This is a genomic window from Pseudomonas sp. JL23 (assembly GCF_056933585.1).
In genome coordinates this window covers 1,020,609-1,251,294 of the sequence record NZ_CM167795.1, presented here as the reverse complement: position 1 = coordinate 1,251,294, position 230,686 = coordinate 1,020,609, and the positions used below count along the sequence as shown (strand labels likewise).

The 230,686-nt window shown below is 58.6% G+C and carries 191 protein-coding genes, 1 other RNA gene and 4 pseudogenes (1 of these 196 running past the window's edge); 86 read left to right on the top strand and 110 right to left on the bottom strand.

The window, feature by feature from the left end; all coding sequences use genetic code 11:
- Positions 1 to 207: 207 nt before the first annotated feature.
- Complete coding sequence (locus AC1Z24_RS05915) at positions 208 to 1,566, bottom strand: TolC family outer membrane protein (protein WP_483746541.1); 1,359 nt, start codon at positions 1,564 to 1,566, stop codon at positions 208 to 210.
- A gap of 368 nt (positions 1,567 to 1,934) precedes the next feature.
- A complete protein-coding gene (locus AC1Z24_RS05910) occupies positions 1,935 to 2,273 on the bottom strand; it encodes a hypothetical protein (protein ID WP_483744908.1) in 339 nt (112 codons plus the stop codon).
- A gap of 852 nt (positions 2,274 to 3,125) precedes the next feature.
- Here AC1Z24_RS05910 and AC1Z24_RS05905 point away from each other — a divergent pair.
- The gene (locus tag AC1Z24_RS05905; protein ID WP_483744907.1) at positions 3,126 to 4,067 is read left to right on the top strand and encodes a cupin; all 942 of its coding nucleotides are present in this window, start codon (positions 3,126 to 3,128) and stop codon (positions 4,065 to 4,067) included.
- A gap of 36 nt (positions 4,068 to 4,103) precedes the next feature.
- Here the strand turns inward: AC1Z24_RS05905 and AC1Z24_RS05900 are convergent, their stop codons facing one another.
- Positions 4,104 to 5,009 carry a LysR family transcriptional regulator gene (locus AC1Z24_RS05900; protein WP_483744906.1) on the bottom strand — a complete coding sequence of 302 codons (906 nt, stop codon included), beginning with the start codon at positions 5,007 to 5,009 and terminating at the stop codon, positions 4,104 to 4,106.
- Positions 5,010 to 5,245: 236 nt separating this feature from the next.
- On the opposite strand from AC1Z24_RS05900, the gene tnpB (AC1Z24_RS05895) reads away from it, so the two are divergent.
- Positions 5,246 to 5,443, top strand: coding sequence for an IS66 family insertion sequence element accessory protein TnpB (gene tnpB, locus AC1Z24_RS05895; protein ID WP_483744905.1), 198 nt, complete (start codon positions 5,246 to 5,248; stop codon positions 5,441 to 5,443).
- A gap of 77 nt (positions 5,444 to 5,520) precedes the next feature.
- On the opposite strand, the gene AC1Z24_RS05890 is transcribed toward tnpB (AC1Z24_RS05895), so the two are convergent.
- Positions 5,521 to 6,465, bottom strand: coding sequence for a LysR family transcriptional regulator (locus tag AC1Z24_RS05890; protein WP_483744904.1), 945 nt, complete (start codon positions 6,463 to 6,465; stop codon positions 5,521 to 5,523).
- A 71-nt stretch (positions 6,466 to 6,536) separates the two neighbouring features.
- Here AC1Z24_RS05890 and AC1Z24_RS05885 point away from each other — a divergent pair, with 71 nt between their 5' ends.
- Complete coding sequence (locus tag AC1Z24_RS05885; protein ID WP_259106124.1) at positions 6,537 to 7,277, top strand: SDR family NAD(P)-dependent oxidoreductase; 741 nt, start codon at positions 6,537 to 6,539, stop codon at positions 7,275 to 7,277.
- Positions 7,278 to 7,628: 351 nt separating this feature from the next.
- Here the strand turns inward: AC1Z24_RS05885 and AC1Z24_RS05880 are convergent.
- From AC1Z24_RS05880 to AC1Z24_RS05850, 7 genes and pseudogenes are all read right to left on the bottom strand, one after another.
- Positions 7,629 to 7,733 (bottom strand): annotated as a pseudogene (locus AC1Z24_RS05880) (AAA family ATPase); the annotation flags it as partial.
- Between the two features lie 119 nt (positions 7,734 to 7,852).
- Positions 7,853 to 8,263 carry a hypothetical protein gene (locus AC1Z24_RS05875; protein ID WP_483744903.1) on the bottom strand — a complete coding sequence of 137 codons (411 nt, stop codon included), beginning with the start codon at positions 8,261 to 8,263 and terminating at the stop codon, positions 7,853 to 7,855.
- Positions 8,250 to 8,576 (bottom strand): DUF6957 family protein, encoded by a 327-nt coding sequence (locus AC1Z24_RS05870; protein WP_483746540.1) that lies wholly within the window; start codon positions 8,574 to 8,576, stop codon positions 8,250 to 8,252. Before AC1Z24_RS05870 ends, AC1Z24_RS05875 begins: the two co-directional genes overlap by 14 nt.
- A 147-nt stretch (positions 8,577 to 8,723) precedes the next feature.
- The gene (locus tag AC1Z24_RS05865; protein ID WP_483744902.1) at positions 8,724 to 9,290 is read right to left on the bottom strand and encodes a DUF6957 family protein; all 567 of its coding nucleotides are present in this window, start codon (positions 9,288 to 9,290) and stop codon (positions 8,724 to 8,726) included.
- Positions 9,291 to 9,490: 200 nt separating this feature from the next.
- Complete coding sequence (locus AC1Z24_RS05860) at positions 9,491 to 9,769, bottom strand: hypothetical protein (RefSeq protein WP_483744901.1); 279 nt, start codon at positions 9,767 to 9,769, stop codon at positions 9,491 to 9,493.
- Between the two features lie 59 nt (positions 9,770 to 9,828).
- On the bottom strand, positions 9,829 to 10,203 hold the full coding sequence (locus AC1Z24_RS05855) for a hypothetical protein (protein ID WP_259106119.1): 375 nt from the start codon (positions 10,201 to 10,203) through the stop codon (positions 9,829 to 9,831).
- A gap of 2 nt (positions 10,204 to 10,205) precedes the next feature.
- Positions 10,206 to 10,934 carry a metallophosphoesterase gene (locus AC1Z24_RS05850; protein ID WP_483744900.1) on the bottom strand — a complete coding sequence of 243 codons (729 nt, stop codon included), beginning with the start codon at positions 10,932 to 10,934 and terminating at the stop codon, positions 10,206 to 10,208.
- Positions 10,935 to 11,288: 354 nt separating this feature from the next.
- Here AC1Z24_RS05850 and AC1Z24_RS05845 point away from each other — a divergent pair, with 354 nt between their 5' ends.
- Complete coding sequence (locus AC1Z24_RS05845) at positions 11,289 to 11,672, top strand: hypothetical protein (protein WP_483744899.1); 384 nt, start codon at positions 11,289 to 11,291, stop codon at positions 11,670 to 11,672.
- Between the two features lie 481 nt (positions 11,673 to 12,153).
- Here AC1Z24_RS05845 and ltrA (AC1Z24_RS05840) read toward each other — a convergent pair whose 3' ends face one another.
- Positions 12,154 to 13,950: a group II intron reverse transcriptase/maturase gene (ltrA, locus tag AC1Z24_RS05840; protein ID WP_483744898.1), complete on the bottom strand. Its 1,797-nt coding sequence runs from the start codon at positions 13,948 to 13,950 to the stop codon at positions 12,154 to 12,156.
- A gap of 101 nt (positions 13,951 to 14,051) precedes the next feature.
- On the opposite strand from ltrA (AC1Z24_RS05840), the gene tnpA reads away from it, so the two are divergent.
- From tnpA to AC1Z24_RS05815, 5 genes are all read left to right on the top strand, one after another.
- A complete protein-coding gene (tnpA, locus tag AC1Z24_RS05835) occupies positions 14,052 to 14,423 on the top strand; it encodes an IS66-like element accessory protein TnpA (RefSeq protein ID WP_483744897.1) in 372 nt (123 codons plus the stop codon).
- The gene (gene tnpB / locus AC1Z24_RS05830) at positions 14,420 to 14,755 is read left to right on the top strand and encodes an IS66 family insertion sequence element accessory protein TnpB (protein WP_057440793.1); all 336 of its coding nucleotides are present in this window, start codon (positions 14,420 to 14,422) and stop codon (positions 14,753 to 14,755) included. The genes tnpA and tnpB (AC1Z24_RS05830) overlap by 4 nt, the downstream gene beginning before the upstream one ends.
- 50 nt (positions 14,756 to 14,805) lie before the next feature.
- Positions 14,806 to 16,332, top strand: a complete 1,527-nt coding sequence (tnpC, locus tag AC1Z24_RS05825) for an IS66 family transposase (RefSeq protein ID WP_483744896.1) — start codon at positions 14,806 to 14,808, stop codon at positions 16,330 to 16,332.
- Between the two features lie 319 nt (positions 16,333 to 16,651).
- Positions 16,652 to 17,236 carry a hypothetical protein gene (locus AC1Z24_RS05820; protein ID WP_483744895.1) on the top strand — a complete coding sequence of 195 codons (585 nt, stop codon included), beginning with the start codon at positions 16,652 to 16,654 and terminating at the stop codon, positions 17,234 to 17,236.
- A 537-nt stretch (positions 17,237 to 17,773) separates the two neighbouring features.
- On the top strand, positions 17,774 to 18,256 hold the full coding sequence (locus tag AC1Z24_RS05815; protein ID WP_483744894.1) for a hypothetical protein: 483 nt from the start codon (positions 17,774 to 17,776) through the stop codon (positions 18,254 to 18,256).
- A gap of 355 nt (positions 18,257 to 18,611) precedes the next feature.
- On the opposite strand, the gene AC1Z24_RS05810 is transcribed toward AC1Z24_RS05815, so the two are convergent.
- Positions 18,612 to 19,472, bottom strand: a complete 861-nt coding sequence (locus AC1Z24_RS05810) for a DUF4435 domain-containing protein (protein ID WP_483744893.1) — start codon at positions 19,470 to 19,472, stop codon at positions 18,612 to 18,614.
- Positions 19,469 to 20,875, bottom strand: a complete 1,407-nt coding sequence (locus tag AC1Z24_RS05805) for an AAA family ATPase (RefSeq protein ID WP_483744892.1) — start codon at positions 20,873 to 20,875, stop codon at positions 19,469 to 19,471. Before AC1Z24_RS05805 ends, AC1Z24_RS05810 begins: the two co-directional genes overlap by 4 nt.
- A 613-nt stretch (positions 20,876 to 21,488) precedes the next feature.
- On the opposite strand from AC1Z24_RS05805, the gene AC1Z24_RS05800 reads away from it, so the two are divergent.
- The 5 genes from AC1Z24_RS05800 (at position 21,489) to AC1Z24_RS05780 (ending at position 28,452) form a co-directional block, all read left to right on the top strand.
- A complete protein-coding gene (locus AC1Z24_RS05800; RefSeq protein WP_483744891.1) occupies positions 21,489 to 22,142 on the top strand; it encodes a hypothetical protein in 654 nt (217 codons plus the stop codon).
- Positions 22,139 to 23,347 (top strand): XRE family transcriptional regulator, encoded by a 1,209-nt coding sequence (locus tag AC1Z24_RS05795; RefSeq protein WP_483744890.1) that lies wholly within the window; start codon positions 22,139 to 22,141, stop codon positions 23,345 to 23,347. Before AC1Z24_RS05800 ends, AC1Z24_RS05795 begins: the two co-directional genes overlap by 4 nt.
- Positions 23,348 to 23,365: 18 nt before the next feature.
- Entirely contained in the window at positions 23,366 to 24,667 is a 1,302-nt protein-coding gene (locus AC1Z24_RS05790) for a phosphoribosyltransferase-like protein (protein ID WP_483744889.1), read from the top strand.
- A gap of 189 nt (positions 24,668 to 24,856) precedes the next feature.
- Positions 24,857 to 26,023, top strand: coding sequence for a reverse transcriptase family protein (locus AC1Z24_RS05785; protein ID WP_483744888.1), 1,167 nt, complete (start codon positions 24,857 to 24,859; stop codon positions 26,021 to 26,023).
- 1,070 nt (positions 26,024 to 27,093) lie between these two features.
- Positions 27,094 to 28,452 (top strand): tyrosine-type recombinase/integrase, encoded by a 1,359-nt coding sequence (locus AC1Z24_RS05780; RefSeq protein ID WP_483744887.1) that lies wholly within the window; start codon positions 27,094 to 27,096, stop codon positions 28,450 to 28,452.
- 2,919 nt (positions 28,453 to 31,371) lie between these two features.
- Here AC1Z24_RS05780 and istB read toward each other — a convergent pair.
- Positions 31,372 to 32,127: an IS21-like element ISPsy14 family helper ATPase IstB gene (gene istB / locus AC1Z24_RS05775; RefSeq protein ID WP_483744585.1), complete on the bottom strand. Its 756-nt coding sequence runs from the start codon at positions 32,125 to 32,127 to the stop codon at positions 31,372 to 31,374.
- 20 nt (positions 32,128 to 32,147) lie between these two features.
- Positions 32,148 to 33,662: an IS21 family transposase gene (gene istA / locus AC1Z24_RS05770; protein WP_483744584.1), complete on the bottom strand. Its 1,515-nt coding sequence runs from the start codon at positions 33,660 to 33,662 to the stop codon at positions 32,148 to 32,150.
- A gap of 216 nt (positions 33,663 to 33,878) precedes the next feature.
- Here istA and AC1Z24_RS05765 point away from each other — a divergent pair, with 216 nt between their 5' ends.
- From AC1Z24_RS05765 to AC1Z24_RS05750, 4 genes are all read left to right on the top strand, one after another.
- On the top strand, positions 33,879 to 34,415 hold the full coding sequence (locus tag AC1Z24_RS05765) for a hypothetical protein (RefSeq protein WP_483744886.1): 537 nt from the start codon (positions 33,879 to 33,881) through the stop codon (positions 34,413 to 34,415).
- A gap of 2 nt (positions 34,416 to 34,417) precedes the next feature.
- Positions 34,418 to 35,047, top strand: a complete 630-nt coding sequence (locus tag AC1Z24_RS05760; RefSeq protein ID WP_483744885.1) for a hypothetical protein — start codon at positions 34,418 to 34,420, stop codon at positions 35,045 to 35,047.
- A gap of 73 nt (positions 35,048 to 35,120) precedes the next feature.
- Positions 35,121 to 35,495: a hypothetical protein gene (locus AC1Z24_RS05755; protein WP_483746539.1), complete on the top strand. Its 375-nt coding sequence runs from the start codon at positions 35,121 to 35,123 to the stop codon at positions 35,493 to 35,495.
- Between the two features lie 107 nt (positions 35,496 to 35,602).
- Entirely contained in the window at positions 35,603 to 37,585 is a 1,983-nt protein-coding gene (locus tag AC1Z24_RS05750) for a hypothetical protein (RefSeq protein WP_483744884.1), read from the top strand.
- A 783-nt stretch (positions 37,586 to 38,368) separates the two neighbouring features.
- Here the strand turns inward: AC1Z24_RS05750 and AC1Z24_RS05745 are convergent.
- Both AC1Z24_RS05745 and AC1Z24_RS05740 read right to left on the bottom strand, forming a co-directional pair.
- Positions 38,369 to 39,130, bottom strand: a complete 762-nt coding sequence (locus AC1Z24_RS05745) for an SDR family NAD(P)-dependent oxidoreductase (RefSeq protein ID WP_483744883.1) — start codon at positions 39,128 to 39,130, stop codon at positions 38,369 to 38,371.
- Between the two features lie 123 nt (positions 39,131 to 39,253).
- Positions 39,254 to 39,778, bottom strand: coding sequence for a BRO-N domain-containing protein (locus AC1Z24_RS05740; protein WP_483744882.1), 525 nt, complete (start codon positions 39,776 to 39,778; stop codon positions 39,254 to 39,256).
- Positions 39,779 to 40,249: 471 nt separating this feature from the next.
- On the opposite strand from AC1Z24_RS05740, the gene AC1Z24_RS05735 reads away from it, so the two are divergent.
- The 4 genes from AC1Z24_RS05735 to AC1Z24_RS05720 all read left to right on the top strand — a co-directional run bounded on the left by AC1Z24_RS05735 (position 40,250) and on the right by AC1Z24_RS05720 (position 42,141).
- Positions 40,250 to 40,564, top strand: coding sequence for a hypothetical protein (locus tag AC1Z24_RS05735; RefSeq protein WP_483744881.1), 315 nt, complete (start codon positions 40,250 to 40,252; stop codon positions 40,562 to 40,564).
- On the top strand, positions 40,564 to 40,851 hold the full coding sequence (locus AC1Z24_RS05730; protein WP_483744880.1) for a helix-turn-helix domain-containing protein: 288 nt from the start codon (positions 40,564 to 40,566) through the stop codon (positions 40,849 to 40,851). The genes AC1Z24_RS05735 and AC1Z24_RS05730 overlap by 1 nt, the downstream gene beginning before the upstream one ends.
- 48 nt (positions 40,852 to 40,899) lie before the next feature.
- Positions 40,900 to 41,466 carry a P-loop NTPase family protein gene (locus tag AC1Z24_RS05725; RefSeq protein ID WP_483744879.1) on the top strand — a complete coding sequence of 189 codons (567 nt, stop codon included), beginning with the start codon at positions 40,900 to 40,902 and terminating at the stop codon, positions 41,464 to 41,466.
- 111 nt (positions 41,467 to 41,577) lie between these two features.
- On the top strand, positions 41,578 to 42,141 hold the full coding sequence (locus tag AC1Z24_RS05720; RefSeq protein ID WP_483744878.1) for a flavin reductase family protein: 564 nt from the start codon (positions 41,578 to 41,580) through the stop codon (positions 42,139 to 42,141).
- A 154-nt stretch (positions 42,142 to 42,295) separates the two neighbouring features.
- Here AC1Z24_RS05720 and AC1Z24_RS05715 read toward each other — a convergent pair whose 3' ends face one another.
- The gene (locus AC1Z24_RS05715) at positions 42,296 to 42,685 is read right to left on the bottom strand and encodes a VOC family protein (protein WP_483744877.1); all 390 of its coding nucleotides are present in this window, start codon (positions 42,683 to 42,685) and stop codon (positions 42,296 to 42,298) included.
- 478 nt (positions 42,686 to 43,163) lie between these two features.
- Here AC1Z24_RS05715 and AC1Z24_RS05710 point away from each other — a divergent pair.
- Positions 43,164 to 43,886 (top strand): annotated as a pseudogene (locus tag AC1Z24_RS05710) (MCP four helix bundle domain-containing protein); the annotation flags it as partial.
- A gap of 39 nt (positions 43,887 to 43,925) precedes the next feature.
- Positions 43,926 to 44,789, top strand: a complete 864-nt coding sequence (locus AC1Z24_RS05705; RefSeq protein ID WP_483746538.1) for a methyl-accepting chemotaxis protein — start codon at positions 43,926 to 43,928, stop codon at positions 44,787 to 44,789.
- 128 nt (positions 44,790 to 44,917) lie between these two features.
- Here the strand turns inward: AC1Z24_RS05705 and AC1Z24_RS05700 are convergent, their stop codons facing one another.
- From AC1Z24_RS05700 to AC1Z24_RS05690, 3 genes and pseudogenes are all read right to left on the bottom strand, one after another.
- Positions 44,918 to 45,241, bottom strand: a complete 324-nt coding sequence (locus AC1Z24_RS05700; RefSeq protein WP_483746537.1) for a DUF2025 family protein — start codon at positions 45,239 to 45,241, stop codon at positions 44,918 to 44,920.
- A 135-nt stretch (positions 45,242 to 45,376) separates the two neighbouring features.
- A pseudogene (locus AC1Z24_RS05695) lies at positions 45,377 to 46,027 on the bottom strand (iron-containing alcohol dehydrogenase); the annotation flags it as partial.
- A 96-nt stretch (positions 46,028 to 46,123) separates the two neighbouring features.
- Positions 46,124 to 46,639, bottom strand: a complete 516-nt coding sequence (locus AC1Z24_RS05690; protein ID WP_483744876.1) for a hypothetical protein — start codon at positions 46,637 to 46,639, stop codon at positions 46,124 to 46,126.
- Positions 46,640 to 46,903: 264 nt separating this feature from the next.
- Here AC1Z24_RS05690 and AC1Z24_RS05685 point away from each other — a divergent pair, with 264 nt between their 5' ends.
- On the top strand, positions 46,904 to 47,800 hold the full coding sequence (locus AC1Z24_RS05685) for a DMT family transporter (protein ID WP_483744875.1): 897 nt from the start codon (positions 46,904 to 46,906) through the stop codon (positions 47,798 to 47,800).
- Here AC1Z24_RS05685 and AC1Z24_RS05680 read toward each other — a convergent pair.
- Positions 47,797 to 49,026, bottom strand: a complete 1,230-nt coding sequence (locus AC1Z24_RS05680) for a class I SAM-dependent methyltransferase (protein ID WP_483744874.1) — start codon at positions 49,024 to 49,026, stop codon at positions 47,797 to 47,799. The two genes, AC1Z24_RS05685 and AC1Z24_RS05680, sit on opposite strands and share 4 nt — an antisense overlap.
- Before the next feature lie 305 nt (positions 49,027 to 49,331).
- On the opposite strand from AC1Z24_RS05680, the gene AC1Z24_RS05675 reads away from it, so the two are divergent.
- Together AC1Z24_RS05675 and AC1Z24_RS05670 are read left to right on the top strand one after the other, a co-directional pair.
- Positions 49,332 to 50,543 carry an alpha-xenorhabdolysin family binary toxin subunit A gene (locus tag AC1Z24_RS05675; RefSeq protein ID WP_483744873.1) on the top strand — a complete coding sequence of 404 codons (1,212 nt, stop codon included), beginning with the start codon at positions 49,332 to 49,334 and terminating at the stop codon, positions 50,541 to 50,543.
- Positions 50,544 to 50,552: 9 nt separating this feature from the next.
- Complete coding sequence (locus tag AC1Z24_RS05670; RefSeq protein ID WP_483744872.1) at positions 50,553 to 51,563, top strand: alpha-xenorhabdolysin family binary toxin subunit B; 1,011 nt, start codon at positions 50,553 to 50,555, stop codon at positions 51,561 to 51,563.
- A 54-nt stretch (positions 51,564 to 51,617) separates the two neighbouring features.
- Here the strand turns inward: AC1Z24_RS05670 and AC1Z24_RS05665 are convergent, their stop codons facing one another.
- Complete coding sequence (locus AC1Z24_RS05665) at positions 51,618 to 52,241, bottom strand: LemA family protein (RefSeq protein ID WP_483744871.1); 624 nt, start codon at positions 52,239 to 52,241, stop codon at positions 51,618 to 51,620.
- A gap of 266 nt (positions 52,242 to 52,507) precedes the next feature.
- Here AC1Z24_RS05665 and bglX point away from each other — a divergent pair, with 266 nt between their 5' ends.
- From bglX to AC1Z24_RS05635, 6 genes are all read left to right on the top strand, one after another.
- Positions 52,508 to 54,808, top strand: a complete 2,301-nt coding sequence (gene bglX, locus AC1Z24_RS05660; RefSeq protein ID WP_483744870.1) for a beta-glucosidase BglX — start codon at positions 52,508 to 52,510, stop codon at positions 54,806 to 54,808.
- A gap of 179 nt (positions 54,809 to 54,987) precedes the next feature.
- Complete coding sequence (locus AC1Z24_RS05655) at positions 54,988 to 56,757, top strand: sensor histidine kinase (protein ID WP_483744869.1); 1,770 nt, start codon at positions 54,988 to 54,990, stop codon at positions 56,755 to 56,757.
- Positions 56,754 to 58,076 (top strand): sigma-54-dependent transcriptional regulator, encoded by a 1,323-nt coding sequence (locus tag AC1Z24_RS05650; RefSeq protein WP_483744868.1) that lies wholly within the window; start codon positions 56,754 to 56,756, stop codon positions 58,074 to 58,076. Before AC1Z24_RS05655 ends, AC1Z24_RS05650 begins: the two co-directional genes overlap by 4 nt.
- 287 nt (positions 58,077 to 58,363) lie before the next feature.
- On the top strand, positions 58,364 to 59,692 hold the full coding sequence (locus tag AC1Z24_RS05645; RefSeq protein ID WP_483746536.1) for an MFS transporter: 1,329 nt from the start codon (positions 58,364 to 58,366) through the stop codon (positions 59,690 to 59,692).
- A 299-nt stretch (positions 59,693 to 59,991) separates the two neighbouring features.
- On the top strand, positions 59,992 to 60,501 hold the full coding sequence (locus tag AC1Z24_RS05640) for a hypothetical protein (RefSeq protein WP_483744867.1): 510 nt from the start codon (positions 59,992 to 59,994) through the stop codon (positions 60,499 to 60,501).
- A 129-nt stretch (positions 60,502 to 60,630) separates the two neighbouring features.
- Positions 60,631 to 61,254: a flavin reductase family protein gene (locus AC1Z24_RS05635; protein ID WP_483744866.1), complete on the top strand. Its 624-nt coding sequence runs from the start codon at positions 60,631 to 60,633 to the stop codon at positions 61,252 to 61,254.
- 118 nt (positions 61,255 to 61,372) lie between these two features.
- Here AC1Z24_RS05635 and AC1Z24_RS05630 read toward each other — a convergent pair whose 3' ends face one another.
- Both AC1Z24_RS05630 and AC1Z24_RS05625 read right to left on the bottom strand, forming a co-directional pair.
- A complete protein-coding gene (locus AC1Z24_RS05630; RefSeq protein ID WP_483744865.1) occupies positions 61,373 to 61,615 on the bottom strand; it encodes a hypothetical protein in 243 nt (80 codons plus the stop codon).
- A gap of 45 nt (positions 61,616 to 61,660) precedes the next feature.
- Positions 61,661 to 61,993, bottom strand: a complete 333-nt coding sequence (locus AC1Z24_RS05625) for an antibiotic biosynthesis monooxygenase family protein (protein WP_483744864.1) — start codon at positions 61,991 to 61,993, stop codon at positions 61,661 to 61,663.
- 310 nt (positions 61,994 to 62,303) lie between these two features.
- On the opposite strand from AC1Z24_RS05625, the gene AC1Z24_RS05620 reads away from it, so the two are divergent.
- Positions 62,304 to 63,251, top strand: coding sequence for an AraC family transcriptional regulator (locus AC1Z24_RS05620; protein ID WP_483744863.1), 948 nt, complete (start codon positions 62,304 to 62,306; stop codon positions 63,249 to 63,251).
- 133 nt (positions 63,252 to 63,384) lie between these two features.
- Here the strand turns inward: AC1Z24_RS05620 and AC1Z24_RS05615 are convergent, their stop codons facing one another.
- From AC1Z24_RS05615 to AC1Z24_RS05590, 6 genes are all read right to left on the bottom strand, one after another.
- Positions 63,385 to 64,440, bottom strand: coding sequence for an ABC transporter ATP-binding protein (locus AC1Z24_RS05615; RefSeq protein ID WP_483744862.1), 1,056 nt, complete (start codon positions 64,438 to 64,440; stop codon positions 63,385 to 63,387).
- Positions 64,441 to 64,453: 13 nt separating this feature from the next.
- Positions 64,454 to 65,287: an ABC transporter permease gene (locus AC1Z24_RS05610; RefSeq protein ID WP_483744861.1), complete on the bottom strand. Its 834-nt coding sequence runs from the start codon at positions 65,285 to 65,287 to the stop codon at positions 64,454 to 64,456.
- A 56-nt stretch (positions 65,288 to 65,343) separates the two neighbouring features.
- The gene (locus AC1Z24_RS05605; RefSeq protein WP_483744860.1) at positions 65,344 to 66,216 is read right to left on the bottom strand and encodes an ABC transporter permease; all 873 of its coding nucleotides are present in this window, start codon (positions 66,214 to 66,216) and stop codon (positions 65,344 to 65,346) included.
- Positions 66,217 to 66,288: 72 nt separating this feature from the next.
- The gene (locus AC1Z24_RS05600; RefSeq protein WP_483744859.1) at positions 66,289 to 67,392 is read right to left on the bottom strand and encodes an ABC transporter substrate-binding protein; all 1,104 of its coding nucleotides are present in this window, start codon (positions 67,390 to 67,392) and stop codon (positions 66,289 to 66,291) included.
- A 214-nt stretch (positions 67,393 to 67,606) separates the two neighbouring features.
- The gene (locus AC1Z24_RS05595) at positions 67,607 to 69,070 is read right to left on the bottom strand and encodes an aldehyde dehydrogenase family protein (RefSeq protein ID WP_483744858.1); all 1,464 of its coding nucleotides are present in this window, start codon (positions 69,068 to 69,070) and stop codon (positions 67,607 to 67,609) included.
- A complete protein-coding gene (locus AC1Z24_RS05590; RefSeq protein WP_483744857.1) occupies positions 69,064 to 70,710 on the bottom strand; it encodes a 5-guanidino-2-oxopentanoate decarboxylase in 1,647 nt (548 codons plus the stop codon). Before AC1Z24_RS05590 ends, AC1Z24_RS05595 begins: the two co-directional genes overlap by 7 nt.
- A gap of 117 nt (positions 70,711 to 70,827) precedes the next feature.
- On the opposite strand from AC1Z24_RS05590, the gene AC1Z24_RS05585 reads away from it, so the two are divergent.
- Positions 70,828 to 71,718 carry a LysR substrate-binding domain-containing protein gene (locus AC1Z24_RS05585; RefSeq protein WP_483744856.1) on the top strand — a complete coding sequence of 297 codons (891 nt, stop codon included), beginning with the start codon at positions 70,828 to 70,830 and terminating at the stop codon, positions 71,716 to 71,718.
- A gap of 513 nt (positions 71,719 to 72,231) precedes the next feature.
- Positions 72,232 to 73,737, top strand: a complete 1,506-nt coding sequence (locus AC1Z24_RS05580; RefSeq protein ID WP_483744855.1) for an MDR family MFS transporter — start codon at positions 72,232 to 72,234, stop codon at positions 73,735 to 73,737.
- 82 nt (positions 73,738 to 73,819) lie between these two features.
- Here AC1Z24_RS05580 and AC1Z24_RS05575 read toward each other — a convergent pair whose 3' ends face one another.
- Both AC1Z24_RS05575 and AC1Z24_RS05570 read right to left on the bottom strand, forming a co-directional pair.
- On the bottom strand, positions 73,820 to 74,680 hold the full coding sequence (locus AC1Z24_RS05575; RefSeq protein WP_483744854.1) for a cache domain-containing protein: 861 nt from the start codon (positions 74,678 to 74,680) through the stop codon (positions 73,820 to 73,822).
- 332 nt (positions 74,681 to 75,012) lie between these two features.
- Complete coding sequence (locus AC1Z24_RS05570) at positions 75,013 to 75,645, bottom strand: TetR family transcriptional regulator (RefSeq protein ID WP_483744853.1); 633 nt, start codon at positions 75,643 to 75,645, stop codon at positions 75,013 to 75,015.
- Between the two features lie 201 nt (positions 75,646 to 75,846).
- Here AC1Z24_RS05570 and AC1Z24_RS05565 point away from each other — a divergent pair, with 201 nt between their 5' ends.
- Genes AC1Z24_RS05565 through adeC form a run of 3 tightly spaced genes read left to right on the top strand, consistent with a single transcriptional unit; the run spans position 75,847 to position 81,611 of the window.
- Complete coding sequence (locus tag AC1Z24_RS05565; protein ID WP_483744852.1) at positions 75,847 to 77,010, top strand: efflux RND transporter periplasmic adaptor subunit; 1,164 nt, start codon at positions 75,847 to 75,849, stop codon at positions 77,008 to 77,010.
- 3 nt (positions 77,011 to 77,013) lie between these two features.
- Complete coding sequence (locus AC1Z24_RS05560; protein WP_483744851.1) at positions 77,014 to 80,154, top strand: efflux RND transporter permease subunit; 3,141 nt, start codon at positions 77,014 to 77,016, stop codon at positions 80,152 to 80,154.
- Positions 80,151 to 81,611: an AdeC/AdeK/OprM family multidrug efflux complex outer membrane factor gene (gene adeC / locus AC1Z24_RS05555; RefSeq protein WP_483744850.1), complete on the top strand. Its 1,461-nt coding sequence runs from the start codon at positions 80,151 to 80,153 to the stop codon at positions 81,609 to 81,611. The genes AC1Z24_RS05560 and adeC overlap by 4 nt, the downstream gene beginning before the upstream one ends.
- A 251-nt stretch (positions 81,612 to 81,862) precedes the next feature.
- On the opposite strand, the gene AC1Z24_RS05550 is transcribed toward adeC, so the two are convergent.
- From AC1Z24_RS05550 to pcaR, 5 genes are all read right to left on the bottom strand, one after another.
- On the bottom strand, positions 81,863 to 83,155 hold the full coding sequence (locus AC1Z24_RS05550; RefSeq protein ID WP_483744849.1) for an MFS family transporter: 1,293 nt from the start codon (positions 83,153 to 83,155) through the stop codon (positions 81,863 to 81,865).
- A 150-nt stretch (positions 83,156 to 83,305) separates the two neighbouring features.
- Complete coding sequence (pcaF, locus tag AC1Z24_RS05545) at positions 83,306 to 84,508, bottom strand: 3-oxoadipyl-CoA thiolase (RefSeq protein ID WP_483746535.1); 1,203 nt, start codon at positions 84,506 to 84,508, stop codon at positions 83,306 to 83,308.
- Positions 84,505 to 85,284, bottom strand: coding sequence for a CoA-transferase subunit beta (locus AC1Z24_RS05540; RefSeq protein ID WP_483744848.1), 780 nt, complete (start codon positions 85,282 to 85,284; stop codon positions 84,505 to 84,507). Before AC1Z24_RS05540 ends, pcaF begins: the two co-directional genes overlap by 4 nt.
- On the bottom strand, positions 85,284 to 86,144 hold the full coding sequence (locus AC1Z24_RS05535; RefSeq protein WP_483744847.1) for a CoA transferase subunit A: 861 nt from the start codon (positions 86,142 to 86,144) through the stop codon (positions 85,284 to 85,286). The genes AC1Z24_RS05540 and AC1Z24_RS05535 overlap by 1 nt, the downstream gene beginning before the upstream one ends.
- A 269-nt stretch (positions 86,145 to 86,413) precedes the next feature.
- Positions 86,414 to 87,256 carry a pca regulon transcriptional regulator PcaR gene (gene pcaR / locus AC1Z24_RS05530; protein WP_259098496.1) on the bottom strand — a complete coding sequence of 281 codons (843 nt, stop codon included), beginning with the start codon at positions 87,254 to 87,256 and terminating at the stop codon, positions 86,414 to 86,416.
- An 831-nt stretch (positions 87,257 to 88,087) separates the two neighbouring features.
- Between pcaR and AC1Z24_RS05525 the strand changes: the two genes are divergently transcribed.
- Positions 88,088 to 88,285, top strand: coding sequence for a hypothetical protein (locus tag AC1Z24_RS05525; RefSeq protein ID WP_259098494.1), 198 nt, complete (start codon positions 88,088 to 88,090; stop codon positions 88,283 to 88,285).
- A gap of 285 nt (positions 88,286 to 88,570) precedes the next feature.
- Positions 88,571 to 90,043 carry an inorganic phosphate transporter gene (locus AC1Z24_RS05520; RefSeq protein WP_483744846.1) on the top strand — a complete coding sequence of 491 codons (1,473 nt, stop codon included), beginning with the start codon at positions 88,571 to 88,573 and terminating at the stop codon, positions 90,041 to 90,043.
- 43 nt (positions 90,044 to 90,086) lie between these two features.
- Here AC1Z24_RS05520 and AC1Z24_RS05515 read toward each other — a convergent pair whose 3' ends face one another.
- Positions 90,087 to 91,559 carry a helicase HerA-like domain-containing protein gene (locus AC1Z24_RS05515; RefSeq protein WP_483744845.1) on the bottom strand — a complete coding sequence of 491 codons (1,473 nt, stop codon included), beginning with the start codon at positions 91,557 to 91,559 and terminating at the stop codon, positions 90,087 to 90,089.
- A 180-nt stretch (positions 91,560 to 91,739) separates the two neighbouring features.
- Here AC1Z24_RS05515 and gpgS point away from each other — a divergent pair, with 180 nt between their 5' ends.
- Both gpgS and gpgD read left to right on the top strand, forming a co-directional pair.
- Positions 91,740 to 92,837 (top strand): N-acetylglucosaminyl phosphatidylglycerol synthase, encoded by a 1,098-nt coding sequence (gene gpgS, locus AC1Z24_RS05510; protein ID WP_483746534.1) that lies wholly within the window; start codon positions 91,740 to 91,742, stop codon positions 92,835 to 92,837.
- Positions 92,797 to 93,570 (top strand): annotated as a pseudogene (gene gpgD, locus AC1Z24_RS05505) (N-acetylglucosaminyl phosphatidylglycerol deacetylase); the annotation flags it as partial. The gene gpgS and the pseudogene gpgD, both read left to right, overlap by 41 nt.
- Here the strand turns inward: gpgD and AC1Z24_RS05500 are convergent.
- Together AC1Z24_RS05500 and purU are read right to left on the bottom strand one after the other, a co-directional pair.
- Positions 93,567 to 93,758, bottom strand: a complete 192-nt coding sequence (locus AC1Z24_RS05500) for a hypothetical protein (protein ID WP_483744844.1) — start codon at positions 93,756 to 93,758, stop codon at positions 93,567 to 93,569. The pseudogene gpgD and the gene AC1Z24_RS05500 overlap by 4 nt on opposite strands.
- 148 nt (positions 93,759 to 93,906) lie before the next feature.
- A complete protein-coding gene (gene purU / locus AC1Z24_RS05495; protein WP_259098487.1) occupies positions 93,907 to 94,758 on the bottom strand; it encodes a formyltetrahydrofolate deformylase in 852 nt (283 codons plus the stop codon).
- A 337-nt stretch (positions 94,759 to 95,095) separates the two neighbouring features.
- Here purU and mvaT point away from each other — a divergent pair, with 337 nt between their 5' ends.
- Positions 95,096 to 95,473, top strand: coding sequence for a histone-like nucleoid-structuring protein MvaT (mvaT, locus tag AC1Z24_RS05490; protein ID WP_259098485.1), 378 nt, complete (start codon positions 95,096 to 95,098; stop codon positions 95,471 to 95,473).
- A gap of 87 nt (positions 95,474 to 95,560) precedes the next feature.
- Here mvaT and sbcB read toward each other — a convergent pair whose 3' ends face one another.
- On the bottom strand, positions 95,561 to 96,991 hold the full coding sequence (gene sbcB, locus AC1Z24_RS05485) for an exodeoxyribonuclease I (protein WP_483744843.1): 1,431 nt from the start codon (positions 96,989 to 96,991) through the stop codon (positions 95,561 to 95,563).
- A gap of 192 nt (positions 96,992 to 97,183) precedes the next feature.
- Here sbcB and AC1Z24_RS05480 point away from each other — a divergent pair, with 192 nt between their 5' ends.
- From AC1Z24_RS05480 to AC1Z24_RS05455, 6 genes are all read left to right on the top strand, one after another.
- Positions 97,184 to 97,909, top strand: a complete 726-nt coding sequence (locus AC1Z24_RS05480) for an RDD family protein (RefSeq protein WP_483744842.1) — start codon at positions 97,184 to 97,186, stop codon at positions 97,907 to 97,909.
- A complete protein-coding gene (locus AC1Z24_RS05475; RefSeq protein ID WP_483744841.1) occupies positions 97,906 to 98,886 on the top strand; it encodes a stage II sporulation protein M in 981 nt (326 codons plus the stop codon). The genes AC1Z24_RS05480 and AC1Z24_RS05475 overlap by 4 nt, the downstream gene beginning before the upstream one ends.
- Positions 98,873 to 100,465, top strand: coding sequence for a DUF4129 domain-containing protein (locus AC1Z24_RS05470; protein WP_483744840.1), 1,593 nt, complete (start codon positions 98,873 to 98,875; stop codon positions 100,463 to 100,465). The genes AC1Z24_RS05475 and AC1Z24_RS05470 overlap by 14 nt, the downstream gene beginning before the upstream one ends.
- Positions 100,462 to 101,688: a DUF4350 domain-containing protein gene (locus AC1Z24_RS05465; protein WP_259098479.1), complete on the top strand. Its 1,227-nt coding sequence runs from the start codon at positions 100,462 to 100,464 to the stop codon at positions 101,686 to 101,688. The genes AC1Z24_RS05470 and AC1Z24_RS05465 overlap by 4 nt, the downstream gene beginning before the upstream one ends.
- 227 nt (positions 101,689 to 101,915) lie before the next feature.
- Entirely contained in the window at positions 101,916 to 103,007 is a 1,092-nt protein-coding gene (locus tag AC1Z24_RS05460; RefSeq protein ID WP_483746533.1) for an AAA family ATPase, read from the top strand.
- On the top strand, positions 103,004 to 104,347 hold the full coding sequence (locus AC1Z24_RS05455) for a DUF58 domain-containing protein (RefSeq protein WP_483744839.1): 1,344 nt from the start codon (positions 103,004 to 103,006) through the stop codon (positions 104,345 to 104,347). The genes AC1Z24_RS05460 and AC1Z24_RS05455 overlap by 4 nt, the downstream gene beginning before the upstream one ends.
- A 151-nt stretch (positions 104,348 to 104,498) precedes the next feature.
- On the opposite strand, the gene AC1Z24_RS05450 is transcribed toward AC1Z24_RS05455, so the two are convergent.
- Both AC1Z24_RS05450 and AC1Z24_RS05445 read right to left on the bottom strand, forming a co-directional pair.
- Positions 104,499 to 104,855 (bottom strand): PilZ domain-containing protein, encoded by a 357-nt coding sequence (locus AC1Z24_RS05450; protein WP_483744838.1) that lies wholly within the window; start codon positions 104,853 to 104,855, stop codon positions 104,499 to 104,501.
- A gap of 207 nt (positions 104,856 to 105,062) precedes the next feature.
- Positions 105,063 to 105,440, bottom strand: coding sequence for a tetratricopeptide repeat protein (locus AC1Z24_RS05445; protein ID WP_259098475.1), 378 nt, complete (start codon positions 105,438 to 105,440; stop codon positions 105,063 to 105,065).
- A 177-nt stretch (positions 105,441 to 105,617) separates the two neighbouring features.
- On the opposite strand from AC1Z24_RS05445, the gene pyk reads away from it, so the two are divergent.
- The gene (gene pyk / locus AC1Z24_RS05440; RefSeq protein WP_483744837.1) at positions 105,618 to 107,069 is read left to right on the top strand and encodes a pyruvate kinase; all 1,452 of its coding nucleotides are present in this window, start codon (positions 105,618 to 105,620) and stop codon (positions 107,067 to 107,069) included.
- 239 nt (positions 107,070 to 107,308) lie between these two features.
- On the opposite strand, the gene AC1Z24_RS05435 is transcribed toward pyk, so the two are convergent.
- Together AC1Z24_RS05435 and AC1Z24_RS05430 are read right to left on the bottom strand one after the other, a co-directional pair.
- Positions 107,309 to 108,247: an iron-sulfur-binding ferredoxin reductase gene (locus tag AC1Z24_RS05435; protein WP_483744836.1), complete on the bottom strand. Its 939-nt coding sequence runs from the start codon at positions 108,245 to 108,247 to the stop codon at positions 107,309 to 107,311.
- Entirely contained in the window at positions 108,240 to 109,349 is a 1,110-nt protein-coding gene (locus AC1Z24_RS05430; protein WP_483746532.1) for a GGDEF domain-containing protein, read from the bottom strand. The genes AC1Z24_RS05435 and AC1Z24_RS05430 overlap by 8 nt, the downstream gene beginning before the upstream one ends.
- Before the next feature lie 475 nt (positions 109,350 to 109,824).
- On the opposite strand from AC1Z24_RS05430, the gene AC1Z24_RS05425 reads away from it, so the two are divergent.
- Positions 109,825 to 111,348, top strand: coding sequence for a fumarate hydratase (locus AC1Z24_RS05425; protein ID WP_483744835.1), 1,524 nt, complete (start codon positions 109,825 to 109,827; stop codon positions 111,346 to 111,348).
- A 95-nt stretch (positions 111,349 to 111,443) separates the two neighbouring features.
- Here AC1Z24_RS05425 and AC1Z24_RS05420 read toward each other — a convergent pair whose 3' ends face one another.
- Genes AC1Z24_RS05420 through AC1Z24_RS05410 form a run of 3 tightly spaced genes read right to left on the bottom strand, consistent with a single transcriptional unit; the run spans position 111,444 to position 123,806 of the window.
- Positions 111,444 to 114,305 carry an RHS repeat-associated core domain-containing protein gene (locus AC1Z24_RS05420; RefSeq protein WP_483744834.1) on the bottom strand — a complete coding sequence of 954 codons (2,862 nt, stop codon included), beginning with the start codon at positions 114,303 to 114,305 and terminating at the stop codon, positions 111,444 to 111,446.
- The gene (locus tag AC1Z24_RS05415) at positions 114,302 to 118,882 is read right to left on the bottom strand and encodes a Tc toxin subunit A-related protein (protein ID WP_483744833.1); all 4,581 of its coding nucleotides are present in this window, start codon (positions 118,880 to 118,882) and stop codon (positions 114,302 to 114,304) included. Before AC1Z24_RS05415 ends, AC1Z24_RS05420 begins: the two co-directional genes overlap by 4 nt.
- Positions 118,875 to 123,806 carry a Tc toxin subunit A gene (locus AC1Z24_RS05410; protein ID WP_483744832.1) on the bottom strand — a complete coding sequence of 1,644 codons (4,932 nt, stop codon included), beginning with the start codon at positions 123,804 to 123,806 and terminating at the stop codon, positions 118,875 to 118,877. Before AC1Z24_RS05410 ends, AC1Z24_RS05415 begins: the two co-directional genes overlap by 8 nt.
- A 348-nt stretch (positions 123,807 to 124,154) precedes the next feature.
- On the opposite strand from AC1Z24_RS05410, the gene AC1Z24_RS05405 reads away from it, so the two are divergent.
- Together AC1Z24_RS05405 and AC1Z24_RS05400 are read left to right on the top strand one after the other, a co-directional pair.
- Positions 124,155 to 128,465, top strand: coding sequence for a SpvB/TcaC N-terminal domain-containing protein (locus AC1Z24_RS05405; protein WP_483744831.1), 4,311 nt, complete (start codon positions 124,155 to 124,157; stop codon positions 128,463 to 128,465).
- The gene (locus AC1Z24_RS05400; protein ID WP_483744830.1) at positions 128,462 to 130,588 is read left to right on the top strand and encodes an RHS repeat domain-containing protein; all 2,127 of its coding nucleotides are present in this window, start codon (positions 128,462 to 128,464) and stop codon (positions 130,586 to 130,588) included. The genes AC1Z24_RS05405 and AC1Z24_RS05400 overlap by 4 nt, the downstream gene beginning before the upstream one ends.
- Before the next feature lie 635 nt (positions 130,589 to 131,223).
- Here the strand turns inward: AC1Z24_RS05400 and AC1Z24_RS05395 are convergent.
- On the bottom strand, positions 131,224 to 131,523 hold the full coding sequence (locus AC1Z24_RS05395) for a ribbon-helix-helix domain-containing protein (RefSeq protein ID WP_483744829.1): 300 nt from the start codon (positions 131,521 to 131,523) through the stop codon (positions 131,224 to 131,226).
- Between the two features lie 179 nt (positions 131,524 to 131,702).
- Positions 131,703 to 132,287: a DJ-1/PfpI family protein gene (locus tag AC1Z24_RS05390; RefSeq protein WP_483746531.1), complete on the bottom strand. Its 585-nt coding sequence runs from the start codon at positions 132,285 to 132,287 to the stop codon at positions 131,703 to 131,705.
- A gap of 164 nt (positions 132,288 to 132,451) precedes the next feature.
- On the opposite strand from AC1Z24_RS05390, the gene AC1Z24_RS05385 reads away from it, so the two are divergent.
- Positions 132,452 to 135,316, top strand: coding sequence for an RHS repeat domain-containing protein (locus AC1Z24_RS05385; protein ID WP_483744828.1), 2,865 nt, complete (start codon positions 132,452 to 132,454; stop codon positions 135,314 to 135,316).
- A gap of 492 nt (positions 135,317 to 135,808) precedes the next feature.
- Positions 135,809 to 136,018 (top strand): DUF3077 domain-containing protein, encoded by a 210-nt coding sequence (locus AC1Z24_RS05380; protein WP_483744827.1) that lies wholly within the window; start codon positions 135,809 to 135,811, stop codon positions 136,016 to 136,018.
- A gap of 8 nt (positions 136,019 to 136,026) precedes the next feature.
- On the opposite strand, the gene AC1Z24_RS05375 is transcribed toward AC1Z24_RS05380, so the two are convergent.
- The 3 genes from AC1Z24_RS05375 to AC1Z24_RS05365 all read right to left on the bottom strand — a co-directional run bounded on the left by AC1Z24_RS05375 (position 136,027) and on the right by AC1Z24_RS05365 (position 138,860).
- On the bottom strand, positions 136,027 to 137,184 hold the full coding sequence (locus AC1Z24_RS05375; RefSeq protein ID WP_483744826.1) for a phospholipase D-like domain-containing protein: 1,158 nt from the start codon (positions 137,182 to 137,184) through the stop codon (positions 136,027 to 136,029).
- Positions 137,185 to 137,415: 231 nt separating this feature from the next.
- Positions 137,416 to 137,754, bottom strand: a complete 339-nt coding sequence (locus AC1Z24_RS05370; protein WP_483744825.1) for an amidase — start codon at positions 137,752 to 137,754, stop codon at positions 137,416 to 137,418.
- Complete coding sequence (locus AC1Z24_RS05365) at positions 137,751 to 138,860, bottom strand: serine hydrolase domain-containing protein (RefSeq protein ID WP_483744824.1); 1,110 nt, start codon at positions 138,858 to 138,860, stop codon at positions 137,751 to 137,753. The genes AC1Z24_RS05370 and AC1Z24_RS05365 overlap by 4 nt, the downstream gene beginning before the upstream one ends.
- Positions 138,861 to 139,189: 329 nt before the next feature.
- Between AC1Z24_RS05365 and olsB the strand changes: the two genes are divergently transcribed.
- Together olsB and AC1Z24_RS05355 are read left to right on the top strand one after the other, a co-directional pair.
- On the top strand, positions 139,190 to 139,945 hold the full coding sequence (olsB, locus tag AC1Z24_RS05360; RefSeq protein ID WP_483744823.1) for an L-ornithine N(alpha)-acyltransferase: 756 nt from the start codon (positions 139,190 to 139,192) through the stop codon (positions 139,943 to 139,945).
- Positions 139,945 to 140,748, top strand: a complete 804-nt coding sequence (locus AC1Z24_RS05355) for a lysophospholipid acyltransferase family protein (RefSeq protein ID WP_259098459.1) — start codon at positions 139,945 to 139,947, stop codon at positions 140,746 to 140,748. The genes olsB and AC1Z24_RS05355 overlap by 1 nt, the downstream gene beginning before the upstream one ends.
- Here the strand turns inward: AC1Z24_RS05355 and AC1Z24_RS05350 are convergent.
- Positions 140,703 to 141,305, bottom strand: a complete 603-nt coding sequence (locus AC1Z24_RS05350) for an acyl carrier protein phosphodiesterase (RefSeq protein ID WP_483744822.1) — start codon at positions 141,303 to 141,305, stop codon at positions 140,703 to 140,705. The two genes, AC1Z24_RS05355 and AC1Z24_RS05350, sit on opposite strands and share 46 nt — an antisense overlap.
- A gap of 161 nt (positions 141,306 to 141,466) precedes the next feature.
- Between AC1Z24_RS05350 and AC1Z24_RS05345 the strand changes: the two genes are divergently transcribed.
- Genes AC1Z24_RS05345 through AC1Z24_RS05335 form a run of 3 tightly spaced genes read left to right on the top strand, consistent with a single transcriptional unit; the run spans position 141,467 to position 144,039 of the window.
- Complete coding sequence (locus AC1Z24_RS05345; RefSeq protein ID WP_483744821.1) at positions 141,467 to 141,781, top strand: ArsR/SmtB family transcription factor; 315 nt, start codon at positions 141,467 to 141,469, stop codon at positions 141,779 to 141,781.
- Between the two features lie 19 nt (positions 141,782 to 141,800).
- On the top strand, positions 141,801 to 142,967 hold the full coding sequence (locus AC1Z24_RS05340; RefSeq protein ID WP_483744820.1) for an MFS transporter: 1,167 nt from the start codon (positions 141,801 to 141,803) through the stop codon (positions 142,965 to 142,967).
- A 22-nt stretch (positions 142,968 to 142,989) separates the two neighbouring features.
- Positions 142,990 to 144,039 carry an alkene reductase gene (locus AC1Z24_RS05335; RefSeq protein WP_259098452.1) on the top strand — a complete coding sequence of 350 codons (1,050 nt, stop codon included), beginning with the start codon at positions 142,990 to 142,992 and terminating at the stop codon, positions 144,037 to 144,039.
- 88 nt (positions 144,040 to 144,127) lie between these two features.
- On the opposite strand, the gene AC1Z24_RS05330 is transcribed toward AC1Z24_RS05335, so the two are convergent.
- The 3 genes from AC1Z24_RS05330 to AC1Z24_RS05320 form a co-directional block, all read right to left on the bottom strand.
- Positions 144,128 to 145,006 carry an ATPase gene (locus tag AC1Z24_RS05330; RefSeq protein WP_483744819.1) on the bottom strand — a complete coding sequence of 293 codons (879 nt, stop codon included), beginning with the start codon at positions 145,004 to 145,006 and terminating at the stop codon, positions 144,128 to 144,130.
- Positions 145,007 to 145,087: 81 nt separating this feature from the next.
- Positions 145,088 to 146,080 (bottom strand): NAD-dependent epimerase/dehydratase family protein, encoded by a 993-nt coding sequence (locus AC1Z24_RS05325; RefSeq protein ID WP_483744818.1) that lies wholly within the window; start codon positions 146,078 to 146,080, stop codon positions 145,088 to 145,090.
- Positions 146,081 to 146,288: 208 nt separating this feature from the next.
- A complete protein-coding gene (locus AC1Z24_RS05320; protein ID WP_483744817.1) occupies positions 146,289 to 147,182 on the bottom strand; it encodes a LysR family transcriptional regulator ArgP in 894 nt (297 codons plus the stop codon).
- Between the two features lie 98 nt (positions 147,183 to 147,280).
- Here AC1Z24_RS05320 and AC1Z24_RS05315 point away from each other — a divergent pair, with 98 nt between their 5' ends.
- The 10 genes from AC1Z24_RS05315 (at position 147,281) to AC1Z24_RS05270 (ending at position 161,387) form a co-directional block, all read left to right on the top strand.
- The gene (locus AC1Z24_RS05315; protein ID WP_483744816.1) at positions 147,281 to 147,679 is read left to right on the top strand and encodes an ACT domain-containing protein; all 399 of its coding nucleotides are present in this window, start codon (positions 147,281 to 147,283) and stop codon (positions 147,677 to 147,679) included.
- 26 nt (positions 147,680 to 147,705) lie between these two features.
- Positions 147,706 to 148,308, top strand: a complete 603-nt coding sequence (locus tag AC1Z24_RS05310; protein WP_483744815.1) for a LysE/ArgO family amino acid transporter — start codon at positions 147,706 to 147,708, stop codon at positions 148,306 to 148,308.
- Positions 148,309 to 148,643: 335 nt separating this feature from the next.
- Positions 148,644 to 149,240: a superoxide dismutase gene (locus tag AC1Z24_RS05305; RefSeq protein ID WP_483744814.1), complete on the top strand. Its 597-nt coding sequence runs from the start codon at positions 148,644 to 148,646 to the stop codon at positions 149,238 to 149,240.
- Positions 149,241 to 149,584: 344 nt separating this feature from the next.
- Complete coding sequence (locus AC1Z24_RS05300; RefSeq protein WP_483746530.1) at positions 149,585 to 151,600, top strand: putative bifunctional diguanylate cyclase/phosphodiesterase; 2,016 nt, start codon at positions 149,585 to 149,587, stop codon at positions 151,598 to 151,600.
- A 265-nt stretch (positions 151,601 to 151,865) separates the two neighbouring features.
- Positions 151,866 to 153,236 carry an imelysin family protein gene (locus AC1Z24_RS05295; protein ID WP_483744813.1) on the top strand — a complete coding sequence of 457 codons (1,371 nt, stop codon included), beginning with the start codon at positions 151,866 to 151,868 and terminating at the stop codon, positions 153,234 to 153,236.
- 236 nt (positions 153,237 to 153,472) lie between these two features.
- Complete coding sequence (locus tag AC1Z24_RS05290) at positions 153,473 to 154,900, top strand: di-heme oxidoreductase family protein (protein WP_483744812.1); 1,428 nt, start codon at positions 153,473 to 153,475, stop codon at positions 154,898 to 154,900.
- Positions 154,901 to 154,926: 26 nt separating this feature from the next.
- Positions 154,927 to 155,991 carry an imelysin family protein gene (locus AC1Z24_RS05285; RefSeq protein ID WP_483744811.1) on the top strand — a complete coding sequence of 355 codons (1,065 nt, stop codon included), beginning with the start codon at positions 154,927 to 154,929 and terminating at the stop codon, positions 155,989 to 155,991.
- Positions 155,992 to 156,006: 15 nt separating this feature from the next.
- Complete coding sequence (locus tag AC1Z24_RS05280; RefSeq protein WP_483746529.1) at positions 156,007 to 157,104, top strand: DUF1513 domain-containing protein; 1,098 nt, start codon at positions 156,007 to 156,009, stop codon at positions 157,102 to 157,104.
- Between the two features lie 110 nt (positions 157,105 to 157,214).
- A complete protein-coding gene (locus AC1Z24_RS05275; protein ID WP_483744810.1) occupies positions 157,215 to 158,342 on the top strand; it encodes an efflux RND transporter periplasmic adaptor subunit in 1,128 nt (375 codons plus the stop codon).
- A 15-nt stretch (positions 158,343 to 158,357) separates the two neighbouring features.
- The gene (locus tag AC1Z24_RS05270; RefSeq protein ID WP_483744809.1) at positions 158,358 to 161,387 is read left to right on the top strand and encodes a multidrug efflux RND transporter permease subunit; all 3,030 of its coding nucleotides are present in this window, start codon (positions 158,358 to 158,360) and stop codon (positions 161,385 to 161,387) included.
- Positions 161,388 to 161,457: 70 nt separating this feature from the next.
- Here the strand turns inward: AC1Z24_RS05270 and AC1Z24_RS05265 are convergent, their stop codons facing one another.
- The 4 genes from AC1Z24_RS05265 to colR form a co-directional block, all read right to left on the bottom strand.
- Entirely contained in the window at positions 161,458 to 161,685 is a 228-nt protein-coding gene (locus AC1Z24_RS05265) for a hypothetical protein (RefSeq protein WP_483744808.1), read from the bottom strand.
- Complete coding sequence (locus tag AC1Z24_RS05260) at positions 161,682 to 162,401, bottom strand: lipopolysaccharide kinase InaA family protein (RefSeq protein WP_483744807.1); 720 nt, start codon at positions 162,399 to 162,401, stop codon at positions 161,682 to 161,684. Before AC1Z24_RS05260 ends, AC1Z24_RS05265 begins: the two co-directional genes overlap by 4 nt.
- 286 nt (positions 162,402 to 162,687) lie before the next feature.
- Positions 162,688 to 163,965 (bottom strand): sensor histidine kinase, encoded by a 1,278-nt coding sequence (locus tag AC1Z24_RS05255; RefSeq protein WP_483744806.1) that lies wholly within the window; start codon positions 163,963 to 163,965, stop codon positions 162,688 to 162,690.
- Positions 163,955 to 164,638 carry a two-component system response regulator ColR gene (gene colR / locus AC1Z24_RS05250; RefSeq protein ID WP_259098423.1) on the bottom strand — a complete coding sequence of 228 codons (684 nt, stop codon included), beginning with the start codon at positions 164,636 to 164,638 and terminating at the stop codon, positions 163,955 to 163,957. The genes AC1Z24_RS05255 and colR overlap by 11 nt, the downstream gene beginning before the upstream one ends.
- Positions 164,639 to 164,822: 184 nt before the next feature.
- Here colR and AC1Z24_RS05245 point away from each other — a divergent pair, with 184 nt between their 5' ends.
- Complete coding sequence (locus AC1Z24_RS05245) at positions 164,823 to 165,554, top strand: phosphatase PAP2 family protein (protein ID WP_483744805.1); 732 nt, start codon at positions 164,823 to 164,825, stop codon at positions 165,552 to 165,554.
- Between the two features lie 234 nt (positions 165,555 to 165,788).
- On the opposite strand, the gene ltrA (AC1Z24_RS05240) is transcribed toward AC1Z24_RS05245, so the two are convergent.
- The 6 genes from ltrA (AC1Z24_RS05240) to AC1Z24_RS05215 form a co-directional block, all read right to left on the bottom strand.
- Complete coding sequence (ltrA, locus tag AC1Z24_RS05240; protein WP_483744804.1) at positions 165,789 to 167,210, bottom strand: group II intron reverse transcriptase/maturase; 1,422 nt, start codon at positions 167,208 to 167,210, stop codon at positions 165,789 to 165,791.
- Between the two features lie 476 nt (positions 167,211 to 167,686).
- Positions 167,687 to 169,330 (bottom strand): chaperonin GroEL, encoded by a 1,644-nt coding sequence (groL, locus tag AC1Z24_RS05235; protein WP_259098417.1) that lies wholly within the window; start codon positions 169,328 to 169,330, stop codon positions 167,687 to 167,689.
- Positions 169,331 to 169,379: 49 nt separating this feature from the next.
- A complete protein-coding gene (locus tag AC1Z24_RS05230; RefSeq protein ID WP_020292988.1) occupies positions 169,380 to 169,673 on the bottom strand; it encodes a co-chaperone GroES in 294 nt (97 codons plus the stop codon).
- Positions 169,674 to 169,915: 242 nt separating this feature from the next.
- Complete coding sequence (locus AC1Z24_RS05225; protein ID WP_483744803.1) at positions 169,916 to 170,419, bottom strand: FxsA family protein; 504 nt, start codon at positions 170,417 to 170,419, stop codon at positions 169,916 to 169,918.
- A 66-nt stretch (positions 170,420 to 170,485) separates the two neighbouring features.
- Positions 170,486 to 171,217 carry a HugZ family pyridoxamine 5'-phosphate oxidase gene (locus tag AC1Z24_RS05220; RefSeq protein WP_483744802.1) on the bottom strand — a complete coding sequence of 244 codons (732 nt, stop codon included), beginning with the start codon at positions 171,215 to 171,217 and terminating at the stop codon, positions 170,486 to 170,488.
- Positions 171,218 to 171,378: 161 nt separating this feature from the next.
- Entirely contained in the window at positions 171,379 to 172,386 is a 1,008-nt protein-coding gene (locus AC1Z24_RS05215; protein ID WP_483744801.1) for a DUF481 domain-containing protein, read from the bottom strand.
- Between the two features lie 166 nt (positions 172,387 to 172,552).
- Between AC1Z24_RS05215 and AC1Z24_RS05210 the strand changes: the two genes are divergently transcribed.
- Together AC1Z24_RS05210 and AC1Z24_RS05205 are read left to right on the top strand one after the other, a co-directional pair.
- On the top strand, positions 172,553 to 172,921 hold the full coding sequence (locus AC1Z24_RS05210) for an MGMT family protein (protein WP_259098409.1): 369 nt from the start codon (positions 172,553 to 172,555) through the stop codon (positions 172,919 to 172,921).
- A 42-nt stretch (positions 172,922 to 172,963) separates the two neighbouring features.
- Positions 172,964 to 174,511 carry an AmpG family muropeptide MFS transporter gene (locus tag AC1Z24_RS05205; RefSeq protein ID WP_483744800.1) on the top strand — a complete coding sequence of 516 codons (1,548 nt, stop codon included), beginning with the start codon at positions 172,964 to 172,966 and terminating at the stop codon, positions 174,509 to 174,511.
- A gap of 125 nt (positions 174,512 to 174,636) precedes the next feature.
- On the opposite strand, the gene AC1Z24_RS05200 is transcribed toward AC1Z24_RS05205, so the two are convergent.
- The gene (locus tag AC1Z24_RS05200) at positions 174,637 to 175,467 is read right to left on the bottom strand and encodes a mechanosensitive ion channel family protein (RefSeq protein WP_483744799.1); all 831 of its coding nucleotides are present in this window, start codon (positions 175,465 to 175,467) and stop codon (positions 174,637 to 174,639) included.
- Between the two features lie 113 nt (positions 175,468 to 175,580).
- Positions 175,581 to 176,060: a YajQ family cyclic di-GMP-binding protein gene (locus AC1Z24_RS05195; RefSeq protein WP_259098401.1), complete on the bottom strand. Its 480-nt coding sequence runs from the start codon at positions 176,058 to 176,060 to the stop codon at positions 175,581 to 175,583.
- A gap of 163 nt (positions 176,061 to 176,223) precedes the next feature.
- On the opposite strand from AC1Z24_RS05195, the gene AC1Z24_RS05190 reads away from it, so the two are divergent.
- Genes AC1Z24_RS05190 through AC1Z24_RS05180 form a run of 3 tightly spaced genes read left to right on the top strand, consistent with a single transcriptional unit; the run spans position 176,224 to position 179,819 of the window.
- Positions 176,224 to 177,144 carry a putative 2-dehydropantoate 2-reductase gene (locus AC1Z24_RS05190; protein WP_483744798.1) on the top strand — a complete coding sequence of 307 codons (921 nt, stop codon included), beginning with the start codon at positions 176,224 to 176,226 and terminating at the stop codon, positions 177,142 to 177,144.
- Between the two features lie 47 nt (positions 177,145 to 177,191).
- The gene (locus tag AC1Z24_RS05185; protein WP_483744797.1) at positions 177,192 to 179,228 is read left to right on the top strand and encodes a sensor histidine kinase; all 2,037 of its coding nucleotides are present in this window, start codon (positions 177,192 to 177,194) and stop codon (positions 179,226 to 179,228) included.
- A gap of 15 nt (positions 179,229 to 179,243) precedes the next feature.
- The gene (locus tag AC1Z24_RS05180; RefSeq protein WP_483744796.1) at positions 179,244 to 179,819 is read left to right on the top strand and encodes a cob(I)yrinic acid a,c-diamide adenosyltransferase; all 576 of its coding nucleotides are present in this window, start codon (positions 179,244 to 179,246) and stop codon (positions 179,817 to 179,819) included.
- 117 nt (positions 179,820 to 179,936) lie between these two features.
- Here AC1Z24_RS05180 and AC1Z24_RS05175 read toward each other — a convergent pair whose 3' ends face one another.
- The 4 genes from AC1Z24_RS05175 to secA all read right to left on the bottom strand — a co-directional run bounded on the left by AC1Z24_RS05175 (position 179,937) and on the right by secA (position 185,747).
- The gene (locus AC1Z24_RS05175; protein ID WP_483744795.1) at positions 179,937 to 180,878 is read right to left on the bottom strand and encodes a Nudix family hydrolase; all 942 of its coding nucleotides are present in this window, start codon (positions 180,876 to 180,878) and stop codon (positions 179,937 to 179,939) included.
- A gap of 2 nt (positions 180,879 to 180,880) precedes the next feature.
- Complete coding sequence (locus AC1Z24_RS05170) at positions 180,881 to 181,507, bottom strand: glutathione S-transferase family protein (protein WP_483744794.1); 627 nt, start codon at positions 181,505 to 181,507, stop codon at positions 180,881 to 180,883.
- 167 nt (positions 181,508 to 181,674) lie between these two features.
- Positions 181,675 to 182,892 carry a bifunctional glutamate N-acetyltransferase/amino-acid acetyltransferase ArgJ gene (gene argJ / locus AC1Z24_RS05165; RefSeq protein ID WP_483744793.1) on the bottom strand — a complete coding sequence of 406 codons (1,218 nt, stop codon included), beginning with the start codon at positions 182,890 to 182,892 and terminating at the stop codon, positions 181,675 to 181,677.
- A 113-nt stretch (positions 182,893 to 183,005) separates the two neighbouring features.
- Entirely contained in the window at positions 183,006 to 185,747 is a 2,742-nt protein-coding gene (gene secA / locus AC1Z24_RS05160; protein ID WP_483744792.1) for a preprotein translocase subunit SecA, read from the bottom strand.
- A gap of 306 nt (positions 185,748 to 186,053) precedes the next feature.
- On the opposite strand from secA, the gene AC1Z24_RS05155 reads away from it, so the two are divergent.
- Complete coding sequence (locus AC1Z24_RS05155; RefSeq protein WP_483744791.1) at positions 186,054 to 186,509, top strand: DUF721 domain-containing protein; 456 nt, start codon at positions 186,054 to 186,056, stop codon at positions 186,507 to 186,509.
- A 76-nt stretch (positions 186,510 to 186,585) separates the two neighbouring features.
- Here the strand turns inward: AC1Z24_RS05155 and AC1Z24_RS05150 are convergent, their stop codons facing one another.
- From AC1Z24_RS05150 to rsmI, 19 genes are all read right to left on the bottom strand, one after another.
- Positions 186,586 to 187,539 carry an alpha/beta fold hydrolase gene (locus tag AC1Z24_RS05150; protein WP_483744790.1) on the bottom strand — a complete coding sequence of 318 codons (954 nt, stop codon included), beginning with the start codon at positions 187,537 to 187,539 and terminating at the stop codon, positions 186,586 to 186,588.
- 252 nt (positions 187,540 to 187,791) lie between these two features.
- Positions 187,792 to 188,703 carry a UDP-3-O-acyl-N-acetylglucosamine deacetylase gene (gene lpxC / locus AC1Z24_RS05145; protein ID WP_259098385.1) on the bottom strand — a complete coding sequence of 304 codons (912 nt, stop codon included), beginning with the start codon at positions 188,701 to 188,703 and terminating at the stop codon, positions 187,792 to 187,794.
- A 112-nt stretch (positions 188,704 to 188,815) separates the two neighbouring features.
- Positions 188,816 to 190,003, bottom strand: a complete 1,188-nt coding sequence (gene ftsZ / locus AC1Z24_RS05140; RefSeq protein WP_483744789.1) for a cell division protein FtsZ — start codon at positions 190,001 to 190,003, stop codon at positions 188,816 to 188,818.
- Positions 190,004 to 190,078: 75 nt separating this feature from the next.
- On the bottom strand, positions 190,079 to 191,344 hold the full coding sequence (ftsA, locus tag AC1Z24_RS05135; RefSeq protein ID WP_483744788.1) for a cell division protein FtsA: 1,266 nt from the start codon (positions 191,342 to 191,344) through the stop codon (positions 190,079 to 190,081).
- 14 nt (positions 191,345 to 191,358) lie between these two features.
- On the bottom strand, positions 191,359 to 192,225 hold the full coding sequence (locus tag AC1Z24_RS05130) for a cell division protein FtsQ/DivIB (protein WP_259098380.1): 867 nt from the start codon (positions 192,223 to 192,225) through the stop codon (positions 191,359 to 191,361).
- 2 nt (positions 192,226 to 192,227) lie between these two features.
- Entirely contained in the window at positions 192,228 to 193,187 is a 960-nt protein-coding gene (locus AC1Z24_RS05125) for a D-alanine--D-alanine ligase (protein WP_483744787.1), read from the bottom strand.
- A complete protein-coding gene (murC, locus tag AC1Z24_RS05120; RefSeq protein WP_483744786.1) occupies positions 193,184 to 194,644 on the bottom strand; it encodes a UDP-N-acetylmuramate--L-alanine ligase in 1,461 nt (486 codons plus the stop codon). Before murC ends, AC1Z24_RS05125 begins: the two co-directional genes overlap by 4 nt.
- The gene (murG, locus tag AC1Z24_RS05115) at positions 194,637 to 195,707 is read right to left on the bottom strand and encodes an undecaprenyldiphospho-muramoylpentapeptide beta-N-acetylglucosaminyltransferase (protein WP_483744785.1); all 1,071 of its coding nucleotides are present in this window, start codon (positions 195,705 to 195,707) and stop codon (positions 194,637 to 194,639) included. The genes murC and murG overlap by 8 nt, the downstream gene beginning before the upstream one ends.
- On the bottom strand, positions 195,697 to 196,908 hold the full coding sequence (gene ftsW / locus AC1Z24_RS05110; RefSeq protein WP_259099827.1) for a putative lipid II flippase FtsW: 1,212 nt from the start codon (positions 196,906 to 196,908) through the stop codon (positions 195,697 to 195,699). Before ftsW ends, murG begins: the two co-directional genes overlap by 11 nt.
- Positions 196,908 to 198,254, bottom strand: a complete 1,347-nt coding sequence (murD, locus tag AC1Z24_RS05105; protein WP_483744784.1) for a UDP-N-acetylmuramoyl-L-alanine--D-glutamate ligase — start codon at positions 198,252 to 198,254, stop codon at positions 196,908 to 196,910. The genes ftsW and murD overlap by 1 nt, the downstream gene beginning before the upstream one ends.
- A 5-nt stretch (positions 198,255 to 198,259) precedes the next feature.
- Complete coding sequence (mraY, locus tag AC1Z24_RS05100) at positions 198,260 to 199,342, bottom strand: phospho-N-acetylmuramoyl-pentapeptide-transferase (RefSeq protein ID WP_259098369.1); 1,083 nt, start codon at positions 199,340 to 199,342, stop codon at positions 198,260 to 198,262.
- Positions 199,342 to 200,712 carry a UDP-N-acetylmuramoyl-tripeptide--D-alanyl-D-alanine ligase gene (locus tag AC1Z24_RS05095; protein ID WP_483744783.1) on the bottom strand — a complete coding sequence of 457 codons (1,371 nt, stop codon included), beginning with the start codon at positions 200,710 to 200,712 and terminating at the stop codon, positions 199,342 to 199,344. The genes mraY and AC1Z24_RS05095 overlap by 1 nt, the downstream gene beginning before the upstream one ends.
- Positions 200,705 to 202,168, bottom strand: coding sequence for a UDP-N-acetylmuramoyl-L-alanyl-D-glutamate--2,6-diaminopimelate ligase (locus tag AC1Z24_RS05090; RefSeq protein WP_483744782.1), 1,464 nt, complete (start codon positions 202,166 to 202,168; stop codon positions 200,705 to 200,707). The genes AC1Z24_RS05095 and AC1Z24_RS05090 overlap by 8 nt, the downstream gene beginning before the upstream one ends.
- Entirely contained in the window at positions 202,168 to 203,904 is a 1,737-nt protein-coding gene (locus AC1Z24_RS05085) for a peptidoglycan D,D-transpeptidase FtsI family protein (protein ID WP_483746528.1), read from the bottom strand. The genes AC1Z24_RS05090 and AC1Z24_RS05085 overlap by 1 nt, the downstream gene beginning before the upstream one ends.
- The gene (gene ftsL, locus AC1Z24_RS05080) at positions 203,904 to 204,197 is read right to left on the bottom strand and encodes a cell division protein FtsL (protein WP_259098364.1); all 294 of its coding nucleotides are present in this window, start codon (positions 204,195 to 204,197) and stop codon (positions 203,904 to 203,906) included. Before ftsL ends, AC1Z24_RS05085 begins: the two co-directional genes overlap by 1 nt.
- The gene (gene rsmH / locus AC1Z24_RS05075; protein ID WP_483744781.1) at positions 204,194 to 205,141 is read right to left on the bottom strand and encodes a 16S rRNA (cytosine(1402)-N(4))-methyltransferase RsmH; all 948 of its coding nucleotides are present in this window, start codon (positions 205,139 to 205,141) and stop codon (positions 204,194 to 204,196) included. Before rsmH ends, ftsL begins: the two co-directional genes overlap by 4 nt.
- The gene (gene mraZ / locus AC1Z24_RS05070; RefSeq protein WP_259098363.1) at positions 205,138 to 205,593 is read right to left on the bottom strand and encodes a division/cell wall cluster transcriptional repressor MraZ; all 456 of its coding nucleotides are present in this window, start codon (positions 205,591 to 205,593) and stop codon (positions 205,138 to 205,140) included. Before mraZ ends, rsmH begins: the two co-directional genes overlap by 4 nt.
- A gap of 308 nt (positions 205,594 to 205,901) precedes the next feature.
- An RNA gene (gene rnpB, locus AC1Z24_RS05065) (RNase P RNA component class A) lies at positions 205,902 to 206,259 on the bottom strand.
- Positions 206,260 to 206,334: 75 nt separating this feature from the next.
- Positions 206,335 to 207,129: a 16S rRNA (cytidine(1402)-2'-O)-methyltransferase gene (gene rsmI, locus AC1Z24_RS05060; protein ID WP_483746527.1), complete on the bottom strand. Its 795-nt coding sequence runs from the start codon at positions 207,127 to 207,129 to the stop codon at positions 206,335 to 206,337.
- 351 nt (positions 207,130 to 207,480) lie between these two features.
- Here rsmI and AC1Z24_RS05055 point away from each other — a divergent pair, with 351 nt between their 5' ends.
- The 4 genes from AC1Z24_RS05055 to AC1Z24_RS05040 all read left to right on the top strand — a co-directional run bounded on the left by AC1Z24_RS05055 (position 207,481) and on the right by AC1Z24_RS05040 (position 210,982).
- A complete protein-coding gene (locus AC1Z24_RS05055) occupies positions 207,481 to 209,295 on the top strand; it encodes a penicillin-binding protein activator (RefSeq protein ID WP_483744780.1) in 1,815 nt (604 codons plus the stop codon).
- On the top strand, positions 209,295 to 209,666 hold the full coding sequence (locus AC1Z24_RS05050; RefSeq protein ID WP_259098359.1) for a YraN family protein: 372 nt from the start codon (positions 209,295 to 209,297) through the stop codon (positions 209,664 to 209,666). Before AC1Z24_RS05055 ends, AC1Z24_RS05050 begins: the two co-directional genes overlap by 1 nt.
- A 147-nt stretch (positions 209,667 to 209,813) precedes the next feature.
- Positions 209,814 to 210,407: a phosphoheptose isomerase gene (locus AC1Z24_RS05045; RefSeq protein ID WP_259098358.1), complete on the top strand. Its 594-nt coding sequence runs from the start codon at positions 209,814 to 209,816 to the stop codon at positions 210,405 to 210,407.
- Positions 210,404 to 210,982, top strand: coding sequence for a BON domain-containing protein (locus AC1Z24_RS05040; RefSeq protein ID WP_259098357.1), 579 nt, complete (start codon positions 210,404 to 210,406; stop codon positions 210,980 to 210,982). The genes AC1Z24_RS05045 and AC1Z24_RS05040 overlap by 4 nt, the downstream gene beginning before the upstream one ends.
- Before the next feature lie 173 nt (positions 210,983 to 211,155).
- Here the strand turns inward: AC1Z24_RS05040 and AC1Z24_RS05035 are convergent, their stop codons facing one another.
- From AC1Z24_RS05035 to rplM, 7 genes are all read right to left on the bottom strand, one after another.
- Complete coding sequence (locus tag AC1Z24_RS05035; protein ID WP_259098354.1) at positions 211,156 to 211,569, bottom strand: ClpXP protease specificity-enhancing factor; 414 nt, start codon at positions 211,567 to 211,569, stop codon at positions 211,156 to 211,158.
- Between the two features lie 17 nt (positions 211,570 to 211,586).
- A complete protein-coding gene (locus AC1Z24_RS05030) occupies positions 211,587 to 212,204 on the bottom strand; it encodes a glutathione S-transferase N-terminal domain-containing protein (RefSeq protein ID WP_259098353.1) in 618 nt (205 codons plus the stop codon).
- 230 nt (positions 212,205 to 212,434) lie between these two features.
- On the bottom strand, positions 212,435 to 213,217 hold the full coding sequence (locus AC1Z24_RS05025; protein WP_483744779.1) for a cytochrome c1: 783 nt from the start codon (positions 213,215 to 213,217) through the stop codon (positions 212,435 to 212,437).
- Entirely contained in the window at positions 213,217 to 214,428 is a 1,212-nt protein-coding gene (locus AC1Z24_RS05020; RefSeq protein WP_483744778.1) for a cytochrome b, read from the bottom strand. Before AC1Z24_RS05020 ends, AC1Z24_RS05025 begins: the two co-directional genes overlap by 1 nt.
- On the bottom strand, positions 214,428 to 215,021 hold the full coding sequence (gene petA, locus AC1Z24_RS05015) for a ubiquinol-cytochrome c reductase iron-sulfur subunit (RefSeq protein ID WP_259098348.1): 594 nt from the start codon (positions 215,019 to 215,021) through the stop codon (positions 214,428 to 214,430). Before petA ends, AC1Z24_RS05020 begins: the two co-directional genes overlap by 1 nt.
- A gap of 279 nt (positions 215,022 to 215,300) precedes the next feature.
- A complete protein-coding gene (rpsI, locus tag AC1Z24_RS05010; protein ID WP_259098346.1) occupies positions 215,301 to 215,693 on the bottom strand; it encodes a 30S ribosomal protein S9 in 393 nt (130 codons plus the stop codon).
- 14 nt (positions 215,694 to 215,707) lie between these two features.
- Positions 215,708 to 216,136 carry a 50S ribosomal protein L13 gene (gene rplM / locus AC1Z24_RS05005; protein WP_259098345.1) on the bottom strand — a complete coding sequence of 143 codons (429 nt, stop codon included), beginning with the start codon at positions 216,134 to 216,136 and terminating at the stop codon, positions 215,708 to 215,710.
- Positions 216,137 to 216,377: 241 nt separating this feature from the next.
- Between rplM and AC1Z24_RS05000 the strand changes: the two genes are divergently transcribed.
- On the top strand, positions 216,378 to 217,415 hold the full coding sequence (locus AC1Z24_RS05000; RefSeq protein ID WP_483744777.1) for an NADP(H)-dependent aldo-keto reductase: 1,038 nt from the start codon (positions 216,378 to 216,380) through the stop codon (positions 217,413 to 217,415).
- Between the two features lie 351 nt (positions 217,416 to 217,766).
- Positions 217,767 to 218,663, top strand: a complete 897-nt coding sequence (locus AC1Z24_RS04995; RefSeq protein ID WP_483746526.1) for a GlxA family transcriptional regulator — start codon at positions 217,767 to 217,769, stop codon at positions 218,661 to 218,663.
- A gap of 108 nt (positions 218,664 to 218,771) precedes the next feature.
- Here AC1Z24_RS04995 and zapE read toward each other — a convergent pair whose 3' ends face one another.
- The 3 genes from zapE to AC1Z24_RS04980 form a co-directional block, all read right to left on the bottom strand.
- Entirely contained in the window at positions 218,772 to 219,866 is a 1,095-nt protein-coding gene (gene zapE, locus AC1Z24_RS04990; RefSeq protein ID WP_483744776.1) for a cell division protein ZapE, read from the bottom strand.
- Between the two features lie 85 nt (positions 219,867 to 219,951).
- Complete coding sequence (locus AC1Z24_RS04985; protein ID WP_483744775.1) at positions 219,952 to 221,307, bottom strand: tryptophan--tRNA ligase; 1,356 nt, start codon at positions 221,305 to 221,307, stop codon at positions 219,952 to 219,954.
- A 28-nt stretch (positions 221,308 to 221,335) separates the two neighbouring features.
- Complete coding sequence (locus AC1Z24_RS04980; RefSeq protein ID WP_483744774.1) at positions 221,336 to 221,965, bottom strand: alpha/beta hydrolase; 630 nt, start codon at positions 221,963 to 221,965, stop codon at positions 221,336 to 221,338.
- Between the two features lie 154 nt (positions 221,966 to 222,119).
- Here AC1Z24_RS04980 and AC1Z24_RS04975 point away from each other — a divergent pair, with 154 nt between their 5' ends.
- Positions 222,120 to 222,554 (top strand): Z-ring associated ZapG family protein, encoded by a 435-nt coding sequence (locus AC1Z24_RS04975; RefSeq protein WP_259098334.1) that lies wholly within the window; start codon positions 222,120 to 222,122, stop codon positions 222,552 to 222,554.
- A 244-nt stretch (positions 222,555 to 222,798) separates the two neighbouring features.
- Here AC1Z24_RS04975 and cysN read toward each other — a convergent pair whose 3' ends face one another.
- The 4 genes from cysN to AC1Z24_RS04955 form a co-directional block, all read right to left on the bottom strand.
- Complete coding sequence (gene cysN / locus AC1Z24_RS04970) at positions 222,799 to 224,697, bottom strand: sulfate adenylyltransferase subunit CysN (protein ID WP_483744773.1); 1,899 nt, start codon at positions 224,695 to 224,697, stop codon at positions 222,799 to 222,801.
- A 53-nt stretch (positions 224,698 to 224,750) separates the two neighbouring features.
- Positions 224,751 to 225,092, bottom strand: coding sequence for a four helix bundle protein (locus AC1Z24_RS04965; RefSeq protein ID WP_483744772.1), 342 nt, complete (start codon positions 225,090 to 225,092; stop codon positions 224,751 to 224,753).
- Positions 225,093 to 225,215: 123 nt separating this feature from the next.
- Positions 225,216 to 226,133, bottom strand: a complete 918-nt coding sequence (cysD, locus tag AC1Z24_RS04960) for a sulfate adenylyltransferase subunit CysD (protein WP_259098330.1) — start codon at positions 226,131 to 226,133, stop codon at positions 225,216 to 225,218.
- A 159-nt stretch (positions 226,134 to 226,292) separates the two neighbouring features.
- A complete protein-coding gene (locus tag AC1Z24_RS04955) occupies positions 226,293 to 227,051 on the bottom strand; it encodes a Nif3-like dinuclear metal center hexameric protein (protein WP_483744771.1) in 759 nt (252 codons plus the stop codon).
- 113 nt (positions 227,052 to 227,164) lie between these two features.
- Here AC1Z24_RS04955 and algW point away from each other — a divergent pair, with 113 nt between their 5' ends.
- Entirely contained in the window at positions 227,165 to 228,325 is a 1,161-nt protein-coding gene (algW, locus tag AC1Z24_RS04950; RefSeq protein ID WP_483744770.1) for a Do family serine endopeptidase AlgW, read from the top strand.
- A gap of 113 nt (positions 228,326 to 228,438) precedes the next feature.
- Here the strand turns inward: algW and hisC are convergent, their stop codons facing one another.
- Together hisC and hisD are read right to left on the bottom strand one after the other, a co-directional pair.
- Complete coding sequence (gene hisC / locus AC1Z24_RS04945; protein WP_483744769.1) at positions 228,439 to 229,497, bottom strand: histidinol-phosphate transaminase; 1,059 nt, start codon at positions 229,495 to 229,497, stop codon at positions 228,439 to 228,441.
- Positions 229,497 to 230,686, bottom strand: partial view of a histidinol dehydrogenase gene (gene hisD / locus AC1Z24_RS04940; protein WP_483744768.1) — the 3' portion only. Its footprint extends 157 nt past the window's final position; the window shows 1,190 of its 1,347 coding nt (coding positions 158-1,347); the start codon falls outside the window, past its right edge; it ends in the stop codon at positions 229,497 to 229,499. Before hisD ends, hisC begins: the two co-directional genes overlap by 1 nt.

The following is a 230,686-nucleotide window of genomic DNA, read 5'->3' as shown; positions in this document are numbered from 1 at the left end:
ATATCTGAACAGTACCTGAACCGATACAAAATATTACATGACGCGACGAAGCGCTGACACCCATCAAAAAAATGATGGGCATCACTGCAATTGACGCTAAAACATCGGCAACGAAGGCTCGGCTAGACACAGCCATAGCCCACGGCCAAAGCCTGGAATGAGAAAGGTATCCGACCACTTCTACAGCAGCGACATGCTGGAGGGAGCTTAAAGATCCGGGGGAAGAAAATCCCGGCTTGGGTCATAGTCCTGCTTAAGGTAAGCAGACAGAGACTTCAGGTCGTCCGGGCTAAGTGAGCCCGCTGCTTGCTTGAGCTTGAGGTTGTCCAGGATGTAGTCATAGCGAGCGTCGTTATAATCTCGGACGGCGGCGTACAGTTGCCGCTCAGCATTCAACACATCGACAACATTTCTGGAACCAATATCGACGCCGACCTTATTGGCTTCGACCGACTTTCGCCCCGAACGGATGCTTTGACGGCGCGCGGCTATCTGCTCGATATCCGAATTGATCCCCCGAAAAGCGTTTCGCGTATTAAGCACCACCTCACGGCGCCGGTCTTCTTGTTCATCCTGACTTTGGTACAGCCGCTCCGTGGATTCCCGAACCTGCGAATTGACCATGCCGCCAGAATACAGAGGAATGTTCAGCTCAATACCGATGCTGCCCTGGGCAACGTTGCCTCGATATCCGCTTGTCCCGGACTCCGCAGGATTGCTATAGCCAAAGCCATCGTTATTGCCTGTGCGGTAGGACGCTACGGCATCTACCGTAGGCGCGTGCCCTGCTTTGCGCTGACGTAGAGTCTGCTCGGCGGCGTTCACCGCATGCTCGGCAGCCTGCAACTGGAAGTTCTGCTTTATCGCAGCATCCACCCAAAGCCCCGGATTGTTAGGTGTTGGAGGTGTAACCGGCAATTGATGCCCCATGCCAGCAAGAGAGTTATAGGACTCTTTAGTCAGGCGAGACAGGGCCTCATTGGCATCATCGACTTTGCGTTGAATCAGCTGCCGATTAGCCCGTGCATTGTCGTAAGCCGCCTGCGCATCGTAAACGTCGGTAATGCTTGAAGCCCCGTCCTCCAGCCGCCCTTGAGCCTGATCTCGCTGGCGCAAAAGCGCTGCTTCCTCAGCCTCAGCAGCGGCTCTAGCATCAAGCTGGCGCAGCGTTTCAAAATAGACCTGGGCAGCGGTCAGAATCAGCTCTTGCTCCTTCGCGGAAAGCTCCAGCGCCGCCTGGCTAACCGTGAACTCGGCTGCTTTAAGTTGGTACCAGCGATCTATACGAAACAAAGGCTGACTCAAGTTGGCCCGAAAGGTCGTGCTGCTACGCTCCCTTGTCAGAGCGGGCTCATCGCGTTCTAGCCGAGTCACCTCAGTCGTCGCACCTGCCGTGAGGCTTGGCAACAACCCGGAACGGGCCTGTGGCGTTGCTTCCAATTGGGCTTGATACGTATGCCGTGCAGCGGAAAGCTTCGCATCGTTTAACGACGCAGCTTGATAAACCGCAAGCAGATCAGCGTGCTTTGAATGTGGCTCACGTGCCAGGGCTTCTTGGCCATCCATGATGAAAAGGCAAAGAGAGAGCGTGCAGAGGGGGAAGTAGTGCTTCATCGACGTTCCATGTACCAAATGCATCCAGACAACCTAAATGCCAGCCAGACAGGTTTGTCGGCTAGCACGTAAAACTCTTTAGCGGTGCATAGCTGCCGTTGCATTTGGTCACGCAGTCACCAAAGCTTGGGAGCTTGATGGTTCTCCAAAGGAACCATGAACTCAGTGCTGGTATTTTTAGAATGCAGGTTTTCACAGCAACCGGGGAGCAGCCTCAATAACGGTTTCATGAAGCTCTTGGCTTTCCTTCGCGTTGAAGGTTATGCATGACTAGGACTGAAAGGCGCCGCATCTCAGCTCGCCATGCTGGCTCCTCCGCGTTATAGCCCCAAATCGCGTGCAACCTGATCATCCATGACCAAGTCTGAAGCGAGTGACGACGTCATGAGATGCCATTGCAGAGCTTGATAGATGTGCCTCCTCAGCGGCGCTCTCATCGAAATAAACGCCTCACCGTCCCCAGGTTTTCTAATGCCCCGCTTTTCCAACGCGGCGACCAGTACCTCGAAGCCAGCCGTGCCGACGTTGCTGACGTATACCCTTTCAAGCTCTGAATGCCCCGGCATCCGTTGATAGCTCTCAACCGCCTCAGTGACCATCTGGCCAAACAGATGCGCCGACATCGAACGATGTGCCTGCGACCAAATTTCCAGCTCCAATTCGTAGTCCGTTCTGCCCTCTCAAATTTCAGACGTAGTAACCCCAACAACTGGCCTTGCGCCAGACGAGCGATTTTTGAAAATTTAAGAGGTAGTTATTTGACTGCAAATTTGAAAGCAGCGGCCTGAAGGCCGAATTGGCGATTTCCCCATCCCCTACCGGGCATCTTGCTACCGAGCAAAGGGTCAAAATCGCAAAAAGCGAAGCAGAAAAGCAAAGATTGAAAAGCAGCCTGGATCTCCAAAAATTCTGACGACGCGGAGATAGCGGTATCTCTACTTTTTCTTTGCTCTCAAATATAACAACTCGGTCTCGCGAAAAAAATTTATAGACTGTTAATTTGCGAGCCGATTAAAAATTGTGAGCCGGCTCACAGTTTTCCCGATTTATTTACGATTTGTCCGACGTCCGCCGAAGGTATCCGCTTCTGAGGATCAGACCTTGGATACCCGTTCGCCTCACCGAAACTGTCTGAAAAAATAGGAGTCTCGGTTTCAGTAGCCTCCCTAAACACAAGATATTCCCTGCATGATATCGGAGTGGTTGGCTATGGGCACGCTGAATGGACGCGACTGTGAGACGGCTCACACACGACTCAAGTGGATGATTTTCGGATCACTCTGGTGCCGCAGCCGACGCAGCGCGCGAGTGAGATTGAGCAGCTACTTCCGCATCACACTTACCCCAACCTTTAAAAGCCAAGATCGGGAGGGAATCAACACCCCATTACACACAAGTGATGTGCTGGTGAGGTTATTCATAGCGCCGTACCAGACTCGTATATTGAATCCACCGTGGCGTGCTGGCTCCCGCAGCGTGCTGATGATGAGACCCCAAAACGAGACTTCATTATGAACAGTGCAATTAAACCGCATTCAAACCTGGAAGTATCTCCACATGAGATCGATGCCGAGTACTTCGAGTACAGCAAAGCTGCAAACCCGATCAGCGCAAACTTGATCACCCGCATCCCGTACCAGAGCTTTCCTGCCTCGCTCTATGATTCGGGCCCGTCTCGAACAGTTGCTCTCGATTTGAGCGAAAAACTACAGTGTGAAGGCCCGGCAACCGGCCCAGGTCTTTGCGCTAGTTTTATTCGACTAAACGCCGGTGATGACGTCACATTAGCGCCTAACGCGACCTCTCAGGTTCTGTATGTGATCGATGGCAGCGGCAGCCTTGCGTACGGCGAAGAGGCTTTTGAATGGACGAAAGGTTGTTTTATCGCCCTGCCAGGGATGAACAGCACAGTCCTCAAGGCGTCGGCGGGCGCACGACTCTATTGGGTACACGATGAGCCTCTTCTTCGCTACTTAGGCGTGTGCAGAAGTGAAGACCGCTTCACCCCGACTCTGTACCCTGCGGATGTCACATCGGCAAAGCTTCGTGAAGCCGCTGATGATCCGCGTGCACAAGATCGCAGCCGTATCAGCATTCTGCTGGGTAACAGTAACTTCCCTCAGACACGTACAGTGACCCATGTGCTGTGGGCTATGTACGGGATCCTTCCAGCCGGCTCGATCCAAAAACCCCACCGGCACCAATCCATCGCCCTGGATTTCATCATTGACTGCCCAACCGGGTGCTATTCGCTTGTCGGTACTGAACTGGACGAAAATGGCCAGATTCGCAATCCAAAACGCGTAGATTGGACACCAGGCCTGGCGTTCGTCACACCACCTGGCTATTGGCATGCGCACTTCAATGAGTCGGATCGCGAAGCATTTCTGATCCCGATTCAGGATGCAGGTTTACAGACATATCTGCGATCACTGGATATTCGGTTCAGCTAAATGGATCCCGGTATGGCTAGCTCATACCGGGAACCATCACTGCCACAGAGGCGGGTCAACCACACGGTCAGCAATGAAATCGATGAAGCATCGCACCTTCGAAGAAACGATTCGCTTCGGGGGGTATACAAACCAGACGGCGCCAGATTCCTGTGAGCCTTTGACCTCCCAATCAGACAGCCAGCGCACCAGTCGACCATCGCGCAAACTGGCGCTAGCAAGCCAATCTGGGAGCAATGCCATGCCCAACCCACTACTCACCGCAATTAGCTGAGCGTCAAGGTCATTTATCCAAAGTACAGCACCAACGGGCAGCGAAACCTGCTCGTTGTCGTTGGCCCATATCAACCCCTCGGGGTATTCACGCCCGATGATCATCAGGTCGACGGGCAGTTGATCAGGGCAATCCGGTTGAGGATAACGAGTGGCAAACTCTGGACTTACACATAGGAACGTCTTTACCTCAGCCAGCTTTCTCGCCTTGAGATTGGAGTTGGCCAACCTGCCAATTCGAATCGCAAGATCGATTCCAGTGGCGATCAGATCGACTTGTGACTCCTCAAGACTGAGATCCAGTGTGATGTCCGGATAGCGCTCGATAAACTCGCCTACTAGAGGGAGTATATGATGACGTGCGAAAGCAGGAGGAAGACTAACCTTCAACCTCCCTCTGGGATTTTGATTGAGGGCGGACGTTGCCGCCCTGGCTTCTGACAATTCAAAGAGGACTTTTTGGGCATGGTACAAGAACGTCTGCCCACCCTCCGTCAACGCGAGTTTTCGTGTTGATCGATTGAAAAGTGCAATGCCGAGATCTTGCTCCAAGTCTTTGATGTAACGCGAAACCGTAGAAGCTTTGATCCCCAAACGCTCTGCTGCTTTGGAGAAGCTATTCCCATTGGCAGACTCTACGAAAGCGGTCAGTGCTGCTAGGTAGTCCAAGTGCGCCTCTCTGGTTTGTTGGTGTCGCTAGCCCGGCTGTTCGGGCACTTGAGCCTTAAGATCGATTGGAAAAACCCGGTTGCTTCTGAGACCACAGCTTTTGTCATCTCGGAAGGGTATTCCATCGTAAGAGTTCAGTGAAGTCATGCTACGGTGGTGATCTGTTTTCAGTATCTGGTGAGCTGGCCGATCTCTGATCCACAAGGCTGCGCTCGTTTCGTACGCTGTCTTTTCCAATGATTCGCGTTGATGCCATCTGGCTCGCCACCGAACCCTTGGACATGCGTGCCGGCACCGAGACTGCGTTGGCCAGATTAGTCGCGGTGTTCGGTGCGGCGAAGCCGCATTGCGCTTACCTCTTTGCCAACCGCCGGGCCAACCGCATGAAAGTCCTAGTGCACGACGGCGTCGGTATGCGACCGAGTTACCAATGATGCAAACAGATCATGTCGACTCTGCGCGGCAGGTACGCTGTATTTCGTATCTTTTCACCGGGAAAGCGGTTACCAGCCTAGGCGGGCAGCTGCCGCTGAATGCTGAACCTTGCTCTCATAAAATCAATGAAAGCGCTTAATTTCCGTGGGATATGCATTCGGCTTGGATAGTACAAGTGGAACGGCGAAACGCTGGGCCACCAAGGCTCAAGTAGCGCTATAAGTTGCCCGCTAGCGATCTCAGCTCGTACCTGGGCTTCAAACGCACAACCGATGCCGGCTCCGGCGCGGATTGCCTGCATCAAGGTGTCTGCATCATTGCTAATCAGTGGGCTGGGAGGTTGGATTTCGATTAAACGGCCATCCTGACTGTATTCCCATCGGTAAACGCCGCCAGCCAAACGGATATTTAAGCATCGATGCAGGCGCAGATCCTCAGGCGTGCGCACGAGATCGCGATCTCGCAGGTAACTCGGTGCTGCGAAGGTAGCTATACGATGACTGCCTCCCATGGGTAACGCGACTACGTCCTGCGCAAGGTTTTCGCCGACCCTGATGCCAGCATCAAAGCCACCTGCCACCAGATCCAGCAGTGCGTTGTCGCAATGGATATCTAGGGTGATGTCAGGATAGGCGTCCATGAACGCCGGCAAGTGAGGCGTCAGGACAATGTCCGCAGCAGTGCGGGACACATTGAGTCGCAAAAGGCCGGTAGGTTTATCTCGTAGTTCGTTTACGTCTTCGATGGCTGATGCAAGGGTCGCAAGCCCCGGTTGCGCGCACCCCAAAAAACGTTGACCAAGCTCGGTCAGGCCTACTTTTCTCGTGGAGCGTTCGAGCAGTCGCACGCCCAGCCGGCTCTCTAGCGTGCGCAGGGTTTGTGAAAGAGCCGAGGGCGAGATACCCATCACTGCAGCCGCTTTGGTAAAGCTTCCGTATTTTGCGACCTGGGCAAAGGCGGCGATGCCGGACAAGAGGTCTGGCCGAATAGCATTATTGTGAAGCAAAGCTTCATATTGCATGCCGATTGCGCCTATTAATAAAGGGAGTGATCGAGCCTACCATGGTGCCTACATTCACAGGAGCGCCATGTATGGGTAAGTTAGAAGGGAAAGTTGCCATCGTGACAGGGTCTTCAAAAGGCATCGGTGCAGGTATTGCCGAGCGGCTGGCGGCGAATGGTGCAAAAGTCATCATCAACTATTCACGAAGCGTGGAAGACGCCAATCGCGTGGTAGAGCGTATTGTCGACGCAGGCGGTGAAGCCATCGCGTTCAAGGCTGACATCTCTCGTCCCGCAGATATCGGGCCTTTGATCGACTCGGCTGTTCAAGCGTTTGGCAGGCTGGATATTCTGGTGAATAACGCTGGCGTATATAAACCTGACTCACTCGACGAGTTGAGTGCTGACAGTTTCGACGAGCATTTCAACCTGAACGTACGCGGGCTGTTGCTCACGACACAAGCAGCTGCTCGGGTAATGAATGCCGGCTCAGTCATCGTTAATATCAGTTCTGGCCTGGCCCACAGTCCTTATCCGCAGGTGCACGTGTATTGCGCAACAAAAGGAGCGGTGAACACGCTGACCCGCTCCCTGGGCATGGAGCTAGGCCCTCGGGGCATTCGTGTTATGGGCATCGCACCGGGGTTTGTTCATACAGAAGGAAACGCGGAGTCTGCACGAGGCATGGATGAATTTTTCATCGCCAAAACCCCGCTGGGCCGCGTCGGCAAGCCTGAGGACATTGCAGCGGCGGTAGCGTATGCCGTATCGGAAGATGCAGGCTGGGTAACGGCTACCACGCTTGATGTCGCTGGCGGTATGACCTTCTGAGATTGGCCGATTTCTGCCCTTCGTCCCTAGCATCAAGTTTCGCTAGAATACCTAGCCCTCCCACTACATTTGAGCTTTAAGATCGATTGGAAAAACCTCTGTTACTTCTGAGGCCACAGCCTTGGTCATCTCGGAGGGGTATCCCATCGCAAGAGTTCAGTGTTCGCGGTAGGGACGGCAGTTACCTGCCGCCCCCCCGCACAGATCCGTACGTGCGGAACTACCGCATACGGCTCCTGCCTCGGGTAGAGGACTGCAGGCCAGCTATCGGTCGGTCAGGTATGTTGGCGCTGATTGAAACTGATCCACCCTGCCGATTGAAAAATGACCCAGGGCATTTTCCGATGGGAATCAAAATGGCTCATCGTCCTCAACTGCATCTTCTTCCTTACGCTTACGTTCTCGTGTCTTGATCTTTGTCTGGTCAGCCAGGGTGCTCTGCTGCAGACGGTAAGTGCCTCGACGCCAACGAACAGAAGCAAGCTTTCTTGCTCATCATCATGCTGCGAAAACCTAACCGTCTTCAGTTGCTACAATTTGCACAGTGATGGGGGTAGCAACGAACGCGAGTCTGGTCACTCTTGGATGAAGGTATCACCGCTCTCCCCCTCTGGATCTTCATCCGGCGGCAACTCGGCATGCAGAGAACAGCGGACGGTCAAATAACGGAGTCCACCAAGCAATCCTGCCGCGCCACAGATTTCGCAAATAGTCAGTGACGAATTCTGCGCAGCATCCACAGTTCGTCGACAAAGATCGTCGCCGCCGTTGTAATGAAACCGAAGCCCTCCCCATTTCTCTTTGATGCGTACCACCTTTAGTGGCTCGATCTCTGGGTGTTCCCGCAGATGCAATGCTAACGTTTTGCAAAGCTCATCCAGCAAGTCGAGCCAACCCGGCAGGCATGCAATCTCTCTCAACGCAGGATCGTCGAGCAGCGCTGGATAACGCGTACGGAGCAACGGCAACAGATCATCGTCGGTCAAAGCTTTCTCCCGGATCAATGCCACATCGCCGCGCCAACGCCCTAACGGCCTCTTCGTCTGCCTCTTTGCATGATCCTCGACCCGCGAGAACAAAGAGCATCTCGTCGCTTTGAAAGAAGCAATCCTCAAAGCACCGCTGATACCCAGACAACACACCAAATTCGTTCCCGGTGGGCGCGCCGACTACAGTATTTGCGTACATAACCACTGGCTTTAGCCCGCGACTTTTGAGCAGCCGCTTGGGATCCAGATCGAGCCCGACCTGAATAATCATCCAATGACGGACAATGCAGACCTGCTGCCCTGCGAACATCTCCGACGCCGCCTGTAGTAGCTGTTCGTCGTCTAGGCCCGAGCCAAATGCCATATGAGCCGGAGACCACAGCAAGTCTCCTACTAAATCGGTATCCGAATCGTCCACCTTGCTCGGCGTTATTTGTATCCCACCCACGCTTAACACTCACTCAATAATTGACAATATCGTCTTGGCGCTCGCCCTCTTCCGCTGACCATTACCCGCCAGCAGATACGTCGTATTTTTGGTCTCAAACAGATAGCCGAGCCGGAAAGTACGCTGAAAGGTACTTCGAACCCAGTCGCCTGCCTGACGCTTCCCTGCGCTATGCACTCTCACGTCGGATGCATAAAGCACGCAGGGAGAAAATCCCGCGTTGGCAAGCTCGCGTCGATAGTTATCGTCGACGTCAATCTCGACGAGGATCCACTGCTTGACTACGCAATAGGCTTTGCCATTGAAATTCAAAATAGCTTCTGCTTCAGCCTGCGCTTCATTGCCGTCGAAGCCACGGATCGTTTCCCCGGGGCCATAAAGCAGCTCTGTGACAGCCTTCAAAATCTCACTCATAAGTTTCTCACGCGGATAAATGCCTCGATCTCTGCAAGGGCCTACAATTAGGACATTCCTGACGCCCGTGACTGCATAAGGCTGCTGGCGATGCGGACGGCCAACGCTTCGCAGTCCGTCAAACGCCAGCCAGGCGTACTCACAAAAGTGCAGCCAATGCATGCTGGATTCCTGACGAGGTTGGCCGCATGACGACAGGCTTCTACATAACCTGGTTGACACAAAACCTCTTCGGGCTGAATCGACAACCGGCCATTGCGGATCGAAAGTTTCTTGAGGACTTTCGATGCTGTGACCGCCATGTCGTCACTCATAGGCCTTTGTTCCCAAAACATGACTTACTCACTCCTGGTATGGGGTTATCAGTGCACCCGGCCCGAAAACCGAGGCCCAAATCCGTCACCTGCCCAAGTGCATACGACGTAAACACTATTGAGCGTCTCCAAGAGCACGTAACCCTTCACCACTGGCTTACTCAAAATGTTTGAGGTATGAATTCCGTTGCCATGATTGAAGCGTCTGAATCGATCGGCGAAAACATTGCCGAATGCGACCCGCCCCTCCAATATGACGTTGCATAAATAAGCCGTCACCAGACGTCCAAAATCGATGTTCATTGCCTCGATGATTGCATTGGGCATGGCTAGAATTTCCGTCTCCAGAAATACGTTGCTGTTCAAACCTTCCCTTTTGAGCACCATCATTGCACCGAAAAAAACGGGCCGACCGCGCCGTTTTCGTAAAGCCAGTGAGCGATCACGTATAACCCTCCGCCACGCGTTTGGACGACCGAGTAGCCGTTGTATTCAAACCATCGCTCGACAGGTGGTGTGTGCGCTGGCAGCCCCTCAGGAAAGCGGTGCCGATGGTCGCAAAAAATCAAACCGGTCATGACAGGTGGTCGCTCTAGGGCGCACACCAAGAAGCCTACGATTGCTGGATCCGGGATCGCTTCTTTTGCTTTCAAAATCACTCGTGGATATTTGGAAAATCGAAAGTCCTCCAAGCCCGCTCCGAATGTCTTTATTCGATACGAGGCGTAGCCTGAAGACTGCCCGTCAGCCGTTGGCAACATGATCAGACCTCAACCACGAAATCAGCACGAAACCCGGTGTGCTCGTTTGGATAACCGCGAGGGTTTGAAACAACGCGACACCCCGCGAGCTCCACATCGACTGCTCGATGCGTGTGCCCAAAAATCCAGGCGTCCGCTTTTCCAATCAGCTCAGGCCAGCTATTTGAATAAGCTGCGAGCAGGTGATCGTCATGTTTTTCTCCGGCGACAATCGGTACCGGCGCGTGGTGAGTGATGACTACAGTCTTCCCCTCAAACGGCTTTTCCAGCTCCTGAGCTAGCCACGCCCGAGCCACGTGATTTCTTTCGATGAGGTCGTCCGGGCGTAGTCGGCGGTAGCTCGCCTCGGCACGGATTACACGAAAATCGTTCATCCATTGCCAAGCCATGCTACTGCCCGCCACGACATCACCAGTGGAGCTGAAGTCAGTCCAGGCGGTTGTGCCAAGGAAACGGGTTTGCTGCCAAACAAAGCTCTCATTTTCCAGGATATGGACGTGCGGAGCTGCGGCCTCGCGCATTTTTACGAGTGTGCGGTCGATGTGCCCTTTGTAGAATTCGTGGTTGCCGCAGACGTAAATCACTGGCACGGAAGACGTTTCGTTTGCCCAGGCGACTCCTCGGCATTTGGTGTGGATGTCTCCAGCGAGGATCACCAAATCTGGATTTATTTTTGGCGGTTCGAAATCCTGAAACTCGATGTGTAGGTCTGAATAGATCTGGATTTTCATATCATTAGAGACTTTCGATTAAGCGCTGAATTGCAGGAGTAACGGTTTCTCCAGACAGCACGTTTCCATCAGCGGTGGCCTTCAGACCATCGCTCGATTTACTTCTATATTGAGTCTGACTACACCCAAGAAATGCCTGTCGGCACCAATCGATCAGACCGGAGCACAGAAGGAAGGCTCGTCGTAAATCACACGAAGCGCCATGGGCATCCCTATCGAATGACTATAAGCATTTGTGAGGGATAAGACAACCACGGCATACGGTTCTATTTCACAAGGACGCAACAGATGCCGCTTCGACAAGCCTTCGCACAAGCTCTTCGGTTCGCGCGAGGACGCCTAGGGCTATCGCAATTGGACATTGCCAAGAGCGTGGACGCATCGTACGTAAGCAGATTGGAATCCGGAAAAAGTGCTATTACGATTGATGCAAATGACAGGCTAGCGACTGTGGTTGGGCTCCATCCGCTATCGCTGCTCACAATGGCCTATGCCGCCCGTGACAGTTCCACTCCCCGACAATTGCTTCAGCAGATCGAAGCCGATCTGCAGCGCCATGAAATGCTCGATGAAGGCATTGCTCCGCAAGAAATAGCTCATCCAGTAACCGCGAAGGGGATACTGACAACGCAGGCCGTCCGGCAGTTAAAGAGCCAGGGGCACAGTCAGGCAGCGGTGGCTCGGATACTGGGGATTTCGACCTCTACAGTAGGACGGCACTGGAATCGAGATCTCTGAAAATGCAGTACAGTCTGCTCGCGCAGCTAGATCTTAGCTTGGACAGAACTGAAGGATGGCCATCGCAGCATGATTCTCTTCGGCCTCAACGTAAACCACGCTGAAGCGCTGCTTCTCCATTGCCAGCAGTTGAATCCACGTCTGACGACTGCCGAGAAGACCGCCGCTTAAAGTCCGCCCTTGAAGAACTGGCAGAGACGATCATCCGACATCTTGATACTAATAGCCCCGCTGAGTTGAGCTCGCTTCACTGATGAAGTGATGCACAATGATTAACGATATTTTGCTCGGCTTGCTGCTCACTCCGCAAGCATTCGACGGGAATGTCAGCTATTCACCTAAGCGCTCAAAGCGTTTGAGCGACAGATGTCGCAACTGGTGGGCGACGCGAGCAGCAGCGCCACCAAGAAGTGCACTATGGCAGGTCGCGGTAGGAACGGCAGTTACCTGCCGCCCCCCGCACAGATCCGTACGTGCGGAACTACCGCATACGGCTCCTGCCTCGGGTATGTGACGCAAAGCGATCCTCAGGGTAAGGATGTGCATTTCTAGGTCTCGGGATGTAGAGATCTGCAAGACGTCCGTACCGTGACCATTGAAGCCGATTACGCTGGCTGCGTCTCTTAAGGGCTTGCCGCCAGAGACGGCATACCGCCAATCGAAAACCGCCAAGACGTATCAGGTTCCCGGGTACCGCGTGGTAATTGAAGTAACCGCTCACCACACGTTTGAGCCATTGCCCTTGAACCCGGACAAGGTCATGACGCCGGCGACTCAACTCCTCACGGATAGCAAGAAGCGTCGCACGCATACGCTTTTTGACAGTCAGTCGCAGTACTTGGAAGTCACCGCGTCGGCTGACACTACAACAGTGGGTGAAACCCAGGAAATCAAAAGTCTCCGGTTTTCTCAAACCTCGTTTCCTGCGATTCATCACGGCAAAACGACCAAACTCAATCAGCCGTGTTTTCGAGGCGTTGAGCGATAGACCGAACCTAGCCAACCGTTCCTGCAACTGCACCAGAAACTGCTGAGCCTGCACTTTCGTCCTGAACCCCACCACACTGTCATCCGCGTAGCGCACGACAATCACATCGCCACGGGCGTGGCGCTCGCGCCACTGCCTTGCCCATAGATCCAGCACGTAGTGAAGATAGATATTCGCCAGCAGCGGCGATATCACTGCGCCCTGGGGCGTCCCCTTGGTCGCAGCCACCCTACGGCCATCCTCCATAACACCCGCTTGAAGCCATTTGCAGATAAGCCCGAGCAAGCGTCGGTCTGCAATCCGGTGCCCCAGAAACATCAGCATCCATTCATGGTCGATCTCATCAAAGAACGACGTGATATCCGCATCAAGTATCCAGTTCACCTTCTGGCTTTTCAGCGCGACCGTTAACGCATCCAGCGCATCGTGCTGACTGCGGCCCGGTCGAAACCCATACGAGAATCCAAGAAAGTCTTCCTCATAGATCGCATTCAGAACGGTGACAACCGCCTGCTGTACCATCTTGTCCTCCAAAGAAGCAATACCCAACGGGCGCTGCCTGCCATCGGCTTTGGGAATGTAGACCCGCCGCGATGGCGTTGCTCGAAAAGCTCCTTTGTGAAGCCTTCCGTGCAACTCGGTCACACGCTGGAGAAGACCTTCCTCATAGTCTCGCCACGACATACCGTCCACGCCCACCGCAGCATCGCGACGCAGCGCATAAAAGCTCTGCGCCAATAACTGTGGTGTGATGTGGTGCAGCAATGCCGTGAACTGAATGCCCTTATTCCTGCGGGCTGCTTCACGTACACCTTCAACTCCCATCGACGCGCAACTGATCCGGCTCTGTGTCCGGGGCACGGGAGGTCTGTCGGTGTTTCCCTTGGCTACGTCCCTTTCCTCCACCATCTCCGCAGGGCCAGACCCTTTGTTCGATGGCTTCTCAGGTACTACGGACGTATCCGACTTCTCAGCGGCGTAGGCAGCAGGGTTACGGCTTTTGGCCTTTCCTGCTCCGCCCGGTGCTTGCGCACCGGACGCCGCTGAGATCTCCCAGTTTCTGTGCAAAGGACTTCCCGACGTGCACAGGTTCTCCGACCGCGCGGGATCAGAGCATGACTGGCGTATAGCGTCATGCTCCGTATTGCCTTCTGCTTCGCTTAACAGCATCGGCATCCCGAATTCCTGATTACGCGGCTCAATGGCTGGCCCATCGGTTTCCCCTGTCAACGCTTCACCCTGCACCTCGCGGTGCAACGTGCATGACTCGGGGTCTGGTTGATTCGCCATTTCTTACCAGTATCGAACTTTCATCGACTATCCTCTGCCAGCTTTAACTGGCGCTCTAAGCGCCCGGTGAACACACCTACCGAACTCCAGCATTAAGGGCGATGTTGTCCGCCTATTTTTTAGCGGACGCGATCACCCTTATCGCCAGGATTCCCATGCGCCAACGAAGCTCTTACCCGAAGCCCTTCAAAGCCCAGGTCGTGCAGGAATGCCTGCAACCCGGAGCCTCAGTTTCCAGTGTCGCCATCAGCTATGGCATCAACGCCAACGTTATCCGCAAGTGGCTGCCGATATACCGCGACAAGGCGGTCGCGCCACTTCCTGCGTTCGTACCCGTGCACCCAATACCCAAGCGACACGCTGATGAGGCGGTGGTTATCGCGCTGCCGCTGGGCGGTCAAACCATCACGGTCAAATGGCCCATCTCCGACCCGGACGGCTGCGCACGCTTCATTCGCAGCCTTTCGCAATGATCCGCATCGACGCCATCTGGCTCGCCACCGAGCCCATGGATATGCGCGCTGGCACGGACACGGCGCTGGCCCGCGTGGTCGCCGTATTCGGTGCGGCGAAGCCGCACTGCGCTTATCTGTTCGCCAACCGCCGCGCTAATCGAATGAAAGTACTGGTGCACGATGGCGTGGGTATCTGGCTGGCAGCGCGCCGCCTGAACCAAGGTAAGTTTCATTGGCCTGGCACGCATCGAGGCCACGAAGTTGAACTCGACGCCGAACAACTTCAAGCGCTGGTGCTGGGCCTGCCTTGGCAGCGGGTTGGTGCTAACGGCGTAATTACGTTGCTCTGAATCGGGTCTTTTAGCTGTGTCGAGTGGGCTGCTTTGGTAAAATCCACGGCATGACTTCCTCGCCCAATCTCGACCAAATGACACCTGATCAACTGCGCGCACTCGCTGCGCAGTTGCTATCGAAGGTCGACACCATGGGGCGAAAGATCCATCGTGACGAGACGATCATCGAGCAGCTCTCTCACGAGATCGCCATTCTCAAACGCCACAAGTTTGCCAAGCGCAGTGAGCAGATCAGCCCGGCGCAAGGCAGCTTGCTGGATGACTTGCTCAACACCGACCTCGAAGCCATCGACGCGGAGTTGAAAGCACTTCGTCCCGCTCCGGCACCGGACGAACCACGCCAACAACCCAAGCGCGCGCCGTTGCCGCCGCAGTTTCCTCGTACCGTCATTCGCCATGAGCCAGAGACAACTCAGTGCTCCTGCGGCTGCCAACTTCAGCGCATCGGCGAAGACGTCAGCGAGAAGCTGGACTACACGCCGGGCGTGTTCACTGTTGAGCAACATGTACGTGGCAAATGGGCCTGCCGTCAGTGCGAAACACTGACTCAAGCGCCGGTACCGGCACAGGTGATCGACAAGGGCATCCCCACTGCCGGCTTGTTGGCCCACGTGATGGTGGCCAAGTTCGCCGACCATCTTCCGCTGTATCGGCAGGAAAAGATCTTCGGCCGTGCCGGCCTGGCGATCCCGCGCTCGACGCTGGCTCAGTGGGTCGGCCAAACCGGCGTACAACTGCAACCGCTGGTAGATGCACTGCGCGAAGCCGTACTGGCCCAGCAAGTCGTCCATGCCGATGAAACACCGGTGCAGATGCTTGCACCAGGCGAAAAGAAAACGCACCGGGCGTATGTCTGGGCCTACTGCACCACGCCGTTCTCGGCACTGAAAGCGGTGGTCTACGACTTCAGCCCCAGCCGTGCAGGCGAACATGCGCGTAACTTCCTAGGCACCTGGAACGGCAAGCTGATCTGCGATGACTTCGCAGGCTACAAAGCTGGCTTCGAGCAGGGCATCACCGAAATCGGTTGCATGGCCCATGCCCGGCGCAAGTTTTTCGACCTGCATGTGGCGAACAAAAGCCAGTTGGCAGAGCAAGTGCTGCACTCCATTGGCGGCTTGTACGAAGTCGAACGGCAGGCCAAGGACATGAGCGATGAAGATCGCTGGCGATTACGCCAGGAAATGGCGGTGCCCATCGCGGAAAAGTTGCATGAGTGGATGCTGGCTCAACGCGCGTTTGTGCCCGAAGGCTCGGCCACGGCCAAGGCACTGGATTACAGCTTGAAACGCTGGGTAGCGCTGACGCGCTACCTGGATGATGGTGCTGTGCCCATCGATAACAACGCCTGCGAAAACACGATCAGGCCGTGGGCGCTTGGCCGTTCCAACTGGCTATTCGCCGGGTCGCTGCGCAGCGGTAAGCGAGCAGCGGCGATCATGAGCTTAATCCAGTCGGCGCGCATGAACGGGCATGATCCGTATGCGTATCTCAAGGATGTGCTGATGCGGTTACCGACGCAGAAGGCTAGTGAGATCGAGCAGCTCCTGCCACATCAGTGGATGCCGGGCTGACCTGCGCAAGGCGTATTCCCCGTACGCTTACCTATGGCAAGCAAGACGAATGCTCACTTCTCACAGCGGACTTGGCCCAAACGATGAATCATCTGGCATTTTTTTACCAATGCCTTGCTAAGCCCGATCTAGACGCTTGAAATGCAAAACAGAGTTCTGATAAATTTCTCGGCAAGGTCGCCATGAACCGCCCTGCTGCGTGGGAAAGATTGGTGCTTCACCCTGCCAACCACATAACTCCCGTGGCCAGCCCAGCAAGCAGCATGCTCAGCAAAGCGATCATCTCCTCGCTTTACGGCCATGACCATGGAGTCATGTCATGATGTTCAGCGCTAAAACCGTTTTGGATACATTCAAGTCCATGGAGATTGCAGACGCCCCTGCGAATCTCTCTCGCACCCAGTATCTGCAGCATGGTGCACACCTGCTCGGCTTCAAAAGTTGGGAGAACCTCAAGTCTTACCTGGAAAAACCGCCCGTGGATCGTGTCGGCAAAGTCCGCACCGGGCTCATGCGGAAAATCTGCGGCCTCCGCCTCCCTAGCCATGACTCGATCTACGTTCGCATGATGAGCTATGACGATCTCTCTATAGGTTTTGAATCCTATTTTATCGGATGGAATAGCGAAGGAGACGAAGTTAGGGTTCCGCGCCCCAACTACGATAAGCAAGCAGTCGCCGATTTCCGCTCCCTGTACGACCATCCTCTGTACGTGGTTGAGACCGACTCGGAGGTCTTAGCCTGGCGCTTTGGGTGGCGCTCCGAAGCTGTTTTACCCGAATCGCTGGCGAGAGCCCATTTCAAATCAATTTTCGACAAGCAGCATCTCGTGGCCGAAATCCCGCCAATGGATGAAATACGCCGAAAAATTCGGGAAGAACAGCGGCGTCGCGGCTTTTCCTAAGCGGCCTATGCACACGGGCGGAAAACTACGATATCCGCCCCTCGATGTGGCGCACATTAGTTTCAACACCCCAGAGATGAGAGCCGAAAGTGTTGTAGCGCTCTGCAGTAACGTCTGGTAATAACGTGCGTTGACAGTAACAGCCAAGGCTCACGCTAGCAGTTCCGTGTAGCTATGCCAAAGCCATATGAACACTAATCTTAGAGCATAAAACGAATGAGCTTGCTGTCGGAAATATTTAATAATTCGATCATGCAAAGCATGATCATTGGGCCGATCATGGGCGCGATTGTTTCGATCCTATTCGCAGGCCTGACCAGCGCGCCTACGGCCCGTGCTATCGAAAGCAGTATTACTGTGAAACAGACTCAAAACATACATAACTAACGTTATCCATAAGAAAAACGAGAGCAGACCGACCGATACCGGTGAACCAATAGTTATCGGCTTGGTGCTGATATTGGGCTAGCCCTATGGGGGGTCTGGGAGTACGTGACACATGCGAGGCTGATCCTTGGCTACATCGGTACTGTCCTGATGACCGCATTGAGCTTCGGAGCGTTTTCAGTACTCTGCGCGTGGGTGAGCGGGCACTACACCTCAAGGGAATGGTGGATTTATACCGTTCTTCCCATTTGCTTTCTTATCGCCTCACTGCTTGTGTTCAATGAGGCAGCAACAAGCTTTGATTTCAGTCTTTCGGAATACGCCACCCATTTTCATTTCATAAATTTTTTCACCGAAGGGCTCTCGGCCTATGGGAGGAAATTTATGATCTCGCATATTTTAGGTGTTTTGGCGCTTTCGACATTGATACTTCTTTCGCTATGTGCGCTCGTTCATTACTTGGCATTGATGAACCAAAGGGCCAATGGCCGGCTCCACGGTCTGTGGTCGCGGCTCACCCGGATAACCCTATTTTGCTCTAGCGGAGGATGGATCGTGGGAGCAACCGTCCTTCTGACAATCGCAACAGTAGGGGTGGTGCCCGAGTTTTTGACGGCATGGCTGCCAGAATAGTGGACACTGTCCATCTGGTGCTGGCAGGCAAAGCCAGCACCATCTTATGTATGACGCATCCGAAGCCACGCGGCAACCCCTTCCAGGCTTCCGTAATTCCGCACCGGCAGCTACCGGCCAATTTCTGCCTGTCAGGAGGGGCATAAAGCGACTCAAAGCGGACATTTGGATGCCAGCTAGTTCAAGGTTTCATTCGATCAATTCAGCCAGGATGCAGCCCGCCTTAAATTCGTGGCTCACTCGACAGCGGCATACCTCATTGAGGTATGCACAAAGATCTTATCTCACTTAGAGTGATAGTCTGTGCTTCGCCGTCACTATCAGACTTTGCCTGATACGACTGTATGCTACACAGCTAACTTTCTTGAACTGCACGGCTAGATAAATATTCGATAACGGGCTTTAATGCGAGCTTTAGACTTGATGAGTGATGCAATACTGACGACAGAAGAGCCCTCATATCCTCGACATTGTTGTACTTGCCTTTAGCTCCAGGCTTTATTTGAATTACCTGCTGCCGAATGTATCGCTGTAGCGATGTTTTCAACATCTTCCCGGGAAAGGCGTTGACTAGCACATCTGGATGGTTGAAGTTTTCGGCATAATAAGTCTCGGCCTTTTTTATGTCATCTTGAGTTGGGGCCAATTTGGAGATTAGCTTGTTGACCTGCTGAGTGCACAGTTCCCACGTATTATTTCCACAGAGAAACTCTTCGCTCCATGATTGCTTGTCATCACTTGCGGCCAAATGCACTGCATGACGCTGATAATAAAAAAGCACCTTTATGAGAAGATCAATGGACTGGCTGGTTTTGTTGATGAACTCCGCTAGATCAAAAGCCTCTGCTGCATCGCGAAAACTGCAGCTGATGGCAAACTTTATAGAATGAGATATTACTTCTTCACATATGAAATAATTTTCAATAGAGTAGCGATCCAGTGTGGCGACTCTGGAGTCTGAAACGTCAAAGTCGTCGAAATCCCGATCTAGAATGAACATGGCGTTTGTGCCGTGATGAGTGTTCAGAAAATCTTGGATAGATTTTTTGCCGCCAGAATAGACAACGTCAAAATCAATTTTACCCGCCTCCATCATCAGGCAAGATTCGTATAAGGGGACATCGTCACTACCCTCAACCACGATGAAGGTTAATTTTTTCTGCATCTTCAAACGTCGCATATTTTCTTCGGCGGAGAATGCTCTAATTGTAGTCATACTATGCACTCTTCCAGATCAATATCCCTTGCTCCTCTCATACGTATCGCGGGCGAGTGGGTGGCAATTATTACTTGTGATTTAGGGGAGAGTTTGGCAATCGAGGGTAGAATCATTCGTTGCCAGTCGAGATGGAGGGAAAGCTCCGGCTCATCTGCAACGAATATGGCCCCCTCTTTACGACTCAATGCAGCGCGCCCTAATATACTAATAATATGCTTTTCGCCGGAGGACAAATCAGCTAGCCGTATAGGTGATCTTCTAGTAAATACGCTAAGCTCACCGTCCTCGGAAACATGAAACATTTTCTTAGGCTTTAGATAGAGGTTTACCTCTTTCTCATATTCACTAAATACGCTTGTCACCTCGAAACGAGCAGCCTGCATAAGCTCCACGTCCTCAACAATAGATAGAAATCTGTCATTGAAATTGCTCATGGCAATAAGGCTGTGGTATGACGAATTGAACTTAGTGGCTGCTTCGTTATGCTTCTTATTCCCTGGCTCTGACGAACTCAGAGATCGCATCAGCTTCCATGCATCCCTTACGTTATCGTTTAATTGTTTCCATATCGAAAAGTGTTCTTTAATCTTATTCTCTGGCACATTTATTTGAGCCTCGCTTAATTTTCTAACGTAAGCAGAAACGTCTACGTCTTCCAAGAAGTCAGAGTTCATAGCCTTATGAGCACGTGACAAAGCTTTGTTGCTTAATCTGACGAGGCTTTCGTCTATCATGACTTTCTCGATGATCTTTGAGTGTAAGTCATCAAGTTTTTCAGTAATTTTCTTCCGAGCTGTATTTGCTTCGCTTGTAAATTGGCGCTCTAAAGAGTTAAGAACTTTTACGCTCGGATCCAAGATCTCAGTAATCTGCGACTGGGAGATGTGCTTCTGACGAAGCATTGTCTGTAAAAATTCATCACCGCTATCACGTGTTAAGTTTATTTCTGAATCGTGCATGCGTAAAAGCGGTACATGAGTTAAGTTCAGCTTTTCTCGAATTGTGTTTCTCAACTCCTCCGGAGAGTTATCATCTAACCGTTCGACAGCTCTAGAAACACCCCCCCTGATCTTTATTTCAAAAGCATAGGTCACGGCGCTTTCAAATTCATAATAAAGACTTATAAGGCCTTGAAGCTTTTTTCGTCGACTTAAATGCAAATACCTAAAGGCTCGTACTTGACCGGTTTTGGCAAGAAATATTGTGATGGAGCCAAAAGAAATCCTGGAAAGGGGTTCCAAGTCTACAGATAGCGAATTCACGATCAAGTTGATAATTGTTGTTTTGCCAGTGCCGTTAGGGCCGAATATGCAGTTGCACCCTTCGGCAAAATCTATTCGATAGTTATTCCCCGCCTCAAATAGATCTGAAATTACAACTCGCCGTATATAATAATCCAAAAGTCACATCCCTGAGTTAACTGAGCTTTCGATGATGGCTTAACGACATCTGTTAGGGCGATTGTATATGCCTGACGCAAAGGTTTCCACACCCTCTTATTCGTTAGTGGGCTAGGTGTGAGGTGCAGGTTACGACAGGCCGTTTCTGACCAGGGCTGTGCAAAACCTCTTGCAAGGATCAAGGTTAGAACCCGATCATAAAAAGCGCGTCCCTGTGTAAACATCCCGATGTTCAGCCTGCCTGGCCATTCCGGATTTGGCCGCTTCTGGCCGATTTCCTCCGGTCAGGGTCGGCCAGTGGACTGGTCAATTCAGAAGCAAACGACTGGTCAAGTCGAAGGCAAATGGGTGGTCAAGTACAAGCAATTACTCATCCACTCCCTCTTTGACCTCAGTTGCACATGCATCCAACCGCAAGCGAATGAAATGCGCAGGAATCGTTGGGACTTATTCGCCAAGCCAATGAGTTTAGAAGACGCGCCCCATGACAAGAGCCGTATCAAATACATATGAGGCCCAAAAACCATCAAGACGAACGATAGCCCACCAAAACCCGTTTACACGAAACTTTTTGAGGGTATAATCCCGATATTCGAAACCAGAGCACGCATCTATGATCAAAAAAAACCAAGCCTCCATTCCCGAACTGCTGATCCAAAATGTCCCACGAAACCTGATCATGGGTGTCGAGGATGCCGTTGACGTGGGCGCCCTTCGTGCCTATTTGGCTACAAAAGACATGGACGAGAAGCATCGGAAGAATGCGCTTGGTCAGATGCGAGCGTTCCACATGAACGAATCATTTGAAGAGACTCTGCGCGCCGCTGAAGCTGTCCATACTCCTATCAAAGGCAATGGCGTTGTTGTCGGTCAAGCCGGCATCTTCAAATTCGGTCGAGTGAACATGTCGTCCACGCTGTGGAATAACATTCGTCGCGGCGCCATTCGCCGGCAGCTCGCGGAAGCGAATCTGGCAATGACGCAACTCGTTCAGCCATCGCTGTTCGCTCCGGAACCTATCACCACTGGCACATTCTTTTTCGTAGCATGTTTCAGCGGTTCTTTGACCAACCACCCTGAAGCACCGCTGGAAATTCATATTGCCGTGCCGGATGCAGAGATGAAGGGTTGGCTCTTTCGTGAGCCGGTAAAGAAGTTCCTGCCTCGCTATGACCAGGTACCTCAGCAACGCGACTTGGCAGTACCGAAACTCAAAACAGGTCTGCTCGAAACAGACCAAACCGAAACTGGAAAAGATACAGAATGACTCGTGGAATAACAGGGTTTGAGCCAGGGCGGCTTGTACAAGCGCTCGCGGCTCGCGGCCTTTCTCAAGTAGCACTGGCAAGCATGGTGGGGGTATCCCCCGCTACCGTGAGCAAGTGGAAAAGCGGCCAGCAGTCCCCCGAGGCTGAGGCCCTGGCCAACCTCTCCAAGGTCATAAACGTGGCCCCGGAATGGTTCACCCGGCCTATTCCTGAGAAATGCTCTCTCCCCCTGTTCCGAAGTAATGCTTCCACGCATGCCAGCGCCCGAACCATGCTCGAAGCGCGCCTCGAATGGGCCCAGGATATCGCGCTAGCCTTGAGTGAGTTCGTGGACTTCCCAGAGGTGAACCTGCCCAAACGTAAGTTCACAGACCCCGAGCAGATCACCAGTGCAGACATTGAGGAAGCAGCTGATGAATGCCGCGAACTCTGGGGGCTCGGTCGTCGTGCAGTTCCTGACCTGGCCATGGCGGTTGAAGGGGCAGGCGTGATCCTCGTGCGGGAAGAAACAGGCATCGCGACCATTGAAGGACTGTCGGCCTGGAGTCAGGTGCTGAACCGTCCGCTTGTGCTGCTTTCTGCTGATAAGCAAAACGGCTTTCGCAGCCGCTTTGACTTAGCTCACGAGCTTGGTCACCTGATACTGCACAAAGGAATCGAGCGTTCGACTGACCCTGTTCGCCACAAAATGATGGAAGACCAGGCGCACCGTTTCGCAGGCGCCTTCCTGCTCCCAGCAGAAACGTTTGCCGCAGAAGTCAGAAGCCCAGTCACCCTGGACAGCCTTCTTCTGCTTAAGCAGCGCTGGGGTGTCTCTGTGGCTGCAATGGTCATGCGCCTCTGGGCATTGGGCGTGATTGATGACGATGCAAAAAGCCTTTTGTTCAAGCGTCGCTCAGCTCGTTGGGGTGTGAAGGCAGAGCCCGGTGATGAAGGGCGTGCTACTGAACAGACGCGCTTGCTCAGACGCACTATCGAACTGCTGGCATCTTCTGGCGTCTTGCCGGTTAATGGCGTCTCTGCCTACATTGGCTTGTCAGATACTGACATCGAAATGCTAACTGGCTTGCCGCTGCGTTACCTCAGTGGCAATGCTGAAGTGGTGCACTTTGCCAAGCTGAAGAGTGCGAGCAGTCCCACGGTTTCAGTGACAAGAGCAGCAGAAGAAGTTGGAGTTGTGATTCCGTTCAATCGCGGCAGGTGATTTCACGGGGGCAATGTAATGATCAAGCCAACAGCCATAGCCACGGATGGCCGGGCCAAAGCTTGGCTACAGCAGTTCCAGCTGGGTGATCGGGCGCGAGCCCAAAAGCTGCTGGAAGCGTTTGCCTTCATCTCAAGAGATGACTTCATAGACCAAATGCGGCTCATGCTGCTTCGAGAAAGTACAGAGGTTAAGGGAGCAATCGCTCTTTATGCCGAGCGTGAGCTTAGGCATCGCTTTGGAAAGCCGCACCGGTTGTTTAAGGAAGCCGAACGAAAGGTTAAGCGAGCCATCGGTTCAAAAGGGCCAGATGCGGTCAAACCTACCAAAGCATATGACCCTTCGGTTGGCAGCGAAGGGATCGTTGCCCAGATGATTTCTCAGCTCTGCCAAGAATATCCTGGCAAATTTCTGAACCACCCAGGCCCCGACCAGATACGCAAGAAACGCGCACGCGCGTTTTGGGTTGTGACGGATTTGATTGGCAGTGGCGATCGAGCATCTCGCTATCTGGAAGCTGCCTGGCTTGTGAGATCTGTCCGCAGTTGGTGGTCAGGCAAACTGATAAAATTTGCCGTCATGGCGTACTCTGCTACCGAATCAGGCGAGCGCTGGGTCGCAAGGCATCCCTCTAAACCCGCAATCCATATTGTCCTCCCCTGCCCAACGATCGACACCAGCTTTCCCCGCAAAGAAGCGGAGCAAATGAAAATGCTCTGCACCACGTACGACCCAACTGATGGAGAGCCAGGTCACCCCCCTTGGGTCTGGAGCGGCCCCAGTCTTGGATATGGCAGCGGTGGAGCCTTGCTTGTGTTCGCACACGGCGCACCAAACAACGTCCCTCTGATGTTCCACAAGGCCTCTCGCGATAAGCAAAAAGCCTGGACGCCATTGTTCCCGGCCAGGGTTTCTACAGGCATCAGTAAAGACGCATTCGGGATCGATTTGACGGCAGACAAGATCAGTGTGCGCCTGGACAACCTTGGGGATAAAAGTCTGGCCAAATCGAAGGCTGTTTTGAACTCCGAACTACACACCGCACAGATCTTCTTGTTGTTGAGCGCCCTGCTACAACCTCTGCGCCTCAATGACAGGATGCTTGCCCATCGAACCGGCCTGAAAACTTATGAGGTGACGAATCTACTCTGGAAAATCACTCAATACGGGTGGATTGATTCGCAACGCAGGCTTACCGACCAAGGCTACGGCCAGCTCGCCCATGCCAGAAAACAAGAGCATAGCGCCGAAGCGTCGATGTCTGTTGGCAACCTAGACCCAGCACCGTACTATCCCACCTCGTTGAGGCATCCAATCTAGATTCTAGCTTCGGCGTACATTCCTAGAATGTTGCTGCCATGATGAGTTGGATACTCAGCTCGTCACCGGGCGCAGACTACTGCTGCCCTATGTCCTAGCTCCTGCTTGCGGTTAAGCGCTCACGCCGCAGTTTGGTGGTGTGGCCTTCCGACTGCGGCGTGAGCACTCACCCTCCGGGTGTCAAAGTAGATGAAGGATTGGACGCCTCAACACTACCGCCGCGCTCCAGGCGCAGCCAATGTTCCTGTGTCTGTAATGGAAGCTGCGATCGCCGCTTCTAGCAGGACGGTGGCTGTCCACTCATCGCTTCCGCCAATACTGACGCTCAACCACCTCGCTCACTTGACTCAGGTACCTTACAAACACCTTCGCGATTACGTCACGCGCGATATCGAGTCTTACAAAATTTTCCGCGTAAGAAAGCGGGCCCGGCCTGGAATACCAACTGCTTTCCGAGTGATATGCGTTCCTCCTCCAAGCCTGGCAACTGCACAGCGGTGGATCGCTCAGCACGTGCTCTCAAAGGCAAGACCAAATGCTGCCAGCACAGCCTTCGCGCCAGGCTCTAAGCTGGTAGATGCGACAGCGCCACATTGCGCCAGCCGGTGGTTGATCAAAGTAGATGTTCAACGATTTTTTGAATCGATATCAGAAGTCGACTGCTACCGCGTTTTTCGCAGCCTGGGCTATCAGCCTCTCGTGGCATTCGAGCTGTCACGCCTATGCACACGCAATGGTAATTTCAGTCGCCTGCGCCGCGCGATCAAATGGCGCAGAAAGATCTCTTTGTCCAAGTCCAAAATTCCCGGATATGCATCGCGTGACATTGGCCATCTTCCCCAAGGTGCCGCAACAAGTCCGATGCTCGCCAACTTGGTGATGAGAGAAGCTGACACGCTGATGACTACCCTAGCCGATCGACTCGGGCTGACTTACACCCGTTATGCGGATGACCTGACCTTTTCCACATCAGATCCCAAGTTTGATCGAAAGACTGCTATTAAAATCGTCAACGAGGCTTACGCCCTCCTTCGCCGCTTTGGCTTCATGCCCAACGTTGCGAAGACAATGATCGCTTCCCCAAGAAGCCGAAAAATCGTCCTAGGGCTACAGGTTGATCAGGATAAGCCTAGGCTGACCCGTGCGTTCAAAATGAAAATGCGGATGCACATGTACTATCTGGAACGCGGAGATGTCGGGCCATTGGTACATGCTGAGCGACGGGGGTTTTCATCAGTCGTAGGCATGCGCAATCACCTGATGGGATTGGCAGCATATGCCATCCAGATCGAGCCTGAGTACGGAAGGAACCTCCGGGAGAGATTGGAGGCGTTGGATTGGCCAGTACTTTACTGACTCATTTCAGTAGATCGAAAGGCGCCCAGCGGGAGAGATGCTGACTAATCGAGAAGACGATCAAATGAGCTACTGGCCGTTATGGGCGACCACTATCTCAGCGAACTGCATCAGATCATGAATTTTTCCGAGACCTGTCCGATCCAGATAGAAACCGGCAATGTCCATCGCGCGCAGGCCATCTTGGTCGCAGGTTAGTGAGTCACCAATCATAAGCACCCGCCCTAATCCGTTACTGAAATAGTGACCCGGCTCACATCCATCTGTCGGCAAACCAGATGATAAATACTGGGGGGCTTCATGGCTCCCAACTCATAGCTGAAAGCGTAGCCATCTGAGCGAGAGGACTTCTCGAACTTCAGGGCCATAGGGGCTGGCAAGATTCGAGCAAATGCCGATTTTGACGCCTGCCTCTTTCAACACCGACAGAGGCGAGTCCTACGAGCCTCGCTAATTTCTCGGTTCCGCCACCTGACATGCCAGTTCCCATCATCAAATGAATGCACAAGCGCGAGGCCAACCAGGATTGGGGCCTGAGCAATCTGGGTGCGATCCGCCATGTCAGGACAACGTACCGCAAACCTTGGGGGCATCCACGGACGCGCCGGGTTCAATCAAGCTTTCAATCGTTTTTATGAGGTGCAGCCATGACCGCTTGTCGGATGCGTGCTATTTACATGATGCACCGAAACTAACCAACACAATGGGTGAAGGACTGTTAAAAATATTTACCAGCCGAGATCTTTAGTCGTGATCTTGCGATCAGAAAGAGGTTACAGGCAGGCCCGCTGGCGAACGCGGACAGAATGGCAGCGATCGCAGAAGCACTGAAAATAGGGGACTAAAAAAGAAAAAGGTACTAAATAACATATAAAGCGCATTTTTTAGCACTTTTTGCTATTTCAAATTTTACTTTACAGTAAATACCATCCGGTCCGTGAGATTATAACACCATTCCGGAGACTTGTCAATATATGCGTAAATCGACGATTGGATACAGCCAGAGTACGTCCAAGCCAAAAGCTAGAGCTACAACGCAGTCCTCCCTTCCAGGCTACAGCATCGCGCCAATGAAGAGCCTGACCCGAATCAAATTGGAGCCGCCAAGGCTATACGAAACGGCCACAGGTGCCCCACTGGGCTTCTACAACGACTTCACCGAGCACCTCTGGGGTGAGATCGGCATCAGCTACAAGCGCAACTCAGCACTCGCAATGGAAAAAGGTGGGCGTGTGTTCGCTGAATTTCTCTACGAAACCGGCGCCCTCTCTGGCAGGCTTGACTCGGCCACAGCTTCGAAAACCATGCACCTCTTTTCGTCCTACCTCGTTGAGGGCGCTGAAGCGAAAGACGCGATTGTCCGCCAGGCATTCATTCGGACAGGACGCACGACGATCACTGCGAAATCTGCCGGTCAGTACATCACTGCAGCCAATCTTATGCTGGCTGTCTGCAGCGAGATCACTTTTGAGCAGGCAGAAATGATCTCCGTCCTGACCGACCTCACGCCTCAGATACAAATGAGGGCACTCCCAGAACTGAAGCCCAGGGTGCGCAGCTCCCAAGAAATGGCACAGATCCACGCAAATACGCTACAGGTCAAACCCAATCTCTCGTCGGCTACGAGGACGACCAATGGAGGCTTGCGCCCCCCAAAAGCCGACAAAACCCGAACAGCCAAACACATTGGCATCTCTCATATTCTCCCTATGCTTGAGCACGCTCCCACCCCCATAGATGGGTTGATCTGGGCGTTAGGGCTAGGAAGCCTCAGGGTCTCTGAATCGGTTGGGATTCGTTTGGAGGACGTTGACGTCACCAACAGGACGATTCGCGTCCAAGATCCCCATGGCCTGCGTGACACTACGAACAAGGAAAGCTTCGGATTCAAGGGCCGCAAGACTGCCGTCGTAACGATGTTCGAGCCTTTCAAGTCCAAGTTTTGGCAAAAACTGGGTGAATACATGGCTGTCCGCCCTCATTCCGACAGCCCATGGCTTTTGCTTTCGCTCGATGCTGATACCTACGGCATACCTCTCTGCGAACTCAAATCCAGCAGCGTCAACCGGGCGATCAACCGGCGCATCCAGGCGACCCAACGCAAACTTAATTTCCAAGCTCCCCAAGGCAACTACTGCTCCCATGACTTTCGTCATTCCTTTGGTATCTGGGCGCGCAACTACGTGACGATTCCGGGTCGGCCTAAACCAGGGCTCGATCTCCCTGAGATCCAACTGCTGATGGGACACGCCAGCCTCAAAAGCACAGAGATCTATGCCTCAGATTTGGGTATACATACGCTCGTAGAAGTCGATGCCTCAAATGAGCTCATCTACGACCATGGTGCGGGGAAGGACATCGATTTCTATCGTGGCCAAGCCTATGCCCGTCTAAGCGAAGCGCTTTTGAGCAAGGGCCCATCAGCGTGATCAATACCACTGATAACCCGATCCTTCACAGCGCTGACGCCCTGGATAGCGCTGCGACCCTCCTGCAAGAGCTGGCTAATCGAGCGATTGCTTGCGAGACCAGCCCCGGTAAGGCCAATCCCGAGCTCATGCAGGATTGGCAGGCCAGGCAACGTGTAGCGGCCTCCATTTTTCTGAGGCGCCGGAAAGGTCGTCGCCTGACGACTGCTGAGATCAATATGATGCATGAACTTTGCATCGCCTCCGAAAGCGAAGAGAAGGATAAAGAGCAGGCCAAACGTCTGTATACCGAGCTAACGGGCTTTGAGAAACCCGAATTCGTGGAGGTAAAGGGACTTCGCGTCCCACTTCGAGCCATGTTCGTCCAGTTGTGGGCCAGGGGGAAAGTCACTCTTCCATACAGCTTCAAAGTAAGTGGCGTGTGGGCTAAATATCCTGATCTCAAATCCGAGTCGGAATCGTTTATTTACGACGTTTCCGAATCCCAAACGGAATTCATTCATCGGAGCACCCGGGCATTCCAGTATCGTGTTAACTGGCATAAACCACAAGACGTGAACTTCACCGAGCTTTGGGACTCTGCTCCTGCCGTTGTTGACAAACAGCGCAGCATCCGCAATTCCCGGGGAGCAAAAACAAACGATTTTTCGTACTTGGCCTGGGTTCACTGTTTCGCAAAACAGTACCCACATATCGTAAGCCCAGAGCAAGCTCGGATATTGGAAGGTTATCATGCTCACTTGAGTATGACGTTGGTCGAGGTTTCCAGCGAAGAACACAGGAAAACCTACAAACAGTTCGTAAAATACTGGGGAAAGTTGGCAGATCAGGCATCAAGGGGCGAATATCTTCGGCGCAATCGAATTCGCTATGAGACAGGTATGGATGGCCGCAAGAGCAAGGCAGAAAAGGAGGCCGAAAAGAAAGAACGTCAAGAAGAAACCAATATCAGGAATGCACTAAACGTCCTCTCCGCTGAAGAATACTCAATCTTGCCTTGGCGCAAGCGCCGCTCAAGAGATAATTATCAATGGGTCGAAGAGTTCTACCGCCCGGAAGCCGACCCAGAAATCGTCAAGAAACTGAGTCGCTGGGCAAGGGTCGGCGAGCTCCATCTGGCCCACGTGGAAGAAAAATTGAATATTGCCCCCCGCCGACAAGAAGTGGGCTATGTTCATATATTGATGGACTACTTGGGGATCTACCTTCCAGCTTGGCTCAAAAAGCATCCCGAGAGCGCTGTCGAATTCCCCGAATTCATCGAAAACTTCTACCGCTCCATATTTTGGCGACGCACCAAGAACCAAACGACATTCACCCACCCTCTTGAAAAAACAGAGGCGGAACTCCCTCTCACCTTGCTCCAGTTTTACGATCTCAAAAGGACGCAGAAGACCAGAGCTACCTTCATCAACGTTGTCTTTCGATTTTTCGAGGTCGCTATCTTTAATGCGTCTGAGATAAGGCCAGACGGCGGAGTGCTGGTTGACAGTCTGTACAAGAATCCAGTCAATAAGAGCCTGGATTCAAACGGGAGTGGCCCCTCAGGAAAAAGCGACAAAATCCCTCTGCCAATTGATTCCATGCTGATGGTTGAGGCGTACATGCTGGCACTCGATGCCATTGGCGTTGAGCTCCAGAACAACTGCCTCAACGGTACTTACACTCACGATCAAATAACGGAGATCAGAAATAGCACCTGGATCGACCTCAAACGATTTGGCATTGCCTACACACTGAAATTGTGGAGCCCAAGCGACACATCCGAATCGATAGAGATCCCACTGGATAGGGTCATCAATGCCTATTCGTGGCGCAATGAAAAGTATCAGACGTCTCAGGATTATATTTCTGTCCCCTGGCTTTCTCAGCTCAGGATGCTCACGATCGCGCTTTTCTCGGGACTAAGGTTGCAGAACTGCCAGTGGCTCGACGTCAGGGATTTTGACAAGTATTACGACCCATCCCTGAGAGGCAGCATCGGAAGCTGCATCCTATTTGTAAACACTGACAAAAGTGGCAACAGCCGGCCCGTAACCCTACCGTACAAAGTCATGGATGTACTTCTTCAGGAGCGTAATTTCCAAATCAACCACTACCAAGCCGAATACGACGGCATCCCCTACCAGAACGACCCTAAAAACCAAAGCAATTACGACCTTATTCATCCCCTATTTCGTAGTCCGTGGAAGGGAAAAGGCCTTCCTTTTTCCGACAGCTCTTACAACCTTAAGTGGATCCAAATCCTGAGAGGATTCCAAGAAATCTACAACAGCTTTGTTCCCGCTGAACGTCGACATACATTCGTCGAATGCGACAACAGCGGGGAATGGTCGGCGGTGCACACACCGCATGCACTACGAGCTACATGGGTCACTCACCGTAGGCTATACGCGTTCCTGGACTACGCCATCATTGGCGGACAGGTCGGTCATGCCAACAAACATATCACCGCACATTACGTGGTTCCAACCTCACAGGAAACGATTGCACGCATCGATGCAGCCAATATGAGCGTGTCCGACCGCGCGTTTGCTGCTCTCATGGGCCGACCTCCAGCCCCCTCTTCACCTGAGTCCGCACTGATGCAAGGCTGGGCGCAAAATAGGGAAGCTGTCATTCGCGACCAGCATCTGATCTCGGTAATCCCTGACATCATGGATGTAGACGAGACGGGTGTCGACCTGATAGCGAGCGACAAAAACCGACGCATGAAGTTTATGGATTACTGCATGTGTCCACGCGCTGGCGACTGCCCTAAAAAGCTAGTGGATTTCACCAAAATCACTCGAACATGCGGCATCTGTCCATACGCTGCGCATTCCACGCCATCCGGCCACCCAGCCCACCAACATCCGGCCACCTGTTCCACGGTCATCCGGCCGGGCAGTCGGAGCGCAGCGACGCAGGTTTGCATTGTTAGTCTGAAGTCTCTGTCGCCGTCAATTTCGTTGCGCGCCTGCGCATCGATTCGCCCTTCAGTTCGATCCGATAAGCGTTATGCACCAGCCGGTCTAGGATCGCGTCGCCCAAGGTCGGATCGCCGATCAGCGCATGCCATTTGTCCACCGGCATCTGGCTGGTCACCAGCGTCGAGCGGTTGCCGTAGCGGTCGTCCAGCAGCTCAAGCATGTCGCGTCGTTGCGCGGCGGTAAAAGGCGCCAGGCCCCAGTCGTCCAGGATCAGTAAGTCGGTCTTGGCATAACCAGCCATCAGTTTGGCGAAGCGGCCGTCGCCGTGGGCCAGGCCCAGTTCCTCCAACAAGCGTGGCAGGCGCAGGTAGCGCACGCTGTAGCCGTCGCGGCAGGCCTTGTGGGCCAGCGCGCAGGCGAGCCAGGTTTTGCCTACGCCGGTTGGGCCGCCGATGATCAGGTTCAGGCCGTCGCGCAGCCACTGGCCGCTGCCCAGCTGCAGGATCATGGCCTTGTCCAGGCCACGCGGGCTGCGGTAGTCGATGTCTTCCAGGCAGGCGTTGTGGCGCAACCGCGCAGCTTTGAGGCGAGTGGTCATGCGGGCGTCTTCGCGCTCGGTCACCTCGCGGTCGACCATCAGGCCGAGGCGTTCGTCGAAGCTGAGATCGTTGATGTCAGGCGTTGCGTGTTGTTCGCCAAGCGCCTTGATCATGCCGTGCAGGCGCAGGGTTTGTAGCTTGTCGAGTGTCGGATTTGGCAGCATGTTCGTGCTCCTTTTTCAGGTCAGTGGTAGTAGCCGGGGCCACGCAGGTTGATGTGCTCGTCGGGCAGTAACGGCAGGTTTTGCTGGGCCAGCGGTAGCCGTTCCAGTCCTTGGCGCAGTATCGATTCGAGGCTTTTGTAGCTACATGCACCCAGTGCCAGCGCACGCTGGCAAGCGGCTTCCAGCCGCTCTTCGCCGTGCTGTTTGCTCAGGCGCAGGATGCCCAGGCAGGCGCGGAAGCCGTGCTGCGAATGGATTCGGCGTTCGAGGATGTAGGCGATAACGCCAGCGGTGTTCGGCCCTGTCTGCTCGGCCCAGCGGATCAGCCGTTGCGGCGTCCACTCGGCATGTTCGCGGTGGCTCTTGGGCATGTGCTCGATCTGGGTGGTGTGGCGGCCTTTATGGGGCGAGCGCAGATGGCTGGCCACACGTTGGTTGGCGTGGAAGCACTCGACGGTCTGCGCGGTCAGGCGTACTTCGAGTTGGTGTTTCACCAGTTGGTATGGCACGGAGTAAAAATGGCCGTCGACTTCGACGTGGTAGTCGATGTGCACCCGTACCTTTTTCCACTCGGCGTAGATGTAAGGGTGTTCCGGCAGCGCTTGCAGCGCCGGTTGGTCGATGCTCTCGAAGGCTGACCGGCGTGAGCCGGGCAGTTTCTTGAAGGGCTTCTGATTGAGGCGATCCAGCAGCAGCGCGATGGCTGTGTTGAGTTCGCCCAACGAGAAGAACTGGCGGTTGCGCAGCACCGCCAGGATCCACCGCTCGACCACTTGCACGCCGACTTCGACCTTGGATTTGTCCTTGGGTTTGCGCGAGCGAGCGGGCAGCACGGCCACGCCGTAATGCTCGGCCAGATCGCGGTAACTGGGGTTGATGTCGGGCTCGTAGCGATGTGCCTTGGTCACGCCGCTGCGCAGATTATCCGGCACCAGGATCTGTGCGGTGCCGCCGAAAAAAGCAAAACAGCGGGCGTGCGAGCCCAGCCAGTCGGGCAGTTTCTGCGACCAGGTGGCTTCGGCGAAGGTGTAGCTGGAGGCGCCGAGGACGGCGACGAAAATCTGGGCCTGGCGGATCTCTGCGGTTCGCCGGTCGATGATCGGCACGGTCTGACCCGCGTAATCGACGAACAGTTTTTCGCCGGCACGGTGTTCCTGGCGCATGACCACGTCGACCTTGGCGGCCCAGAGGCGGTAGTGCTCGCAGAACCAGCTGTATTGGAAGCCTTGCGGATGGGTGAGCCGATACTCTTGCCAAAGCAGGGCCAGGGTTACGCCGGGGCGGCGTAGCTCGGCGTGGACATGAACCCAGTCCGGTACCGGACGTTCATCACTGGGGACAGCGGGCGGCGGCGGAAAAAGATGCCGTTGCAACTCGGCGTCAGTCAGCGCAGACGGCCAGGTAAGACCGCTGGCAGCAAAGCGATTGAGGTACTCACCGACGCTAGCTCGACCTACTTGCAAGCTGATAGCGACCTGGCGGGCAGATAGGCCGACCTCGAATTTGAGACGTAGCACTTCTCGAATCTTACGCATGGATAACCGCTCCACGACGACCTCTCTGCTTCGATAAAAGAGGTCGATGGTAGTGAATTAATCCTGCGTTGCTGCCTGCCTTAAGGGTGGCCGGATGACCGTGGAATGGGTGGCCGGATCATCGTGGAATCAGTGGCCGGATGTTCATGGAATAGGTGGCCGGATGGCTGTGGAATCCGCACATACGCCGTATACGGGATCGATCACCTACCAGGCTTGAACGCGAAAGTTCGTGACTTTGCGAATCGTGCCGACCAGTTGAAAGCCAGGCTTCAGAAAACACACAAACTTCAGCCCAAATCTCCGGAAATTCCAGTGATTCATGAAGACCTCTCCCTCTGCATGTTAGAGCAAGCCGGGTACCGACAAGCCATCCAAATCTTGGAGCAAAACTGGCGAGACGAGAAATTTCCGAACGGTTACATCACACGGCATCGCGATCTGGCGAACGCCATCCGTCACAGTGTCGATATGAATGACCCCAAACAACGCGTCGTTTCAATGTTGATCGATGAGTCACAGTTCCCTGGCTTCGCCGCAGAGCATTATCCGCTGATCTTGGATGAGCTGATCCGCAACCCTGATTATATGCATATTGCCACCCAACCGGTTGACGAAAGGGAAATCTACATCGGCCAAATCTTGTCCATCATGGCCGGGACAGGGATCTCCTTTGAAGAAATATCCGCATACGCGCTAAGCAAGCCTTCTTCACTAGCCCGCCGAGTCGAAGCGATGGCAAGTCTCCACTGAAAATGAAGAGGAAAAGTCAAAAAACCAGTCCTAAGGAGCAACGAGGTGCTGCGCAGCTTCGGGCAACGATTAGCCGTATCAATGCCGCTTTACAAATGCTGTCGGAGAACGGTGATCGATTCGAAAAAATCAGTCATCTAGCAGAAGAGGTTTCGAGAATCTGCAACGTCCACCGCTCGCTCCTGTTGAGGCAAGACAAGTCATACAGGAAGTGTCTCGACAGATTTCCCGAGCTGGTGGGCGACCTATCCACTACAGAGGCGACGCTATACGCATCGCCATATAACCTGGAGATAGACCCGCTGCACCCGGTCATGATCCGCAACGCACAGCTGGAGCAGGAGAACGTCAAACTCCGAAACATTGTAGACGATCTATCCACGAGGCCTTCAGCGGTAGCACGGACTGCAGACGCAACGCCTAAAACAAGTGGAGCGCCTGAGTATCAGCGTGAGTTCGAATTGACTTGTCAGCTCGTGGATAAAATTCTCGACCACAAACGGGCCATTCGGGTTGTCGACGATGGCCTGTTCGACCTTTCGGATATCAGCGGTATCCCCAAATTGATTGCCGACTCCAAGCTCCTCGGCCCATATCTCACCTGGAAAGCCACACGTGCACGAATCCAATAGTGGCCCCTCGTCCAACGTCGCCTCCCTTGATGACTCAGGTATTGAGTTGTCACCGCTTGAGGCGCTTCGCGCCATGACACCTGAGCTGGAATCGGCAAAGAAGTTGCGCATCGTAGCCCTGGAGATCATTGAGTTAGGGCAAGCGGTGACCATGCGAGGGAGCAAGATCAACCTCGCATGGCTAGCAGGGAAAGTGGGGCTGACAAGGCAGGTTTTCTATCCAGGCCGTGGCGGACAGGAGCTGTCGCAGATCGCAGACCTGCTGCTAGAGCACGTGCGTTTTCGGCCCGGCTCAACCAAGACTCAAACGCCGTACGACAAATCGCTCGCAAGCCTTCGAACCGAAATTCAACTGCTTAGAATCCAGCTGCGGGATGCCGACCGCGCCCTGCTTCGCGCTGCTTTCCGCGAGGAGATCGTTCGCTCAGGGAAGATCCTCACGTTCTGACCGGGTTCTAGGGCTTCAGGATTTCAAGGTTTCAGATCGACGCGGAGGTGGAGACTCAAGGGCTTCCCTATCACGTTTTCGTTCTCTTTCATCCGTTGTGAACAACCATGACCAAGCACTATTTCGTCCGTAAAGTTGCCCTAACCTTGAGTGGTGACCGTCAAATCCATCTCTTATCACTGAGCTCCGGAATCTCCTTCAAGGCGAAACTGGATCAGCCTCTAACCTCCAACCCCGTGTTCCCTGGAATGACCTATCAGGCCAGGATTGTTAAGCGCGGTAGGGGGTTGACCATTGCCTCTATTGAGCCTGCAGATGATCCTGGCTTTATGGACTGCAAGGCGCTGGCGAATTTCGTCAGCACGCAAAATACCCTGCCCCGGCACACTCCTTCTCCGAGCCTTGGCAGATTGCTAGAAGAGGCAGCATTGCATGAGCGTTGCGCTGTGCGACAGCTACTCAATCAGGATAGGAATCAGCACAACCGATACGTCCTTGGAAGGTTTCTTGGCGAAGCGCACGCAGCTCACCTGCAGTTCGCGTGGGAGGACTACATGGACTTCCAGGGGGCTGTGAGCAGAATCATGGCGCAGGGGTTCGAACAAACCACCGCCGAGAGGATGGTGAACTGCCTACCAGAAGACGCGGAGCAACATCTCCTGTCCAATCCACTTCTAGCGCTACCGTTTCTTGAAGGAGATGAGGGCACATTCGCGGCGCATCCAGGCTTTGAAGCGGTACCTGCTTTGAAAGCGGCCATGGCTCTGCTGCGCTATCTCGAAGGGCAGTCACTCACGGGAAATACCCTTGTCGACGTGAGCAACGGCATGGGTGAGTGTTTTGCAGGAGTTGGTGGGGTTGAATTGGCTGATGCCGGGGGTGGATTTGGTGCTGAGGTCAGTGAAGGGGTGGCGGACGTAATCGAGGTCATCCAGCTCTGCGAGGCGCATGGTTGGATTGTGTCGAACGGGAGCTTGATACAGCTCGCCTCGAACTACCGTCTGCAGAGCGCAGTGCGCGATCAGCTCACTCGAATTTGCAAGCCTTTTCATCCAACTTACAGCCAGAAAGAAATCGATAATGCGTTTAATCGTTTGAGCGCGTTCACCCCTGACATGTTTGCTTACGGCATAGTGGAAGAAGTTACCCTAGCCATCAACTCGCGCGTACTTTTTGTTCGCTACGATAATATCAAGGCGGCCATTGAATTCACCCGGCAGTACTGTGCTGTCTATGAGCTCTTGACGAATGTTGATCCTACTTTGGTGACCATCGCAAGGGCCAGATGTTCGGCTTATGCAGATCAACTAGGCCACGAGCATATTCCTTTCTTTGAAATCATCGACGGAGCGCATGAGCAGGCGATTCTAGTACATCAGTTCAATCAGCTACCTCTATTCGAGATGCTTCAGTTGCTGTCGAGCCTGGGAAACGCGATTAATCTGATCGCGTTGATCGATACCGCGTTGCCGAATAACGCAGCGGTTGACCATATGACCCATTACTTTTCTGTAGTTGATATTCAGGTGCGTCAGCAAGGGAACTTACAAATCCAGAAGTGTTTCCGAGAGATAGCTGAGATTGAGGCACGAATTGAAATGGAAGATATCCAGCGCATTGCTGTGATCTGCGATTGCCCGGATCTTTCGCACTATCTGAATCGGCGTTATTGCTCAATGCCATCAGACACGAAAGTACCAAAAAAAGGCGACCTCATCCGACTCTCTCCCCTTGGTTTTAGGCAGGAGGATGATGCCTTGGTTCGCATCTTGAGTGTCAGAGCAAATGATCTTTTTATGTCTAAAGCACAGACCTTCCGGACGATCAAGGTCGAAGAGTTTTCAAAGTACTCTTGGGACGCGGGTTTTGTCCTCAGTCCGCGAGAGGCGATCGGAGTTGTGCTCCCCCCGGTGCTAGTATTCACTTCGGCAAATTCGAATTCAGGACAATCAACAAAAGGCCAGGCGTTAGTCAGGAATTTACAAATTCAAGGGGTACGCGTGATTGAGCACTGCGTATATGAGATCGAGGGATCACCGAAGCTCAGCAGCCCTGGAACACTGCAGCGGATCGTGCCATTAGTTGAATGAGTTGTCGATGTTACTGGTCGGGCATAATTGAGTTTCCGAGATCCATCCGCATACTTCAAAGTAAGAACAGAACGCCGGGATTATGCTGCCACGATGGGGCGTCTTTGAAGCCTAATACGGTCAGAAATGGGTCACAAAAAAGCTGAGTAATGGGCCCGTCTCTGCGCCAACCGAGGCGGCTTTTTGGTGTCGCAGAGAAGCATTCCGGGACGGCGTATGAGTACAGATGGGGAGTGGCAGTTTTGAAAATAGGCCATTTCGCCGTAGTCGATTTGCTGCCTGGCGATGATAGCCTATGGTTGGGGTACGAGGCTGATCAACGTCATATTCGACTCCAAGACGTCTCGGAGCGATCGTGCACCAAGGTGCACAGTGACGACTGGGCCGGAGTGCCCGGATTGCTAGGGGTTGAGCGGAGAAGACGACTACACGGCTACACGCTTGTGGGTGTTTTTGACCAATAAGGGTTCGATTCCCTTCACCCGCTCCAATTTTTCAAACGTCTCCAGCGCAGTCCACGGACATCCAATAGCGGCTGGTGACGGTCCCCGCCTTAGCAGTATCCCTGCGATTCTCCCAGCGCCTTCCAAGCTTCACGCCTCTTCTGAAAAACTTGTAACCTTTTTACATGTGCGGCAGGCCACCCTACCGATGCGTCTACATAGTCAAATACGCAGACACTGTATTCGTCCTGCATTCATACAAATGTAAGCGATCGCCACGCGATGGCTGTCGCGAAGGATCGGTTGAAGGTTTTACCCGCGCCACCGAAGCACGCTAAACCTAGGTCAGGTTCAACCCGCCATCTGACAGGAGTATCTCGCCGGTCAGGTAGTCCGAATCAATTAACATTGCTACCGCCTTTGCGATGTCGTCCGGGCTGGCGCTCCTGCGCATCGGAGCGCGAGTTCGCCACAACGCTTGGGCATCGGTCCACTCTGCGGTCAGAGGCGTATCGACCAAGCCAGGCGCCACAGCATTTACCCGGATATCGGGCCCAAGCGACACAGCGAGCAAACGGGTCATGTGATTAAGCGCAGCTTTGCTTACCGCGTAAGGGATCGAGGCGCCTTTAGGACGGACACCGGCATGCGAACTGATGTTTACGACGCTACCTGCCCGACGGTAACGGGCGGCTTCACGCAGTGCCGGCTCGGCCAGTGCGATCAGATGGAACGGCGCCACGACATTAACCTCGTTAAGCTCGCGCCACACCGCCGAACTGGCGGAGGTCAGGTCGTCATGCGCAATGACTTTACTGATACCGGCGTTATTAACCAGTACGTCGAGCTGCCCCCACTCGGCGATAGCGTCGTTAATAAGCCTGACCCTGTCAGCCTCTAAAGCAAGATCAGCCTGCACGTAAACAGCCTGCTTCATTTCGGCAGCCATAGCGCGCCCCGTATCCGCAGAACTTCGCGAATGGAGCACCACCGCATAGCCTGCCCGACTTAGCGCACGGGCAATGGCTGCACCGATACCGGAAGTGGATCCTGTAACCAACGCGACGCGTAGCACGTTATCAATTGTCGAATTGGGTTCCATAGGGATATCTCGATAGTGGTTGCCAGAGAGCCATCACCGTAGCACCAAGCGGGCAGATTCGGCGCCGGGCGATCATAAGAAATACGCTTTAGTCCCATGCCTTTTCTGTCCGCAGCCTCCCTGTTAACGCAACAAGCTCCCCACCAACCGCGCCCAAAACGACCCGCGCATAGCCTCCCCCTGAACCTGCACCAACTCCGGCAAATCCCGCACTTTCAGCCACAGCTCCCCCCGCCATCGCAGGGCGCTCATCACACCGCCCTGCCAACGCATTTCAACCGATGCCGGCCCGGCCTTTGTGCGTTCGGCATCCAGAGCGGGCAGGACGTCCTGTGCCAACCAGCGGCGCAGGGCGCGGTTTTCCGGGATGTAGTGGTGGATCAGCAAGGCGAAGACGCCGGACTCACTGATCATCAGGCATTTTTCCCAGTGCCCGCTGCTCAGCAGCCAGGCCATGCGGCGTTGATCGGCGTCGAGTTTGAGGGTGCTACGCTCACACAGGCGTATGCCCATCAGGCGGGCGATATCGATCAGCGGGAACCAGGCCTGGGCGTCCAGGGTGATGGCGCGCAGCATGCGGTGGTGGCGGATAAAGAGCGTGGGCTCGAAGGTGTCGGTGCAGGGTTGGTAGGGTATCTGGGGGTCCATAAGGGTGAGGCTCCTGAGTCGGGCCACCCGTTACGTGATTGTTTGTATAGGGGTGGCAACTGTGTGGCGGTTAGCGAACCGGCCTTAGAGCAATCACCGGTAGACTCGAAGGTCTCCGACACACAGTCACCATAACGCTCGCTTCAGGCGTGATTAGCCCAATGCAGACGGTGATGCGTGCTCAAAGTTCGGATCGCTAAATCCGGTCGCTGATTTTGCAGCGACGGCGCACCATAAATCGCTCGATCACCTCAAACAATAGGTTGGAACAAACTCGGAAATTTCACTCAAGGCGCAACGAGTTTCCTCTCGTTCACCAACATAGCATTCATGAAAAAAACACTGCTTTGCCCCGCGTTTTCACCACACCCACAGCGGTGTTTCCTACACTCAACGTCCCCAACAGGCCGTTGTATCGCTCGATGTATGACCTAGAATTAATGTACGCCATTGACGTATAGTGGGCATCGCATGATCTTCATCGAGACACCCATTTTTACATCGGACGTACGGGAGCATTTGGCCGATGAAGAGTACTGCAATTTGCAGCAGCACCTCGCGGCGCACCCTGAGTCAGGCTTGGTCATTGAGGATACCGGGGGACTACGAAAAGTCCGCTGGTCAGCACGTGGTAAGGGCAAGAGTGGTGGCGTCAGGGTGATTTACTATCACGTCGCGTCGGCGCACCAGATACGTATGATATTGATCTATCGAAAGGGGATCACGGACACCCTGACCGATAAGCAGAAGGCACAGCTTCGCTCAATCAATAAAGGATGGAAATGATGGAAAAACATCTCTTTGATCGCCTCGTGGAAAGTATGACGCAGATGGATGAGATTGATCGTGGTGAGCGTCAGCCATCACGGGAATTCCATATCGATGCAATCCAGGTAAAAAGGATTCGCCAGGCCACCGGTCTCTCTCAAGTCAATTTCGCCAAGCGAATTGATGTAGCGGTTGGCACCCTACGCAACTGGGAACAAGGCCGACGTGAGCCCGAAGGGCCCGCTCGTGCGCTACTGCGCGCCATACTCAACGACCCTGTGCATGTTCTTGCGGCTCTGAGTTGAGCTGCGCCCTTTACAGGCGTGTGGCAAGTTTTGGTTAGATTATAAATTATGGACGACTCTACGGAAGCTCAGCCAGTGAGCAAACGGATTTACATCATCGGCGCCTCTGGAGCCGGCGTTAGCACCCTGGGAGCGGCCTTGGCATTTCGGCTTCAGGCCCCGCACTTCGATGTTGATGACTATTACTGGTACCCCACCGATCCCCCCTTCGAACAGCCGCGTTCCACCACTGACAGAATCGCTCTGCTCAAGACTGATCTTGCAGTTGGCCAATGGGCGCTGTCCGGCTCCCTGGATGGCTGGGGCGACGAACTGATTCAGGACGCCGACCTGGTCGTATTTATCGATACGCCCACAGAAGTTCGAATTGAACGGCTAAAAGCGCGCGAATCTCAGCGCTATGGTGAGCGGATCCTGCCCGGTGGAGATATGCACGCCAATCACATGGCGTTCATATCGTGGGCCGCTGATTACGACCAAGGCACCCAGTTTGGCCGCAACCGCCCACGGCATGAGCGCTGGCTCGAACAGCTGGTGCTGCCGTTTATTAGGATTAATGGCGCGCTGCCAACTGAGCAGTTGCTAGAACGAGTGATGGCTGCAATTTCGGACTGACGACTGCTTCGGTGTTGCACGGAAAAACCCCAGCCTGCTGGGCTACTCCAATGAACTAATACGCCTTTTCGTGGCCAAGATGGAGACCTCATCCAACGCGCAGAGCCCGCCATGCCACGCTCAAGCCCGAAAAAAGACTTCCCCGTTGCCAATATCCGCCACTTCCTCGAGCCCGGTCCGATTGTGCTGGTCTCGTCGAAATGGCAGGGCCAGACCAATATCATGACCATGGGCTGGCATATGGTCATGGAGTTCACGCCGTCGCTGGTCGGCTGCATCATCGCGGGCGGCAATCACAGCTATGAAATGGTGCGCAATAGCGGCGAATGCGTGATCAATCTGCCAAGCGCTGAAATGGTGGATACCGTGGTCGGCATTGGTAATTGCAGCGGTGCCGAAGTGGACAAGTTTGCGCAGTTCAAGCTGAGCAAAGCCAAGGCGAGCAAAGTGGATGCACCGATGATTCGCGAGTGCCCTGCGAACTTCGAGTGCCGCCTTTATGACGACTCGATGCTGGAGCGTTACAACCTGTTTATCTTTGAAGTGGTGAAGGCCCATGTCAGCGCCGCTGCTGACGAGATCGAGTCGCTGCATTACCAAGGGATGGGGCAGTTCATGTTGTCGGGCAGGACGATTGATCGTGCCGGGTTATTCAAGCCATCCATGTTGAGCTGAGCACCTGAGGTATCGAACAAAACGTACACACTGAATTGGAATGCGATTGATGCAGGAGCTGTCGGAGGCTGCGAAAGCGGCGTATCTGATAGATCACCTTCGCAGCCTTCGGCAGCGCCTACAGGGCCCGAGTTTTCAGCGCGGCGGCGCGGTGTCAGGTTTGCTCCTCATGACAAACCGCTTCAATGTTATGCCCATCCGCGTCCCGCACAAATGCGCTGTAGTAATTAGGGTGGTAGTGAGGCCTCAGGCCCGGCGTGCCATTGTCGATGGCGCCTGCGGCCATGGCGGCCTTGTAGAAGGCGTCTACCGTGGCCCGGTTTTTTACGCGAAAGGCCACATGCATCGGTGGCTGGTTGGGGGTGCCGCCGCTGACCCAGAAGTCGGGCTTGCCGTCTTCGCCGAAGCCGGCGAAATCCTTGCTGCCGGATTGGGCGGCGGTTATTTCCAGCAGCAGTTCGTAGCCGATGGCGGCCAGTGTTGTGCTGTAGAACGCCTTGCCCTGTGCGAAGTCACTGACGATAACGCCGGTGTGGTCAATCATGAGAACCCCCTTATCAATATAACCCACTAACTAAATGCATTTTCATTGTAATGACCCAGTAGAGCCATTGATGAAGTTAAAGAACGCTCCTGTATAGATTTAATAGATGCCAACTGCCAACCCATAAATCGCAAGCCCATGGGCCAAGGTGGCGGCGAGCAGGCCCGAGCGACAATAGACGAAGCAAGCGACCCAGCCTTCCTGCACCGTAAATATCAGATCACGATCGCCCCGACGGCGTGATAGAGATCAGATAACTGAACAGTGCAGCCATCCATGAACATCATGGTCAATAACGCGATTTATTAGCCTTAAATTTTCGACCCGGGTTTCAATATTCCGGTCGCCAGGAATCAGCCTGCTATCCTCCTTGATAAACCATTGCAACATACCTCACCTGTAAACAAAGACATCACCTGAAGTCGTTATTCAAGCACTATGGTGCGGGCACGCTTGATGCTTCTGACGAGGAAAAAACATGTCGATTAGAAATGTGAACATCGCACCACGGGCCTTTATCAGCTTTGCCCTGATTGCGGCCCTGGTCGTGCTGTTGGGTGTATTTGCCCTGATGCGCATGAGTCAGATTTACAACGCGTCCACCTCGATGGCGACCAACTGGCTGCCGAGCATCGGCTACCTGGGCGACATTTCCGAAAGCACCTTGCGCTTGCGCATCACTTCGCTGCGGGTGGCGATGAACCGCGATGCAACCACCCTGACCGACACCTACAAGCGCCTCGACGAACTCAGCGACAAGCTCAAGGGTTTCCAGGGAAAATATGCCGCACTGATCGACTCCCCGGAAGAAAAAACCGAGTACGAAACCTTCAAAGGCGTATTGGCTGAATACCTGCAACTGCAAGGTCAACTGGTCGATTTTTCCCGTCAGGACAATCAGCAGGAAGTGCTGTCGCTGCTCAATAACAAGATGCGCGTCGCGTCGCTGAAGATGAGCGAGCAGATCAGCAAGCTGGTCGAGTGGAACAAATCTGCCGCCAACACTTCGGCCAGCAACGCGAAAAATCAGTACGACAGTGCATTTACCGGCGTCGTCGCGGTGATTGTGGTGACGGCGGCCTTGACCATACTGCTTGCCTGGCTGCTGACCCGAAGTATCGTCGCGCCCATCGGCAGTGTGCTCAAAGCCGCCGAAGGCATGGCCGCAGGCGATTTCACCCGCACGATTGATATTCAAGGCAAAGACGAATTGTCCCGCCTGCTGACCGCCCTGGCCGGGATGCGCAATAACCTGCGCGAGACCATCAAGCAGATTTCCAACTCGGCCCTGCAACTGGTCGACGCCTCGGAGAAACTCAGCCAGGTCACCGATCAGGCGGCCCACGGCATGCAACGCCAGAACGGTGAAATCGAGCAGGCGGTGACCGCCGTGACCGAAATGACCGCAGCCGCCGAAGAAGTGGCGCGCAATGCGGTGTCCACTTCGGAATCGTCGAAGCATTCCACCCTTGCCGCTCGCCAGGGTCGCGAGCAGGTCATGGCGACGGTCAACGCCATCAAGCGCATGAGCGAGGAAATGCAGGCGTCTACACAACTGGTAACCGGGCTGGCGACGCAGGCGCAAGACATTGGCCAGGTGCTGGATGTAATTCGCTCCGTGGCCGAGCAGACCAACCTGCTGGCACTCAATGCGGCCATTGAAGCTGCCCGTGCTGGCGAGGCTGGTCGGGGCTTTGCCGTGGTCGCCGACGAGGTCCGCGCCCTTGCCCATCGCACACAGAAGTCCACTCAGGAAATCGAGCAGATGATCAGTGCGATCCAGAGCAGCAGCGGTCAGGCTGTGGAGTCAATGCAATTGAGCAGCAGCTTCAGCCAGACCACCCTGGAAACCGCTACTGCGGCAGATACGGCTCTGGATCAGATCGCCCGGACTATTGGCCAGATCAACGAAAGCAACCTGATCATCGCCAGTGCTTCCGAAGAACAGGCCCAGGTTTCGCGGGAAGTGGATCGCAATCTGGTCAATCTGCGTGAGGTGGCGATTCAGTCCCAGGCGGGGTCGGATCAAACCCGGTCGGCGAGTCATGATCTGTCGCGCCTGGCGGCGGATTTACGCGCTACTGTGGCGAGGTTTGTGATTTAAGCCGCAAAAGCACACATTTTCTGTAGGAGCCGGGCTTGCCCGCGAAGGCATCAACGCGGTGTGTCTGATGTATCGCGTCGCCCAATTCGCGGGCAAGCCCGGCTCCCACATAACAGCGTCGACTCACTTCAAGCCTTGAGCGTTCGTTCCACCACTATCTGCGGCAAATCAGTGCGGCGCATATACACCCGCAACGGCTCGGTAATGCGCAAACGGTCGTCGATATTCTGCTCGAACAGAATGCCAAGGCGCTGACGATCCAGGCTCATCAACCCGTCATGGGCTTGGGACCAGACAAACTCGCTGGCTGGCGTGATGTCATCGTCGGCGACGTCCATGCCGAAGGAATCCTCACTGAAACGAACGATGTAATGCTGTGCCTTACGGTGATAACCGACAAAACCTTGAAGGTTGTCGGCGGCTTCGCAGATGTCGCTGGAGCTGGTTTTTATCATGGTCTGCCCTCTGGAAAAATGCGCCCGCGACCCCGCCGATCCCGGGCGCAATAAGATTCAAAGCGCCCGGCGGAAAATGCCTTCGATCTGTGCCTGATCGGCCTTGCGTGGATTGGTCAGGCCGCAGGCGTCTTTCAGCGCGTTGGCGGCGAGGATCGGGTTAGCGGCGATGGAGACGTAGGCTTCCACGGCGTGGGTCAGGGCGTCCATACCGGTGGCGGCGGTCAGCGATTTGGGCATCGCGGCCATCAGCGCCGGGTCGTTGACCGACAACAGCGGGGTGACGTTGCGGTCGACGATGGCCATTTTGATGTGGCGCACTTCGTCGGTAATGATGCAGAAACGGGTCATCTCACTGGCAGTACCCGCTGTGGTGTTGATAGCGATCAGCGGCAACTGGGGCTTTTGCGAGCGATCCACGCCTTCGTAATCGCTGATATGACCGCCGTTGGTGGCGACCAGGGCGATGCCCTTGGCGCAATCATGGGGCGAGCCGCCCCCCAGGGAGATAACGAAGTCGCAGCGATGAGCAGCCAGCATCTCCAGGCCTTTCTCGACATTGCCCACAGTCGGGTTGGGCCGCGCGCCGTCATAGACCACCGAATCGATGCCCTGCTCTACCAGCAGCCCGGCAATCTGCTGCGCCAGCCCGGCTTTGGCCAGGCCGGCATCGGTGACGATCAGGGCCTTGAGATAACCATATTTGCGAATCGCCTCCATGGCTTCGTCAAGGCAATCGATGCCCATCATGTTCACGGGGGGAATGAAAAAGGTGCTGCTCATGACTGATCCTCATCGCTACGCTGCTGTCGGCCCGGCCGGGAAGTTTTCCTAGCATCGGCGTTGCAGCCGCACAGTGACTTGATCCAGAGCAACGAATCAGGGCATGACCAGACTCGTCGTGCCGTGGGGCCCTCCCGCCCCTGTACGGGTGGCCTCATCCGGACAATGGGAGTAATGCAGGACATCCATGTTGAACTTCGACAAGAGTGCCGAGGGTTGACGGACATCGTCGAAATAGAAAGTGTAGAAAATACCCATGCCCGGCTTACAGATACTCTCCCGTTCGGCGACTAATCGAACATCGGTATAGGTCCACCAGCGCTCCACCGAACAGTTCATGACATTGACCGTATCGAGCATTCGACACTTACCGCCGGGGGTACGGAACAAGGCTTCAAGCTCGTCACGACGTTTGCCCCGCAAGATCTCTTCGGACAGCTCGCGGCCCTTGCTGAGGTTGCTCGACAGGTGCCGCGTATTACCCCGAATCGCCTTGACCACATCGGTAAAAACATCCTGCTGCATCTTGGAATAATCATGCCGTGCAACCGGCGCGACGGTGCATGCAGTGAGGCTGAAAAATGCCAGTACGGCTCCCGTTAACTTGTGCATATTGACCCTGAACTCCTTGGCTGGCGGGTTGAATACATTTGCTGGACAACAGCAAAACTCTGCCCGACAGGCACACAGCTGCCCATCCCGACAGATGTCGGAATATCGCGCCAACGCGCTATTTAGAGGTGGCAATTAAATATTTAAGAAGGCTCTTACAAACTGTACGGACGATTCTGTCAGCAACTGTCATTTCAGCCGGCAAGGCTTTGTGGCTAGATTCCTTGTTCCTCTTTCTGACATAACAAAAAACGAGCTTTAATCATGTCTTCCCGTGAAAACACCGGCATGGTCCTGGGCCTGCTGGGCGTAGTGATCTTCAGCCTTACCCTGCCCATGACCCGCATCGTCGTGCATGAAGTAAACCCCTTGCTCAATGGCCTGGGCCGCGCCCTGTTTGCGGCGGTTCCAGCGGCGGCGCTATTACTGTGGCGTCGTGAAAAATGGCCGAACCGGGCGCAACTCAAAGGACTGTGCCTGGTGATCCTCGGCGTGATCATCGGCTTCCCGGTACTGTCGTCGTGGGCCATGCAGAGCCTGCCCGCCTCCCACGGCGCCCTGGTCAACGGGCTGCAACCGCTGTTCGTGGCGATCTATGCGGCGTGGCTGTCCCACGAACGGCCGTCAAAAGCCTTCTGGGCCTGTGCGGCATTGGGCAGTGCATTGGTACTGGGCTATGCGGTGATCAGCGGTGCGGGCAGCATTCAGACCGGCGACCTATTGATGGTGGCTTCCGTGGCCATCGGCGGCCTGGGTTATGCCGAGGGCGGACGCCTGGCCAAGGAACTGGGCGGCTGGCAAGTGATCTGCTGGGCACTGGTGCTGTCTGCCCCGCTGTTGCTGGGGCCGGTGCTGTACCTGGCGTCGCAGCATCAGGGCCCGATCTCCAGCGGCGCCTGGTGGGCTTTCGCCTATGTGGCGATGTTCTCCCAGTTCATCGGTTTCTTTGCCTGGTACGCCGGGCTGGCCATGGGCGGTATTTCCCGGGTCAGCCAGGTCCAACTGCTGCAGATCTTCTTCACCATGGCGTTTTCAGGGCTGTTCTTCGGTGAACATATCGAGCCCATCACCTGGATCTTCGCCGTGGGCGTGATCATCACCGTGATTCTTGGGCGCAAGACCACGGTCATTGCACCCAAGCCGGTCAGCCAGACAATTTAAGCGGCGTCGCCAAGAAATCCATCGGCCAGGAGCAGGCTTTCCAGACACTGCTCCTGAATGCCGTAAAAGGTTTTCAACTCCTGGATCCGCGCCAGCAACTCGGCAGGCTTGGCCGGCTCGGCGCGTTTCACCGCCAGGATCATCTTGTTCTTGTTGGTGTGCTCCAACGAAATGAACTCGAAAACCTTGGTTTCATAGCCACAGGCTTCCAGCAATAACGCGCGCAGGCTGTCGGTGACCATCTCGGCCTGCTGGCCCATATGCAGGCCGTATTGCAGCATCGGACGCAACAGGCTCGGGCTCTGGATCTGCAGGCGAATCTGTTTGTGGCAGCACGGCGAGCACATGATGATCGACGCCCCGGAACGAATGCCCATGTGAATGGCGTAATCGGTGGCGATATCGCAGGCGTGCAGGGCGATCATCACGTCGAGGGCGCTGGGCGCGACGCTGCGCACGTCGCCGTGCTGGAAATCCAGGCCCGGATGCTCAAGTCGGGCGGCTGCGGCATTGCACAGGGTCACCATGTCTTCGCGCAGTTCGACACCAGTCACCTGACCTTCGGCGCTCAGGGTGTTGCGCAGGTAGTCATGGATGGCAAAGGTCAGGTAGCCCTTGCCCGAACCGAAGTCCGCCACTTTGATCGGCTGATCCAGCTGCAACGGCGAGGACGTCAGGGCGTGGGAAAACACCTCGATGAACTTGTTGATCTGCTTCCACTTGCGCGACATCGCCGGAATCAGCTCATGCTGTTTATTGGTCACGCCCAGGTCGATCAGGAACGGACGGGTCAGTTCCAGATAGCGTTTCTTCTCTCGATCATGCCCGGCCGACGGCGCTTCGCGAAGTTGCTGCGCCTTGCTGGTGAACAGCGTGCTCTTGCCCTTCTTGCCGAACTCCAGCTGCACTTCTTCGGTGAGAGAGAGCAAGTGGGCGTTCTTGAACGACTCCGGCAGCAGCCCGGCAATCATCTGCATGGCTTCGGCCAAGGGCAGGTTTTTGGTGATATCGCGGGTCTTGTAGCGATACACGAAGGACAGGCAGGGCTGCTGTTTGATGGTGGTCGGCTTGATGATCAGCCGTTGCAGTTCGGCCTCGGTGCCGACATAGCGGGCCAGCACCAGCTTGATAAAGGCGTTTTGCGACAGACTGGTGTCCAGCAGGTCGAGAAATTGCGCACGATGATCCGGCGCGGACTGAACAGCAGAATCGGGTGTGGCCGACATGACGAGGTGCCTCTGGCGTCCCGGTGGGGACAGAGAAAATGACAGGCGGGTATTCTAAGCCCTGAGCAACACTGCGGGTCACCAATATTTGCCGGGGAAGCCCCTGACTGCAGCCTCCCCTACCCGACCGAAAGAAATCTCCCACATCAAATAATCGGAATACCCTTCAATCTCAGACTACAAAGCAAAGTTGTCATACTCAAGATAATCACTATATTAAATCTCGCCACCCACGAACAACTTACCGCCAACACACAGCACAACGACACACTTGGACATTTCTCACGTACAGGAAGTACTACACCATGCAAAGAAAATATGTAACTGCCGAGCAAGAAGACTACATACGAATCGCTACAAAACCCCTCGAGTACCTGACGGTTGCCATGGAGGACAAAAGCAATGGCGGTCGTGACTCAGCACTGATTCTGACCAAAGAAGACATTATCAAGATCAAACGTTATGAAAAACACAGTCTCAACCTGCCCATTACACTCAGCCAGCTTGAGAATTCGCTTGGTTTTAAAAAAAGCGATATTCCGGGGCTTGAGCCCGCAGACATGCTGCTGGTTTACCAGGATATCAACAATCACGCCCGTACCTGGGCAGACATTGAAAAAGGAATAAAAGACACAGGCCATGATATTGATTCATTTGCCCATAGCTTTACAACGCTGGGCAAAAGTATTATCAACATCATTGACAGAATGGACATCTATCAACAGTTAAATTTAACGGTCGGTACATTGTCACTGGAGAACATTCAGGGCATGAAACCAACGCCACTTAAAGGTACTGATCTGGCCATCGCGACCAAACTTTCGAGTATTCTGAGCGACAGGGCGAAGGCCATAGCCACCTATCAGCAAAATACCGAAGAACTTGTTAGCAAGACAACGACATTCTCCAAGGCCCTGGCTGAGCGGCTTATACCGGACATGCAGCGTAAAGCGGAGTTGGCGAGCAAGGCCAACCTCGATCAGCAAGTAAAGGAACTGGAACAGGATATTGCGCAACTCTCCGAGGCCATCAACCAGAAAACCAAAGAATTCTCCCAGGCAAAGAACAATATTGCCTGGGGCGGTTTCGGCGGCCCGATCGGTGTCGCCATTACCGGTGGAATATTTGGCAGTCAGGCAGAGAAGGCCCGTAAAGACAAAAACAAGCTGATCGCTGAAAAAAACTCCAAAACTGAGGTACTTAATAAAAAGCTTCCATTAGCCGCAGCGATGCGCAGCCTTGAAATTCATTTCGAGGATATGAATTTCCGCATGGAGGACGCCGAACAAAGTTCGGCCAACCTGCGAGATATGTGGACCGTACTGGGAAAATACATCAGCAACTCCGCTGACACTCTGGCGAAAATTACCGACGATAAAACGCTGCTTGAGTTTGTCATTGAGTTCAGGGATGTCATCCACCCATGGGAAAATATAAAAGGAATAACAAACGAACTTCTACGCTTATTCGAAAGCGCCATTGCCCAGTATAAATTAGAGCAGACCCAACAACCATAAGGATATGAAATGAACACAACGGACACTCAAGCACGCTTCACACTTATTCCTCCAGACATGACTGTCATGAGCTCCACAAAGAGGTTACTAAATAATCACACCACCTCACTGAAGCTAGAGTTTCTACCCGTCATGGCAGAAAAACTGCCTCGTTTGCAACTTGTTTTCAGTACTGCAGACAGTGTATTTAAAGACAAGCTGAGCAGCCTCCTCACGATATTGAACACCACTGATCTTTCATACGTGGATAGTGCGCAACAAAGGGTGGATGCCGATGGCAGGCTTACCGAGGAGCAAAGAAACCAGGCCACGCAGTTACTGAACGGCCAACGCACTCGTATCGTCGCTGGAGCGATTGCGAGTATTGAAAGCAGCGCTACGGCGATTGCCCGAAGCACCGACGATCTCAGTCAGATCAACCTGGACCTCACCGACAGCAGCTTGCGCACCACCTTACAGCGACAGGTAGATGCGTTGACCCAACGCGACACCGATTTGAATCTGCGATTGAGCGAAGTCACTGAAGATCGACGTGCACTGGATGAGACGATAACAGCCCTTGAGAAGCTCACGACTCTGGACCACCTGCAGGACCTGGTGCCGACCGCCGAGGAACTGGTTGCGCTAGGAGCAAAAACGCCAGATGTAGCGCTGATACAAGCGGGCCTGGACAGGCTTGCCAAGATACTCGGCAAGGTGAACAGCGCACTGACCTACCGAGATCTGACCGAGCAGCGCGACAAACTGCGAGCCCGCTACAACGACCTGCTCAACGAGTCCCGGGAGCTGCGCAAAGAAGTCAGGAAGCTTACCGACCATCTGGGTGAGCTGACGACATTGGCCAGCGTTGAGCAGAATAAAAATGTCTGGGTTCAAGAGTCGCGCAAACTTTATCGATCCCTCTATGACTTCCTGGACGCTCACGATCTGGAGGCTCAAATGGCACCGGCATTCAGCCAGAGCCTGAAGCAGCTCAAGACCTACGTCAGTTCGTTCTTCGACGTCCGCCGTATCCCGTAAAACCGGTCTGCGCTTACACAGGTGCCCGACCGGAGTCGGGCGCCTGTCAAATCCTTAGAACTTGACCTGCGGCACTTTATCCCCATCGGCACTGGTCGCCTCGAAGGTAGGACGCAGTTGCAGATCGCTGTACATCATGCGATGCCACAGGCTGCCGGGAAAGGTGCGGAGTTCCGTGTTATAGCGCGCCACGGCGGCGATAAAGTCGCGGCGGGCGACGCTGATGCGATTTTCCGTACCTTCAAGCTGAGATTGCAGGGCGAGGAAGTTCTGATTGGATTTCAGGTCCGGATAACGCTCCGAGACCACCATCAACCGGCTCAACGCACCGCTCAACTGGCTCTGGGCTTCCTGGAACTGCTTGAGCTGTTCAGGATTGTTCAGGGTATTGCCATCGATCTGGATCGAGGTGGCCTTTGCCCGAGCCTGAACCACGGCAGTCAGGGTTTCCTGTTCCTGTTTCGCATACGCCTTGACCGTTTCCACCAGATTGGGGATCAGGTCGCTGCGCCGCTGGTACTGGTTCTGCACCTGAGCCCACGCCGCCTTGGCCTGCTCGTCGTAGGTCGGGATGTTGTTGATCCCGCACCCGGCCAGCACGGTACTCAACAGCATAAGCAGGCTGGTGGCCCAGGTATAACGACGGCCCCTGAAATGTTCACAGCGTTGGATTTGCATCTTGTATTTCTCTCCCCGTTACATTTTGACATCTGCCGATCGTCGTCACTTTAGCCAAAACAACAGATCCCCGGCATAATCCGTCGCCAACACTGGCTACCCGGCGCGCAATCGGCTAAAACACGCTGCGCTGAGAACCTGGCACGGATAAAGAGTTCAGCGGTCCAACGACCCGGAACAACAATAAATACCAAAGGTTTAACCCTAATAATCGGCTGTCCAGCATTCGACGTCAGTTACTGGCCTATGCCTTGAGAAAATCATTCATGAATAAACTGTGTGTACTCGGTCTTCTGGTCAGCCTGGCCAGCCAGTCGGTTTTGGCCGACAACAATGCCAACGGCACCGCAGCTGCGACGTTGCAAGGCAAGAACGCTTTTATCACTAATCTGATGAAGCAAATGACCCTCGACGAGAAAATCGGCCAATTGCGTCTGATCAGTATCAGTTCCGAGATGCCACAGCCCAAGATTCTCAAGGAAATCGCCGCAGGCCGGATCGGCGGCACCTTCAACTCCGTCGTGCGCCGGGAAAACCGTCCGATGCAGGACGCCGCTGTCGTACAAAGCCGCCTGAAGATCCCGATGTTCTTCGCTTATGACGTGATCCACGGCCACCGCACTATTTTCCCGATTCCCCTGGGCATGGCGGCCAGCTGGGACATGGACGCGATTGCCAAGACCGGTCGTATTTCCGCCATCGAGGCCAGTTCCGACAGCCTGGACATGACCTTCGCGCCAATGGTCGACATCTCCCGTGACGCGCGCTGGGGCCGCAGCTCCGAAGGCTTTGGCGAGGACACCTACCTGGTCTCGCGCATTGCTGACACCATGACCCGCTCTTTCCAGAACAACAACCTTGCCGCACCCGACAGCCTCATGGCAGTGGTCAAGCACTTCGCCCTGTATGGCGCCGTCGAAGGCGGTCGCGACTACAACAGCGTCGACATGAGCCCGCTGCGCATGCAGCAGGATTACCTGCCGCCGTATCACGCCTCGATCAAGGCCGGCGCCGGGGGCGTGATGATCGCCCTGAACTCCATCAATGGCGTGCCTGCCACCGCCAGCACCTGGCTGTTGCAGGACCTGCTGCGCAAGGACTGGGGCTTCAAGGGCGTGACCGTCAGTGACCACGGTGCGATCAAGGAACTGATTGAACACGGCGTCGCCAAGGACTACCGCGAAGCGGCCAAGCTGGCGATCAAGGCCGGCGTGGACCTGAGCATGAATGACCAGGCCTACGGCAACGAACTGCCAGGTCTGGTCAAGGATGGCGAAGTGTCGATGCAGGAAATCGACAGCGCCGTGCGCGAAGTACTGGGCGCCAAGTGGGACATGGGCCTGTTCGCCGACCCATACCGCCGCATCGGCGTCGCCTCCCAGGACCCGGTCGACACTGCCGCCGACAGCCGCCTGCATCGCGCAGAAGCCCGCGACGTCGCGCGCAAGACCCTGGTGCTGCTGTCCAACAAAAACCAGACCCTGCCATTGAAGAAACAAGGCACCATCGCCGTGATCGGCAGCCTGGCCCAGAGCAAGCTGGACATGCTCGGCAGCTGGTCGGCCCGTGGTGTGCCTGATCAAGCGGTAACTGTCTTCGAAGGCCTGGCCAATGCCGTCGGCGACAAAGCCAAGCTGCTGTATGCCCGCGGCGCCAACGTCAGCGACAACCCGGAAACCCTCGAATACCTGAACTTCATCGAGCATGAAGTCGAAGTTGATCCGCGCTCTGCTGACGACATGATTGCCGAAGCCGTGAAGACTGCGCAGCAGGCTGACGTCGTAGTGGCCGTGGTCGGTGAATCCCGTGGCATGTCCCATGAGTCGGCCAGCCGTTCGACCCTGAACCTGCCGGGCCGTCAGCAGGACCTGGTCAAGGCCCTGAAAGCCACCGGCAAACCGGTGGTACTGGTACTGATGAACGGTCGCCCGCTGGTCCTGGGTGATGAGCTGGCAGGCACCGATGCCATGCTGGAAACCTGGTTCCCCGGCACCGAAGGCGGCAACGCCGTAGCCGACGTGCTGTTCGGCGACTACAACCCGTCCGGCAAGCTGGCCGTGTCTTTCCCGCGTTCCATCGGGCAACTGCCGGTCTATTACAACCACCTGAACACCGGTCGCCCTTTCATCGAAGGCAAACCCGGCAACTACACCTCGCACTACTTCGAGGAGCCCAACGGCCCGCTGTTCCCGTTCGGCTATGGCTTGAGCTACACCCAGTTCGACGTTTCGGACGTCAGCCTGTCGGCCAAGGACATGTCCCGCACCGGCCACCTGACCGCCAGCGTCAAGGTCAAGAACACCGGCAAGGTCGCCGGTGCTACCGTGGTTCAGCTGTACCTGCACGACGTCGCCGCGTCGGTGAGCCAGCCGGTCAAGCAACTGAAGAACTTCGAGAAGATCACCCTGCAACCGGGTGAAGAGAAAGTCGTCAGCTTTACCCTGAGCGAAGACGATCTGAAGTTCTACAACCAGGCGATGCAACGGGTTGCCGAGCCGGGCGCGTTCGATGTGATGATCGGCCTGGATTCGGCCACGGTGAAAAAGGCCAGTTTCAATCTGTTGTAACGGTCTGCGCCGTGTCCCCTGACACGGCGCTGTCGCGCGACAACCACAGGACTAATGTGGGACCGGCTTTAGCCGGGAAGACGTCTTTGCTGATCATGCACATGCAGCGGCTGTACTGACCCTTTCCCGGCTAAAGCCGGTCCCACAGCAACCTACGAGCCCTCAGGTCCGCTCTGACAATGCCGTCGATCCCCCGTCCCCTGCGCATCTCGCTCTATACCCTGCTGATCCTGGCTGGCGCCCTGCTGGCCGCAGGCGTAGCCATGCAGCAGGCACGCCAGCAGGCCCTGGCCGACGATGCCGCGCAGGCGGGTCAGCAGTTGTCGCTGTATGCCAACAGCCTGCACACCCTGATTGAACGTTACCGCGCCCTGCCCGCCGTGCTGGCTCTGGACCCGGAACTGCGTGATGCCGTCAGCGCACCGATCAATGCCGAACAGCAACTGGCGCTCAATCAGAAACTGGAGCGCATCAACGATGCCGCCCATTCATCCACTCTGCAGCTGATCGACCGGGATGGCCTGGCCATCGGCGCCAGCAACTGGCAACTACCCAGTAGTTATGTAGGAAACAACTACGGCTTCCGCCCGTACTTTCTGCAAACCCAGGCCAAGGGCAGCGGACGTTTTTATGCCGTCGGTGTGACCAGTGGCATACCTGGTTATTTCCTTTCCAGCGCCGTGCTGGACAATGCCAACCAGTTCATTGGCGCCATGGTGGTCAAGCTGGAGTTTCCCGAACTTGAGCACGAGTGGGCGCAGAGTAACGACCTGCTGCTGATCAGCGATGCCAAGGGCATTGTCTTCCTGGCCAACCAGCCCGGCTGGAATTACCGGGAGTTACTGCCGATCTCGGCCACCGATCGCGCCGAACTGGCCGCCACCCGGCAATACGACAAGCACCCGCTGCAGCCCCTGTCGCGCCAGACCCTGCGTGAGTTCGGCGAACACGGCCAGTTGACCCGGGTCGACGGCCCGGACGGCAAGACCGACTACCTGTGGCAGTCGCTGCCTCTGGCCGCCGAAAACTGGACCCTGCACCTGTTGCGCAAGCCGCGCCTGGCTGACGATGAAACCCGCAATGCCGGGCTTGCCGCAGCGGGAGTGTGGCTGACGCTGGTGTTCCTCGGGCTGTTCCTTTATCAACGCTGGCGCCTGGCGCGGATCCGCGAGCGCAGTCGTGACGAGCTGGAACGTCTGGTCGAGGAACGTACCCAGGCGCTGAAAACCGCCCAGGACGGTCTGGTGCAATCGACCAAGCTGGCGGCGCTGGGGCAGATGTCTGCGGCCCTGGCCCACGAAATCAACCAGCCTTTGACCGCCCAACGCATGCAACTGGCCAGCCTGCGCCTGCTGCTGCAACAGGGCCGCCTCGATGCCGCCGACAAGGCCTTGAGCGCCCTGGATCAGCAACTGATGCGCATGGCCGGGCTGACCGGACACCTCAAGACCTTCGCCCGCAAAAGCCCCGGCGGCCTGCGCGAGCGTCTGGAATTGGCCGCCGTGGTCGATCAGGCCATGCTGCTGCTCGATGCCCGCCTGCGCGATGAAGACGTCACCTGCGTATTGCATCTGGCTCGCCCGGCCTGGGTCCGCGGCGATGCGATCCGCCTGGAACAGGTGCTGATCAACCTGCTGCGCAACGCCCTGGACGCCATGCACGACAAACCGCTCAAGCGTCTTGAGGTGCGTATCGAAGCCCAGGCCGAGCGCTGGCAGATCAGCGTGCGCGACAGTGGCGGCGGTATTGCGCCGGAACATCTGGGCCAAGTATTCGATCCGTTCTTCACCACCAAACCGGTGGGCGAAGGGCTGGGCCTTGGCCTGGCGGTGTCATACGCCATCGTTCATGAGTTGGGCGGGCACCTGTCGGTCGAGAATGACGACCTGGGCGCGGTGTTTTGCTTTAGCCTGCACAACGACACCCTGGAAGCGGAACCTGCACAGTGAACTCAGTCATAGTAGTGGACGACGAAGCGCCGATTCGCGAAGCGGTCGAGCAATGGCTGAGCCTGTCCGGTTTCGACGTGCAGGTCTTCAGCCGCGCCGAGGATTGTCTGGCACAGTTGCCGGAGCATTTCCCCGGCGTGATCCTCAGCGATGTGCGCATGCCGGGCATGAGCGGCCTGGAGCTGCTGGCCCAGGTACAGGCGCGTGATGCCGACCTGCCGTTGATCCTGCTTACCGGCCACGGCGACGTACCTATGGCTGTGGAAGCCATGCGTGATGGCGCCTATGACTTCCTGGAAAAACCCTTCGGCCCCGAAGCGCTGATCATCAATTTGCGCAGGGCTTTGGAAAAACGTCGACTGGTTCTGGAAAACCGTCGCCTGCACGAACAGGCCGACACCCGCACTCAACTCGAAGCCACCCTGCTCGGCGTATCTCCAGCCCTGCAGGCCCTGCGCCGCCAGGTCCTGGACTTGTCGCAGTTGCCGGTCAATGTGTTGATCCGCGGCGAAACCGGCAGCGGCAAGGAACTGGTCGCCCGTTGCCTGCATGATATGGGCCCCCGCGCCGACAAGCCCTTCGTCGCCCTGAACTGCGCAGCCATCCCTGAGCAACTGTTCGAGGCGGAGTTGTTCGGTCACGAAAGCGGTGCCTTTACCGGGGCCCAGGGACGGCGCATCGGTAAGCTGGAGTACGCCAGCGGCGGCACCCTGTTTCTCGATGAGATCGAAAGCATGCCCCTGGCCCAGCAGGTCAAGCTATTGCGAGTGCTGCAGGACCAGCGCCTTGAACGTCTGGGCTCGAACCAGAGCCTGACGGTAGACCTGCGCATCATCGCCGCGACCAAGCCCGACCTGCTGGAAGAAGCCCGGGCCGGGCGCTTTCGCGAAGACCTCGCCTACCGCCTGAACGTCGCCGAACTGCGCCTGCCGCCCTTGCGCGAGCGCCGTGAAGACATCCCCCTGCTGTTCAGCCATTTCGCCCGCACCGCCGCCGAACGCCTGGGCCGACCGGTGCCAGAGCTGAGCGGCCAGCAACTTGGACAACTGCTTGGCAGCGACTGGCCCGGCAATGTCCGGGAACTGGCCAACGCCGCCGAACGCCAGATCCTCGGCCTCGGCACCCCCGTTGCCGATCTGCCCCAGGCCGGGCAATCCCTGGCCGCTCAGCAAGAAGCCTTCGAAGCCCACTGCCTGCGCTCGGCCCTGAGCCGGCACAAGGGCGACATCAAGGCGGTGCTCAACGAACTGCAGCTGCCACGCCGCACCTTGAACGAGAAGATGCAGCGCCATGGGTTGTTGCGCGAGATGTTTACCTGATATCAGCCAAGCAGCGGGCGTGGCTTGCCCGCGAAGAGGCCATTACATCCGATAAAAGTCTGGCGGCAGAACCACCGCCTTCGCGGGCAAGCCTCGCTCCCACGCCAGCAGCAAGACATCGGCGACATTCCGCTCACGACGTCGCTGGCGATAGGCGGATTCCCGCTTACAAAACCTCTAAACCCCCTCTAAACCGGGCCTTTCAGGTCTGGCACAGCTCCTGCTATAGCCCTTTCAAGGCTGCCTCGAAGCAGCCCACTCTAAAAACAATGATTGAAAGGAACATGATGGATACCTCACAGACTCTTCCGACAGCAGCGGTCGGCACGCCTGCCGCTGAAAAAACCACTGCCAGCCGAATCAAATCCATTTTCAGCGGCTCGGTCGGCAACATGGTCGAGTGGTACGACTGGTACGTCTACGCCGCCTTCTCCCTGTACTTCGCCAAAGCCTTCTTCCCCAAGGGCGACAGTACCGCCCAATTGCTCAACACCGCAGCGATCTTTGCCGTCGGCTTTCTGATGCGCCCGATAGGTGGCTGGCTCATGGGCCTGTATGCCGATCGCAAGGGCCGCAAGGCTGCGCTGATGGCATCGGTACTGCTGATGTGCTTCGGTTCGCTGGTCATCGCCCTGACTCCCAGCTACGAAACCATCGGTGTCGGTGCGCCGATCCTGCTGGTACTGGCGCGCCTGATGCAAGGTTTGTCGGTGGGTGGCGAATACGGCACCTCGGCCACTTATCTCAGCGAGATGGCGACCAAGGAACGTCGCGGCTTCTACTCCAGCTTCCAGTACGTGACCCTGATCTCCGGTCAGCTCATCGCCCTGGCGGTACTGATCGTACTGCAACAGTTCCTCACTACTGAGGAGCTGTATGCCTGGGGCTGGCGTATCCCGTTCGTGATCGGTGCCCTGTGTGCGGTGATCGCGCTGTTCCTGCGTCGCGGCATGGAAGAGACCGAGTCCTTCACCCGTAAACAGGAAAAGGAAAAGCCCAAGACCAGCCTGATGCGTACCCTGCTTCAGCACCCTAAAGAGCTGATGACCGTGGTCGGCCTGACCATGGGCGGCACCCTGGCTTTCTATACGTACACCACCTATATGCAGAAATACCTGGTGAACACCGTCGGCATGAGCATCACCGACTCCACCAGCATTTCCGCCGCCACGCTGTTCCTGTTCATGCTGCTGCAACCGGTGGTGGGCGCACTCTCGGACAAGATCGGCCGTCGTCCGATCCTGATCGCCTTTGGTGTACTGGGTACCCTGTGCACCGTGCCGATCCTGACGGCGCTGCACACCGTGCAGAGTTGGTGGGGCGCGTTCTTCCTGATCATGGCCGCTCTGATCATTGTCAGCGGCTATACCTCGATCAACGCCGTGGTTAAAGCCGAACTGTTCCCGACAGAAATTCGTGCCCTGGGCGTAGGTTTGCCCTATGCCCTGACGGTGTCGATCTTCGGCGGCTCGGCGGAATTCATTGCCCTGAAGTTCAAGGAAGCAGGGATCGAGACCGGCTACTACTGGTACGTCACGGCCTGCATCGCCTGCTCGCTGCTGGTGTACGTGTTCATGAAGGACACCCGTAAGCACTCGCGCATCGATACCAACTAGGCAAAAACCGCGATTCATCGTGGTGCAAAAAACGCCAGCCAACTCTGTTGACTGGCGTTTTTTTTTGGAAAAGTGCATATCATAGAAAATATGTCAACTGAAAAAAACCTCACATATAAACAAAAACGCACCAAAGCAGAACAAGAACGAATAAGGCGCCCGAAATCCGGGCCCTGTAGAGAACTATCATTTTCAGCGATGATCGTTAGCAACCTTATTAACTTCTGCTTAATCCGTGGGCGCGTAACATTCACTCCATACCTAGCGACAAACATATTTCTAGCGGTGGAGTAACTACCATGAAAACCAACAAACTGATCTTCGGTCTTGCCTTCTCTCTTCTGGCATCGAGCGCATTCGCTCTGCCAACCGTAGTCGCTGAAGGCGGCTCGGCTCACACCAACGCTCGTCACGTTTCGCTTGATGTTGACCACGTAGGCGCTGCAAGTCTGGCTGCTGACGGCGCTGACCGCGTCGGTGCTAATCGTCAAGCCGCTGATGGCGCTGACCACATCGGTGCCAATCGTCTGGCCGCTGATGGTGCTGACCGTGTCGGTGCTAATCGTCAAGCCGCTGATGGTGCTGACCACATCGGTGCCAATCGTCTGGCCGCTGATGGTGCTGATCGCGTAGGCGCAAATCGTCAAGCTGCTGATGGTGCTGACCACATCGGCGCCAACCGTCTAGCTGCTGACGGCGCTGACCGTGTAGGCGCAAATCGTCAAGCCGCTGATGGTGCTGACCATATCGGTGCCAATCGTCTGGCTGCTGATGGCGCTGATCGCGTCGGTGCAAACCGCGTAAGCTGATCGTTCAGCGACACCTGTCAAACCCGGCCCATGGCCGGGTTTGGTCGTTTATGGCGTCGTGAAACTCTGGAAATTCCCGACCAGCCCCAGCACTATTGCGCTTTGAGCTGTAGCCATCAGGACGTTCGCATGTCAGACGATATTCACTTCTATGAACCCGCCAAAGGCCACGGCCTGCCCCACGATCCGTTCAACGCCATCGTCGGCCCGCGGCCCATCGGCTGGATCTCTTCGCAAAGCGCCGAAGGCCAGCTGAATCTGGCGCCTTACAGCTTCTTCACCGCCTTCAATTACGTCCCGCCGATCATTGGTTTCAGCAGCATTGGCCGCAAGGACAGCCTGAACAATATCGAGCAGACCGGTGAGTTCGTCTGGAACCTGGCCACCCGCTCCCTGGCCGATGCCATGAACCAGAGCTGCGCACCGGTGGCGGCCAATATCAATGAGTTTGAGTTGGCCGGTCTGACGCCGATGGCCTCGAAAGTAGTAGCCGTGCCGCGCGTACTGGAAACCCCGGTGTCGTTTGAATGCAAGGTCACCCAGATCATTCAGCTGCAACGTGCTGACAAAGAAGTCGTGCCAACCTGGTTGATCCTGGGGGAAGTGGTGGCGGTGCATATCGCCAAGGCGTTGCTCAAGGACGGTATCTACGACACGGCTGCGGCCGAGCCGATCCTGCGTGGCGGTGGCCCGGCGGATTACTTCCAGCTGGGGCCGGAATCGCTGTTCAGGATGTTCCGGCCCAAGGCCTGATTCTGAATCGATGCAATATTGTGGGACCGGCTTCAGCCGGGAAGGCGGTATTTCAGACACAGAGATGGGGTGGCTGTACTGACGCTTTCCCGGCTAAAGCCGGTCCCACTATGCGTGATCAATTACTGGCAGGAAACACCAACTGCCCATCGGCATCCACACCGATCAGCCGTGCCAATTCCTGATTTGCGGCCTGGTCGGCCTCAAGTGCGGTCTTGAATTTCTGCCCGGCCAATACTTTGTGAAAGGTCGGTGAACCGGCGAAGTGAAGGGGTTTTACAGCGATTGCGGCGTCATAGCCTTCTGGGCTCGGAACCATTGCGGAAACGGCTTCAAACTCGTCGAACTCTCTGCGTGCCATGGGTCATTGATCCTGCTGGGCATTGAAAGCCCGGGATTCTACCACTCAGGCCACGCACAGCTGCTCCATCGCGGTATCACCTGCTGCGGCGAAGGTGTGGAAGTCCAGACTGCGCACGATCATTTCATGCACCAGCGCGGAAAACACCTGCAATTCCAGCGAGGCAAACCAGGCATTCATCGCCTGTTCGCTGCTCCAGGAACCGGAGATCGACCATAAGTCCGCATCCTGCATGGATTGCTGCAAGGCAAAGCGCAGGCAACCCGGGGCGCTGAGGGACGGCTTGATCAAGGTCTGTAAACGCTGGCCCAACTCGCTGCTGCGACCGGCCATGGAACGGACAAAGACGAGATGACTGACAGGGGTGAATAAAGCCATGATCTGCGCTCCTTGGTAAGCCGCGTAAGAAATGTCGCGATGCGGCTACGGGAACAGAGATTAAGGCCTGAGGGAATATGGCGTTAGCCAGTTCCTGCGAGGTTCTTGCCTAATCCTGCGCGTGGTTGCACGGTCACGATTCACGATAACGCCTGTATTGGCGCGGATAGGTATAGGTTGATTGTTGGTTCCTGCCGGATGACCGCACTGCCGACAGGATCAGGCAAGGATTCGACAGAATCGGCCTAACACTTGCCGCCCGCCTCGAATAACCTTCATGGCATCGCTCAGCAGCAGAGGTACTCACGGCATGTCGCAACTGGACGGAGCACAGCAACAGTCACGCGAACAGTTCTGTTCCGATATCGAGCGACAGCGTGCCGAGCTGGCGGCGCTGATCGACCGCTATGCACCGCGCAACGGTTCCTACCAGAGCGTGATCGCCCCGCTGTTTCTGGTGCGCTATAACGAGCCCGTGCATTCGTTCCCGTCCCTGACCCGGCCGGCCTTGTGCATCCTGGCCCAAGGCAGCAAGGAAGTGCAGCTTGCCGACGAGTCCTACACTTACGATCCGCTGAATTACCTGGTGGTGTCGGTGGAAATGCCTGTGCGTGGCAAGATCGTCAACGCCAGTGAAGAGCGCCCCAACCTGGCCCTGCGCCTGGATATCGACCCGGCGGAAATAAATGCCCTGATCGCCGAAGCCGGCCCGATGAGCGTACCGATGCGCCCACGGCCCAGTGAGCGCGGCCTGTACACCGACAAGATCGACACGCAACTGCTGGATGCGGTGTTACGCCTGGTGCGCCTGCTCGATACACCGAAAGACATTCCCATGCTGGCCCCGCTGATCCGCCGCGAAATTCTCTATCGCCTGATGCGTGGGAAACAGGGATATCGGCTGTATGAAAGTGCGATCAGTAACTGCCAGACCCATCGTGTCACCCAGGCGATCAAGTGGCTGAACAGCAACTATGAACAGCCCCTGCGCATCGACGATATGGCCCGGGAAGTGAACCTGAGCGTGTCCACCCTGCACCACCGCTTCAAGGCGGTTACCGGCATCAGCCCGTTACAGTATCAGAAACAGCTGCGCCTGCAGGAAGCCCGGCGGCTGATGCTCAACGATGGGCTGGAAGCGGCAGCGGCGGGTTACCGGGTCGGCTATGAAAGCCCGTCCCAGTTCAGCCGCGAGTACAGCCGGTTGTTTGGCGCGCCGCCGTTGCGGGATCTGGCGCGGTTGCGTCAACAAGTCTGAACCGAAGTTTGTTGCTGGCTTTTGTGGGACCGGCTTTAGCCGGGAATAGGCCGGTGAAGTCGATAGATTCATGTCGTCAGAACCATTGCCTTCCCGGCTGAAGCCGGCCCCACATTTAGCGCTCCTGACAGCCTCAGGCGCCCAACACCCGACACGCCTCGGCCGGCAAGGTAATCGACACCGGATGCCCGACGCCCAGGCCAAAGCCCTGGCTCGGTGTAGTCAGGGAGATCAGCGAAACGCCGCCGCACTCCACCGTGGTTTCAACGGTCGCGCCGATATCGCGAATAAACGTCACGGTGCCTGCCAGGCGATTGCCCTCTGGTGCCTGATGCGGCGACAGCTGCACGTCCTCGGGGCGCACCAGCATCTTGATCGCCGCCCCCGCCACCAACGGTCCGCTGCCTGGCACCTCCAGGGTCCCGCCACCGGGCAAGCCGACCTGACCATTGCCAAGGGCGACCGCCGCAAAGATATTGCCCGAGCCAATAAAGTCAGCGACGAATTCGTTGGCCGGGTTGCGATAGATCTCGATGGGCGTGCCCACCTGCTGCACCCGATGCTCACCCAACACGACGACGATATCAGCCATGGTCATGGCTTCACGCTGGTCGTGGGTGACGAGGATGGTGGTGATGTTCAGACGCTGTTGCAGCTGACGAATTTCCACCTGCATCGACTCACGCAACTTGGCATCCAGGGCCGACAACGGCTCATCGAGCAACAGCAGTTTCGGGTGTGCAGCAATGGCCCGGGCAATCGCCACGCGCTGGCGCTGGCCGCCTGACAGCTTGGCCACCGGCCGGTCGAGCATCTGTTGCAACTGGATCAGTTCCAGCAGCTCAACGACACGGTCCTGTTGCCCGGCCTTACTCACGCCGCGCAGTTTGAGAGGGTAGGCAATGTTCTCGCCTACGGTCATGTGCGGGAACAGCGCCAGGGACTGAAACACCATGCCGAAATTGCGCTCATGGGCCGGGGTGTGGCTGACGTCCTCGCCATCGAGCAGAATCTCGCCGCTGCTCAGGCTTTCCAGCCCGGCGATCATGCGCAGCAAGGTGGTCTTGCCGCAGCCCGACGGGCCAAGAAAGCACACCAGTTTGCCGGCCGGCAGGTGCAGGTTGACGTCTGTCACCGCACAAGCCGAGCCGTAGTATTTTTCGACGTTTTGCAGAATCAAGCCTGTCATCTTGCACCCCGGATCAGAAAGAAACCCCGCCCTCGCCCACCAGTTTTTCCAGCGCCCAGATCAGTGCGAAATCGATCAGCACGATCAGTACGGCAAAGGAAAAAACAGTAGGGTCGAGGGAGGACACCGTGCGGCTGTACATCCAGATCGGCACAGTCATCACATCGATGTTGTAAAGGAAGTAGGTCACGGTGAATTCGTTGAACGAGACGATAAAGGCCAGCAGCATCCCGGCCAGAATCCCCGACTTCATCAACGGCACCACCACATCGACAATCGCCCGTGTCGGCGAGGCGCCGAGCATTTGCGCGGCCTCTTCGACTTCGCTGCCGATGGAAACCATGGCCGCCGTGCAGTTCTTCACCACGAAGGGCAACGCCAGAATCACATGGGCGATCACCAGACGCGATACGTCCATATGGAACGGCAGGCTGTCAAAGACCAGCAGCAGCGCCAGGCCCAGCACGACCATGGGAAAGACGAGTGGCAGCGACATGAGTTGCAGCGCCACCGCCTTGCCGCGGAACTCGCAACGGGTCAAGGCATAAGACGCCGGCACCGCCACCAGAGTGGCGAGAATCATGGTAAGACAGGACACCCACAGGCTGGTGCCCAGGGCCTTGCAGAGGCTGAGTACGTCGCTGGAATCCGGCGAAACAAAGGTGTGCCAGGCCGCCTGATACCACTTGAGGCTGTAGCTGGCTGGCGGGAAGTCGAGGTTGGATGCGCCGCTGAAGGACATGACGATCATGGTCAGGATCGGCATCACCGCCAGCAGCAGAATGAGCCAGGACAGGGTCGAGGCAAAGCGTCCGGTTTCGCCGGGCAGGAGCATGCGGGTTTTCATAAGGCCACCTCTGGCTGACAGGGTTCCCACAGGTTCGGCAGGTATCTGAGGATTTTTCATTGCGAAGCCTCCAACCGCCGCCGACGACGCCCGGTGAACAATTCCGACAAGCTCATGATCAACAAAGTCGTGATGATCAGCACCACCCCCGCCGCCGACGCCGCCGGCCAGTTCATCAGCGGGGCGATCTGGTCATGCACCATCACCGCCAGCATCGGCACGCGACGCCCGCCCAGCAGCAAGGGCACGACAAAGCTGCTGGCGTTGTAGGCAAATACCAGGGTCGCGCCGGTGATAATGCCCGGCAGGCTCATGGGCAGGATCACCTGCCGGAACACCTGGAAACGACTGGCACCCAGGGTCGCGGCGGCCTCTTCGTAGCTGCGCGACACGCCGCGCATTGCGCTGGCAATGGGCAGCACGGCAAGGGGGAACGCGGTCTGCACCAGTCCCATCAGCACGCCGTTTTCGTTGTAGAGCATCATCACCGGCCGGGTAATCAGGCCCAGGCCCTTGAGTGCCTGATTGAGCATGCCGGCAGGTCCCAGGATCACCAGCCAGCCGTAGCTTTGCAGCAGCAGGTTGACCAGCAGTGGCAGCAGCACGGCAGCGAGGAAAATCCTGCGCAGTAATGGCGATTGCAGACGTGCCATGGTGTAGCCCACCGGGATCGCCAGGACCACGGCAATCACCGCACTGATCAGCGCCAGACGCAGCGTCAGCAGCAGCGATTTCAAATAATAGGGTTCCAGCAACTGGGCATAACTGGCCAGGCTGAAACCGCTCCATTCCGCGCCCTTGGTGCCGACACTCATGCGCAACACCAACAGGCTGGCCGTGATCAGCACGGCGAGAAACAACATCGACGGCGTCAGGAACAGCCAGGCCCGCAGGGTCAGGGATGAGCGCTTCGGGGAGGATGTAGTCATAGGTCATCTCAACACAGAAGCCCGTGGGCACGACCGCTTCAACGGTCACACCCACGGGTGATTACGGGATCATCAGGAAGAGAAAATCTCGGTGTAACGGCGAATCCACTGCTCATGCACCGTCGCCAGGAAGGCGTTGTCGTGCATGATCGCCTTGTCGGCAATCTGCTCGGGCGTGAGGATGTACGGGCTCTTGCGCGCTTCGGCAGAAATGATCGCCTTGGCGTTGACCGGGCCGTTGTAGATGTCTTCGGCCATCTTGCCCTGCACCAGCGGGTCCAGGGAGTGATTGAGGAAGGCGTAGGCCAGGTCGGTGTCGCCGGGGCGATGCTTGGGCATGACCGACTGCATCAGGTCGGTGTAGAAGCCTTCTTTCATGCCGAAGGTCGCACCCAGGCCGTAAGCCGGGTCGCGGATCTGGTTGGGGAAGAACGCCGGCGCATACAGGCCGCCCATATCCAGAGAGCCGGTGCGGAACAACTCGGCAATCTGATTGGGGTTTTCGCCCAGGGTCACCACACGGTCCTTCAGCTCGGCCAGCTTCTTGAAGCCCGGCTCGATATTGTGCTCGTCACCACCGGCCAGTTTCGCGGCGATGATGATCAGGTCCATGGCCTCGGTCCAGTTCGGTGGCGGCAGGAAGATATTCGGCGCCATGTCCTTGTCCCACAGCGCGGCGTAGCTGGTCGGCGCTTCTTTGACCGTGCGCGTGCTGTAGATCAGGCTGTTGCACCAGAGCAGGTAACCGATGCCGTGGCCGTTGGCGCCGGTGCGGTATTTCTCCGGGACATCGATGATATTGGGGATGCGGTTCAGGTCCGGCTTTTCCAGCAGCCCGGCAGCCGCCAGGCCCTCGGCGCCGACACCGGCCAGGGTGATGATGTCGTACTGCGGACGGTCGCCACCGGCCTTGAGCTTGGCGACCATTTCCGAGGTGCTGCCGGTGCGGTCGGCAATGACCTTGGCGCCGGTCTTGGCTTCGAAGGTCGCGGCGATATTGCGTAATGCAGCCAAGCCCGTGTCATCGGACCAGGTCAGCAGGCGCAGGGTCTTGCCCTGGAATTGGGTGTCGCTGGCGTTGGCCCGGATAAAGGGCATCGACATCGTTGCGGCCGCCACCGAAGCGACGCCCACTGACTTGATGAACTGCCTTCTGTTCAGATCATGCTGGCCCATTCAGGACTCCATGTTTTTGCTGCTGCATGTTGAGGGCATCGCCTCTGCGATGGCGCGGTCGTGTGGCCGCCAGCCCGGTAATCCGGGAACAGCGCGTTGGCGGCGGGGTCATCCTGCGATGACGGGCCACCCTCAACAATCGAAAAAAAGTCATTGAAGCCATGTGCCGCATGCATGCCTTCGGACGAGGCACGCAAGGACCATTTTCGGTCAGTCAGACCGAGCGAATGACGTGCTTGAGTTCCTGGAAAGCCGCCAGCCCCCAAGGCCCCAACTCACGTCCGAGACTGCTCTGTTTGTAGCCGCCCCACGCCGCCTGGGGGAAGATCACTTGAGGCGCGTTGATCCACACCAGTCCTGCCTGCAAGGCATTGGCGACCCGCTCGGTGGCCTCGGCATCGCGCCCGACCACACTGGCCACCAGGCCGAATTCACTGTCGTTGGCCAGGGCAATTGCCTCGCTCTCGTCAATGAAACGGCGCACGCATAACACCGGGCCGAAAATCTCCTCCCGCCACAGCGCACTATCGAGGGGCACATCGGTGAAGACCGCAGGCCGTAAAAAATAACCGACCGTGCGTTCAACAGGCCGCTCGCCACCACACAGCAGGCGCGCACCGGCCTTTTTCCCGGCATCGATATGGGCCATGACACGCAGGTATTGCGCCTGGCTCGCCAGGGGACCCATCTCGGTGCCGTCCTCCAGCGGATTACCGACCCTCACTGTCTCGGCCTTTTGCGTCAGGCGCTGGAGGAACTCATCGAACAGAGGATCGGCAACCAACACCCGACTGGTCGCCGAACACATCTGCCCGGCATTGAAAAAGCCGCCGCCACTGGCCAGGTCCACAGCCAGGTCGAGATCGACGTCCTCAAGCACGATCAGCGCGGATTTGCCGCCCAGTTCCAGGCTCACGCCCTTCACCGTTTCCGCTGCCCGCTGCATGACCTGCACGCCCACGGCATTGCTGCCGGTGAAAGAAATCTTCGCCAGCCCAGGATGCCCGGACACCGCGGCACCGACCGCACTCCCCGTGCCGCAGACCAGATTGAACACGCCCTTGGGCAGACCGCTTTCGGCAATGATTGCCGCCAGTTCCAGCTCCGGCAGCGGCGTGACTTCCGAAGGCTTGAGTACCACGCAGCAACCCGCGGCCAGGGCCGGTGCCAGTTTCCAGGCCGTGGTGACCATGGGGAAATTCCACGGCACGATCAAGCCAACCACGCCGCAGGGTTCACGGCGGATACGCGCGGCAAAATCATCACTGGGCAAGACCAGCGCCTGGTCTTGTTGGCCGTCCAACGCTTCAGCGAGACCGGCGTAATACTCGAAGGTGGCGATCACATCATCGACATCGATGGCTGCTTCGCTGAGCGGTTTACCGCTGTTGCTCGATTGCAGCTGCATCAGGCGCTCACGGCGCTCGGCTACGCCAAGAGCAATGGCGCGCAGGACTTTGGCCCGTTGCGCGCCGCTGGTTTGTGCCCACTCGGCAAACGCACTGCGCGCGGCCTGCACCGCCTTGTCCACCGCTTCGGCATCGCCGCTGGCCACCTGGGCCAGGCAGATTTCTGTGGCCGGATTGATCGCGCTGAGCAGTTCGTCCCCCGACTGCCAATGCCCGTCGATATACAGGCCCGGCAGGATTTGCGGCATCAATGCCGCACCACTCAACATGCTGCAGCCTCGCGCCAGGACGCCATCCAGTTGTGCTGGTCGATCTCGATCAGGGTCGGACCCTGATGTTCATTGGCGGCCAACAGTGCGGCCTTGAGTGATTCGGCAGAGTTCGCGGTAGCTGTGGCGCAGCCGAAGGACTTGGCAATACCGATAAAGTCCGGGGTGTAGATATCCACGCCCACGGGTTCGATGGCGCGGTTGACCATGTATTTCTTGATCTCTTCGTAGCCCTGGTTATTCCACAGCAGGACGATGACCGGCGTGCGCGCTTCCACGGCGCTGGCCAGTTCCGGCAGGGTAAATTGCAGGCCGCCATCGCCAATCAGGCAGGCCACCGGCTTGCGTTGACCGGCATCCACCGCACCGAGCCAGGCCCCGATAGCGGCAGGCAGGGCATAACCCAGGGTGCCGTAGCCGGTGGATGAGTTGAACCAGCGCCGTGGTTGGTCGAGGTTCAGGGTCAGGTTGCCTGAGTACACCGGCTGAGTTGAATCGCCGACCAGCACCACCTCCGGCAGCACGTCGAGGACTGTTTGCAGGAAAGCGGTCTGGCCAAGCATCGGCTCGTCCCAGGACGCTTCATTGATCGCCCGCAGGCTGGCGGCGCGTTTATGGCCCCAGTCATCGCGTCGCGGCGCCAGGCTCTGCCCGGCCAGCGCTGCCAGCAGCGCCTCGGCGGCGAGAGTCGAATCGGAGACCAGGGCGACTTTCGGCGGGTAATTGCGCACGGTCTGATCGGGGTCGATATCGATGCGCAGCAGGGTGCCGGGAATCTCGAAGCCACCGGCAAAAGTGATGTCGTAGTCGGTTTCCGCCAGCTCAGTGCCAATGGCCAGGACCACATCGGCGTCCGCCACCAATGCCCGGGTCGGCACCAGGGATTGAGTGGAGCCGATCAGCAGCGGATGGCGCGACGCCAGCATGCCCTTGGCGTTGATGGTCAGGGCCACCGGCGCATCCAGTTGTTCGGCCAGCCGGGTCAACGCCGGGGCAGCATCGATGGCGCCGCCACCGGCAAGGATCAGCGGACGCTGGGCAGTGGCCAGCAGGCGGGCCATCTGCGCAATGGCGGCCGGCGCGGCACCGGCAGGCGAAATACTGACCGGCTGGCTGTCGAGCAAGGCGTCGGCGTTTTCCACCAGAACGTCCAGCGGAATTTCGATATGCACCGGGCGCGGCCGCCCGGCCTGGAACACGGCAAAAGCCCGGGCCAGCACGGCGGGCAGCTCGGCAGCGGACATCAGCGTGTGGGAAAACGCCGCAACCCCGGCCACCAAGGCGCCCTGGGAAGGCAGCTCATGCAACTTGCCGCGCCCGCCGCCCAGTTGGCTGCGCGATTGCACGCTGGAAATCACCAGCATCGGGATCGAGTCGGCATAGGCCTGGCCCATGGCGGTGGTGATGTTGGTCATGCCAGGGCCGGTAATGATGAAACATACCCCCGGCTTGCCACGGGTACGGGCATAGCCGTCGGCCATGAAACCGGCGCCCTGCTCATGGCGCGGAGTAACGTGGTTGATCGTCGAGCTGGCCAGGCCGCGATACAGCTCCACGGTATGCACGCCGGGAATGCCGAATACCTGCTCGACGCCATAGCCTTCCAGTAACTTGACCAGCACTTCACCGCACGTTGCCATTTTGCAAATCCTTGATCGATTCCGTATGGGCTAATTGGACAGTGCCCACATATCTGTGACAACGTAAAAAATGTCATGCTTAGGCATGTCCTCCATGCATGCCTGATGACTGACCCGATGAAACGCCTGCCCCCGCTACCCGCCCTGCACACGTTCCTGATCACTGCCCAGTGCTGCAATTTCACGCGGGCGGCAGAGCTGTTGCATATCACTCAGGGTGCGGTGAGCCGGCAGATTTCCGGGCTGGAGAGCCATCTGGGCTACCCACTGTTCCAGCGCCAGGCCCGGGGCTTGAGCCTGACGGCGCAGGGTCGGGAACTGTTTCCACGGATCCAGCAGGTGTTCGCTCTGATCGATGAGGCGGTGGAACAGGTCGGGGTCAAGCGCGATGCCCTGCAACTCAAGGCCCCCACCTGCATGATGCGCTGGCTGCTACCCCGCTTGTTGCAATGGCAGAAAGAACGCCCGGATGTGCCGGTGGAGCTGACGACCACCGTGCAGCACGCGGTGGATTTTCGCCGCGAGCAGTTCGACGCCGCCGTGGTCTACGGCGCGCCGCCGGACGACACCATGGAAGTGCACCATATCTTCGACGAGCTGCTGACACCGGTCTGCTCGCAACAATTGCTCGACGGCCCGGTGCCGATCCAGGACCTCAGCGATCTGGAACAGCACATGCTGCTGCATCCGACCCGGGACCAGCGTGACTGGGAGCAGTGGCTCAAGGTCGCGGGCACCACCCTGAGCAATATCAGCAAGGGCCAGCATTTCGACACCCTCGACCTGGCCATGTCGGTCGCCTCCCAGGGCACGGGCGTCGCTATTGGCGACTGGTCACTGATCGGCGAAGACCTGGGCGCCGGGCGCCTGGTTATGCCATTCGAACTCAAGGTGCGTACCGGCGCGGCCTATTACTTCGTCTTCCCATCACGGCCCGATGCCTCGCCGCCGTTGCGCGAGCTGATTGACTGGTTGTTGGTGCAGGCCAGGGAGCGGGTGGTTGGCTGAAGGCAGTACACAAACAGGGTGGGACCGGCTTTAGCCGGGAAGGCCTTGGTGAAGAAAGTTGGAATGTGCGGATACACCGGCCCTTTTCCGGCTAAAGCCGGTCCCACAAAGAGCCCGCCTCTCGTATCCATGTGGCATGACCGATCGTCTGCTTCTTTCCTACACCTGCGCAAATCCTGTCCTACAATTTCCTTAGGTCGTTTCTCAAGCTGGATCGAGGAAAACGTCATGAGGATAACAACAAGAAAATGCTTGGCCGTCATCGCTGCAACTGCCGTCCTGGCCATTTACGGCGCCGGTGCCTACCGGATTGAAATGGCGCGCCAGAGCCCGCATCTGGCCAGTTGCAATTTCGGGCATTGTTACCCGACCTCAGCAACCTTCGCCGCCCTGCGATGACGTAAAAAAACCGGATTTCGCGGTGCCAAGGCAGCTACCGATTAGCCTGCTATCGGATTAGACTGGCATGACTTCTCCCGCCCTTTTGCGGGTCATTGTCTGCCGAGTCCTGCCTTGACCAACCTCAATCAGACCACGCCTTCCATCCGCAGCGTTCTGTTCGCGTTGATGATGGCGGTGTTTCTCAGCGCCCTCGATCAAACCATCGTTGCCGTGTCGATACCGGCCATTTCCGCGCAGTTCAGGGATTTTGACCTCCTGGCCTGGGTGATTTCCGCCTATATGGTTGCCCTGACCGTGGCCGTGCCGATCTACGGCAAGCTTGGCGATCTGTACGGGCGGCGCAAGATCATGTTGTTCGGCCTGGGCCTGTTTACCCTGGCCTCGCTGTTCTGCGGCATGGCGCAAAGCATGGAACAACTGGTGCTGGCGCGGGTGCTACAGGGAATCGGCGCGGGCGGCATGGTGTCGATCAGCCAGGCGATTATCGGCGACATCGTGCCGCCTCGCGAGCGTGGCCGCTATCAGGGCTACTTCAGCGGCATGTACGCCCTGGCCAGTGTCGCCGGGCCAGTGCTGGGCGGAGTCATGACCGAGTATGTATCCTGGCGCTGGGTATTTCTGATCAACCTGCCGCTGGGCCTGCTCGCCTGGATCACTGCCCAGCGCACACTGCGCGGCCTGCCGGTGCCCAATCGCAAGCCAGTGATCGACTACGTCGGAACACTCTTGATGATCGTCGGCCTGACCGCCCTGCTGCTGGGCATCACCGAAATCGGCCAGGGCCATGACTGGCGTGATCGTCAGGTCCTGGCGCAATTGGGCGTGGCGCTGCTGGCGCTGATCGTCTTCGTGGCGTTTGAACGGCGTACCCGCGAACCGCTGCTGCCCATGCACCTGTTCGCCAATCGCAGCGCGGTGTTGTGCTGGTGCACGGTGTTCTTCACCAGTTTCCAGGCCATTTCCCTGATCGTGCTGGTGCCGCTGCGCTTCCAGACCGTAACTGGCGGTGGCGCTGACAGCGCGGCCATTCACCTGCTGCCGCTGGCCCTGGGCATGCCCATGGGCGCCTTCATGGGCGGGCGGCGTACATCGCTGACCGGACGCTATCAGCCAATCATCCTCACCGGCGCCCTGCTGATGCCCCTGGCCATCCTCGGCATGGCTTTTACCCCACCGGAATCGGCCCTGCTGACCGGGCTTTTCATGCTGCTGACGGGCATCGCCTGCGGCTTGCAGTTCCCGACTTCATTGGTCGGTACACAGAACTCCGTGGCGATACAGGACATGGGCGTCGGCACCAGCACCACCAATCTGTTCCGCTCCCTGGGCGGCGCCGTGGGCGTGGCCTGCATGTCGGCGATTCTGCTGGCGATGCTGCAAGGCACCGACCTGGCTCACCTGACCGGTGCAGGCGTGGGTGTCGAGGGCAGTTCGGGGAATGTACTGATGGACAGCCTCAATGCCGCCAGCGGTCCGGCATTGCTGCATCTGCGTGAGGAACTGGGCGTGACATTTCGCCAGTTGTTCATGATCAACGCCGGCATTGCCCTGATCGGGCTGGCGGCGGCGCTGGCAATGCCGAATAACCTGCTGCGCGGAAGAGGCCATAAGGAATAGCGCTTGTAGGACCGGCTTTAGCCGGGAGAGCGCTCTCGCGGCTAAAGCCGCTCCTACAGCGGCTGATTCCACAGGCCATACATCACTGGCTGTAATACCCCACCGCCACCAGGTAATGGCCGACCTTGCGGATGTAGGCGTGCTTGTTCTCGACCTTGCCGGTTACCGGGTTGCGCCAGTGGTATTCGTACTGCCCTTCATCCTGCTTGCGCGCCAGCGCGAGGATCGGCGCGCCTACCGGCTTACCCTGAGGATCCTTGACCTTGTTGAAATCGGTGTTGACCAAGCGCAGATTGGTGCCGTGGGCGACATAGCGGTTGTCGTCGAGATTGACTACAAACACGTAGAGATCATCCTGGATAAAGCCGCCACTGAGGTTGTTGATCGCGGCCAGGGTCGCGCTTTCATCGCGCTTGAGGGCATCGCTGGCTTTGTCCAGCAGGACCCGAGCCTGCTCGGCCGAAGCACGGGGTACGTAATAACCCACCGCAAGGATGCGTTCACCCACGCGCTGGAAATACACGCGCTTGCGCTCGACCTTACCGTCAGCCCAATTATTCCAGCGGTACTCGGCCTGCTGGATGCCCTTGCTTTCCGGGGTCTGCAAGACGTCCTTGAAGGCCTTCTGCAGATCCGGTTCCAGCACCTGAGATACATCGCGGCCGATCAGTGCCACGGAAGGCCCGCCACTGGCGAGCATCACGCCTTTGGTATCGACCACGAAGACGTAGCGCTCGCCGTCAATGAATTCGCCCTGGCGGCTGAAAGCGGCAAACGCCTTGTCGCCGTCGTTCTGATAACGCGCCACCGCCCGCTCCAGCAACGCCTTGGCCGCAGGCGCCTGGTCGGGGCTCGCAGCACCGGCCACAGCCGGCCCCGCCAGGACAAGGCCCAGCCAGCTCAAGACAGTGGTGAGAACGACATTTCGTGACAGCCGCCGCATGGCAAATCCTCAAGGGTAGGTTTGCGCAACAGCTTAGCCGCAGGCGTTCTATGGGGAAGCATTCACACGGAGGGGCGACGGCTTTCGGCTGGAGTTTGTCTCGAATGCCGCTTTGTAACGCAGAATGTTCCTACAGATGTATCAGGAAATTTCCTGAATATTCCCTGAAGAATCTGCGAAAACCTATAGCCTGCAGGGCATTGGCCGCGAACATGAAGATAGGTCAGGACTGGGTAAAGCCGCTGTCTCAACACTCAATACTTAGATATAGATGCAGACGAAGCAGCATAAGGCTATATTGGCCAATCGCTGCCATGGCAGCGATTATTCGGTCAGTCACGCAAGGCTGGACTCAGGCGCAACATATCGAGCCCGGCATCCACCAGCCGTTCGGCGTCCTGACACAGGCAATAGGCATCACCGATCAGCAACCATTGGCGCAGGATGCCGTCGATGTAGGCGTGCAGGCAGATTGAGGCACGCGCGGTATTCAGGGAAGCGGGCAACTGGCCCTTGCGTACGGCATTACTCAGCGCCAATCCAATCCGGCAGTTGCCTTCGAGCAAAGCCGCCTGACGCTGGCGACGCAGGTCACACATCTCATCGGTAAATTCGCATTTATGGAACAGGATTTCATTGATGCGACGGGTTTTCGGGTCCAGGGCAACTTGATGAAACAGGTGAATCAACAGTTTTTTCATACAGCCAAGCGGGTCGGCTTCGGCTTCACTTTCGCTGGCCTGGGCAAGTTCTTCCAGGGGTTCGTGAATGCTGTCGAGCATCGCCTGGACCAGATCCGCCTTGTTACTGAAATGCCAATAGATAGCACCACGACTGACGCCCGCGAGGTTGGCGATATCGGCAAGCGTGGTACGGGAAACCCCGCGCTCATAAAACGCTTGCTCGGCAGCTTCGAGAATCTGGCTGCGGGTAGCCTGTGCTTCCTCTTTGGTACGTCGGACCATGGCAGTAAAACCTCAATCAAAATGCCGCACGCTGCCTCTATGGGTAACGTCGGAGTAACGCGAGCGATGCTAAATGATGCCCGCCCGGCTATTTACAAACAACCGTGAATGTAAGTATATTCATTAGCATGCTACTTATCCAGTTTCAATTTCTGCCCTATCACTTTTCTTGAGCACCAGGCTCCTGACCCGAGGATCTTCATGCAATTCAAGCCAGCTGTTACCGTACTGGTCACCGCCGTCGCCTTGGCATCACTGCTCAGCGGATGCGGCAAAAAAGAAGAAGCGGCTCCCGCTTCGGCACCCCCACCTCCTCAGGTCGGCGTAGTCACCCTCAAAGCTCAGTCCTACACCCTGACTTCCGAGCTGCCGGGGCGCACCACTGCCTTCCGCATCGCCGAAGTCCGGCCGCAGGTCAACGGCATCATTCTCAAGCGCCTGTTCACCGAAGGCAGCGACGTCAAGGCCGGTCAGCAGCTGTATCAGATCGACCCTGCTCTGTACGAAGCCACCGCCAACAGTGCCAAGGCCACGCTGCAATCGGCCAAGTCCCTGGCTGATCGCTACAAGCAACTGATTGCCGAACAGGCCGTCAGCCGCCAGGAACTGGACAACGCCCAGGCCACCGCACTGGAGGCCCAGGCATCCCTGCAAACCGCTGAGATCAACCTGCGCTACACCAAGGTGCTGGCGCCGATTTCCGGTCGTATCGGTCGCTCTTCGGTGACCGAAGGTGCCCTGGTCAGCAGCTCCCAGGCCGATGCCATGGCAACCATCCAGCAACTGGACCCTATCTATGTCGACGTCGTGCAGTCTTCGGCTGATATGCTGCGCCTGCGCGCCGATCTGGAAAGCGGCAAGTTGCAGAAAGCCGGCGACAACGCCGCCAAGGTCAAGCTGACCCTGGAAGACAACAGCGTCTACGGCCAGGAAGGCAAGCTGGAATTCTCGGAAGTATCGGTTGACCAAACCACCGGCTCCGTCACTCTGCGCGCCGTGTTCCCCAACCCTGACCATCGCCTGCTGCCCGGCATGTTCGTCCACGCCCGCCTGCAGGCCGGTGTGAATGACTCGGCCATTCTGGTTCCGCAACAAGGCGTGACCCGCGACCTCAAGGGCACCCCAACCTCGCTGATCGTCAACAAGGACAACAAGGTTGAGTTGCGTACCCTGGTCGCCAACCGCACCGTCGGCAGCGAATGGCTGGTGGAGAAAGGTCTGGATGCCGGTGATCGTGTCATCACCGAAGGCCTGCAGTTCGTCAAGCCAGGCGCAGAAGTGAAAGTCACCGAAGCGAGCAATGTGGCCAAGCCAGCGGCCCCTGCCCCGGCATCTGAAAAAGCCTCAGGCAGTAAAGCGGAGTAATTCATGTCGAAATTTTTTATCGACCGCCCCATTTTCGCCTGGGTAATTGCCTTGGTGATCATGCTGGTCGGGGCTCTGGCAATCCTCAATTTGCCGATCAACCAATACCCGGCCATTGCACCACCGGCCATTGCCATTCAGGTGACCTACCCAGGTGCGTCTGCACAGACCGTGCAGGACACGGTGGTTCAGGTGATCGAACAGCAACTTAACGGTATCGATAACCTGCGTTATGTCAGCTCGGAAAGTAACTCCGATGGCAGCATGACCATTACTGCGACCTTCAATCAGGGCACCAACCCCGATACGGCGCAGGTTCAGGTGCAGAACAAGCTGAACCTGGCAACCCCGCTGCTGCCCCAAGAAGTGCAACAACAGGGTATCCGCGTAACCAAGGCCGTAAAGAACTTCCTGATGGTGATCGGCCTGGTGTCAGAGGATGGCAGCATGGCCAAGGAAGACTTGGCCAACTACATCGTTTCCAACATGCAGGACCCGATTTCACGGACCTCCGGCGTGGGTGACTTCCAGATCTTCGGTGCCCAGTACGCCATGCGTATCTGGCTCGATCCGGCCAAGCTGAACAACTTCCAACTGACCCCGGGTGATGTGAAGACCGCCGTTGCCGGCCAGAACGTGCAGATCTCGTCCGGTCAACTGGGCGGCCTGCCTGCGGTGAAGAACCAGCAGCTCAACGCCACGATCATCGGCAAGACCCGCCTGCAGACCGCCGAGCAGTTCGGCAACATCCTGCTCAAGGTCAACCGGGACGGTTCGCAAGTGCGTATCCGTGATGTCGGCACCGTCGGCCTGGGCGCTGAAAACTACAGCGTCGATGCTCAGTTCAACGGTAAACCGGCTTCGGGTCTGGCCATCAAGCTGGCGACCGGCGCCAACGCCCTGGACACCGCCAAGGCTATTCGTGCCACCGTTGCCCAGCTGGAGCCGTTCTTCCCGCCTGGCATGAAAGCCGTTTATCCGTACGACACCACGCCTGTGGTCAGCGAATCCATCAGCGGGGTTGTGCACACCCTGGGTGAAGCGATCATCCTGGTGTTCCTGGTGATGTACCTGTTCCTGCAGAACATCCGCGCCACGATCATCACCACGATGACCGTGCCGGTGGTACTGCTGGGCACCTTCGGCATCCTTGCCGCAGCCGGTTTCACCATCAACACCCTGACCATGTTCGGCATGATCCTGGCCATCGGCCTGCTGGTGGACGACGCCATCGTTGTGGTGGAAAACGTCGAGCGGGTGATGGCCGAGGAAAAACTTTCGCCCCGCGATGCGACGATCAAGTCCATGGGCCAGATCCAGGGCGCCCTGGTCGGTATCGCCATGGTGCTGTCGGCGGTACTGCTGCCGATGGCGTTCTTCGGCGGCTCTACGGGTGTGATCTATAAACAGTTCTCCATCACCATCGTCTCGGCCATGGCCCTCTCGGTCATGGTTGCGCTGATCTTCACCCCGGCGCTGTGCGCCACCATGCTCGCGCCGATCGACCATGAGAAGCACGGTCAACCCAAGCGCGGCTTCTTCGGCTGGTTCAACCGCACCTTCGACCGCAGCGTACTGAGCTACGAGCGCGGCGTGGGCAATATGCTCAAGCACAAGATCCCGGCGCTGCTGGTCTATGCGCTGATATTCGCCGGCATGATCTGGATGTTCACCCGCATCCCGAGCGCGTTCCTGCCTGAAGAAGATCAGGGCGTTATCTTCGCCCAGGTGCAGACTCCGGCCGGTTCCTCCGCCGCCCGTACCCAGGACGTACTGGACAAGGCGCGCACCTACCTGCTGCAAGACGAAGGCGCTGCGGTCAAGTCCGTGTTTACCGTCAACGGTTTCAACTTCGCCGGTCGCGGCCAAAGCTCGGGCCTGGCTTTTATCCTGCTCAAGCCGTGGGATGAACGTAATTCAGACAACAGCGTATTTGCCCTGGCCAAACGTGCCCAACAGCACTTCAGCAGCTTCCGCGACGCCCTGTCCTTCGCCGTGGTTCCGCCATCGGTACTGGAACTGGGTAACGCCACCGGCTTCGACCTGTACCTACAGGATCAGGGCGGTGTGGGTCACGCCAAGCTGATGGAAGCGCGAAACATGTTCCTCGGCATGGCTTCGCAAAGCAAAATCCTCGCGGGCGTACGTCCGAACGGCCTGAACGATGAGCCCCAGTACCAACTGGTAATCGATGACGAGCGCGCCAGCGCCCTGGGCGTTTCGCTGACGGATATCAACACCACCTTGTCCATTGCCTTCGGCGGCAACTACGTCAACGACTTCATCGACCGCGGTCGGGTGAAGAAGGTGTATGTACAGGGCCAGCCCAACGCGCGGATGAAGCCTGAAGACCTGAAGAAGTGGTACGTGCGCAACAGCGCCGGGACCATGGTGCCGTTCGACTCCTTCGCCAGCGGGCAATGGGTCTACGGTTCGCCGAAACTGTCGCGCTACAACGGCGTAACGGCGGAAGAGGTGCTCGGTACTCCGGCGCCGGGCTACAGCTCGGGCCAAGCCATGGCGGAAGTCGAAGCCATTGCCAAGAAACTCCCGGCGGGCATCGGCTACTCCTGGACCGGCCTGTCGTACGAGGAGCGCCTGTCGGGCTCCCAGGCGCCAGCGCTGTATGCCATCTCGATCCTGATGGTGTTCCTCTGCCTCGCGGCCCTGTATGAAAGCTGGTCGATTCCGATCGCGGTGATTCTGGTCGTACCGCTGGGGGTTATCGGTGCGTTGATGGCCACCAGCTTGCGCGGCCTGTCCAACGACGTGTTCTTCCAGGTGGGTCTGTTGGTGACGGTGGGTCTGGCGGCGAAAAACGCCATCCTTATCGTCGAATTCGCCAAAGAGCTGCATGAACAGGGCAAAGGTCTGGTCGAAGCAACCATCGAGGCCTGCCGGATGCGTCTGCGTCCGATCATTATGACCTCCATGGCATTCATTCTTGGCGTTGTGCCACTGTCGATCTCCACAGGCGCCGGTTCGGGTAGCCAGCACTCCATCGGTACTGGTGTAATTGGCGGTATGATCACCGCCGTTGTCCTGGCGATCTTCTGGGTACCGCTGTTCTTCGTGGCGATCTCCAGCCTGTTCAAGGGCAAGCAGAAACAGCACGCAATTTCACACGATGAGGCTGGCCAATGAGCAAGTCCCTGATCTCTCTGGCAGTCACCGCGTTCATTCTCGGCGGCTGCTCACTGATCCCCGAATACAACCAGCCCAAGGCGCCGGTTGCCGCACAGTACCCGCAAGGTCCGGCCTACTCGCCGACCGAATCGGCCAACGTCGCGGCGGCCGAACAGGGCTGGCGGCAGTTTTTTCATGACGCGGCCCTGCAACAGCTGATCCAGACGGCCCTGGTCAATAACCGTGACCTGCGTGTCGCGGCCCTGAACATCGACGCCTATCGCGCGCAGTACCGCATCCAGCGTGCCGATCTGTTCCCGGCCGTGTCCGCCGATGGCAGCGGCAGCCGCCAGCGGGTTCCGGCAGATCTGTCGCAGAGCGGCAAAGCCGGCATCACCAGCCAGTATTCGGCCACCTTAGGCGTCAGCGCCTACGAGCTGGATCTGTTCGGTCGTGTGCGCAGCCTCAGCGAGCAGGCACTGGAAACCTACTTCTCCAGTGAAGAAGCCCGTCGCAGCACGCAGATCAGCCTGGTGGCCAACGTCGCCAACGCCTATCTGACCTGGCAGGCGGACAAGGAGCAGCTCAAGCTCACCGAAGATACCCTCGGTGCCTTCGAGCAGAGCTTCAAGCTGACCTCGCGCAGCAATGAAGTCGGTGTCGCTTCGGCGCTGGATCTGGCCCAGTCGCGGACCTCGGTGGAAAGCGCCCGGGTCAAGCTGGCCCAGTACCAACGCCTGGTGGCCCAGGACCTGAACAACCTGACCCTGCTCTTGGGTACCGGCCTGCCAGCCAACCTGCCAGCAGCGCAGCCGTTGAGTGCCGACCTGCTGACGCCACTGCCAGCAGGCCTGCCGTCGGAGCTGCTGCAACGTCGTCCGGACATCCTCCAGGCCGAGCACCAGCTCAAGGCCGCCAACGCCAATATCGGCGCGGCGCGGGCTGCGTTCTTCCCGAGCATCAGCCTGACCGCCAACGCCGGTACCCTCAGCCCCGACCTGTCCGGGTTGTTCAACGGCGGTTCCGGAACCTGGCTGTTCAAGCCGAGCATCAGCCTGCCGATCTTCAACGCCGGTAGCCTGCGTGCCAGCCTGGACTACTCCAAGATCCAGAAAGACATTGGCGTGGCCAACTACGAAAAATCCATCCAGACCGCCTTCCAGGAAGTCTCCGATGGCCTGGCCGCACGCAAGACCTACAGCGAACAGCTGCAGGCCCAGCGTGATTTCGTCAACGCCAACCAGGACTACTACCGTCTGGCCGAGCGTCGCTACCGCATCGGGATCGACAGCAACCTGACCTTCCTTGATGCTCAGCGCTCGCTGTTCAGCGCTCAGCAATCGCTGATCAGCGACCGCCTGTCCCAGTTGACCAGCGAGGTCAATCTGTACAAGGCCCTGGGTGGCGGCTGGAACGAGCAGACGCAGAAGGTCCAGCCGATCTCGACCGAGAAGCCGGCAGTGCAACTGTTCTGATTCATGGTTGTTGATTAAAGCTGTAGCCAGAATGCCCCGACCTGTTCGGGGCATTTTGTTTTGTGAACCCTGTGGGACCGGCTTTAGCCGGGAAAGGGCCAGTACAGTCGACGCACTTCCATCGTTTGAACCAATGCCTTCCCGGCTAAAGCCGGTCCCACAATGCTCTGTGTACCAACACCTGCCTGTGTACAGCCAATAAAAAACCCACCTGACTCGGTGGGTTTTCTTATTTCTGCCTACCGCTCAGATCAATGATCGTGATGCAGATACGCCGGTTGTTTCGGCAGGCGCAGGCTGAACAGGAAGGCCACGGCCATCATCACCGTCACGTACCAGTAGAAGTTGTTTTCCACCCCCTGGGCCTTCAGGCTCAAGGCCACGTATTCAGCCGAACCGCCGAATGCGGCGTTGGCCACCGCGTATGAAAGACCAACACCCAGGGCGCGGATCTGTGGCGGGAACATCTCGGCTTTTACCAGGCCGCTGATCGAGGTGTAGAAGCTGACAATGGCCAGAGCCAACGTGATCAGCAGGAACGCCATGAACGGGTCAGTGGTGGTCTTCAAAGTCATCAGCAGCGGTACGGTGCAAAGGGTGCCCAGGCCACCGAACAGCATCATCGAATTACGACGACCGATGCGGTCGGCGAGCATGCCGAACAGTGGCTGCATGCACATGTACACGAACAGCGCACCAGTCATGACGTAGCTGGCGGTCTTGGCGTTCATGCCGCCGGTGTTGACCAGGAACTTCTGCATGTAAGTCGTGAAGGTGTAGAAAATCAGCGAGCCGCCAGCGGTGTAGCCCAGCACGGTAACGAAGGCGGCTTTATGGTTGCGGAACAATGCCGCCATGCTGCCTGCATCTTTGTCCTGACGGGTTTCCTTGCTGGTGGTTTCCTTGAGCGAGCGACGCAGGAACAGGGAGATCACCGCCGCAATGGCGCCGACCACGAACGGGATGCGCCAGCCGTAGGCCTTGAGCTCTTCAGTGCTGAGGAATTGTTGCAGGATCACCACGGTCAACACTGCCAGCAACTGGCCGCCGATCAGGGTCACGTACTGGAACGAGCCGAGGAAGCCGCGCTGACCGCGCATGGCCACTTCACTCATATAAGTTGCGGTGGTGCCGTATTCGCCACCGACCGACAGGCCCTGCAGCAGTCGCGCCAACAGCAACAGCGCTGGAGCCAGGGCACCAATGGAGGCGTACGTCGGCAAACAGGCGATGATCAGCGAGCCGCCGCACATCATCAGGACCGAGATCATCATCGAATTCTTGCGCCCGTGCTTATCGGCCACACGACCGAACAGCCAGCCACCGATCGGCCGCATCAGGAAGCCTGCGGCAAACACGCCGGCCGTGTTGAGCAACTGCACAGTCGGGTCGTCGGACGGGAAGAAAGCCGGTGCAAAGTAGATCGCGCAAAAGGCGTAAACGTAAAAGTCGAACCACTCGACAAGGTTGCCCGAAGAAGCACCCACGATCGCAAAGATCCTGTTCTTGCGTTCTTCAGAGGTATACGGCGTTGTCGTTGTCATTATTTTCCCCAGTTTTATGTAATCGCACGTTCCTGGATACAATCTGTAACATCCTTGCGCCACCAGCACAATCGCCCAGGCCATCGTGCTGCCCTTTCGTGGAGGCAGCCCGATAGCCCGGGCGGTTGTAACGATGTGGGTTGTGTAGGCCTATCGCTCTATAGCCAAAGCCAACCCCTGTCCTACTCCTACACACATAGTGGCAAGGCCTTTACGCCCGCCGGTTTTTTCCAATTGATGCAGCGCGGTCAAGACCAGACGCGCACCGCTCATGCCCAGTGGATGCCCCAATGCGATGGCCCCGCCATTCGGATTGACTTGTGGTGCATCGTCGGCCAGACCCAGTTCGCGCAGCACGGCGAGTCCCTGGCTGGCAAAGGCTTCGTTCAGTTCGATGACATCGAAATCGCTCACCGCCAAGCCCAGGCGCTCGACCAGCTTGCGCACCGCAGGGACCGGGCCGATGCCCATGACCCGAGGTGCCACGCCTGCACTGGCCATGCCGAGGATGCGTGCGCGCGGCGTCAGACCGTGTTTCTTCACCGCTTCGGCCGAGGCCAGGATCAAGGCGGCGGCGCCGTCGTTAACGCCAGAAGCGTTGCCTGCGGTGACGGTCTTGTCCGGGCCGTTGACCGGTTTCAATTTGGTCAGGGCTTCCAGGGTCGTGTCAGCCCGTGGATGCTCGTCCTGCTCGACGATGGTCTCGCCCTTCTTGTGGGCAACCCGCACCGGCACGATCTCGTCAGCGAAAAAACCTGCGGCCTGAGACGCTGCCGCGCGCTGTTGGCTGCGCAGGGCAAAGGCATCCTGATCGGCGCGGGAAATGCCGAAGTCATCGGCCACGTTATCGCCGGTCTGCGGCATCGAATCGACGCCATACTGAGCCTTCATCAACGGGTTGATAAAGCGCCAGCCGATGGTGGTGTCTTCCAGCTTCATAGTGCGCGAATAAGCCGAGTCGGCCTTGCCCATGACGAATGGCGCACGGGACATCGACTCGACGCCACCGGCAATCGCCAGTTCCATCTCGCCGCTGGCAATGGCGCGGAATGCCGTACCGATGGCATCCATGCCCGAAGCGCACAGACGGTTCAGCGTTACGCCAGGGATAGTCTCCGGCAGGCCAGCCAATAAGGCGGCCATGCGCGCGACGTTGCGGTTGTCCTCGCCCGCCTGGTTGGCGCAACCGAGGAACACCTCGTCCACTTCATTCCAGTTCACCGACGGGTTGCGCTCCATCAGCGCCTTGATCGGCACGGCGGCCAGGTCATCGGCACGGACCGAGGCCAGGCCACCGCCAAAGCGGCCGATGGGGGTGCGAATGGCATCGCAGATAAAGACCTCACGCATCAGGCTTCTCCCGGGGCTTGGCCGTGGGCGGCAGCGGTGCGTGCTTCCAGATCACGCAGGGCGCTCAGCTCGGTTTCGGTCGGCTCGACGGAGTACACCACTTCGTCGGCAAAGCGCACGGCCCAACCGGTAGCGGCGACGACCTGTTCGCGGGTTACGCCCGGATGCAGTGTAGTCACGACAAATTCATTAGTACCGGCTTCAGGCTCCATCACACAAAGGTCGGTGATAATCCCCACCGGCCCGGCGCCAGGCAGGCCGAGGCGTTTGCGCGAGTCGCCGCCTTCGCCGTGGCCGACCGAAGTCATGAAGTCCAGCTTGTCGACGAACGAACGCGACGACTGCTTGAGGATGATCAGCACCGACTTGGCGGAACCGGCAATTTCCGGCGCGCCACCGGCACCCGGCAGGCGCACTTTCGGGTTGTGGTAATCGCCGACCACGGTGGTGTTGATATTGCCGAAACGGTCAACCTGAGCCGCACCGAGAAAGCCCACATCAACACGCCCGCCCTGCAGCCAGTAACGGAAGATTTCGCTGGTGGCGACCACAGTGTCGGCGGTTTCCGCCAGCTCGCCGTCACCAATGGACAGCGGCAGCACATTGGGCTTGGCACCGATAGGGCCCGACTCGTAGATCAGCACCACGTCAGGAGCCGAAGTCAGGCGGGCCAGGTTGGCGGCCTTGGAAGGCAAGCCGATGCCGACAAAGCACACCGCGCCATTGCGCAGGCGACGGGCAGCAGCCACGGTCATCATTTCATTAGTCGTGTAAGTCATTACTTTGCCTCCGCAGCGCTGGCCGCCAACTTGCTCTGGAATTCGCTGAAATCCTTGGTGCCGTGAATGTATTCATTGATCCAGGCGGTAAAGGTCTCGCGGTCACGGGCGATCGGGTCCCACGCCTGATAGAACGGGTTATCACGCTCGTAGTAGCCGTGAGCGTAGGACGGATGTGCGCCGCCAGGGACGTGGCAGACGGCACTCAAGGCCCAGGTCGGCAACACGCAGGCGTTCATCGGTGCCTTGAGGTCGTCGACGATTTCTTCCACGGTGACGATGCAGCGCTTGGCGGCCAACGCGGCCTCCTTCTGTACACCGAGAATCCCCCACAGCAGCACGTTGCCCTTGCGGTCGGCTTTCTGCGCATGGATAACGGTGACATCAGGGCGCACGGCAGGCACCGCGGCCAGCACTTCACCGGTGAACGGGCAGGTCACGGTCTTGATCAGCGGGTTGACCTTGGGCAGGTCGGAACCGGCGTAGGCACGCAGCACCGCGAATGGCAGTCCGGACGCACCGGCGACATAGGCATTGGCCAGGTCGGCATGGCTGTGTTCTTCGATTTCCAGGGCGTGGGGCCATTGTTTTTCCACGGCATCGCGCAGGCGATGCAGCGAACCGACACCTGGGTTACCGCCCCACGAGAAAATCAGCTTTTTCGCACAGCCCGCGCCGATCAACTGGTCATAGACCAGATCCGGCGTCATGCGTACCAGGGTCAGGTCCTTCTTGCCCTGGCGGATGATTTCGTGGCCAGCGGCGTTGGGGATCAGATGGGTGAAGCCTTCCAGTGCAACGGTGTCGCCATCGTTGACGAATTGCTTCACGGCATCGTGCAGAGAAATGACTTCAGCCATGAGGTGCTCCCAAACTCAACATCACAATCAGTGGATGGCGCAGGTGCGCCGGGATGTGATTGAGGTTAAGCCTGGGCTAGCGGCTGGACAATCCGATAATCGACTAAGTGTTCGTTAATCGCACAAATCTTGTACAGTGAAAGCAGTCGAGGGATCTGTGGGACCGGCTTCAGCCGGGAAAGGGCCGGTGCATACGCAACGTCTCTATCGCCTGAACATCGGTCTTCCCGGCTAAAGCCGGTCCCACACATAAGGTTTAACCCGCCCACTCAAGTAAACAACTGCGTACTCAAATCGCGACTGGCATCGAGCATGATCGGCAGAAAACGTTGTTCCAACTCGCTGCGCGCCACGCGCCCGGCGCTGGTACTGACATTCAGCGCCGCCAACACCTGACCCGAAGCGTCGTAAACCGGTACAGCAATCGAACGCAGGCCCTGCTCCAGTTCCTGATCGACGATGCACCAACCCTGCTGGCGGACCAGTTGCAGGCATTCCAGCAATGCTTCGGGCGTGCGCAGGGTGCGGCTGGTCTTGGGTTGCAGATCGACGTGGTCGAGGTATTCGTGCAGGGACACATCATCCAGCGCCGCCAGCAGAATCCGCCCCATGGACGTGCAATAGGCCGGCAAACGGCCGCCGACGGACAGATCCACCGAGATCAGGCGCTGGGTCGTGGCCGAGCGGGCTATATAAAGGATGTCATCGCCCTCAAGGGTCGCCATGTTGCAGGCTTCGTGCAGCTCGTCGCTCATGCGGTCCAGATAGGGCTGCGAGGAAACCGCCAGGGGCGTGGAGGACAGATAGGCATGACCCAGGGTCAAGACCTTGGGCAACAGCGAGTAAGTCCGCCCGTCGGTGGTGGCATAACCGAGCTTGATCAGGGTATGCAGGCAGCGCCGCACGGCCGCACGGGGGATCTCGGTACGGTGGCTGATCTGGGCGATGGTCAGATGCCGTTTGCGCTCCTGGAAGGCATGGATTACCGCCAGACCACGGGCCAGCGAGGTCATGAAATCCGGATCGCCGGTCAGTGCCTGGATCCGCTTGGCGGGCGATGCCACGATGGGCGGCGCCAGAGAAGCAAAAGAATTTCGCAGTTCATCGTTCATCCCGACACCTCATCACGTCCACGCAGGCCCTTTAAACAGGGGCTTGCAGGATTTTTATGCTAATGCCCCGCACTCGCTTTGGGCGATTATCGAACGACTGGCCGATAATCGCAATTGACCCGTTGCAGAGATGCTTATACCTTTGCACCTGCCTTACCGTGACTTCTTGGAAATACTGGTCAGGTACCCACTGAGAAGTCCAAGGCACGGCCTTGCTCATGAAGCAAGGCCGTTTTTCTTCCCGCGGCCGATTCCCGCCGCCCCAAGGGCAAATTTCTTGCCTTTAATACTGGCCAGCCAATCGCCTTGAAAACCTTGTCAGAATGTTGCCCTCGCGCGCCAATATTTCGTGGGTAAAAGTTTCGTCATATCTATCACCTGACCAAAACTTCAGAAACGTCGTACAGAAAAACAGTACCCCGGTAACTCATGCAGTAGTCCGGCAACATATAGAGTTGACGTCAACCAAGTTCTTGGAGATAGTGACAAGCACTTGACTGGCTATTACTCCTGCCGGAATTGCGTCCGCATCTCTGCCGGACGTGGTGCAGATCGATTGTATCGAAGTCGCTACACAGCGAATTCGCCGTCACCCGGCCAGAACCTCCAGTCAGGCAGCCCCAAATGAATGATTGTCGCTACGACAACGGTATGTTCTGGTGCCCGTAGCCGCGAGCTGCAAGAACGTGTTCGCCCTGTCGCGAGAAGGTCCGCCAGCCGGGACTATTCAACGAATTCCCCGGCGCAATATGAAAACGGGCTTCCTGCGACGCGACACTTCCCGCGCTCTGCGTTAACACCGGATTAAACTCGACTTAATCAGGTAACAAAGTGACTAAAGATGAACTGCGCGCGGAACTTGAGCGCCAGGAACAACGCTACAAGGAAGTATACGGCGGGGAAATCACCACCTATGCCGCGCAACCCGAACCCGAACGCAAGCCATGGCGTAAAAAAGCCAGCGTGCTGGATCAGGCATTCAAGAATGAACTGCAGAAAATGGAACAGGATCTGAAAGAAGAATCCTGATTCAGCCTGCTTGCGAGAAGCCCGGGCAACTCGGACGGACACGAGGGTCGTCGGCTCTGCATTGGTTTTACGCAAAACCACTGCACTGCCATCTGCTCATTCAACGCAGGACGGCCGCCGGGCGCTGTATACAGAAGTTGTTATCGCGTGATTTCCCACGCGTCTTGACGACTGACCCTGATCAAAAAAGCGCACGCTCGGCAGATACCAATCAGCGGCTGTCATATCGGTCTGTATTTTTTCTGTCATAATCCCGCCCCCTTCAGACCGGGTCAGAAAACCTTCATGATCGATTTATTCAGCGGGCTAGATGCTTGGGTGCTTGTGAGCCTGTTGCTCGCCCTGGCCTTCGTCCTCACCTTCGAGTTCATCAACGGCTTTCATGACACCGCCAACGCGGTGGCGACAGTCATTTACACCAAGGCAATGCCCCCGCACCTGGCGGTGTTTTTTTCGGGCGTGTTCAACTTCCTTGGCGTGCTGCTGGGCGGCGTTGGCGTCGCTTATGCCATCGTCCACCTGTTGCCGGTCGAGTTGCTGATCAACGTCAACACCGGCCACGGCCTGGCCATGGTGTTCTCCCTGCTGGCGGCGGCCATTGCCTGGAACCTGGGCACCTGGTATTTCGGCATTCCGGCTTCCAGCTCCCATACGCTGATCGGCTCCATCCTCGGTGTCGGTCTGGCCAATGCCCTGATCAACGACATTCCGCTGTCCGAAGGCGTGAACTGGCAGAAAGCGATCGATATCGGTGCGTCCCTGGTGTTCTCGCCACTGGCCGGTTTCATCGTTGCCGGCCTGGTGCTGCTCGCCCTTAAAGCCTGGCGCCCGCTGTCAAAGATGCATAAGACTCCGGATCAGCGCCGCAAGCTGGATGACAAGAAACACCCGCCATTCTGGAATCGCCTGGTACTGGTGATCTCGGCCATGGCCGTCAGCTTCGTGCACGGCTCCAACGACGGCCAGAAAGGTATCGGCCTGATCATGCTGGTACTGATCGGCATCGTTCCGGCGCAGTTCGTCCTCGACCTTGGCAGCACGACCTATCAGATCGAGCGCACCCGTGACGCGGCTCAGCATATGAGTCAGTTCTACCAGCGCAACTCCGATACCCTGGGTGAATTCCTGGCGCTGGGCAAAGCCCCTGCCGGTGACCTGCCAGGGAGATTCAGCTGCAACCCGGAGCAGACCGAAGCGACCATCGCGGCCCTGCTGACGACCCTCAACGGTGTGACCGATTACCACTCGCTGACCGCTGAGCATCGCATCGAAGCCCGTCGCTACCTACTGTGCCTGGATGACACCGCACGCAAGGTCGGCAAGCTGCCCGCCCTGGCGGCACGGGAAAAATCCGACCTGGACAAACTGCGCAAGGACCTCACTGCGCCTACCGAATACGCGCCCTTCTGGGTGATCCTGGCCGTAGCCCTGGCCCTGGGCGTCGGCACCATGGTCGGCTGGAAACGCGTCGTCCTGACCATCGGCGAGAAGATCGGCAAGCAAGGCATGACCTATGCCCAGGGCATGTCGGCGCAGATCACCACAGCAAGCGCCATCGGCTTGGCCAACGTGTTCAGCCTGCCGGTGTCGACGACCCATATCCTGTCGTCCGGCGTCGCCGGGACCATGGTGGCGAACAAAAGCGGCCTGCAGGGCGGCACCATCCGCAACATCCTCATGGCCTGGGTCCTGACCCTGCCCGTGACCATCGGCCTGGCCGCCGGCCTGTTCTGGCTGGCTTCCAAAGTCCTGGCCTGATCAGTTACCGCAAGGCGATGCCCACGGGCATCGCCTTGTTGCTTCAGCGCCGCCGCTTGCTGCCCAGCAACGAACCCATCAAGCCCCTGACCAATTCGCGGCCAATCTGACTGACGGCCTGACGCATAGCCGATTTCAGCGCCTGTCCAGCCACCCCGCCCAGAAACTCCCCAGCCATATCGCCCAGTCCCTTCTCCTCGGGCGCCGCTATCTCAGGCTTGGTCACCGAAGCTTTGCGAGCCAGCAGCTCATAAGCCGACTCGCGATCAAAGGCCTGATCGTAGCTTCCGGCCAGGGCCGACTGACGCATCAGCGTCGCTCGCTCTTGCTCGCTCAACGGGCCGATACGCGACTGCGGCGGCGCAATCAGCACCCGCTGGACCATGGCGGGCGTGCCCTTCTCTTCCAGAGTGCCGACCAACGCCTCGCCGGTGCCCAATTGAGTCAATGCGGCCAAGGCATCGATGGCCGGATTGGGCCGAAAACCGTCGGCTACGGCGCGCAGGGACTTCTGTTCCTTGGCGGTAAATGCCCGCAAGCCATGCTGAATGCGCAGGCCCAATTGTGCGAGCACGTTGTCCGGCAAATCGCCGGGAGACTGGGTAACAAAAAACACCCCGACGCCCTTCGAGCGAATCAACCGCACCACCTGTTCCAATCGTTCGCGCAAAGCCACCGGGGTCCCGGTAAACAGTAAATGAGCCTCGTCAAAAAACAGCGCGAGCAACGGCTTGTCGGCGTCGCCGCGCTCCGGCAATTGCTCGAACAACTCCGCCAACAGCCATAACAGGAACGTGGCATAAACCTTGGGCGACTCATGCACCAGGCGACTGGCTTGCAACAGATGAATACGCCCCCGGCCACTGCTGTCCGGATGCAGCAGGTCTTCGAGTTGCAACGCTGGCTCGCCGAACAAGGCTTCGGCGCCCTGCTGCTCAAGTACTGCCAGGCGCCTTAGTAACGCATGGCTCGAACCGGTGGTCATCAGCGCGCTGTCTTCCCCCAACAGTTGCGGATTGTCCTTGAGGTGATTGAGCAGCGCCTTGAGGTCCTTTATATCCAGCAGCAACAGGCCCTCGCGATCTGCGACCTTGAAGGCGGCGTACAGGGTCGATTGCTGGCTGTCGGTCAGCTCCAGCAGATTGCCCAGTAGCAACGGCCCCATTTCCGACAAAGTGGTACGCAACGGATGACCTGACTGACCGTGCACATCCCACAAGATCACCGGATAAGCCCGGGACTCATAATCCAGCCACGGCATGCCGGCAATTCGCTCGGCCACCTTGCCCTGAGACGCACTCGGCGCGCCCAGGCCGCACAGGTCACCTTTAATATCAGCGGCGAACACCGCGACACCGGCATCACTGAAGGCTTCCGCCAGGCGTTGCAGGGTGACGGTCTTGCCGGTACCGGTCGCCCCCGCGATCAGGCCATGACGGTTACACAGGCGCAGGGCCTGACTCACCGCCAGCCCGTCAGGACCGGCACCAAGGACAATAGAAAGAGACTCAGACATGACATCACCCATATTGAGCCGTGGAAGATTGGTCAAGTATTGACCAGCTTTGCCAAGGCCACACGCGCCCCTGCTGCTCGTCCCCTGTGGCGAACCATCTATTCTCAATGGTGGTCAACCCTTGAACGCTGCCTTGCAGCAGGCCGCCCAGGAGGATCAATTCCCGTGCACATCGCCGACATGACCATGTTCTACGCCCCGGCCAGCGGCGGCGTGCGTACTTATCTGGATGCCAAGCATCGCTGCCTGGAGCGCTACCCGGATGTGCGTCACAGCCTGGTGATTCCTGGCGCCCGTTTGAGCCAGCACGGTGGCATCTATCAGGTGCCGACCGCAGCCGTGCCCTTCGCCAACGGCTATCGTTTTCCGATGCGCATGCATCAGTGGCGCAAGGCAATTGAGGCCCTGCAACCCGACCTGATCGAAGTAGGCGACCCGTACCTGACTGCTTGGGCCGCCCTCGATGCCCGGCGACAACTGGACGTGCCGGTCATCGGTTTCTATCACTCGGACTTGCCCATGCTGGTCAGCAATCGCGTCGGCCATTGGCTGGGCAGCAACGCCGAAACCTATATCAGCAAGCTCTACGGCCATTTCGACCGAGTGCTCACGCCCAGCAGCCTGATGGCGGAAAAGCTGATCGAAATGGGCATCAACAACGTCCATGTGCAGCCTCTGGGCGTCGATCTTGAGACCTTCAACCCGGACAAATACGACCCGACCCTCAGGCGCGGCCTCGGCCTGGACGAAGACACGCGCCTGCTGGTGTTCGCCGGACGTGGCGCCAAAGAGAAGAACCTGCCGGTGCTGCTGGAATGCATGAAGCTATTGGGGCCCAATTACCACCTGCTGCTGATCGGCTCCCATATGCCGGGACAGGTGCCGGATAACGTCTCGGTACTGGAACGCTTTCGTCCGGTCGAAGACGTCGCCCGCCTGCTGGCCAGCGCAGATGCGTTGTTGCACGCCGGCGATCAGGAAACCTTCGGCCTGATCGTGCTCGAAGCCATGGCCAGCGGCATTCCGGTGGTTGCAGTGGCGGCCGGGGCCTTCAATGAAATCGTGCCGCCGGCCTGCGGTATGCTCTGCGAGCCGAACCAGCCTGATGCCATGGCCAGTGCCGTGCGCGAGCTGTTCGCCAACGGTGCGAAAAACAAAGGTGAAGTAGCCCGCGCCTATGTCGAAAATCACTTCGCCTGGGACAAGGTGGTCGAAGGCCTGATGGGCCACTATCAGGATGTCCTTGGCAGCAGCCTGCCGGAATGGGTCCGTGTCTGACGACCGTAGCGTCCTGTTGGTACTGCATGACGTCAGCCCGGCGAGCTGGGCTGTTTATCGCGACTTCGTCCATGAGGTCGATGCACTTGGCAGCATTCCGATCACCTGGCTAGTGGTGCCGAACTTTCACAAGCGCCACGCCCTGGAACAGGATCCCGGGTTCTGTCAAATGCTTGAACAGCGCCTGAACCGGGGCGACGAGCTGGTACTGCACGGCTATTACCATTGTGACGACCAACCCTCCCCACGCACGCCGCGCGACTACTTCATGCGTCGCGTCTACACCTGGGAAGGCGAGTTCTACCAACTGACAGCAGCGCAGGCCCGAACGCGACTGGAAGCAGGGATCGAGCTTTTTCAACGGTTTGGCTGGCCGCTGCATGGCTTCGTCGCACCGGCCTGGTTGATGAGCACGGGTTGCCGCGAAGCCCTATGCCACCTGCCATTGGATTACACCAGTGACGCCCGGCACTTTTACCGGTTGGCGGACTTCCAGGCGCTGCCAGCACCCGGCATCGTCTGGAGTGCAGGCACGGCCTGGCGCCGGGGCCTGTCAAAAGTTGTCGGGGACTTTCGCGAAATGCGGATGAAACAGGCCGCAACCCTGCGTCTGGGTCTTCACCCAGTGGATATGCGTCATGATTTTTCCCGCCGCTACTGGCTGCAATTGCTGCAACGGTTGCTGGAAGAGGGTCGTCAGCCCACGACCAAGTTTGGCTGGTTGCAGGCTCAAGGCTTTTGCTTGCCCGACGCTTCATCGCTGGCACCTGCCACAGGCTGCAAGCTCTCCCACAGTTCGGCAGCACCTTCGAATTCAGTGCCGTTTTCCGGCGTCAGGGCATCGGGGTCATAACGGCTCAGACAGCCCTCGCCGAGGGTGGCCGGGGCGCTGGAGGTGGCTTTGTCGAGTGGATTGGACATGGGAACTTCTCTGTGCAAACGGACGCGCACTTTTGTGGGACCGGCTTTAGCCGGGAAGGCGGTGTGACAGACTATGAAAATGTATCGGTTCTGCCTATGCCTTCCCGGCTAAAGCCGGTCCCACATCAGATTGCTGATCTGCGCCCTATCAGTCAAAAACCACCGTCTTGTTGTCGTGCACCAACACACGGTCTTCCAGATGTGCACGCAGGCCGCGCGCCAGGACCATCTTCTCTACGTCGCGACCGAAGCGCACCATGTTTTCGATGCTGTCGCGATGGCTGACGCGCACGACGTCCTGCTCGATGATAGGACCCGCATCCAGCTCTTCGGTCACATAGTGGCAAGTAGCGCCGATCAGTTTGACACCGCGCAACGACGCCTGATGGTACGGTTTGGCCCCGACGAACGAGGGCAGGAAGCTGTGGTGGATGTTGATGACCTGATGAGCATAGTCACGGCACAGCTGCGGCGGCAGGATTTGCATATAGCGCGCCAGAACCACGACATCGGCCTGGTGGTGCCCGACCAGACGCGAGACTTCGGCAAATGCCGGCTCTTTGTCTTGAGGGTCGACCGGAACATGGTAATAAGGAATGTCGTGCCACTCCACCATACTGCGTAAGTCTTGGTGGTTGGAGATCACGCAGGCAATCTCGCAGTCCAGTTCATCGCTGTGCCAGCGGTGCAGCAGGTCGGCCAGGCAATGGGACTCACGGCTGGCCATCAGCACCACACGCTTTTTCTGCGCGGAGTCGGTAATGCGCCAATCCATGGCGAACTCTTCAGCAATCGGCGCAAACGCCTCGCGAAAGCCTTCTAGTTCAAATGGCAATGTATCGGCACGAATCTCATGGCGCATAAAAAACCAGCCGCTGAGATTGTCCGAATGGTGGCTCGCTTCGGTAATCCAGCCGTTATGGGACGCCAGAAAATTACTGACTTTGGCAACGATGCCAACACGGTCCGGGCAAGCAATCACCAGACGAAAAGTGCGCATGAGGGAAACTCCAGAACTTCGCAAAGGCGGCCATTCTAGCGAGTGCGCGGCAAAACTGCACAGTACTCCTTCGGTTCTGACGATGTGAGGATCTGGCATACCAGCCACGGGTGAACAAGCAGGCCTGACCCAAGGCCGCTGCCGGGCATTTAAGTACCTCGGAACGGGACTATCTTTCGTACGTAAAGGTCTGACGTCTAGTTCCTCAGCGCTGTAGGACCGCTCTATATTTCTAAATAATTCAAATAAAACTTTTATTTAATGTTTACTTGGACAAAGAGCATGACTATTATTGCCCCACAGATCCCTGCCCACATCACAACATAAGGTCTTCCTCATGTCTCTGATCAACGAATACCGCGCCACAGAAGAAGCTATCAAAGAACTGCAAGCCCGTTTGAAGAACCTGTCGGAAGACGACAAACTGCAAAAAGAGCTGGAATTCGAAGGCAAACTGCGCACCCTGATGGCTGAGTATCAGAAGTCCCTGCGTGACATCATCGCCCTGCTCGATCCTGACGCTAAAGTTAATAAAGCCCCTCGCGGCATCGTCAAGACTACCGGCACCAAGCGTGCACGCAAAGTCAAGCAATACAAAAATCCGCACAACGGTGAAGTCATCGAAACCAAAGGTGGCAACCACAAGACTCTGAAAGAGTGGAAAGCCAAGTGGGGCGGTGACGAGGTTGAAAGCTGGGCAACTCTGCTGGGTTAAGCCCGGACAAGATCGCCGATCTTTCGCCACCCCCGAAAACGCCAGCCTGCTGGCGTTTTTTATTGCCCACAAAATATCGGATGGGGGTCAGAGCCCCAGCCGCTGACGCAATAACTGCACATGCTGCTGCCATTCGCCCAACACCTGGAGTTGCGCAGGAGTCGCCGCAGGAGACAACTCGGCCAACGCCTGGGCAAAACCTTGCAAAGTATTAGGCGCGCCCTTCCCGGCGTCTGTCAGGCGCTCCTGACAGAAAACCCGCCAGCGCTGCACCTCTTGCGCGGTCAAGGTGTCAGAAAAGTTACGAGCCCGGTAACGAAACAATAATTCAGGTAGCCGTGCATCATCGAAAGGCCACGCGCCCCTCGCCAATTGTTCTGGCTCGGCAATGCGCACTTGTTCACATAAACGACGATCCCGATCACCAATAAAGCCGTCATACAACTGTTGTTCAGGATCCTCATTGCCCGCGAACTCCTCGGGGCCATAAACGACCTGGAGTTTTTCCTGCCATAGTTCCCGGGTCTCGACCAAGCGTTGTGCCCGCTGCTGATAGCCCGCGATATCCAGTTGCAGGCGCTGAATATCTTCGCTGCGCAGGACACCCATCGGCGCCACCACCGGACAGCGATTTATATGCAGCAATTTTAGCGGCACCGGCAGTTCGCCTTCTGCCAGATCCTCCCGTCGCGTATATAACCGTTGTCTTAGTATTTGCGCCTGCTCTTGCAACAGCGGCGCATGATCCAGATGCAAGTCGCAGACGATCAGCGCATTACGGTTTTTCGGATGCCACGCCAGCGGCAACACGACGCCCAGGTAGTTACGCGCCGTAGAGAAACGTCCGGAAATATGCACCAACGGCTGCAACAGGTGAATGTGCTCCTGAACCTTCTGTTTACTGCGAAGATGAAATAAAAAGTCATAAAGCCTGGGTTGTTTTTCACGAATCAGGCGCGCAAGTGCAATGGTTGCGCGAACATCGGATAAAGCGTCATGCGCCTGACCATGGTCAATACCGTTGACTGCGGTCAAACGCTCCAGTTTCAGGGTGACCCGCCCATCCTCCTTGGGCCAGACAATCCCTTCAGGCCTCAGCGCATAAGCCGTGCGCACTACATCAATCAAATCCCAACGACTGTTACCGCCCTGCCATTCACGCCCATAGGGATCGAAAAAGTTGCGATACAAGCTGTAGCGCGTCACCTCATCATCAAAGCGCAGCGTGTTGTAACCGGCGCCACAAGTACCCGGCTCGGCAAGTTCAGCGTGCACCCGGGTCATGAACTCGGCCTCGCCCAACCCCTGTTCGGCCAAGCGCGAGGGCGTGATGCCGGTAATCATGCAGGCTGCCGGATGGGGCAGGATGTCATCACTGGGCTGGCAATAAAGATTCACCGGTGCGGCGATCTCGTTGAGTTGGTCATCGGTGCGAATACCGGCAACCTGCAAGGCCCGGTCATTGCGCGGGTTGATGCCGGTGGTTTCGTAGTCGTACCAGAAAATGCTGGAAGTCACGGGCTGATCCTGAACAGAAGAACGCCGAAGTGTAGGGCCGAGTTCAGGAAAATGGCGAATTGGATAACGTGCTGATACATATATCAGACGTTTCCTAACGGTCATGGCGGCGCAATGACATAAAAATTAATAGTCATTTTCATGACTCACCACTAGGATCAGTCTTTCCCCAAGGAATCCCCATTCCCGACAATGTCATCCCCGCACGCTTTGCCAAGGACTGCGCCATCGCCTGCGCCGCTGGATACCCGCATCCGTATCGAGACTCCGGAAGGTATCGATCTGATCTTGCGACCTGCAGGCCTGGTTCCGCGAGCCATGGCATTCGCCATTGACCTGGGCATTCGCGGCGTCACCCTGCTGATCCTCGCCGTACTGCTGCACCCCCTGGAAAAGTTCGGTGCGGGCCTCACCGCCCTGGCCATGTTCCTCGTGACCTGGTGGTATGCCGTGTTGTTCGAGATGCTCAATCAGGGCCGCACACCCGGCAAGCAGATCATGGGCCTGCGGGTGATCCACGATGATGGCACCCCCATCGGCTGGACCGCTTCACTGATCCGCAACCTGCTGCGCTTTGTCGACATGCTGCCGGTGGGTTATTGCGTGGGCGCCGTTGCCTGCCTGCAACAATCCATGTTCAAGCGCCTGGGCGATCTCGCCGCCGGCACGCTGGTGGTCTACCGCGACATCCCGGTCAAACGCCCGAGTCTGCCCGAGGCCAGCGCACAGATCGCACCCTTTGCTCTGAGCCTGGACGAACAGCGCGCCGTGCTCGGTTTCTCCGAACGCCAGGGCGAACTAAGCAAGGAGCGCACTGAAGAACTCGCCAGTATCCTGGCCAAGCCTTTGCGCGTTCATCCCACCCAGGCGGTCACCCGGCTCAACGGCATCGCCCGCGGACTGTTGGGCCCACCATGAAGCAGAGCGTATTTGAAAGTCGCCATCAACAAGACTGGCTGCGCTTCGCCACGCAACTGGATGCCCTCGAGCGCGGCAAAACCAAGGGCAAATCCCATGATGCCTTCAGCGCGGACTACCGGCGCCTCTGCCAACAACTGGCTTTGGCGCAGGAACGCGGCTACAGCAGCCATATCATCGACCCGCTGCAACAACTGGCCATGCGTGGTCACCAGCAGTTGTATCGTCATCGCAGCCAGGTGGGCGGCAAACTGCTGAGTTTTGTCCTCGCCGACTTCCCGCGCCGGGTGCGCACTGAATGGCGTTTCGTACTGGCCGCCAGCCTGCTGTTCTTCGCCAGCCTGATCGTCATGGCCGCGCTGGTCTACGGCTTTCCCGATCTGGTCTACAGCGTCGTCAGCCCCGAACAGGTGGCCGAGATGGAAAGCATGTACGACCCGTCGGCAGCCAGAATCGGCCAAGCCATCGAACGCGAATCCAGCGACGACTGGCAGATGTTCGGCTACTACATCATGCACAACATCGGCATCGGTTTTCAGACGTACGCCTCGGGGCTGCTGTTCGGCCTGGGCAGCCTGTTCTTCCTGCTGTTCAACGGCCTGATGATTGGCGCGGTTGCCGGGCATCTGACCGGCATCGGCTTCGGCCAGACCTTCTGGTCATTTGTCGTCGGCCACGGCGCCTTTGAACTGACCGCCATAGCCCTGGCCGGTGCCGCCGGCCTGAAACTCGGCGCCGCCCTGCTCGCCCCCGGCCCGCGGCCGCGCGGCGAGGCCTTGCGTCTGGCGGCCAAAGACAGCGTGGAGCTGATCGGCGGCGTCATTCTGTTGCTGTTGATCGCTGCCTTTATAGAAGCCTACTGGTCCTCCATGGCCTGGCCCTCGCCCACGCTGAAATACAGTGTCGGCGGCGGCCTCTGGCTGTTGGTGCTGAGTTACCTGACCCTTGCCGGACGCACCCGCCATGCGCCTGACTGACGCCAGCGTGGCCATTCGCCCGCGCAACCCGTGGGAGTCCATCGACTTGGGCGTCCTGCTGGCTCGGGAGCATCGCGGCCTGCTCATGGGCAGTTGGGCTCTGGTGACGCTGCCGATCTTTTGCCTGCTCAGCGCCGTGTTCTGGGAGTACCCGTCCATTGCCCTGTTTGTGTTCTGGTGGCTCAAGCCGCTGTATGACCGCCTGCCGCTCTTGATTCTTTCGCAGGCGCTGTTCGGCAATACACCGAGCCTCAAGGAAGCGCTGAAAGCTTGGCCACGCACGCTCAAATCGCAATGGCTGGCCAGCCTGACCTGGCGCCGCCTGGGTGCCAGTCGTAGCTTCCTGCTGCCGGTCCAGCAGCTTGAACACTTGAATGGCGCACCTCGCGCCCAACGCATCGGCGTGTTGAGCCGCAAGGACATGCGTGCCGCGCGCTGCCTGACGTCGGTCGGCGCGAGCCTGGAAACCGTCCTCTGGATCGGCATGATCACGCTGTTCTACGCCATGATCCCGGAGCAGATCGAAATCGACTGGAGCTGGCAGAAACTGCTCCTCGCCGAAGGCCAGTGGAACTGGCTGGAACACCTGACCAACGCCTTCTACGCCCTGGTGCTGGTGTTCTGGGAACCCATCTATGTCGCCTGCGGCTTCACCCTCTACCTCAATCGACGCACGCAGCTGGAAGCCTGGGATATCGAACTGGTGCTGCGCCGCCTGCGCCAGCGCCTGATCGGCAGCGCCTATGTTCTGCTGATCGGCGCGGGCGTGGCGTTAATGACGATCTCGTCAACCAGTTGGGCTGACGAACCGCCCGAGCAGAGTTGCCCGATCCCCGAACAGAGTCCGGTCAAGGCCGGCCAGCAGGAAGCCGGGCCGATGAGCCCGCGCCTGACCCACCAGCCCGTGACCAGCCAGGACTCGGCCAAACAGATCGGCAGTGTGCTGGATCAGCCACCGTTCAAGAACATGAAGAGCGAAACCCGCTGGCGCTGGAAGAGCCCGGACGAGGCCAAACCGGCCAGCGAACATGCCCGTCAGGCCGCGCCATCACCCTGGCTGATGCGCCTGCTCAACGCCGCCAGAACCCTGGCCAGCACCTTCGAAGTATTGCTCTGGGGGACGCTGCTGGCCGTGGTCTGCCTGCTGGCCTGGCGCTATCGCAGCTGGGTCGGCACCTTTGTCAGTCGTCGAAGCGAAAAAGAGAAACTGCCACTGCGCGACATGCCCGAGCAACTGTTCGGCCTGCAGATCAGCAGCGCCAGCCTGCCGGACGACGTCGCCGGTCACGCGCAACAGCTCTGGGCCAGCCACCCCCGCGAGGCCCTCGGCTTGCTCTACCGAGCGCTGCTCAATCGCCTGCTGATTGACTATCAGTTGCCCCTTAAGGAAGCCGATACCGAAGGCCAGGTTCTGCTCAGGGTTGCCAGCCTGGCTGAACCTTCACTCACTATTTTCAGCCGCAACCTGATGCGCCACTGGCAAAACCTCGCCTACGGTCACCAACTGCCGCCGCAGCAGGCTTGCCAGGAGCTGTGTGACGGCTGGCGCAACCTGGGCAAGCCGGGAGCACCGTCATGACCCGGCGCACCGCGATCCTGCTCGGTCTGTTGATCCTGGCGCTGCTGCTTCTGGCCGCCCAGCGCAGCTACGACCACATCGAGCGCTATACCGTCAGCATCGACCAGGGGCCGTCGCCGGAGGCCCGCAGCAATCCGTATCTGGCGGCTCAGGAGTACCTGCGTCAACGCTCGATCCCGGTCAATGTCATTACCAATATCAACCACCTGCCCGACCCCAACCCGCAGTTGCCCGCCAAGACCCTGATCCTGCTCGACAGCCGGGAAAACATGACACCTGGTCAGGCCGACGAGGTGTTGCAATGGGTACTGGACGGCGGTCACCTGATCTTTGTCGCAGAACAGCTCTGGGACGAGAAGAAAGGCCGTAGTGGCGATCTATTGCTGGATCGCCTGCATCTGCGCCAATACCTGAGCAAAGACCTGCAAAAGCAGGATCTGCAAGAGAGCAACCAACGCGTCAGGCCGATGATTCCCATGCGCGCCGCGCCGATTTCCGACACGCCGAATCTGCCCTGGCCGGAACTGACCCGCTTATATATCGAAAACGAAAGCGCTCCGGCCTATATCGGCTTCGACACCGCCTTCCACCTCGATGACCCGCAGGACGTCGCCCAGGCCTGGGCCAACAGCGCCGATTCCACCCATATGCTGCAACTCACCCGGGGCCAAGGCATTATTACCGTGGTCACCGACGCCGACCTGTGGAAAACCCGCGCCATCGGCAAATACGACAATGCCTGGCTGCTGTGGTATCTGGCCCAGGACAGCGAAGTGACCCTGGTCCTGCGCACCGATCATGACAACCTGTTTGGCCTGCTGCTGCATAACTTTCCCCTGGCCCTGACCGTCCTGGCCTTGCTGATTGTGCTCAGCCTCTGGCATTTCGGGCTGCGCCACGGCCCCTTGCAGGCCCCGGCTTCCCGCGCCCGCCGTCAATTGACCGAACACCTGCGCGCCAGTGCCGATTTCCTCCTGCGCCACAGCGGTCAACAAACCCTGCTGCGCGGCCTGCAACAAGACATTCTGCGCCGCGCCCGCCAACGCCATCCCGGCTTCGAACAACTCGGTGTGGCCGATCAATGGCAAGTGCTGGCCCGGCTCACGCGCCAGTCCACCAGTGCCGTCGGCCAGGCCATGCGCCCGCGTCCGGCCAAACGCCTTTCCAGTGCCGACTTCACCCGTCAGGTTGCCCACCTGCAAGCCCTCAGGAATGCCTTATGAGCGATCACCCGACCGAGCCTTCGAGCCAACAACCCGTCGAGTTCAACATCGATATACCGACCGAGCCCGTCGATCAGGCTGAACACTCTGTTGCGGGAGAGGAGCACTCAACGGATGAGCAAGCGACTGTGGGACCGGCTTCAGCCGGGAATATGCCTTCCCGGCTGAAGCCGGTCCCACAGGACAGCGCAAGTCCGGGCCGTTATGTGTTGATCCAAAAGCGCGTAATCGCTCCCGCCGCCGACGAAGTCAGCGCCGCCGTCGACACACCGGTCCAGAGCGAACCAGCCAGCGAAACCAGCGAGCCGGTCGCCGTCGAACCGCCTGCACCAGCGACACCCGACCCCGACCATCAAACCAGGCAGCGCCAGCGCGCCAGCCATCTGGCCCAGGCTATTCGCCATGAATTGCGCAAGGCGGTGATCGGTCAGGATGCGGTGATCGACGATGTGCTGACCGCTCTCATCGGTGGTGGTCACGTACTGCTCGAAGGGGTGCCGGGGCTGGGCAAGACCTTGCTGGTCCGAGCCCTGGCCCGTTGCTTCGGCGGCGACTTCGCGCGGATCCAGTTCACCCCGGACCTGATGCCCAGCGATGTCACCGGCCACGCCGTGTATGACCTGCAGACCGAACAGTTCAAGCTGCGCAAGGGTCCACTGTTCACCAACCTGCTGCTGGCCGACGAGATCAACCGCGCCCCGGCCAAGACCCAGGCCGCCCTGCTCGAAGCCATGCAGGAGCGCCAGGTCACCCTGGAAGGCCGTGCCCTGCCGATCGCCCAGCCGTTCATGGTGCTGGCAACCCAGAACCCCATCGAACAGGAAGGCACTTACCCGCTGCCGGAAGCCGAGCTGGACCGTTTCATGCTCAAGTTGCGCATGGATTACCCGCCGGCCAACGAAGAGCTGGCCATGGTCCGCCAGGTCACCCGCTCCAGCCGCGCCGACATGCTCGATGTACAACCTCTGCGTGTGCTGATGCATGCGAGGGAAGTGCAGGCCTTGCAACGCATTGCCAGCGAACTGCCATTGGATGAGCAAGTCCTCGACTACGCCGTGCGCCTGGCCAGGGCCACGCGTACCTGGCCGGGTTTTACCCTGGGGGCCGGGCCACGGGCCTCGATTGCCCTGGTCCGCGGCGCCCGGGCCCGGGCCTTGCTGCGTGGCGGCGAGTTCGTCATTCCCGACGACGTCAAAGGCTGCGCCCTGGCGGTGCTGCGCCACCGCGTACGGCTGTCGCCGGAGCTGGATATCGAAGGCTTGTCGGTGGATGAGGTACTGCGCCAGATGCTCGATCAGGTTCCGGCACCGCGCCTGTGAAACAGCTCCTCAAGCCCTCGCGCAGCCTGCTCGGCATTCTGCTGGCGCTGCTGGGCCTGGCCATTGTCCTGGGTAGCCTGAATGCGCTGGATATCGCCGTGCCCGCCAAGACCGCCAGCGGCTTCGTCGCCGTTCTGGTGGCCGTGGCCTTATTGGGGCTGCTCGATGCCGTCTGGCTCCTGCGCCGCCCTTCGCCGCGCCTGCAACGGCAGATGCCGGGCAGCCTGGCGCTTGGGCGCTGGAGCGAAGTGCGCATGGATATCGAACATGACAGCCCGGTCACTCTGACCCTGAGCCTGCACGACCATGCTCCCGCAGGCCTGGCCACCGAGAACCTGCCGCAAAGCATCACCCTGCGCCCCGGCCAGCGTGGCGAACTGGGTTATCGCCTGCGTCCACTCAAACGCGGGCGATTCCAGTTCGAACGCTGCGAAATCAACCTGCCCAGCCCGCTGCGCCTGTGGCAGTCACGCCGCTATCTGGACGTGCCCGGTAGCACCCGCGTCTACCCTGACTTCGCCCGGTTGTACGGCGGCCAGTTGCTGGCTGTGGATAACTGGCTGAGCCAGATCGGCGTGCGTCAACGCCAACGCCGAGGGCTAGGCCTGGAATTCCACCAATTGCGCGAATTTCGCGAGGGCGACAGCCTGCGCCAGATCGACTGGAAAGCCACCGCCCGGCAACGCACGCCGATTGCCCGGGAATATCAGGATGAGCGCGATCAGCAGATTGTCTTCCTGCTCGACTGCGGTCGGCGCATGCGCAGCCAGGACGGCGACCTCAGCCACTTCGATCACGCCCTCAATGCCTGCCTGCTGCTCAGCTATGTGGCCTTGCGCCAGGGTGACGCCGTCGGGCTGTGCACCCTGGCCAGCGAGCAGCGCCGCTACCTGGCGCCGGTCAAGGGCCAGAGCCAACTGAGCCAGTTGCTCAACGGCGTGTACGACCTGGAGTGCAGCCAGCGCCCGGCCGACTACAGCCAGGCGGTGCGCGAATTGCTGGTCAGGCAGAAACGACGAGCCTTGATCGTCCTGATTACCAACCTGCGCGACGAAGATGACGAAGAGCTGCTGGCCGCCGCCAAACAATTGGGTCGCCAGCACCGGGTACTGGTGGCGAGCCTGCGCGAAGATGTGCTCGATACGTTGCGCCAGACCAGCGTGCAGACCCACGATGAAGCGCTGGCCTACTGCGCCGCCGTAGACTTTCTCAACGCCCGCGCCGGACTGCACGAGCGTTTGAGCGCCCATGGCATTCCGGTATTGGATGTACGCCCCGGCGAGTTGGGGCCGCAACTGGTCAGTCGTTACTTGAGCTGGAAAAAGGCCGGGGCGCTGTAAGCAGACAGGCTACATCCGACAGCACAAAGCAAATATATGAATGAAATGGCTGGCTGCAGGACCGGCCTTAGCCGGGAGACCTCCGGCAGCCGATACATATTTTGTGCCTGGAATAGCGTATTTCCGGCTAAAGCCGGCCTCACAATGAGGCTCAGGCCGACGCCTCCACCGCATAAAAACTGAAGTAATACTTCAATGCCGCAATCAACTCGAAGTATCCGGTTGGAGCCATTTCCAGAGAAAACCCCGAATCGAAATGACCCGGCGTTTCGTCTTCATGTGACCACAGGCAACGGGCACTGACATCCAGCGTACGTCGACCACTCTCATCGCCGGGCACTTGCAGGGACAGGGCAAATACTGCGCCCACCAGCAAGGGCAAATCGCTGATCAGCATCAAGCCTTCTTCGGAGATATTGCCGAGAAATCCAAGGGTCTTGCCGGTATAACGATTGGAAACCTGAAGAAAACAAGGCAGTTGATGCCGTTTGATTCGTCGATTGAGCATGGAAAGATCGCCATCGAGGACCATTGAGCATGGCCGCGCTAATGCTTTGAACTCACCACGTATCAAAAGTGGAAAGCCCCGGAGGGTGTCCGGGGCATTTACTCTGCCCTTTGTTCTCACCCGCGTTACAGAGCCTAGCGCAAAGATGGCAGACAGCCACTCAAATTAATGGCCGTTCATCCAATCGGGTGTAACCCCTCCGTTACTTCAGAGAGGAGCCGGGCGGGTGACCGCAGCTGGCGCATTGCCACGATAATAACCAAGCTGGGCCAGGGTATCCAGACGTGCGCGTGCCCGGAAAGCATACTCGCTGTAAGGGAATTGCGTCATGATGTATTGATAGGTTTGTGCAGCGTCAACGTAAAGTTTTTGGCGCTCAAGGCACTGCCCGCGCAACATCGATACCTCCGGCTGGATGTATCGCCGCGCACGACTCTGCCGATCGACCTTGGACAGGTCCAGCATGACGGCATCGCAGTCGCCGCGCTCGAAATCACGGTAGGCGCTGTTGAGGTTGGAATTCATCGACCAACGGGTACAACCGCTGACAGCAGCCAGCAATACTAAAATCATCACGATACGCATGGGACTCTCCTGTGCTCTGCACGCTATCGGCCTGCGCCGCAATTTCTACAGGGCTGATTGATTGCCAATCGTCTGCCATTTGCCCGGTTGATCATCTTCGAGGTAGTGCAAAGGAACAATGACTACAGCCCAAGACAGTAGTAGCCTCTCGCTGCGCTTCAATTAAGGAGTTTGTGCATGACCGTTCGCCGTACCAAAATCGTTGCCACACTTGGCCCCGCCAGTAACTCGCCCGAAGTCATCGAGCAACTGATCCTGTCGGGTCTGGATGTTGCCCGCCTGAACTTTTCCCACGGAACCCCGGACGAGCACAAGGCTCGCGCCAAGCTGATCCGCGAGATTGCCGCACGGCACGGTCGCTTCGTTGCCCTGCTGGGTGACCTGCAAGGCCCGAAAATCCGTATCGCCAAATTCGCTGACAAGCGTATTGAACTCAAAGTCGGTGACAAATTCACCTTCTCCACCGCGCATCCCTTGACCGCAGGCAACCAGCAGATCGTCGGCATCGACTATCCGGACCTGGTCAAGGACTGCGGCGTGGGCGACGAACTGCTGCTCGATGACGGTCGCGTGGTCATGCGCGTCGACACCCAGACCGCTGACGAACTGCACTGCACCGTGCTGATCGGCGGCCCGCTGTCGGACCATAAAGGCATCAACCGTCGCGGTGGTGGCCTGACTGCCCCGGCCCTGACGGAAAAAGACAAGCAAGACATCAAGCTCGCCGCAGAAATGGACCTGGACTACCTCGCCGTTTCCTTCCCACGCGATGCCGCAGACATGGAATACGCCCGTCAGCTGCGTGACGAATCCGGCGGCACTGCCTGGCTGGTGGCGAAGATCGAACGCGCCGAAGCCGTGGCCGACGACGAAGTCCTCGATGCCCTGATCCGCGCCAGTGACGCGGTCATGGTTGCCCGTGGCGACCTGGGTGTGGAAATCGGCGACGCCGAGCTGGTGGGCGTACAGAAGAAAATCATTGCCCACGCGCGCACCCTGAACAAGGCCGTGATCGTCGCCACGCAAATGATGGAATCGATGATCACCAACCCGATGCCGACCCGTGCCGAAGTGTCCGACGTGGCCAACGCCGTGCTCGACTACACCGACGCCGTGATGCTCTCGGCCGAAAGCGCTGCTGGCTCCTATCCGGTTGAAGCCGTGCAGGCCATGGCCCGCATCTGCATGGGTGCCGAACGTCATCCGACGGGCAAGAGCTCCAAGCATCGCATCGGTGAGTCCTTCACCCGTTGCGACGAAAGCATCGCGCTGGCGGCCATGTACACCGCCAACCATTTCCCGGGCGTGAAAGCGATCATCGCCCTGACGGAAAGCGGTTATACCCCGCTGATCATGTCGCGCATCCGTTCCTCGGTGCCGATCTACGCGTTCTCCCCGCACCGCGCCACCCAGGCTCGTGCCGCCATGTTCCGTGGCGTCTACACCGTGCCATTCGATCCGGCCAACCTGCCACCAGGCCAGGTCAGCCAGTCGGCGGTAGACGAGCTGCTCAAGCGCGGTCTGGTCGAGCAAGGTGACTGGGTCATCCTGACCAAGGGCGACAGCTACCACACCATCGGCGGCACCAATGGCATGAAAATCCTGCACGTTGGCGACCCAATGGTTTAAGGCTCAGGCCTTACAGAAAAGCCCCGGCTCAGTGATGAGACCGGGGCTTTTTCGTTTCTGCGAGGGGCAGCTTTTATCAAACACAACGCAACTCTCTGAATTGGAGCGCGATTTGTGTAGGACCGGCTTTAGCCGGGAGGACGCCTTTGAGGCAGATGACGCTCTCCCGGCTAAAGCCGGTCCTACGGTCAGGTGTTTGCTGCACGACAGCGCGGTGTCAGGGATATCATTTTGCGCCGTCAGAGCGAGTCGGCCTGCCCAACAAACACATCCGCCAACAACTGATTCCTCGGCAACCCTGCCAGGTACAGCCGTTTGGCAAACATCTCGACCCGAACGGGGTTGCCGCACAGCAGGCCCATGGTCTGCCGCGGCAGCAGGCGCAACCCATCCAGTGTCGAAAGCAGTTGCTCGGGTGTCACCCGTTGCACCGTCAGGTTGCCATGGGCCGCCGCCAGAGCCTGCAACTCGCTCTCTAGATAGTGCTCAGTCGCCAGATGAATCAGCCGGATCGCGCCTTGATGATCCTGACGCAGCGCTTCGCGCAACAGCCCCCACAGCGGCGCCAGGCCTGTGCCCGAAGCCATCAACAGCAAGGGTCGCTCCTGCCAGTCCGGGTCGTAACGCAGGGCGCCACCGCGCAGTTCCCCCAGGCGCAACGTGTCGCCGGGTTGCAGTTGTCGGGCGACGTCGATAAAGGCACCCGGCTGGCGGCAGTCCAGATGAAACTCCAGCCAGGGATCTTCCCCCGGCAGGCTGGCCAGGGAATACGGCCGGGCCACGCCACTGGCCGTCCACAGCACCAAATGCTGCCCGGCGCGATAGCGTAGCGGGCGTTCGGCCTCCAGGCGCAGGCGCAGCACCGTCGGCGCCAGCCAGTCGCAGGCGGCGACATGGGCAGGCAAACCGTCGCGCAAGGGGTCGAAAATTTCCACAGTCAGGTCTTCAACGACCCGGCACTGACAGGCCAGACGCCAGCCCTGTTGGCGTTTGCCCGCATCCAGCGCGTCAGGCAAGGCATCCAGAGGCACACCTTGCACGCAGCGCACCAGACAGGCATGACAACTCCCCGCCCGACAGCTGTAAGGCACAGCAATACCCGCCTGATTCAGGGCGTCCAGCAGATTACTCGCCGCCGCGACCGGCCAGTGCCGGTCACCTACATGCAGTTCAGGCATTGACCTGTTCCCAACCCGCGACGCAACGATTACGGCCGTCGCGCTTGGCCTGATACAGCGCCTGATCGGCACGTTGCAAGGCGGTGTCCAGATCATCGCCCCAGTGCAGCAGGGTCATGCCCACTGACAGGCTCAGCTCCACATCAAGCAGGCCTTCCAGTTCAACCTCGGCAAACACCTGGCGCACGCGCTCGCAGCACTCGCTCAACTGCTGTTGGCTACAACGGGGGATCAACATCACGAATTCTTCGCCTCCATAACGCGCCAGGATATCGTTCTCGCGCAGGCTGCCCTGGGTGACCGTGGCAAAGGTCTGCAACACTCGATCACCGACCGCATGGCCATAGGCATCATTGATGCGTTTGAAGTGATCCAGGTCGATCAGGGCCAGACCGTGGGTCTGCTCTTCATGCATCCCGTGCAATTCACGAGAGGCCATGCGCAGAAAATAGCGGCGATTGTACAGATGGGTCAGCTCATCGGTGGCGGCCACTTCTTCGAGCTGACGCATCATGCCGCGCAGCGTGTCCTGATGCGCCTGCAAGGCTTGGCGGCGCTGACGCATACGGCCGCGTTGGGCCTGGACATAACCGGCAAACACACTCAGCCACGCCAGCATGACAAACAGCACACAGATCTGCACCAGGGCATGGCCGAACGGCGCAGGCGACGGCAGCATCAGCCACTCACGGGCATTGATCCCGAGAAAGCACAGAAACACGATGACCGCACAACGGGCGAACACCTTGGCATCGAGCTGGAACAGACCGAACAGCAGAATCGGCGCATAAAGCGCCAGGAAAGTACCGCGCGAGCCATCCAGCCAGGCCAGCAACCAGGTCAGCCAGGCAATGGCCAGCAACACCTGGAGCTCGGTCAGGCTCGGGTCAGCGAAGCGCTGGTTCCAGCCGCTGACGAAGACCGCCAGCAATGCCAACTGGCTAACCAGCACCAGACTGCTGCTCACCAGCGCCACCGGCAACGGCTGGGCCAGGTCGCCGGTACAAATCGCCAGCCACGTCAAGGCCAGCACCACGACATAAGTCAGGGCGGCCATAGCGAAGCGCTGAAGAATAAGGGTCTGCCGGGTGTTGGCTATCAACCTGCCACGGGGTGTGCTCAAAAGGATTCCTTCCCGTAGTGGCACGAAGCAAGCACTCTAGCGCTACGCCTGCGGGTTGCCTAGTGCGCACTGTCAAAGTACACATTAACTGAATTGAAATGCGATTTTTGCGGGGGGGGCCTGCGCCGTGGCAAACATGGAATCAATGTGGGACCGGCTTTAGCCGGGAAGACGCAGGCAGGATCGATACACCTCTATCGTCCGCACAATTGCTTTCCCGGCTAAAGCCGGTCCCACGAAACATCATTAATGCAGTTGGTCAGACAGTTACACCACCGCCTTATCACCCACTACAACAGTCTCTTGCACAAGCGGTGGATGGACCGTAGCTTTTCAAGGGGTATACTGCCGCGCCCTGTTTGCAACCGCGACCTGACAGCTCTGCTACACCCATTGCAGCTGTGCGGATGCCAGCACATAAAATGTTCCCGTCCTTATCAGAGGAGCGCTCCCCGTGACCGTGATCAAGCAAGATGACCTGATTCAGAGCGTTGCCGACGCCCTGCAATTCATTTCCTACTACCACCCCGTGGACTTCATCCAGGCCATGCACGAGGCCTATCTGCGCGAAGAATCGCCTGCCGCCCGCGATTCCATGGCGCAGATCCTGATCAACTCGCGCATGTGCGCCACCGGTCATCGCCCGATCTGCCAGGACACCGGCATCGTCACCGTCTTCGTACGCGTCGGCATGGACGTACGCTGGGATGGCGCCACCATGAGCCTGGACGACATGATCAACGAAGGTGTGCGTCGCGCCTACAACCTGCCGGAAAACGTCCTGCGTGCATCCATCCTCGCCGACCCGGCAGGCGCGCGCAAAAACACCAAGGACAACACCCCGGCGGTCATCCACTACTCCATCGTCCCGGGTAACACCGTGGAAGTGGACGTGGCGGCCAAGGGCGGCGGTTCGGAAAACAAATCGAAGATGGCCATGCTCAACCCGTCCGACTCGATCGTTGACTGGGTGCTGAAGACCGTGCCAACCATGGGCGCCGGCTGGTGCCCACCGGGCATGCTCGGTATCGGCATCGGCGGCACCGCCGAGAAAGCTGCGGTCATGGCCAAGGAAGTGCTGATGGAATCCATCGACATCCACGAGCTGAAAAAACGCGGCCCGTCCAACCGTATCGAAGAGATGCGTCTTGAGCTGTTCGAAAAGGTCAACCAACTGGGCATCGGCGCCCAGGGCCTGGGTGGCCTGACCACCGTGCTCGACGTCAAGATCATGGACTACCCGACCCACGCTGCGTCCCTGCCGGTATGCATGATCCCTAACTGCGCCGCCACCCGTCACGCCCACTTCGTGCTCGACGGTTCCGGCCCGGCCTCCCTGGAGGCGCCACCGCTGGACGCCTACCCGGAAATCGTCTGGGAAGCCGGCCCATCGGCCCGCCGCGTCGACCTCGACACCCTGACCCCGGAAGACGTGCAAAGCTGGAAGCCGGGCGAAACCGTCCTGCTCAACGGCAAAATGCTCACCGGCCGTGACGCTGCGCACAAGCGCATGGTCGAGATGCTCAACAAGGGCGAAACCCTGCCGGTAGACCTCAAGGGTCGCTTCATCTATTACGTCGGCCCGGTTGATCCGGTGCGCGAAGAAGTCGTCGGCCCGGCAGGCCCGACCACAGCCACGCGTATGGACAAGTTCACCCGGCAGATCCTCGATCAGACCGGCCTGCTGGGCATGATCGGCAAATCCGAGCGCGGCCCGACCGCTATCGAAGCGATCAAGGACTACAAGGCTGTGTACCTGATGGCCGTCGGCGGCGCCGCCTACCTGGTGGCCCAGGCGATCAAGAAATCGAAAGTCGTGGCCTTTGCCGAACTGGGCATGGAAGCGATCTACGAGTTCGAGGTCAAGGACATGCCTGTGACAGTCGCGGTGGACAGCAAGGGCGAATCCGTCCACGTCACCGGGCCGCAGATCTGGCAGAAGAAGATCAGCGACAGCCTGGCGGTGGAAGTGCAGTAAGCGCTTGCAGCCTGTAAAAAACCCGCAGTGATGCGGGTTTTTTGTGCTCGGGCTAATGGGGAGCGAGTGTATATGGCTCGGCATAGTGTGAAGGCTTAGACCCAGAGTCCGATTCCACTCTTATTGCTTGCCTTGATAAACACATTGAGATGCCTGCCTTCACGCCGGGTTGAAGTGACCTCAAAGTTTCTCTGCGGCTCAATGAGCCCCTCGATCTCGCTCAGCGACGTGATTTTTCTGGCGCCGCCCTGGAGAATGAAGAGCACCGGGGATGTGCGTACAACAAATGCCTCATCGTGGAATATTTCCCCCATGAACTCTTTAGCGGTTTTCTCGTCGGGAGAGAATGAGGTGAATCCGCTGGTGGTCAATTGAGCCCCCTCTTTGAACTCGGCAACCCCGGCCACGCGAGCGCCTCTGTACAGCTCGCAGCTCATCAACTGCCCTAATGACGCGATAAATAGTCTGGCCACGCCCGCAGGGTAATGATGATACTTCTCCAACATGTTGAGCGCCGGGTCGAGCATCGTCGTTTTGCGCGTGAAAGAGAGCTTCACCGTGCTTTCTCCAGTGTTGCGATTAAGCTCTGCCAAGGCCGCATTTCGTACGGTCTTGAAATCTTGCGGTTCATAAGGTGTTTCGAAGGTCACGCTTCTGGTCGCACGATTGATATATCGAGAGCCTGCGTTGGTCGCCCAAAAAAGGTGAAATCCCTGCTTTTGATTGGGCGTCATTTCAAAACGATCTACCGCTAATGCTTGCTCACGCTCAAAGAAATGAGTCTCTGCGTATGTCCATGTCTCGCGACCATATTTAGTTCGACTAAGACCCATCTTCCTGATTTTCTCTCTCATCCAGTCCCCAGCCCTGATCTGTGCTTCTCGTCTAGAAAGTGGATCAAGAACTTCTCTGGAGCGAAATAACTCCACGGCCGTTCGCTCGGCCAATAGTTTTAAAGCATCCGTAAGCTCCAACCCCTCCCTGTCGACATTACTGATTGGTTGATTGCCCACCATCACGTACATATTCAGCCCATCGGCCGCCCCCGCCGGATCCGGATTTATCCACCGCTGCAACCACGGCGCGTAATACCTGAACCCGTAGTAATACAACCCCGTTGCGTCCCGCTCCTTGCCCGAATACCGCACCGTCTTGTACTTCGCCTCCACCGCACTGCGCGCCGCCCACCAGGCCGTGCCGCCGAAGGGGTAATAACTTTCCAGACTGATCAAGCTGCCCTGATGGTCAAGTTCCAGGGTACTTGAACCGAGATGATCATTAAGGCTGTAGCGCAGTTGATCGTTGGCGATCCCCGGCGGGGTCTTCACTTGCCAATGCAACACCCGCACGCTATTGCGCCCGGCACTGACGCAAATGACGTGCAAGATTTCGCCATCGGCACCGCTGCGAATTTCCAGCCCCGGCAGATAACGCACCTCCTCGATGAGCGTGCGATTACGGCTTTGCGTACCGCGAATCTTGCGGCAACGCTGACCGCCGCCGTCGTAGATATAGCGCTCAATGTCATCAGGCCCATCATCGCGTTTGACGGCGGTGACTTCCCGCAGTTGATTACGCACATCCCAACGTAAATCCTGCCCGCGTATCAACTGCTGAAGATTGCCGTTGGCGTCGAAGCCCGTCTCAAAATCCACGTCCACTTCGCTCTCTGACAGGCTGCGATTGCTGTCCGGTGCAACGAGCATGGAGCGGGTAAAAGTTTGCGCGCCGACGTGGCGCATTTGCAGCAAGTTGCCTGCGGCGTCGTAGTCGTAGCTTTGCCTGTAGTTGGCGATCTGATTGGGATCAGGCGGTAAACCTTGCAACTCGGGCAAGGCCGGGCCATAGCTGCTGCCGGTTTTGACTTCGCGACCGGTGGCTTCGATCAGCTGATACAAAGTGTCATAGCGGTACTGGTTGACGGGCTCGATACGTTGGTTAGCGAAGAACTGCACCGGCTGCGCGGCATCTTCGATTTGCAGGATATTACCCACCGGGTCATAGCAGTATTTGAGCTGTTGCAACGGGGGGTAGCCGGTAAGACCTGAGCTGATCTCAGTCAGTCGGCCGTTCTGCAGATCATAGGTAAAGCGGCTGAGCACACCATTACCGGCGGTTTCCTGCTCGACCTGATTAAAAGCGTTGTAGTGGATGTCGCGAACCAATGGCTTGGCCTGCCCGCCCCCCGCCAGACCGAGGGATACCGATTTCAGCTGGCCCGCAACGGTCTGCGCAAACTGCTGGCTATTGCCCATGGCATCGGTCCGTTCCAGGGTCTCGCCCAAGGCATTGAAGCGCCATCGGGTTTGCAACTCTTGGACTTCGAGCAGTTCATTGCGCTCAGCTTCAAGCGGCGGCCAGTCCGGCGTATCCGGCTCAATAAGGAAACGTCGAATTTCGCTGACGGGTGAACCCAACAGGCTGTAATGCGGCCAACGCACAGTACCCGCCGGATCGTCATGGCGAATCAGTTGGTTGCATTGGTTGTGCTCGGCTGTGTCCGGGCCGCCGTAGGTGAAGCGTTCGACGATGGACGTGCTGGTTGTCTGTGAGATCGATTCGCGGGCAAGCCTCGCTCCAACGGATTCACATATGGCTACGGGTCGGAGCAAGTCATCGCATGCGGTTTGCCGATGGCTGCCCCGGCCATCCCAACCCTCGACGAGCTGCCCCGCCTCGCCTGACAGTGCCAATCGCCAACCGGCATCAACACTGTCAGTCAGCAACGGCTGGCCGGACAGGCTGTACACGGTACTCAGATTCGCCACCTGAGTTTCAACATCCCACAAGCGCGGATCCCGACTCGCCACAGCACGCCCCGCCGCATCGAATACATGCCGCGTGACTCGGTCATCAGCTATCTCACCCTCGTCGCTTCGGCAGTAGCCCACGCTACAAATCAACAAACCGCGCGGATCGATCACTCCAATATCAGGTGTGTGCGTATGGATGTTCACAGTAGCGGGATAGCTCGTTTGCTGCTCGCTTCACCCTCTTCCACCGCTGCCACCAGCTTTTCTACCGCCTCACCGAACACCTTGCCACCATCCACGGCCAGATAGCGCACGTGCAGGATGATGTCGGTGAGCGAGTCGAGAATCGCCACCTGCCGCTCGGACTCGTGACGCGGAAAACTCAAAGTCCAGCGGGAAACAGCGCCCGTACCCTCGAAGGGAAAATACCGCTCGTCACCGAAATCCACCATGAACAGGCCGTGGTCATCAACACCGCTGGAAATACCGATTTGCTGATTGGCCCTGGGATTGAAAACGATATCGTTCGGGTGAATGGTTTCGTCTTCCTCTTCTTGGGGCAACTCTCCAGCCTGTTGATAAAGGTAACGCACGCCCGCAATCTGCGGTTTCAGCAAGGCGCTGCTGGTTTGCTGAGTCAGCATGATGCGCACATCTTCGTACGGCCCGATTACCGCTGGTATCGATACCGAAACCCGTACCAACTGACGCAGATAGTGGCCGGGATAATCCTTGTCGAACAACGAAGACTTCAGATCGAAGGCAATCTCACCCTTGCTTTTCAACTGCTCCAATACGCCGTCCCAGCCCGTCGCCAACGGAACTGCGTCTTGCGAGCCCGCGCCGGGGTCGTAATTCTTGAGCAGGGTTTTCAGAGAAATGGTTTTGGTCAGTTCCAGCCTGCGCTCGTGGCGGGACAGGAACGCCGACTCCATCTGCAGCAGCCCCAGCCTCAAGGTTTCGCCTGCGGTCAGGCCGTGGCGATTGTCGGCCCAGGCACTGGTGGAAATGAACCGCGTATCGCGATCGCCTATTTCGTACTGCCAGCACGCTTCGGTGCTCAAGCACATGGACAACACGACGTCGTACGCCTGGAAGTACAAGGTCGACAGCTGACTCAACAGCCATTGGTAAAGCGCAGGCCCGGCGGCACGATTTTTCAGGAAGCTGTAATAAATCTGCGCTTGCTCCTGCGCCTTGACCGCTTGCTCGAGACTGGTTTTCGCTGCGGTAATGGCGATGTCCTGCGCCTTGATCTGCAGGTCAATGGCCTCCAGCTCCTCCTCGGATTGGCGGGCGAGGAATTGCCACTCGACGCGGCGACGGCGGTATTGTTCGCTAAGCAGAGTAAGTTCCGATTCCCTCATAGTCTGAGTGGCAAGAGCCTGGGATATCCCTGCACCACCTGCTGCAATAGCTGATGGCCGCCAACCGCCGAAGGACGTTCCGCCAATGGTAGGAACGATGTCTAAAAAACCAGCAACTGCCGCTAAGCTATTCGCATATAGCTCCTGACCTTTAGCCGTTCTTTGCAGCTCTTGAGCTCGTCTTTCCGATGCACTGACGTCCTCCTCCAGCAGCTTCCCGTAATACACTTTGCGCGACTCAATCGCGACCCGGCTGCCCACCAATGCCTCCCGAGAAGCAACCGCCTGCTCGATCATCTGCGCCTGCAGGGTCTCGACGAATACGGACAACTCCAACACATGAGACTGCTGCAGTTCCTCCTGTTCGGCGCGATCACGCAGCTCCATATAACCGCGCACCTGCTCGCCATAGCGCATCAGTGTTTCAACCGCGTTCTGCACTCTGGGCAGCATGGCCCGGAAGCGATAGGGCGGGATAATCGCCAGCGAGCCCAAGCGTCTTTGTCCACTGCCACCGCCCGCTGCCTGGGCCCGCAACAGGTCGCGGGGGTTCGCCGCAGGCGCGTATAGCGGCAGCGACATGGTCTTGCCATCCAGGGTCAGATTGTGGCGCAGGTTATACAGCCGTAGTGCCACTCGCTCCCATAGATCAAGCAACTGGACATTGACCGGCAGCCGGAACCACGGCGCATCGAGCAAGCGCAGCCACGGCTGGCCTTCCACCTGGCTGGGGATATCGTGCTCCAGCCATTTGAGCCCTGACGCTTCATAACGGGCAAATACCTCATCGTCGTAGGCCGCCGCATCCTCCAGCATCATGGGCGTCCACCGGCTGATGCTGCGCCCCTTGGACAGCGGCCCCAATAACGAAGCGGCACGGATGTAGAGTAATTGCGCCTGGGTGAGCGTATCGCGGGTCAACTGCCGATAGAGCATGTCGCCGTGGGCAATCAGATTGTTCAGATAGAACACGAAAATCGCCTTGCGATAATGCGACGGCGCGCCGTAGGCAATGGCATCCGGATCACCCAACCCGCCCCATTCATAGCTGGGGTCATCAGCAAAGGTCAGCGGGCGGCTGACCCAATAAGGATAATCTGCTACAGGAGGTGGATAGAGCGGCGCGATGCGCTCCAGCGGATTGAACAGATAGTGCAGCCAGTTTTCCGCGCCCAAGTAGTTAAACTCGGCATGCAGGCGATGGGCAACCAGATGCGGGACATGGAAGAACAACTCCCAGAAGTACCGGCCATTGGCGCCTTTGAAATCCAGGGGCATTCGCTCGGTTGTTTCGGGCACAGGGGGTTCAGGCGTATGTTGAGCCTCCCAACTCAATACGCTTTTTAACGACCGCTCTGCTCTCTTGACCAACTCTTTTGCGAATGTGGTGTTAAGGCGAATGTGAGTTAGCGACGGTAAACCGAGCATCGTCATATCCAGAAACTGCCCGCCATCGGCCGTAGTTAAGATAACGGGAACGAGGGCGGGCGGAGCAGCACGGGTGATTGTAAAAATGTTATAACCCAAGGTATTCTGCGTCTTGTCCATTGGTAATGAGCCAAACATAAGCGTCTTCACCAATCCACTGCCCGTCCAACCCCAGGATTTCCCGGTAGTTTTTGCTGCACCATTAAGCGTCAACCGCTCTGGAACAGGAACATTAGGATGTTCCCAAACCGCAAAATCATGAATGAGGGGTATCTTCTGCGGCCTATAAAAATTATCAGGACTAATAAATGTAACTGTCACACCTTTAATAACCGCCGAAAAGCCCGCCCCTACTAAAAGAAATTCTGGTGTTATGGAGTCGAAATCCTCGATTGGGATACCCGGCACGCTGACGGTTGCTTTTTGTCGACGGGGATACTGACTATCAAAAAAATGAAAGTCAGTATTGTCCAACCGTATTTTTGCATCCCCCTTGTATCTAAGATGACAAATCTCGCCCGTTGGCAGCCTACCCACACCGGGATCCGCCTCTATTTCCACGTCGAAAACGAAACCTTGCTCACTTCCCCTTACCATAAAAAACATATCATAATAACCAAACTGAATATCACGTGCTACGCGTGCAAGAAGGAGCTCAAACCCACTTCGTTCGAGCCGCTTTGCCGTGCAGAGGCCGCTGACAGCCAACTCACACTCCGCTCCCGAAGTGTGCAGTTTCACATCCAACTCAAAGTACTGATTTATCCCGTCCACAGGCTTGTGATTAGCTGGTTCGGACGGATCCCAAATTACACTTTTCAATTCCCAGCCATTTTTACCTACTTCATTTTCATATTTCCCAGACACGGTAAACTGTACCCTTGCAGGGTTCCCTCCAACCACCCAGGCAGCGATACCATATAACTCGGAAGCCTCTACCCCCTCAACAAGCACCTTATTAAACTGTTTATCGAACACCACGAGAAACTTTTCAAGCTGAGCGCTAGTGTACTGAAAGCAGACAACAAGACGAGGGTCACCTGGTAAACGCACATCCATGAACGCTGCCAGATCAAAGCGACCGCTTGGGGACTTCCCAAGATCCTCTTTATCGGTCAACCCTTCGTAGATAAGCGTTGCCGGCGACCACATATCCGAGATTTTCTTATAGGCCATTTTCGCCCGATAATAATAATTACCGGTCTTCGCCCCACTGTCGTCAACTTCAGGCTGCCCTATCTCGACCCAGATAATGTGCAATCGACCATCGACCACCACCGGGCGCACATGAGTCACTTTTGCATCGAATGCGACATCAATGCTTTTCCATTCCGTCCACGCCGCCGGTATGACCTGAGTACTGTCTTGCTCTAGATCGATTTTTGCCTTGCGCCAGTAATACGAAAAGGGCTCGACATTTTGTCGGCCGAAAAAATAGTAATCGGCGTGTTTGAAATCTTCACCATCCACATAGCAGGCGACCACCTGCAAATTGCTGACCACCTCAAAACTGTCCAGATAGTTTTTCAAGGCGGCCTGCACAGAATCTTCACTGATCCGGCTTTGCCCCAGCTCGGCCTCGAAGGTCTGGAACAGGCTGGTCTTGCCCAGGCGCAGTGTCGGGTCGATATAGTTCTCCGGATAATCCTCGATCATCTGGTAACCGGCCCAGACACTGTACTCACTCATGCCCTCGCGCCACAGCGTTAAGGGTTCTTCGTCAAAACCCTGCGCATAGCCCGGCTCCATGCCGTTGTAGATCGCATTGATGTACTGCTGAATGCTGGCCATACCTTGCGCAACACGACTGGTCTCAACCTCGCCACTGACTTGGTTATCGATCAGCAGGTATTCGTAGAGATCGTCGGGCGTGGTGATTCCCAGCGGGGCCGAAGTTGCGCTTGATGGGATTATTTGGCCGAGATAATAGGCGACCAAAGCGTCTCGGCGTTGCTCTTCGAGCTGGGGAGTTATTCCATTACTCATGGCCAATGCCTCTATCAGGAATTTCCGGAACTACATATTCAAATGGCAATAGTACGACGTGCCTATTTGCACGACAAAAGCCCACACTTACAACATCCCCAACCTGCAGAGGTTCAGAAAAAACAAAATCAGCATAACCATAGTCATAAATAACCGAGTCCCTAAACTGACCTATACAAGTTAAGCCTCTGCTCGCAACCGAGGCAACAGGCTTTGCCTCGCTCACATCAACAATTACGTTGGCATTATGAAAAAGGAGTCTATAGGTGCCGGTAAACCGGCTTCTGTCGGTGCTATCTAATGAACCTTCCCCGGGAATAACACGCCCTGTAATGAAAGGCATAGCGCGCTCAACCCCATAGCTGCTCCGAAGAGAAAGGGTAACTTCGACAAACAATGACGTGACGTCCAGCGTGAAGGTAGTCCCATCGACTGATGACACGTGATTACCGTAGGGGAGGACGCGTATACCGCTACTGCTACTAGTGTGATGTACGAACGGTACACCTGAAATCTTGTTACCTCCAGCGTCTTCGGTCCAGACGGTCAGAGTATTGGGATACTGCAAATATGGAGATCCTGATAGTACCTCAGGCGCATCAAGCGAATAGTAAGGACCTTCGACAAGCGTCTTAAATGTGAATCTGGCAATAGCTACTATTCTAAACTCGAAGCGCTCGGAACTATCGATGCCGCCTGAGACACTAGCCGTTATAACATGCTCGCCTTGAGGGAGTCTGTAACTTACACTAGCAACGCCCTGCCGATTGGACAAAGTTGTAGTTATATCCCCATCTCGATCCCACTTAACTGGCAAGCCGGCGGGGATACCCGAGCCCGCTTGTAACCACACCGACAACTCTAATGGATCAGCACTTCCAATCCAGTAAACATTACTCGATGCTTCTCCTTTAACGATAATGGCCTTGGGATAAATCGTTACATTTTCGCTTGACTTCGCAACAACAGAAGAATTTTCGGGCACAGTAACGGTAACGGTCACACGCCCTTCTTTATCAGGCAAAAATCTGGCACTTGCCTCACCATTTGGGTCCGTCAGGCTTTCTTCATCAATCAAAGTGATTTGATCAGCTTCCCACTTGACCAATACACTTTGTATCGGAGCACCGTCCAACTCCACCAACCGGCACTTAACGACCGCTTCGACCCCTACAATCACTGGCGCTCCAAACTGCACAAACTGAAAGTATGGGATACTCAAAAACTCAACAGACTCATACGCCCAAGTTCTACCATTTTTGTATTGAGCAATAACTTCAGACTCGCCCTTCGGACCACTACGTAGCTCTGCACGGATCATGCCCTGCGGATCGGTATACGTTATATGGCGCAAAAATTCACCGAGCGTCGCCCCCCATTCAACAGGACGATCAATCCCCTTGTTGCCATGGTCGTCGACCAGGGTGGCCCAAAAATAAATCGGCTCAAGCTTATTAGCAAGCGCGGTTGACGGTCCATAGCCACCCTCAATAAAGTGCAGGGACTCCTCCTCACAATCGATAATAACCACTGGAGCAATCAACTTCTCACCCAGTCCATAATCCACAACCACATGGGCAACGCCCATTTCATCACCGCTGTGCAACGTATTCGAAGTTTGGCCGTTTTCGTCGGTAACTGTTCTGCGCTCATCCAGTCGACCCAAATTAGTCGTCCACGTCACGCTCACATCGTCCAATGGCTGATCCATGAAGTTTTTCAAGGTGATGGTGTACGTCGCGACATCGGTATCACGCTGAGCCACCAGATAATCCGGAGTCACGGTGATCACACTGGAATGGCTTTGCCCGACCTCACCAACTGTTCCAGCTGGCGGGGCGTCGGTCAGGCAACTAAGAGCCAGCTCCGCTGCCCGACGGTATTTCTCGGTCGAAGTGGTCGGGGTCAGTTCATGCAGTGCCAGCAAGGCGTTGGCGTCCAGCCCGGTGTGGCGACTGAGCAGGCATACCCGTGCCAGCACATCGAAGTCGGCCAGGGTAAAGATCACGCCGTCTTCCGGATTCAGCCGCAATGCCACGGCCAGTACGTCACGTACACCCCATCGCAGGAAACCGGCAAGTTTGTTGGCGGCGCTGTCACGGATCAGGCGTTTGTCGCCCTCGGTCGCGCCTTCCCACAAGGTATTGATGAGCCGGAAATAGTTCAGCAGGGTGTCTTCGCTCTGTTCGCTAAGACGCAGGGCTTCAGCGTATTGAGTGAGAAAGTACAACGATGGCAGGGACAAGCCGACATCCGGCAAGCCAAACCAATCAGGGTGTTCGACATAGTGGCTAATCAGCGCCGGACTGAGCGTCAAATGACCACAGAGCATGGCCCGCCTGGACAATGCATCCAGCACCAGCAGCACTTCATCACCGATGGGCACGTTGGCGACGTTACTGGGACCCAATACCCGCACCACCTCCAGCAACAATTGATAGCGATTGCCTTCGCTCCAGAACAGCAAAGCCTTGGCCAGATCGGCCTCGGTATTCAAGTAGCCACCGAGGCCTTCCATCAGCAAGGCATCCTGCGCGCCTCTGGCGCGCATGATCATATTGGTGATCTTCGGATGCAGCTCATCTATGGGTAGTCCAAACCCGTCCAGGACAACTTTCACTTCGTTGCTAAGAAGCTCTTCAAAACGCTCTTCGCTCTGCGCACTCAAATATTTGACCAATCCTCTAGCAGCCAGTGATAGAGCTCCGGCATCTATAAAACTGCCCAACGCTTCAAACCAATCAATCGGCTCACTCAGATAAAACTGCCTGCCACGGTCATCGGTTTGCAGAATTTCCGAGGAGTCCGGTGCACCAATTTGCGCAAAGCTGCTGTCGGTAATCAGCGCCGAGCCAAGCCGCGAGTGCAGCTGTTGCAGCAGATTGCGTTCGGCATCGGTGGCCACAGGCTGAGTCAGAGGAGGTAATGCCAGATGGCACAGTTGCGCCACGGTCCATTTGTGGTCCTGCAACCAGACCGCACAATCCACCAGGGCGTGGATCACGCTCAAGGTGTCGGTGTTGCTTGAGGCGTAATACGAGGCGATGCGCGGCACACCGGCCAGTTTGGCGACCAACTGGCTGCCGCCGTTATTGAGCAATTCCAGCAGTGCCAATGCTTCGATGGTACTCAGGCCGATATAGCGCGGCAGTTTGACCAGTCGATAAAACGCCGAGACGACCTCTCGCGACCACCGCAGCGGCTCATCGGCCCAGGACTGCTCAACGACCTTGGCAACGAAGCGGTACATCTCGTACGTCATGCCGAGGGCGGCGCATAGATGATCGATCTTCTGCCGTTCGGCCTCATTGGTCGGCGTCACAACAAAAGGCGTGCCGTCGAGAATCAGCGGGACGGGAAACATCGCCTGACTGTTGAATACCTGATCGAATTGCGATTGTTTTTTGCCTCTGGCGTACACGCCGAGGCCGTAGAGCATGGCGGCAAAATCCTGCGCAGGGACGTCATGGCGGCTGCGCACTCGCTGAAACAAACCAAGGGCACGCAGGGTGTCCTGGGTGATCAAATGAGGCGCTGTAGTGTTGGTCGGCGCTGTGCGTCGGGTTGCACCGGCCGCCCGATGCTCGGCTTGCTGCGACGCTGTCAATAACTGGTCCAGCTCATCGAAAGGCAAATCCAGCCAGAGCGCCAGGCGGATCATCCGGTTCAAGCGGTCAAAGCGCCCAATCGGACAATCGATCAAGCGATGCACCGGTATGCCGTTCTGCTCCGAAGATTCGATACTGATTGCCGGGCTCTGCCCGGCATTGATATACACCGAGCCGAACACCGAACCGTCGACGTCATTCTCATACTCTTCGCCCTGAACATTAGGCGACAACGATGGCGCATAAGCGCCTACCGACAACAGCGCATCGAGCTGGTCAGTGGTAAGCCCGGTTCTCAGGCAAAACGTCTGGGTATCGGCCAGTTCATAACTGTCTGGCGTACCAAAGTTATCTTTGAAAAATTCGGTAAACGGTGATGGACTTTCGAGCCTGCCACTTCTGGGATTGATGCGACGCATGTTGAGCGCCGTCTCGTCAGGATCATCCGCAGGCGTGTCTGTATGCGGCGCCTCTACTAACAATCCCTGTTGCACCGGCCCCAGACCAGAGTCCTGAATCAGTGCGATATCCGAGAGCCGCGAATGCACACCCGGCTCCTTGAAATAGGGATAGCCCGGATCTGCCGCGCGGATCGGATCCCCGGGCAAGCGTTGCTTGCGGTTGAGCACATAATTGATCTGCTGCTGATAGCGCTCGTACGGCAAGGCGAAGGGATAGCGGGTTTCGAGCAAGACATCATCGACCGACTTGTCCTCCAGGCTGATGCCATCGAGGTAGCTGCGAATCGAAGTATTGAGAATATCGTTGACCAGCACGAGGGTCGGCTCAACACGGTTAAGCGCAGTGTGATCGAGCATCAGGTTGGGTAGATCAGGGCGTCGGTCAGCCAGCTTGATGGCGCCGTTCTGGGCAGCCCCTTCAATCACCAGGGCCTCCCGATACAGGTCAGCCAGATAGGCTATCGGTGAGGTGGTTGCTTCGATAGCGTCGGGTGGGCAGTGGTTTGCCCAGTCGGGGTTGAACATGTCGGTGTAGGTAGGCGCGTCAACCAGACCCTTGATTCCGCGATCAGCGCGCACCGCATTGCGCACCGAGGCGGTCAACCGCTGTTCGCGAAACTGGCGGGCAACCACCGTCGTCATGGCAATTGCCTTGGCATGCAGGTCACGAGCTTGCGTGATATGCAGCAGAGGATCGGATTTCAGTAATTGCGCAGTGTTGCTTCTGGCGATGCTCAACACCGAAGGGAATTGTTCGGTGAGCGCCGCCTGACGAGCCTCGGGCTGACTGGAGTTTTTCAACAGTATCGTTAACGCCGACTCTGCACTGGCGGTTTTGTTCTCGTTGTTTGCCATAGCGTTATCTCACCGTGAGAAAGTTGCTTCTTTTTTGAAGAGAAGCACAGACCTAAAAGGCTGAAATTAAAAAATGACCAACGGCAGCCTCACACTATAACCATTGGAAGCAACAATAAAATTTTTTATCGCCAAATTACAACCAATTGAAAAATATACACTTTTTAAAAAATTAAAAATTATATCCCCACCGAAACTGGACAATCAAAAAAACAAGAACAACTATTTACCTCATCCTCACGAAGAGCGAAAAAACATGACCATCCGAATAATTACTGGCAAAGGGCCTACAACTAACAATATTGCTATTACTTACGGAAAGGTGAGTTATTTTGCCTGCATACTGTTATGAACACAGACACCCAGAACGCACTGCAACCCGCCGTCGCCACCCCATCCCTGCCCAAAGGCGGCGGCGCCATCCAAAGCATCGGCAAAGGCTGGGGCGCGGTGGGCAGCAGCGGCGCGGCATCGCTGGAGATCGCCCTGCCCATCAGCCCCGGACGCGGCTATAGCCCGGCCCTGGCGCTTGTTTATCAAAGCACCACGGGCAACGGCCTGTTCGGCCTGGGCTGGAACCTGAACATGGGTTGCGTGGCACGGCGCGCCAGCAAAGGCGTGCCGCTCTACAACGACGACGATGTGATCCTCGGCCCCAGTGGCGAGGTCTGGCTGCCTGACCGCAAAGACAACGGCACCATCAACGCCCGCCCATTGACGGGAGGCGACGGGCAGTCCTATGAGGTGATTCGCTACTTCGCCCGCGTCGAAGGTGCTTTCGACCTGATCGAGCACTGGCGCACAAACACAATCGACCCCGGCTTCTGGCTGATCCATGGCGCTGATGGCAGCGTGCATTTCTACGGCAAAAAAGCCTCGTCGCGCAGCACCGACCCGGCCGATTCCAACCGGGTCGCCGAGTGGCTGCTGGAAGAGAGCATGAACCCCGTCGGCGAGCACATTCTGTACGAGTACAAGGGCGAGGATGAGGTGGGATTACCGCCGGATCATCCCCGGGACTTCATCGCCCAGTGCTATCTGTGGCGGGTGCGTTACGGCAATTTCCAGGCTCACCCCGAGTTGTATCTATGGGACGAGGCATCGCTGCAAGAGCTGAATTGGCACTTCGATCTGCTGTTCGATTACGGCGAGCGCGACACCGGCATGACGGCCAAACCCACCTACGCAGAGGCGCAGGAATGGCCGGTACGCAGCGATCCCCATTCGAGCTTTGCCTACGGGTTCGAGCTGGGCAATCTGCGGCTATGCCGACAAGTGCTGATGTTTCATCACTTCCCCGATGAGCTGCTGACTTCCCCGCTGCTGACCCAACGCCTGCTGCTGGAGTACAAGGAAACGGACCTTAAATACAACCTGATCGCCGCCGCCCACGCCCAGGCCTGGGACGGGACGAGCGCAAAGTTGATCGAGCGACGCCCCGCCCTGGCGCTTGAATACAGCGAGTTCGATAGCGACAACGACGTCTATACCCCCCTTGAGTCTCTGGCGGGGCTCAATGACGGTCAGCAATACCAGATGGTCGATCTCTACGGCGACGGCCTGCCGGGTGTGCTCTACCGCGAAGACAAAGCCTGGCTTTACCGCGAACCCATACGCGCCGAATCGGGTGGTGCAGATGCCGTCGCCTATGGTCCCTGGCAAGCACTGCCGAGCATCCCGACCGCAGATTCACGCACGCCGGTACGACAGGCACTCAGCGATCTGACGGGCGAAGGCAAGCTCGACTGGATCGTCGCCCAGCCGGGCATGGCTGGTTTCTTCACCCTCAATCCTGACCGCACATGGTCCGGGTTCTCGCCATTTTCAGCATTTCCTCCCGAGTTCTTTCACCCGCAGGGGCAGATGGCCGATCTGGTCGGTGGCGGGTTGTCTGATCTGGCTTTGATCGGACCGCGCAGCGTGCGCCTGTATGCCAATCGTCGCGCCGAGGGTTTCGCCGCGCCTGTGGACGTAGCCCATGACGATGACCGCCTGCCCTTGCTCAGCGACAGCGCCACCGAACTGGTGGCCTTCAGTGATCTGTTGGGCACGGGGCAGCAGCACTTGATCCGTATCCGTCACAACGAAATCCGCTTCTGGCCCAATCTGGGTCGGGGCCGATTCGGCAAGGGCCAGTTATTTGCCAGCCTGCCGTTCAGCTACGAGGAATTTGACGCAGGGCGGGTAAGGCTGGCCGATATGGATGGCTCCGGCGCCGCTGATTTGCTCTATCTGCAAACGGAGCAGATCCGTATTTTCATGAATGAAGGCGGCAATGGCCTGGCAGCGGAATTCGCCCAGGCCTGGCCCCAAGGCGTGCGCTATGACCGCTTTTGTCAGGTCAGCGTCGCCGACTTGCAGGGCCTGGGGTTTTCCAGTCTGATCCTGACCGTGCCGCACATGTCGCCCCGCCACTGGTGCCTGCACTATGCCGCCAATCAGACGGGCGCACTGCAAAAGCCCTATCTGCTCAAGAAGACCGACAATCACATGGGCGCCAGAGGCGAGGTGATTTATCGCAGCTCAGCGCAAGAGTGGCTGGACGAAAAACAGGCCTTGCGCAGCGCAGGCAAAAACGCAGTGTCGCAGCTGCCGTTCCCGGTCCATGTAGTGGTCAAACAGACCCAACTGGATGCGGTCACCGGCACCACGCTGAACCAACTCTTCAAATACCGGCAGGGCTTCTATGACCCAAGGGAACGGGAGTTCCGCGGTTTCGGGCTGGTCCTGCAAACCGACAGCGAAAGTTCCTACCCCGCGCAGGAGGGTTTCACCGCCCCGGTGCTGAGCAAAACCTGGTTTCACACCGGGCGCTACCCCCAACGATCCGGCGATGATTACGACAACCGCGACCCGCAAGCCCTGCCACTGGGCGCACATCTGTTATCGCACTACGACCCAAGTACCGAGACCGAGCACCTGATAGAAGACGCCGACGAGGCGACCCTGCACGAGATGGCCCGCGCCCTGAGCGGCATGCATCTGCGCACGGAGGTCTTTGGCCTGGACGACGATCAACAGCCGGACGTGCTGTATTCGGTACAGACCAGCCGCTACCTGGTTCGTCAGTTGCGTCCGCTCAATCCTTATCAGCCTTATGCCTTGATGCTGCCGCTGCTTGTGGAGTCCATCGCCCGTCGCTACGAAGCCGAGCAGCTCGACGACCCCATGTGCGACCACAGCCTGAGCCTGGCCTGGGATCGCTATGGCAACCTCACCCACGGTGTCGTCGTCAATTACGCACGGCGTAAAAAACCCGGCGACACGCCGCCCTTTGCCGATGAGCATCAGCAACGCTGGTGGCGCGACGCCCACGACCCGGCGCAGCAGAACTTCTACCTGAACGAGAGCCGCGCCACGGCCATCCATCTCGACTCGCGGGACACTTGGCGCCTTGGCCTGCCCTATCGCATGCGCAGCAATGCCATGGTGATTGCCGCGACCGCGCTGACACCGGCGCAGATCAACTACGAACAGTTCGTTGCCCCCGACGGCCCCCTCGCCGCAATGCCCCGCACACTCACCGGTTTGTCGGTGCAGCGTTATATGTACAGCGGCGACGGCGAAGCGACCTTTCAGGCGTTGCCGGATGCCAGTGAAAGCGCAGAACTCGATGACACCGCCCTCAGCGCTTACGAACGGGTCATGGATGCCGCGCAATTGGCCGTCAGACTGACCGAGTTGGGCTATGAGCAAATGTCGAGTTTTCTGCCTGACGACGAGCTGAATCTGTGGTCGGTGAAACGCGGCTTCGCCACTTATGCCGGGCCCGGGCAGTTCTATCGCATCGAGACTTTCAGGCCCACACGCAGCCATGGTTGGACCACGGTCGAGTACGACCCTTACAACCTGTTCGCGATCAGCGTCACCGACCCGGTGGGCTGCACCACCACTGCGACTTATGACTACCGCGTCCTGCAACCGCGGCAGATTGTCGATCCCAATCAAAATACCCAGGAGGCGGACTACGACGCCTTCGGCAGACTCTGGGCGACCAGTTTCTATGGCACCGAGGCGGGTCAGGAGGTCGGCTTTGCACCGCTTAATCCGGCATCCCGCCACTGGGGCGGCACCGCTACGGCGGTCAAGGCCTCTGAGCTCTGCCTGGGAGATCGAGCCAGCGTCTGTTACTACGATGCCAACCTCACCTATGAGCCTGGCACCATTCCTTATGCCGCCGCGGTACTTCTGGCAGACCGTTACCCCGGCGATCCGGAGAAACAGATCCGTATCAGCCTGGTATCAGTGGATGGTTTTGGCCGCACGCTGCAAACCCGTCAATTGGTCGAGGATGGCGACGCCTATGCGGTCGATCAGTCCGGCAATATCGAACTGGAAGCCGGCGAACCGAAAATCGTCCATGCCTCACCGCGTTGGCGCGTCAGTGAACGGGTGGAATACAACAACAAAGGCCTCGTTGTGCGGGTGTATCGCCCGTATTTCGCCAACAACCATGTCTACGTAAAAGACCAGTCCCTGCGTGCGCATGGCTATTTCGACCGGCAGTTCTACGACCCCCTCGGCCGCCCAACCATCACCCTCACCGCCAAGGGCTGGATGCGCCGCCAGACCTACCGGACCTGGTACAGCATCAGCGAAGATGAAAACGACACGGCAGAAGAAATGGAGGAACAGAGAGCAAGCAGGAACAACCCATGAATCACGCGCTGCATGCTCACACCCCTGATATCCGCGCCGTTGATGGGCGCGGATTGACCCTCAGTGAGGTCGCCTATCGCAGAACCCTGAACCAAGACGAGCCTGTCCCCCTGCCGACAACAATGACCTGGAACGCCGCTGCGCAGCTGACAGCACAACAAGATCCGCGTCTGCCCCATGCCAACCTGAGCACGCGGTACGGCCTTTCAGGCCAGGTATTGCTGACCGACAGCGTCGATGCCGGTTGGCACCTGACGCTGTTGGGCGAAGCCGGTCAGCTTGTCGAGCAATGGGACGGTCGTGGCAGCCATCGGCAAACCGAGTACGACGAGTTGCTCCGACCCGTAGCCATACGTGAATCCGTTGGAGCGAGGCTTGCCCGCGAATCGATCTCACCGACAAGCAATCCACTGACTGTCGAGCGCTTCACCTACGGCGGCCCGGATGCAGCTGAACACAACCAATGCAACCAACTGACCCGCCACGACGATCCCGCAGGCACCCTGCGTTGGCCGGATTACAGCCTGTTGGGTTCACCGGTTAGCGAAATTAGGCGCTTCCTGATTGATCCGGATATGCCGGACTGGCCGCTGCCTGAACCGGGACGCGATGAATTATTGGAGGCCGTTGAATATGCCTCGGCTTGGTCATTCAATGCCTTAGGCGAAACCCTCGAACAGATTGATGCCATGGGCAATAGCCAACGGTTTGCGCAGACCGTAGCGGGTCAGTTGAAATCGGTTTCCGTCACCCTGGCCGATAGCGCGCAGGCCGACATATTGGTCAGCGAGATTCACTACAACGCCTTTGATCAGGTTGAGCAGGAAACCGCAGGCAACGGCGTCGTCAGCCGTTCAACTTATGATCCGCAGAGTGGCCGACTGATCGAACTTAATGCCGGACTTGCCAATGCGGAGCCTTTGCAACAGCTGAAATACAACTACGACCCGGTTGGCAATATCCTGCAAATCGAAGATGCCGCACAACCCGTGCATTTCTTCGCCAACCAACGCATAGAACCCATCAACCATTATCGCTACGACACCCTCTACCAAGTGATCGAAGCCACCGGCCGCGAAGTCAAAACCGACAGCAGCCATGGCCCGGCCCTGCCCGATCTGCAAAACCTGCCGCCCGATCCCAATCAAATCGCCAATTACACGCAAAGCTACGACTACGACGCAGGCGGCAATCTGCTGCAGATGCGCCATGTCGGCGCACAAAGTTTTACCCGCACCATGCTCGTCGCCCCGGACAGCAATCGCAGCCTGCCCGAGGGGGAAGTCGAGGTTGATTTTGAAAAGGGCTTCGACGCCAACGGCAATCTTCAACAGTTGGTTCGAGGGCAGGATTTGCGTTGGGATGTGCGCAATCAACTGCGGGAAGTCACAACCGTCAAACGCGATGACGGGCCTGACGATAGTGAGTGCTATATCTACGACGGTGGCGGTCAGCGTTGTCGCAAGATCCGCAGCGCGCAAAGCCGTAATCGCACGCTGATCGAGGAAGTCCGTTATCTGCCGGGGCTGGAAATTCGTACCGGTGCCGATGGCGAAATCTTGCACGTCATTAGCGTCAGTGCCGGGCGTAATAGCGTGCGGGTGTTGCATTGGCAAGCGAAGACACCGCCGGGGATCGCCAACGATCAACTACGCTACAACCTTAATGATCATCTTGGCTCAAGCACCCTGGAACTTGACCATCAGGGCGGCTTGATCAATCAGGAAAGTTATTATCCGTTCGGCGGCACGGCCTGGTGGGCGGGTAGCAATGAGGTTGAGGCGAAATACAAAACGATTCGGTATTCGGGCAAAGAACGGGATGCCAGCGGGCTTTATTATTACGGGTTGAGGTATTACGCACCTTGGTTGCAGCGATGGATAAATCCGGATCCTGCGGGGGAAGTGGATGGATTGAATATATTTATATTTGTGCACAACAGGCCTGTCAGCCTGTATGACGATCAGGGAGCAATCACTACTCATTTTGATAGTAAAGGACGTAAATATTATAAGGATGAAGATTTGATGAGCCACCTGAAAAAATTCAAGATTGGGCACACAGATCAATTCGACGTAATAGAAAAGAAATATACCCATGCCATATGGAGCCTTACATTATAACATCAGAATACAAACACCCCGAATACAAAAAAGCTGATTATTTCGACAATAAATTCACGTCATCAAAATGGACATTCAGACAAAACTTCAAATATATACGAGAAGACCCCATTGTACACGCCGACCCAATCGCTGTGGCACAATACCTTAAGGTCTCCGCAAATGACTTCGAAGGTGCATTGCCCTCCACCATTAAAAGAAGCCTCATTACAAATGAGGCCACCAGAAACATTGTCAGCCAATATAAAAACTCCCCGGAAGAACTAAAGGATAAATTCCTTACCCTGACACCGAATGGCAAAAGCACCCAACGAATTTTAGACACCTTCCAATTACGCCCCTTAGCAGTGAGGGCTGTTTACTCAGGGTCAGAGGATTTGGATATCTATATTGATGTAGAACCTATAGCACTCACCGCTACCGACACCCCAACCGCCCCTGACACAGTCCTGCCTGTGAAAACCGCAGACTCCAGGTTTTCCGTGACACCTGTCATTCCCCAACCTCCGACTTCAAGATTCCGCGTAACACCTGTCAACCCAAGCACGTCTCAATCGAGGTTTACAGTCACACCGGCCGTACTCAAGCCAACATCACCTCAGTCACAACGAAGAAACGCCATTTGATGCATGAATCTATCCATGCGACCTAAGCACACTCAACTCCGCCACCGGCCGCCTTTGCCCCAAATACCGCATGCAACTCACCCGCAAAAACGAGGCAAAATTCACGACCTCGCCGCGATAATCCATGACTTCTTCGTACAACTTGCTGATCAGTTGATTGGTGCTCATGCCGTCGTGCTCGGCTATCTCAGCGAGTACGTCCCAGAACTGGTTTTCCAGACGCAGGGTCGTGACTACGCCGCAGATGCGCAATGAGCGCGAGCGGGACTCGTAGAGGATGGGGTCGGCTTTTACGTAGAGTTCGCACATCGCGATGGGCCTAGACTAAATGGTTGTGGAAGATTGCGTTCTAGCTTATATGGGACCGGCTTTAGCCATCTGCTCAAGAAAATCCAGTGACTATACCCATCCATTCCCGGCTAAAGCCGGTCCCACAGATGCCATTAAAATTCAAAAATAATGTCATGTGGATGATAGTCAGCGCGGTATCAAAGGCTGATTTCGGTCCCCAGCAACTTCAAGAAACCCGCCAGCCATGCCGGATGCGCAGGCCATGCCGGGGCAGTGACCAGATTGCCTTGAGTGTGAGCCGCCGTCACATCGATATCCATGAATGTGCCCCCCGCCAGTTTCACCTCCGGCGCACAGGCCGGGTAAGCGCTGCACTCGCGCCCTTCCAATACGCCAGCGGCCGCCAGCAGTTGCGCGCCGTGGCAGACGGCGGCGATGGGCTTACCGGCCTTGTCGAAAGCTCTTACCCACTCAAGGATGGTTTCATTCAAGCGCAGGTATTCCGGCGCACGTCCGCCGGGGATAAGCAGCGCGTCGTAGTCTTCGGGCTTGACCTTGGCGAAGTCGAAGTTGAGGGCGAAGTTATGCCCTGGCTTTTCGCTGTAGGTTTGATCGCCTTCGAAGTCATGAATCGCTGTGCGAACGGTCTGGCCAGCGGACTTGCCGGGGCAAACGCCGTGGACGGTGTGACCGACCATTTGCAGGGCCTGAAACGGCACCATGACTTCATAGTCTTCGACGTAATCACCGACCAGCATCAGAATTTTCTTGGCAGCCATCAGAAGTCTCCTTTCGGGTATGTGTGAAGTAAGTATCGGCTCACTGCGAAAGAGCTGGTAACAGCCTAGTACTACAACGGCGATTGGAATGAAATGCGGAAAATTCCCTGTGTGCGGCAGGCTTTCGACGCCCGGTCAAGTCGGCGAAATATTGCGACCTAGACTCAATGGATCTGACAGACAAAACGCCCGGGCCGATCAACATGCCCCTTCATAGCCACACGCCAGCGCTTGCAGCCATCGATCCTCGTCACCTGACAGTGCGCAACATTGCTTACTCACGCACGACTGAGCAGCAACCTGCTGAGCAACGCATCAGCCGCACGCTTTACGACGTTGCGGGCCGCTTGATAGCGCAGCAGGATCCGCGCCTGTCCGATCCGAACCTGACCACGACTTACAGCCTGGCCGCTGAGCCCCTGCTGACCGACAGCGTCGATGCCGGTTGGCGCCTGGCGCTGTTAGGCGAAGCGGGTCAGATGGTCGAGGCCTGGGACGGGCGTGGCAGCCATCGGCAAACCACATATGACGATCTACTACGCCCTATAACGATAAATGAAGAACCCGTGGGAGCGAGGCTTGCCCGCGAATCAATCTCACCGACAACCCATCCATTGACTGTTGAACGCTTCACTTACGGCGGCCCGGACGCGGCTCAACATAACCAGTGCAACCAACTGACCCGCCACGACGATCCCGCAGGCACCCTGCGTTGGCCGGATTACAGCCTGTTGGGTTCGCCGGTTAGCGAAATTAGGCGCTTCCTTATTGAGCCGGCCACGCCTCATTGGCCTCTGCCTGAACCGGAACGCGACGAGCTTTTGGAACCCACCGAATATGCCTCGGCCTGGTCATTCAACGCATTGGGCGAAACCCTCGAACAGACTGATGCCATGGGCAATAGCCAACGGTTTGCGCAGACCGTTGCCGGGCAGTTGAAATCGGTGGCGCTCACCCCGGCCGGAAACGCGCAGACCGACACATTGGTTAGCGATATCCGCTACAACGCCTTCGATCAGGTAGAGCAGGAAAGTGCAGGCAACGGTGTTATCAGCCACTACCAATACGACTCACGCGATGGTCGACTGGGCTCATTGAAGGCGGTGCTCGCCAACCAATCGCCCTTGCAAGAGCTGCATTACAACTACGACCCCGTCGGCAATATCCTGCAAATCGAAGACGCCGCGCAGCCCATACATTTCTTCGCCAACCAACGTATCGAGCCCATCAGCCGCTATCGCTACGACACCCTCTATCAACTCATCGAAGCCACCGGCCGTGAAGTCAAAACCGGCAGTAGCCATGGCCCGGCCCTGCCCGATCGGCAAAACCTGCCGCCCGATTCCAATCAAATCGCCAACTACGCCCAAAGCTACGACTACGACGCAGGGGGCAATCTGCTGCAAATGCGCCACGTTGGCGCGCAAACTTTTACCCGCTCCATGCTTGTCGCCCCGGACAGCAATCGCAGCCTGCCCGAGGGTGAAGTAGACATCGACTTTGAAACGGGCTTCGACGCCAACGGCAATCTTCAACAACTGATACGCGGGCAGGATCTGCGTTGGGATGTGCGCAATCAACTGCGTGAAGTGACGGCCGTCAAACGCGATGACGGGCCGGACGATATTGAGCGCTATCTCTACGACGGCGGTGGTCAGCGTTGTCGCAAGATCCGCAGTGCGCAAAGCCGTAATCGCACGCTGATCGAGGAAGTGCGTTATCTACCGGGGCTGGAAATTCGTAGCGGTGCCGATGGCGAAATCTTGCACGTCATTAGCGTCAGTGCCGGGCGTAATAGCGTGCGGGTGTTGCATTGGCAAGCGAAGACACCGCCGGGGATCGCCAACGATCAACTACGCTACAGCCTTAATGATCATCTCGGCTCAAGCACTCTGGAACTTGATCATCAAGGCGGCTTGATCAGTCAGGAAAGTTATTACCCCTTCGGCGGCACAGCATGGTGGGCGGCGCAGAATGCTACCGAAGCCAAGTACAAAACGATTCGGTATTCGGGCAAGGAGCGCGATGCCAGTGGGCTGTGTTATTACGGGTTCAGGTATTACGCGCCGTGGTTGCAGCGGTGGATAAATCCGGATCCGGCGGGGAACGCTCATGGATTGAATTTGTTTTGTTTTACGGCCAATGCTCCCATTCATCATATTGATAAAGATGGTCGATTCTACGAAGGACTTCTGGATGCAATTGAGGTTGACCTGATTATCAGTGGCGGCAATATCTCGGCACGAGGACTCAATGAATTTACTCCTCAGGATAGAAGCACGATTCAATCCAGGTTGGTGGAAACCGAGTCCTTCCTGCAGGGTGCGCTAGACATGGTCCAGCACTATCCGCAAGAGAGTGCTGCCACGATGCGTAACTATTTTGGTATTGAGCACAGATATGTGACAGCTAATGTTACTACATCGTGGGGAAAAATCAGAGATACAGTTAACATTTATCAAGGGCCAATTGGTGAAAGCAGATTTGTGGGCTACTCAAATCTTCCTGGCTCTGCCTTTGTCAACAAAGGAGATCTATTGGGGCGCATATTTATAAACACAGACGACCTCTACAAACCCCACTTACCCAGAACAATTATAGCGCACGAATTTTCACACTTTCACCGAATAAAGAAAATAGCCACTTCCGGCCCAAAAACTCTGGACTTTTTTTATTTAATCCCAGAAGACTATCCCGTTATGACCAAGGGATACATGCCGCCGCCCTACGGATGCCGTTTCCGACATATATCGGAACTAATAACAAGTGGACACCTTAACTACGCACCCGGATTCAGCGCCTCTAATATCCCCGCCTTCATTGGCAGGGTCAACGAGCTCTATCATGGGCAGCACGCTATAGTTGACCTGCCAACAGCCATGCAAACCTTCAACAGCAACCCACATATTATCGCGACCATGGCATCCGAAAACGCCGACAGTTTGGTACATGCAGCATATGACCTGAATCTTCAATATCGATCCCTACTTTCACAGCCAAAATCGAGGCGTGTTGGCCAGGCCCGGAGTTAGCCTCGGATCTGATGCTTTCGCGGGTAAATCCGGCCCCTTATCAAACACGACCTAACCAAGTGAATTAATATGATTTTCGTGGGACTGGCTTTAGCCGGGAAGACGGTATGGCAGACGATAAACCTATATCAATCCTGCCTACGCCTTCCCGGCTAAAGCCGGTCCCACATTGGTCTGCGGTCATCCGCTGGAACGTATTCGCAGGACACATCCCTTTCTATTTGAAGGAAATTTCTGAGAAAATCCCGACCTATTGCGCCTCGCCACTCAGGTCTCTAGGCTGCGCCGTTCGCTGCACAATCAGCGATCAGGTTTGGTAGACCTGAGTGAACTATGGCGTGATGCGTCACCTATGGTGGCCGTACGCTCGGCGTCTTCGGACGCACCGGCTTTGCCAGTTCACCCGGTCTACCAACTTGCGTACGGCCGCCACCCTCATCGTTTGGTAGCGATGCGCAGGCGGCTAATCACTACTGAACTGGAAGTAAAAATATGACCGATACCCCCCTCTTCACCATCCACCCCGACGTCACTCAGGAACAGGCCCTCAGCTATGCCTCGGACTTGGTGCGCTGCCTGATCACCCTCACCCACGAATCCTGCGACAGTGACCTGCAAACCAGTCGCGCGCTGAACTGTTCGGCACTGCATCTGGCGACCATGACCAAAGCCTTCGTCGATCATTCGGTGGAGCGCCGCTAAGCGGTCAGTCAGTTGCGCCGGTCGAGCAGGTTGACCACCAATCGGTCGATCCAGCCCCACAGGCGCTGTTTGACCCGGCTCCACAGGGGCCGGGCTTTCCAGGCGTCGAGGGTGATTTCCCGGCTGACAGCGAAGTCCTTCTCGAAGCTGGCAACCACGTCCCGGGTCAGGGCCGGGTCGAGGGCTTCGAGGTTGGCTTCCAGATTGAAGCGCAGGTTCCAGTGATCGAAGTTGCACGAGCCGATGCTGACCCAATCGTCGATCAGGACCATTTTCAGATGCAGGAAGCACGGCTGGTATTCGAAGATTTTTACCCCCGCACGCAGCAAGCGCGGGTAGTAGCGATGCCCGGCGTAACGTACCGAGGGGTGATCGGTGCGCGGCCCGGTCAGCAGCAGGCGCACGTCGATACCCCGTGACGCAGCCCGGCGCAGGGCGCGACGGACTTTCCAGGTCGGCAGGAAATACGGCGTCGCCAGCCAGATGCGCTGTTTGCCACTGTTCAGGGCCCGGACCAGGGATTGCAGAATATCGCGATGCTGCCGCGCATCGGCATAGGCCACGCGGCCTTGGCCTGTGCCGGCCGTCGGCGGTCTGGGCAGGCGCGGCAAGCCGAAGTTTTCATTGGGGCGCCAGGCCGTGCGGCGTGGGTTGGCGTGGAACTGGCGGTCGAACAGCGCCTGCCAGTCGATCACCAAAGGCCCGGTGATTTCCACCATGACCTCATGCCATTCGCTGACCGGCTCGCCCGGCGTCCAGAATTCGTCGGTGACCCCGGTGCCGCCGACCACGGCCAGGCGCTTGTCGACCAACAGCAGCTTGCGATGGTCGCGGTAGAAGTTGCGGATGCCCCGGCGCCAGTGGATGGCGTTATAGAAACGCAGGATCACCCCGGCATCGGCCAGGCGTCTGCGCAAACGCAGGGTAAAGGCCTGGGCGCCGAAATCATCGAACAGGCAGCGCACGATCACGCCCCTCTGCGCGGCATCGACCAAGGCCCGTACCATCGCCTCGGCACAGGCCCCGGCCTCGACCAGATACAACTCCAGTTCAACCTGCTGCTGCGCCGCGTCAATGGCCGCGATCATGCGCGGAAAGAACGCCGGGCCGTCGACCAACAGTTGGAACTGGTTGTCACTGCGCCACGGAAAAATCGCTGCGCCCATGTCAGCGCGTCACGCAAAGCAGAGAGGTCGGGTACATGCAAACTCCAGAGGGGGGCCAGGGCGAGGTACCTTAGCTGTGCGTCTGACCGCTGGCAAACGCTTGGGTTCGCGCGCATCCCGCTTTTGTGGGACCGGCTCCAGCCGGGAAGACGTGGGTACAGTCGATACATTTCATTGGGCAGAATGACGCCTTCCCGGCTAAAGCCGGTCCCACCATTGCCCTCGGCTCACCTACAACGCATCCGGCTCCAGCACACAGCCCTGCCGCGGCCCGCGCCATACGGCCATGGCGCTTTCGCCCATACCCTCGGCGCTGACGCTTTTGGTCTCGGGCTCATCGATCAGGCTGGCGGGCACGTACTGCTTCACGTAGCCCTGGCAGTACTCAGCCGGGTTGCCCATCACGTAGCGGCACGAACAGTACTCCTTGGCGGTGTAGGCGCTGATGATGTGGGGGAAGGCATTGAGCGCCAGGCGGTTGTGCCACAGCAGCGCAGCGAGGGCCAGCACCAGCAGCATCAACAGGCTGACAACGGGGCGGCGTACGACAAAAGCACGTTGATCGCTCATGGTCGCGCGCCCCCAGGGAAAGCCGCCAGTGCCAGTTGCAGCAGGCGGTCGTGGGCGAAGCTGGCGTCGCGGTCATCGCCGTAGCGCACGATCACCAACCCGGCGCTGGGGATCACGTACAGCGCCTGACCCCAATGGCCCAGCGCAGCGAAGGTGTCGGCGGGCGCCGAAGGCCAGGGGCCGCGCGAGCCGTCCTGGGATTTGTTGAGCCACCACTGGCCGCCGGGGATTTCTTCGGCGGACTTGATCTCGCGCCCGGCAAAGGGCGTGAGGTTGAAATAGATCCAGCTCTTGGGCACCAACTGGCGCCCCTGCCACTGCCCGGTGCGCTGCATCAGCAGACCGATGCGGGCAAGGTCACGGGCGGTCATATAGGCGTAGGACGAGCCGACAAACGTACCGCTGGCGTCGCGCTCCCACACGGCACTGCGGATGCCCAGGGGTTCGAACAGCGCAGTCCAGGGGTAATCGCCGTAGGCCTGTTCGCCCACCATTTTTTTCAGCGAAGCCGCGAGCAGATTGCTGTCGCCGCTGGAATAGCGGAACACCGTGCCCGGTTTGGCGAATACGCCATGGCCTGCGGTGAAGCGCGCCATGTCGTCGTGGCCGCGGGTGTAGAGCATGGCTACTACCGAGGAGTTCAGCGGCGCGTATTCATAGTCTTCCTGCCAGTCCAGGCCCGAGGCCCAGTGCATCAGGTCTTCGAAGCGGATATCGGCGTGACTGGCCATGGGCGGGTAGAACTTCGCCACTGAATCGAGCAGCTCAAAGCGCTTCTCGCCAAAGGCTACGCCCAGCACCGTGGCCATGATGCTTTTGCTGATGGACCAGGTCAGGTGCGGGGTCTGGGCGGTGGTGGGGGCGGCGTAGTGCTCGTAGATGATCTGGCCGTCGCGAATCACCAATAACGCATCGCTGCGGATGCCCTTGCGGCTGTTGTCGTCGCGCGGCGGGAAGGCGTAGTCCTCGAGCGCCTTGATGGCGGGGGTGGCAGCGACTGGCGCGCTGGCCCAGTCGGTGCCGGGCCAGGTGTCGGCGGCGAAGGTCGCAGCGGCGCTGATGCCGATGGAGCAGGCCAGGCAAAAACGGAGCAAGCGATCACGCATGTAGCCACCTCTTATCGAACACGCATAACCAGCTGATTAATTATTTTTTGGTGGGAGCGAATTCATTCGCGAAAGCGGTATTCCAGGCGACGAATGTCTATTGGATGTACCGGCCTCTTCGCGAATGAATTCGCTCCCACAGACACATCCCGAAACCCTAGCAGGGAATCGTGACAATGCGCCTTTCGTCGCCCATGTAACGGCGTCACATAACCATCACCAAAGGTTCACGGCCATGACACGGGGTCTACCTAGCCTGCATCTGTACAGCAACGCGCTTGAATAATCAGCCGACCGGCCCATTGCATGGCTGGCTTACGGAGACTCGCATGACCCGGATCGCCCGCATTCGTGACACCAGTACCGAACGCCGCCTACAGGCCGAACGCCTGATCGGCAGCAGCGCCTTGGAAGAAGCACAAGCCCTGCGTTTCAGCGTATTCAGCGGCGAGTTCAACGCCAAGCTCAAGGGCGCTGAACTGGGTCTGGATATGGACGATTACGACGTCCATTGCATGCATATCGGCGTACGTGACCTGAGCACCGGCCGACTGGTCGCCACCACTCGCCTGCTCGATCACAAGGCGGCCAATACCCTGGGCCGTTTCTACAGCGAAGAAGAATTCAGCCTGCATGGCCTCGGCCATCTGCAAGGCCCGATCCTGGAACTGGGCCGCACCTGCGTCGACCCGGCTTACCGCAACGGCGGCACCATCGCCGTGCTCTGGAGCGAACTGGCCGAAGTGCTCAACGAAGGCGGCTACAGCTACCTGATGGGCTGCGCCAGCATCCCGATGCAGGACGGCGGCATCCAGGCCCACGCCATCATGCAGCGCCTGCGTGAACGCTACCTGAGCACCGAACACTTGCGTGCCGAACCCAAGAACCCGCTGCCGAGCATGGATCTGCCGAGCAACGTGATCTGCGAAATGCCGCCGCTGCTCAAGGCCTATATGCGTCTGGGCGCGAAGATCTGCGGCGAGCCGTGCTGGGATGAAGACTTCCAGGTCGCCGACGTGTTCATCCTGCTCAAGCGCGACGAGCTCTGCCCACGCTACGCCCGCCACTTCAAGGCAGCAGTGTAATGAGTCGGGTGCGCGGCTATGCGCGAGTTGCCAGGGTGTTGCTGGTCATCGCCCTGGGCCTGACGATTGCCGGGGTGTTCGCCCTGATGGAGCGCCTGCGCGTCGGCAACTCCATGGCCCGGCGCCAGCGCTGGAGCCGTTGGTTCATGGCGCGCCTGACCAACGCCCTGCCCTTTCGCGTGACGGTCAGCGGCAGCCTGCCGACTCAACCGATGCTGTGGCTGAGCAACCATGTGTCATGGACCGACATTCCATTGCTGGGCATGCTGGCGCCGCTGTCGTTCCTGTCCAAGGCCGAAGTACGCACCTGGCCGATTGCCGGCTGGCTGGCGTTGAAGGCCGGGACACTGTTCATTCGTCGCGGTTCGGGTGACAGTCGCTTGCTGCAAAAGCAGATGTGCAATCACCTGCAACAAGACACCGATCTGCTGATCTTCCCGGAAGGCACCACCACCGATGGCCGTGCCCTGCGCACTTTCCACGGCCGTCTGCTGTCCAGCGCCATCGAGGCCGGGGTGATGTTGCAGCCGGTGGCGATCAAGTACACCCGCGACGGCAAGGCGGACCCTATCGCGCCCTTCATTGGCGATGACGATCTGCTGTCGCATCTCAAGCGTCTGTTCGCCAATGAGCAGGGTGATGTGCATATCCAGTTGCTGACGCCGATTGCCACCGCAGGCCAGGAGCGCGCCGCACTGGCGTTCCAGGCACAGCAGGCGGTGCAGATGGCGCTGTTCGGCGAACCCGCACAAGCACCTCAGACGTCGCGTTCGACTGCTTCAACAGCCGCCAGGGCCGCCTGAGCAAAGTCCTGCAACAACGGATAGAACGCGGCGAAGTCGTCACTCAAGGGTTGGTAGAGATCGGGCAGTTCCTGCGCGGCTTCTATCAACCCTTGCGGTTTTGACAGGCGTCGGGAAATGCCTCTGATCACGTCGCCGACAATCTCGAACTGACGATACGAACCCAGCCAGTCCTGCGCCGCCATGCGCGGCGCAATCACCGCCAGGTGCCCCGGCAATTGCGGTTCGGCCGCCAGCACGCCGTAGACCCTGCGGGTGAAGCTGTGCAGGGGCACGTCGGCGTAGCGGCTCCAGTCCCGGGCCAGGCAATGGTCGAAAAACACATCCAGCACAATCCCGGCATAGCGCCGCCGCTCGGCAGGAAAGCGGCCGAGGGATTGCTTGACCAGCGGGTGGCTGTCGGTGAAGGAGTCGATGCTGCGGTGCAACTGGATAGCCGCTGCAAGATCACTGGGGAAGCGCCCGGCCAGCGGCCCTTTGACGAAGTCGCCGTAGAGGCTGCCGAGCAATTGCGCGGGTTTATCGCCGCCGAGGTGGAGGTGTGCGAGGTAGTTCATGGCGCCTAGCCTACGCCGTTTTGCGCTGCACAGCCTCTATATCGATATAACCCGATATACCGATTTATAAGGGCCTTAGCACTCCTTCATATTTGTATATCGCGAACTATCGATATAAGGTTCGCTCCATCGCGATATAGCGCTATACACCTGAGTTCTCCATGCCTATCGACCTCGACGAAATAATAAAAGCCCTGGCCCACCCTGTCCGCCGCGACATCCTGGTGTGGTTAAAGGACCCCGTGACTTGCTTTCCCGATCAGGAACATTCGGTCGGTCATGGCGTGTGCGCCGGTCAGATCGACCAACGCGCCGGGCTGTCCCAGTCCACCGTGTCGGCCCACTTGGCGACCCTGCAACGCGCTGGCCTGATCACCAGCAAGAAAATCGGCCAATGGCATTTTTTCAGCCGCAACGAAGAGACCATCCAGGCCTTCGTCGACGCCCTGGTGCTGGAACTCAGCCCACCGCTCTAACTCTTCAAGGAGATGCATCTTGCCTCTTTCACTACTGGTGCTCGCGCTGAGCGCTTTCGCTATCGGCACGACCGAATTCGTGATCATGGGCCTGTTGCCCAACGTTGCGGCTGACCTGGGCGTATCGATTCCCGGCGCCGGCTGGCTGGTAACCGGTTATGCCCTGGGCGTGGCCATCGGCGCGCCGATCATGGCCCTGGCCACCGCCAAACTGCCGCGCAAGGCCGCGCTGGTCTGGCTGATGGTGATCTTCATCGTCGGCAACATGCTTTGCGCCCTGTCCACCGGCTACACCATGCTGATGATTGCGCGGGTTGTGACCGCGCTGTGTCACGGCGCCTTCTTCGGCATCGGTTCGGTGGTGGCGGCCAATCTGGTTGCGCCCAATCGCCGTGCTTCGGCGGTGGCGATGATGTTCACCGGCCTGACCCTGGCCAACGTGCTGGGCGTGCCACTGGGCACCGCATTGGGTCAGGAAGCCGGCTGGCGCTCGACCTTCTGGGCCGTGACCGTGATCGGTGTGCTGGCGTTGATCGGCCTGATGCGCTTTCTGCCATACAAGCATGACGAGGAAAAACTCGACATGCGCGCCGAGCTGGCCGCCCTCAAGGGCGCCGGGATCTGGCTGTCCCTGAGCATGACCGTGCTGTTTTCAGCATCGGTATTTGCCCTGTTCACCTATGTGGCGCCGCTGCTTGGCGAAGTGACTGGCGTGTCGCCACGCGGCGTGACCTGGACCTTGCTGCTGATCGGCGTCGGCTTGACCCTGGGCAATGTCATCGGCGGCAAGCTGGCTGATCGAAATGTGCAGCGCACCTTGCTCGGGGTGTTCCTGGTAATGGCAGTGATCTCGGCGATTCTCAGCTGGACCAGCGTGGCGCTGATCCCGACCGAAGTCACCCTGCTGCTTTGGGCGGTCGCCTGTTTCGCTGCGGTACCGGCCCTGCAAGTCAACGTAATGACCTTCGGCAAGGCCGCGCCCAACCTCATTTCGACCCTGAATATCGGCGCCTTCAACGTCGGCAATGCCCTTGGCGCCTGGATCGGCGGCAGTGTGATCGCTCATGGAATGGGCCTGACCAGCGTGCCTCTGGCCGCTGCGGTACTGGCAGTGCTTGCCCTGCTGGTGACCCTGATTACTTTCCGCCAGAGCGTCAATCCCGAGCTGGCCCCTGCTACCAACTGATCAATTTCCAGAGGGTTTTACCATGACCACTATCTTTGACCCGATCACCCTGGGCGACCTGCAACTGGCCAACCGCATCGTCATGGCGCCGCTGACCCGCTGCCGCGCCGACGAGGGCCGTGTGCCCAACGCGATGATGGCCGAGTACTACGTACAGCGCGCCTCCGCCGGCCTGATCATCAGCGAAGCCACTTCCGTTACGCCCATGGGCGTCGGCTACCCGGACACCCCGGGCATCTGGTCCGCCGCCCAGGTGCGTGGCTGGAGCAATATCACCAAGGCCGTACACGCCGCGGGTGGCAAGATCGTCCTGCAACTGTGGCATGTAGGCCGCGTCTCCCACAGCTCGTACCTCAATGGTGAAGCGCCAGTTGCCCCGAGCGCGGTCAAGCCGGCCGGTCACGTCAGCCTGGTCCGTCCGCTGGCTGAATACCCGACGCCCCGCGCCCTGGAACTGGAAGAAATCGCCGATATCGTCGACGCCTATCGTAATGGCGCGGAAAACGCCAAGGCCGCCGGTTTCGATGGCGTGGAAATCCACGGTGCCAACGGTTACCTGCTCGACCAGTTCCTGCAAAGCAAAACCAACCAGCGCACCGACGCTTACGGTGGCTCCGTGGAGAACCGTGCACGACTGATGCTGGAAGTGACTGACGCAGTGGTGGAAGTCTGGGGCGCCGGCCGGGTCGGCATGCACCTGGCACCCCGTGCCGACGCCCACGATATGGGCGACGACAACCTGACAGAGACCTTCAGCTACGTCGCCAGCGAACTGGGCAAGCGCGGTATCGCGTTTATCTGTGCCCGTGAGCGCGAAGCCGATGACAGCATCGGACCGATCCTTAAGGAAGCCTTCGGCGGCGCCTTTATCGCCAACGAAAAGTTCACCAAGGACAGCGCCAATGCCTGGCTGCAATCGGGCAAGGCCGATGCCGTGGCCTTCGGCGTGCCGTTCATTGCCAACCCGGACCTGCCCGCGCGCCTGGCAGCCGATGCGCCGCTCAATACGCCAGTGCCTGAGACCTTCTACGGCAAGGGGCCTGAGGGTTACCTCGACTACCCGACGCTGTAACGGTTGCTGAAATAAAAACACCCCGCCTTGGCGGGGTGTTTTGTTTTGCGCCGGGCCTGTGCCACAAAAACGCCTCAGCTCCAACGGTTCAACGCGGGGTATTCACCTGCTGCGCCAGGTTCTGGATCTGGCTGTTGAGGGTGTTGATGCTGCGTGTCACCTGGGCGCGGTAGGCGTCGAACTCTGCGGTGCTTGGCCCGTTACTGTTGGCCGACGGCGTCGGGGCGCGGTCCTGCTCGCTTTTGAGTGCGACCAGTTCCTGCTCGATGCGGTCGATGGCCTGGCTGGAGTTATTCTTCTTCAACGTCGCGATATCGGCACTCAGGGCTTTGAGCTGGCCATCGAGACGGTCCTGGCTGGCCTGAATGTTTTTCACATCAGGCAGGGCGGCCTGCACGCTGGGCATGGCTGACTTGAGGGTGGTCATTTCCAGCGCCACGTTTTTCAGGTCTTCCTGCAATTGCGTGCTGGTGGCCTGTTGCTGGGCATTCTGCTCGGTAAGCTGGGCGAGGCGTTTTTCCAGGTCGGCTTTCTGCCCAGAACTGCCTTCCTGCTGCTTGTCCTGATCAGCCAACTGATCCTCGATCAGCTTGATGCGCTGGCGCAGGGCCTCGCCTTCACTGACCACCGACTCGGTCGCCACCACTTTGCCGGAGATATCCTGCAAGCGCCCCGCCGCTTCTTCGCTGATCCGCGCGAAGCTTTCCTGAGTCGCCACCAGTTGCTGGCCCATCAGGGTGATCTGCTGGAAGCTCCACCAACCCAGGCCACAGAAGGCAATGGCCAGTGCACCAATCAATGCCCATAGCGGGCCGGTGCTCGGCGCCTTGACCTTGACCACCGGCGAGGTGCGCGAATAAACAGCGGTGCGCTCACGGGCGCCGGACGACAGCTCGAAATCGTCATCGTCATCTTTGGCGGTGAGGCTCGGGACGTCATCGACGTCGTCGTAGGGATCGTTGCGCATGAATAGCCCTTCAAAAAAACCCGTAAAAGCGAAGCTGAAAAATGCAAAGCCTCGAAGTATAACCAGTTCCCGCCACAGCACTCATTGCGGCTGTTGCGCCTGCCACCAGGCACAGAACTCGTCCAGCGCAGTCCACAGGCTGACCTTGGGCTCGTACTCCAGATAATGCCGGGCGCGGCTGATATCCAGGGTGAAGTCCTTGCTCATGACCTGCATGCCCAGGCGCGACAATGTCGGCTCCGGGCGCCCCGGCCAGAGCATGCACGCCGCCTCGTTAAGGGCAGCGGCGCTGTAGGCCAGGCCATAGGAACGGTAACGCGTTACCTGTGGCACTTGCATGCGCCGCATCACGTAATTCACCGCATCCCACAGCGGCACCGGCGTACCGTTGCTGATGTTATAGGCCTTGCCCAACGCCGAACCCATGGCCAGCAAGCTGCTGAGCATGGCCTCGTTGAGGTTCTGCATGCTAGTGAAATCCACTTTATTCAAGCCGTTGCCCACGATCGACAGACGCTTCTTGCGCTGCATATTGAGCAATCGCGGGAAAATGCTGGTGTCGCCTGCCCCGGTCACGAAACGCGGGCGCAGGGCGATCACTTCCAGGCCGAACTCCATGGCGCCGAACACCTTCTGCTCGGCCAAGTATTTGGTCGCCGCATAGTGGTTGTTGAACCGACGCGGGACCTGGTCTTCCTTGATGTTCAGGTGCGAATGGCCATCAAAATAGATCGACGGCGATGACAAATGGACCAGCCGACGCACCCGTTGTTTCAAGCAGCCTTCGACAATGTTTTCGGTAACCTGCACATTGCCCAGCATAAAGTCCTGTTTACGCCCCCACACACCCACGGCGCCGGCGCAGTGCACCACGGCTTCGACGTCATGACACAGCTCGCGGACCAGCTCGGGGTCGGTCAGATCGCCGGGAATGAATTCGGCGCCACGACGTACCAGATGCTCGACGCTCTCTGCCCGCCGTCCGTTGACCCGTACGCTCAGGCCCTGCTCCAGGGCAAAACGCGCAAAGCGCCCGCCAATAAAGCCGCTCGCGCCGGTGACCAGAATTTTCATTTACCGCTCCGTAGAATCTCATTGCCCTGACACCCCGCAATCGCGTGGCAATCGGGAACCGTGGGAGCGAGGCTTGCCCGCGAAGGCGATAGGCCAGATTCAAAAAATGTGGCGGATGTACCGTCCTCTTCGCGGGCAAGCCTCGCTCCTACAAATCGTGTGAATAGAGTGTCGAATACCAATACCCAGTCCTCACTGACGTTCAGACTCACGCCAACGGCACCAACCATTGCCCCGCCTTGCGCGCAAGGTGTTCGGTCAGGCGGGTCAGCAACTGGCCGCCATTGCGCCAATGATGCCAGTACAACGGCACATCGATGACCTGCCCATCCAGCAACTCCACAAGGGCGCCGCGCTGCAACTGCTCATGCACCTGCAATTCCGGCACCATTCCCCAACCCAGTCCAGCCTCGACCATGCGAATGAAGCCTTCGGATGAAGGACACAGGTGATACTCGAAACTGCCCTCGCTGCCCAATGACGCCAGGTAGCGATGCTGCAGAAAATCGTCCGGCCCGTAAACCAGCGCCGGGGCCCGGGCCAGTGACGCGGCGTCGACACCGCCAGGGAAATAACGGCTGACAAAGGCGGGGCTGGCCAGGGCACGATAGCGCATGGCGCCGAGCAACTGGCTGCGCGCCCCGGCCACCGGGCGTTCGCTGCCGCACAGGCACGCGGCCACTTCACCGGCGCGCATGCGCTTGAGGCCGACGTCCTGATCTTCCACCACCAGGTCCAGCAACAGATGGTGCTCGGCGCAAAAATCCCCTACCGCGCCCACCCACCAGGTCGCCAGGCTGTCGGCGTTAAGGGCGATACGCAGACGCTCGGGCAAGCCCTCCTCGTCTAACGCAGGCACCTGACTGAGCAAATCACGCTCAAGCAAGCGCACCTGCTGCACATGGTTAAGCAGGCGGCGGCCGATATCCGTCGGGCTCGGCGGCGTAGCGCGGATCAGTACCGGCTGGCCGATACGCGCCTCCAGCAACTTGATGCGCTGGGACACCGCCGATTGCGATAGCCCCAGCACTTGGGCCGCGCGCTCGAACCCCGCCTGCTCGATGACCGCCGCGAGGGCGGAGAGCAATTTATAGTCGAACATCAGTTTTCCTAATGAGCAATCAGCAACATTGTTTTTTCTTATACAACGTCAGGCCGCACAATCGCCACATCAACTTTAAATGCAGACAAGGAACGGCGATGACCGGCGAAACCTCATTGAACACGCTGCTGCGCAGCATGAGCCCGGAGCTGAACGACGGCGACTATGTGTTCTGCACCCTCGCCGATGCTTCCCTGCTCAAGGGCACCGAGGTGCTGGGCAGTTTCCGCGAGCGCGAGGGACTGACGGTGATCATCGAACGCCAGCAGGCCCAGGACCTGGGCTTGAGCTTCGAGTACGTCGCCGCCTGGATCACCCTGACTGTGCATTCGTCCCTCTCCGCCGTGGGCCTGACCGCCGCCTTCGCCACGGCATTGGGTAGTGCCGGTATCAGTTGCAATGTGATCGCCGGCTATTACCACGACCACCTGTTCGTCGCCAAAGACGACGCACACAAAGCCCTGGCGGTCTTGCAGCTATTGGCCGCCCAGGCCTAGTCACGCACTTTTTGGAGTAAACCCTGATGTGGCAAAGCTACCTCAACGGCCTGCTGGTCGCCGCCGGACTGATCATGGCCATTGGCACGCAGAATGCCTTTGTTCTGGCCCAGAGCCTGCGCCGCGAACATCACTTGCCGGTGGCCTTTTTGTGCATCGCCTGCGACGCCATTCTCGTCGCCGCCGGGGTGTTCGGCCTGGCCAATGTACTGGCTCATAACCCGACCCTGCTGGCGGTGGCGCGCTGGGGCGGTGTGGCATTTCTGCTCTGGTATGGCATTCTGGCTTTGCGCCGCGCCTGCTCCCGGCAGAGCCTGCAACAGGGCGAGAATAGCGGCGTGCGTTCGCGTCGTGCGGTACTGCTCAGTGCATTGGCGGTGACCTTGCTCAACCCCCATGTCTATCTCGACACTGTGCTGCTGATCGGCTCCCTCGGCGCCCAGCAGACTGTGCCCGGCGCCTATGTGGTCGGGGCCGCCAGCGCGTCGCTGCTGTGGTTCTCGGCCCTGGCCATCGGCGCCGCCTGGCTGGCGCCGTGGCTGTCGCGCCCGGCGACCTGGCGCCTGCTGGACCTGATGGTCGCGGTGATGATGTTCAGTGTCGCTTTGCAGTTGATTCGTAGCGCCTGAGCCAGATAAGCATTTGCAGTAGCGCAATTTGTGGGAGCGCGGCTTGCCCGCGAAGAGGCCGGGACATCCGCTGCATTTGTGTGATCTGGTCTATCGCATTCGCGGGCAAGCCACGCTCCCACAGGATTCGGGCTTGCTCCCATGATCCTCCGACAACCGGCGCAAAGGCTCTGGAACCTCTATCCCACACAGTTGTTGCGTGGTTAACAGGCAGGGCCGGTGCTATGATCCCGAGCCTGCGCCGCAAAGAGTACAAACTCCCCGGCGCATGTTCTGTCTGGCCGCCCGTGATCGGCCTTGCGCTCACCGCAACTGACCTGATTAGGAGAATTACCATGGCTTTTGAACTGCCGCCGCTGCCATACGCGCACGATGCACTGGCTCCGCACATCTCCAAGGAAACCCTGGAGTATCACCACGACAAGCACCACAACACCTATGTCGTGAACCTGAACAACCTGGTGCCTGGCACCGAGTTCGAAGGCAAGACCCTGGAAGAAATCGTCAAGACTTCTTCGGGCGGTATCTTCAATAACGCCGCTCAGGTCTGGAACCACACTTTCTACTGGAACTGCCTGGCGCCAAACGCCGGTGGCGAGCCGACTGGCGCCCTGGCTGATGCAATCAATGCAGCCTTCGGTTCCTTCGACAAGTTCAAGGAAGAGTTCAGCAAGACTTCCATCGGCACCTTCGGTTCCGGCTGGGGCTGGCTGGTGAAGAAGGCTGACGGCTCCCTGGCCCTGGCCAGCACCATTGGCGCAGGCAACCCGCTGACTGGCGGCGACACTCCGCTGCTGACCTGCGATGTCTGGGAACACGCCTACTACATCGACTACCGTAACCTGCGTCCAAAATACGTTGAAGCATTCTGGAATCTGGTTAACTGGAAGTTCGTTGCCGAGCAGTTCGAAGGCAAAACCTTCACCGCTTGATCGACGCTCCAGACAAAAAACCCGGCTTGCCGGGTTTTTTTTCGCCTGACGGTCATACTTTGGGTATTGTCAGAAGGCGATAGCAGACTAATATCACCCACTGGCTTTCATTAAAAACTGCTCAAGTTCACGTTAGTACTAACCGATACATCGGCAACAGCCTGACCCTTGCCCAAGGGCGGCGAGCAAAAATCGACACTGGCAGGCAGCCAAAGGGCGACATCTGCGTGTTCAGGTCCGGTTCTTGCTGTTCACACGCAGGTATACAAGGGTCACACGCTCCCAGCACGGATTGAAGGAATAGCCATTTGAAGCTGGAACTCAAGAACAGCTTGTCTGTGAAGATGTTGCGCGTGGTGTTGCTTTCGGCGCTGATCGTCGGCGTCGTGCTCAGCTGTGCGCAAATCGTGTTCGACGCATACAAGACTCGTCAGGCCGTGGCCAGCGATGCCGAACGCATCCTTGACATGTTCCGTGACCCTTCCACGCAAGCGGTGTACAGCCTGGACCGCGAAATGGGCATGCAGGTCATCGAAGGCCTGTTCCAGGACGACGCGGTGCGCATGGCCTCCATCGGCCATCCCAACGAAACCCTGCTGGCGGAAAAAGAACGCGCCCTCAAGACTTCCTCGACCCGCTGGCTGACCGATCTGATTCTCGGCCAGGAACGTAGCTTCACCACCCAATTGGTAGGCCGCAGCCCCTACAGTGAGTATTACGGTGACCTGCGCATCACCCTCGACACCGCCACCTACGGCGAAGGCTTCATCATCAATTCCTTCATCATTTTCGTTGCCGGCGTGCTGCGCGCTCTGGCCATGGGGCTGGTGCTGTATCTGGTCTATCACTGGTTGCTGACCAAGCCGCTGTCGAAAATCATTGAACACCTGACCAACATCAACCCGGATCGCCCCAGCGAGCATCAGTTGCCGGTGCTCGAAGGTCACGAAAAGAACGAGCTGGGTATCTGGGTCAGCACCGCCAACCAGTTGCTGGCGTCCATCGAGCGCAATACCCATCTGCGCCACGAAGCGGAAAACAGCCTGTTGCGCATGGCCCAGTACGACTTCCTTACCGGCCTGCCCAATCGCCAGCAGTTGCAACAGCAACTGGACAAGATTCTGGTTGATGCCGGGCGCCTGCAGCGTCGGGTAGCGGTGATCTGCGTCGGTCTGGATGACTTCAAGGGCATCAACGAACAATTCAGCTATCAGACCGGCGACCAGTTACTGCTGGCCCTGGCCGATCGCCTGCGCGGCCACAGCGGCCGTCTCGGTGCCCTGGCACGACTGGGCGGCGACCAGTTCGCTCTGGTCCAGGCCGATATCGAGCAACCTTACGAAGCCGCCGAGCTGGCGCAGAACATTCTCGATGACCTGGAAGCACCATTCGCCCTCGATCAGCAGGAAATCCGTCTGCGCGCGACCATCGGCATCACGCTGTTTCCGGAAGATGGCGACAGCACCGAGAAGCTGCTGCAAAAAGCCGAACAAACCATGACCCTGGCAAAGGCGCGCTCGCGCAACCGTTACCAGTTCTATATCGCCAGCGTCGACAGTGAAATGCGCCGCCGCCGCGAACTGGAAAAAGACCTGCGCGAAGCCATGCCGCGCAATCAGTTGTATCTGGTCTACCAGCCTCAGGTCAGCTATCGCGATCATCGCGTGGTCGGGGTCGAGGCACTGATCCGCTGGCAGCACCCGGAACATGGCCTGGTGCCGCCGGACCTGTTCATCCCCCTGGCGGAACAGAACGGCACTATCATCGCCATCGGCGAGTGGGTGCTGGACCAGGCCTGCCGCCAATTGCGCGAATGGCACGACCAGGGCTTCAGCGATCTACGCATGGCGGTCAACCTCTCCACTGTGCAGTTGCACCACTCCGAGCTGCCACGGGTGGTCAACAATCTGCTGCAGATCTACCGCCTGCCGCCGCGCAGTCTTGAGTTGGAAGTGACCGAAACCGGCCTGATGGAAGACATCAGCACTGCCGCCCAGCATCTGCTCAGCCTGCGCCGCTCCGGTGCGTTGATCGCCATTGATGACTTCGGCACCGGCTACTCGTCCCTGAGCTATCTCAAGAGCCTGCCGCTGGACAAGATCAAGATCGACAAGAGTTTCGTACAGGACCTGATGGACGACGACGATGACGCCACCATCGTGCGCGCCATTATCCAACTGGGTAAAAGCCTGGGCATGCAGGTCATCGCCGAGGGCGTGGAAACCATCGAGCAGGAAAACTACATCATCGCCGAGGGGTGCCATGAGGGTCAGGGCTACTTCTACAGCAAGCCTTTGCCCGCCCGGGAACTGCTGGCGTATCTGAAACAGGCGCAGCGGACCAATGCTGCGATTCTCTAGAGACTATCTCCATCGTTGGAGCGAGGCTTGCCCGCGAATACGGCATTACTAACGATAGATATGTATCGAATGTTCCGGCCTCTTCGCGGGCAAGCCTCGCTCCAACGCAATCGACCGCCTCATCGAAATCACTTGTTACAACCCCACCCCGCCAACACCCCGCCCTGACGGCCTTTCGCCTTTACATCGAATGCAACTCTTTCGCATTATGTTGCAGCTTTTTTTGGCGCCCCGCGCCTTCAACTTCTCGACGCAGGATTCCGTCATGATTCGTATGCCTCTGGCCACGGCCAGTCTGCTGGCCATCGCTGTTTCCCTCGCTGGATGTGGCGAAGGCAAGGATAAAGCCGCCGCTCCGACTGCTCCGGCACCTGCTGCAGCACCCGCCGCAGCCCCTGCTGCACCTGCTGCCCCGACCGCAGCCGCAGCGCCCGCCGCCAGCCAGACCAACGATGCCGCCGCCAAGGCAGTGGTGGCGAACTATGCCGGCATGGTCTTCGCCGTGTTCAGCGATGCCCAAGACAGCGCCAAGACGCTGCGCACCGCCATCGACACCTTCCTCGCCAACCCCAACGACACCACACTCAAGGCCGCCCGCCAGGCCTGGCTGGCGGCGCGCGTACCGTACATGCAGAGCGAAGTCTTCCGCTTCGGCAACACCATCATCGACGACTGGGAAGGCCAGGTGAACGCCTGGCCCCTGGACGAAGGCCTGATCGACTATGTGGCCAAGGACTACCAGCACGCCTTGGGCAACCCTGGCGCCACCGCCAATATCATCGCCAACACGCAAATCCAGATCGGCGAAGACAAGGTCGACGTCAAGGAGCTGACTCCCGAGAAACTCGCCAGTCTCAACGAACTGGGCGGCTCCGAAGCCAACGTCGCCACCGGCTATCACGCCGTCGAATTCCTTCTGTGGGGCCAGGACCTGCACGGCAATGCTGCCGGTGCCGGCGAACGTCCGGCGTCGGACTACGTCGAGGGTACAGGCGGCACCGGCGGCCATAACGACCGCCGTCGTGCCTACCTGAAAGCCGTTACCGACCTGCTGGTCAGCGACCTCGAGCAGATGGTCAACAACTGGAAGCCGGGCGTGGCCGACAACTACCGTGCCACGCTCGAAGCCGAGTCCGGCGAAAGCGGCCTGCGCAAGATGTTCTTCGGCATGGGCAGCCTGTCGCTGGGTGAATTGGCCGGCGAGCGCATGAAGGTCGCACTGGAAGCCAACTCCAGCGAAGACGAACACGACTGCTTCAGCGACAACACCCACAACTCGCACTTCTACAACGCCAAGGGCATCCAGAACGTTTACCTGGGCGAGTACACTCGCATCGACGGCACCAAGATCAGCGGGCCGAGCCTGTCGTCCCTGGTCGCCAAGGCCGATCCGGCCACTGACGCCACCCTGCGCGCCGACCTGGCAGCCACCCAGGCCAAGATGCAGGTATTGGTCGACCGCGCCAACAAGGGCGAGCACTTCGACCAGTTGATCGCGGCGGGCAACACCGAAGGCAACCAGATCGTGCGCGACGCCATCGCTTCCCTGGTCAAGCAGACCGGCGGGATCGAACAGGCCGCAGGCAAGCTGGGCATCACCGACCTGAACCCGGATACCGCTGATCACAAGTTCTGATTAGTCCGGGATCGCTATGAACCCTGTGGGACCGGCTTAGCCGGGAAGACGCCAGTACAGTCGACGGATGATTACCGTTTGTACCAATGCCTTCCCGGCTGAAGCCGGTCCTACAACGCTCCCGGTCGCGGGCAGCAAATCGTTACAAGCCATTTCTACACCCCCCATTCAAACGATAACCCCTCTTATTGGCTGATAAGCTTGCTCGCCCCAATTTCCGGTGTTGCAGAACCTGTATGACCACGCGGTTGCGCCTTTCATTTGCCCTGTTCTCGGCTCTGGCCCTGAGTGCATGCGATGACGCCCCACGCTTCACCCAGGCCGAGCCGGGGGAAGCGCTGTCGGGTGGGCGCACGACTGTCAATAAGCAGGATCAGAATGCCTTCTCCCTGCCATCGGCCAACCTCTCGCCGACCCGGCGTCTGGACTTCAGCGTCGGCAACAGTTTCTTCCGCAGCCCCTGGGTGATCGCCCCGTCCACCACCACCGCCCGTGATGGCCTCGGCCCGCTGTTCAACACCAACGCCTGCCAGAACTGCCATATCAAGGATGGCCGCGGTCATCCGCCCGAGAATGGCGCCGATAACGCCGTGTCGATGCTGGTACGCCTGTCGATCCCCGATGACCCGGCCCAGGCCGAGCTGATCAAGCGTACCGGCGTGCTGCCTGAACCAAGCTATGGCGTGCAGTTGCAGGACATGGCGATACCCGACGTAGCCCCCGAGGGCCGGGTGCGGGTGGAATACGACTATCTGCGCGTAGCCTTTCGCGACGGCACCCATATCGAGCTGCGCGAACCGACGTTACAAATCACTCAGTTGGGCTACGGTCCGATGCATCCCGAAACCCGCGCCTCAGCACGCATCGCCCCGCCGATGATTGGCCTGGGCCTGCTCGAAGCGATCCCCAACAGGGCGATTCTCGACAATGCCGACCCGGACGATCAGGACGGCGATGGCATCTCCGGGCGAGCCAACTGGGTGTGGGACGACGCCCTGCAAAAAGTCGTCCTCGGCCGTTTCGGCTGGAAGGCCGGGCAACCGACCCTGAACCAGCAGAACGTACACGCCTTTGCCGGCGACATGGGCCTGACCACGTCCCTGAACAGAAACGACGATTGCACAGCCGTACAGATTGACTGCCGCAACGCGCCCAACGGCAACGGCCCCAATGACGAGCCCGAGGTCAGCGACAATATCCTGCGTCTGGTGTTGTTCTACAGCCGCAACCTGGCCGTCCCGGCGCGGCGCAACGTCGGCGATGCCGAGGTGCTCAAGGGCAAGAACCTGTTCTATCAGGCCGGCTGCCAGGGTTGCCATGTGCCGCAATACACCACCCGCGCCGACGCCGCCGAGCCAGAGCTGGCCAACCAGACCATCCGCCCCTATACCGACCTGCTGCTGCACGACATGGGCCCTGAGCTGGCCGATAACCGCAGCGAATTCCAGGCCTCCGGACGCGAGTGGCGCACGCCGCCGCTGTGGGGCATCGGCCTGACCCAGGCGGTCAGCGGCCATACCCAGTTTCTCCACGACGGCCGCGCCCGCAACCTGATGGAAGCGATCATCTGGCACGGTGGCGAAGCCCAGGCGGCGCAGCGTCAGGTACTGGCCTTCGACGCCCAACAACGTCAGGCGCTGCTGGCCTTTCTCAATTCGTTATGACTTTTCCTCTTCGATAGGAGCCGGACATGTTCCGCCCCAAACTGCTGTTCACCAGCCTCGCCGCGTTGGCCCTGGGTGCCTGTGCGCCAGCCGACCCGCAAGCCGTCACCTCGGCGGCCATCGCCAAGCAAGTGATCCTGCCGACCTACAGCCGTTGGGTCGAAGCGGACCGCAAACTAGCCGTCAGCGCCCATGCGTTCTGCCAGGGCACGGTCGACTTGCAGACTGCCCGCGCAGACTTTCTCCATGCGCAGAAAACCTGGGCCGAGCTGCAACCCCTGCTGATCGGTCCGCTGGCCGAGGGCAATCGGGCCTGGCAGGTGCAGTTCTGGCCGGACAAGAAGAACCTGGTCGGCCGTCAGGTCGAGCAACTGCTGGCCGCCAAGCCCCAGGTCAGTGCTGATGAACTGACCAAGGCCAGCGTCGTCGTACAAGGTTTGTCGGCCTACGAATACATCCTGTTCGACGCCGAGATCGATATGGCCTCGGCTGAACAGAAGGCGCGCTATTGCCCGCTGCTGCAAGCCATTGGTGAACGACAGAAAGCCCTGGCAGAAGAAATCCTCGGCAGTTGGAACAGCACCGACGGCATGCTGGCGCAGTTGAGCAAATTCCCCAACCCGCGCTATGCCGATTCCCACGATGCCATTGCCGAGTTGCTGCGGGTACAGGTCACCGCACTGGACACCTTGAAAAAGAAACTCGGCACGCCTCTGGGTCGCCAGACCAAGGGCATTCCCCAGCCGTTCCAGGCCGAGAGCTGGCGCAGCAAGGCGTCGATCGGCAGCCTGGACGCCAGCCTCAGCGGCGCCGAGACCGTCTGGGTCGGGGTCGACAACAAGGGCCTGCGCGGGCTGTTGCCCGCCGAACACAAAGCCTTGGCCGAGAAGATCGACGCCGCCTATGCCAACAGCCATAAACTGCTGAGCGGGCTGACATTGCCGCTGGCGGATCTGCTGGCCAGCGATGCCGGACGCCAGCAGCTCAATGCCGTCTACGACAGCCTCAACGCCGTGCATCGTCTGCATGATGGCGAGCTGGCCAAGGCACTGGGTATCCAGTTGGGTTTCAACGCCAACGATGGCGACTGATCGAGGTATCCGATGATGTTGCGACGCCAGGCACTCGCCCTTGGCAGCCTGCTGCTCAGCGCCGTTACGCTGGGGGGCTGGACCCTGTTTCGGTCAAAAGGCCAGGAGCCGCTGCTGCTCTCCGCCCGTGACGACAGCGATGGCCAACATTACGCCGTGGGTTACCGGCTCGATGGCAAGCAGGTGTTCGCCACCCGGGTCGCCCAGCGTTGCCACGACATCATCAATCACCCGACGTTGAATCTGGCGCTATTCGTCGCCCGCCGTCCGGGCACCGAGAGCTACCTGATCGATCTGCGTGATGGGCGGCTGCTCCAGACCATCACCGCGCAAGCCAATCGGCACTTCTACGGCCACGCAGTGATTCACAAAAGCGGTGAATGGTTGTACGCCACCGAGAACGACACCACCGATCCGGGCTGCGGCCTGCTCGGCGTCTATCGTTTCGTCGATGAGCGCCTGGTCCATAGCGGCGAGATGTCCACCCATGGCATCGGCCCGCACCAGGTGTCGTGGATGCCGGATGGCGAGACGCTGGTCGTAGCCAACGGCGGCATCCGCACCGAAGCCGAAAGCCGGGTCGAGATGAATCTCAATGCCATGCAGCCCAGTCTGGTGTTGATGCAGCGCGACGGAACCTTGTTGAGCAAGGAAACCCTGGCCCAGCAGATGAACAGCGTGCGCCATCTGGGCATCGCCAGCGACGGCACCATCGTTGCCGGGCAACAGTTCATGGGTGATGCCTTTGAGCGTTCCGAGCTGTTGGCGATCAAGCGACCGGGGCAACCGTTCCAGGCGTTTCCGGTTGCCGATCAACAATTGGCCGCTATGGGCCATTACACCGCCAGCGTCGCCGTGCACAGCGACCTGCGTCTGGTCGCCCTCACCGCGCCTCGGGGCAACCGGTTTTTTATCTGGGATCTGGACAGCGGCGCCCTGCGTCTGGATGCCGCCCTGCCCGACTGCGCCGGTGTTGGTGCAGTCGCCGACGGCTTCGTCGTGACCTCGGGCCAGGGCCGCTGTCGTTTCTACGATTGCCGCCAAAGCGAGCTGCTGCCCAAGCCGCTGGATCTGCCCACAGGGCTGTGGGACAACCATCTGCATCTGGCCTGATTCAAACCTGCGAACGATGGCGTAATATTTGGCAATACAGCCACGCTGCACCAAAACAGCGCCGGGATTAAGGTGCTCGGCTGTTTCACGATTTCTCCAAGGATAAGGATATGTTGCGTCGCCGGATGCTGATCATGCTGGGCGTGGTAGTGCTGGTTGTGCTGTTGCTCGCGGGCTATAAAGCCTGGTCGATTTACCAGCAGATCCAGCAGTTTTCTGCGCCCAAGCCCGCCGTTGCCGTGCCGGTCGCCGTCGCCACCGAGCAGCCCTGGCAGAGCCGCCTGCCCGCCATCGGCAGCCTCAAGGCCCTGCAAGGGGTGGACCTGAGCCTGGAGATTGCCGGGACGGTCAAGGCCGTGCTGTTTGAGTCGGGCCAACAGGTCAAGGCCGGTCAAGCGTTGCTGCAACTGGACAGCGACGTGGAAAAAGCCCTGCTCGGCACCGCCGAAGCCGACCTTGGCCTGGCGCAGGTCGAACACGGGCGCGGCAGCAGACTGGTGGGGGACCAGGCCATTTCCAAGGGCGACTTCGACAAGCTCGCCGCCCAATTGAAAAAATCCAGCGCCACCGTCGCCCAGCTCAACGCCTCGCTGGCGAAGAAGCGCATCCTCGCACCCTTCAGCGGCACCATCGGTATTCGTCAGGTGGACGTCGGCGACTACCTGGCCAGCGGCAAGGTCATCGCGACCCTGCAAGATCTGAGCAGCCTGTACGTGGACTTCAATGTGCCGGAGCAGGCCCTGCCGAAGCTGGCTGTGGGCCAGGTCGCGCAAATCAGTGTAGCGGCCTACCCGCAACAGACCTTCGAGGCAAAAATCAGCGCGATCAACCCCAAAGTCGATGACGCCACCCGTAACGTGTTGATTCGCGCCACCCTGCCCAACCCCGACAGCAAACTGCTGCCGGGCATGTTCGCCAGTGTCCAGGTGCTGCTGCCGGGAGCAAAGAGCCAGATCGTCGTGCCGGAAGGTGCCATTACCTACACCCTCTATGGCAATTCGGTGTACGTGGTGGTGGAGAAGAAAGACGCCAAGGGTGAGTCGCAGTCAGTGGTCGAGCGGCGCTTTGTCGAGACCGGCGAGCACCGCGATGGGCATGTCATCGTCAGCAAGGGCCTCAAGGCCGGGGAACAGGTGGTCAGCGGTGGCCAGCTCAAGCTCAACGAAGGCAGCCATGTCGCGGTCACCCCGGACCAGAACCTTAAGCCCGCACAGAACAGCCCGTCTGGCGCGAACTGATCAAGGATAACGTCCATGGCTTTTACAGATCCGTTCATTCGCCGACCGGTGCTGGCCACCGTGATCAGCCTGTTGATCGTGCTGCTCGGCTTTCAAGCGTTCAGCAAACTGACCATCCGTCAGTACCCGCAAATGGAAAACGCCCTGATCACGGTGACCACGGCTTACCCCGGCGCCAACGCGGAAACCATCCAGGGTTATATCACCCAGCCGCTGCAACAGAGCCTGGCCAGCGCCGAAGGCATCGACTACATGACCTCGGTCAGCCGGCAGAATTTCTCGATCATTTCCGTCTATGCGCGGATCGGCGCCAACAGCGATCGGCTGTTCACCGAACTGCTGGCCAAGGCCAACGAGGTCAAGAACAAGCTGCCCCAGGACGCCGAAGACCCGGTACTGAGCAAGGAAGCCGCCGACGCCTCGGCGCTGATGTATGTCAGCTTCTACAGCTCCGAGCTGAATAACCCGCAGATCACCGACTACCTGTCCCGGGTGATCCAGCCGAAACTGGCGACCCTGCCGGGCATGGCCGAAGCCAAGATTCTCGGCAACCAGGTGTTCGCCATGCGCCTGTGGCTGGACCCGGTGCGCCTGGCCGGTTTCGGTCTCACCGCCGCAGACGTCACCGATGCCGTGCGCCGCTACAACTTCCTGGCGGCGGCGGGCGAGGTCAAGGGCGAGTACGTGGTGACCAGCGTCAACGCCAGCACCGATCTCAAGTCTGCTGAGGCCTTCGCCGCGGTCCCCCTCAAGACCGCCGGTGACAGCCGGGTCCTGCTCGGCGATGTGGCTCGGGTGGAAATGGGCGCAGAGAACTACGACACCATCAGCTCGTTCGACGGCACGCCCTCGGTCTATATCGGCATCAAGGGCACGCCCAGCTCCAACCCGCTGGACGTGATCAAGGAAGTGCGGCGGATCATGCCGGAACTGGAGAGCCAGTTGCCGCCGAACCTGAAGGTCTCCATCGCTTACGACGCCACACTGTTCATCCAGGCTTCCATCGACGAAGTGGTGAAGACCCTGATAGAAGCGGTGCTGATCGTGATTGTGGTGGTGTTCCTGTTCCTCGGCGCCCTGCGTTCGGTACTGATCCCGGTAATCACCATTCCGCTGTCGATGATCGGCGTGCTGTTCTTCATGCAGTTGATGGGTTACTCGATCAACCTGTTGACGCTACTGGCGATGGTGCTGGCCATCGGTCTGGTGGTGGACGATGCGATTGTCGTGGTCGAGAACATCCACCGGCATATCGAAGAGGGCAAGACACCCTTCGACGCCGCCCTGGAAGGCGCGCGGGAAATCGCCATGCCGGTGGTGTCGATGACCGTTACCCTCGCGGCGGTGTACGCCCCCATCGGCTTTCTGGAGGGCCTGACCGGCGCACTGTTCAAGGAATTCGCCCTGACCCTGGCCGGGGCCGTGGTGATTTCCGGTATCGTCGCCCTGACCCTGTCGCCGATGATGTGCGCCCTGTTGCTGCGCCATGACCCGAACCCCAGCGGCCTGGCCCATCGCCTGGACCAGATTTTCGAAGGCCTCAAGCGCCGCTATCAGCATGTTCTGCACGGCACCCTCAATACCCGGCCAGTGGTCATGGTGTTTGCCGTGATCGTGCTGTGCCTGATCCCGGTGCTGCTCAAGTTCACCAAGTCGGAACTGGCTCCGGACGAAGACCAGGGCATCATTTTCATGATGTCGTCCTCGCCGCAGACCGCCAATCTGGACTACCTGAACAGCTATACCGATCGTTTCGTAGAGATCTTCAAGACCTTCCCCGAGTACTACTCTTCGTTCCAGATCAACGGTTTCAATGGCGTGCAGACCGGCGTCGGCGGCTTCCTGCTCAAGCCGTGGAACGAGCGCCAGCGTACCCAGATGCAGATCCTGCCCGAGGTCCAGGCCAGGCTGGCGGACATTCCCGGCGTGCAGGTGTTCGGCTTCAACCTGCCGTCACTGCCGGGCACGGGTGAGGGCCTGCCGTTCCAGTTCGTGATCAACACACCCAACGATTACGCCGCTCTGCTGGAGGTGGCCCAACGAGTGAAAAAGCGTGCAGAAGAGTCCGGCAAGTTCGCCTTCGTCGACCTCGACCTGGCCTACGACAAACCGGAAGCGGTGATCGAGATCGACCGGGCCAAGGCGGCGCAGATGGGCGTGTCCATGGCGGATCTGGGCGGCACCCTGGCAACGCTACTGGGCGAGGCGGAGATCAATCGGTTCACCATCGACGGACGCAGCTACAAGGTCATCGCCCAGGTCGAACGGCCTTACCGGGACAACCCGCAGTGGCTGAACAACTATTACGTGAAGAACAGCGAGGGCAAGCTGCTCGCGCTGTCGACCCTGATCACCGTCAGCGACCGCGCCCGGCCGCGTCAGCTCAATCAGTTCCAGCAACTCAACTCGGCGATCATCTCCGGCTTCCCCTTGGTCAGCATGGGCGAGGCAGTCGATACGGTACGGCAGATTGCTATCGAAGAAGCGCCACCGGGCTTTGCCTATGACTATGCCGGGGCCACGCGCCAGTTGGTGCAGGAAGGCAGCGCGTTGTGGGTCACCTTCGGCCTGGCCCTGGCGATCATTTTCCTGGTCCTGGCGGCGCAATTCGAAAGCTTCCGCGACCCGCTGGTGATTCTGGTCACGGTGCCGCTGTCGATCTGCGGCGCGTTGATTCCGCTGTTCCTCGGTCTGTCGAGCCTGAATATCTACACCCAGGTCGGCCTGGTGACCCTGATCGGCCTGATCAGCAAGCACGGTATCCTGATCGTCGAGTTCGCCAACCAGCTACGCCGGGACAAGGGCCTGTCACCACGGGAGGCCGTGGAAGAAGCAGCAGCGATTCGCCTGCGGCCAGTGCTGATGACCACGGCAGCCATGGTGTTCGGTATGGTGCCGCTGATCCTGGCCAGCGGTGCGGGCGCCGTGAGCCGCTTCGATATCGGCACAGTGATCGCCACGGGGATGTCGGTGGGGACGCTGTTTACCCTGTTTGTGTTGCCGTGCGTGTATACGTTGTTGGCCTCAAGAAAATCTCAAACCTAGCTCCAACAAAAAATCGTCACCGCAAAAAGAAAGGCCCCGACAAGCGGGGCCTTTCAGGCTAGCGGTGATTTCAATTTTGTGGCCCCGTTCCCTGAGCGAGGCCGAACATGAACAGCAGCAAATCCTGATCGGGCTTGACTGCTGCATGGTGCTTCGCAACCCGAGGCAAAAGGCAATGGCCTTCGCCCTGTACCGTACTCAATATTTTTGTACCAGGCTGTTCCCACGCGGCCAGGGCAACGGCAGTAATCGCCAGAGACCCCAGCAGAAACAAACCTCGTGCCATTTCTAGCTTCATCTATCTAAACCTTTGATAGCGCTGCCAAACGCTGCTTCATAAAGGTAGATGAATTTCTGCCAGTCCGCAGGCTTGAACGACGAGTGGCGGCGCAGTTGCTTGATGTCGTGTTGGGCGGCGCCATAGGCAGTCCAGCGGCGGCGACATTTCTCCAGATCGAGCAGGGCGACCTCGGCTTTGGCGGTCTCGCCCTCCCCGGTAACCCGCACGAAAACGTGCTTGATATACAGGCAACTGTGCTGCCAGCGGCCCAGGTGCATGCGCGCCAGATTCTGCGCCAGCTCGGCAAGAATCTGGTCGTGGACCACTTCGCCGTACTGCTCGCGGCCGCCGGCGGCGTACCAGTTCTCGATTTCATCAAAGCCGTCCAGTGCTGCGGTGACCAACAGGGCCTGCCACTGGTGGTTCTCGTCGCGCTGAGCGCCGCTGAAGATCATCTTTGGCACATTGACATGAAGCTGGCGCAGGCCTTCAAGGGCATCACGCTCGCGCAGTACCGTCGGGCGGCCGAATGGGTGCAGCCAACTGCGGTAGATATGCCCGGTCTGGCGCTTGATATAGATCAGACGACCGTTTTCAGTGAACACACGTTGTACGCCACTTTCGCCACCACGACGCACGTTGGGTTCTTCCACCCACTCGCCGCGCTGGCTCCAGAAGTAATTGAAGCGATCGCTCTTGCTGCCTGTCGATTCTGCTACAACATCCACGCCCATTCTCTGACCTCTTGTGTAAGGACTCACTTACCCTGCGGTATGAACGGCAGGTCGTCACGAATGCAGACGCGGTCAGTAATAAACACACGCTGTAACTGCAAGGATCGTTCTGACAACCTCAGGGGCCATGAGTGCGGTATCACGGTAAATTTTTAGTTCGATACCCATGTAATCCGGGCTCTCGATAAGCTTTATCTGGCACAGCCAAAAATTGTACGCCCTTGGGCAGAGTTATTTCCGGGTTTTACAGAGGCTTTACAAGCCAAACACCATGGCGATGCGCCACTTAGTCCGCCTTCAACACCACACTAAAGCGACAGCCATTGGGCTGCATCGGGCTCAGCTCAACCGTCCAGCCCTGGTTTTCGCAGATCCGCTGTACCAGTGACAGACCCAGCCCCAGACCCTCCCCTCGCTGCTCGTTGCCGCGCACAAAGGGCTGAAACATGGCTTCGCGTTTTTCTTCGGGGATACCTACGCCGCTGTCCTCAACCAGAAAACCATTACTGCGCAGGGTCAGGGCGATAAAACCTTCATCGGTATAGTGCAGCGCATTGCGCAACAGGTTACCCATGACCGCCAGCAGGAACGTGGCGTTGTAGCTTTCCTGAGAGACGTCTTCATGGGTGTTGACCACCAGTTTCAAGCCTTTGCTTTCGATGGGTTTGCGCCATAGCGAGAGCAAATGTTCTGCGGCCTGGCCGACGGTGAGCCGGGGCGTCATGCTCGCGTCGTCGCGCTGAGTCCGGGCCAGCATGAGGAAGGTCTGCACCAGATCGCGCATTTCCTCACAGGCCCTGGCGATACGTTCGACCTGGGCCCGCGCACGCTCATCAAGGGCCGAGTTTTCCAGCAGCAGCTCGCAGGAACTGGCGAGTACCATCAAGGGCGTACGCAGTTCATGGCTGACGTCACTGGTGAACATGCGCTCGCGGGTCAGGGCCTGACGCAGGCGCCCGAGGGTGGCATCGAAGGCCACTGCCAGCTCGCCCACTTCGTCAGAGGCATAATCCGGCGCCAGCGGCGGTGCCAGCCCCAACAACTGGTCGCGATGGCGAACCTGACGCGCCAGGCGCACCACGGGCGCCATGACCCGACGCGCCAGCACCCAGCCGAGAAACACCGCCAAAGCCAGGGCCAGCACGAACCCCACCAGGACCACGGCGAACAGGACCTGCTCGCGTTCTTCGAAGTCGCTCTGGTCCTGCAACAGTACATAACGACGACCATCCACCACTTCGACCATCGCGTGGTATGACAGCGGGCCGCGAAACACTTCGTGAAAGCCGGGCTCCAGATGGCGCAAGTCCTTGGGCAGATCGAAATCGCCAGGACCACCGCTGAAGTAAAACAACTGATCGGGCTCGGGCCGGTGACTCCAGTCACTGACGCTGTCCATCAGCAACATGCGATTGAGGTCGCCGCCCAAGCCGGCCGAGATCAGCTTCTCCTCGACCAGATGCACGGTCGCGACGATACCCAGAGCGAAGGACCCTGCCACCAGTGCACTCATCAAGGCAAAGGCAATGATGATGCGCTGGGCAAGGCTTTGCTTAAACTCCATCCCGGCCCTCGGCCAGGCGATAACCCACGCCGTGCACGGTCTGCAACAGCGGCTTGGCGAACGGTTTGTCGATCACCTGGCGCAACTGGTGGACGTGGCTGCGCAGGCTGTCGCTGTCGGGGCAGTCGTCGCCCCACAGGGCTTCTTCGAGAATCTCGCGACGCAACACATGTGGGCTTTTCTGCATCAATACCGCCAGCAGCTTGAGGCCGACCGGGTTGAGCTTGAGCAGACGGCCTTCACGGGTGACTTCCAGGGTGTCCAGGTCGTAGATCAGGTCAGCGACCTGCAAGGTCCGGCGGCCGCCGCCCTGGGCCCGGCGCAACACCGCTTCTATGCGCGCCGCCAGTTCTGACAGGGCAAATGGCTTTAGCAGGTAATCATCGGCACCGGAGCGGAAACCCTGGAGGCGATCATCCAGCTGGTCACGCGCAGTCAGCATGATCACCGGCGTATCCCGGCGCGCGTCTTCACGCAGGCGTTTGCACAGGGTGTAGCCATCAATGCCGGGCAGCATGATATCGAGCACGATCAAGTCGTAGTGCTCGGTGGCAGCCAGGTGCAGGCCGGACAGGCCGTCCTGTGCGCAATCGACGGTGTAGCCCTTCAAACCCAGGTAATCCGCCAGGTTGGCCAGGATATCGCGGTTATCTTCGACCAGAAGAATTCGCATGGAAATTGTCTCCAGATACAGTTTCGCTGGCGCAGCTTAAGGCCAACAGACGCCAAGGGCCAGCGGCGAATCGCTTGACGTTTTTTTCACTATCGGTTCACGGTCCGACGACAGCCCGACGCCCAGACTGCGCGATCCTCGGCCCTTGTGCCGGGTATCTTCTCCCCTTCGAGCTGGATCAGCCATGTCGACAGTCACTGACCTTCCGTACTCCCGTCCGTTGAATTTATGGCTCTACCTGGGCATTCCCGCCATTACTGCGGTTGTCCTGCTGTTGCTGGAACTGACCTCCCTGGATATGGATATCGCCAAACTGGCCTATGATCCGGTCGGTAACGACTTCATAGGCAAGCACAGCTACTTTCTGGAAAACGTGCTGCACGACCGCGCCAAGCAAGCCGTGATTGCCATGGGCGTATTCGCCGGGCTGGGATTCATCGCCTCCTTTATGGTCAAGCGCCTGATGCCGTGGCGCAAGGAACTGGGTTGCCTGGTGCTGTCGATGGCCCTGTCGACCAGTTTCGTGACGCCGATGAAAGCCGTGACCGCCGTGCAATGCCCGTGGAGCCTGGAAGAGTTCGGCGGCAAAGAGGTCTACAGCGAATTGCTCAGCAAGCGCCCTGATACCGACAAGCCCGGCCGGTGCTGGCCCGGCGGCCATGCTGCAACCGGCTTCACCCTGTTTGCCCTGTTCTTCATCTTCCGCGACCGCCGCCCACGCTGGGCCAGGGCCGGGTTCGTATTTGCCTTCAGCCTGGGCACTGTGTTTTCCGTGGGCCGTATGCTGCAGGGCGCGCACTTCTTCTCCCACAACGTCTGGACGGCGGTGTTCTGCTGGCTGATTTGCATGGGGGCCTACTACGCAGTGCTGTATCGGCCGGCGCCGAAGGCAGTCGTTGAACCCGCAACGGCCTGACAGCGGCTGAATAAAACGTTCCTACGGCGATAATGAGATCACTGGTGGGACCGGCTTTAGCCGGGAAGGCGTAAGTTCCGATACAGATAGGTAGCGGATGTACCGACCTCTTCCCGGCTAAGCCGATCCCACATCAGCTAAAGCAGGTCCCTTATAAATCCAGATCGAGTAGGAGGCGGCTTTACAGCCGCCGTCCTCTCACACCACCGTACGTACGGTTCCGTATACGGCGGTTCAAGTTATGCGGCTAAGCCGGTTTATCGTATCCAGTACCGAGACTAACCCAAGTTGATCCCATAGCCTCTTCGGCAACGCCTGATTCATATGAGATGCTCCCGAGCTCCACCATGGGCCTCGGCCATTGAAGGCTGATTTGCAGGCACGAGCTTCGCTAAGCCCCAGGCGCATCAAGTTACGCGCCCTCGTTGAGGGCCGCTTCCATTGACGCCAAAGGACGCAGCGGAGCTTGCGCCGCACCCAGCCGTCAATTTCCTCAAGTGGCCGTTTGCTCTGACTGAGCTTGAAGTAGCCTGACCACCCGCGCAGCACAGGGTTTATACGTCCGATGACATTCGCCATCTTGTGGCCCCGTGCCCCGCGCAGCAGCTCCATGAGCCGGTCGCGCAAGCGAGCCAAACTCATCGTTGCCACTCTCAATCTCGGCTGCTGATGCCAGCTCATCCCATAGCCCAAGTAATCACAGAACCACGGACGTGCCACACGGCTCTTTTCCCGATTCAGCGTCAGTTTTAGGCGCTGATTCAGGAAGCGCTCAACACCGGCCAACACTCGCTCGCCCGCACGACGAGTGCGCACATAAATATTCGTATCGTCGGCATACCTCACGAAACGATGTCCCCGTCGTTCCAGCTCGCGGTCGAGTTCGTTAAGCAGGATGTTCGACAGCAACGGCGAGAGCGGGCCGCCTTGCGGCGTCCCCTCCTGTCGTCGGCTGACGATCCCGCTCGACATCGCTCCGGCTTCGAGGTAACGACGGATCAGTCTAAGCACGCGCTTGTCTTCGACGTGACGCTCTATCTTGTCCATCAATACGTCGTGGTTTACTCGATCAAAGAACTTTTCAAGATCAAGTTCCACACACCAGCGGTTGCCCGCTCCTACGTGGTCACGGGCCTTTTCGATGGCTTGATGAGCGCTTCTACCCGGACGAAAGCCGTAGCTATAGTCCGAGAACAGAGGATCGAAGATCGGCGTGAGCTGTTGCAGCAGTGCCTGCTGGATCAGGCGATCCACGACGCTGGGAATACCCAGTTGTCGTGTTCCGCCTTTGGGTTTGGGGATGTCAACGGCGCGTACACCCTGCGGCTGATACTCGCCGACCAGCAACCGAGCCTTGAGGATCGGCCAATACTGTTTCACGTAGCCCGCCAATTGCTCGACCGTCATGCCATCGGTACCCGGCGAGCCCTTGTTGCTGACCACGCGTTGATAAGCACGCCTAAGGTTAGCGGGTGCAAGCACCCGTTCCATCAGCGTGTCCGGCTCCGCGTTCGTCCACGTCACAGACGCCGCCGATACCTGTGCGCTGTCAGCCGTCATCCTCGGATACTGTCCGGGACTCGGAGTAACAGTCTTCTCTGGGAGAAATTTCTGCATTTCGGTATTCAACGAGACTTTGACGCCTACTGGCGGCATACCTTGTTCGGCCCTTGGTGACGGGGTTATTCGCCACTTACTACGGCCTCGGCTGACTTCTGCACGCTCATCCCGTCGCCTCTCGACGCTCGGTAGCACAGTGGCAAACGCGCAGATCTCCCAGGGTAATTCGCGCGACCTTCCTGCTTATGCCTGTCGGATCTACGTCACAGCGTTCCGTGCAAGTATCGGGCTTTGGGAAAATACGCCCCCTTACCCCGCTGTGCCGCCTCATCCGCTTCCTGTTCGTCAGGCCAGCATTTTGCCTCGGGCTTCCTTCAGATTCGCAGTCACCCGCGACACCCTTGCCTCTGGCTAACACTTCCCCTTGCCGGGTGTGTAGAGGACTTTCACCTCCCAGTCACCAGCATGGCCACCACAGCCAAACTGGTTGCGCTACGCGCAACGCGCCATGCCTGGCGCACGCATAAAAAAACCCCGCACAAGGCGGGGTTTTTTATGGGGGTAAGGCTGGCTTACATCATGCCGCCCATGCCACCCATGCCGCCCATGTCTGGCATGCCGCCGCCTGCTGGCTTGTCATCAGCCACGTCAGCGATCATCGCTTCGGTGGTGATCATCAGGCTGGCAATGGAGGACGCGGCCTGCAGAGCAGAGCGAGTCACTTTGGCCGGGTCCAGGATACCCATTTCGATCATGTCGCCGTATTCGCCGCTTGCAGCGTTGTAACCGAAGTTACCGGTGCCTTGCTTGACCTTGTCGACCACGACGCTTGGCTCGTCGCCGGAGTTGGCAACGATCTGGCGCAGAGGGGCTTCAACAGCACGACGCAGCAGAGCGATACCGACGTTCTGGTCAGCGTTGTCGCCACGCAGTTCCGAGATAGCCTGCAGGGAGCGAACCAGTGCTACGCCACCGCCAGGTACCACGCCTTCTTCAACGGCTGCGCGGGTTGCGTGCAGGGCGTCTTCAACGCGGGCTTTCTTCTCTTTCATTTCAACTTCGGAACCGGCACCGACTTTGATCACTGCAACGCCGCCGGACAGCTTGGCCAGACGCTCTTGCAGTTTTTCTTTGTCGTAGTCGGACGAAGTGTCGCCGATCTGCTGACGGATCTGAGCGATACGCGAGTCGATGTCGCCACGAACGCCAGCACCGTCGATGATGGTGGTGTTTTCTTTGTTCAGCACGACGCGCTTGGCATTACCCAGGTGTTCCAGGGTAGTGCTTTCCAGGCTCAGGCCGATCTCTTCGGAGATAACGGTACCGCCAGTCAGGACAGCGATGTCCTGCAGCATTGCCTTGCGACGGTCGCCGAAGCCTGGAGCCTTGACGGCTGCAACCTTGACGATGCCACGCATGTTGTTCACAACCAGAGTCGCCAGGGCTTCGCCTTCAACGTCTTCAGCGATGATCAGCAGTGGACGGCCGGCTTTGGCAACGGCTTCCAGGACTGGCAGCATTTCGCGGATGTTGGAGATCTTTTTGTCGACCAACAGCAGCAGCGGGCTGTCCAGCTCGGCAACCATGGTGTCCGGCTTGTTGATGAAGTACGGGGACAGGTAGCCACGGTCGAACTGCATGCCTTCTACGACAGACAGTTCGTTTTCCAGGCCAGTGCCTTCTTCAACGGTGATAACGCCGTCTTTGGTCACTTTTTCCATGGCTTCGGCAATGATGTCGCCGATGGAATTGTCAGAGTTGGCCGAGATGGTACCCACCTGGGCAATTGCCTTGGTGTCGGTGCATGGCTTGGACAGCTTCTTCAGCTCGGCAACGATGGCGATGGTCGCCTTGTCGATACCGCGCTTCAGATCCATCGGGTTCATGCCGGCAGCGACGGCTTTCAGGCCTTCGTTGACGATGGCCTGGGCCAGAACGGTAGCAGTGGTAGTACCGTCACCGGCGTCGTCGTTGGCACGGGAGGCAACGTCTTTGACCAGCTGCGCGCCCATGTTTTCGAAGCGATCTTTCAGCTCGATTTCTTTGGCAACCGACACACCGTCTTTGGTGATCAGCGGAGCGCCGAAGCTTTTTTCGATGATGACGTTACGGCCTTTCGGGCCCAGTGTTGCTTTAACTGCGTCGGCCAGGACGTTTACACCAGCCAGCATCTTTTTACGGCCAGCGTCGCCGAATTTAACTTCTTTAGCAGCCATGATCGTTATTCCTTGAATACTTGGTTCGTATGGAAATTCGCGGGATTACTTAAGCTTCGACGACAGCGAGGATTTCGTTCTCGCTCATCACCAGCAAGTCTTCACCGTCCACTTTCACAGTGTTGCTGCCGGAGTACGGACCAAACACCACTTTGTCGCCTACTTTGACGGCCAGTGCGCGCACTTCACCGTTGTCCAGAACGCGGCCGGTTCCCACTGCGAGGATTTCGCCACGGTTTGGCTTTTCAGCAGCCGAACCCGGCAGAACGATACCGCCAGCAGTTTTCGATTCTTCTTCGCTGCGACGGATTACGACGCGGTCATGCAGAGGACGAAGCTTCATTGTCGATCTCCTAATTATGGTTTTGAGCGGCTGGCGAACGACACCAGCGAGTTAAAAAATCCGGTCTTGCCGGTTACGGTTCGCCATGCGAACCGCAGAATACGGTCCGGCGAATTCGCCAGAAACCTTGCGGTGACCCATACATAAGGGCGGGCGATGCCATTACAAGGCTTGGCCGAAGATTTTTTTGCAGTAAAAACAGACGCGGCACCCCGAAGGGTGCCGCGTATAGGCCGCCAGGCCTACTTGTTGTCGCGGTGCTCGAACTCACCTTCGATGATGTCCGGCTCGCGGGTCGGGGCGTGGATATTGCCAGAAGGACCGGCCTGGCCACCGTGGGCGGGTCCGCCACGGCTTTGCATGTCCTCGGCAAAAGCCCGCTGGCGCTGGGCCTGGGCTTCGGCACGACGACGCAGGGTGCCGACCAGCAGGCGACGGGTGATCGGCAGCAGGCAGATCATGCCCAGTACGTCGCTGATGAAGCCCGGCAGCAGCAACAGGCCACCACCGACCGCAATCATCAGCCCTTCAAGCATCTGCTGCGCAGGCAGCTCGCCACGGGACAGGCTCTCACGGGCGCTGAGCGCCGTGGCGAAGCCCGCCACGCGAATCACGAACAGGCCGAGCATGGAGGTGGCAACCACCAGCAGGAAGGTCGGAAAGAAGCCTATGGCCATGCCAACCCGGACCAAAATGAACAGCTCCAACACCGGAAACAGCAGAAAGAGCAGCAAAAAAACGCGCATCGAATGAGTTCCTCAACGGAAGAAAGTCTTCCAGTAGACCCTACGTGCCGTCGCAGGATCGTGAATTCAAGCCTCTTGGGCCTCGCGACCAGGCCATTTTTCTGCGCGGGCCAGCTGAACCAAGGCTTCGCGCACTTGTGTCGGGGTATTACAGGTCTGGCTGAACGGCAGCCAGTGGATGCCCTGACCGATGCGCAGGTGCATGCCTTCGCTGTCGATGCCGACCAGTTGCGCCGGCTCGTCGGCGGGCAGGCCGCTCAGTTCAACGTAATGGGCAATGGCCTTGGCGTGGTCCTGATTCATGTGCTCGACCATGCCGGTCTCGACCACACCGGCAAATGGATTGGCCAGAGCGACGTCATCAAGCCAGTGAATCGCGCCGAAGCCACCGATATAGCGGTAGCGCACCGGATTCAGTACCCAGAAGTCAAAATCATGGGCCTGGTGATAGTCGGCCGACTCAGGAAAATAGCGGTCATAACGCCGGGCCGCCGCTTCTATGGCCGCCGGATCGGTCAATTGCGCAGCCTCGGCCAGCACGGTGATACGGCCCACTGACTGGATATCCTCGGCCTCCCGCTCGCCAATCAGCAGCGAGCACTTTGGATCGAGTTTGAGGTTATGGGTGTGCTGGGCGATGCGGCTGATCAGGATCAGCGGACGGCCCTGATCATCGAGGCAATAAGGCACTACCGAACCGAACGGGAAACCGGGCATGGATTTGGAATGGGTGGACAAGGCACCCCGATATTCCTTGAGCAACAGTTCCCGGGCATTCCTTGCGGCTTTGGCGGTCATTGAGTGACTCCTGATCAAAGAAGCACACGTTAATCATTATCAGCTGCTGATGCCAGCTGTGGGAGCGAGGCTTACCCGCGAAACAGACGGTGCGGTATATCGGGTATACCGCATCATCGTTCTTCGCGGGCAAGCCTCGCTCCCACGGGGATGTGGCGTGCTTACCAGGTCACACCAAAGCCCGCTGTGTAGCGGGTCTTGTCCAGGTCGGCCTGGTCAGAACCACTGATGGTGTTCTTCTCGGCCTTGAGATTAAGGGACGCCCAGTCGGTGACTTTGTACCGCAGGCCCACTTCGGCATCCAGGCTGTAGCTGGCGACGCCGCTGAGTGGCCGACCGGCCTCGCCGTTGGTGAAGAATTCGAACTTCTTGCCAATCAGGTAGCGGTTGTAGTCCCAGCGCAGAGTGGTGGAATAGAAGTTGTCCTTCTTGCCATCACGGTATTCGAAGTCGGTGCGGTTGAGCAGCGTGGTCATGGAGAACGCACCCAACTCGTCATCCCAGAACTGGTAGCCCGGACCGGTACCGACGGTGCGCTGGCGATCCAGATCTTCGATCTTGTCGCGCTTGTAGGTGATACGGCCATCCCAGAAAAATTTCTCGGTCAGGAAGCGGTCGATCGAATACTCGGCGCTCCAGTTATCGGTCGCGACCACGTCATCCTGAGTCTCGCGGTTGTACTCGCCCTTGGCGTTATGGCGCCAGTCGCCATGACGGGCCGTGGTCTTGAAGGCGATGTTGTAATCATCGGTATCGTTCTCCGCATGCTGGAAATCCAGGGCGGCATCGATATTGCCCTTCCACACCAGGTCAGTAATGATCGGCTTGGGCTTGATGATCTGCGAAATACTGGCCAGCTCGACGGTCCGTGGCGCATCGGGGCCAGCGACAATCACTTTTCCGTCGTCGGTAGGCTTGAGCCCTTTGACGACTTCCTCATCGGCCTTGCCTTGCTTGACCAACAATTTCTGGTCGCTTTCCAGGGTCTTGATCTGCTTCCAGTCCAAGGGGATCGAGCCACCGTATGAGGTTTCGATCATCATCTTGCCGCCGTCCAGCACCTTGATCGTGCCGGTCAGCCGGTCGCCGTTCTTCAACCAGACGGTATCGGCAAGAAGAGGAGTGGAAGCGCAGGTAACGGCGAGGCACAACAGGGTTCTGGACAACATAGGGACGTCTAGTCTCATATCAGCGGAAAAGTCAGGCATCATCCCGAAAGACGACATCGAGGCAATCTGAGACTACCTACGGCACAGTAAGCACAGACCGTAGGACTTTTCTCTAGTTCCTTATGGGTTTTATTCGCATTTATCTCGATAAAAAACAGGAATAGTCGTGAGCGAGACGATTTCGCCCCTGCATGACCCTGCGGGGCTCTCCCCCGCCGACGCCCGGCGCAATGCGCTATACCTGACCCTGCATCAGGTGCCGGAGGGCAAAGTGGTCAGTTACGGGCAGTTGGCCGAACTGGCCGGGCTGGGCCGGGCGGCGCGCTATGTAGGCCGAACGTTGAGCCAGTTGCCCGATGGCACGACCCTGCCCTGGCACCGGGTTCTGGGGGCGGGCGGGCGTATCAGCCTGCCTCTTGGCACCGTCTCGGGCGACGAACAGCGCGCGCGTTTGCGGGCAGAAGGCATTACCGTCCGGAACAATCGGGTAGATATGCAGCGTCATGGCTGGCGCCCGATAGAGCACAGCGGTTAGAGTGCGCCCTTTGTTTTCGTAACCTGAGGCAGATTCCAGCCCATGCCCCGTAAAACCTGGCGCGCCGCGCTCGCCGCATATGCCAGCCCATCGACGTTCGTTCTGCTGCTGCTCGGCTTCGCTGCGGGCATGCCATATATGTTGGTCTTCTCTACCCTGTCAGTCTGGTTGCGCGAAGCCGGCGTGGCTCGCGAAACCATCGGCTATGCCAGCCTGATCGGCCTGGCTTATGCCTTCAAGTGGGTCTGGTCCCCGCTGCTGGATCAGTGGCGCCTGCCTTTATTAGGCAAGTTGGGCCGCCGCCGCTCTTGGCTGGTGCTGTCCCAGAGTCTGGTCATTCTCGGTTTGATCGGCATGGGCTTCTGTGACCCGCAGCAACACTTGTCGTGGTTGATCGCCATTGCCGTGGTCGTGGCCTTTTCTTCGGCCACCCAGGACATCGCCATCGATGCCTATCGCCTGGAAATCGCCGGGGACAGCCAGCAGGCCGCCCTCGCCGCCAGCTATATGTCCGGCTACCGGGTCGCAGCGCTGCTGGCGACGGCGGGTGCGCTGTATTTCGCCGAAGGTTTCGGCTCTACCGGTTTTGCCTACAAGCATTCGGCATGGACCGGCACCTATGTGCTGTTCGGTCTGCTGATGGTGCCTGCGCTGATCACCACGTTGGTCATGCGCGAATCGCCGGTGCCATTGCGCACCCAGCTGTCGGCGGCACGATACGGCTTCATGCACCAACTGGCCTCGGTGTTCGTGCTGATCATCCTGCTGGTATCGGTACCGGCGATGTGCACCCAGTTGTACAACACCAACTTCGCCAGCGTGCTGTTCGAAGGCAACAGCTGGATGGACCTGCTGCTGGAAGACCGCGCGTTTCTGCGGGCGATCCTCTACATCATCCTGACCACCGCCTGCCTGTCGTCCTTCGGCCGCAAGGGCCTGGCGCCGGTGCTGACGCCGATCAACGATTTCATTCTCCGCTACCGTTGGCAGGCCTTCCTGCTGCTCGGTCTGATCGCGACTTATCGCATGTCGGACACGGTAATGGGCGTCATGGCCAACGTTTTCTATATCGATCAGGGTTTCACCAAGGACCAGATCGCCAGTGTCAGCAAGATCTTCGGCCTGGTCATGACCCTGCTCGGCGCCGGCTTCGGCGGCCTGTTGATCGTGCGCTTCGGCATCCTGCCGATCCTGTTCGTCGGCGGCCTGACCTCGGCAGCGACCAACCTGTTGTTCCTCATGCTGGCGGACATGGGCCCGAACCTGAAGATGCTGATCGTGGCCATCTCACTGGATAACTTCAGTTCAGGGTTGGCGACATCGGCGTTCGTCGCCTACTTGTCGAGCCTGACCAACCTGAAGTTCTCGGCCACCCAATACGCCCTGCTCAGCTCGATCATGCTGCTGTTGCCGCGCCTGATCGGCGGCTATTCAGGGGTGATGGTGGAGAAGTTCGGCTACCACAACTTCTTCCTGATCACCGCCCTGCTCGGCGTACCGACGCTGGTGATGATCCTGTTGCAGTGGGCCAAGGAAGCGCGGGATGCGCGTAAGGAAGAGGAACAGGCTCAGGAACAGCCTGAGCAATGAGGCAGGGACGAGGCACAAAATCACGGTGGGACCGGCTTTAGCCGGGAAGAGATTCTTGAAGCCACAGAATCTTCAGCGGCTGTTCAGCCCTCTTCCCGGCTGAAGCCGGTCCCACAGAGCCAGTATTACTCTTGCACCATCCGGATCACTCGCTGCGACTGCGCGACACTGATCCCCGCCTCTTTCAGACGATCACGCGCCTCGACGTTGAACTGCGAGCTGACCGCACCCATGTCGCCGGTCTTGGTCCAGACGCCCAGAGACAGCGTCACCGAATTCTCGTTGAGCGCCGCCACGACTGCCGCTGGCGCCGGATCTTCCAGTACACGCGAATCATTGGCCATGTCCATCAACACTTCCAGGCCCTTGCGCAGGTCGCTGTCGGGATCAACGTTGATGTTGAAAATGATCTTGCGGGTCGCCTGACGGTTGGTGTTGGTGATGATGCCGTTGGACAGGTTGCCGTTGGGCAGGATCACGGTCTTGTTGTCGCCGGTACGCAGCACGGTGTGGAAAATCTGGATGCTGTCCACCGTCCCCGCCACGCCCTGCGCTTCGATCCAGTCACCAATGCGGAACGGACGAAACAGCAGGATCAACACGCCACCGGCGAAGTTCGCCAGGCTGCCCTGCAATGCCAGACCAATGGCCAGGCCTGCGGCACCAATGGCGGCGACGAAGGACGTCGTCTCGATGCCGATCATCGAAGCCACGCTGACGATCAGCAGTATCTTCAGAATGATATTGGCCAGGCTGCTGATAAAACCCTGCAGGGCCAGATCAGCGTTGCGCAGGGCCAGCAAGGCACCAACCCGCGAGGTCAGCCTGTTGATCAGCCACCAGCCCACGATCAACGTCACGGCGGCCAGCAGCACACGGCTGCCGTACTGCATGACCATGGGAATCCACGCCTGGGACAGCTTCACCAGGTGATCCATTTCATTACTCAAGTCCATCGTGTTTCTCCTGCGGGTCGCAAACTGAACGCTGAAACGACCGCCGCAGCCAATCGTTTCAACGCTTTACATGACCTCGGATGCCCTTGGACAAAGGAGGTTCCAGCCACCAATCAGTCGCGGAAGTTGTTGAACTGCAAGGGCATACCGAACTCGTGGGTACGCAGGGCAGCGATGGCGTCCTGCAGATCATCACGCTTCTTGCCGGTGACGCGGACCTGCTCACCCTGAATGGCGGCCTGCACCTTGAGCTTGGCGTCCTTGATATGGGCAACGATCTTCTTCGCCAGTTCTTTATCGATACCTTCCTTGAGCGTGGCTTCCTGCTTCATCAACTTGCCGGAAGCGAAAGCGTCCTTGACCTCAAGGCACTTGATATCGATCTTGCGCTTGACCAAGGCCAGCTTGAGGATCTCGATCATCGCTTCCAGCTGAAAGTCGGCTTCAGCGGTGAGGTTGATGGTCAGTTCCTTGAACTCGAAAGTACCTTTACCTTTGAGGTCATAGCGGCGATCCAGCTCTTTGATGGCGTTATCGACGGCATTAGTGACTTCGTGTTTATCCAGCTCGGACACTATGTCGAACGAGGGCATGTCATTTCTCCAGTGACTGGGCGCGCCCGATATCGAGTTTCGGGGACACCTTATGTGACGATTTAAAAGAGGCGTTAGTATAACGAGACTTTTCAAAGCTTCACGGTGAGCCTGCAATGCCGATTCGCTATTTATCCTTCACTTACAGCGCAGCAAGCTTCTAATGCCGGTTATCTGGCATATCCTCGGCGCTGGCAGCCTCGGCAGCTTATGGGCCGCACGCCTTGCCCGCAGTGGCTTGCCGGTACGGCTGATCCTGCGTAACGACGCCCGCCTGGCGGACTATCAGGCTCAGGGCGGCTGCCTGACGCTGATAGAGGACGGTCGCGAGCAGCCCATTGCCATCAGCGCGCAAACCCTCGCCAGCGACGAGCCAATTCAGCGTCTATTGGTCGCCTGCAAGGCCTACGATGCGTTGCCCGCCGTGCAAAGCATTGCCAACCGTCTGACCGCAGACGCCGAGGTGATCCTGTTGCAGAACGGTCTCGGCAGCCAGGAAGCGGTTGCCGCCGCCCTGCCCTTGGCCCGCTGCATCTTTGCCTCAAGCACAGAAGGCGCCTTTCGCCCGCTGGATTGGCAGGTGGTGTTCGCCGGCCGCGGGCATAACTGGCTGGGCGATCAAACTGAACAAAACGCCCCCACATGGCTGAACGAACTCAGTGATAGCGGCATTGCCCACGAATGGAGCGGCGATATCCTCGCCCGTCTGTGGCGCAAACTGGCATTGAACTGCGCGATCAATCCGCTGACAGTGCTGCATGACTGCAAAAACGGCGGCTTACAGAATTATGCCGAAGAAGTCAACGGGCTGTGCGACGAACTCGCCGGGCTGCTACGGGCCTGTGGCCAACCTGAAGCGGCCCAGGGCCTGCACGACGAGGTACAGCGAGTGATCCAGGCCACCGCCGCCAACTATTCGTCGATGTATCAGGACGTGGCCCAGGGGCGGCGCACCGAGATTCGTTATCTGCTGGGCCATGCCTGCAACGAGGGTCAGCGTCTGGGTCACCCCCTGCCCCGGCTGGACCAGCTAGAGGCGCGCCTGATCGCGCGACTGCGCCAACGTGGCGTGCGTAGCGACTAGAACAGCGCTACCCTGCCTGCTTGTTCTCTAGTGGGTGACGTCACCTCATGCCATTGCGCCAGCGTCTTGAAAACCTGCCGGTCGGCCAGAAGCTTCTCGCCGCCCTGCTGGTCTTGCTGACCACCGTTCTGTTGGTGGCCAACCTGACCTTTATCAGTGCCGCCTACTACATCTCTCAGGAAGCCATGGCGCCCCAGGCGTTGCAGACCATCGGTCGCCTGATCAGCAATCCGGACCTCGCCAGCCAGGCCCTTGATTCGGCCGAAGACGCCCAGAGCCTGCTCAAGGAGCTGAACAACTACAGCCCTCTGCGCGCCGCCGCCCTCTACGACAATAACGGTGAGCGCCTGGCGCAGTTGCAGGAAGGCAACAAGATCAAGCTGCCCGAGCACTATCACAACATCGAAGCCTGGCGCATGACCGAGTTTCGCAGCACCCAACTGGTCCAGGTGCCGCGGCCCGGCAAGGCGCCGGGGCATCTGTTGCTGGTTGCCAGCAGCGAATTGCCCACGGCTTTCTATACCGGCACCCTCACCGCCAGCCTTGGCATCCTGATTTTCAGCGTGCTGTTGTGGCTGGTCGTGGCCCGACAGATTCGCCGCCTGATTACCGAGCCGATCTACCAGCTTGAAGAGCTGTCGCGCCAGGTCACCCGGGAAGAAAACTACGCCCTGCGCGCCGAGCGCGGCAATCATGACGAGATCGGCAGCCTGGCCGCGGCGTTCAACACCATGCTGTCGCGCATCGAAGCCCGTGAGCAGCAACTCAAGCGCGCCCGAGACGAGTCCCAGGACGCCTCTGATCAGGCCCAGGCCCTGGCCGAAGAAACCCGTCACACAAACCGCAAGCTGGAACTGGAGGTCAAGGTTCGCAGCAAGATCGAGAAGAAGCTCACCGGCTTTCAGAACTACCTCAACAGCATCATCGACTCTATGCCCTCGGCCCTGATCGCTCTGGACGAACAGCTCTACGTCACCCAATGGAACCAGGAAGCTGGCGCCCTTTCCGGCACGCCGCTGGATGAAGCGCTGAATCAGCCGATCTTCCTCGCCTTCGAGCCGATGAAGGCTTTTCTGCCGCAGATCAAGCACACGGTCGAAAGCCATAGCGTGACCAAGATCGAGCGGGTGACCTGGATTCGCAACGACGACCCACGCCATTACGCCCTGACCTTCTATCCGCTGACTGGGGGTGCCGGGCGCGGTGTGGTGATCCGCATCGACGACATCACTCAGCGCCTGTCTCTGGAGGAGATGATGGTGCAGTCCGAGAAAATGCTGTCGGTGGGCGGACTGGCGGCGGGTATGGCCCACGAGATCAACAACCCGCTGGGGGCGATCCTGCATAACGTGCAGAACATTCGCCGCCGACTGTCTCCGGATCTGCCGAAGAACCTGGAACAGGCCGAACAGACCGGCATCACTCTGGACGCCGTCAATCTGTACCTGGAAAGCCGCGAAGTGCCCAAGCTCCTCGACGGCATCCAGCAGGCCGGCGGCCGGGCGGCGAAGATCGTCAGTCATATGCTCAGCTTCAGTCGCCGCAGCAAGCGGGAAATGGCGCCCTGCGATCTGCCGGCGCTGATCGATCAGGCGGTGGAAATCGCCAGTAATGACTTTGACCTGGCCATCGGCTTCGACTTCAAGGGCCAAGCGATCGTTCGCCAGTTCGACCCGGAACTGGGCCCGGTGCCCGGCACTGCCAACGAACTGGAACAGGTGCTGCTCAACCTGCTGAAAAACGCCGCCCAGGCGATCCATCAACGCGACGACGACAGCGAGCCGGGGCGCATCATCATGCGTACCCGGCTCAACCCGCCGTGGGCCGAGATTCAGGTCGAGGACAATGGCGTCGGCATGCCGGAACAGGTGCGCAAACGCATCTTCGAGCCGTTCTTCACCACCAAGGAAGTCGGCCAGGGCACCGGTTTGGGCCTGTCAGTGTCGTATTTCATCATCACCAACAACCACAAGGGCCAGATGGAAGTGCAGTCGACCCAGGGCCAGGGCACTTGCTTCACGTTGCGCCTGCCGCTGTCCGGCAGCACCGTCAATGTGCCCCAGGCCATTATTCCCCAGATTTGAACAGGAGTCGGCTACATGGGTTTTCGCTTGTCGAAGATTTACACACGCACCGGAGACAAAGGCGAAACCGGCCTCGGCGATGGTCGCCGGGTGGCCAAGGACCATCCGCGGGTCGAGGCCATTGGCGAAGTCGATACACTGAACAGCCAGTTGGGGCTGTTGTTGGCCGGGCTGGCGGAACAGGCTGAAGCCGTACCGGGGTTGCGCGAGCTGATCACGGTTCTGGCGCCTTGCCAGCACCGCTTGTTCGATCTCGGCGGCGAACTGGCGATGCCGACCTATCAGGCACTGAATCAGGCAGAAGTCGAACGTCTGGAAGCGGCCATCGATCTATGGAACGAAGAACTCGGCCCCCTGGAGAACTTCATCCTGCCTGGCGGCTCAAGCCTGATCGCCCAGGCTCACGTCTGCCGCAGCCTGGCCCGGGGTGCCGAGCGGCGTTGCCAGCAACTCAATGCCGTAGAACCCTTGGGTGAAGTGGGGCTGGCTTATATCAATCGCCTGTCCGACCTGCTGTTCGTTGCCGCGCGGATGATTGCGCGGCGCCAGGGGATTGCCGAGATATTGTGGGAAGCGGCAAAGAAGCCGTAAGAGTCTCGCAATATGAAGTGGGACCGGCTTTAGCCGGGAAGGCGTCTGATCGGCCCAGGAAATCCAGCGGATGTACCGGCCCCTTCCCGGCTAAAGCCGGTCCCACAATGTCATACGTTATTCGGGCCAGAAGGCCCTGATACCCGCTACACCCTGCGCGCCACTGTCCCATGCCCGGCGGCGTTCATCCGGGCCAACCCCGCCTAGCAGAAACACCGGCTTGCTGAACCCGGCAATCAGCTCGCTCGCCTGCTCCCAACCCAAAGGCACGGCCTCGGGGTGGGTCTGGGTCGGCTGGACCGGCGACAAGGTGACGAAATCCACGCCCATCTGCTCGGCCAGGGTCAGTTCTTCAGCGTTATGGCAGGACGCCGCCAGCCAGCGCTCTTCAGGGAAAGGACGGCCCTTGCTGGCGTACTTGCGCAGTTGCTCGGCGGTCAGGTGCCAGCCCGCGGCCGGGAAGTCGCCCAGCCACTCCAGCGGGCCTTTGAGCATCAGTTGCGCCTTGCCAGCACACAGGCCGACCGCATCCACTGCCAGATCGCGGTATTGCGGGTCATAGCGGTTCGGCGCACGCAGCTGGATCAGCTTGATGCCACTGGCAACCGCCTTCTGAATACCGCGCAGCAGCTCGCCGTTGTCCAGATCGTCCGGGGTAATCAGGTAATCGGCAGGCAGGCGCGCGGCGGCGACGATCGGCTGATTGGCCGCCGGGAAATCATAATTGACCAGTTCGCGGTTGCTGACCCAGGCCAGCGGCTGGCCTTCGGCGCCATGGGGCTCGCCCGTGAAGGACGAGACTTCCCAGACATCCAGCAACACCTGCTTGTCCGGGTAGTCGTGCTGGATTTTGATCAGCGGTCGGGCACTGCGCACGGCAATGCCCAACTCTTCCTTGAGTTCACGAGCCAGGGCCGACTGCACGCTTTCGCCTGCCTCGACCTTGCCACCGGGAAACTCCCAGAGACCGCCCTGATGCTGGGTATCGGCACGGCGGGCGATGAGAATCCTGCCGTCAGTGCCGCGAATGACCGCCGCCGCTACATGAACTCGCTTCACAATTAACCTTCCTCTAGAGCAGCCTGTTGCCAGCGCTTGAAGGCCGGCCACTGGTAGATCGTTTCAACATAGGCCGCCGCCTCAGGGGGCAACGACACATGGTAGCTGCGCAGGCGCACGGCTACCGGAGCAAAGAACGCGTCGACAATGCCAGGCTTGCCGAACAGGAACGGACCACTGTCAGCGCACGCCTCACGGCACTCGGCCCACAGGGCAAATACCCGTTCGATATCGGTCTGGGTATTGACCGAGATGAACTCAGGCTCGGCGTCATGCTGCAAATCCATGGGCATATTCGAGCGCAGGCTCGGGAAACCGCTGTGCATCTGTGCCGCTGCCGAACGCGCCTGGGCACGGGCGGCGATGTCCTTGGGCCAGAGTTCCCCGTCCGGGAAGCGCTCGGCCAGGTATTCGCAGATCGCCAGAGAGTCGGCGATAAGTCCGTGCTCGCACTTGAGCGCAGGAATCTTGCCCGACGGCGAGTGTTCGAGAATCCGTTGCAGAGTATCTATCTGCTTCAGACGGATGATCTGCTCGGTGTAGGTCGTGCCGAGCATTTCCAGCACCAACCATGGGCGCAGAGACCAGGAGGAGTAACGTTTGTCGCCGATGAACAGGTGCAGGCTCATATGTGTCGCTCCCTGATAAAAAACATGACGGCTCGCTGGAAAACTTCTGTGGGACCGGCTTTAGCCGGGAAGGCGACCGAACAGCCGATGAGCATTCAGCGACTGAAAGAAAGTCTTCCCGGCTAAAGCCGGTCCCACCACAGCCAATCCCACAGATTCTCAGCTTATTACGTTCGGTATTCCGCGTTGATCTTCACGTATTCGTGGGACAGATCAGTGGTCCAGATGGTTTCGCTGCAATCACCACGGCCCAGTTCGATGCGGATGGTGATTTCTGCTTCGGCCATCACGGCCGAGCCCTGCTCTTCCGTGTAGGTAGTGGCACGGCAGCCCTGACGGGCGATGCACACGGCGCCGAGGAACACGTCGATCTTGCTCACGTCCAGGTCCGGCACACCGGCACGACCGACTGCGGCGAGGATGCGGCCCCAGTTCGGGTCGGAAGCGAACAGCGCGGTCTTGATCAGCGGCGAGTGGGCCACGGTGTAGCCGACGTCCAGGCATTCCTGGTGGTTGGCGCCGCCGTTGACCTGCACGGTAACGAACTTGGTCGCGCCTTCGCCGTCACGGACAATGGCCTGGGCCACTTCCATGCACACTTCGAAGACGGCCTTTTTCAGCGCTTCGAAGACCGGGCCCTTGGCTTCGGTGACTTCTGGCAGCCTGGCCTGACCGGTGGCGATCAGCATGCAGCAGTCGTTTGTCGAGGTGTCGCCGTCAATGGTGATGCGATTGAACGACTTGTTAGCGCCGTCGCGGATCAGATCCTGCAACACGCTCTGGCTGACTTTGGCGTCGGTGGCGATGTAGCCGAGCATGGTCGCCATGTTCGGACGGATCATGCCGGCGCCCTTGCTGATGCCGGTCACTGTCACGGTCACGCCGTCATGCTGGAACTGGCGGCTGGCGCCCTTGGGCAGGGTATCGGTGGTCATGATGCCGGTGGCCGCAGCCGCCCAGTTATCCACTGACAGGTCGTCGAGAGCGGCTTGCAGAGCGCCTTCGATCTTTTCCACAGGCAACGGCTCGCCGATCACACCGGTGGAGTATGGGAGTACGGCACTGGCATCGACGCCGGTCAGCTCGGCCAGTTTGGCGCAGGTACGGGTCGCGGCGATAAGGCCCGGCTCGCCGGTGCCGGCGTTGGCGTTACCGGTATTGGTCAGCAGATAGCGCACGGGCCCTTGCACACGTTGCTTGGCCAGGATCACCGGGGCTGCGCAAAACGCATTGAGGGTGAAGACACCGGCGACGCTGGAGCCTTCGGCACAGCGCATGACCACGACGTCCTTGCGGCCTGGGCGCTTGATACCCGCCGAGGAAATGCCAAGTTCAAAACCGGGGACCGGGTGCAGTGTCGGCAAAGGACCAAGACCAACAGCCATGAAGTGCGCTCCTTGATAATCAGCTGGCGCCGTCCAGCGACGGCAATCGATGAAAAAACGCCGCGACGGCTAAGCCGGTCGCGGCGCTTGTATTACTCAATCAGATCTAAAACTTAGCTGATCTGACCGTGACAGTGCTTGAATTTCTTGCCCGAACCACACCAGCACAGCTCGTTACGACCCAATTTCTGATCATTGCGAACCGGCTCGGTGGCCACTGCGACATCATCACCCTCTTCAGCAGCCAGGGCCTGTGGTTGGTCCAGGCCTGGCGCAGACGGATGCTCGAACTGCATGCGCTGGGCCAGCTCTTCAGCTTCCTGGCGCAGACGGGCCTCTTCTTCGGCCGGGTCTTCGCGACGAACCTGAACGTGGGACAGGACGCGGATGGTGTCGCGCTTGATCGAGTCCAGCAGTTCCTGGAACAGGGTAAACGACTCGCGCTTGTATTCCTGTTTCGGGTTCTTCTGGGCATAGCCACGCAGGTGGATACCGTGACGCAGGTGATCCATGGTCGACAGGTGGTCTTTCCACAGGTCGTCCAATACGCGCAGCAGGATCTGCTTCTCGAAGGTCCGCAACGCCTCGGCACTGGCCTGCTCTTCCTTCTCGTTGTAGGCCAGCAGCAACTCTTCGAGCAGCTTGGTGCGCAGGGTGTCTTCGTGCAGATGATCGTCTTCGTCGAGCCATTGCTGGACCGGCAGTTTCACGCCGAAGTCGCTGCTGATGGCCGCTTCCAGACCGGCCACATCCCATTGCTCAGGCAACGATTGCGGCGGGATGTGCTGGCTGATCAGGCTGTTGAGGACTTCTTCGCGGAACTCGGCAATGGTGTCACCAATGTTCGTCGCAGCCAGCAGGCTGTTACGCATGTGGTAGATCACTTTGCGCTGTTCGTTGGAAACGTCGTCGAACTCGAGCAGTTGCTTACGAATATCGAAGTTGCGGCCTTCAACCTTGCGCTGAGCCTTTTCGATGGCGTTGGTCACCATGCGGTGCTCGATCGCCTCGCCGGACTGCATGCCCAGGGCCTTCATGAAGTTCTTCACCCGGTCAGAGGCGAAGATGCGCATCAGGCTGTCTTCCAGGGACAGGTAGAAGCGGCTGGAACCGGTGTCACCCTGACGACCGGCACGACCACGCAGCTGGTTGTCGATACGGCGCGATTCGTGACGCTCGGAAGCAATGACATGCAGGCCGCCGGCTTCGATGACCTGCTGATGACGCTTCTGCCAGTCGGCCTTGACCTGAGCGATCTGCTCCGGGGTCGGGTCTTCCATGTTGGCGACTTCGACTTCCCAGTTACCGCCCAACAGGATGTCAGTACCGCGACCGGCCATGTTGGTGGCGATGGTCAGAGCACCCGGACGACCGGCTTGCGCAATGATCTCGGCTTCTTTTTCGTGGAACTTGGCGTTGAGAACCTTGTGCTCGATGCCTTCCTGGTTAAGCAGGGCGGACATGCGCTCGGAGGTCTCGATGGTCGCCGTACCGACCAGTACCGGACGGTTCTCGGCCAGACAGGCCTTGATGTCGGTAACGATGGCTGCGTACTTCTCGTCCGCGGTCAGGTAGACCAGGTCGTTGAAGTCCTTGCGCGCCAATGGCTTGTTCGGCGGGATGACCATCACGGCCAGGCTGTAGATCTGGTGGAACTCGAACGCTTCTGTATCGGCGGTACCGGTCATGCCGGACAGCTTGTTGTACAGGCGGAAGTAGTTCTGGAACGTAGTCGAGGCCAGCGTCTGGCTTTCGGCCTGGATGTTCAGGTGTTCCTTGGCCTCGATGGCCTGATGCAGGCCTTCGGACAGGCGACGGCCCGGCATGGTACGACCGGTGTGCTCGTCGACCAGCAGAACCTGGCCGTCCTGAACGATGTATTCAACGTTGCGATGGAACAGCTTGTGCGCGCGCAGACCGGCGTAGACGTGGGTCAACAGGCCCAGGTTATGCGCCGAGTACAGGCTTTCACCGACGGCCAGCAAGCCGACTTCGGTGAGCATCTCTTCGATGAACTGGTGACCGGACTCGTTCAGCTCGACCTGACGGGATTTCTCGTCGATGGAGTAGTGACCGGCCTTGGTGACCTGGCCTTCCACTTCCTCGATGTGCTGCTCAAGTTTCGGGATCAGGCGGTTGATCTCGGTGTACAGCTTGGAACTGTCTTCGGCCTGGCCGGAGATGATCAAAGGCGTACGGGCTTCGTCGATAAGGATCGAGTCCACTTCGTCGATCACGGCGAAATTCAGCTCGCGCTGGAATTTTTCATCCAGGGCAAACGCCATGTTGTCGCGCAGGTAATCGAAACCGAATTCGTTGTTGGTGCCATAGGTGATATCGGACGCGTAGGCGGCACGCTTCTCTTCCGGCGGCTGAAACGGCGAGACGATGCCGACGCTCAGGCCGAGGAATTCGTACAGCGGGCGCATCCAGTTGGCGTCGCGACGAGCCAGGTAGTCGTTGACCGTGACCACATGCACGCCCTTGCCGGACAGTGCATTGAGGTAGACCGCCAGCGTACCCACCAGGGTCTTGCCTTCACCGGTGCGCATTTCCGCGATCATGCCTTCGTGCAGGGTAATACCGCCGATCAACTGAACGTCGAAGTGGCGCATGCCCATGACACGTTTGCCCGCTTCCCGCGCGACAGCGAAGGCTTCAGGAAGGAGGTTATCGAGGGTCTCGCCTTTGGCTATACGGGCCTTGAACTCTTCGGTCTTGGCGCGCAGTTGCTCGTCCGAAAGGGCCACCATTTGCTCTTCGAAGGCATTGACGATCTGTACCGTCTTGAGCATGCGTTTGACTTCACGCTCGTTCTTGCTTCCAAAAAGTTTTTTTAACAAAGGCGCAAACATATCGACAGGATCTTCCACACATAGGAATGGAGGGCGGCCCCGTGAGTCGCCCGTGCAGCCATCATGGCCGCATGCGAACGAGCATTCTACCCGGAAACGATGGTGAGGAAAGTGGCGTTATTCCACGATGCTGGCACAGCGCTGTAACGGGGCAGATCTACAATAAGGCCATTTCTTCGGACTTCAACCCATCAGAGGATGAAAGCACGTTATTGATTTACCGGTAAAAATACAGGAAACCCGCGAAGTCAGCAGGTCCCGGGCTTTCTGCTAACATGGGGCTCCGCTATTCCCAGGTGCCGTGTCATGGCTTTTCGTCCTCATTCCGCTCGTCTGCCCGCCGTGCTGCTGCGTGAAGCCAAGCCGCTGAAAGCCATTTTTCGTCATGCCCAGCGCCTCGGCCAGTTGCAAAGCCTGGTGGAAAGCCAGCTGCAACCGGCTGCCCGCGAGCATTGCCATGTGGCGTCCTGGCGCGAAGGCACCTTGTTGTTGATTGTAACCGACGGCCACTGGGCCACTCGTCTGCGCTATCAACAGAAGCGTCTGTTGCGCCAGCTTCAGGCGTTCGACGAATTCATCAACCTGGATCGCATCCTGTTCAAGGTACAACCGCCGACGGTGCCTCAGGGTGCCGCAGGTCATACCATCGATCTTTCCAGCGTCGCTGCCGAGAGTATCCAAGCCACCGCCGAGGGTATCACGGACCCGAAATTGCGCGCGGCGCTGGAGCGATTGGCCAGTCACGCCAAGGCGCGGACCTAGCGCGGCCTTCCTGAGGCGGGACCAGCCTCCTCCCGCTCGAAGCTGATCCCAAACCGCTCATGCCAGTGCCTGGTGCTTATTTTGCTGTAAGAAACGGCAGCAACGCCTTTAACATCTCTTGCGGTGCTTCCTCCTGAGGATAGTGTCCTGCCCCCGGGATTACGCGGGCTGTCACGTTGGTGGCGACCGGCGCCAACATATCCTTCAAGCCGCCAGCGCGTGCAAATTCGCCGCCCACCGTCAGTACGGGCATCTTCAATGGGGTAAGCCCATGCTTTTTATTCTGCTCGATAGTTTGTGGGATGGCCCGGTAGTAGGCAAAACCTGCGCGCATTGCTCCAGGTTTTGAATAGGCACGAATATATTCTTCGGTCGCCAGATCAGTCGGCCGGTAAGCGAAGCTGTTAAACAGCCACTCCAGATAAATCCGCTCCTTGCCTTCGATCAGCGCCTCCGGCAAATCCACTAACTGGTTAAAAGCGAAATGCCAGGAACGCAGTGGATCAAGGCCCGGAATACCGGCCTCGGACAACACAATGCGGGAAATTTCGTCAGGGTAGTTGGCAGCCATGGAATAACCGATCCACATACCCACATCATGGCCAACCACGCTGTACGCCGAATGTCCCAGTGATTGCATCAACTCGTGCAGATCCCGAGCGACGTTGTCCGTGTCATATCCGGACAGAGGTCGATTCGAATCTCCCAGACCACGCGGGTCAACGGCAATGACAGTGAAGTGTCGGGCCAGCTCCGGCATGATTTTATGCCAGGTATAAGCCGTTTGCGGCCAGCCTGGAATCAGCAGCAATGCAGGCCCTTTACCGCCCACAACATAATGCAAGCGGACGCGATCCTCGTTCACGACGGCGTAGCCATCTTGAAAGCTGCAAGTTTCACAGGATGCGTTGTTGGATGCAGCCTCAGCCGCGACGGCATTCATCGGCAGCACGCCTGACAACAGATTCAGGCCCAAGGATAAAGATAATGTCGAAAGCAGGCTGCTGCCTTTCAGGGGGAACGATTTCATAGCGCGGTCTCCATCTGGAGCAAACTCGTGACAAGTATCAAAGGCAGATCAAGCTGCCTGATACGCCAAACGAGCAACGCTGAACGAAAGCAGACCTGAAGAATGCGCGAAATAACGTCCACTGACGTAGGACACTTCTCTTTTTAACGCTAGCACAGACACAGGGCCCAAGGAGACGTGCCGAAAGCCTATAAAAAAAGGCCGCCCGAAGGCAGCCTTTGAAAAGCAAAAGGAAAGAGGGTCTTGCTTGTCTTACACGGCCGCGACAGGGCGCATGTAAGAAATAGGTGCCGTACTGGCATCTTCGAAGGTCACGACTTCCCAGGCGTCTTTCTGCTCGATCAACGTGCGCAGCAGACGATTGTTCAGTGCATGCCCCGATTTGAAGCCACGGAACTCACCAATCAGGCTATTGCCCAGCAGGTAGAGATCGCCGATGGCATCGAGAATCTTGTGTTTGACGAATTCGTCCTCATAACGCAGGCCGTCTTCGTTGAGTACACCATCCTTGTCTACAACGATGGCGTTTTCCACACTGCCGCCGAGTGCGAGGTTGTGCTTGCGCAGGTACTCGATATCACTCATGAACCCGAAGGTCCGGGCGCGGCTGACTTCCTTGACGAAGGAAGTACTGGAAAAATCCACGCTCGCACTTTGGGTGCGATCCTTGAAAACCGGGTGATCGAAATCGATCTCGAAACTCACCTTGAAACCTTCGAAAGGCACGAAAGTAGCGCGCTTGGCACCATCTTCCACTGACACTTCCCGCAGGATCCGGATGAATTTCTTCGGCGCGTCCTGTTCTTCCAGGCCTGCCGATTGAATCAGGAATACGAAGGGTCCCGCGCTGCCGTCCATGATGGGAACTTCGGAGGCAGAGAGTTCGACGTAGGCGTTATCGATGCCCAGGCCAGCCATGGCCGAGAGCAAGTGTTCTACGGTGTCGACTTTGACATCACCGCTGACCAGAGTGGTCGACAGTGTGGTGTCACCGACATTTTCCGCACGCGCAGGGATTTGCACCACGGGGTCGAGGTCAGCACGACAAAACACGATGCCGGTATTCACAGGCGCAGGCTTGAGGGTCAGGTAAACCTTTTCCCCCGAGTGCAGGCCTACACCTGTGGCACGGATAATATTCTTCAGGGTGCGTTGTTTAATCATGGCATGGGCCGCTTCAGCGCAAGTTGCGAACTGGTATCAACAAAGGCTGGCGATAATAGCAGACCCGGCCTTTGCTGAACACCAATCACCCGAATACCCCTGATACATTTCATCAATCGGCCTGACGACGCAGGAAAGCTGGGATATCCAGATAGTCCAGGTCATCGTTCGGGTTCATCTTCGCAGCCGTGGTAGCACCTGCATGAGCCTGGTTACGCATCACGGTAGGACGCTCCAGATCGCGATAGTTCACCGTACCGCTTTCCTGACGGGCAGCAGGCTGGGCCGACGCGGCTTGCGTGGTCTGCATGGTGTTGTCGATGACCTTCATCGGCTTCTCGATTTTCGCGCCGAGGCCGGTGGCAACCACTGTCACGTGCAACTCGTCACGCATGTCCGGATCGATAACAGTACCGACCTTGACCATCGCGTGCTCGGAAGCGAACGCTTCGATGATGCTACCCACGTCCGAGTACTCACCCAGAGACAGGTCAGGACCGGCAGTGATGTTGACCAGGATGCCGCGTGCGCCCTGCAGGTTGACGTCTTCCAGCAACGGGTTGCGGATGGCGGCTTCTGTGGCTTCACGTGCACGGTTAGGACCGCTGGCTGCGCCAGTGCCCATCATGGCCATGCCCATTTCGCTCATGACAGTACGTACGTCGGCGAAGTCGACGTTGATCATGCCCGGACGTTTGATGATGTCGGAGATACCGCGAACGGCACCGGCCAGTACATCGTCAGCCTTGGCGAACGCCGACAACAGGCTTGCGTCTTTACCGAGGATGGTCAGCAGCTTCTCGTTGGGAATGGTGATCAACGAGTCGACGCTTTCCGACAGCAGGCGGATGCCTTCGTCGGCGATCTGCATGCGCTTGCGACCTTCGAACGGGAACGGACGGGTCACCACCGCAACGGTGAGGATGCCCATTTCCTTGGCCACTTCAGCGATGATCGGCGCTGCACCGGTACCGGTACCACCGCCCATGCCTGTGGTGATGAACACCATGTTGGTGCCTTGCAGGACTTCTGCAATGCGCTCACGGTCTTCCATGGCAGCCTGACGGCCGACTTCCGGGTTTGCACCCGCACCCAGACCCTTGGTAACGCCGGTACCCAACTGCAGAATGGTCCGCGCGCCGATGTTTTTCAGGGCTTGAGCATCGGTGTTGGCGCAGATGAATTCGACGCCTTCGATGTTGCTCTTGACCATGTGGTTAACAGCGTTGCCGCCGCCACCACCCACGCCGATAACTTTGATTACCGGGCTTTGCGGGACGTTGTCTACGAGTTCGAACATTTTCCCTCTCCTTTCATTTTTCTGGTTGTTTCGCCTACTACCTGCCGCTACCACTTTTGAAGCTTTGAAACTGAATCAGAAGTTGCCCTGGACCCAACGCTTGAGTCGCTCCAACACCGGCGCCTTGGGCTCATCGCTGTAGCCGCCGCCGCTGTTGTGGTGACTCATGCCGGACAGGGAAATACCGTCGGACTGCTTTTGCAGCCCGTACAGCAACAGGCCGACACCTGTGGAATAGATAGGGTTGCGCACCACATCGGCGAGCCCCTTGACGCTATGCGGCACACCGAGGCGTACCGGCATGTGGAAGATTTCCTCGGCAAGTTCCACCGCACCTTCCATTTTCGAGGTACCACCGGTCAGCACGATGCCGGCGGGAATCAGGTCTTCGTAGCCGCTGCGACGCAGTTCGGCCTGGATCAGGGTGAACAGCTCGTCGTAACGGGGCTCGACCACTTCGGCCAGGGCCTGGCGCGACAGTTCGCGCGGTGGACGGTCGCCGACGCTTGGCACCTTGATGGTTTCACCGGCACCGGCCAGCTTGGCCAGGGCGCAGGCGTAACGGATCTTGATCTCTTCGGCGTACTGGGTCGGCGTACGCAGGGCCATGGCGATGTCGTTGGTCACCTGGTCGCCGGCAATCGGGATCACCGCCGTGTGACGAATGGCACCTTCGGTGAAGATGGCGATGTCGGTGGTGCCGCCGCCGATATCCACCAGGCACACGCCCAGCTCTTTCTCGTCATCGGTCAGCACCGAGTAGGCCGAGGCCAGTTGCTCGAGAATGATGTCGTCTATTTCCAGACCGCAGCGACGCACGCATTTTTCGATGTTCTGCGCCGCGTTCACCGCGCAGGTCACGACGTGAACCTTGGCTTCCAGACGCACGCCCGACATGCCCAGAGGCTCGCGAACACCTTCCTGGTTATCGATTACGTAGTCCTGGGGCAGCGTGTGCAGCACGCGCTGGTCGGCAGGGATCGCCACGGCCTGGGCCGCATCGAGTACCCGCTCCAGGTCCGCCGCACTGACTTCACGGTCGCGAATGGCGACGATGCCGTGGGAGTTCAGGCTGCGGATATGGTTGCCCGCCACGCCGACGAACGCCGAGTGGATCCGGCAACCGGCCATCAGTTGCGCTTCTTCGACGGCGCGCTGGATCGATTGCACGGTGGATTCGATGTTCACCACCACGCCCTTCTTCAGGCCGCGGGATGGATGCGTACCGATACCGACGATTTCCACCGTGCCATCGGCCGCGACCTCGCCTACCAGTGCCACCACCTTGGAGGTACCGATATCCAGCCCGACGATCATTTTGCCGCTTTGCACGTTTGCCATGGTCCTGCCTCTTGTCAATTCTTCGCGACGGCGGGTTTGTCCGTCGTAGCCGCTGCCTGCTCACGCCATCCGACAGCAAGGCCGTTGGAATAACGCAGGTCGATGCGGGCAATATTCGTAATCTGTTCCTTGAGCGTTTTTTCGTATATCGCGATAAAACGGCGCATTTTCTCGACGAGATGGTCTCGTCCCAGCAACAACTCGATACCCGGGCCTGAACTGCCGGCCCCGGTAGTCAGGAACCAGCTGCCGCGCTCGCGCAACTCCAGGCGCGCGATCGAGAAGCCCAGCGGCCGCAACATCTGGCTCAACACCTGATACTGCTGCATCACCTGCTGCTGCGCGCGCTGCGGGCCGAACAACTGCGGCAGATGCTCGTAGTTGGCCAACTCCCGTGGCGCGAACGCCTGGCCCTGGTTGTTGAGCAAGGCACCATCACCCCAACGGGCGACCGGCAGTTGCTCTTCAAGCCGGATCACCACCTGGTCAGGCCACACGCGACGCACTTCGGCGTGGGCGATCCAGGGCATGGTTTCCAGCTCCGTACGCATGCTGGTCAGGTCGATGGTGAAAAAACTTGCCGCCACATAAGGCGCAATACGTTGCTGCACAGCCTGCTGGCTGATGTAACTCAAATCGCCCTGCACGTTGATCTTGGTGATCGGCCGGTCGGCATAGGGCAGCAAGCGCTGCGCCGCCTCGTAGGCACCAAAGCCCAGCGCCACCAGCATCACAGGCCAGAACAGGCCCTTGAGGAACCCGAAACTCGGCTTGGGCATGCGCGCCGACAGTGGCTCCTTGGCCACCATGCGACTGGCACCACGCGGCACCGGCTTGCGGCCGGGAGCGGGTTGCTGTTGACGAGCCGACGCGCCTTGCATGCTTAACCTCGCGCCTCAACACTGTCGGCCAGAATCGCCAACACCAGTTGCTGGAAATCCAGCCCGACGCCGCGTGCGGCCATGGGAACCAGACTGTGATCGGTCATGCCGGGAACGGTGTTCACTTCCAGCAGCCAGAATTTGCCCTCGGCGTCCTGCATCACGTCGGTGCGTGCCCAGCCGGCAATACCGATGGCGTCGCAGGCCCGCGCGGTCAGGTCCATGAGTTCCTGTTCCTTTTCCACGGACAGCCCGCAGGGCATCCGGTACTGGGTATCGGAAGCCAGGTACTTGGCGTCGTAGTCGTAGAAAGTGTGGGGAGTGCCCAGGCCGATCGGCGGCAGGATCTGGTCGCGCAGCGAAGCGACAGTGAACTCTGGACCTTGAATCCATTGTTCGACCAAAACTTGCGAATCGTAGGTACTGGCTGCTTTCCATGCGGCGATCAATTCGTCGGCGCTGGTCACTTTGGCCATACCAATACTGGAACCTTCATGGGCCGGTTTGACGATCAAAGGCAGGCCCAGTTCCGCAACGGCAGAAATACAATCGTCTTCGCTGCCCAGCACAGTATGACGCGGGGTCGGCAGGTCGAGGCTTTGCCAGACCTGCTTGGTGCGCAGCTTGTCCATCGCCAGGGCCGAAGCCAGTACACCGCTGCCGGTGTAAGGGATCTCCAGGCACTCCAGCAGGCCCTGCATAGTGCCGTCTTCGCCTCCACGACCGTGCAACACGATAAAGGCGCGGTCGATCTTCTCGCTGGCCAGACGCTGCAACAAGTCGTCGCCAACGTCGATACCGAACGCCTCGACGCCCGCGTTCAGCAGCGCTTCAAGCACCGCCTTGCCGGACTTCAACGACACCGGCCGCTCGGAGCTCTTGCCACCGAAGAGCACGGCGACGCGGCCGAAGCTTTTCGGTTCAATGGTCGAGATCAATGCGGCTTGCACGGCGTTGCTCATTTCAGCTTCCCTTCAGTCGAAGCAACCACGGCACCCGCGAACAGCGGGCTGCGCAGCAGGCTCGGCGCCAGACCACCAATGTCGCCCGCGCCCTGGCACAGCAGGATGTCGCCGGCACGCAGCAGTGGCTTGACCAGCGGCGCCAGCTCGACGCCACGCTCGATGTAGATCGGGTCCAGTTGCCCACGCTGACGGATGCTGTGGGCCAGCTGGCGGCTGTCGGCACCGGGGATGGGCTCTTCGCCCGCCGGATAGACTTCCATCAACAGCAGGACATTGGCGTCGTTGAGCACCTGCACGAAGTCGTCGTAGAGGTCGCGGGTCCGGCTGAAACGGTGCGGCTGGTAGACCATCACCAGACGGCGATCCGGCCAGCCGCCACGTACGGCGTTGATCACTGCGGCGACTTCACGCGGGTGGTGGCCGTAGTCGTCGACCAGCATTACATGGCCGCCTTCGACTGGCAGCTCGCCGTACACCTGGAAGCGTCGGCCGACGCCCTGGAAGCCCGACAGGCCCTGAACGATGGCTTCATCGCTGATGCCTTCGTCGGTGGCGATACAGATGGTCGCCAGGGAGTTCAATACGTTGTGGTTGCCCGGCATGTTCACCGACACGTCCAGCGGCTCACGGTCGCGACGCAGCACGGTGAAGAACGTTTGCATACCTTCCTGACGCACGTTGATGGCACGCACGTCGGCGTTTTCATGGAAGCCGTAAGTCATGATCGGACGCTTGACCGACGGCATGATGTCGCGCACCACCGGATCGTCGATGCAGACCACGGCCAGGCCATAGAAAGGCAGGTTATGCAGGAATTCGACGAAGGTTTTCTTCAGTTTGTTGAAGTCGCCTTCATAGGTCGCCATATGGTCGGCGTCGATGTTGGTGACCACGGCCACCAGCGGCTGCAGGTGCAGGAAGCTGGCGTCGCTTTCATCGGCTTCAGCGATCAGGTAACGGCTGGTGCCCAGCTGCGCGTTGGTCCCGGCGGCGTTCAAACGGCCACCGATGACGAACGTCGGGTCCAGGCCGCCAGCGGCGAACACCGAAGCGATCAGGCTGGTAGTGGTGGTCTTGCCATGAGTACCGGCAACGGCGATGCCGTGGCGATAGCGCATCAGCTCGGCGAGCATTTCGGCACGCGGCACCACCGGAATGCGACGCTCAAGGGCGCTGGCGACTTCCGGGTTGGAAGTGTTCACCGCGCTGGAAACCACCAGCACGTCGGCACCCACGGTGTTTTCGGCCTGATGACCGATAAAAATATGCGCGCCGAAGGATTGCAGGCGCTCTGTAACCGGCGAAGCCTTGAGGTCGGAACCGGAAACGTCATAGCCCAGGTTCAGCAGTACTTCGGCGATCCCGCACATGCCCACACCGCCGATACCGACGAAGTGAATACGACGGATACGGCGCATTTCCGGTTGTGGCATTGCCCGTTGATTCTCAACCATGGACCACCTCCAGGCAGGTATCGACGACAGTGTTGGTGGCGTTCGGCTTGGCCAGACGACGGGCCGTACGGGCCATGGTGTTCAGTTGTTCGGGTTGCATCAAAACCTCTGTCAGGCGCGCCGCCATTTCGGCCGCGCCGGTTGTCGCTTGTGGCATGACGAAGGCTGCACCTTCGCGGGCCAGGTATTGGGCATTGCGCGACTGGTGATCGTCGATCGCATGGGGCAGCGGGATCAGCAACGAAGGCAGACCGGCCGCAGCCAGTTCGCTGATGGTCAGGGCACCGGCCCGGCAGACCACCAGATCGGCCCAGCTATACGCTTCGGCCATGTCCTGGATGAACGGCGCGACCTGCGCCTCGACACCGGCGGCGCGATAACGCTCGGCAGTGACGCCATCGTGTTTCTTGCCGGACTGGTGGAACACTTCAGGGCGCATGTCCGCAGGGACCAGCGCCAGCGCTTCAGGCAGCAATTTGTTCAACGGCTCGGCACCCAGGCTGCCGCCCAGTACCAACAGACGCGCGCGGCGGCCGACCAATTCCTGCTTGGGCGTCTCGTAGAACAGCTCGGCACGCACCGGATTGCCGGTGGTACGGCGCTTCGGCGAAACCGGGAAGGTATTCGGGAAAGCCTCGCAAATGCGGCTGGCAAACGAGGCCAGGCTACGATTGGCTGTGCCAGCCACGGCGTTCTGCTCGTGGATCACCAAAGGCACTTTCGCCAACTTCGCCGCCAGGCCGCCAGGGCCGGTGACATAGCCACCGAAGCCAATGACGCACTGCGGCTTGAGTTCACGCATGACCTTGCGCGCCTGTTGCAGCGCCTTTAGCAGCATGAACGGCGCCTTCAACAGCGACAGCTTGCCCTTGCCGCGCAAACCGGTGGCGTCGATCAGGTGCAGGGGGATGCCAGCATTGGGTACCAGATCGTTTTCGATGCCGCGCGGCGTACCCAGCCAGTGCACTTTATAGCCACGGGCCTGGAATTCTCGGGCACAGGCCAGCGCCGGAAATACATGCCCGCCAGTGCCGCCCGCCATGATCAGTACGTTAGCGTCCATGGGGTGGCTCCTCGGCGAAGTCACTTTCGCTGAATTCGGTTTCTTCACTGCCCATGTTGTTGCGCGATTCCCATTCGATGCGCAGCAACAACCCCAGGCTGGCACAGCAGATCACCAGGGAACTGCCGCCGTAGCTGAGGAATGGCAGGGTCAGGCCCTTGGTCGGCAGCAGGCCGACGTTCACGCCGATGTTGATCAGGAACTGGCCGATCCACAGGAACGACAGGCCATAGGCGACATAAGCCGCGAAATACTGCTTGGCGCGCTCGGCCCACATGCCGATGTACATGCCACGGATACTGACGAAGACGAACAGCGCCACGGTGGCCAGGGAGCCAACCACACCCAGCTCTTCAGCGAGTACGGAGAATACGAAGTCAGTGTGCGCCTCAGGCAGATAGAACTGCTTCTGCACACTGTTACCGAGACCGACGCCGAACCACTCGCCGCGACCGAAAGCGATCAGGGCCTGGGTCAACTGGTAGCCGGAACCGAACTGATCGGCCCATGGGTCAGTAAAGGTGGTCAGACGCGCCATCCGGTAAGGCTGGGCCTGTACCAGGACGAATACCGCACCGACCGCCAGCACCACCATCAAGGTAAAGCGGAACAGGCCGACGCCGCCGAGGAACAGCATCGCCGCCGCCGAGCCCATCATGACCACGGTGGCACCGAAGTCCGGCTCCATCAGCAACAGACCGGCCATGGGCAGCAGCACGATGAACGGCTTGAAGAAACCCATCCAGCTTTCGCGCACTTCCTGTTGGCGGCGGACCAGATAACCACCGAGGAAAATCACCACGAAGACCTTGGCGATTTCCGAAGGCTGCACGTTGAACGCACCAAAGCCGATCCAGCGGATCGAACCGTTGACCTCACGGCCGATGCCGGGCACCAGAACCATCAACAGCAGACCGAAGGCGGCGATCAGCATCAGCCAGCCCAGACGCTGCCAGGTGGCCACCGGAATCAGCATGGTCACGCCGCAGGCGACAAGACCGATCACCAGATAAATCAGATGACGGATCATCATGTACAGCGGGTTGCCCGATTGCACGGCGGCCACTTCCGACGACGCGGAAGTGATCATCACCAGGCCCAGGCCGAGTAGCGCAAGGCAACCGGCGAGCATCGGGAAGTCGACATCGATGCCACGACCACTGATCAGCGGCGACGGATACGGCTTGATGACTCCGAGAATCATGCCAAGCCCTCCACTGCCTGCGCGAACAACCGACCGCGCTCTTCGTAGTTCTTGAACATATCCAGGCTGGCGCAGGCAGGCGACAGCAATACGGCGTCCCCGCTCTGAGCGACTTCGGCGCTGCGTTGCACGGCTTCTTCCAGGCTAGTCACGCGAATCAGGGGTACGGCATCACCCAGGGTCTGGGCAAGCCGTTCGGCATCGCGGCCCAACAGGACCACGGCGCGGCAATGGGCGGCAACCGGCGCGCGCAGGCCGCTGAAATCAGCGCCCTTGCCGTCGCCACCGGCGATCAGCACCAGTTTGCCGGGGATATCGGCCCCCAGACCTTCGATGGCCGCCAGGGCCGCACCGACGTTGGTGGCTTTGGAATCGTTGTAATAGCTCACGCCCTCACGCTCGCGCAGCCACTGGCAGCGATGCTCGAGGCCTGCGAAGGAACGCAGGCTGCTGAGCATGGCATCCATCGGCAGGCCCACGGCATGACCCAGCGCCAAAGCAGCCAGGGCATTGGCCTGATTGTGCGCGCCGCGCATCTTCAGTTCGCTGACCGGCATAAGGCTGTCGAACTGGAAGGCCAGGTATTTCTTGCCGTTCTCTTCGCGCAGACCGAAGCCGTGGAAGTCCGGTTTGTTCAGGCCGAAGGTCCAGCAGGGCTGACCTTCAGTCATCAGCGGTCGCGACAGGGCATCCTGACGGTTGACCACCACTTGCCGCGCGCCCTGGAAAATCCGGTGCTTGGCCAGGTGATAAGCCGGCAGGCCGCTGTAGCGGTCCATGTGGTCTTCGCTGATATTGAGCACGGTGGCCACTTCAGCGCCGAGCTGGGTAGTGGTTTCCAGCTGGAAGCTGGACAGTTCCATAACGTACAGCTCGACAGCGTCGTCGAGCAGATCCAGGGCCGGTGTGCCGAGGTTGCCGCCCACCGCCACACGCTTGCCGGCAGCTGCGGCCATCTCGCCGACCAGGGTGGTCACGGTGCTTTTCGCATTGGAGCCGCTGATGGCAATGATCGGCGCCTTGGCGTTACGCGCAAACAGGTCTATATCGCCGGACATTTTCACGCCCCGCGCGGCCGCCTGCTGCAACGCTGGGGTCGCCAGAGCCAGGCCCGGGCTGACATACAGCTCGTCGGCGCGGCAGAGGAATTCCACGTCCAGCTCGCCACAACGCACGTCTACCTGCGGATAGTCACGACGCAAGGTCGCCAGTTCCGGCGGGTTCTCCCGCGTATCGGCCACGGCAAACGACACGCCCCGGTTCGCCAGGAAGCGAACCAGGGACATGCCGCTCTTGCCGAGACCGACAATGATGCGGAAGTGGTCAGACGCGATCAGAGACACTCGTTCTACCTCAACTTCAGCGTGGCAAGGCCGACCAATACGAGAATCACGGTGATGATCCAGAAACGGACGATCACGCGTGGCTCGGGCCAGCCCTTGAGTTCAAAGTGGTGATGGATGGGCGCCATGCGGAAAACACGGCGACCGGTCAGCTTAAAGGAAGCCACCTGAATTACGACTGACAGGGTCTCCATCACGAACACACCGCCCATGATGAACAGGACGATTTCCTGACGAACAATCACGGCGATGGTGCCCAATGCGGCGCCCAGTGCCAGGGCACCGACGTCACCCATGAAAACCTGGGCTGGATAAGTGTTGAACCAGAGGAAGCCCAGACCCGCACCAATCAGCGCGCCGCAGAACACGATCAGCTCACCGGCGCCCGGTACATAAGGAATCAGCAGGTATTCGGCGAACTTCACGTTACCCGACAGGTAGGCGAAAATCCCCAGTGCGCCGCCGACCATGACCGTCGGCATGATGGCCAGACCGTCGAGACCGTCGGTCAGGTTGACCGCGTTGCTGGAGCCGACGATGACGAAATAGGTCAGGACAATGAAACCGGCGCCCAGGGGAATGCCGACATCCTTGAGCATCGGGATCAGCAGGGTAGTTTCCACCGGCGACTGAGCAGTCATATAAAGGAAGATCGCCGCGCACAGGCCGAACACCGACTGCCAGAAGTACTTCCAGCGGCTCGGCAGACCCTTGGAGTTCTTCTCGATCACCTTGCGGTAGTCGTCAACCCAGCCAATCGCCCCGAATAGCAGGGTCACGGCCAGCACGACCCATACGTAACGGTTGCTCAGGTCCGCCCACAACAGGGTGCTGATGCCGATGGCCGACAGGATCAGCGCACCACCCATGGTCGGCGTGCCGGATTTGGACAAGTGCGACTGCGGCCCATCGTTGCGCACGGACTGACCGATCTGCCGATTCTGCAGGGCGCGAATCATCCATGGCCCCAGGCACAGCGACAGCGACAGTGCCGTCAGCACGCCGAGAATCCCGCGCAGGGTCAGGTACTGAAAGACCGCAAAGCCTTTGTAGAACTGTTGTAGATACTCGGCCAACAGCAGCAGCATTAATGTTTCTCCAGGCTGGTAGCGCACAAGGCAGCAACGACGTTTTCCATCGCTGCGCTGCGCGAACCCTTGATCAAAATGGTTGTTTGAGTGTCCTGCTCGGCATCCAGAGCAGCAATCAGGTCAGCCTGATTGGCAAAATGGCGCGCATGCTCGCCGAAGGCGCGCACGGCGTGAACCATCAACGGACCAACGGCGTACAACGCCGAGACCTTACCGGCCGCATAGGCGCCGACATCGTGATGGCCCTGTTCGGCCCAGTCGCCCAGCTCACCGATATCACCCAGTACCAGTACGGTACGCCCGGCAAAACCGGCGAGGATATCGACGGCGGCGTTCACCGAAGTCGGGTTGGCGTTATAGGTGTCATCGATGACCCGCAGCCCTTTGCTCGACAGCTGGGCGACAGTGCGGCCCTTGACCGGCTGCACACTGTTCAGGCCTTCGACGATGCCGCTCAGGCTCACGCCCAAGGCGCTCGCGGCAGCGGCGGCGGCCATGGCATTGGTCACGTTGTGAGTGCCGAGCAAATTCAGTTGCACCGCCGCCGCGCCATCAGGGCTGTGCAGGGTAAAGGCCGGGCAGCCGCGCGGATCCACATGCAGATCGCTGGCATACAGGTCGGCCGCCGGGTTATTCAGGGAGAAACTCAGCAACGGCCGACTGCCTGCACGGGCCTTCCAGATAGGGAAAGCCTTGTCGTCCAGGTTGAGCACAGCGGTGCCGGTGGCATTAAGCCCTTCGATAATCTCGCCCTTGGCCTCGACAATCTTGTCCGGACCGCCGAACTCGCCGACATGGGCGGTCCCGGCGTTGGTGATAATCGCCACATGAGGCTGGGTCAGGCTGACGGTAAAAGCGATTTCGCCGACCCGCGAGGCGCCCAGTTCGATCACGGCGGCGGCGTAGTCGGTGTTCAGGTCGAGCAGCGTCAGGGGCACGCCCAACTCATTATTGAGGTTGCCACGGGTAGCCAGGACGGGACCGCGAGTGCGCAGGATGCTGGCAAGCATCTCCTTGACCGTGGTCTTGCCGCTGGAACCGGTCACCGCAGCCACTGGCCGGTCGATAAAGGCATTGCGACTCAGCGCGCCCATCTGGGCCAAGGCCTTGCGGGTATCCTGAACAACCAGTTGCGCCAGCGGCGCATCAGGGATTTCGCGCTCGACCAGAGCCGCCACAGCGCCGCTGTCACAGACCTGCTCCAGGTAATCATGACCGTCGAAACGCGGACCGGTCAGGGCCACGAACAGTTGGCCTGGCTTGATTGAGCGGCTGTCGATGCTGACGCTGTCGAAGCTGCAATCGTCGCCAATCAGCCGGGCATCCAGCGGCGTCAACAGTTCGTGCAGGAACAGTGGCTTAAGCATGAGCCACCTCCCACGCCGCCAGGGCCTTCGCCGCTTCTTCCAGATCGGAGAAGGCATGGCGCTGGCCGTTGATTTCTTGATAGTCCTCGTGACCCTTGCCCGCCAGAACCAGCACGTCGCCCGCATTGGCAGCGGCGATCATCTCGGCGATAGCCTGACCACGGCCTTCGACAAAACGCACTTTATCCACAGCGAGGAAACCGGGACGGATATCGTCGAAAATCGCCGTCGCCACTTCACTGCGCGGGTTGTCATCGGTGACCAGCACGCCATCAGCCAGACGCTCGGCGACTTCGGCCATCAACGGACGCTTGCCGCGATCACGGTCGCCACCACAGCCGAACAGGCACAACAGCTGGCCTTTGGCATGGGGGCGCAAGGCTTCGAGAACTTTTTCCAGGGCATCGGGGGTATGGGCGTAATCGACCACAACCAGTGGTTTCGCACCGCCACCCAGGCGCTGAATGCGGCCCGCCGGGCCTTCCAGCTTCGGCAGCACCGCAAGAATTTCATCCAGGGCGTAATCCATGCCCAGCAAGGCTCCGACTGCTGCCAACACGTTGCTCAGGTTAAAGCGCCCGAGCAGCGTACTGCGCAGGAAATGCTCGCCATGACGGGTTACCAGCGTGGCGCGCACACCATCATCGTCGAACTGCGCATCGCGGCAATAAAGCGAAGCGGCAGAGTCCAGCAGGCTGTAGGTGATCAACCGCGACTCATGCTCTTCGTCGGCCAGGCGGCGGCCGAACTCGTCGTCCAGGTTGATGACCCGGCAGGCCAGGTTCGGCCAGGCAAACAGTTTCGCCTTGGCATCGCCATAGGCCTGCATGGTGCCGTGGTAATCCAGGTGGTCCCGAGACAGGTTGGTCAGCACTGCAACATCGAAGGCCAGGGCCGCGACACGCCCCTGATCCAGGCCATGGGAAGAGACTTCCATGGCTACGGCGCGAGCACCGGCTTTCTTCAATTCAGACAGCGTGGCCTGTACCGAAATGGCGTCCGGGGTGGTCAGCATGCCGCTCTGCAGGGCGCCATGGAAACCGCTGCCCAAGGTGCCGAGCAAGCCGCAAGGCTGGCCGAGCAGATCAAGGGCCTGAGCCACAAGCTGGGTAACGCTGGTCTTGCCATTGGTGCCGGTCACGCCGACCAGATTCAGGCTGCGGCTCGGATCGCCGTAGAAACGCCCGGCCACGGCGGACAACTGGGCCGCCAGGCTTTTTACCGGGATCAACGGGACATCGGTGATCGGCAGTACAGTCGCGCCCTCTGCCTCGTAAGCCACTGCGGCAGCGCCACGATTCAGGGCATCGGCGATATGTTCACGACCATCGACCTTGCCACCCGGTACCGCCAGGAACAGATCACCAGCGCGCACCTTGCGGCTGTCGAGTGCCAGCTCGCGAATCAACAGATCGCGCTCGGCATGGGGAAACAGCTTGTTCAAATTAAGCGACATCAGCCACGTCCTCCTTTGACAGGAACCGGCACAGCATTGGCCGTTTCCTGCGGCTGGGCTGCGAGGTTGTCCGGCGTGACGTTCATCAGGCGCAGGGTGCCGGACATCACTTTGCTGAACACCGGAGCAGAAACCAGACCACCGAAGTAACCGCCTTTGCTCGGCTCATCGATCACGACCACGATGGCGTAGCGCGGATTGCTCATCGGCCCGAAGCCAGCGAACAGCGAGCGATAGGCGTTCTCTTCATAACCCTTGGTGCCGACAGACGTCTTACGTGCAGTACCACTCTTGCCAGCAACGTGATACGACGGCACACGAGCGCGATAGACGCCGCGCGGGTCTTCGATCACCTGTTGCAACATGCCTTGCAGGGTCTTGGCGGTTGCTTCCGGAATCGCCTGCACCGCCGTCGGTGGTGCATCGGACTTTAGGATGGTCAACGGCACGATCCGGCCATTGTTGGCCAGCGCCGCATAGGCGTGCACCAGCTGCAGGGCCGTTACCGACAGACCGTAGCCGTAGGACAGGGTCGCGGTTTCCGCCTTGCGCCACTCGCGGTAGTTAGGCAGGTTGCCCACGCGCTCGCCAGGGAAGCCCAGACCCGTGTACTGACCCAGACCGACGCGCTGCATGGCGCGGAAAATCGCCTCGCCACCGACGTCGAAGGCCACCTTGCTCATCCCCACGTTACTGGAGTTGATCAGGATGCCGGTCAGGTCGAGAACCGGACCTTCGGTCTTGGTCACGTCGCGGATGGTGTATTTACCGATCTGCAGAGTACCGGGGTACACCTCGACCTTGTCGCTCGGCTTCCAGCGGCCGCTGTCCAGCGCGGCGGTCATGGAGATCGGCTTCATGGTCGAACCGGGCTCGAACACGTCGATGATCGCACGGTTACGCATGGCCGCAGGGACCATGGTGCGCCGATTGTTCGGGTTGTAGGTGGGCTGATTGACCATCGCCAGGACTTCACCGGTCTTCACATCCATGATCACCAGACTTCCCGCCTTCGCATCATTCTCGATGATGGCGTTGCGTAATTCGCGAGTGGCCAGATATTGCAGGCGTAGATCAATAGACAAAGCCAAGGTCTTCCCGGCCTTGGCGTTTTTGGTGACCTGGACATCCTTGATAAGGCGTCCCTTTCGGTCCTTGATAACCTGTCGTCGACCGGGGACCCCGGCCAGCCAGTCATCGTAGGCAAGCTCGACCCCTTCCCTGCCATGGTCGTCCAGGTCGGTAAAGCCGACCATGTGGGCGGTCACGTCACCGGCCGGATAGAAGCGGCGGAATTCTTCGATGGCGTAGACGCCCGGTACTTTCAGGTCGACAACCGACTGGCCCTGCTCCGGGGTCAGGCCGCGAACCAGATAGATGAATTCTTTGTTGGCCTGGCTATCCAGACGCTCAGTCAGGCTCTTCACGTCCTGGCCCAGGGCGGCAGCCAGCGCTGGCCACTTGGTTTTGTCCGCCTGCATTTCCTTGGGGTTGGCCCACAGGGTAGTCACCGGCGTACTGACGGCCAGAGGCTCGCCGTTGCGGTCAGTGATCAAGCCACGGTGCGCCGGAATCGGAATGTGCCGCACGCTGCGCGCATCACCCTGTTCCTTGAGGAAAGTGTGGTCGACGACCTGCAGGTCGATGATCCGCCAGGAAATCGCAGCAACCATGATGGTGAGCAGGCCCACCACGACGCGGAAGCGCCACGGGTAGAGTGCCCCTTCCAGCTTCATCATGGTGCGACCATCCGGATATCGGCCGCATTGGGAATGCGCATCTTCAACTGATCAGTAGCCAGTTGTTCGATACGACTGTGGGCGGTCCAGGTGCTCTGTTCGAGGATCAGCCGGCCCCACTCGGCCTGCGCCTTGTCGCGCACGCTGAGTTCGGAATAGAGGGAGTTGAGCAGTTGCCGGTTCCAGTGGGCGCTGTAGGAAACGCCGATTGCCGACACCAGAACGGCAATAAACAACAGCAGCATGATAAAGCTGCCGGTTGGCAAGGGCTTGAGAAACAGCCGACTCATCGGAGCTTCTCCGCCACACGCATGACAGCGCTGCGCGAACGCGGGTTGGCACGGGTCTCTTCATCAGAAGCGAACTGCGCCTTGCCGACCAGACGGATCTTCGGTTCGAACGCCTTGTGCTGAATCGGCAGGTTGCGCGGCATGTTGTCCGCCTCGCCCTTGACCAGCTTGCGCATGAACAATTTGACGATACGGTCTTCCAGCGAATGGAAGCTGATGACTACCAGGCGGCCACCGATTTCCAGCGCCTCCAGGGCCGCTTCAAGACCGGCTTCCAGATCGCCCAGTTCGTTGTTGACGTGAATACGCAGGCCCTGGAACGCACGGGTCGCCGGGTTCTTGCCCTTTTCCCAGGCAGGGTTGGCAACCTTGAGCACTTCGGCCAGATCGCCAGTGCGCTCGAACGACTGCACTGCGCGGCGCGCTACGACAGCACCGGCCATGCGCTTGGCAAAACGCTCTTCGCCGTATTCCTTGAAAACACGGGCGATTTCTTCCACAGGCGCGGTGGCGATGAACTCGGCGGCACTCATGCCCCGACTCGGGTCCATGCGCATGTCCAGGGGGCCGTCATTCATGAAGCTGAAGCCGCGCTCAGGATCGTCCAGTTGCGGCGACGACACGCCCAGGTCCAGCAGAATGCCGCTGACCTTGCCTTCAAGACCGCGGGTTTGCAGCTCGCTGCCCAGCTCGGCAAAGCTGCGCTGCACAATGACAAAGCGGCCGTCTTCGGCCGCTAGCGCTTGCCCGGTGGCAATCGCTTGAGGATCCTTATCGAACCCCAGCAACCTGCCATCAGGGCCCAGGTGCTTGAGTATCAACCGGCTATGCCCGCCGCGCCCGAACGTGCCATCCAGATAGCAGCCACCAGAACGCACCGCGAGAGCCTCTACAGCCTCGTCGAGCAATACGGTGATGTGGGTAAAGCCGCTATTTATAGTCACAGAATCAGATCACGCAGTTCATCAGGCATCGCGCCAGGTTTTTGAATGGCCGCAAGATCCGCATCAGCAAGAGCGTTCCAGGCGTCCTCGTCCCACAATTGAAACTTGTTCAGTTGCCCCACCAACATCACGCGCTTATCCAGCTTGGCGTAGTCGCGCAAACGCGGAGGAACAACAAAACGACCGCTGCCATCGAGCTCCAGGTCGACGGCATTGCCGATCAACAGTCGCTGCAAGCGGCGGTTCTCTTCGCGAAAAGTTGCCAGTTCGCGCAATTTGGCTTCGATCAGTTCCCACTCGGAAAGTGGGTAAAGGCATAAGCAAGGGTCTACAGCGTCGATAGTTACTATCAACTGGCCACCACTGCGCGAATCGAGCTCGTCGCGGTACCGGCTCGGCATAGCGAGACGTCCCTTGGCGTCGAGATTGATTGCGTTGGCACCACGAAACACGGCGCATTCTCCGAATTCTAACTATTTGCGCTGAAAAAACCCACTTCATGCCACTTTCTGCCACTTGCGCACACTATAGGAATGCGTCCACCACACCGTCAAGGCGCCGTCCTAAGGAAAACCCTTACAGAACGGAGATTTAGCAGCGGTTTCGGATGACGGAAGAGAATTCAGGTGAGGTTTTGCCAGATAAACTCGCGACAGCTCAGAAAGCTACGTGTCGAAGTTAAAGTGATTTGTCACATATAAGATTTTTTCGGTATTACCGACGAGCGCTTCTGCTTGTGAAAAACAGAAAGAGGGGAAAGGTGGAGAGTCGATCTGTAAGCCGGGTTCTGTCGAGGACAGTCATTCCTCTACGACGGCCATCACTGGACGTCTTTAGCAACCTACCCGGTTCCAGCGCGGGCCACGCCTAGGAACCCTATTTGGTCTTGCTCCGAGTGGGGTTTGCCTAGCCACGAACTGTTACCAGACGTGCGGTGCGCTCTTACCGCACCTTTTCACCCTTACCGGCGCCGAAGCGCTTAGGCGGTTATTTTCTGTGGCACTTTCCGTAGGCTCGCGCCTCCCAGGCGTTACCTGGCACTCTGCCCTATGGAGCCCGGACTTTCCTCCCCCCCTAAATGGCGAACCAAAAGGGGCAGCGACTGTCCAATCGACTCTCCGCCGCCAAGGTTATCGACACCAAGGCTTCAGGACAAGCTTTTACTCCGTCCATTACCGTTTCGCTACAGCGACTTACTCGGGCTTTTGCTTGTCCAGGGCAACCTGGTAGAGCAGATTCTTGCGTACGCCAGTAATCTGCGCCGCCAGTGCCGCCGCGCGCTTGAGGGGCATTTCCTCAAGCAGCAGATCGAGAATGCGCCGCGCTTCGGTGCCGATGACATCTTCGCCTTCCGGCTCCGTCCAACCCGCAACCAACACCACGCACTCGCCGCGTTGCTGATTGCTGTCGCCCTCAACAAAGGCACGCAGCTCGGCCAGCGGCAGCCCCTTGAGCGTCTCGAAGGTCTTGGTCAGCTCGCGACCCAGCACCGCCGCACGCTCGCCGCCGAAGACTTCTTCCAGATCCTGCAGACACTCAAGAATGCGATGCGGCGCCTCATAGAAGATCAGCGTGCGCGGCTCTTCCTTGAGCAGTTCCAGACGAGCGCGACGCCCCACTGCCTTGGCAGGCAGGAAGCCCTCGAAAATGAAGCGGTCCGATGGCAGGCCGGCCGCCGACAGCGCAGCGATCAGAGCGCAGGCGCCCGGCACCGGCACCACGGGAATCCCCGCCGCCCGCGCCTGACGCACCAGGTGATAGCCAGGGTCGGAAATCAACGGCGTACCGGCATCGGAAATCAGCGCGACGTTATCCCCCGACAGCAGACGCGCGATAAAGCGGCTGCCCTCGTCCCGTTCGTTGTGCTCATGGCAGGCCGCCAAGGGCGTGGGGATACCAAAGTGTTGCATCAAACGTAACGAGTGCCGGGTATCTTCAGCAGCGATCAAGGCCACCTCGCGCAGTACCTTCAGGGCCCGAACGCTCATGTCATCCAGATTGCCGATGGGCGTCGCCACCACATAAAGCGAACCGGTCGTGGAATTCAAAGCACCTGTAGCAGTCAAAACGCCACCTCAATAGCTGTAGCCATGCATTTAAAAAAGAAAGCCATTGTACAGGCTAAGCTGCCGATACAAGGACATGCGGGCCATAACAAGGAGCAAGAACATGACTGAAACGCATTATCTTCACTTGAAACAAAAGAAAACCTGCGCAATTGCTCGGTCAAATCCAAGTCTGCGACTTATATCACCGCTTTAAACGCCACCAACGTCGCGCCCCGGCCAGTGCTTGGGTACAATTCCCCGCTAATTTGCTCGAGTATCAGGAACATATACATGATCGCTAGCTTGCGGCTGTTATCTGCCCTCTGCCTCGCTGCCCTGTTGGTAGCTTGTGCCGGTTCGCCTTCGTCCAGCCTTGGTGAACTGCCTCGCACCCCGGACGCCAGCATCGAGCAATTGCTCGACCAAGCCTCGACAGCCAAGACTCCGGAACAGGCCGCACTGCTCAGACTGAGCGCCGCCGACCTGTCAAACCAGCAAAACAATCCCGGTCGCGCCGCGCAGATCCTGGCCCAGGTACCACTGGATCAGCTCAAGCCCGCGCAACAGATTTTCGCCAGCACCCTGGCCGCAGAACTGGCGCTGGGCCGCAATCAGCCCCAGGCGGCATTGGCAGCCTTGAGTCATCCGAGCCTGCAACGCCTGGCCGAACTGCCGGTTGAACAGCAGATTCGCACCCACATGACCATGGCCCGCACCTTTGAAGCCAATGGCCAGAGCATGGCGGCCATTCGTGAGCGTGTCATGACCGGCCCGCTGCTGCAGGGCCAACCATTGGCCGCCAATAATGACGCCATCTGGGCAGCGGTTGCCGCACTGCCACTGGATCAACTGCAAAGCACTGCCGACGACGACCTCGGCGGCTGGCTGAGCCTGGCTCGCGGCATCAAGCAGGCCGGTACCCTGGAACAGCAACAGGCCGCTATCGATACCTGGAAAGCCCAGCATCCGAAGCATCCTGCTGCCCAGCAACTGCCGACTACCCTGGCGCAACTGCGCGCCCTGACCAGCGAACCTATCACCAAGATCGCCCTGCTGCTGCCGCAGGAAGGCTCCCTGGCTTCGGTAGCAAAAGCGCTGCGTGATGGCTTCATGGCCGCGCACTTCCAGGCCGAACAGGCCGGGCAGAAGCCGCCAGCCATCCAGGTTTTCGATAGCTCGCGCATCAATAACGTCGATGAGTTCTACCGCCAGGCCAAGGCCGCAGGCGTGCAACTCGTAGTCGGCCCACTGGAAAAACCTCTGGTCAAGCAACTCGCCAGCCGCCCAAGCCTGCCGATCACCACTCTGGCGCTGAACTACAGTGACTCCAACACCGACGGCCCGCCGCAGCTCTTCCAGTTCGGCCTCGCCGCCGAAGACGAAGCCCGTGAAGTTGCCCGTCGCGCCTGGGCCGATGGCAAGCGCAGCGCCGTGGCCATGGTGCCGAAAGGTGAATGGGGTGATCGCGTTCTCGACGCATTCCGTCAGAGCTGGCAAGCCAAGGGCGGCAAGATGATCGCTGCCGAACACGTCGATCAGCCGGTCGCACTGGCCGGACAAATCGCCGAGCTATTCCAGCTGCGCAACAGTGAAGGCCGCGCTCAGCGCCTGCAGAGCACCACCGGTGCCGCCATGGCCGCACAGCCGTCGCGTCGTCAGGACATCGATTTCATGTTCCTCGCCGCCACACCGCAGCAGGCTCAACAGATCAAACCGACCATGGTCTTCCAGTACGCCGGCGATGTTCCGGTCTATGCCACGTCGCACCTGTTCACCAATAGCAACGACCAGGCCCAGTACGCTGACCTCAATGGCGTGATGTTCTGCGAAACACCTTGGCTGCTCAACGCCGAAGACCCACTGCGCGCTCAGGTCATCGCCCAATGGCCGCAAGCCGCCGGCCCGCTTGGCCGCCTGTATGCCATGGGTGTCGATGCCTGGCGCCTGGCGCCACGCCTGGATCAGCTCAAGGCCTTGCCTGACAGCCGCATTGAAGGCCTGTCCGGCAGTCTCAGCCTGAACCCGAGCCGCCGCGTAGAGCGCCAGTTGCCGTGGGCCAAGTTCGTCGATGGCAAGATCCAGCGCCTGCCGAACACTGCTCCCTGATGACAGGCAATACCCGCAGGACCGCAGGGCGAGAGGCTGAAACTTTCGCCCTGCTGTATTTACAGCAACAGGGCTTGCAGACGATCACGCAGAACTGGTCGTGCAAACGAGGCGAGCTCGATCTGGTCATGCTCGACGGCGATACAGTAGTATTCGTCGAAGTTCGCTACCGGCGCCACGCAGGCTGGGGCGGCGCGCGAGAAAGCGTGGATCGGCGCAAACAGGAAAAGCTCATCCTTGCTGCACAATTTTTTTTACAGAAAGAATCGCGCTGGAACCAGCACCCCTGTCGTTTCGACGTGGTGGCGATCGAGGGTGATCCTGGCCCCGACGCCCCGCTGCACTGGCTTAAAAACGCCTTCGACAGTTGATACACCGCTCCACAGCGCGACACCAGACACTATCCAGATACCGATTTTTGCTCTTTGCTACGCGGGCTGCACAGTTCTGTGCCGGGAAGCCGCTGAATCTTCAGAAAGCTCCCCAACCGGCCGCAGCCTCTACTTAAGGTCACCCAGATGGACATGCAATCCCGAATTCGCCAGCTTTTCCAGGCCAGCATCGACACCAAGCAGCAGGCCATGGAAGTCCTTGCCCCCTATATCGAGCAGGCCAGCCAGGTCATGGTCAATGCACTGCTCAACGAGGGCAAAATGCTGTCATGCGGCAATGGCGGATCGGCCGGTGACGCCCAACACTTTTCCTCGGAGCTGCTCAACCGCTTCGAGCGCGAGCGCCCGAGCCTGCCGGCCATTGCCCTGACCACCGACAGCTCGACCATTACCTCGATTGCCAACGACTACAGCTACAACGAAGTGTTCTCCAAGCAGATCCGCGCCCTGGGCCAGCCCGGCGACGTCCTGCTGGCCATTTCCACCAGCGGTAACTCGGCCAACATTATTCAAGCGATCCAGGCCGCACATGATCGCGAAATGATTGTCGTAGCATTGACCGGTCGCGATGGTGGCGACATGGCGTCCCTGCTGTTGCCTGAGGACGTGGAAATCCGCGTACCGGCCAAGGTCACTGCACGAATTCAAGAAGTCCATCTGCTGGCGATCCATTGCCTTTGCGATCTGATCGACAGCCAACTGTTCGGGAGTGAAGAATGACCCCTAATCGCCTTAGCCTGCTGGCCCTGACTCTGTGCCTGGGTATCAGCGGATGCAGCTCGGTTATTACTGCGACCCGCGAGTCTCCCATCGAGGATGACCGTGGCACCCGTACGCTGGGCAGCAAGATCGACGACTCACTGATCGAAACCAAGGTGGCAGTCAACGTGGCCAAGGCCAGCCCTGACCTGGATCAGAACTCGCACATTGTCGTGAGCAGCTACAACGGCATCGTCCTGCTGGCGGGCCAGACGCCACGCGCCGACCTCAAGACCCTGGCTGAACAGGCTGCCGGTCAGGTCCAGCGAGTGAAGAAGGTCAACAACGAGCTGCAGGTGCTGGAGCCCTCCTCCCTGCTGGCACGCAATAACGACGCCTGGCTGACTACCAAGATCAAGAGCCAGATGCTCACCGACGCCAGCATTCCCGGCTCCCGCATCAAGGTTGTGACCGAAAACGGTATCGTCTACCTGCTCGGTCTGGTGACTCAGGCAGAAGCCAACCAGGCCACGGCACTGGTGCAGGGCGTGTCCGGCGTGCAGAAGATCGTCAAGCTGTTTGAATACATCGACTGATTATCTGAATGAATGCGGCTTCTTGTGGGACCGGCTTTAGCCGGGAAGACTTAGGCAGGATCGATATATTTCTATCGTCTGTCATACCGCCTTCCCGGCTGAAGCCGGTCCCACATTGGTTACGGCAAATCCAACGCAGCAACAAAAAAAAGGCGACCCGAAGGTCGCCTTTTTTATTTCACTACCTTCAGGCTCGGCCTGCCGGATGGGCGCGGTGGCTCATCATCGGGCGGCGTCGAGTCATCGATATCGATCTCGTCATCCTCATCGCCCATGGGCGGTTCCAGATCGAAGACCATGCCTTGGCCATTCTCCCGGGCATAAATCCCCAGGATGGAACCGGTGGGCACGTACAGGGTGTGCGGCACACCACCGAAGCGACCCTCGAAGCTCACAGCCTCGTTGTCCATGTGCAGATGACGCACCGCGCTGGGCGAAACGTTCAGGACAATCTGGCCATCATTGGCAAAGCCCTGTGGGACCTGAACCGATGGGTATTCCGCATTGACCAGCATATGCGGGGTGCAATCGTTATCGACGATCCACTCATAAAGAGCACGAATCAGATAAGGGCGACTGGAGTTCATCAACGGCTCCTTAAGCCTTAGCGCATGTCACGTTCGACACCAGACAGACTTGCCTGGAATGCCTCCCGTGCAAATTGGCGCTCCATATAGTCAAGCAACGGCTTTGCCGGCCGTGGCAACTCGATACCCAGGATGGGCAAACGCCAGAGTATGGGTAATAGACAGCAATCGACCAGACTTTGCTCGTCACTGAGGAAAAAAGCCTTTTCCTGGAACAGTGGCGAAACACCGGTCAGACTTTCGCGCAGCTCCTTGCGGGCCTGCACACGTTCGGACTCTTTACTGCGCGGATTCAGAATCAGGTCCACAAGCCCACACCAGTCGCGCTGGATCCGATGGATCAGCAAACGGCTGTTGGCACGCGCCACCGGATAAACCGGCAACAGCGGTGGGTGCGGATAACGCTCATCCAGGTATTCCATCACGACCGTAGACTCGTACAACGCCAGGTCACGATCGACCAGGGTTGGCACGCTGCCATACGGATTCACCTCGATCAATTTAGGCGGATGACGGCCCGCCTCCACATCAATAATCTCGGCGCTGACACCTTTCTCGGCGAGCACGATGCGCACGCGATGGGAATAGTGGTCGGCGGGGTCGGAGTAGCAGGCCAACCGGTTGGTCACGCCCATGGCGATCCTCCTCGCTTGTTGAATTTATCGGATATACGGACACGAAAACGCCCCAAAGGACGCCTCCCGATAACGACTGCGCCAAGGCGTGTAGTCATCGCGGCCGACAAGATAGCTCATTTACCGCAAGTAAATTCGCAATCTTGTGATCACCACTATACTCGCCGCGCAATCGCTACCTGAAAGAGACGCCCTGGGGCGCGTTTGCAGACAACGGATTCAGCGTTTTATCAGTGCACATCCTTCCAGTATTCGCGCTTGAGCAGGTAGGCGAAGACGAAGAAGAAGGCCAGGTACAGCAGCACGTAGGTACCGATGCGCTGGTGTTCAAGCTTGACCGGATTGGCCGAGTAAGCGAGGAAAGTCACCAGATTCTTGACCTTCTCGTCGAACTGCTCCTCAGTCAGGCTGCCGCTTTTCGGCACGATGGTCAGTTGGTCACAGGACTCGTGAGTCAGTGGCGCCCCGGTCAACGGGTCATATTGCTTCTTGCCATCGTCCACCACCTGAACCTGCTTGCAACCCACCACTTGACGGCCTTGCAGGCCCGCCAGCACGTTGGGCATGCCGACGTTCGGGAAGACTTTGTTATTCACGCCCCATGGCCGGGACGGATCTTCATAGAACGAACGCAGGTAGCCATACAGCCAGTCAGTGCCACGTACCCGCGCCACCAGGGTCAGGTCAGGCGGCGCAGCGCCGAACCAGGCCTTGGCGTCAGCCGACTGCATGCCGATGCTCATGTGGTCGCCGATCTTGGCGCCAGTGAACACCAGCTTGTCGAGCATGACCTCATGGGGAATCCCCAGGTCATCGGCAACCCGCTCATAGCGCTGGAACTTGGCGCTATGGCAGCCCATGCAGTAGTTGGCAAAGGTCCGCGCACCATCTTGCATGGCGGCCTTGTCCGAGACATCGATATCGACCTTTTCCAGCTCCGGGCCGCCATGCTCGGCGGCGACAGACAACATTGGCAGAGCAGCAAGAATCAACACAGCAAAGAGCTTTTTCATCAGCCAGTCACCCTTTCTGGAACCGGTTTGGTCTTCTCGAGCCGGGTGTAGAACGGCATCAGAATGAAGTAGGCGAAATAAAGGAAGGTGCAGATCTGCGAGACCAGGGTACGTTCCGGGGTCGGCGGCAGAACCCCGAGGATCCCGAGAATCACAAAGGCGACGCAGAACAGCAGCAGCCAGATCTTGCTCAGCCAGCCCTTGTAGCGCATGGATTTGACCGGGCTACGATCGAGCCACGGCAACACGAACAGCACCGCAATCGAAGCGCCCATCGCCATGACGCCCATGAGCTTGTCAGGGATGGCGCGCAGGATTGCGTAGAACGGTGTGAAGTACCAGACAGGGGCGATATGCTCCGGTGTCTTGAATGCGTTAGCCACCTCGAAGTTGGGTTTTTCGAGGAAGTAGCCGCCCATTTCCGGGAAGAAGAACACAATTGAGCAGAAGATGAACAGGAACACGACTACGCCGACAATGTCTTTCACGGTGTAGTACGGATGGAACGGAATGCCATCCAGCGGGATGCCGTTTTCGTCCTTGTACTTCTTGATATCGACGCCATCAGGGTTGTTCGAGCCGACTTCGTGCAGCGCCAGGATATGCAGCACTACCAGGCCAAGAACCACGATCGGCAGGGCAATAACATGCAAGGCGAAGAAGCGGTTCAGGGTGATGCCGGAGATCAGGTAGTCACCGCGAATCCACTGGGTCAGGTCACCACCGATCACCGGAATGGCACCGAACAGCGAGATGATCACCTGGGCGCCCCAGTAGGACATCTGCCCCCACGGCAGCAGATAGCCCATGAAGGCTTCCGCCATCAGCGCCAGGTAGATCAGCATGCCGAAGATCCACACCAGCTCACGCGGCTTCTGGTACGAACCGTAGAGCAGGCCACGGAACATATGCAGGTAGACGACGATAAAGAACGCTGACGCTCCCGTAGAGTGCAGCAGGCGCAGGATCGAGCCGTACTCGACGTCACGCATGATGTATTCGACGGACGCAAAGGCCTCTTCGGCCGAAGGTGTGTAGCTCATGGTCAGCCAGATACCGGTAACGATCTGATTGACCAGTACCAGCAGGGCCAGGGAGCCGAAAAAATAGAAGAAGTTGAAGTTTTTCGGCGCGTAATACTTGCTGAGGTGGTCTTCCCACATTTTGGTGGCGGGGAAGCGGGCGTCCACCCAATCCATGAACTTGCTCATTACGCGTTCTCCTTATCGACGCCAATGACAATAATATTGTCCGACTCATAGGAATGCGGCGGCACTGGCAGGTTCAGGGGGGCAGGCTGGGATTTGTAGACTCGGCCGGCCAGGTCGTAGTGGGAGCCGTGGCAAGGGCAGAAATACCCCCCTACCCAATCCTTGCCCAAATCGGCGGGAGCAACTTCCGGACGAAAGGTCGGCGAGCAGCCCAGGTGGGTGCAGATGCCGATCAGCAGAAGAATCTCTGGTTTGATGGAACGTACTACCGGGTCAACGTAGGCAGGCTGAACAGAACTCTTGGATTCCGGGTCGGAAAGCTGACCCGTGAGCTTGCCAAGATTGCTCAGAATTTCCGGTGTGCGGCGAACAATGAAAACCGGCTGGCCCCGCCATTCAGCAATCATCTGCTGCCCTGGTTCAACCTTGCTGATATTCACCTTTACCGGTGCGCCCGCGGCTTTCGCCTTGGCACTGGGAAACCATGACCCTACGAACGGGACCGCAGCCCCCACCGCTCCCGCCGCGCCAACCACCGAGGTGGCTGCCACGAGGAAGCGGCGTCGGCCTGCATTCACGCCGTCTTTGCTCATTCCGTCCTCTCCCATCAGCTTTGTGGCCTGTTAAATCAGGCGTCTACTTAACTAAAGATTTAGCGTAAAAAAAATTCTGCCGAATGGTAGTGAGATAACCCTGCACAAACAAGGGACATAGATCAATGCAAACGCTAAAACCCTTGTATTCCGGGGCCCGCACCGATGAGTCACGTTGTCACACGCGGCACCCTGCAATAATAGACGTACAAAAGGCAGGCATAAAAAAACGCCCAGCTCCGAAGAGGCTGGGCGTTCTTTTTTGAACGAAGAAGCGAATTAACGCTTCGAGTACTGCGGACGCTTACGCGCTTTACGCAGACCGACTTTCTTACGTTCAACTTCACGAGCATCACGAGTGACGTAGCCTGCTTTACGCAGTGCGCCGCGCAGAGTCTCGTCGTATTGCATCAGAGCGCGAGTGATACCGTGGCGGATTGCGCCAGCTTGACCACTTACACCGCCGCCGATGACGGTAACGTAGATGTCGAATTTCTCAACAGTCTCGGTCAACTCCAGTGGCTGACGAACTACCATGCGGGCAGTTTCGCGGCCGAAGAAGTTATCCAGCGAGCGGTTGTTGATGGAGATGTTGCCAGTGCCCGGACGCAGGAAAACGCGTGCGGTTGCAGTCTTGCGACGGCCAGTGCCGTAATTTTGAGTCGCCGACATAATGAACTATTCCGTTAAAACTTCAGTTCTTGGGGCTGCTGAGCAGTATGAGGGTGTGCAGCGCCCGCATAGACTTTCAGCTTACGATACATGTCGCGACCCAGCGGGTTCTTAGGCAGCATGCCTTTTACCGCGGTCTCGATCACGCGCTCAGGAGCTTTGTCGATCAGCTTTTCAAAGTTGATCGACTTGATCCCGCCCGGAAAACCGGAGTGAGAGTAGTAGATCTTGTCGGTGGTCTTGGCACCGGTCACACGGATCTGCTCAGCATTGATAACGACGATGTAGTCGCCGGTGTCAACGTGCGGAGTGTATTCCGGTTTGTGCTTGCCACGCAGACGGCTCGCGATTTCGGTGGCCAGACGACCCAGGGTCTGACCAGCAGCGTCGACGACGAACCAGTCGCGCTTTACTGTTTCCGGTTTAGCGGTATAAGTTTTCATTACTTTATAGCCTCAAGGGCCGCCCTGAAAAATAGACGGCGGAGCATACTCATAAGTACGGTCTTTGACAAGTCAAAGGCCGCCGGGCACGAACGCTATAGGGGGCTCGGGTCAGCGCGTTCGATCGCAGCGGTATCTTGAGTCGCAGGGCATCACTCCCGCGACAAAGAGACGCGGAATTATGCAGATTGCGAAAAAAATTTCAACCTGCTTTTATGGTTCTCTTTCAAAGGAGATCCAAATGGACTACCGCCAACTGGGCAGAACCGACCTCAATGTCAGTGCAATCTGCCTCGGCACCATGACTTGGGGCGAGCAAAACAGCGAGTCCGAGGCCTTCGCCCAGATCGAACGTGCAAAGTCAGCCGGTATCAATTTCCTCGACACGGCGGAGATGTATCCGGTCCCACCCAAGGCTGAAACCTACGCCAGCACCGAACGCATCATCGGCAACTGGTTCAAGCACAACAAAGATCGCGCCGACTGGATCCTGGCCAGCAAGATCGCCGGCCCCGGCAATGGCATCGACTACATTCGCGGCGGCAACCTCAAGCACAACCGCGAGCACATCCTTGCGGCCCTGGACGCCAGCCTCAAACGCCTGCAGACCGATTATCTGGACCTCTACCAGTTGCACTGGCCTGAGCGCAGCACCAACTTCTTCGGCAAGCTGGGCTACACCCACAAGGACGAAGACTTCACCCCGATCGAGGAAATCCTCGAAGCGCTGGATGAGCAGGTCAAGGCCGGCAAGATCCGTCACGTCGGCCTGTCCAATGAAACACCGTGGGGCACCATGAAGTTCCTGCAACTGGCCGAAAGTCTTGGCTGGCCACGCGTCGCCTCGATCCAGAACCCCTACAACCTGCTCAACCGCTCGTTCGAAGTCGGCTTGGCCGAAATCGCCATTCGCGAGCAATGCGGCCTGCTGGCGTATTCGCCGATGGCGTTCGGCATGCTCTCGGGCAAATACGAAGGTGGTGCCCGTCCGCCCAAGGGCCGCCTGAGCCTCTACAGCCGCTTCACCCGCTACTTCAACCCGCAATCGGAAGCAGCTTGCAGCCGCTACGTCGCCCTGGCCCGTGAACTCGGCCTGGACCCGGCGCAAATGGCCCTGGCCTTCGTCACCCAGCAGCCGTTCGTGACCAGCAACATCATCGGCGCCACCACCCTGGAGCAACTGGACAGCAACCTGGCCAGCGCTGAGCTGGTGTTGTCCGAAGACGTCCTGGCCGCTATCGAAGCGATCCACAAGGATCAGCCGAATCCGGCGCCGTAAGGCCTCGATAGATGTGATTGAAACAATGGATGTGGGACCGGCTTCAGCCGGGAAAGGGCCGGTACATTCGCTGCATTATCATGAGCAGATCTGACGCCTTCCCGGCTGAAGCCGGTCCCACAGCCTGAACCTGCCCCCCTCTTCCCCACATGATCGTTGCAATCCCACTTGCATAGACACTGGACACATCCGCCAAAAAATAAGACGATCCAGCCGCTAGTTGACCACTTTCCCATATAAGAACAAAAGATCATGTCAATCCAAACGACCACGCCCCTGCGGCGTGTCAGCATCCTGGCTATCGACGGGGTGTTTGCCTCGACTTTGATGCAGGCCAAGGACTTTTTCCATCTGGCCAGCCTGCGCTATAGCCGTCAGCTCGGCCAAGGTCGCGTTCCTGCCTTCGAGACTCGCCTGGTCAGCCCTGGCGGCCTTCCTGTGCGCAGTTTCAGCGACGTGGTGATGCCGGTCGAAAGTGACCTGGGCAACACCGACATCATCGTCATACCGGCCTTCTGGGACGATTTCGACGCCCTGAACAAACGCTACCCGCAAATCCTGCCCTGGTTGCGCGAGCAACACGCCCGTGGCGCAGTGCTCTGCGGCGAAGCCAGCGGTGTGTTCTGGCTGGCCGAGACCGGCCTGCTCGATGGCAAGGAGGCGACCACTTACTGGCGTTTCTTCGACGAGTTCGCCCAGCGCTTCCCGAAAGTGCTGCTCAATCAGGAAAAACACCTGACCGACGCCGACAACCTGTACTGCGCCGGCGGCACCACTTCAGCCTGCGATCTGTATATCTACCTGATTGAGCGCTTCTGTGGCGCCAACGTGGCCCAGGCGGTGGCCCGGGACATCCTCTATGAAGTGCAGCGCAACTACGCGCCTGGCAGGATGGGATTTGGTGGGCAGAAGCTGCATCAGGACGTGATCATCCTGCAGATCCAGCACTGGCTGGAGGAGCACTTTGCCGACAAGTTTCGTTTCGAGGATGTGGCGCGCGAGCATGGCATGAGCATCCGCAATTTCATGCGCCGCTTCCAGGCCGCCACCGGCGACAAGCCATTGCACTACCTGCAGCGCCTGCGCATCGAAACTGCCAAGGGCCTGCTGTCCGGTACACGCAAGAGCATCAAGACCATCAGTTATGAAGTGGGCTACGACGACGCCAGCTTCTTCGCCCGGCTGTTTCGCCAGCATACCGAGCTGTCACCGAACCAGTATCGACAGCAATTTCAGCAGGCGGCATAGATGCAGCTGCAAGCTGCAAGCTGCAAGCCTCAAGCTGCAAGCCTCAAGCTGCAATAGGCTTCGCACACAGACCTCTTGTAGCTTATAGCTTGAAGCTTGCTGCTCCCGTCAGGGCCTATGCGGCCGCGCCAGAAACTCGTGGGATTGCATTTCCAGCAAACGGCTCAGGGTGCGCTGGAATTCGAAGTTCAGGCGACCGCCGCTGTACAAGTCCTTGAGTTCCACTTCCGCCGAAATAATCAGCTTGACGTTGCGGTCGTAGAATTCGTCAACCATGTTGATGAAACGACGGGCAATGTCGTCGGTGCTGACGCTCATCTGCTCGACGCCACTAAGCAGCACGGCGTGGAAAATCTTGCCCAGTTCGATGTAGTCGTTCTGGCTGCGCGGCCCGTCGCACAAGGCGCGGAAGTCGAACCAGGCGACGTCGTCGCAGGTGCGTATGGCGCGAATCTCGCGATTCTCGATCATCAGCACATCGTTTTCGATGGCCTTGGTGCACTCCGGCGTCAGGGCGCGGAAGCTCTTGCGCATGCTCTCTTCGGCCGCTTCGTCGAGCGGGAAGTGGAACAGCTCGGCCTGCTCCAGGTGACGCAGGCGATAGTCGACGCCGCTGTCGACGTTGACGATATCGGTGTTCTGCTTGATCAGGGCGATGGCCGGCAGGAAGCGCGCGCGCTGCAGGCCGTCCTTGTACAGGCCGTCCGGCACGATGTTCGACGTCGCGACCAAGGTCACGCCATTCTTGAACAGCTCTTCCATCAGGGTGCCGAGGATCATGGCATCAGTGATGTCGGAGACGAAGAATTCATCGAAGCAAATGACCCGTGCTTCATCGGAGAAACGCTTGGCGATGATGGTCAGCGGGTTGCGCTCACCCTTCAGGGTCTTCATCTCTTCGTGCACGCGCTTCATGAAGCGGTGGAAGTGAGTACGCACTTTCTCTTCGAAAGGCAGCGCTTCGAAGAAGGTGTCGACTAGGTATGTCTTGCCCCGGCCCACGCCGCCCCAGAAGTACAGGCCCTTGACCGGCGTGACTTCTTTCTTGCCGAACAGCTTGCCGAACAAGCCCGGCTTGCTGTTGTGCGCAACGATCAGGTCGTCGTACAGGCGCTGCAAATGGCGCACTGCCGTTTCCTGAGCGGCATCGTGGAAGAAGTCGGGACGCTTCAGATCAGCTTGATATCGTTCTAGGGGGGTCATATTCGTTAGCAAGGCAACAAAAACGGGCCGTCACTGTAGCGACGGCCCAATGGAATGGCAATCCGACAAAGGGCCGAGCCGCGAATTATTCGCTTTTAGGCTGCAGCGCCAGACGAAGGGCCGCCAATGCGGCCTCGCGCTCGCTTTGCGCGGCAAATGTCGGGGTGGAAGCAACGGCCAGGTCATCGCCGTTGATGAAGACGTCGAAACCTTCGCCATTGGCGCGGATGTCGTAATCCTGTGCTTCAGCCTGCAAAGCCTTGGTGACGGCACCGGCGCTCTTGCCATCGGCAAAGCCACGGGACAGCAGCAGTTGCTCGCCTTCAGCCGACAACAGACGGAACAGGAACTGACCGTCTTCACGGAAGCTGACGAAACGCGCGCCCTTGGCGGCTTTCTTCTTGCCGCTATCAGCGCTCTGTACCGAGCTGCGGAACGAGCGCAGGCCCACCGCTTCGCGCAACTCGCCGAGAAACGGCGTGGCGACCTTGCGGGCTTTTTCGGCACCGGCCTGAAGGATGTCCTCAAGCTCAGCCGGACGTTCAATCAGGCGCAGGTAATTGTCCCGCGCCTCGCTCAGATCAGCGTCGAGCAGGTTGAACAGGCGGCTCTTGGCTTCGCCCCAACCCAGGCCCTGCAACAGGTCGGCGCGGAACTCGGCGCACTGCTCGGCGCTGGCGAAGGCCTGGTAGAGGGTGAACAGGTGCGAATTGTCCGGATCCTTGGCCTCGCCCGGAGCGCGGGAGTCAGTGACGATGCGCGAGATCGCGTCCTTCATCTCCTTGGCACTGCTGAACAACGGGATGGTGTTGTCGTAGCTCTTGGACATCTTGCGCCCGTCGAGGCCCGGCAGGGTCGCCACGCTCTCTTCGATAAGCGCTTCGGGCATGACGAAGAACTCGCGGCCCTTGCCGAACAGGTGGTTGAAGCGCTGGCCGATATCACGGGCCATTTCCACATGCTGGATCTGGTCGCGACCGACCGGCACCTGATGGGCGTTGAACATCAGGATGTCCGCTGCCATCAGCACCGGGTAGCTGTACAGGCCCATGGTGATGCCGGCATCCGGGTCTTCGCCGGTCTCGACGTTCTTGTCCACCGAGGCCTTGTAGGCATGGGCGCGGTTGAGCAGGCCCTTGGCAGCAACGCAGGTCAACAGCCAGGTCAGCTCGGGGATTTCCGGGATATCGGACTGGCGATAGAAGGTCACGCGCTCTACATCCAGACCGGCGGCCAGCCAGGTCGCAGCGATTTCCAGACGCGAGCGCTGAATGCGCAGCGGGTCATCGCATTTGATCAGGGCGTGGTAGTCGGCCAGGAAATAGAACGAGTCGGCGTCACTGCGACGGCTGGCGACGATGGCCGGGCGAATCGCGCCCGCGTAGTTACCCAGGTGAGGCGTGCCGGTGGTGGTGATGCCGGTCAGGATACGAGTGGTCATGGCAGATCGCTTATTGTCAGGGCTGCATTCAATTCGAGAGACGCGGCAGGACCAGATCCTTGAGGTCGGTCAGCTTGCCGTGAAAAAAGTGTCCGCATTCTGCCACTTTCAGCAGCTCATGTGGACGCGGCAGCGCCGCCGACCAGGCGTAGACCATCTCGGGGTCGATCACTTCGTCGTTTTCCGGCTGGATCAGGGTGATCGGGCAGTTTTGCGGCAGCACGCTCTGATCCTGCAGGCGCGAGGCTGCTGCAGCGATCAGGAACAGGTGCTCAAGCTGCTCACCGGCCGCCTCAAGGCGCCCGCCGAGGTTGGCTGCCACATAGCCACCAAAGGAAAAGCCCAGCAGCGTCAGCGGCAGCACAGGCTGTTGCGCGCGCAGCCATTTGGCCGCGGCCACGGCATCTTCGATCTCGCCGGGGCCGGCCACGGAGGTCCCGGCACTGGCGCCGACGCCACGGTAATTGAAGCGCAGGGTGATAAAACCGGCATCGCGGGCGGTACGCTGCAGCGTCGACACCACTTTATTGAGCATGGTGCCGCCCTGGATCGGGTTAGGATGGCAAATCAGGGCAATGCCTTTGGCATCAGTCGCATCCTGATACAAAGCTTCGATCTGGCCTTCCGGGCCATCAATGAATATTGGGGTTTCGCGCATGAGCAGAATGGAACTCCGTGACCTTGGATTGGATCGACTCGTCTAGGCAATGCCTGGAAAAGTCTGTAGCTGACATGCCGACGACGCATCGTGGCTATACAGCGCAGGTTCGAGCCGTTAACGTAAAGCAAAGCCGTTTATAGAGGAAGGACTCGTGGAACACTCGCTCTTAGTTTGGTTGTTGCCGACCATCGCCCTGGTCGCCGGTGTTGTCATCGGTTTCTTCGTGGCGCGTCTGCTGCCCAACGCCGCCCCCAGCAGCACCCAGCGTCAGCTGGATGATGTGCAGGAGCGCTTCGATACCTATCAGAACGAGGTGGTCACTCACTTCAACAGTACGGCTAATCTGGTCCAGAAGCTGTCCCAGAGCTATCAGGACGTTCAGGAACACCTCGCCGAGGGCGCCAACCGTCTGGCCCTGGACGAATTGACCCGCCAACGCCTGCTGGCCGCCCTGCACCCGGAAGCCAACGCCCTGCCCCGCGACCGCCTGACGCCACCGCGCACCACCGAGCCGCCAAAGGACTACGCCCCCAAGACCCCCAACTCCCCCGGCATGCTCGATGAGCATTACGGTTTGAAAAAGTGATGCGCTAATGCGCAACACACAAAACCCGCCCTTGATTGCTCAAGGGCGGGTTTTTTATTGGCCGGCACCGAGCGCTCGCAGGGTGAATATCTGACTGTAGGACCGGCTTTAGCCGGGAGAGCGAGCTCGCGGCTGAAGCCGGTCCTACAAGAATTACATCCCAAGTCAAATGATTGTGCTGGCTTGAAGACCTCAAACAAAAAACCCACCGATCAAGGTGGGTTTTTTGTGATTGCCTCAGCGCTTAGATCGCGCCACGGCTGCGCAGCAAGTCCAGCACCTGCTTGACACCTTCCTCGACGTTCAGCGATTGAGTATCGATCACCAGATCGGCATCCAGTGGCACGTCGTACGGGAAGGACTCACCGGGGATGTTGTCCTTGTCGGCGGCGTACAGGCCCTGTGGATCGCGTTCACGGCAGACCTGCGGCGAGGCCTGGACGTAGACGGTGATCAGACGATCGCTGCCGATCAGGCCCTTGGCGTTTTCACGGCCTGCGGCATCAGGGGCGACGAAAGCAGCCAGGGTCAGCAGGCCAGCTTCGTTGAACTGACGGGCGACGTGAGCCGCACGACGCCAGTTCTCGGTACGCCCGGCACGGTCCTGTGGCAGACCTTTGTTCAGGTCGTGACGCAGGTTCTGGCCGTCGAGCACGTAGACCGCACGGCCCATATCGAACAGCTTGCGCTCGACCGCGTAGGCCAAAGTGCTCTTGCCCGCGCCCGAGAGGCCGCTGAACAGCACGGTGGCCGGCTTCTGGCCAAAACGCTGGGCGCGCTCCTCGACCGAAACATGGGCGAGTTCGCCATGATGGCTGGCACCACCGGCGCTGACCGGTTTGGCGATGATCATGCCCGCTGCCACAGTGCCGTTGGTCAAGCGATCAATGACGATGAAGGCACCGGTCGTACGGTTGCTGTCATAGCCATCCAGCGCGATGGGCGCATCGAGGCTGATCTTGACGCGACCAATCTCGTTGAGCTGCAACGCACTGGCCGGACCTTCTTCCAGGGTGTTCACATCAACGCGGTGAGTAATGCTGGCGACGGAGCCCGGCACATAGCTGGTGGCACGCTTGATGTCGTATTTCTTGCCCGGCAGCATCGGCTCTTCAGCCATCCACACCAGCATCGCGTCGAACGCGTCGCTGACTTGCGGGACGTTGTCGGCATGCACCAGCAGGTCGCCACGGGAGATATCGATCTCGTCTTCCATGGTCAGGGTCACTGCCTGGCCCGGGCCGGCGTGTTCCAACTCACCCTCGAAGGTGACGATGGACTTGACCCGGCTGCTCTTGCCCGACGGCAGCACGACGATTTCATCGCCCTTGTGCACGACGCCGCTGGCCAGGGTGCCGGCAAAACCGCGGAAGTTCAGGTTCGGACGGTTGACGTACTGCACCGGGAAACGCAGGTCGGTGTAGTTGCGGTCGTTGGCGATCTCGACGGTCTCGAGGATCTCCATCAGCGACTGACCGCTGTACCACGGCGAACGCTCGCTCTTGCTGACGACGTTGTCGCCTTTGAGCGCCGACATCGGCACGAACGCCATGGTGCTTGGCTTGAAGGCGATACCGTCGGCGAACTTCAGGTAATCAGCCTTGATCGACTCAAATACCTGCTCGTCGAAACCGTTGAGGTCCATCTTGTTGATGGCGACGACGATATGCTTGATGCCCAGCAACGAAGCGATGTAGCTGTGACGACGGGTCTGGGTCTGCACGCCATAACGGGCGTCGACCAGGATGATCGCCAGGTCACAGGTGGACGCACCGGTGGCCATGTTGCGGGTGTACTGTTCGTGGCCCGGGGTGTCGGCGATGATGAACTTGCGCTTGGCCGTGGAGAAATAGCGGTAGGCGACATCAATGGTAATGCCCTGCTCACGCTCAGCCTGCAGACCGTCGACCAGCAACGCCAGGTCAACGTCATCGCCGGTGGTGCCGGACTTCTTCGAATCACGGGTAATGGCTTCCAGGTGATCTTCATAGATCATCTTGGAGTCGTGCAGCAGACGCCCGATCAGCGTGCTCTTGCCGTCATCGACGTTGCCACAGGTAAGAAAGCGCAGCATTTCCTTGCGTTCGTGCTGGCCCAGATAGGCGAGGATGTCCTCGCTGATCAAATCAGATACGTGACTCATTGCATTCGAGCTCCGAGCTGCGAGCTTCAAGCGGCGAGCTTGTCAGCGTACAGCTAGTCAGAAATTTTGATGATCAGCCCGCCCAGCATCTTGGAGAGCTGGCGGGTTTCAATAATCCACGCTGTGGCAAGTGGTTCAGCGATATAACCAATTTCACTGCCGATGATGAGTTGAGTCCTCAACTCACCGCAGGACGCTTTCGCAATCCATAAAAACTTGCACTTGTCCTTTGCAGTGGAGCGCTCCATACCTTCAGCGATATTGCTCGGTACCGATAGTCCAGAGCGAGTGATCTGACTTCTGAAAGCTAAGTCGGGGCATTTGATCAGTTCTTTGTAAAGCCCGACCGATAGCGCCTTCGCTCTTTGCCAGACCAGGAGTTTCTCGAAATCCATTTCGATTACCTGCTTTTGGGGTGTAGATGGAGTGTATAGGCTGGAGCTTTGAGCTCCGAGCTTCGAGCTTCGAGCTAGTAGCTTAAGGCTCGCAGCTCAGAGCTCGCAGCTCGCAGCTCGCAACTAAAAATACCCCTGACGTTTCTTTTCTTCCATGGAGCCCGCGCCATCGTGATCGATGACTCGGCCCTGGCGTTCGGAAGTTCGCGTCAGGAGCATTTCCTGAATGATGTCGGTCAGGCTGATGGCTTCGGACTCGACGGCGCCCGTCAACGGGTAGTCGCCCAGTGTGCGGAAGCGCACCTTCTTCTTGACGATGCGGGCGCGGTCGGCCTCGCTGAGGTGGTTACGCAGGCGATCGTCGTCGATCATGATCCAGGTGCCGTTCATCTCGATGACTTCGCGCTCGGCGGCGAAGTACAGCGGCACGATCGGGATGCCTTCAAGGTAGATGTACTGCCAGATATCCAGCTCGGTCCAGTTCGACAGCGGGAATACGCGGATCGACTCGCCTTTGTTGACGTTGCCGTTGTACACGTTCCACAGCTCGGGACGCTGGTTCTTCGGGTCCCAGCGGTGCTTGCTGTCGCGGAAGGAATACACGCGCTCCTTGGCGCGGGATTTCTCTTCGTCGCGGCGCGCGCCACCGAAGGCGGCATCGAAACCATGCTTGTCCAGTGCCTGTTTGAGGCCTTCGGTCTTCATGATGTCGGTGTGCTTGGAGCTACCGTGAGTCAGCGGGTTGATGTCCTGAGCGACGCCGTCCGGGTTGATGTGGACGATCAGGTCCAGGCCCATTTCCTCGACCATGCGATCACGGAATTGATACATCTCCTGGAATTTCCAGCGAGTATCGACGTGCATCACCGGGAACGGCAGCTTGCCCGGGAAAAAAGCCTTGCGTGCCAGATGCAGCATCACGGCAGAGTCTTTACCGACGGAGTACAGCATCACCGGGTTATCAAACTCGGCGGCGACCTCGCGGATGATGTGGATGCTTTCCGCCTCCAGCTGTTTCAGATGCGTCAGTTTGTCGACCATGGCTACTCACGGATTGCATTCGTTATGGACCGCAAGCATCAGCTTGCGGGGCGGCCTGCGGGCCGTGTTCGAGCCGCGCACTTTAACACGCAGCCTGCTTCTAATCAGCGGGGCGGATAGATCGAAACGATCTATGGATATAGCCTCTCGTTTGGGTGGCTATATCGGATTTGGGCAGTCAATGAACAAATGTTCAACGGCAAAGCGCCGGGCCAGATAGTCTCCCAGGGCCTGAACACCGTAGCGCTCGGTCGCATGATGGCCGGCAGCAATGAAGCTGATGCCGTTTTCCTGGGCGCTATGAAAGGTCTGTTCCGACGCTTCACCGCTGAGAAACAGGTCGACGCCCGCGAGAATCCCCTGATCGATATAGCCCTGGCCGCCGCCGGTGCACCAGCCGACCCGACGAATCATCTCGCTGCCTTCTATCAGCAGCGGCTCGCGGCCGAGCACATCCTGCACCTTGCGCGCGAAATCCCGGGGCATCATCGGTTCGGCCAGGGAGCCGACCAGCCCGACGATCCGGGCATTGTCCGGGTCCAGCGGGCCTTCGACGGTGATATCCAGTTGCCGGGCCAGTTGCACGTTGTTGCCCACTTCCGGATGCAGATCCAGAGGCAAATGGTAGGCCAGCAGGCTGATGTCGTGCTTGAGCAAGGTCTTCAGGCGACGCTGCTTCATGCCGACGACACAAGGGTTCTCGCCCTTCCAGAAATAGCCGTGGTGGACCAGGATCAGGTCGGCCTGGGCCTCGACAGCGGCGTCCAGCAAGGCCTGGCTGGCCGTAACGCCGCTGACGATGCGCATCACTTGCGGACGTCCCTCGACCTGCAGGCCATTGGGGCAGTAATCCTGGATGCGGGCACTGTTCAGATAGCGATCCGCTTCCTCGACCAGGGTGCTCAGGGCAACAGCCATAAAAGACTCCTAAATAGGCATTTCAGCAATGCGTGGTGCTCGTATAATGCCCGCCATTATGGCGCAGCTGTGGCAAAAATTTACCGCGCCTCTACCCCCTCAGGACTCGCTCAATGCTCAAGGCACTGCGTTTTTTCGGTTGGCCCCTGCTGACCGGTGTGCTCATCGCCCTGCTGATTATTCAGCACTACCCGCAATTGGTCGGCCTGCCGAATCAGGACGTCAACCTGCAACAAGCCCCGCAAACCACCAAGGTCCAGCAGGGTCCGGTGTCCTACGCTGACGCCGTGAGCATTGCGGCCCCGGCCGTGGCGAATCTGTACACCACCAAGATGGTCAACAAGACCAGCAAGCCGCTGTTCGAAGACCCGCAGTTCCGCCGCTTCTTCGGCGACAACCTGCCCAAGCAGAAACGCATGGAATCCAGCCTCGGCTCGGGCGTGATCATGAGCCCTGAGGGCTACCTGCTGACCAACAACCACGTCACCACCGGCGCCGACCAGATCGTCGTTGCTCTCAAGGACGGTCGCGAAACCATCGCCCGGGTCATCGGCAGCGACCCCGAGACCGATCTGGCGGTACTCAAGATCGACCTGAAAAACCTGCCAGCCATCACCATCGGCAGCTCGGACAACATCCGCATCGGCGACGTCGCCCTGGCCATCGGCAACCCCTTCGGTGTCGGCCAGACCGTGACCATGGGCATCATCAGCGCCACAGGCCGTAACCAACTGGGCCTGAACACCTATGAAGACTTCATCCAGACCGACGCGGCGATCAACCCCGGCAACTCCGGCGGCGCACTGGTCGATGCCAACGGCAACCTGACCGGCATCAACACTGCGATCTTTTCCAAGTCCGGCGGCTCACAAGGCATCGGCTTCGCCATTCCGACCAAACTGGCACTGGATGTTATGAAGTCGATCATCGAGCACGGTCAGGTTATCCGAGGCTGGCTGGGTATCGAAGTTCAACCCCTGACCCAGGAGCTGGCGGAATCCTTCGGTCTCAAGGATCGTCCAGGCATCGTTGTCGCCGGGATCTTCCGCGATGGTCCGGCCCAGAAAGCCGGCCTGCAGTTGGGTGATGTGATTCTGAATATCAACGGCGAACTGGCCGGAGATGGCCGCCGTTCGATGAATCAGGTTGCCCGCACCAAGCCCGGCGAGAAAATCGCCATCGGCGTGATGCGTAACGGCAAGGAGTTGAAGCTGATGGCCGAAGTCGGCCTGCGTCCGCCACCGGCGCCGGTGGCGAATGAGGAAGCACAGTAAATAGCCAGTCTTGCTCGTTGGAGCGAGGCTTGCCCGCGAAGAGGTCGGTACATCCGATAGATTTCCGAACCTGAAATGCAGCCTTCGCGGGCAAGCCTCGCTCCAACCTGCCCTCACCCCTCTATATCCTTCAGGCCATCCAGCAACGCCTGGTTCTGCTCCGGCGTACCGATGCTGATCCGCAGGAACTGCGCGATGCGCTCCTGCTTGAAGTGCCGCACGATCACCCCTTGCTCGCGTAGCCTGGCAGCAATCCCGGCAGCGTCATGCTGTGGGTGACGGGCGAAGATGAAGTTGGCCGCCGACGGCAGCACCTCGAAACCCTTGCCCTGCAACTGCTCGACCAAGGCCTCGCGACTGGCGATCACGGCATTGCGAGTGAAGTCGAAGTGCTCGCGATCCTCGAAGGCCGCCGTGGCGCCGACAATCGCCAAGCGATCCAGCGGATAGGAGTTGAAGCTGTTCTTGACCCGTTCCAGGGCCTCGATCAGGTCCGGATGACCCACCGCGAAACCGACCCGCAAACCGGCCAGTGAACGCGACTTGGACAAAGTCTGGGCCACCAGCAGGTTCGGGTAGCGATCAACCAGAGAGATCGCCGTCTCGCCGCCGAAGTCGATATAGGCTTCATCGATCACCACGACCGAATCCGGGCTGCCCTTGACCAGTTGCTCGATGGCATCCAGATCCAGCAGGCAGCCGGTCGGCGCGTTCGGGTTAGGGATGATGATCCCGGCATTGGGCTTGGTGTAGTCGCCGACCTGGATACGGAACTGCTCGTCCAGCGGTACGGCGTCGTAGCCGATGCCATACAGGCCGCAGTAGACCGGGTAGAAGCTGTAGCTGATATCCGGGAACAGCAGCGGTTTGTCGTGGCGGAACAGCGCATTGAAGATATGCGCCAGGACCTCGTCGGAACCGTTACCGAGGAACACCTGATTGCGCTGCACGCCGTAGTAGTCCGCTACCGCCTGCTTGAGCAGGTCGCCGTTGGGGTCCGGGTACAGACGCAGATCGTCGGTCAGTTGCTCGCGCATGGCGGCCAGGGCCTTGGGCGACGGGCCATAGGGGTTTTCATTGGTGTTGAGTTTGGTCAGCTTGGTCAGCTTCGGCTGTTCACCCGGCACATAAGGCACCAGATCGCTGACGAAAGAACTCCAGAACTTACTCATTATTGGCCATCCTTTTTATTGGCAGCGATCCAGGCCGGATCCGTGATGCGATATTCAGCACTGCGGGCGTGGGCCGACAGCGACTCGCCACGCGCCAGCACCGAAGCGGTCTGGCCGAGTACGGACGCGCCTTCCTGCGAGCAATAGATGATCGACGAACGCTTCTGGAAGTCATACACCCCCAGTGGCGAGGAGAAGCGCGCGGTGCCGGAGGTCGGCAAAACATGGTTGGGACCGGCGCAGTAGTCGCCCAGGGCTTCGCTGGTGTGACGGCCCATGAAGATGGCACCGGCATGGCGAATCTGTGGCAGCCAGGTTTCCGGATCGGCCACCGACAACTCCAGGTGCTCCGGCGCGATGCGATTGGCCACTTCGATAGCCTGTTGCATGTCCGCCACCTTGATCAGGGCGCCACGGCCATTGATCGAGGTATTGATGATCTCGGCACGGTCCATGGTCGGCAGCAGACGGGCAATGCTTGCCGCCACGCGATCAAGGAATTCGGCATCCGGGCTGACCAGGATGGCCTGGGCGTCTTCGTCGTGCTCGGCCTGGGAGAACAGGTCCATGGCGATCCAGTCCGGATCGGTCTGGCCGTCGCAAACAACGAGGATTTCCGAAGGACCGGCGATCATGTCGATACCGACCTGACCGAACACATGGCGCTTGGCGGTGGCGACATAGATATTGCCGGGGCCGACCACCTTATCCACCTTCGGCACGCTTTCGGTGCCATAGGCCAGGGCCGCAACGGCCTGGGCGCCACCGATGGTGAATACCCGGTCGACACCCGCGATGCAGGCAGCGGCCAGCACCAGCTCATTGATTTCACCCCGTGGCGTCGGCACGACCATGACTACTTCGGTCACGCCCGCGACTTTTGCCGGAATGGCGTTCATCAGCACAGATGACGGATAGGACGCCTTGCCGCCGGGCACGTACAGGCCGGCGCGATCCAGCGGCGTGACTTTCTGGCCGAGCACCGTGCCGTCGGCTTCGGTGTAGGTCCAGGAGTCCTGCTTCTGCTTCTCGTGGTAAGTGCGCACGCGCTCGGCGGCCTTTTCCAGGGCTTCGCGCTGGGGCTCGGTGATGCGGGTCAGGGCCAGTTCCAGGCGTTCGCGTGGCAGGATCAGCTCGCTCATGGACTGCACTTGCAGGCCATCGAAACGCTGGGTGAACTCCACCAGAG

Bases quoted from the DNA above. Each gene is read 5' to 3' on its own strand.
- AC1Z24_RS05890 (WP_483744904.1), bottom strand. From the start codon at position 6,465: ATGCAATATGAAGCTTTGCTTCACAATAATGCTATTCGGCCAGACCTC.
- AC1Z24_RS05195 (WP_259098401.1), bottom strand. From the start codon at position 176,060: ATGCCCTCGTTCGACATAGTGTCCGAGCTGGATAAACACGAAGTCACT.
- zapE (WP_483744776.1), bottom strand. From the start codon at position 219,866: ATGACCCCCCTAGAACGATATCAAGCTGATCTGAAGCGTCCCGACTTC.
- olsB (WP_483744823.1), top strand. From the start codon at position 139,190: ATGACCCGGATCGCCCGCATTCGTGACACCAGTACCGAACGCCGCCTA.
- AC1Z24_RS05590 (WP_483744857.1), bottom strand. From the start codon at position 70,710: ATGGCAACGTGCGGTGAAGTGCTGGTCAAGTTACTGGAAGGCTATGGC.
- AC1Z24_RS05025 (WP_483744779.1), bottom strand. From the start codon at position 213,217: ATGAAAAAGCTCTTTGCTGTGTTGATTCTTGCTGCTCTGCCAATGTTG.
- tnpC (WP_483744896.1), top strand. From the start codon at position 14,806: ATGACTTCCTCGCCCAATCTCGACCAAATGACACCTGATCAACTGCGC.
- AC1Z24_RS05355 (WP_259098459.1), top strand. From the start codon at position 139,945: ATGAGTCGGGTGCGCGGCTATGCGCGAGTTGCCAGGGTGTTGCTGGTC.
- AC1Z24_RS05820 (WP_483744895.1), top strand. From the start codon at position 16,652: ATGATGTTCAGCGCTAAAACCGTTTTGGATACATTCAAGTCCATGGAG.
- AC1Z24_RS05365 (WP_483744824.1), bottom strand. From the start codon at position 138,860: ATGCGTGATCGCTTGCTCCGTTTTTGCCTGGCCTGCTCCATCGGCATC.
- AC1Z24_RS05615 (WP_483744862.1), bottom strand. From the start codon at position 64,440: ATGACAGGCTTGATTCTGCAAAACGTCGAAAAATACTACGGCTCGGCT.
- AC1Z24_RS05450 (WP_483744838.1), bottom strand. From the start codon at position 104,855: ATGCTCAATCGACGAATCAAACGGCATCAACTGCCTTGTTTTCTTCAG.
- AC1Z24_RS05330 (WP_483744819.1), bottom strand. From the start codon at position 145,006: ATGCGCAACGATCCCTACGACGACGTCGATGACGTCCCGAGCCTCACC.
- AC1Z24_RS05630 (WP_483744865.1), bottom strand. From the start codon at position 61,615: ATGGCACGCAGAGAGTTCGACGAGTTTGAAGCCGTTTCCGCAATGGTT.
- AC1Z24_RS05800 (WP_483744891.1), top strand. From the start codon at position 21,489: ATGATCAAAAAAAACCAAGCCTCCATTCCCGAACTGCTGATCCAAAAT.
- AC1Z24_RS05385 (WP_483744828.1), top strand. From the start codon at position 132,452: ATGGATCTGACAGACAAAACGCCCGGGCCGATCAACATGCCCCTTCAT.
- AC1Z24_RS05725 (WP_483744879.1), top strand. From the start codon at position 40,900: ATGGACGACTCTACGGAAGCTCAGCCAGTGAGCAAACGGATTTACATC.
- AC1Z24_RS04985 (WP_483744775.1), bottom strand. From the start codon at position 221,307: ATGACCACTCGTATCCTGACCGGCATCACCACCACCGGCACGCCTCAC.
- AC1Z24_RS05270 (WP_483744809.1), top strand. From the start codon at position 158,358: ATGGCTTTTACAGATCCGTTCATTCGCCGACCGGTGCTGGCCACCGTG.
- AC1Z24_RS05915 (WP_483746541.1), bottom strand. From the start codon at position 1,566: ATGGATGGCCAAGAAGCCCTGGCACGTGAGCCACATTCAAAGCACGCT.
- AC1Z24_RS05395 (WP_483744829.1), bottom strand. From the start codon at position 131,523: ATGTGCGAACTCTACGTAAAAGCCGACCCCATCCTCTACGAGTCCCGC.
- AC1Z24_RS05295 (WP_483744813.1), top strand. From the start codon at position 151,866: ATGATTCGTATGCCTCTGGCCACGGCCAGTCTGCTGGCCATCGCTGTT.
- AC1Z24_RS05200 (WP_483744799.1), bottom strand. From the start codon at position 175,467: ATGGACTTGAGTAATGAAATGGATCACCTGGTGAAGCTGTCCCAGGCG.
- AC1Z24_RS05285 (WP_483744811.1), top strand. From the start codon at position 154,927: ATGTTCCGCCCCAAACTGCTGTTCACCAGCCTCGCCGCGTTGGCCCTG.
- AC1Z24_RS05315 (WP_483744816.1), top strand. From the start codon at position 147,281: ATGACCGGCGAAACCTCATTGAACACGCTGCTGCGCAGCATGAGCCCG.
- adeC (WP_483744850.1), top strand. From the start codon at position 80,151: ATGAGCAAGTCCCTGATCTCTCTGGCAGTCACCGCGTTCATTCTCGGC.
- cysD (WP_259098330.1), bottom strand. From the start codon at position 226,133: ATGGTCGACAAACTGACGCATCTGAAACAGCTGGAGGCGGAAAGCATC.
- AC1Z24_RS05870 (WP_483746540.1), bottom strand. From the start codon at position 8,576: ATGTTCGCAGGGCAGCAGGTCTGCATTGTCCGTCATTGGATGATTATT.
- AC1Z24_RS05810 (WP_483744893.1), bottom strand. From the start codon at position 19,472: ATGACTACAATTAGAGCATTCTCCGCCGAAGAAAATATGCGACGTTTG.
- AC1Z24_RS05225 (WP_483744803.1), bottom strand. From the start codon at position 170,419: ATGCGCGTTTTTTTGCTGCTCTTTCTGCTGTTTCCGGTGTTGGAGCTG.
- AC1Z24_RS04955 (WP_483744771.1), bottom strand. From the start codon at position 227,051: ATGGCTGTTGCCCTGAGCACCCTGGTCGAGGAAGCGGATCGCTATCTG.
- tnpA (WP_483744897.1), top strand. From the start codon at position 14,052: ATGTTGTCCGCCTATTTTTTAGCGGACGCGATCACCCTTATCGCCAGG.
- murG (WP_483744785.1), bottom strand. From the start codon at position 195,707: ATGGACGCTAACGTACTGATCATGGCGGGCGGCACTGGCGGGCATGTA.
- AC1Z24_RS05625 (WP_483744864.1), bottom strand. From the start codon at position 61,993: ATGGCTTTATTCACCCCTGTCAGTCATCTCGTCTTTGTCCGTTCCATG.
- bglX (WP_483744870.1), top strand. From the start codon at position 52,508: ATGAATAAACTGTGTGTACTCGGTCTTCTGGTCAGCCTGGCCAGCCAG.
- AC1Z24_RS05405 (WP_483744831.1), top strand. From the start codon at position 124,155: ATGAACACAGACACCCAGAACGCACTGCAACCCGCCGTCGCCACCCCA.
- AC1Z24_RS05050 (WP_259098359.1), top strand. From the start codon at position 209,295: ATGACAGGCAATACCCGCAGGACCGCAGGGCGAGAGGCTGAAACTTTC.
- AC1Z24_RS05215 (WP_483744801.1), bottom strand. From the start codon at position 172,386: ATGTTGTCCAGAACCCTGTTGTGCCTCGCCGTTACCTGCGCTTCCACT.
- AC1Z24_RS05565 (WP_483744852.1), top strand. From the start codon at position 75,847: ATGCAATTCAAGCCAGCTGTTACCGTACTGGTCACCGCCGTCGCCTTG.
- AC1Z24_RS05600 (WP_483744859.1), bottom strand. From the start codon at position 67,392: ATGGGCCAGCATGATCTGAACAGAAGGCAGTTCATCAAGTCAGTGGGC.
- AC1Z24_RS05865 (WP_483744902.1), bottom strand. From the start codon at position 9,290: ATGCATTGGCTGCACTTTTGTGAGTACGCCTGGCTGGCGTTTGACGGA.
- AC1Z24_RS05020 (WP_483744778.1), bottom strand. From the start codon at position 214,428: ATGAGCAAGTTCATGGATTGGGTGGACGCCCGCTTCCCCGCCACCAAA.
- AC1Z24_RS05535 (WP_483744847.1), bottom strand. From the start codon at position 86,144: ATGGCTGAAGTCATTTCTCTGCACGATGCCGTGAAGCAATTCGTCAAC.
- AC1Z24_RS05345 (WP_483744821.1), top strand. From the start codon at position 141,467: ATGCCTATCGACCTCGACGAAATAATAAAAGCCCTGGCCCACCCTGTC.
- AC1Z24_RS05685 (WP_483744875.1), top strand. From the start codon at position 46,904: ATGTCTTCCCGTGAAAACACCGGCATGGTCCTGGGCCTGCTGGGCGTA.
- AC1Z24_RS05445 (WP_259098475.1), bottom strand. From the start codon at position 105,440: ATGCGTATCGTGATGATTTTAGTATTGCTGGCTGCTGTCAGCGGTTGT.
- AC1Z24_RS05125 (WP_483744787.1), bottom strand. From the start codon at position 193,187: ATGAGCAACGCCGTGCAAGCCGCATTGATCTCGACCATTGAACCGAAA.
- AC1Z24_RS05560 (WP_483744851.1), top strand. From the start codon at position 77,014: ATGTCGAAATTTTTTATCGACCGCCCCATTTTCGCCTGGGTAATTGCC.
- AC1Z24_RS05855 (WP_259106119.1), bottom strand. From the start codon at position 10,203: ATGTTGCCAACGGCTGACGGGCAGTCTTCAGGCTACGCCTCGTATCGA.
- AC1Z24_RS05760 (WP_483744885.1), top strand. From the start codon at position 34,418: ATGAAGAGGAAAAGTCAAAAAACCAGTCCTAAGGAGCAACGAGGTGCT.
- AC1Z24_RS04980 (WP_483744774.1), bottom strand. From the start codon at position 221,965: ATGCGCGAAACCCCAATATTCATTGATGGCCCGGAAGGCCAGATCGAA.
- purU (WP_259098487.1), bottom strand. From the start codon at position 94,758: ATGCGCACTTTTCGTCTGGTGATTGCTTGCCCGGACCGTGTTGGCATC.
- AC1Z24_RS05665 (WP_483744871.1), bottom strand. From the start codon at position 52,241: ATGCAAATCCAACGCTGTGAACATTTCAGGGGCCGTCGTTATACCTGG.
- AC1Z24_RS05675 (WP_483744873.1), top strand. From the start codon at position 49,332: ATGCAAAGAAAATATGTAACTGCCGAGCAAGAAGACTACATACGAATC.
- AC1Z24_RS05400 (WP_483744830.1), top strand. From the start codon at position 128,462: ATGAATCACGCGCTGCATGCTCACACCCCTGATATCCGCGCCGTTGAT.
- istA (WP_483744584.1), bottom strand. From the start codon at position 33,662: ATGCGTAAGATTCGAGAAGTGCTACGTCTCAAATTCGAGGTCGGCCTA.
- AC1Z24_RS05815 (WP_483744894.1), top strand. From the start codon at position 17,774: ATGACCGCATTGAGCTTCGGAGCGTTTTCAGTACTCTGCGCGTGGGTG.
- AC1Z24_RS05130 (WP_259098380.1), bottom strand. From the start codon at position 192,225: ATGCAAGGCGCGTCGGCTCGTCAACAGCAACCCGCTCCCGGCCGCAAG.
- argJ (WP_483744793.1), bottom strand. From the start codon at position 182,892: ATGGCTGTTGGTCTTGGTCCTTTGCCGACACTGCACCCGGTCCCCGGT.
- secA (WP_483744792.1), bottom strand. From the start codon at position 185,747: ATGTTTGCGCCTTTGTTAAAAAAACTTTTTGGAAGCAAGAACGAGCGT.
- ltrA (WP_483744804.1), bottom strand. From the start codon at position 167,210: ATGCCGCCAGTAGGCGTCAAAGTCTCGTTGAATACCGAAATGCAGAAA.
- AC1Z24_RS05795 (WP_483744890.1), top strand. From the start codon at position 22,139: ATGACTCGTGGAATAACAGGGTTTGAGCCAGGGCGGCTTGTACAAGCG.
- AC1Z24_RS05465 (WP_259098479.1), top strand. From the start codon at position 100,462: ATGACCCGGCGCACCGCGATCCTGCTCGGTCTGTTGATCCTGGCGCTG.
- ftsL (WP_259098364.1), bottom strand. From the start codon at position 204,197: ATGAGTCGGCTGTTTCTCAAGCCCTTGCCAACCGGCAGCTTTATCATG.
- AC1Z24_RS05310 (WP_483744815.1), top strand. From the start codon at position 147,706: ATGTGGCAAAGCTACCTCAACGGCCTGCTGGTCGCCGCCGGACTGATC.
- AC1Z24_RS05155 (WP_483744791.1), top strand. From the start codon at position 186,054: ATGGCTTTTCGTCCTCATTCCGCTCGTCTGCCCGCCGTGCTGCTGCGT.
- AC1Z24_RS05500 (WP_483744844.1), bottom strand. From the start codon at position 93,758: ATGTCCAATCCACTCGACAAAGCCACCTCCAGCGCCCCGGCCACCCTC.
- ftsA (WP_483744788.1), bottom strand. From the start codon at position 191,344: ATGGCAAACGTGCAAAGCGGCAAAATGATCGTCGGGCTGGATATCGGT.
- hisC (WP_483744769.1), bottom strand. From the start codon at position 229,497: ATGAGTAAGTTCTGGAGTTCTTTCGTCAGCGATCTGGTGCCTTATGTG.
- lpxC (WP_259098385.1), bottom strand. From the start codon at position 188,703: ATGATTAAACAACGCACCCTGAAGAATATTATCCGTGCCACAGGTGTA.
- algW (WP_483744770.1), top strand. From the start codon at position 227,165: ATGCTCAAGGCACTGCGTTTTTTCGGTTGGCCCCTGCTGACCGGTGTG.
- AC1Z24_RS05850 (WP_483744900.1), bottom strand. From the start codon at position 10,934: ATGAAAATCCAGATCTATTCAGACCTACACATCGAGTTTCAGGATTTC.
- AC1Z24_RS05470 (WP_483744840.1), top strand. From the start codon at position 98,873: ATGCGCCTGACTGACGCCAGCGTGGCCATTCGCCCGCGCAACCCGTGG.
- AC1Z24_RS05415 (WP_483744833.1), bottom strand. From the start codon at position 118,882: ATGAGTAATGGAATAACTCCCCAGCTCGAAGAGCAACGCCGAGACGCT.
- AC1Z24_RS05570 (WP_483744853.1), bottom strand. From the start codon at position 75,645: ATGGTCCGACGTACCAAAGAGGAAGCACAGGCTACCCGCAGCCAGATT.
- AC1Z24_RS05220 (WP_483744802.1), bottom strand. From the start codon at position 171,217: ATGACCGCCAAAGCCGCAAGGAATGCCCGGGAACTGTTGCTCAAGGAA.
- AC1Z24_RS05275 (WP_483744810.1), top strand. From the start codon at position 157,215: ATGTTGCGTCGCCGGATGCTGATCATGCTGGGCGTGGTAGTGCTGGTT.
- rplM (WP_259098345.1), bottom strand. From the start codon at position 216,136: ATGAAAACTTATACCGCTAAACCGGAAACAGTAAAGCGCGACTGGTTC.
- AC1Z24_RS05095 (WP_483744783.1), bottom strand. From the start codon at position 200,712: ATGCTTAAGCCACTGTTCCTGCACGAACTGTTGACGCCGCTGGATGCC.
- AC1Z24_RS05780 (WP_483744887.1), top strand. From the start codon at position 27,094: ATGAAGAGCCTGACCCGAATCAAATTGGAGCCGCCAAGGCTATACGAA.
- AC1Z24_RS05260 (WP_483744807.1), bottom strand. From the start codon at position 162,401: ATGGGCGTGGATGTTGTAGCAGAATCGACAGGCAGCAAGAGCGATCGC.
- AC1Z24_RS05720 (WP_483744878.1), top strand. From the start codon at position 41,578: ATGCCACGCTCAAGCCCGAAAAAAGACTTCCCCGTTGCCAATATCCGC.
- AC1Z24_RS05605 (WP_483744860.1), bottom strand. From the start codon at position 66,216: ATGACTACATCCTCCCCGAAGCGCTCATCCCTGACCCTGCGGGCCTGG.
- AC1Z24_RS05305 (WP_483744814.1), top strand. From the start codon at position 148,644: ATGGCTTTTGAACTGCCGCCGCTGCCATACGCGCACGATGCACTGGCT.
- AC1Z24_RS05670 (WP_483744872.1), top strand. From the start codon at position 50,553: ATGAACACAACGGACACTCAAGCACGCTTCACACTTATTCCTCCAGAC.
- AC1Z24_RS05055 (WP_483744780.1), top strand. From the start codon at position 207,481: ATGATCGCTAGCTTGCGGCTGTTATCTGCCCTCTGCCTCGCTGCCCTG.
- AC1Z24_RS05705 (WP_483746538.1), top strand. From the start codon at position 43,926: ATGCGCAATAACCTGCGCGAGACCATCAAGCAGATTTCCAACTCGGCC.
- AC1Z24_RS05035 (WP_259098354.1), bottom strand. From the start codon at position 211,569: ATGAACTCCAGTCGCCCTTATCTGATTCGTGCTCTTTATGAGTGGATC.
- ltrA (WP_483744898.1), bottom strand. From the start codon at position 13,950: ATGGCGAATCAACCAGACCCCGAGTCATGCACGTTGCACCGCGAGGTG.
- AC1Z24_RS05375 (WP_483744826.1), bottom strand. From the start codon at position 137,184: ATGGGCGCAGCGATTTTTCCGTGGCGCAGTGACAACCAGTTCCAACTG.
- AC1Z24_RS05265 (WP_483744808.1), bottom strand. From the start codon at position 161,685: ATGAAGCTAGAAATGGCACGAGGTTTGTTTCTGCTGGGGTCTCTGGCG.
- AC1Z24_RS05715 (WP_483744877.1), bottom strand. From the start codon at position 42,685: ATGATTGACCACACCGGCGTTATCGTCAGTGACTTCGCACAGGGCAAG.
- rpsI (WP_259098346.1), bottom strand. From the start codon at position 215,693: ATGTCGGCGACTCAAAATTACGGCACTGGCCGTCGCAAGACTGCAACC.
- AC1Z24_RS05085 (WP_483746528.1), bottom strand. From the start codon at position 203,904: ATGAAGCTGGAAGGGGCACTCTACCCGTGGCGCTTCCGCGTCGTGGTG.
- AC1Z24_RS05410 (WP_483744832.1), bottom strand. From the start codon at position 123,806: ATGGCAAACAACGAGAACAAAACCGCCAGTGCAGAGTCGGCGTTAACG.
- colR (WP_259098423.1), bottom strand. From the start codon at position 164,638: ATGCGAATTCTTCTGGTCGAAGATAACCGCGATATCCTGGCCAACCTG.
- AC1Z24_RS05480 (WP_483744842.1), top strand. From the start codon at position 97,184: ATGTCATCCCCGCACGCTTTGCCAAGGACTGCGCCATCGCCTGCGCCG.
- AC1Z24_RS05755 (WP_483746539.1), top strand. From the start codon at position 35,121: ATGACACCTGAGCTGGAATCGGCAAAGAAGTTGCGCATCGTAGCCCTG.
- AC1Z24_RS05205 (WP_483744800.1), top strand. From the start codon at position 172,964: ATGCCCCGTAAAACCTGGCGCGCCGCGCTCGCCGCATATGCCAGCCCA.
- AC1Z24_RS05170 (WP_483744794.1), bottom strand. From the start codon at position 181,507: ATGAGCCTGCACCTGTTCATCGGCGACAAACGTTACTCCTCCTGGTCT.
- AC1Z24_RS05690 (WP_483744876.1), bottom strand. From the start codon at position 46,639: ATGCACAAGTTAACGGGAGCCGTACTGGCATTTTTCAGCCTCACTGCA.
- murC (WP_483744786.1), bottom strand. From the start codon at position 194,644: ATGGTTGAGAATCAACGGGCAATGCCACAACCGGAAATGCGCCGTATC.
- AC1Z24_RS05785 (WP_483744888.1), top strand. From the start codon at position 24,857: ATGAAGGATTGGACGCCTCAACACTACCGCCGCGCTCCAGGCGCAGCC.
- petA (WP_259098348.1), bottom strand. From the start codon at position 215,021: ATGAGCAAAGACGGCGTGAATGCAGGCCGACGCCGCTTCCTCGTGGCA.
- AC1Z24_RS05595 (WP_483744858.1), bottom strand. From the start codon at position 69,070: ATGTTGAGTGGTGCGGCATTGATGCCGCAAATCCTGCCGGGCCTGTAT.
- AC1Z24_RS05550 (WP_483744849.1), bottom strand. From the start codon at position 83,155: ATGACAACGACAACGCCGTATACCTCTGAAGAACGCAAGAACAGGATC.
- AC1Z24_RS05370 (WP_483744825.1), bottom strand. From the start codon at position 137,754: ATGAGCGATCAACGTGCTTTTGTCGTACGCCGCCCCGTTGTCAGCCTG.
- AC1Z24_RS05905 (WP_483744907.1), top strand. From the start codon at position 3,126: ATGAACAGTGCAATTAAACCGCATTCAAACCTGGAAGTATCTCCACAT.
- AC1Z24_RS05180 (WP_483744796.1), top strand. From the start codon at position 179,244: ATGGGTTTTCGCTTGTCGAAGATTTACACACGCACCGGAGACAAAGGC.
- AC1Z24_RS04965 (WP_483744772.1), bottom strand. From the start codon at position 225,092: ATGGATTTCGAGAAACTCCTGGTCTGGCAAAGAGCGAAGGCGCTATCG.
- AC1Z24_RS05045 (WP_259098358.1), top strand. From the start codon at position 209,814: ATGGACATGCAATCCCGAATTCGCCAGCTTTTCCAGGCCAGCATCGAC.
- AC1Z24_RS05750 (WP_483744884.1), top strand. From the start codon at position 35,603: ATGACCAAGCACTATTTCGTCCGTAAAGTTGCCCTAACCTTGAGTGGT.
- AC1Z24_RS05290 (WP_483744812.1), top strand. From the start codon at position 153,473: ATGACCACGCGGTTGCGCCTTTCATTTGCCCTGTTCTCGGCTCTGGCC.
- AC1Z24_RS05540 (WP_483744848.1), bottom strand. From the start codon at position 85,284: ATGACTTACACGACTAATGAAATGATGACCGTGGCTGCTGCCCGTCGC.
- AC1Z24_RS05575 (WP_483744854.1), bottom strand. From the start codon at position 74,680: ATGCGGCGGCTGTCACGAAATGTCGTTCTCACCACTGTCTTGAGCTGG.
- pcaR (WP_259098496.1), bottom strand. From the start codon at position 87,256: ATGAACGATGAACTGCGAAATTCTTTTGCTTCTCTGGCGCCGCCCATC.
- AC1Z24_RS05090 (WP_483744782.1), bottom strand. From the start codon at position 202,168: ATGTCGCTTAATTTGAACAAGCTGTTTCCCCATGCCGAGCGCGATCTG.
- AC1Z24_RS05475 (WP_483744841.1), top strand. From the start codon at position 97,906: ATGAAGCAGAGCGTATTTGAAAGTCGCCATCAACAAGACTGGCTGCGC.
- AC1Z24_RS05320 (WP_483744817.1), bottom strand. From the start codon at position 147,182: ATGTTCGACTATAAATTGCTCTCCGCCCTCGCGGCGGTCATCGAGCAG.
- AC1Z24_RS05735 (WP_483744881.1), top strand. From the start codon at position 40,250: ATGATCTTCATCGAGACACCCATTTTTACATCGGACGTACGGGAGCAT.
- AC1Z24_RS05520 (WP_483744846.1), top strand. From the start codon at position 88,571: ATGATCGATTTATTCAGCGGGCTAGATGCTTGGGTGCTTGTGAGCCTG.
- AC1Z24_RS05185 (WP_483744797.1), top strand. From the start codon at position 177,192: ATGCCATTGCGCCAGCGTCTTGAAAACCTGCCGGTCGGCCAGAAGCTT.
- AC1Z24_RS05730 (WP_483744880.1), top strand. From the start codon at position 40,564: ATGGAAAAACATCTCTTTGATCGCCTCGTGGAAAGTATGACGCAGATG.
- AC1Z24_RS05645 (WP_483746536.1), top strand. From the start codon at position 58,364: ATGGATACCTCACAGACTCTTCCGACAGCAGCGGTCGGCACGCCTGCC.
- AC1Z24_RS05610 (WP_483744861.1), bottom strand. From the start codon at position 65,287: ATGAAAACCCGCATGCTCCTGCCCGGCGAAACCGGACGCTTTGCCTCG.
- AC1Z24_RS05380 (WP_483744827.1), top strand. From the start codon at position 135,809: ATGACCGATACCCCCCTCTTCACCATCCACCCCGACGTCACTCAGGAA.
- tnpB (WP_483744905.1), top strand. From the start codon at position 5,246: ATGATTCGCGTTGATGCCATCTGGCTCGCCACCGAACCCTTGGACATG.
- AC1Z24_RS05680 (WP_483744874.1), bottom strand. From the start codon at position 49,026: ATGTCGGCCACACCCGATTCTGCTGTTCAGTCCGCGCCGGATCATCGT.
- rsmI (WP_483746527.1), bottom strand. From the start codon at position 207,129: ATGAGCGTTCGGGCCCTGAAGGTACTGCGCGAGGTGGCCTTGATCGCT.
- AC1Z24_RS05885 (WP_259106124.1), top strand. From the start codon at position 6,537: ATGGGTAAGTTAGAAGGGAAAGTTGCCATCGTGACAGGGTCTTCAAAA.
- AC1Z24_RS05860 (WP_483744901.1), bottom strand. From the start codon at position 9,769: ATGCCCAATGCAATCATCGAGGCAATGAACATCGATTTTGGACGTCTG.
- mvaT (WP_259098485.1), top strand. From the start codon at position 95,096: ATGTCTCTGATCAACGAATACCGCGCCACAGAAGAAGCTATCAAAGAA.
- AC1Z24_RS05300 (WP_483746530.1), top strand. From the start codon at position 149,585: ATGTTGCGCGTGGTGTTGCTTTCGGCGCTGATCGTCGGCGTCGTGCTC.
- AC1Z24_RS05635 (WP_483744866.1), top strand. From the start codon at position 60,631: ATGTCAGACGATATTCACTTCTATGAACCCGCCAAAGGCCACGGCCTG.
- ftsZ (WP_483744789.1), bottom strand. From the start codon at position 190,003: ATGTTCGAACTCGTAGACAACGTCCCGCAAAGCCCGGTAATCAAAGTT.
- AC1Z24_RS05640 (WP_483744867.1), top strand. From the start codon at position 59,992: ATGAAAACCAACAAACTGATCTTCGGTCTTGCCTTCTCTCTTCTGGCA.
- AC1Z24_RS05245 (WP_483744805.1), top strand. From the start codon at position 164,823: ATGTCGACAGTCACTGACCTTCCGTACTCCCGTCCGTTGAATTTATGG.
- istB (WP_483744585.1), bottom strand. From the start codon at position 32,127: ATGCTGCCAAATCCGACACTCGACAAGCTACAAACCCTGCGCCTGCAC.
- AC1Z24_RS05325 (WP_483744818.1), bottom strand. From the start codon at position 146,080: ATGAAAATTCTGGTCACCGGCGCGAGCGGCTTTATTGGCGGGCGCTTT.
- AC1Z24_RS05255 (WP_483744806.1), bottom strand. From the start codon at position 163,965: ATGGAGTTTAAGCAAAGCCTTGCCCAGCGCATCATCATTGCCTTTGCC.
- cysN (WP_483744773.1), bottom strand. From the start codon at position 224,697: ATGAGTCACGTATCTGATTTGATCAGCGAGGACATCCTCGCCTATCTG.
- AC1Z24_RS05150 (WP_483744790.1), bottom strand. From the start codon at position 187,539: ATGAAATCGTTCCCCCTGAAAGGCAGCAGCCTGCTTTCGACATTATCT.
- AC1Z24_RS05790 (WP_483744889.1), top strand. From the start codon at position 23,366: ATGATCAAGCCAACAGCCATAGCCACGGATGGCCGGGCCAAAGCTTGG.
- groL (WP_259098417.1), bottom strand. From the start codon at position 169,330: ATGGCTGCTAAAGAAGTTAAATTCGGCGACGCTGGCCGTAAAAAGATG.
- AC1Z24_RS05230 (WP_020292988.1), bottom strand. From the start codon at position 169,673: ATGAAGCTTCGTCCTCTGCATGACCGCGTCGTAATCCGTCGCAGCGAA.
- AC1Z24_RS05585 (WP_483744856.1), top strand. From the start codon at position 70,828: ATGAAACGCCTGCCCCCGCTACCCGCCCTGCACACGTTCCTGATCACT.
- tnpB (WP_057440793.1), top strand. From the start codon at position 14,420: ATGATCCGCATCGACGCCATCTGGCTCGCCACCGAGCCCATGGATATG.
- AC1Z24_RS05435 (WP_483744836.1), bottom strand. From the start codon at position 108,247: ATGCCTGAACTGCATGTAGGTGACCGGCACTGGCCGGTCGCGGCGGCG.
- AC1Z24_RS05655 (WP_483744869.1), top strand. From the start codon at position 54,988: ATGCCGTCGATCCCCCGTCCCCTGCGCATCTCGCTCTATACCCTGCTG.
- AC1Z24_RS05350 (WP_483744822.1), bottom strand. From the start codon at position 141,305: ATGAACTACCTCGCACACCTCCACCTCGGCGGCGATAAACCCGCGCAA.
- pyk (WP_483744837.1), top strand. From the start codon at position 105,618: ATGACCGTTCGCCGTACCAAAATCGTTGCCACACTTGGCCCCGCCAGT.
- AC1Z24_RS05000 (WP_483744777.1), top strand. From the start codon at position 216,378: ATGGACTACCGCCAACTGGGCAGAACCGACCTCAATGTCAGTGCAATC.
- AC1Z24_RS05040 (WP_259098357.1), top strand. From the start codon at position 210,404: ATGACCCCTAATCGCCTTAGCCTGCTGGCCCTGACTCTGTGCCTGGGT.
- AC1Z24_RS05030 (WP_259098353.1), bottom strand. From the start codon at position 212,204: ATGGGCGTGACCAACCGGTTGGCCTGCTACTCCGACCCCGCCGACCAC.
- AC1Z24_RS05190 (WP_483744798.1), top strand. From the start codon at position 176,224: ATGCCGGTTATCTGGCATATCCTCGGCGCTGGCAGCCTCGGCAGCTTA.
- AC1Z24_RS05335 (WP_259098452.1), top strand. From the start codon at position 142,990: ATGACCACTATCTTTGACCCGATCACCCTGGGCGACCTGCAACTGGCC.
- AC1Z24_RS05280 (WP_483746529.1), top strand. From the start codon at position 156,007: ATGTTGCGACGCCAGGCACTCGCCCTTGGCAGCCTGCTGCTCAGCGCC.
- AC1Z24_RS05740 (WP_483744882.1), bottom strand. From the start codon at position 39,778: ATGGACCCCCAGATACCCTACCAACCCTGCACCGACACCTTCGAGCCC.
- AC1Z24_RS05745 (WP_483744883.1), bottom strand. From the start codon at position 39,130: ATGGAACCCAATTCGACAATTGATAACGTGCTACGCGTCGCGTTGGTT.
- AC1Z24_RS05515 (WP_483744845.1), bottom strand. From the start codon at position 91,559: ATGTCTGAGTCTCTTTCTATTGTCCTTGGTGCCGGTCCTGACGGGCTG.
- gpgS (WP_483746534.1), top strand. From the start codon at position 91,740: ATGACCATGTTCTACGCCCCGGCCAGCGGCGGCGTGCGTACTTATCTG.
- AC1Z24_RS05620 (WP_483744863.1), top strand. From the start codon at position 62,304: ATGTCGCAACTGGACGGAGCACAGCAACAGTCACGCGAACAGTTCTGT.
- mraY (WP_259098369.1), bottom strand. From the start codon at position 199,342: ATGCTGCTGCTGTTGGCCGAGTATCTACAACAGTTCTACAAAGGCTTT.